Source organism: Paracoccus onchidii (assembly GCF_028294535.1).
Classification (GTDB): Bacteria; Pseudomonadota; Alphaproteobacteria; order Rhodobacterales; family Rhodobacteraceae; genus Paracoccus; species Paracoccus onchidii.
On sequence record NZ_JAQBIE010000004.1, the window covers coordinates 54,584 to 232,215 of the forward strand.

The 177,632-nt window shown below is 61.6% G+C and carries 175 protein-coding genes, 2 tRNA genes and 1 pseudogene (1 of these 178 cut by a window edge); 93 read left to right on the forward strand and 85 right to left on the reverse strand.

Translation table 11 applies throughout. The features are described 5' to 3' along the window. The 3 genes from PAF17_RS04235 to PAF17_RS04245 form a co-directional block, all read right to left on the reverse strand. Positions 1 to 545 carry the 5' portion of a lytic transglycosylase domain-containing protein gene (locus PAF17_RS04235; protein ID WP_271887839.1) on the reverse strand. 379 nt of this gene lie to the left of the window's left edge, so 545 of the gene's 924 nt are visible here — the first part of the coding sequence; its start codon is at positions 543 to 545; its stop codon lies off the left edge, out of view. Between the two features lie 61 nt (positions 546 to 606). Then, a complete protein-coding gene (locus PAF17_RS04240) occupies positions 607 to 1,284 on the reverse strand; it encodes a hypothetical protein (RefSeq protein WP_271887840.1) in 678 nt (225 codons plus the stop codon). Between the two features lie 144 nt (positions 1,285 to 1,428). Beyond that, positions 1,429 to 2,223 carry a L,D-transpeptidase gene (locus tag PAF17_RS04245; protein WP_271888008.1) on the reverse strand — a complete coding sequence of 265 codons (795 nt, stop codon included), beginning with the start codon at positions 2,221 to 2,223 and terminating at the stop codon, positions 1,429 to 1,431. Positions 2,224 to 2,582: 359 nt separating this feature from the next. Here PAF17_RS04245 and PAF17_RS04250 point away from each other — a divergent pair, with 359 nt between their 5' ends. Beyond that, complete coding sequence (locus tag PAF17_RS04250) at positions 2,583 to 4,217, forward strand: MFS transporter (protein ID WP_271887841.1); 1,635 nt, start codon at positions 2,583 to 2,585, stop codon at positions 4,215 to 4,217. Between the two features lie 8 nt (positions 4,218 to 4,225). Here the strand turns inward: PAF17_RS04250 and PAF17_RS04255 are convergent, their stop codons facing one another. From PAF17_RS04255 to PAF17_RS04270, 4 genes are read right to left on the reverse strand one after another with little or no spacing between them, the layout of a single operon-like run. Continuing rightward, positions 4,226 to 5,800 carry an ABC transporter ATP-binding protein gene (locus PAF17_RS04255; protein WP_271887842.1) on the reverse strand — a complete coding sequence of 525 codons (1,575 nt, stop codon included), beginning with the start codon at positions 5,798 to 5,800 and terminating at the stop codon, positions 4,226 to 4,228. Next, entirely contained in the window at positions 5,797 to 6,609 is an 813-nt protein-coding gene (locus tag PAF17_RS04260; protein WP_271887843.1) for an ABC transporter permease, read from the reverse strand. The genes PAF17_RS04255 and PAF17_RS04260 overlap by 4 nt, the downstream gene beginning before the upstream one ends. Then, complete coding sequence (locus PAF17_RS04265; protein WP_271887844.1) at positions 6,606 to 7,544, reverse strand: ABC transporter permease; 939 nt, start codon at positions 7,542 to 7,544, stop codon at positions 6,606 to 6,608. Before PAF17_RS04265 ends, PAF17_RS04260 begins: the two co-directional genes overlap by 4 nt. A gap of 52 nt (positions 7,545 to 7,596) precedes the next feature. Next, positions 7,597 to 9,255: an NAD+ synthase gene (locus PAF17_RS04270; RefSeq protein WP_271887845.1), complete on the reverse strand. Its 1,659-nt coding sequence runs from the start codon at positions 9,253 to 9,255 to the stop codon at positions 7,597 to 7,599. 121 nt (positions 9,256 to 9,376) lie between these two features. Here PAF17_RS04270 and PAF17_RS04275 point away from each other — a divergent pair, with 121 nt between their 5' ends. Next, entirely contained in the window at positions 9,377 to 10,846 is a 1,470-nt protein-coding gene (locus PAF17_RS04275; protein ID WP_271887846.1) for an MORN repeat-containing protein, read from the forward strand. A gap of 43 nt (positions 10,847 to 10,889) precedes the next feature. Then, positions 10,890 to 11,792 (forward strand): DMT family transporter, encoded by a 903-nt coding sequence (locus PAF17_RS04280; protein ID WP_271887847.1) that lies wholly within the window; start codon positions 10,890 to 10,892, stop codon positions 11,790 to 11,792. Here the strand turns inward: PAF17_RS04280 and PAF17_RS04285 are convergent. Both PAF17_RS04285 and PAF17_RS04290 read right to left on the reverse strand, forming a co-directional pair. After that, complete coding sequence (locus tag PAF17_RS04285) at positions 11,789 to 12,883, reverse strand: YcjF family protein (RefSeq protein WP_271887848.1); 1,095 nt, start codon at positions 12,881 to 12,883, stop codon at positions 11,789 to 11,791. The two genes, PAF17_RS04280 and PAF17_RS04285, sit on opposite strands and share 4 nt — an antisense overlap. Beyond that, positions 12,880 to 14,250, reverse strand: coding sequence for a YcjX family GTP-binding protein (locus PAF17_RS04290; protein ID WP_271887849.1), 1,371 nt, complete (start codon positions 14,248 to 14,250; stop codon positions 12,880 to 12,882). Before PAF17_RS04290 ends, PAF17_RS04285 begins: the two co-directional genes overlap by 4 nt. A 112-nt stretch (positions 14,251 to 14,362) precedes the next feature. Between PAF17_RS04290 and hrpB the strand changes: the two genes are divergently transcribed. Further along, on the forward strand, positions 14,363 to 16,804 hold the full coding sequence (gene hrpB / locus PAF17_RS04295) for an ATP-dependent helicase HrpB (RefSeq protein WP_271887850.1): 2,442 nt from the start codon (positions 14,363 to 14,365) through the stop codon (positions 16,802 to 16,804). Positions 16,805 to 16,810: 6 nt separating this feature from the next. On the opposite strand, the gene PAF17_RS04300 is transcribed toward hrpB, so the two are convergent. The 4 genes from PAF17_RS04300 to PAF17_RS04315 form a co-directional block, all read right to left on the reverse strand. Beyond that, complete coding sequence (locus PAF17_RS04300) at positions 16,811 to 17,143, reverse strand: DUF2794 domain-containing protein (protein ID WP_271888009.1); 333 nt, start codon at positions 17,141 to 17,143, stop codon at positions 16,811 to 16,813. 87 nt (positions 17,144 to 17,230) lie between these two features. Continuing rightward, positions 17,231 to 17,518: an I78 family peptidase inhibitor gene (locus PAF17_RS04305; protein ID WP_271887851.1), complete on the reverse strand. Its 288-nt coding sequence runs from the start codon at positions 17,516 to 17,518 to the stop codon at positions 17,231 to 17,233. Positions 17,519 to 17,522: 4 nt separating this feature from the next. Then, positions 17,523 to 17,888, reverse strand: a complete 366-nt coding sequence (locus PAF17_RS04310; RefSeq protein WP_271887852.1) for a hypothetical protein — start codon at positions 17,886 to 17,888, stop codon at positions 17,523 to 17,525. 146 nt (positions 17,889 to 18,034) lie between these two features. Beyond that, a complete protein-coding gene (locus PAF17_RS04315; protein ID WP_271887853.1) occupies positions 18,035 to 18,688 on the reverse strand; it encodes a TetR/AcrR family transcriptional regulator in 654 nt (217 codons plus the stop codon). Positions 18,689 to 18,907: 219 nt separating this feature from the next. Here PAF17_RS04315 and PAF17_RS04320 point away from each other — a divergent pair, with 219 nt between their 5' ends. Next, positions 18,908 to 20,335, forward strand: a complete 1,428-nt coding sequence (locus PAF17_RS04320) for a Glu/Leu/Phe/Val family dehydrogenase (protein ID WP_271887854.1) — start codon at positions 18,908 to 18,910, stop codon at positions 20,333 to 20,335. A 112-nt stretch (positions 20,336 to 20,447) separates the two neighbouring features. Here the strand turns inward: PAF17_RS04320 and PAF17_RS04325 are convergent, their stop codons facing one another. Next, the gene (locus PAF17_RS04325) at positions 20,448 to 21,398 is read right to left on the reverse strand and encodes an L-threonylcarbamoyladenylate synthase (RefSeq protein ID WP_271887855.1); all 951 of its coding nucleotides are present in this window, start codon (positions 21,396 to 21,398) and stop codon (positions 20,448 to 20,450) included. Between the two features lie 112 nt (positions 21,399 to 21,510). On the opposite strand from PAF17_RS04325, the gene PAF17_RS04330 reads away from it, so the two are divergent. Genes PAF17_RS04330 through PAF17_RS04345 form a run of 4 tightly spaced genes read left to right on the forward strand, consistent with a single transcriptional unit; the run spans position 21,511 to position 25,081 of the window. Beyond that, on the forward strand, positions 21,511 to 23,208 hold the full coding sequence (locus tag PAF17_RS04330; RefSeq protein ID WP_271887856.1) for an acyl-CoA dehydrogenase: 1,698 nt from the start codon (positions 21,511 to 21,513) through the stop codon (positions 23,206 to 23,208). After that, complete coding sequence (locus PAF17_RS04335; protein WP_271887857.1) at positions 23,205 to 24,227, forward strand: MBL fold metallo-hydrolase; 1,023 nt, start codon at positions 23,205 to 23,207, stop codon at positions 24,225 to 24,227. Before PAF17_RS04330 ends, PAF17_RS04335 begins: the two co-directional genes overlap by 4 nt. 52 nt (positions 24,228 to 24,279) lie before the next feature. Beyond that, positions 24,280 to 24,432: an aa3-type cytochrome c oxidase subunit IV gene (locus PAF17_RS04340; RefSeq protein ID WP_271887858.1), complete on the forward strand. Its 153-nt coding sequence runs from the start codon at positions 24,280 to 24,282 to the stop codon at positions 24,430 to 24,432. Between the two features lie 16 nt (positions 24,433 to 24,448). Beyond that, the gene (locus PAF17_RS04345) at positions 24,449 to 25,081 is read left to right on the forward strand and encodes a hypothetical protein (protein WP_271887859.1); all 633 of its coding nucleotides are present in this window, start codon (positions 24,449 to 24,451) and stop codon (positions 25,079 to 25,081) included. A 19-nt stretch (positions 25,082 to 25,100) separates the two neighbouring features. Here PAF17_RS04345 and PAF17_RS04350 read toward each other — a convergent pair whose 3' ends face one another. Beyond that, positions 25,101 to 25,436: an AzlD domain-containing protein gene (locus PAF17_RS04350; RefSeq protein WP_271887860.1), complete on the reverse strand. Its 336-nt coding sequence runs from the start codon at positions 25,434 to 25,436 to the stop codon at positions 25,101 to 25,103. After that, the gene (locus PAF17_RS04355) at positions 25,433 to 26,221 is read right to left on the reverse strand and encodes an AzlC family ABC transporter permease (RefSeq protein WP_408636368.1); all 789 of its coding nucleotides are present in this window, start codon (positions 26,219 to 26,221) and stop codon (positions 25,433 to 25,435) included. The genes PAF17_RS04350 and PAF17_RS04355 overlap by 4 nt, the downstream gene beginning before the upstream one ends. Positions 26,222 to 26,260: 39 nt before the next feature. Here PAF17_RS04355 and PAF17_RS04360 point away from each other — a divergent pair, with 39 nt between their 5' ends. Next, positions 26,261 to 26,785, forward strand: coding sequence for a GNAT family N-acetyltransferase (locus PAF17_RS04360; RefSeq protein ID WP_271887861.1), 525 nt, complete (start codon positions 26,261 to 26,263; stop codon positions 26,783 to 26,785). Here PAF17_RS04360 and PAF17_RS04365 read toward each other — a convergent pair. Together PAF17_RS04365 and greA are read right to left on the reverse strand one after the other, a co-directional pair. Beyond that, entirely contained in the window at positions 26,782 to 27,735 is a 954-nt protein-coding gene (locus PAF17_RS04365; protein WP_271887862.1) for a hypothetical protein, read from the reverse strand. The genes PAF17_RS04360 and PAF17_RS04365 overlap by 4 nt on opposite strands. Before the next feature lie 5 nt (positions 27,736 to 27,740). Further along, a complete protein-coding gene (greA, locus tag PAF17_RS04370) occupies positions 27,741 to 28,211 on the reverse strand; it encodes a transcription elongation factor GreA (protein WP_271887863.1) in 471 nt (156 codons plus the stop codon). A gap of 245 nt (positions 28,212 to 28,456) precedes the next feature. Between greA and PAF17_RS04375 the strand changes: the two genes are divergently transcribed. The 13 genes from PAF17_RS04375 to recO all read left to right on the forward strand — a co-directional run bounded on the left by PAF17_RS04375 (position 28,457) and on the right by recO (position 40,425). After that, positions 28,457 to 30,112 (forward strand): electron transfer flavoprotein-ubiquinone oxidoreductase, encoded by a 1,656-nt coding sequence (locus PAF17_RS04375; protein WP_271887864.1) that lies wholly within the window; start codon positions 28,457 to 28,459, stop codon positions 30,110 to 30,112. A 93-nt stretch (positions 30,113 to 30,205) separates the two neighbouring features. Beyond that, positions 30,206 to 32,011, forward strand: coding sequence for a tetratricopeptide repeat protein (locus PAF17_RS04380; protein ID WP_271887865.1), 1,806 nt, complete (start codon positions 30,206 to 30,208; stop codon positions 32,009 to 32,011). A 9-nt stretch (positions 32,012 to 32,020) separates the two neighbouring features. Further along, the gene (locus PAF17_RS04385; RefSeq protein ID WP_271887866.1) at positions 32,021 to 32,863 is read left to right on the forward strand and encodes a 4-(cytidine 5'-diphospho)-2-C-methyl-D-erythritol kinase; all 843 of its coding nucleotides are present in this window, start codon (positions 32,021 to 32,023) and stop codon (positions 32,861 to 32,863) included. 27 nt (positions 32,864 to 32,890) lie between these two features. Beyond that, positions 32,891 to 33,625 (forward strand): pyridoxine 5'-phosphate synthase, encoded by a 735-nt coding sequence (locus tag PAF17_RS04390; protein ID WP_271887867.1) that lies wholly within the window; start codon positions 32,891 to 32,893, stop codon positions 33,623 to 33,625. Positions 33,626 to 33,659: 34 nt separating this feature from the next. Beyond that, on the forward strand, positions 33,660 to 34,073 hold the full coding sequence (acpS, locus tag PAF17_RS04395) for a holo-ACP synthase (protein ID WP_271887868.1): 414 nt from the start codon (positions 33,660 to 33,662) through the stop codon (positions 34,071 to 34,073). A gap of 72 nt (positions 34,074 to 34,145) precedes the next feature. Then, the gene (lepB, locus tag PAF17_RS04400; protein WP_271887869.1) at positions 34,146 to 34,952 is read left to right on the forward strand and encodes a signal peptidase I; all 807 of its coding nucleotides are present in this window, start codon (positions 34,146 to 34,148) and stop codon (positions 34,950 to 34,952) included. A 26-nt stretch (positions 34,953 to 34,978) separates the two neighbouring features. Beyond that, entirely contained in the window at positions 34,979 to 35,638 is a 660-nt protein-coding gene (gene rnc / locus PAF17_RS04405) for a ribonuclease III (RefSeq protein ID WP_408636370.1), read from the forward strand. After that, positions 35,635 to 36,555, forward strand: a complete 921-nt coding sequence (gene era / locus PAF17_RS04410) for a GTPase Era (RefSeq protein WP_271887871.1) — start codon at positions 35,635 to 35,637, stop codon at positions 36,553 to 36,555. Before rnc ends, era begins: the two co-directional genes overlap by 4 nt. An 8-nt stretch (positions 36,556 to 36,563) precedes the next feature. Further along, the gene (locus tag PAF17_RS04415) at positions 36,564 to 36,899 is read left to right on the forward strand and encodes a DUF1491 family protein (protein ID WP_271887872.1); all 336 of its coding nucleotides are present in this window, start codon (positions 36,564 to 36,566) and stop codon (positions 36,897 to 36,899) included. A gap of 45 nt (positions 36,900 to 36,944) precedes the next feature. Continuing rightward, positions 36,945 to 37,883 (forward strand): EamA family transporter RarD, encoded by a 939-nt coding sequence (gene rarD, locus PAF17_RS04420; RefSeq protein ID WP_271887873.1) that lies wholly within the window; start codon positions 36,945 to 36,947, stop codon positions 37,881 to 37,883. A gap of 149 nt (positions 37,884 to 38,032) precedes the next feature. Further along, the gene (locus PAF17_RS04425) at positions 38,033 to 39,151 is read left to right on the forward strand and encodes a Hint domain-containing protein (protein WP_271887874.1); all 1,119 of its coding nucleotides are present in this window, start codon (positions 38,033 to 38,035) and stop codon (positions 39,149 to 39,151) included. 101 nt (positions 39,152 to 39,252) lie between these two features. Next, a complete protein-coding gene (locus tag PAF17_RS04430) occupies positions 39,253 to 39,696 on the forward strand; it encodes a VOC family protein (RefSeq protein ID WP_271887875.1) in 444 nt (147 codons plus the stop codon). Between the two features lie 9 nt (positions 39,697 to 39,705). Further along, complete coding sequence (gene recO / locus PAF17_RS04435; protein WP_271887876.1) at positions 39,706 to 40,425, forward strand: DNA repair protein RecO; 720 nt, start codon at positions 39,706 to 39,708, stop codon at positions 40,423 to 40,425. Positions 40,426 to 40,428: 3 nt separating this feature from the next. On the opposite strand, the gene PAF17_RS04440 is transcribed toward recO, so the two are convergent. The 3 genes from PAF17_RS04440 to PAF17_RS04450 form a co-directional block, all read right to left on the reverse strand. Then, positions 40,429 to 40,887, reverse strand: a complete 459-nt coding sequence (locus tag PAF17_RS04440; protein ID WP_271887877.1) for an META domain-containing protein — start codon at positions 40,885 to 40,887, stop codon at positions 40,429 to 40,431. An 80-nt stretch (positions 40,888 to 40,967) separates the two neighbouring features. Then, entirely contained in the window at positions 40,968 to 42,557 is a 1,590-nt protein-coding gene (locus PAF17_RS04445) for an acyl-CoA dehydrogenase family protein (protein WP_271888011.1), read from the reverse strand. Then, positions 42,529 to 42,789, reverse strand: coding sequence for a hypothetical protein (locus PAF17_RS04450; RefSeq protein ID WP_271887878.1), 261 nt, complete (start codon positions 42,787 to 42,789; stop codon positions 42,529 to 42,531). The genes PAF17_RS04445 and PAF17_RS04450 overlap by 29 nt, the downstream gene beginning before the upstream one ends. Positions 42,790 to 42,831: 42 nt before the next feature. On the opposite strand from PAF17_RS04450, the gene dapE reads away from it, so the two are divergent. The 3 genes from dapE to rnr are packed head-to-tail and all read left to right on the forward strand — an operon-like array spanning position 42,832 to position 46,674. After that, positions 42,832 to 43,968: a succinyl-diaminopimelate desuccinylase gene (dapE, locus tag PAF17_RS04455; protein WP_271887879.1), complete on the forward strand. Its 1,137-nt coding sequence runs from the start codon at positions 42,832 to 42,834 to the stop codon at positions 43,966 to 43,968. Further along, positions 43,965 to 44,381, forward strand: coding sequence for a GNAT family N-acetyltransferase (locus PAF17_RS04460; protein WP_271887880.1), 417 nt, complete (start codon positions 43,965 to 43,967; stop codon positions 44,379 to 44,381). The genes dapE and PAF17_RS04460 overlap by 4 nt, the downstream gene beginning before the upstream one ends. Positions 44,382 to 44,427: 46 nt before the next feature. Next, positions 44,428 to 46,674, forward strand: a complete 2,247-nt coding sequence (gene rnr / locus PAF17_RS04465; protein WP_271887881.1) for a ribonuclease R — start codon at positions 44,428 to 44,430, stop codon at positions 46,672 to 46,674. Between the two features lie 42 nt (positions 46,675 to 46,716). On the opposite strand, the gene PAF17_RS04470 is transcribed toward rnr, so the two are convergent. From PAF17_RS04470 to PAF17_RS04480, 3 genes are all read right to left on the reverse strand, one after another. Then, a complete protein-coding gene (locus PAF17_RS04470; RefSeq protein ID WP_271887882.1) occupies positions 46,717 to 48,030 on the reverse strand; it encodes a short-chain fatty acid transporter in 1,314 nt (437 codons plus the stop codon). Between the two features lie 178 nt (positions 48,031 to 48,208). After that, positions 48,209 to 49,453, reverse strand: coding sequence for an HlyD family type I secretion periplasmic adaptor subunit (locus PAF17_RS04475; protein WP_408636371.1), 1,245 nt, complete (start codon positions 49,451 to 49,453; stop codon positions 48,209 to 48,211). A 251-nt stretch (positions 49,454 to 49,704) separates the two neighbouring features. Then, positions 49,705 to 51,456, reverse strand: a complete 1,752-nt coding sequence (locus PAF17_RS04480; RefSeq protein ID WP_271887883.1) for a type I secretion system permease/ATPase — start codon at positions 51,454 to 51,456, stop codon at positions 49,705 to 49,707. A 208-nt stretch (positions 51,457 to 51,664) separates the two neighbouring features. On the opposite strand from PAF17_RS04480, the gene PAF17_RS04485 reads away from it, so the two are divergent. Together PAF17_RS04485 and PAF17_RS04490 are read left to right on the forward strand one after the other, a co-directional pair. Beyond that, on the forward strand, positions 51,665 to 52,417 hold the full coding sequence (locus PAF17_RS04485) for an MlaA family lipoprotein (RefSeq protein ID WP_271887884.1): 753 nt from the start codon (positions 51,665 to 51,667) through the stop codon (positions 52,415 to 52,417). After that, a complete protein-coding gene (locus PAF17_RS04490; protein ID WP_271887885.1) occupies positions 52,407 to 53,003 on the forward strand; it encodes an MlaC/ttg2D family ABC transporter substrate-binding protein in 597 nt (198 codons plus the stop codon). The genes PAF17_RS04485 and PAF17_RS04490 overlap by 11 nt, the downstream gene beginning before the upstream one ends. A 37-nt stretch (positions 53,004 to 53,040) precedes the next feature. On the opposite strand, the gene PAF17_RS04495 is transcribed toward PAF17_RS04490, so the two are convergent. Then, positions 53,041 to 55,347 (reverse strand): transglycosylase domain-containing protein, encoded by a 2,307-nt coding sequence (locus PAF17_RS04495; RefSeq protein ID WP_271887886.1) that lies wholly within the window; start codon positions 55,345 to 55,347, stop codon positions 53,041 to 53,043. A gap of 372 nt (positions 55,348 to 55,719) precedes the next feature. On the opposite strand from PAF17_RS04495, the gene amt reads away from it, so the two are divergent. After that, positions 55,720 to 57,060, forward strand: coding sequence for an ammonium transporter (gene amt, locus PAF17_RS04500; RefSeq protein WP_271887887.1), 1,341 nt, complete (start codon positions 55,720 to 55,722; stop codon positions 57,058 to 57,060). Positions 57,061 to 57,230: 170 nt separating this feature from the next. Here the strand turns inward: amt and PAF17_RS04505 are convergent, their stop codons facing one another. Beyond that, positions 57,231 to 58,232 carry a polyprenyl synthetase family protein gene (locus PAF17_RS04505; protein ID WP_271887888.1) on the reverse strand — a complete coding sequence of 334 codons (1,002 nt, stop codon included), beginning with the start codon at positions 58,230 to 58,232 and terminating at the stop codon, positions 57,231 to 57,233. Positions 58,233 to 58,307: 75 nt separating this feature from the next. Here PAF17_RS04505 and PAF17_RS04510 point away from each other — a divergent pair, with 75 nt between their 5' ends. The 3 genes from PAF17_RS04510 to PAF17_RS04520 are packed head-to-tail and all read left to right on the forward strand — an operon-like array spanning position 58,308 to position 59,492. Continuing rightward, positions 58,308 to 58,517, forward strand: a complete 210-nt coding sequence (locus tag PAF17_RS04510) for a putative signal transducing protein (RefSeq protein ID WP_271887889.1) — start codon at positions 58,308 to 58,310, stop codon at positions 58,515 to 58,517. Then, positions 58,510 to 59,268, forward strand: coding sequence for a tRNA1(Val) (adenine(37)-N6)-methyltransferase (locus PAF17_RS04515; RefSeq protein ID WP_271887890.1), 759 nt, complete (start codon positions 58,510 to 58,512; stop codon positions 59,266 to 59,268). Before PAF17_RS04510 ends, PAF17_RS04515 begins: the two co-directional genes overlap by 8 nt. Positions 59,269 to 59,327: 59 nt before the next feature. After that, positions 59,328 to 59,492, forward strand: a complete 165-nt coding sequence (locus PAF17_RS04520) for a YdcH family protein (protein ID WP_271887891.1) — start codon at positions 59,328 to 59,330, stop codon at positions 59,490 to 59,492. 79 nt (positions 59,493 to 59,571) lie between these two features. Here PAF17_RS04520 and phbB read toward each other — a convergent pair whose 3' ends face one another. The 3 genes from phbB to PAF17_RS04535 form a co-directional block, all read right to left on the reverse strand. Beyond that, complete coding sequence (phbB, locus tag PAF17_RS04525; RefSeq protein ID WP_271887892.1) at positions 59,572 to 60,297, reverse strand: acetoacetyl-CoA reductase; 726 nt, start codon at positions 60,295 to 60,297, stop codon at positions 59,572 to 59,574. 92 nt (positions 60,298 to 60,389) lie between these two features. Then, positions 60,390 to 61,562, reverse strand: a complete 1,173-nt coding sequence (locus tag PAF17_RS04530) for an acetyl-CoA C-acetyltransferase (RefSeq protein WP_271887893.1) — start codon at positions 61,560 to 61,562, stop codon at positions 60,390 to 60,392. Between the two features lie 205 nt (positions 61,563 to 61,767). Continuing rightward, positions 61,768 to 62,595 (reverse strand): EAL domain-containing protein, encoded by an 828-nt coding sequence (locus PAF17_RS04535; RefSeq protein WP_271887894.1) that lies wholly within the window; start codon positions 62,593 to 62,595, stop codon positions 61,768 to 61,770. 88 nt (positions 62,596 to 62,683) lie between these two features. Between PAF17_RS04535 and PAF17_RS04540 the strand changes: the two genes are divergently transcribed. After that, the gene (locus tag PAF17_RS04540; protein WP_271887895.1) at positions 62,684 to 63,259 is read left to right on the forward strand and encodes a DNA-3-methyladenine glycosylase I; all 576 of its coding nucleotides are present in this window, start codon (positions 62,684 to 62,686) and stop codon (positions 63,257 to 63,259) included. A gap of 67 nt (positions 63,260 to 63,326) precedes the next feature. Here the strand turns inward: PAF17_RS04540 and PAF17_RS04545 are convergent. Continuing rightward, a pseudogene (locus PAF17_RS04545) lies at positions 63,327 to 63,884 on the reverse strand (TlpA disulfide reductase family protein); the annotation flags it as partial. Between PAF17_RS04545 and argH the strand changes: the two are divergent. Genes argH through PAF17_RS04565 form a run of 4 tightly spaced genes read left to right on the forward strand, consistent with a single transcriptional unit; the run spans position 63,805 to position 69,163 of the window. Beyond that, positions 63,805 to 65,211 carry an argininosuccinate lyase gene (argH, locus tag PAF17_RS04550; RefSeq protein WP_271887897.1) on the forward strand — a complete coding sequence of 469 codons (1,407 nt, stop codon included), beginning with the start codon at positions 63,805 to 63,807 and terminating at the stop codon, positions 65,209 to 65,211. The pseudogene PAF17_RS04545 and the gene argH overlap by 80 nt on opposite strands. Further along, positions 65,208 to 65,354, forward strand: a complete 147-nt coding sequence (locus tag PAF17_RS04555) for a hypothetical protein (protein ID WP_271887898.1) — start codon at positions 65,208 to 65,210, stop codon at positions 65,352 to 65,354. The genes argH and PAF17_RS04555 overlap by 4 nt, the downstream gene beginning before the upstream one ends. Then, positions 65,355 to 66,620, forward strand: a complete 1,266-nt coding sequence (lysA, locus tag PAF17_RS04560) for a diaminopimelate decarboxylase (protein ID WP_271887899.1) — start codon at positions 65,355 to 65,357, stop codon at positions 66,618 to 66,620. A 47-nt stretch (positions 66,621 to 66,667) separates the two neighbouring features. Next, a complete protein-coding gene (locus PAF17_RS04565; RefSeq protein ID WP_271887900.1) occupies positions 66,668 to 69,163 on the forward strand; it encodes a DUF4175 domain-containing protein in 2,496 nt (831 codons plus the stop codon). A gap of 6 nt (positions 69,164 to 69,169) precedes the next feature. Here PAF17_RS04565 and PAF17_RS04570 read toward each other — a convergent pair whose 3' ends face one another. After that, entirely contained in the window at positions 69,170 to 70,021 is an 852-nt protein-coding gene (locus PAF17_RS04570) for a zinc-ribbon domain-containing protein (RefSeq protein WP_271887901.1), read from the reverse strand. A gap of 93 nt (positions 70,022 to 70,114) precedes the next feature. On the opposite strand from PAF17_RS04570, the gene PAF17_RS04575 reads away from it, so the two are divergent. Genes PAF17_RS04575 through PAF17_RS04585 form a run of 3 tightly spaced genes read left to right on the forward strand, consistent with a single transcriptional unit; the run spans position 70,115 to position 72,494 of the window. Beyond that, positions 70,115 to 70,789, forward strand: a complete 675-nt coding sequence (locus PAF17_RS04575; RefSeq protein ID WP_271887902.1) for a cell division ATP-binding protein FtsE — start codon at positions 70,115 to 70,117, stop codon at positions 70,787 to 70,789. Next, the gene (locus tag PAF17_RS04580; protein ID WP_271887903.1) at positions 70,786 to 71,715 is read left to right on the forward strand and encodes a cell division protein FtsX; all 930 of its coding nucleotides are present in this window, start codon (positions 70,786 to 70,788) and stop codon (positions 71,713 to 71,715) included. Before PAF17_RS04575 ends, PAF17_RS04580 begins: the two co-directional genes overlap by 4 nt. After that, positions 71,712 to 72,494, forward strand: a complete 783-nt coding sequence (locus PAF17_RS04585; RefSeq protein ID WP_271887904.1) for a lysophospholipid acyltransferase family protein — start codon at positions 71,712 to 71,714, stop codon at positions 72,492 to 72,494. Before PAF17_RS04580 ends, PAF17_RS04585 begins: the two co-directional genes overlap by 4 nt. Before the next feature lie 74 nt (positions 72,495 to 72,568). Here the strand turns inward: PAF17_RS04585 and PAF17_RS04590 are convergent, their stop codons facing one another. Together PAF17_RS04590 and PAF17_RS04595 are read right to left on the reverse strand one after the other, a co-directional pair. Then, entirely contained in the window at positions 72,569 to 73,528 is a 960-nt protein-coding gene (locus PAF17_RS04590) for an acetyl-CoA carboxylase carboxyltransferase subunit alpha (protein WP_271887905.1), read from the reverse strand. 93 nt (positions 73,529 to 73,621) lie between these two features. Beyond that, positions 73,622 to 74,806, reverse strand: a complete 1,185-nt coding sequence (locus tag PAF17_RS04595; protein ID WP_271887906.1) for a MalY/PatB family protein — start codon at positions 74,804 to 74,806, stop codon at positions 73,622 to 73,624. A gap of 80 nt (positions 74,807 to 74,886) precedes the next feature. Between PAF17_RS04595 and def (PAF17_RS04600) the strand changes: the two genes are divergently transcribed. The 3 genes from def (PAF17_RS04600) to fmt all read left to right on the forward strand — a co-directional run bounded on the left by def (PAF17_RS04600) (position 74,887) and on the right by fmt (position 76,914). Next, the gene (gene def, locus PAF17_RS04600; protein ID WP_271887907.1) at positions 74,887 to 75,408 is read left to right on the forward strand and encodes a peptide deformylase; all 522 of its coding nucleotides are present in this window, start codon (positions 74,887 to 74,889) and stop codon (positions 75,406 to 75,408) included. A gap of 72 nt (positions 75,409 to 75,480) precedes the next feature. Further along, positions 75,481 to 75,984, forward strand: coding sequence for a peptide deformylase (gene def, locus PAF17_RS04605; RefSeq protein WP_271887908.1), 504 nt, complete (start codon positions 75,481 to 75,483; stop codon positions 75,982 to 75,984). A gap of 36 nt (positions 75,985 to 76,020) precedes the next feature. Next, positions 76,021 to 76,914, forward strand: coding sequence for a methionyl-tRNA formyltransferase (gene fmt, locus PAF17_RS04610; protein ID WP_271887909.1), 894 nt, complete (start codon positions 76,021 to 76,023; stop codon positions 76,912 to 76,914). Between the two features lie 101 nt (positions 76,915 to 77,015). On the opposite strand, the gene secA is transcribed toward fmt, so the two are convergent. Further along, positions 77,016 to 79,733 carry a preprotein translocase subunit SecA gene (gene secA / locus PAF17_RS04615; RefSeq protein WP_271887910.1) on the reverse strand — a complete coding sequence of 906 codons (2,718 nt, stop codon included), beginning with the start codon at positions 79,731 to 79,733 and terminating at the stop codon, positions 77,016 to 77,018. Between the two features lie 204 nt (positions 79,734 to 79,937). On the opposite strand from secA, the gene PAF17_RS04620 reads away from it, so the two are divergent. Genes PAF17_RS04620 through PAF17_RS04630 form a run of 3 tightly spaced genes read left to right on the forward strand, consistent with a single transcriptional unit; the run spans position 79,938 to position 82,431 of the window. Next, entirely contained in the window at positions 79,938 to 80,783 is an 846-nt protein-coding gene (locus tag PAF17_RS04620) for a peptidylprolyl isomerase (protein WP_271887911.1), read from the forward strand. Continuing rightward, entirely contained in the window at positions 80,783 to 82,036 is a 1,254-nt protein-coding gene (argJ, locus tag PAF17_RS04625; protein WP_271887912.1) for a bifunctional glutamate N-acetyltransferase/amino-acid acetyltransferase ArgJ, read from the forward strand. Before PAF17_RS04620 ends, argJ begins: the two co-directional genes overlap by 1 nt. Then, positions 82,033 to 82,431 carry a (deoxy)nucleoside triphosphate pyrophosphohydrolase gene (locus PAF17_RS04630; protein ID WP_271887913.1) on the forward strand — a complete coding sequence of 133 codons (399 nt, stop codon included), beginning with the start codon at positions 82,033 to 82,035 and terminating at the stop codon, positions 82,429 to 82,431. Before argJ ends, PAF17_RS04630 begins: the two co-directional genes overlap by 4 nt. A gap of 354 nt (positions 82,432 to 82,785) precedes the next feature. Here the strand turns inward: PAF17_RS04630 and infB are convergent, their stop codons facing one another. Genes infB through rimP form a run of 4 tightly spaced genes read right to left on the reverse strand, consistent with a single transcriptional unit; the run spans position 82,786 to position 88,309 of the window. Then, on the reverse strand, positions 82,786 to 85,380 hold the full coding sequence (gene infB / locus PAF17_RS04635) for a translation initiation factor IF-2 (RefSeq protein WP_271887914.1): 2,595 nt from the start codon (positions 85,378 to 85,380) through the stop codon (positions 82,786 to 82,788). An 8-nt stretch (positions 85,381 to 85,388) separates the two neighbouring features. After that, a complete protein-coding gene (locus tag PAF17_RS04640; RefSeq protein WP_271887915.1) occupies positions 85,389 to 86,009 on the reverse strand; it encodes an RNA-binding protein in 621 nt (206 codons plus the stop codon). Positions 86,010 to 86,029: 20 nt separating this feature from the next. Further along, a complete protein-coding gene (gene nusA, locus PAF17_RS04645; RefSeq protein ID WP_271887916.1) occupies positions 86,030 to 87,688 on the reverse strand; it encodes a transcription termination factor NusA in 1,659 nt (552 codons plus the stop codon). A 3-nt stretch (positions 87,689 to 87,691) separates the two neighbouring features. Further along, positions 87,692 to 88,309 carry a ribosome maturation factor RimP gene (gene rimP / locus PAF17_RS04650; protein ID WP_271887917.1) on the reverse strand — a complete coding sequence of 206 codons (618 nt, stop codon included), beginning with the start codon at positions 88,307 to 88,309 and terminating at the stop codon, positions 87,692 to 87,694. Positions 88,310 to 88,512: 203 nt separating this feature from the next. Here rimP and PAF17_RS04655 point away from each other — a divergent pair, with 203 nt between their 5' ends. Further along, positions 88,513 to 89,520 carry a hypothetical protein gene (locus PAF17_RS04655; protein ID WP_271887918.1) on the forward strand — a complete coding sequence of 336 codons (1,008 nt, stop codon included), beginning with the start codon at positions 88,513 to 88,515 and terminating at the stop codon, positions 89,518 to 89,520. On the opposite strand, the gene pip is transcribed toward PAF17_RS04655, so the two are convergent. Continuing rightward, positions 89,517 to 90,503, reverse strand: a complete 987-nt coding sequence (gene pip, locus PAF17_RS04660) for a prolyl aminopeptidase (protein ID WP_271887919.1) — start codon at positions 90,501 to 90,503, stop codon at positions 89,517 to 89,519. The two genes, PAF17_RS04655 and pip, sit on opposite strands and share 4 nt — an antisense overlap. A gap of 48 nt (positions 90,504 to 90,551) precedes the next feature. On the opposite strand from pip, the gene ubiG reads away from it, so the two are divergent. Then, positions 90,552 to 91,286: a bifunctional 2-polyprenyl-6-hydroxyphenol methylase/3-demethylubiquinol 3-O-methyltransferase UbiG gene (gene ubiG, locus PAF17_RS04665; RefSeq protein ID WP_271887920.1), complete on the forward strand. Its 735-nt coding sequence runs from the start codon at positions 90,552 to 90,554 to the stop codon at positions 91,284 to 91,286. On the opposite strand, the gene PAF17_RS04670 is transcribed toward ubiG, so the two are convergent. Genes PAF17_RS04670 through PAF17_RS04685 form a run of 4 tightly spaced genes read right to left on the reverse strand, consistent with a single transcriptional unit; the run spans position 91,283 to position 93,694 of the window. After that, positions 91,283 to 91,756 carry a MarR family winged helix-turn-helix transcriptional regulator gene (locus PAF17_RS04670; protein ID WP_271887921.1) on the reverse strand — a complete coding sequence of 158 codons (474 nt, stop codon included), beginning with the start codon at positions 91,754 to 91,756 and terminating at the stop codon, positions 91,283 to 91,285. The genes ubiG and PAF17_RS04670 overlap by 4 nt on opposite strands. Beyond that, positions 91,753 to 92,619: a carbon-nitrogen hydrolase family protein gene (locus tag PAF17_RS04675; RefSeq protein ID WP_271887922.1), complete on the reverse strand. Its 867-nt coding sequence runs from the start codon at positions 92,617 to 92,619 to the stop codon at positions 91,753 to 91,755. The genes PAF17_RS04670 and PAF17_RS04675 overlap by 4 nt, the downstream gene beginning before the upstream one ends. Next, on the reverse strand, positions 92,616 to 92,891 hold the full coding sequence (grxC, locus tag PAF17_RS04680; protein ID WP_271887923.1) for a glutaredoxin 3: 276 nt from the start codon (positions 92,889 to 92,891) through the stop codon (positions 92,616 to 92,618). The genes PAF17_RS04675 and grxC overlap by 4 nt, the downstream gene beginning before the upstream one ends. A gap of 32 nt (positions 92,892 to 92,923) precedes the next feature. Continuing rightward, positions 92,924 to 93,694 carry a ComF family protein gene (locus tag PAF17_RS04685; RefSeq protein ID WP_271887924.1) on the reverse strand — a complete coding sequence of 257 codons (771 nt, stop codon included), beginning with the start codon at positions 93,692 to 93,694 and terminating at the stop codon, positions 92,924 to 92,926. On the opposite strand from PAF17_RS04685, the gene PAF17_RS04690 reads away from it, so the two are divergent. Beyond that, a complete protein-coding gene (locus PAF17_RS04690) occupies positions 93,693 to 94,532 on the forward strand; it encodes a methyltransferase domain-containing protein (RefSeq protein WP_271887925.1) in 840 nt (279 codons plus the stop codon). The genes PAF17_RS04685 and PAF17_RS04690 overlap by 2 nt on opposite strands. Continuing rightward, on the forward strand, positions 94,529 to 95,557 hold the full coding sequence (hemH, locus tag PAF17_RS04695) for a ferrochelatase (RefSeq protein WP_271887926.1): 1,029 nt from the start codon (positions 94,529 to 94,531) through the stop codon (positions 95,555 to 95,557). The genes PAF17_RS04690 and hemH overlap by 4 nt, the downstream gene beginning before the upstream one ends. A gap of 180 nt (positions 95,558 to 95,737) precedes the next feature. On the opposite strand, the gene PAF17_RS04700 is transcribed toward hemH, so the two are convergent. Further along, positions 95,738 to 96,388, reverse strand: coding sequence for a L,D-transpeptidase (locus PAF17_RS04700; RefSeq protein WP_271887927.1), 651 nt, complete (start codon positions 96,386 to 96,388; stop codon positions 95,738 to 95,740). A 224-nt stretch (positions 96,389 to 96,612) separates the two neighbouring features. Here PAF17_RS04700 and dalA point away from each other — a divergent pair, with 224 nt between their 5' ends. Then, on the forward strand, positions 96,613 to 97,125 hold the full coding sequence (dalA, locus tag PAF17_RS04705; protein ID WP_271887928.1) for a divisome-associated lipoprotein DalA: 513 nt from the start codon (positions 96,613 to 96,615) through the stop codon (positions 97,123 to 97,125). A 73-nt stretch (positions 97,126 to 97,198) separates the two neighbouring features. Here the strand turns inward: dalA and PAF17_RS04710 are convergent, their stop codons facing one another. The 6 genes from PAF17_RS04710 to hslO form a co-directional block, all read right to left on the reverse strand. Further along, entirely contained in the window at positions 97,199 to 97,714 is a 516-nt protein-coding gene (locus PAF17_RS04710) for a L,D-transpeptidase family protein (RefSeq protein ID WP_271887929.1), read from the reverse strand. Between the two features lie 66 nt (positions 97,715 to 97,780). After that, positions 97,781 to 99,004: a class I SAM-dependent RNA methyltransferase gene (locus PAF17_RS04715; protein ID WP_271887930.1), complete on the reverse strand. Its 1,224-nt coding sequence runs from the start codon at positions 99,002 to 99,004 to the stop codon at positions 97,781 to 97,783. Next, positions 99,001 to 100,818 (reverse strand): ABC transporter ATP-binding protein, encoded by a 1,818-nt coding sequence (locus PAF17_RS04720; protein WP_408636372.1) that lies wholly within the window; start codon positions 100,816 to 100,818, stop codon positions 99,001 to 99,003. Before PAF17_RS04720 ends, PAF17_RS04715 begins: the two co-directional genes overlap by 4 nt. A gap of 23 nt (positions 100,819 to 100,841) precedes the next feature. Beyond that, positions 100,842 to 102,017, reverse strand: coding sequence for a CCA tRNA nucleotidyltransferase (locus PAF17_RS04725; RefSeq protein ID WP_271887932.1), 1,176 nt, complete (start codon positions 102,015 to 102,017; stop codon positions 100,842 to 100,844). After that, the gene (locus PAF17_RS04730) at positions 102,014 to 102,604 is read right to left on the reverse strand and encodes a CoA pyrophosphatase (RefSeq protein ID WP_271887933.1); all 591 of its coding nucleotides are present in this window, start codon (positions 102,602 to 102,604) and stop codon (positions 102,014 to 102,016) included. The genes PAF17_RS04725 and PAF17_RS04730 overlap by 4 nt, the downstream gene beginning before the upstream one ends. After that, positions 102,601 to 103,635, reverse strand: a complete 1,035-nt coding sequence (hslO, locus tag PAF17_RS04735) for an Hsp33 family molecular chaperone HslO (RefSeq protein ID WP_271887934.1) — start codon at positions 103,633 to 103,635, stop codon at positions 102,601 to 102,603. Before hslO ends, PAF17_RS04730 begins: the two co-directional genes overlap by 4 nt. 146 nt (positions 103,636 to 103,781) lie before the next feature. Here hslO and PAF17_RS04740 point away from each other — a divergent pair, with 146 nt between their 5' ends. After that, on the forward strand, positions 103,782 to 104,222 hold the full coding sequence (locus PAF17_RS04740; protein WP_271887935.1) for an NUDIX hydrolase: 441 nt from the start codon (positions 103,782 to 103,784) through the stop codon (positions 104,220 to 104,222). A gap of 13 nt (positions 104,223 to 104,235) precedes the next feature. Here PAF17_RS04740 and PAF17_RS04745 read toward each other — a convergent pair whose 3' ends face one another. Further along, positions 104,236 to 105,510, reverse strand: coding sequence for a PP2C family protein-serine/threonine phosphatase (locus tag PAF17_RS04745; RefSeq protein ID WP_271887936.1), 1,275 nt, complete (start codon positions 105,508 to 105,510; stop codon positions 104,236 to 104,238). Between the two features lie 104 nt (positions 105,511 to 105,614). Further along, complete coding sequence (gene ilvA / locus PAF17_RS04750) at positions 105,615 to 106,862, reverse strand: threonine ammonia-lyase IlvA (RefSeq protein ID WP_271887937.1); 1,248 nt, start codon at positions 106,860 to 106,862, stop codon at positions 105,615 to 105,617. A 124-nt stretch (positions 106,863 to 106,986) separates the two neighbouring features. Between ilvA and PAF17_RS04755 the strand changes: the two genes are divergently transcribed. The 6 genes from PAF17_RS04755 to PAF17_RS04780 all read left to right on the forward strand — a co-directional run bounded on the left by PAF17_RS04755 (position 106,987) and on the right by PAF17_RS04780 (position 114,929). Beyond that, the gene (locus tag PAF17_RS04755) at positions 106,987 to 108,213 is read left to right on the forward strand and encodes an argininosuccinate synthase (protein WP_271887938.1); all 1,227 of its coding nucleotides are present in this window, start codon (positions 106,987 to 106,989) and stop codon (positions 108,211 to 108,213) included. Continuing rightward, the gene (gene mog / locus PAF17_RS04760) at positions 108,213 to 108,752 is read left to right on the forward strand and encodes a molybdopterin adenylyltransferase (protein ID WP_271887939.1); all 540 of its coding nucleotides are present in this window, start codon (positions 108,213 to 108,215) and stop codon (positions 108,750 to 108,752) included. Before PAF17_RS04755 ends, mog begins: the two co-directional genes overlap by 1 nt. A 166-nt stretch (positions 108,753 to 108,918) precedes the next feature. Next, on the forward strand, positions 108,919 to 112,371 hold the full coding sequence (gene smc / locus PAF17_RS04765) for a chromosome segregation protein SMC (protein WP_271887940.1): 3,453 nt from the start codon (positions 108,919 to 108,921) through the stop codon (positions 112,369 to 112,371). Between the two features lie 83 nt (positions 112,372 to 112,454). Next, on the forward strand, positions 112,455 to 112,910 hold the full coding sequence (locus tag PAF17_RS04770) for a RidA family protein (protein WP_271887941.1): 456 nt from the start codon (positions 112,455 to 112,457) through the stop codon (positions 112,908 to 112,910). Then, positions 112,910 to 113,665 carry a glycerophosphodiester phosphodiesterase family protein gene (locus PAF17_RS04775; RefSeq protein ID WP_271887942.1) on the forward strand — a complete coding sequence of 252 codons (756 nt, stop codon included), beginning with the start codon at positions 112,910 to 112,912 and terminating at the stop codon, positions 113,663 to 113,665. Before PAF17_RS04770 ends, PAF17_RS04775 begins: the two co-directional genes overlap by 1 nt. A 127-nt stretch (positions 113,666 to 113,792) precedes the next feature. Next, on the forward strand, positions 113,793 to 114,929 hold the full coding sequence (locus tag PAF17_RS04780) for a GNAT family N-acetyltransferase (RefSeq protein WP_271887943.1): 1,137 nt from the start codon (positions 113,793 to 113,795) through the stop codon (positions 114,927 to 114,929). A gap of 44 nt (positions 114,930 to 114,973) precedes the next feature. Here PAF17_RS04780 and PAF17_RS04785 read toward each other — a convergent pair whose 3' ends face one another. Continuing rightward, entirely contained in the window at positions 114,974 to 115,459 is a 486-nt protein-coding gene (locus PAF17_RS04785) for a peroxiredoxin (protein WP_271887944.1), read from the reverse strand. Positions 115,460 to 115,544: 85 nt separating this feature from the next. Here PAF17_RS04785 and PAF17_RS04790 point away from each other — a divergent pair, with 85 nt between their 5' ends. Together PAF17_RS04790 and rsmD are read left to right on the forward strand one after the other, a co-directional pair. Then, a complete protein-coding gene (locus PAF17_RS04790; protein WP_271887945.1) occupies positions 115,545 to 116,744 on the forward strand; it encodes an NAD(P)/FAD-dependent oxidoreductase in 1,200 nt (399 codons plus the stop codon). A 31-nt stretch (positions 116,745 to 116,775) separates the two neighbouring features. Beyond that, a complete protein-coding gene (gene rsmD / locus PAF17_RS04795; protein WP_271887946.1) occupies positions 116,776 to 117,348 on the forward strand; it encodes a 16S rRNA (guanine(966)-N(2))-methyltransferase RsmD in 573 nt (190 codons plus the stop codon). Between the two features lie 6 nt (positions 117,349 to 117,354). Here the strand turns inward: rsmD and PAF17_RS04800 are convergent, their stop codons facing one another. Beyond that, on the reverse strand, positions 117,355 to 118,533 hold the full coding sequence (locus PAF17_RS04800; RefSeq protein WP_271887947.1) for a pyridoxal-phosphate-dependent aminotransferase family protein: 1,179 nt from the start codon (positions 118,531 to 118,533) through the stop codon (positions 117,355 to 117,357). A 229-nt stretch (positions 118,534 to 118,762) separates the two neighbouring features. Here PAF17_RS04800 and PAF17_RS04805 point away from each other — a divergent pair, with 229 nt between their 5' ends. The 3 genes from PAF17_RS04805 to dinB are packed head-to-tail and all read left to right on the forward strand — an operon-like array spanning position 118,763 to position 122,252. Further along, positions 118,763 to 120,430 (forward strand): ABC transporter ATP-binding protein, encoded by a 1,668-nt coding sequence (locus PAF17_RS04805; protein WP_271888013.1) that lies wholly within the window; start codon positions 118,763 to 118,765, stop codon positions 120,428 to 120,430. Next, positions 120,427 to 121,146, forward strand: coding sequence for a CAF17-like 4Fe-4S cluster assembly/insertion protein YgfZ (gene ygfZ, locus PAF17_RS04810; protein WP_271887948.1), 720 nt, complete (start codon positions 120,427 to 120,429; stop codon positions 121,144 to 121,146). Before PAF17_RS04805 ends, ygfZ begins: the two co-directional genes overlap by 4 nt. Beyond that, complete coding sequence (gene dinB / locus PAF17_RS04815; RefSeq protein WP_271887949.1) at positions 121,143 to 122,252, forward strand: DNA polymerase IV; 1,110 nt, start codon at positions 121,143 to 121,145, stop codon at positions 122,250 to 122,252. Before ygfZ ends, dinB begins: the two co-directional genes overlap by 4 nt. A 63-nt stretch (positions 122,253 to 122,315) precedes the next feature. On the opposite strand, the gene efp is transcribed toward dinB, so the two are convergent. Then, positions 122,316 to 122,879, reverse strand: a complete 564-nt coding sequence (gene efp, locus PAF17_RS04820) for an elongation factor P (protein WP_271887950.1) — start codon at positions 122,877 to 122,879, stop codon at positions 122,316 to 122,318. Between the two features lie 360 nt (positions 122,880 to 123,239). Between efp and PAF17_RS04825 the strand changes: the two genes are divergently transcribed. The 4 genes from PAF17_RS04825 (at position 123,240) to der (ending at position 127,263) form a co-directional block, all read left to right on the forward strand. After that, positions 123,240 to 123,566: a DUF6280 family protein gene (locus tag PAF17_RS04825; RefSeq protein ID WP_042251710.1), complete on the forward strand. Its 327-nt coding sequence runs from the start codon at positions 123,240 to 123,242 to the stop codon at positions 123,564 to 123,566. A gap of 177 nt (positions 123,567 to 123,743) precedes the next feature. Beyond that, on the forward strand, positions 123,744 to 124,412 hold the full coding sequence (locus PAF17_RS04830; protein ID WP_271887951.1) for a tetratricopeptide repeat protein: 669 nt from the start codon (positions 123,744 to 123,746) through the stop codon (positions 124,410 to 124,412). Between the two features lie 53 nt (positions 124,413 to 124,465). Continuing rightward, entirely contained in the window at positions 124,466 to 125,782 is a 1,317-nt protein-coding gene (locus tag PAF17_RS04835) for an outer membrane protein assembly factor BamB family protein (RefSeq protein WP_271887952.1), read from the forward strand. After that, complete coding sequence (der, locus tag PAF17_RS04840; protein ID WP_271887953.1) at positions 125,779 to 127,263, forward strand: ribosome biogenesis GTPase Der; 1,485 nt, start codon at positions 125,779 to 125,781, stop codon at positions 127,261 to 127,263. The genes PAF17_RS04835 and der overlap by 4 nt, the downstream gene beginning before the upstream one ends. 16 nt (positions 127,264 to 127,279) lie before the next feature. On the opposite strand, the gene PAF17_RS04845 is transcribed toward der, so the two are convergent. The 3 genes from PAF17_RS04845 to PAF17_RS04855 all read right to left on the reverse strand — a co-directional run bounded on the left by PAF17_RS04845 (position 127,280) and on the right by PAF17_RS04855 (position 129,996). Then, positions 127,280 to 128,047 (reverse strand): hypothetical protein, encoded by a 768-nt coding sequence (locus PAF17_RS04845; protein WP_271887954.1) that lies wholly within the window; start codon positions 128,045 to 128,047, stop codon positions 127,280 to 127,282. 101 nt (positions 128,048 to 128,148) lie between these two features. Next, positions 128,149 to 129,441 (reverse strand): serine--tRNA ligase, encoded by a 1,293-nt coding sequence (gene serS, locus PAF17_RS04850; RefSeq protein ID WP_271887955.1) that lies wholly within the window; start codon positions 129,439 to 129,441, stop codon positions 128,149 to 128,151. A gap of 120 nt (positions 129,442 to 129,561) precedes the next feature. Continuing rightward, a complete protein-coding gene (locus tag PAF17_RS04855; protein WP_271887956.1) occupies positions 129,562 to 129,996 on the reverse strand; it encodes a twin-arginine translocation signal domain-containing protein in 435 nt (144 codons plus the stop codon). 197 nt (positions 129,997 to 130,193) lie between these two features. Between PAF17_RS04855 and soxX the strand changes: the two genes are divergently transcribed. The 11 genes from soxX to mnmH all read left to right on the forward strand — a co-directional run bounded on the left by soxX (position 130,194) and on the right by mnmH (position 139,353). Then, positions 130,194 to 130,679 carry a sulfur oxidation c-type cytochrome SoxX gene (gene soxX, locus PAF17_RS04860; RefSeq protein WP_271887957.1) on the forward strand — a complete coding sequence of 162 codons (486 nt, stop codon included), beginning with the start codon at positions 130,194 to 130,196 and terminating at the stop codon, positions 130,677 to 130,679. Between the two features lie 8 nt (positions 130,680 to 130,687). Then, positions 130,688 to 131,128 (forward strand): thiosulfate oxidation carrier protein SoxY, encoded by a 441-nt coding sequence (soxY, locus tag PAF17_RS04865; RefSeq protein WP_271888014.1) that lies wholly within the window; start codon positions 130,688 to 130,690, stop codon positions 131,126 to 131,128. Positions 131,129 to 131,150: 22 nt separating this feature from the next. Next, positions 131,151 to 131,480 (forward strand): thiosulfate oxidation carrier complex protein SoxZ, encoded by a 330-nt coding sequence (gene soxZ / locus PAF17_RS04870; RefSeq protein ID WP_271887958.1) that lies wholly within the window; start codon positions 131,151 to 131,153, stop codon positions 131,478 to 131,480. 55 nt (positions 131,481 to 131,535) lie between these two features. Further along, positions 131,536 to 132,396, forward strand: coding sequence for a sulfur oxidation c-type cytochrome SoxA (soxA, locus tag PAF17_RS04875; RefSeq protein ID WP_408636369.1), 861 nt, complete (start codon positions 131,536 to 131,538; stop codon positions 132,394 to 132,396). A gap of 36 nt (positions 132,397 to 132,432) precedes the next feature. Next, on the forward strand, positions 132,433 to 134,121 hold the full coding sequence (soxB, locus tag PAF17_RS04880) for a thiosulfohydrolase SoxB (protein ID WP_271887959.1): 1,689 nt from the start codon (positions 132,433 to 132,435) through the stop codon (positions 134,119 to 134,121). 75 nt (positions 134,122 to 134,196) lie between these two features. After that, the gene (gene meaB, locus PAF17_RS04885; RefSeq protein ID WP_271887960.1) at positions 134,197 to 135,171 is read left to right on the forward strand and encodes a methylmalonyl Co-A mutase-associated GTPase MeaB; all 975 of its coding nucleotides are present in this window, start codon (positions 134,197 to 134,199) and stop codon (positions 135,169 to 135,171) included. Positions 135,172 to 135,240: 69 nt separating this feature from the next. After that, complete coding sequence (locus PAF17_RS04890) at positions 135,241 to 136,290, forward strand: bifunctional transcriptional activator/DNA repair enzyme AdaA (RefSeq protein WP_271887961.1); 1,050 nt, start codon at positions 135,241 to 135,243, stop codon at positions 136,288 to 136,290. Positions 136,291 to 136,446: 156 nt separating this feature from the next. After that, complete coding sequence (gene rpmB / locus PAF17_RS04895; protein WP_271887962.1) at positions 136,447 to 136,746, forward strand: 50S ribosomal protein L28; 300 nt, start codon at positions 136,447 to 136,449, stop codon at positions 136,744 to 136,746. Between the two features lie 280 nt (positions 136,747 to 137,026). Then, positions 137,027 to 137,485 carry a copper chaperone PCu(A)C gene (locus PAF17_RS04900; protein ID WP_271887963.1) on the forward strand — a complete coding sequence of 153 codons (459 nt, stop codon included), beginning with the start codon at positions 137,027 to 137,029 and terminating at the stop codon, positions 137,483 to 137,485. Between the two features lie 242 nt (positions 137,486 to 137,727). Next, the gene (locus PAF17_RS04905; RefSeq protein WP_271887964.1) at positions 137,728 to 138,291 is read left to right on the forward strand and encodes a L,D-transpeptidase; all 564 of its coding nucleotides are present in this window, start codon (positions 137,728 to 137,730) and stop codon (positions 138,289 to 138,291) included. Between the two features lie 3 nt (positions 138,292 to 138,294). Then, positions 138,295 to 139,353, forward strand: a complete 1,059-nt coding sequence (mnmH, locus tag PAF17_RS04910) for a tRNA 2-selenouridine(34) synthase MnmH (RefSeq protein ID WP_271887965.1) — start codon at positions 138,295 to 138,297, stop codon at positions 139,351 to 139,353. On the opposite strand, the gene PAF17_RS04915 is transcribed toward mnmH, so the two are convergent. The 9 genes from PAF17_RS04915 to PAF17_RS04955 form a co-directional block, all read right to left on the reverse strand. Further along, positions 139,350 to 140,159: a purine-nucleoside phosphorylase gene (locus tag PAF17_RS04915; protein WP_271887966.1), complete on the reverse strand. Its 810-nt coding sequence runs from the start codon at positions 140,157 to 140,159 to the stop codon at positions 139,350 to 139,352. The two genes, mnmH and PAF17_RS04915, sit on opposite strands and share 4 nt — an antisense overlap. Beyond that, entirely contained in the window at positions 140,143 to 141,108 is a 966-nt protein-coding gene (locus PAF17_RS04920) for an ABC transporter permease (RefSeq protein ID WP_271887967.1), read from the reverse strand. The genes PAF17_RS04915 and PAF17_RS04920 overlap by 17 nt, the downstream gene beginning before the upstream one ends. Continuing rightward, positions 141,108 to 142,208 (reverse strand): ABC transporter permease, encoded by a 1,101-nt coding sequence (locus tag PAF17_RS04925; RefSeq protein ID WP_271887968.1) that lies wholly within the window; start codon positions 142,206 to 142,208, stop codon positions 141,108 to 141,110. The genes PAF17_RS04920 and PAF17_RS04925 overlap by 1 nt, the downstream gene beginning before the upstream one ends. Continuing rightward, a complete protein-coding gene (locus PAF17_RS04930; protein ID WP_271887969.1) occupies positions 142,208 to 143,857 on the reverse strand; it encodes an ABC transporter ATP-binding protein in 1,650 nt (549 codons plus the stop codon). The genes PAF17_RS04925 and PAF17_RS04930 overlap by 1 nt, the downstream gene beginning before the upstream one ends. Next, the gene (locus PAF17_RS04935) at positions 143,857 to 144,846 is read right to left on the reverse strand and encodes a BMP family lipoprotein (RefSeq protein ID WP_271888016.1); all 990 of its coding nucleotides are present in this window, start codon (positions 144,844 to 144,846) and stop codon (positions 143,857 to 143,859) included. Before PAF17_RS04935 ends, PAF17_RS04930 begins: the two co-directional genes overlap by 1 nt. A gap of 102 nt (positions 144,847 to 144,948) precedes the next feature. After that, entirely contained in the window at positions 144,949 to 145,350 is a 402-nt protein-coding gene (locus PAF17_RS04940; RefSeq protein WP_271887970.1) for a GNAT family N-acetyltransferase, read from the reverse strand. Beyond that, positions 145,347 to 145,946 (reverse strand): tRNA (adenosine(37)-N6)-threonylcarbamoyltransferase complex dimerization subunit type 1 TsaB, encoded by a 600-nt coding sequence (tsaB, locus tag PAF17_RS04945; protein ID WP_271887971.1) that lies wholly within the window; start codon positions 145,944 to 145,946, stop codon positions 145,347 to 145,349. The genes PAF17_RS04940 and tsaB overlap by 4 nt, the downstream gene beginning before the upstream one ends. Beyond that, a complete protein-coding gene (locus tag PAF17_RS04950) occupies positions 145,939 to 146,499 on the reverse strand; it encodes a NifU family protein (RefSeq protein ID WP_271887972.1) in 561 nt (186 codons plus the stop codon). The genes tsaB and PAF17_RS04950 overlap by 8 nt, the downstream gene beginning before the upstream one ends. 60 nt (positions 146,500 to 146,559) lie before the next feature. Beyond that, positions 146,560 to 147,015 (reverse strand): universal stress protein, encoded by a 456-nt coding sequence (locus PAF17_RS04955; protein WP_271887973.1) that lies wholly within the window; start codon positions 147,013 to 147,015, stop codon positions 146,560 to 146,562. 153 nt (positions 147,016 to 147,168) lie between these two features. Between PAF17_RS04955 and PAF17_RS04960 the strand changes: the two genes are divergently transcribed. Further along, positions 147,169 to 147,942 (forward strand): sugar transferase, encoded by a 774-nt coding sequence (locus tag PAF17_RS04960; protein ID WP_271887974.1) that lies wholly within the window; start codon positions 147,169 to 147,171, stop codon positions 147,940 to 147,942. A 6-nt stretch (positions 147,943 to 147,948) separates the two neighbouring features. Here PAF17_RS04960 and truA read toward each other — a convergent pair whose 3' ends face one another. The 9 genes from truA to tsaD form a co-directional block, all read right to left on the reverse strand. Then, positions 147,949 to 148,725 carry a tRNA pseudouridine(38-40) synthase TruA gene (gene truA, locus PAF17_RS04965; RefSeq protein ID WP_271887975.1) on the reverse strand — a complete coding sequence of 259 codons (777 nt, stop codon included), beginning with the start codon at positions 148,723 to 148,725 and terminating at the stop codon, positions 147,949 to 147,951. Between the two features lie 6 nt (positions 148,726 to 148,731). Beyond that, positions 148,732 to 149,709, reverse strand: a complete 978-nt coding sequence (locus PAF17_RS04970) for a 5-bromo-4-chloroindolyl phosphate hydrolysis family protein (RefSeq protein ID WP_271887976.1) — start codon at positions 149,707 to 149,709, stop codon at positions 148,732 to 148,734. A 175-nt stretch (positions 149,710 to 149,884) separates the two neighbouring features. Then, positions 149,885 to 150,892 (reverse strand): tetraacyldisaccharide 4'-kinase, encoded by a 1,008-nt coding sequence (lpxK, locus tag PAF17_RS04975; protein WP_271887977.1) that lies wholly within the window; start codon positions 150,890 to 150,892, stop codon positions 149,885 to 149,887. Further along, positions 150,889 to 152,064, reverse strand: a complete 1,176-nt coding sequence (locus tag PAF17_RS04980; RefSeq protein ID WP_271887978.1) for a 3-deoxy-D-manno-octulosonic acid transferase — start codon at positions 152,062 to 152,064, stop codon at positions 150,889 to 150,891. The genes lpxK and PAF17_RS04980 overlap by 4 nt, the downstream gene beginning before the upstream one ends. Further along, positions 152,064 to 152,309 (reverse strand): DUF4170 domain-containing protein, encoded by a 246-nt coding sequence (locus PAF17_RS04985; protein ID WP_271887979.1) that lies wholly within the window; start codon positions 152,307 to 152,309, stop codon positions 152,064 to 152,066. The genes PAF17_RS04980 and PAF17_RS04985 overlap by 1 nt, the downstream gene beginning before the upstream one ends. A gap of 85 nt (positions 152,310 to 152,394) precedes the next feature. Continuing rightward, positions 152,395 to 152,808, reverse strand: a complete 414-nt coding sequence (locus tag PAF17_RS04990; protein ID WP_271887980.1) for an EVE domain-containing protein — start codon at positions 152,806 to 152,808, stop codon at positions 152,395 to 152,397. Next, positions 152,808 to 153,083, reverse strand: coding sequence for a YciI family protein (locus PAF17_RS04995; RefSeq protein WP_271887981.1), 276 nt, complete (start codon positions 153,081 to 153,083; stop codon positions 152,808 to 152,810). The genes PAF17_RS04990 and PAF17_RS04995 overlap by 1 nt, the downstream gene beginning before the upstream one ends. After that, positions 153,080 to 154,021, reverse strand: coding sequence for an NAD(P)H-dependent glycerol-3-phosphate dehydrogenase (locus PAF17_RS05000; RefSeq protein ID WP_271887982.1), 942 nt, complete (start codon positions 154,019 to 154,021; stop codon positions 153,080 to 153,082). The genes PAF17_RS04995 and PAF17_RS05000 overlap by 4 nt, the downstream gene beginning before the upstream one ends. After that, the gene (tsaD, locus tag PAF17_RS05005) at positions 154,018 to 155,085 is read right to left on the reverse strand and encodes a tRNA (adenosine(37)-N6)-threonylcarbamoyltransferase complex transferase subunit TsaD (RefSeq protein WP_271887983.1); all 1,068 of its coding nucleotides are present in this window, start codon (positions 155,083 to 155,085) and stop codon (positions 154,018 to 154,020) included. The genes PAF17_RS05000 and tsaD overlap by 4 nt, the downstream gene beginning before the upstream one ends. Positions 155,086 to 155,150: 65 nt before the next feature. Here tsaD and PAF17_RS05010 point away from each other — a divergent pair, with 65 nt between their 5' ends. The 4 genes from PAF17_RS05010 (at position 155,151) to PAF17_RS05025 (ending at position 159,175) form a co-directional block, all read left to right on the forward strand. Next, the gene (locus PAF17_RS05010; protein WP_271887984.1) at positions 155,151 to 155,816 is read left to right on the forward strand and encodes a uroporphyrinogen-III synthase; all 666 of its coding nucleotides are present in this window, start codon (positions 155,151 to 155,153) and stop codon (positions 155,814 to 155,816) included. Between the two features lie 95 nt (positions 155,817 to 155,911). Next, positions 155,912 to 157,273, forward strand: a complete 1,362-nt coding sequence (locus PAF17_RS05015) for a COG4223 family protein (RefSeq protein WP_271887985.1) — start codon at positions 155,912 to 155,914, stop codon at positions 157,271 to 157,273. Between the two features lie 10 nt (positions 157,274 to 157,283). Then, positions 157,284 to 159,011 (forward strand): heme biosynthesis protein HemY, encoded by a 1,728-nt coding sequence (locus PAF17_RS05020; protein ID WP_271887986.1) that lies wholly within the window; start codon positions 157,284 to 157,286, stop codon positions 159,009 to 159,011. 88 nt (positions 159,012 to 159,099) lie between these two features. Further along, positions 159,100 to 159,175, forward strand: a tRNA-Thr gene (locus PAF17_RS05025). Positions 159,176 to 159,253: 78 nt separating this feature from the next. Here PAF17_RS05025 and PAF17_RS05030 read toward each other — a convergent pair. The 5 genes from PAF17_RS05030 to PAF17_RS05050 form a co-directional block, all read right to left on the reverse strand. Beyond that, positions 159,254 to 159,338, reverse strand: a tRNA-Leu gene (locus PAF17_RS05030). A 96-nt stretch (positions 159,339 to 159,434) separates the two neighbouring features. Further along, the gene (rocF, locus tag PAF17_RS05035) at positions 159,435 to 160,358 is read right to left on the reverse strand and encodes an arginase (RefSeq protein WP_271887987.1); all 924 of its coding nucleotides are present in this window, start codon (positions 160,356 to 160,358) and stop codon (positions 159,435 to 159,437) included. A 63-nt stretch (positions 160,359 to 160,421) separates the two neighbouring features. Beyond that, positions 160,422 to 162,140: a methionine--tRNA ligase gene (gene metG / locus PAF17_RS05040; RefSeq protein ID WP_271887988.1), complete on the reverse strand. Its 1,719-nt coding sequence runs from the start codon at positions 162,138 to 162,140 to the stop codon at positions 160,422 to 160,424. 98 nt (positions 162,141 to 162,238) lie between these two features. Then, on the reverse strand, positions 162,239 to 162,682 hold the full coding sequence (locus tag PAF17_RS05045) for an NUDIX hydrolase (RefSeq protein WP_271887989.1): 444 nt from the start codon (positions 162,680 to 162,682) through the stop codon (positions 162,239 to 162,241). Between the two features lie 4 nt (positions 162,683 to 162,686). Continuing rightward, positions 162,687 to 163,286, reverse strand: coding sequence for a GcrA family cell cycle regulator (locus tag PAF17_RS05050; protein WP_271887990.1), 600 nt, complete (start codon positions 163,284 to 163,286; stop codon positions 162,687 to 162,689). Between the two features lie 118 nt (positions 163,287 to 163,404). On the opposite strand from PAF17_RS05050, the gene PAF17_RS05055 reads away from it, so the two are divergent. From PAF17_RS05055 to PAF17_RS05070, 4 genes are all read left to right on the forward strand, one after another. After that, positions 163,405 to 164,223, forward strand: a complete 819-nt coding sequence (locus PAF17_RS05055) for an ABC transporter permease (RefSeq protein WP_271887991.1) — start codon at positions 163,405 to 163,407, stop codon at positions 164,221 to 164,223. Between the two features lie 142 nt (positions 164,224 to 164,365). Continuing rightward, positions 164,366 to 165,538, forward strand: coding sequence for an aspartate aminotransferase family protein (locus PAF17_RS05060; protein ID WP_271887992.1), 1,173 nt, complete (start codon positions 164,366 to 164,368; stop codon positions 165,536 to 165,538). Positions 165,539 to 165,722: 184 nt separating this feature from the next. Continuing rightward, positions 165,723 to 166,649: an ornithine carbamoyltransferase gene (gene argF, locus PAF17_RS05065; RefSeq protein WP_271887993.1), complete on the forward strand. Its 927-nt coding sequence runs from the start codon at positions 165,723 to 165,725 to the stop codon at positions 166,647 to 166,649. A gap of 186 nt (positions 166,650 to 166,835) precedes the next feature. Next, on the forward strand, positions 166,836 to 168,827 hold the full coding sequence (locus PAF17_RS05070; RefSeq protein ID WP_271887994.1) for a PhoX family protein: 1,992 nt from the start codon (positions 166,836 to 166,838) through the stop codon (positions 168,825 to 168,827). A 102-nt stretch (positions 168,828 to 168,929) separates the two neighbouring features. On the opposite strand, the gene PAF17_RS05075 is transcribed toward PAF17_RS05070, so the two are convergent. After that, positions 168,930 to 170,525 carry a phosphoenolpyruvate carboxykinase gene (locus PAF17_RS05075; RefSeq protein ID WP_271887995.1) on the reverse strand — a complete coding sequence of 532 codons (1,596 nt, stop codon included), beginning with the start codon at positions 170,523 to 170,525 and terminating at the stop codon, positions 168,930 to 168,932. A gap of 207 nt (positions 170,526 to 170,732) precedes the next feature. Between PAF17_RS05075 and PAF17_RS05080 the strand changes: the two genes are divergently transcribed. The 6 genes from PAF17_RS05080 (at position 170,733) to PAF17_RS05105 (ending at position 173,996) form a co-directional block, all read left to right on the forward strand. Continuing rightward, on the forward strand, positions 170,733 to 171,146 hold the full coding sequence (locus tag PAF17_RS05080; protein ID WP_271887996.1) for an HPr kinase/phosphorylase: 414 nt from the start codon (positions 170,733 to 170,735) through the stop codon (positions 171,144 to 171,146). Between the two features lie 33 nt (positions 171,147 to 171,179). Beyond that, positions 171,180 to 172,193, forward strand: coding sequence for an RNase adapter RapZ (rapZ, locus tag PAF17_RS05085; protein WP_271887997.1), 1,014 nt, complete (start codon positions 171,180 to 171,182; stop codon positions 172,191 to 172,193). Then, a complete protein-coding gene (locus PAF17_RS05090) occupies positions 172,190 to 172,612 on the forward strand; it encodes a PTS sugar transporter subunit IIA (protein WP_271887998.1) in 423 nt (140 codons plus the stop codon). The genes rapZ and PAF17_RS05090 overlap by 4 nt, the downstream gene beginning before the upstream one ends. Next, the gene (locus PAF17_RS05095; protein ID WP_271887999.1) at positions 172,609 to 172,887 is read left to right on the forward strand and encodes an HPr family phosphocarrier protein; all 279 of its coding nucleotides are present in this window, start codon (positions 172,609 to 172,611) and stop codon (positions 172,885 to 172,887) included. Before PAF17_RS05090 ends, PAF17_RS05095 begins: the two co-directional genes overlap by 4 nt. Positions 172,888 to 172,894: 7 nt before the next feature. Continuing rightward, a complete protein-coding gene (locus tag PAF17_RS05100; protein WP_271888000.1) occupies positions 172,895 to 173,509 on the forward strand; it encodes a TetR/AcrR family transcriptional regulator in 615 nt (204 codons plus the stop codon). An 85-nt stretch (positions 173,510 to 173,594) separates the two neighbouring features. After that, positions 173,595 to 173,996, forward strand: coding sequence for a DUF2852 domain-containing protein (locus PAF17_RS05105; protein WP_271888001.1), 402 nt, complete (start codon positions 173,595 to 173,597; stop codon positions 173,994 to 173,996). A gap of 41 nt (positions 173,997 to 174,037) precedes the next feature. Here the strand turns inward: PAF17_RS05105 and betC are convergent, their stop codons facing one another. From betC to PAF17_RS05120, 3 genes are all read right to left on the reverse strand, one after another. Continuing rightward, positions 174,038 to 175,531, reverse strand: coding sequence for a choline-sulfatase (gene betC, locus PAF17_RS05110; RefSeq protein WP_271888002.1), 1,494 nt, complete (start codon positions 175,529 to 175,531; stop codon positions 174,038 to 174,040). Continuing rightward, positions 175,528 to 176,469, reverse strand: a complete 942-nt coding sequence (choX, locus tag PAF17_RS05115) for a choline ABC transporter substrate-binding protein (RefSeq protein WP_271888003.1) — start codon at positions 176,467 to 176,469, stop codon at positions 175,528 to 175,530. The genes betC and choX overlap by 4 nt, the downstream gene beginning before the upstream one ends. An 87-nt stretch (positions 176,470 to 176,556) precedes the next feature. Continuing rightward, positions 176,557 to 177,432 carry a 3-hydroxybutyryl-CoA dehydrogenase gene (locus PAF17_RS05120; protein WP_271888004.1) on the reverse strand — a complete coding sequence of 292 codons (876 nt, stop codon included), beginning with the start codon at positions 177,430 to 177,432 and terminating at the stop codon, positions 176,557 to 176,559. Positions 177,433 to 177,632: the final 200 nt, after the last annotated feature.

The following is a 177,632-nucleotide window of genomic DNA, read 5'->3' on the forward strand; positions in this document are numbered from 1 at the left end:
CGCCAGGCGTTGTGACCGGTGATCGATTCGACATAGTCCAGTGTTTCGTAAGGCAGGGTCGACTGGTTGGCGATGAAACGCGCCGCGCGCGCCTCGCCACCGTTATAGGCGATGGCGGCAAGGCCGATATTCCCGAAATTGTCGGACAGATAGCGCAGATACCAGGCGGCGGTGAAGATCGCCTGTGCCGGGTTGAAAGGGTCGTGCAGATTATAAAGATCGGCCGTGCCGGGCATGAACTGGGCGATTCCCTGCGCTCCGGCGGGGCTGATCGCGCCCGGTTCGAACCGACTTTCCTTCCACAGCAGGCGCGCCAGGAAATTCGGGTCAAGCCCCCGCTGGCCGGCATTGCGTTCAATCAGCTTGCAAACGTCGTCGACATAATGCGTCAGCCGCACACAGTCGCGCCCGTCATCGGTGCAGCGCAACTCCTGGTTCTGCCGAGCAGGTGCAAACCCGTGAACGGCATCGACCGCAGGGCGGGCCAATGCCGATTGCGACACAAGTCCCAGTGTCAGGAAAATTGTTGCAAGAAGGCGTCGCACCGAAATTCCTTTCGCGCCTGATCGCCGGATGCGCAATCCGAAACGCGCGGCGATCCGGGCATTATTTCCTGGATTTGGATTTCTTTCTTGCCGCCGCCCTGGCGATCTTGGCCATGGCCTTTTCGACCTCTCGCGTGGCCTTCTTTGCCGCTTTGCGGGCAGCCTTCTCGGCCTTCTTGTTCAGCTTTTTCGCTGCTTTCCGGGCCTGCTTTCGGGCCTTTTTCAAGGCTTTCTCGGCATCTTTCTGCGTGGTCGCGGCTGTAGTCGTGCCCGTGGTATCTTCGGTGCGGGTTTCGTTGACCGGCTGCGGTTGCGCGGGCCCTTCATGAACCGGTCTTTCCTTTTTGGGCTTGGATGCAAGGGGCTGACCGGGACGGCGCGAGGTCGGGCGCTTTTCCGCCGTCTTGCGATCGGCGGGCGCGCGTCGGGCACCGGCCGGGTTGCGCCGGGCAGGGACATTGCGGGCCGATGGGGCGGTGCTGGCAGCGGCGCTGGTCTGCCCGCGCTTTCGCAGGGCAGCCCGTGCACGCTTTAGCGCGTTGCGCAGCAGCCCGGCGGCAGACAGACCGTCGGGCTGGGTCTGCGTTGCGGCCGTGGGAATGGCGGCTTCCAGATCCGCGATCAGACGCTGCAATGCCGGAGTGTCCAGCTTGCCGATGGCCGGGCTGCGGCTGTTGCTGGACAGTTCGTATTCGCGTGGTCCCAGCAATTCCTGTTCACGTTGGGCGTGGTTGGGCATGTCGTTTCTCGTTTGCGGTGTCCGGCACCTGTTTGGTCGGCAGATTGCGCAAATTTGCCGTGATTTGCAATTGGAAAGCCCCCGGCCATGACGCCGGGGGCTGGAAGCAATCTACTGGTTCCGCCGTCAGGCGGGGTCGACATATCAGCGTGCGGGAACGGCGCTTTCGACCGGCGATTGTGCCGCCGCCAATGTCGCCGACTGCCCGGTCGCAACGGGCATTTCCGCAACCGGCACGACATAGCCTTCGGGCGTTTCGGTCATCTGGCCTTCCAGGCGGATGCTTTCGGCCTGAGTGCGGACCTTGACGCGAGAGCCGATCTCGGTTTCGTCGAACAGGTCGATGATATCCTGATTGAACAGGCGGATACAGCCGGCCGAGGTGGCCTTGCCGATCGAGGACGGGTCCATCGTGCCGTGGATCCGGTAATAGGTGTCACGGCCGTTGCGATACAGATACAGCGCGCGCGAACCCAGCGGGTTGTTCAGACCACCCGGAAGCCCGCCCGCGAATTGTGCATAAAGCTCTGGCTCGGTGCGGATCATGTTCTGCGTCGGGGTCCAGCCTGGCCATTGTTTCTTGACCGAAATCACGGCGCTGCCGTTAAAGCCCCTGCCGGCGCGACCGACGGCGATACCAAAGCGCATGGCTTCGCCGTTTTCCAGCACGTCATACAGGACGCGGGCATAGGGGTCGACGACGATGGTGCCGGGGCTTTCGGGGCCGTTATAGGCGACGCGCTGGCGGCGGTTGCGTTCGGTCAGATAGGCGGAGCGCACTTCGGGGATGGCCACGGGTTCACCCTGGGGGCCGATATCGGTCCGGGCCTGATAGACCGCAGGGACGGCGTCCGAACCGCTCGGGGTTGAGCTCTGGGTGGTTGGGGCACAGGCGGCCAATCCAAGGGCCAGAGCCGCATAGAGGGGAGCGAGGCGCATCATCTGTCTTCCTTTATGGCGTTTGAACACACTGGCAGAAGCATGTCCGGGGCAGCGTTTATTTATCAGATACCACACGCGACGGCAGAATCGCGCATGATTCGAGCAGACTTTCATCAGCCCGCCACATTGCCCCGCGGTCAACCCCGGGGGCGGATCTGGGCCATGTTTGCATACATGCTGTGACTTGTGGGTTCCAGTCGGGGGGCAATATTGCCCTGATTGATGCCTGAACGGCGGCAAACCGGGCAGGTTGGCGATGCGGGTGTGCTGCGCGGTCAGGGCCAAACCGCAGGCGATTGCCGATTGCGGCGGGCCATTCTAGGGTGGCCCCATTCAGCGCAGGCGACAGCAATACGATGACCAACCAGCCCCCCAATTCGGCATTCGCGCCGTTCCGGCACCGTGATTTCCGCGTGCTGTGGAGCGTGACACTGATTTCGAATTTCGGCGGGTTGGTGCAGGCCGTCGGTGCGGCGTGGATGATGACACAGCTGACCGACAGCGCGACCCTGATCGCTTTGGTGCAGGCCTCGAATACGCTGCCGATCATGTTGCTTGCGATCATGTCGGGGGCGTTGGCGGATATATTCGATCGCAAGACATTGTTGCTGACGGCGCAATTGATGATGACGGTGACATCTGCCGGTCTGGCGGTTGCGGCCTGGCAGGGGTGGCTGACGCCCTGGTCGCTATTGGTATTCACCTTTCTCATCGGATCGGGGCAGGCGCTGTATAATCCGCCCTGGCAGGCCAGCATGGGGGATTTGGTGCCACGGGCGGATCTGCCTGCGGCGGTCACGTTGAATTCGGTCGGGTTCAACCTCATGCGCAGCATCGGACCCGCGGCCGGCGGTCTGATTGTCGCCGGGTTCGGTGCCGCCGTGGCGTTCATGATCAATGCAATCAGCTATGTGCCGTTGCTGGGTGCCCTGTTGCGCTGGAAGCCCGAAATAGCGCCCCGCACCGCACCGCCCGAAGAATTCCTGCCCGCAATGGCGGCCGGGCTGCGCTATGTCGCACTGTCGCCCAATCTCATGCGCGTGATCCTGCGTGCCGCTCTGTTCGGCTTTGCGGCGGTGGCGGCGCTGGCGCTGTTGCCGCTGGTGGCGAAGGGCCATCCCGAAGGCGGGTCCATGCTGTTCGGGATGTTGCTGGGTTGTTTTGGTTTGGGCGCGATCTGCGGTGCCGTTCTGAACCCGCGCGTGCGGGCGCGTTACAACAATGAAATGATCGTCCGCATCGCGTTCGCGGGCTTTGCGCTGGCGTTGATCACCCTGGGGCAGACCGAACAGGTCTGGCTGCATGGCGTGGCATTGCTGCCGGCGGGGGCGTCATGGGTGATGGCCTTGTCCCTGTTCAATGTGACGGTGCAATTGTCGACGCCCAGATGGGTCGTGGCGCGTGCGCTGGCGCTGTATCAGACGGCAACTTTCGGCGGAATGGCCGCCGGGTCCTGGGCTTGGGGCAGCGTGGCCGGCGCCCATGGTCTGCCTCTGGCGCTGACATTGGCGGGCTGCGTCCTGGCCTTTGGCGCGCTGATCGGGTTGTGGCTGCGAGCCCCCGAATTCGGGGCGGTCGATCTGGATCCGGTGAACCGTTTTCGGGAACCGGCCCTGCAACTGGATCTGCGTGGGCGGTCGGGACCGATCATGGTGATGGTCGACTACCGGATATCACAGCAAGACGTACCGGAATTCCTGCGTCTGATGAAGCTGCGTCGCAATATCCGTCGCCGGGACGGGGCGCGCAACTGGGCCTTGTTGCGCGATCTGGAACATCCCGAAACCTGGTCGGAAAGCTATCATATCGCGACCTGGGATGAATATGTCCGCCACAATCTGCGCCGGACGAAATCGGATGCAGAGGTGACGTTCGCGCTGCGTGAATTGCATCGGGGCGATGCTGATCCCGTGGTTCACCGTATGATCGAACGCCACAGTATCAGTCAAAGCGATGATGTGCCGCTGGTGGGCAAGATCGAGGTCCCGTAACGGTTGGTTCAGCCTGCCTGACATGCGACCGGCAGTTTCGGCACAGCTTCCACCAGTTGCCGCGTATAGGCCGAGGCCGGGGCCTCGATCACCTGATCGGCAGGACCGTCTTCGACGATCTTGCCCTGTCGCATGACCAGAATCCGGTCCGTGATCGCGCGCACGACAGACAGGTCATGGCTGATGAACAGATAGGCCAGCCCGTGTTCGGTTCGCAATCGCGCCAGCAGATCCAGAATCCGGGCGCGCACCCTGACATCCAGCGCGCTGACCGCTTCGTCCAGAATGATCAGTTGCGGGCGCGTCACAAGGGCGCGGGCGATTGCGATGCGTTGGCGTTGGCCGCCCGAAAACTGGTGAATATGCTTGCGGGCATCCGAAGGGGACAGGTCCACCTGTTCCAGCGCCATTGCCACCCTGTCGCGCCAATCCCCGGGGCGGCCCGTAAGGTGGAATGGCTCGGCGATCAGTCGTTCGACACGCCAACGGGGATCAAAGCTGCCGAACGGATCCTGAAACACCACCTGCATATTCGTGCGGTGGTTGTTCCTGCCCGTCGTGGCTGCATTAACAACGTTTCCGTTCAGCAGGATCCGACCGCCCTGCAACCGATCCAAGCCCAGAATGGCGCGTGTCAGCGTAGATTTTCCGCAACCCGATTCCCCGACCAGCCCCAGGCTTTCCCCGCGATACATCTTCAGGCTGACGTTATCGACGGCGCGGAGCGGCTGTTGCCGGCCACGACCGCGATATTCACGGGTGACGTTGTGCAGTTGCAGCAAGGTCGCGCGCGTTCCGGGCGTTTTGGCGACGGGCCGAGGCGGGCTGTGTCGGGATGCGTCAAGCAGCTGGCGCGTATAGGGGTGGTCCTGACGCTGAAAGATGTCGCGCGTTGGTCCTTGTTCTACGATCCGCCCCGATTTCATGACGGCGACCTCATCAGCGACCCCGGAAACAACCGCAAGGTCGTGAGTGATCAGCAGCAGGGCCATGCCGTCCTGGCGGACAAGCCCTGCCAGAAGGTTCAGGATCTGGGCCTGCGTGGTGACATCCAGGGCGGTTGTCGGTTCATCGGCGATCAGCAGGTCGGGGCGGGTCGCGATCGCCATTGCAATGGCGACCCTTTGCCGCTGCCCGCCCGATAACTCGTGCGGGTAGAGGCTCAGTGGAAAGCGCGGGGCGGGCAACCCTACCCGGTCCAGCTTGTCACGCGCCAGACGCAGGGCAGCGGCGCGCGACAGCTTCTGATGCAGGCGCAGGGGTTCGGCGATCTGGTCGCCGATCGTCATCAACGGATTCAGCGCGGTCATCGGTTCCTGAAAGATCATGCCGATCCTGCGCCCGCGAATTTCGCACATCCGGGCTTCGGACAGGCGCAAGATGTCCTGACCATCCAGCATGACCTGACCCGTTGCCCTGATCCCGTGGGGCAGCAGGCCCAGCATGGCAAGCGCGGTCATGGACTTGCCGCTGCCCGATTCCCCGACCAGCGCCGTGATCCTGCCCGCCTGTAACGAAAGGTTCAGGCCGGATAACAGCGGCTCGGTGCCGATATGTGCCGACAACTGTTGCAGGCGGATCATGGCTGGCCCCGCAATCGTGGATCCAGCCGGTCCCTCAGCCCGTCGCCCAGCAGGTTCAGCCCCAACACCGTCAGAACGATGCACAGGCCGGGAATGATCGCCACATGGGGGGCCATGGCGACCATGGTTTGCGATTCGGCCAGCATGCGCCCCCAGCTGGGCGTCGGAGGCTGGGCACCCAGCCCGACATAGGACAGGCCGGCCTCGGCCAGAATGCCCATCGAGAACTGGATGGTTCCCTGCACGATCAGCAGGTTGGCGATATTGGGCAGGATATGCTGCATACTGATCAGGGCCGCACCCTTGCCCGAAACACGGGCCGCGCGGATATAATCCAGCGTCCAGACCGGCAGCGCCGCGCCCCGCGTGACCCGTGCAAATACCGGAATGTTGAATATGCCGATCGCGATGATCGCGTTGACGGCCGACGGGCCGAGGACTGCGGTGATCAGGATCGCGATGACAAGCGAAGGAAAGGCGAAGATCAGGTCGTTCAAGCGCATCACGGCGTCATCGATCCAGCCGCCCTGACGCGCCGCTGCCAGCAATCCCAATGGCACCCCAAGCCCCATGCCGATTCCGACAGCAACCAGTGCCACGGCAAGCGAGACCCGCGCCCCCAGCATGATCATCGACAGGATGTCGCGCCCGAAATGATCGGTGCCCAGCCAGAACTCCGGCGATGGCGGTTGCAGCCGTGCGGCGATGGACAGTTGTGTTATATCGGCGGGTGTCCAGATGAATGACAGCACCGCCGCGCCGGCAACTGCCGATGTCAGCGCCGCACCGATGACCAGCCCGCCCCTCATTTGCGCAACCGTGGATCAATGGCGGCATAGGCCAGATCTACCAGGAAGGTGACGGTCATTACGGCAATGACCAGCACCAGAACCGAGGATTGGACCACGATCAGATCGCGCTGGTTGATCGCCTGAAAGATCAGCCGGCCCAGCCCCGGCAGGAAGAACACATTTTCGATGATGATCGCGCCGGCCAGTAGAAAGGAAAATTGCAATCCCATGATGGTCAGCACCGATACCATGGCGTTGCGCAGCGCGTGCCGCCGCAATGTCTGGCCCGCGCTCAGTCCCTTGGCGCGGGCGGTGCGGATGTAATCCTGCTGCTGAGCCTCGATCAGTGCGGATCGCAGGATTCTGGCCAGAATTGCCGATTGCGGCAGCGCCAGCGCCAGCGCGGGCAACAACAGCGATCGAATCGCGCCGAAGGGATCGGACCAACCGGGAAACCCGCCGGCGGGGAACCAGCGCAGCCTGACCGCGAACAGCAGGACCAGCAGCATTGCGAACCAGAAATTCGGCACCGCGACACCCAGTTGCGTTGCTCCCATCACCGCAAGATCGCCGCTCCGGCCGCGTCGCGATGCAGCGAACAGCCCGGCGGGAAAGGCGATTGCACTGGCCAGAACCAGCGCCATGATCGCCAATGGAAACGAGACCTGAAGCCGGTCGATGATCATCTGCGATATGGGCGTCTTATAGGTGAAGCTGTCGCCGAAATCGCCTTGCAGCAGCGATGTCAGCCAATGCGCGTAGCGCAGCGGCAATGGCCTGTTCAGGCCCAACTCTTGGCGCAACGCGGCCAGGGTTTCGGGCTGTGCACCGGTGCCCAGCATGAAGGCTGCCGGATCGCCCGGAACCAGCTCGACGATCAGGAAGATAATCCATGACGCCGCAAGCAGGCTCAGCGCAAGCGTCAGGACCCGGCGGGCGAAATAGCGCAGCATGTCCGGACGCCGTTGCGCCTTGGGGGTGAGAAAGGGATGGCGGGGGCGCGCATCACAACTTGTCGCGCCAGCGATTGACCAAGGGATAGCGCCGGTCCAGCCAGAAGGCCCTGGTCGAGATGCGCGGACCGGGCGCCGCCTGATAGCGTTTCCATTCGCTGATATAGAGCAGCTTTTCGACCTTGCGCACCGTATCGGCGTCAAAGCCCTGCGCGACCAAATCCTTTAGCGCCAGATCCTTTTCGACCAGACCTTCCAGGATCGCGTCCAGCACCTCGTAGGGGGGCAGCGAATCCTCGTCCTTCTGATCGGGGCGCAACTCGGCCGAGGGGGGCTTGCTGATGATCTGCGGCGGGATCACCTCGCCCTTGGGGCCCATCATCCAGTCGCGGTGATTGGCGTTGCGCCAGCGGCTGGTTTCGAACACCCGCGTCTTGTAGAGATCCTTGATCGGGTTATAGCCGCCCGCCATGTCGCCATAGATCGTCGCATAGCCGACCGCGACCTCGGATTTGTTGCCGGTGGTCAGCAGCATTTCGTTGAACTTGTTCGACAGCGCCATCAGCATGACACCGCGCAGGCGGGACTGGATGTTTTCCTCGGTGACGTCGGGTTCCGTGCCCTCCATCAGATGGGCCAGCGCATCCGATACCGCGTCGCGTGCGCCGTCGATCTTGACCGTGTCCAGCCGCGTGCCCAGCCGGGTGGCGCAATCGGCGGCGTCATCCAGACTGCCCTGTGACGTATATTCCGACGGCAGCATGACGCAGCGCACGTTTTCCGGTCCGATGGCATCGGCGGCGATGGTGGCGACCAGCGCGGAATCGATCCCCCCCGACAGGCCCAGAACGACCTTCCTGAAACCCGACTTGCGCAGATATTCCCGCAGGCCCAGCATCATCGCGTGATAATCCTGTTCCCAGACATCGGGCTGCGGCGCCATCAGACCGGGCTGCGCCTGCCAGCCTTCGGCGGTGCGGATGAAATCGACCTCGGTCAGGACCTCTTGGAAGGGGGGCAGTTGCACGACCTTCTTGCCGCCGGGGTTCAGCACGAAGCTGGCCCCGTCATAGAGCTGATCGTCCTGCCCGCCGACCATGTTCACATAAACCAGCGGCAGGCCGGTTTCGATCACGCGACCGACCATATGGCCCATGCGCAGGTCCAGCTTTTCGCGGTGATAGGGGCTGCCATTGGGCACGACCAGGATTTCCGCGCCTGTTTCCTCCAGCGTTTCGGCGACATCGGGATACCAGCTGTCTTCACAGATCGGGCTGCCGATCCGGGCATCGCCCACCACATAGGGGCCGCTGATCGGGCCGCTGTCGAACAGGCGCAATTCGTCGAACAGCTGCTTGTGGGGCAGGTGATGTTTCAGCACCCGCGCGACCAGCTGGCCATCCCGGAATACGAAATAGGCGTTATAAAGCTTGTCACCCTCGCGCCAAGGCGCACCGATGCCGATGGCGGGGCCGTCACTCAACGATTGTCCAAGTGCCATCACCGCTTCGACCGCCTGTTCGGTAAAGGCCGGTTTCAGGACAAGATCCTGTGTCTGATAGCCGGTGATGAACATTTCCGGCAGCGCCAGCATGTCTGATCCGGCCTCGCGCGCATGTTCCCATGCTGCGCGGGCCTTTGCGGCGTTCCCGCTCAGGTCGCCCACAGTCGCGTTCAGCTGGCCGATTGTCAGGCGCAAGCGGTCGGTCATGGCGTTGCCTCCAGTTTTTTCGAGACTGTGATAGGGGAACGCGCGCGAAAGGAAAAGTCGGGCTTTGCGCGTCGCGGCCCCGTGCGTTAGACCATAGGGCAAAAGAAGAGGTTGATGGGCGATGGCAACGGCAAGACAGGCGATATTGCGGGCAGGCGTGATGGCGCTGGCGCTGATTTCGGCAGTAACGGCCGGTCATGCGCAGGTCATCACCAAGGAATATGACGATGGCGGTGTCTATGAAGGCACGTTTCGCAATGGACGCCAGCACGGTCAGGGTTCCTACACGCTGCCCAATGGCTACAAATACGAGGGCGACTGGGTCGAAGGTGAAATCTTTGGACAAGGCACGGCGACCTTTCCCAATGGCTCGGTCTATGTCGGCCAGTTCGCCAAGGGCAAGCCCGACGGCAAGGGCAAGATCACATATGCCGATGGCGGCACCTATGAAGGCGACTGGATCGCCGGTGAAATCACTGGCAAGGGCGAGGCCCATTACGCAAATGGTTCGGTCTATGTCGGGGATTTCGTCAATGGTCTGCATCAGGGCAAAGGTGTTCTGACGCAGACGAACGGATATAAGTATGACGGTGAATGGAACGCTGGCGTCAAGGAAGGCCAGGGGCGCATCACCTACCCTGACGGCGCAACCTATGAAGGCGGCATGCTGGCCGGTCAACGCGCCGGCAAGGGCAAGCTGACGATGGCGGATGGTTTGGTTTATGACGGGGTCTGGTCGGCTGGCCAGATGTCGGGAACCGGCGTTCTCGTGCAGCCTTCGGGGGATACCTACGAAGGCCAGATGCAGAACGGCAAACGCGAAGGGCTGGGTGTGGCCACCTATGCCAATGGCGATGTGTTCGACGGCCAGTTCATGGCGGATCGCAGGCATGGGCAAGGCACGTTCACGGGAACCGATGGCTATGTCTATGTCGGCCAGTGGGTCGAGGGTCGAATGGAAGGGCAGGGCCAGATCACCTATCCCGATGGATCGGTTTATGATGGTGACATGAGGAACGACCGGCCGGACGGCACCGGCAAGATCACCTATCCAGATGGCTCGACCTATGAAGGTCAGTGGGCCGCTGGCGTGATTGCGGGCGAAGGGAAGGCCAGCTACGCCAACGGTATGGTCTATGAAGGCAGCTTCAAGAATGCCCGAAATGACGGTCAGGGGCGCATGTCCTATCCCGACGGCTATGTCTATTCCGGTGCGTGGCAGGACGGGCAGCGTCATGGCGAGGGTCAGGCGACCTATCCTGACGGAACGGTTTACACAGGCAGCTTCGTCAATGGCCTGCGCGAAGGGCAGGGCAAGCTGACGACACCAGAAGGGTTTGTCTACGAAGGTGGCTGGAAAGCAGGCGAAATCGACGGAGACGGGGTGGCTACCTATGCCAATGGCGATCGCTATGAAGGGCATTTCGAGGCCGGAAAACGTCAGGGTCAGGGCATGATGCGCTATACGACGGGGCAGATTGCGGCCGGAAAATGGGAAGACAACCGCCTGGTCGAATCTGGTGAGGTTTCTGGGGATGCCGCCCCCTCGGAAACGCCATCCATGCCAGATGAGGCGCCGTCCAGTGAATAAGGTGCTGCCGCATTAGCCCGCCTTACTGTCCGGAGGCAGCCCCATGACCGCTATCATGTCGCCGATCGAGGCGCGAAATCGCGCCGGATCTGTCTGGATGGTGCTGGCGATGCTGGCATTCGCGTTGGAAGATACGCTGATCAAGGCAAGCGCATCGAGCCTGCCCTTGGGCCAGATACTGATCTTGTTTGGCTTGGGGGGTACGGTTCTGTTTGGTGCCCTTGCGGCGGCCAATCGCGAAAACCTGTTCTCGCGCCGGGTGATGAACCGGACGATGCGGGTCCGGTTCGGGTTCGAGGTGACAGGGCGTCTGTTCTATGGGATCGCGATTGCCTTGACCCCGCTATCCGCGGCCACGGTCATCTTGCAGGCAACGCCGCTGGTGGTGGTTGCGGGGGCGACCCTGGTGTTTTCCGAACGGGTCGGGTGGCGGCGTTGGTCCGCGATCGTGGTCGGGCTGATCGGGGTGTTGGTGATCTTGCAGCCCGGCGGCGACAGCTTTTCACCGCTCTCGTTGTTTGCGGTGGTGGGGATGTTGGGTTTTGCCGGCCGTGATCTGGCCAGCCGCGCGGCCCCGGCGGGCATGGGAACGGCGACACTGGGGTTCTATGGTTTCCTGGCTGTCATCGTGGCTGGCGTGATTTTCGCAATCTGGCAGGGCAAGGCCTTTGTCTGGCCGGCGGCCATGACGGCCTTGTATCTGGCCGGTGCGATGCTTGCCGGTGTGGGGGCGTATTTCGCCCTGATGAAGGCCATGCGCACCGGCGAAGTGTCTGCGGTGACACCGTTTCGCTATACGCGACTGCTGTTCGGTATTGGCTTTGGGATCCTGTTCTTCAACGAAAGTCTGACCGTTCCCATGATCGCGGGATCATTGCTGATCCTGATTTCGGGGTTGTTCACCCTGTCGCGCAGCAAGAAGCCGCCGTCATCGGGCGCCACCTAGCCTTTTGTCGGCGAGGACTCGGTTGTTTCACTGCTGTCACCGAACAGGCCACGCAAGCCGCGGCTGACCAGATTGCCGACCTTTGGGCGGGGCTGGGCCATGAATGGCAACGGGCGGCAAACCTCCATTGCGGCGATGCCGACCCGTGCGGTCAGGGCGCCGTTGACGATACCTTCGCCAAATCTGCGAGACAGTTTCGCCATTATACCACCCCCGGCAACCGTATGGATCAGATCATCGCCTGCCGCGACCGCCCCCGTCGCCACCAGATGAGTCATGACCGTGCGGGCCAATCGCCATCCGCCGACCGCCCCGGCGCGCCCGCCATAGATTTCTGCCATCCGTCGGATCATGCGCAGATTCGCGGCCAATGCAGCGGCCACATCTGCCAGCGCCAGCGGAATCAGGGCGGTCGCCGCGGCAACACTGCGGGCTGCGGCTTCGATCTCGCGGCGGGCCTGTTGGTCCAGCTGGGCCAGCAATTCGGTCTCGGCCAGGGTCATAAGGCTGCGGGCATCAAAAACATCGGCTTGTTGATCGGCCAATCGCTGGCGCTGCCATTTCAGCTCGGGGCGGTCACGATAAAGGCTTTGCAGCTGGTCGCAGACCTTGCGCGCCTGTTCGATGCTTTCCTCGGCCAGCGCCGCACCCGCCTGCCGCTGGATCGCGTCGATCCGCGCAAAGCGTGCCCAGGCGCGATATTCCCGCCACGCCATCGCCAATGCGGCGCAGGTAAACAGGCCAAACAGCGCGATGCCGATCCAGCCCAGAACAGGATAGCTGTTCAACAACCCGTCAATGAATTCCAGCGCCGCGATCGACAACAGAAAGGTAAACAGGGCGACGCCGGAATTGATGAAGAACCGCGTCAGCCGTGACGGCGGCCGCCCGACAAGACGCGTGACCATTTCCATGGTGTGCGGTCGGGGCATCATGGGGTCGGCACGATCGACGGGCGGTGCGTCGGCGGGGCTCGGACCCGGATCGTCGCGCTGATCGATTTGCGGCCCATCCTTCGGTGCCGGGCCGGGGCCGTCGTCGATTTCGATCAGGACCGGTCCACGTCTGTTGGGTCTGGAAGGTTCGCTCACAACCGGTCTCCGATCAGAAATTCGGCGGCACGATCCAGCCGAATATGGGGTGGGCCGTCCCCGGGACGCGCCGTCATCGGGGCGGGGGCAAAATTCATGACCGCGTAATCGCCGTCCAGCCATTCGGTCGCACCGGATCGGGCCGGATGCAGCAATGCCGCGGGATCGGCGGGCAGTTCCCCGGGATACAGCGCCGCCTGTCGGCCATCGAGCAGCCTGCCGCGCACGGCGGGCAAGTCTTCGCCATTTTGGTGAATGATGTCCTCGGTCGTGGCGCGCAAGGCGGCCAGCGACATTGCCTCGGTGCGGGCCCCCGAGAAATCCGCGCGGTCGCGTGCTTCACGCAGCATCGCGGACAGGATCGCGGTCAGGCGGTTGTGCTGCATGTGATGCAAATGGTCCGCCTTGGTCGCCGCAAACAGGATCCGTTCGACACGCCGGGTGCCCAGCAATTGTGCCAGCCATCCCGCGCGGCCGGGTTGAAATGCGGACAGGATTTCGGCCATGGCCCGACGAATATCCTCGATCGCTGCCGGTCCCTGATGAATTGCGCCCAGCACATCCACAAGCACGATCTGCCGGTCGATCCGGGCAAAATGTTCTCGGAAGAACGGTTTGACGACGCGACTTTTATACGCTTCGTAGCGGCGGCGAAATTCCTTGTGGATCTGGGTGCCTGCCAGGGTCTCTGGCAGCGGGGCAAAGGTCAGAGCCGGCGATCCTTCAAGTTCGCCCGGGATCAGGAAGCGGCCGGGGGTGCAGTCGGACCAACCGGCTTCGCGCGCCGCCGCCAGATGTGCGCTATAGCTGCGTGCCAGCCTTTGGGCGGTGGGTTCATCCAGGCGTTTCTGTGCGGGTATGCCGGCCAGAACCTGGTGATATTCATCGGCACCGGGCCGGCCTTGCATGCGCGCCAGAACGTCCTTCGACCATTCGCTGAAATCTTTTTCCATAAGCCGCAGGTCCAGCAGCCATTCGCCCGGATAATCGACAATGTCGAGATGCACGGTCTGTGGGCCGCGAATCCCGGACAAAAGCCCGCGACGCTCGGTGCGGATCGACAGGCGAAGCTGGCTGACATGTCGGGTGCCGTCCGGCCAGCAGGGGTCTGGTCCGGTCAATGCGGACAGATGTTGTTCGTAATCAAATCGCGGCACGGTGTCGTCTGGCTGGGGCTGCAACCATGCGGCCTTGAGGCTGCCATCTGCTGCCGCGCGCAACGCATGCATACGGCCGCGATCCATGAGATTGGCCACCAACGACGTGATGAACACGGTTTTTCCGGCCCGCGAAAGCCCGGTCACACCCAGTCGAATCACGGGGTCGCCCAGGCCCAAGCCTTGCATCAGATCGTTGCCGATTCCCATTCTGCCCGCCGCCTTGTCGTGGTTCTTTCCCGTCAAGATAATCAGAGCTGTCCCGGTTTCATAGGGCCGGTGCGGGGTTCCGCTTGTCGGGGGCATGCGACATAAGACGGGAATGCAAAGCAAATTGCCGATCGATGACGTTCTTGACCACCTGTGCGATGCGTTGAAGGCGCATGGGCGTGCGGTTCTTGTTGCCCCCCCGGGGGCGGGCAAGACGACGCGCGTGCCGCTTGCGCTGCTTGAACAGATTTCGGGGCGCATCGTGATGCTGGAGCCAAGGCGCCTCGCGGCGCGTGCGGCGGCAGAGCGGTTGGCGGCGCAATTGGGCGAACAGGTCGGGCAGCGCGTGGGCTATCGCATGAGGGGCGAAGCAGTCGCAGGCAGCCGGATCGAAGTGGTCACTGAAGGCATTCTGACCCGTATGGTTCAGTCAGATCCCGAACTGGCGGGAATCGGCTGCGTTATCTTTGATGAATTCCACGAACGCAGCATGAATGCCGATCTCGGGTTGGCGTTGGTGTGGGAATCGCGCGGGGCCTTGCGCGATGATCTGGCCGTGGTGGTCATGTCGGCCACGCTGGATGCCGAACCCGTTGCCGAACTGCTGGACGGTGCGCCGGTCATTCGGTCACAAGGGCGGGCGTTTCCGGTTGAAACGCGCTGGCTTGCACGACCTTTGGCGGCATCGTCGCGGCTGATCGACGAAGCGGCCCGCCTGATTGACACCGCAGTCCGCGAAACGGTCGAGACCGGCGGCACGGTGCTGGCCTTTTTGCCCGGCGAAGGTGAAATCCGCCGCGTCGGTGCGTTGCTGGCTGGCGGCGATTGCGAGGTGCTGCCATTGTTCGGGGCATTGGACAGCAAGGATCAGCGCAAGGCCTTGTCCGAACCGGGAAGCAGGCGCCGGATCGTTCTGGCAACTTCGATCGCGGAAACCTCGCTGACGATTCCCCAAGTGCGGGTGGTCGTGGATTGCGGACGCGCAAGGCGTGCCCGGTTCGATCCGGGCAGCGGCATGTCGCGTCTGGTCACCGAAAGGGTCAGCCGGGCCGAGGCCGATCAGCGGCGCGGACGTGCGGGCCGTGTCGCGCCGGGCATATGCTATCGCCTCTGGGCCAGGGCCGAAGAGGGTGCGTTCCCCGCATTCGCGCCTGCAGAAATCACGGTTGCCGATCTGGCGCCGCTGGCGTTGGAGCTGGCTGCATGGGGGGCGCAACCATCCGAGCTGGCCTTTCTGACCGCGCCGCCCGATGCTGCCTTGTCCGAGGCCAAGGGGTTGCTGGAACAGCTTGGCGCACTGGACAAGGCGGGCAGGATCACCTTGCATGGTAAGCGGTTGGCCGGGCTGCCCCTGCATCCGCGCCTTGGGCATATGCTGTCCGTGGCAGGGCCGCAGGCCGCCGATCTGGCCGCGTTGCTGGGGGACCGCGATTTCCTGCGTGGCGCGCCAAGTGATATCGGGCTGCGGCTGTCTGCGCTGCGTGATCCGCGCGGCTTTGCCCGACAGCGGCCCTATGACATTCACCAACCCACATTGCAGCGCATCCGCGACGAGGCCCGACGCCTGCACCGTCTGGCTGATAACCTGGGTGGTGCAGCTGACCGGGTGGTTGTTGCGCGAAGCTCGGGCGAAATGATCGCCTTGGCCTATCCCGATCGTGTCGGTCTGCGGCGCAAGGGCGATCAGCCGCGTTTCGTCCTGTCCGGGGGAAAGGGCGCGATGCTGCCCGCCGAGGACCTGTTGGCAAATCAGCGTCTGATCGTTGCGCCGGACCTGACCGGCGATCAGCGCGAGGCGCGTGTTCGTCGGGCCGCCCCGATTGACGAGGCGGGTTTGCGCGACCTGTTTCCCGAACAGATCACCACGGTTCGGTTCTGCGAATGGTCGCGTCGTGATGGCAAGGTTATTGCGCGCAAGCAGGAACGTTTTGGCGTGTTGCCACTGTCTGATCAGGTCTGGAAAGACGCTCCGCAGGATCTGGTCGCGGCGGCGGCCTTTGAAGGGCTGCGCCAGGACGGTCTGCCCTGGACTGCCGCCGCGGCGCGGTTGCGCGCGCGCATTGCCCTGGTTGATGGTGACGACAGCGTGTCCGACGAAACGCTGCTTGCCGATGGCACGTGGCTTGTGCCGTGGCTGGGTCAGGCAAGGTCGTTGACGGATTTGCGCGGCCTGAACCTTGTCGAGCCGCTGCTGCAACGTCTGGGCTGGGACGGGCAGCAAAGGCTTGCGGCTGCGGTTCCCGCGCATTTCGAAACGCCGCTGGGGCGCAAAGTGCCCATCGATTATGGCCACGAGACGCCTTCGATCCAGCTGCGCCTGCAGGAATTGTTCGGCGTGACCCGCCATCCGGTCGTTGCGGGGCGTCCGCTGCGGATCACGCTGCTGTCACCGGGGGGCAAGCCCGTGCAGGTGACAGCCGACTTGCCGGGGTTCTGGGCCAGTTCCTATGGCGAGGTGCGCAAGGAAATGCGGGGCCGCTATCCGCGCCACCCCTGGCCCGAAGACCCGACCGGCGCCGACCCGACAACCCGTGCGAAACCGCGCGGCACCTAGTGGTTTTCAACCGATGGGGCGGATCAGTTTCTTGTCCAGAACCCGCAGCACGACGGGCAGGTCGTGGCCGCGTTTCAGGATACGGCCATCCATGCCGATCACGGCATAGGCACCCTGCGCATTGCGCAGGCGCGGCCGTTTTTCGATCCGGTACAGGGGGTGTTCGGTCGCGCGTCTGAACACGCTGAAAATCGCCGCATCGCGCAGGAAGGACATCGCATAGTCGCGCCATTCACCGGCCGCCACGAAGCGCCCGTATAATGACAGGATCACCGCCAGTTCCTGTCGGTTGAAAACCACGCGGTCGGAATCGGCCTGAAACGGCGGTGCGGCATTCATCATGACTGAATGGTGACACCGGCCTTGACGCAAATCAATCCGAAAAGCAGTGGGGGCGCGCCCGCGCAGGGCAGCGCCCCCGAAAGGTCAATAGCAACTGATCTTTTCGATCCGGCCCGTCTGGCCATATTCGATATTCAGCCGGTCTGGCCGAAAATCGGATGTCACGGCGTCATTCGGGCCGATCTGCCGGGTGCCAATGGGAAAGGTCATCTTGTCCAGCACGTCGCGGGGGTGGCCGATCAACCCCTGATAGCCATCGGCGCCGCATTGATCGGCAGGTTCATCCGCCACGACCCGCTGCGTGGCAGGATCTTCACAGGCCCCAAGCAGGGCAAGCGCAAACGCGCCGGGCAGGGTCACGAACAGACGCATCCGGTCAACCGCAATCGATATTGTAGATATTGCCCGATGCATCCAGTCGGAAGACCACCCGCAGCGGGTCATATTCCTGAGGCTCGATGCCGCGATATTCGACCACGCGGTAATCCTGCGTGATGTTCAGCGTCTGGATCACCGAACCGGGCTGGCCCAGATAGGGCACGTATTCCTTGGCTTTGCACAGATCCGGCTGGCGTTCTTCCAGCCCGGCAATTCCTTCGGTCGGAACCGGGGGAACCGGCGTTGTTGCGACCGGTGCGGGGGCCGGTGCAGGTGCCGGTGCGGGCGCGCAGGCAGCAAGGCTGGCCAGCACGGCGGCAATGGGCAAAAGCGAAGTCATGTTCATGTCGTCTGCGTCCCTCATGTCGTCCCGGTTCCGGGTGGTTTGTCGTTGCCCACCCTTATAGGGTGCGCATGGCGGGTTGAGAACCCAAGCCCGAATTCACGTTTGCATCATTGCCCGGATCCGTGCCGCTGTGCCCGCCATGCCCGGAGATTTGCCGCTGTGCTTCAGCCTGACGCGTGGCGCAGTTCCGGTCCGGTGTTCGCGGTCAGGTTGCTGGCCAGGAACAGCTGTGCCGCCGCGCGCGCGATACCATCCACATGATGGTCGAGCGCGTCCGGGGGCATGGCGGCGGCGATCGGCTGATCGTGGAGCGAAGCCCCGGCCAGCTTGACCAGTTGACGTGCCGCGACCGCGGTATCCGCAATGGTCAGCTCGGCCCGCTCGACCCAGCGGTCCAGATGCGTGCGGATCGCGTCATGAAGGATCGTGTCGATGATGGCGTGATAACGCCGGGCAATATCGGGAAACCGGGTGGATTCGGCGATAATGAGGCGCTGCAACGAGATCGCCGGCCGGGACAATTGCCAGGCGGCGATCTGCCGCGTCAATTCCGGCACGCCTTCATGGGCCTTGCAGTCGGCGGCGATCCGGATCGGGGTCTGGATGGCAGTTTCCTCGAGCGTCTGCAGAATGACCTCTTGGAACATGGCGGCCTTTTCGGGAAAATAGCTGTAAAGCGTGGCCTTTGAGACCCGCGCCGCGCGTGCAATATCATCGACGCTTGCGCCCGAATAACCGTCACGATGAAAAATCTCGCTTGCGCCTTTGTGAACCTGTGCAAGCTTGCGACCCTTGCGGAGCCTTTGACCAGTCAACATTGATACCTCGTAATACGTACAAAAATGCGTTTCCGCCGAAATGAAACTGGCGGTGGGATGGGATCGTGTAAAAAACCATAATGAGCCGTTCATCTCGCAAAGCAAAGTATGAAAGTCAGGTCAAGGCGGGGAATGCACCGTGGCACATTCAGGCGTCTTGACCTAGCCTCTGCCCTGAAAGCAGCGAATCGCTTTCGCATTTACCGGAGGAACCACCCGATGTGTGCCGCTACAACCTCGTTTCGCGATTCTGTCGATCGCATGTTCACCCATGCTGCCGGCCTGATGGAATTGCCCCCCGGGCTGGAGGAAAAGATCCGGGTTTGCAATTCGACCTATACCGTGCGCTTCGGGGTGCGCCTGCGCGGCGAGATCCAGACCTTCACCGGGTATCGTTCGGTTCATTCGGAACACATGGAGCCGGTCAAGGGCGGGATTCGTTATTCACTGGATGTGAACCAGAACGAGGTCGAGGCCCTGGCCGCTTTGATGAGCTATAAATGCGCGTTGGTCGAGGTTCCGTTCGGGGGGTCGAAAGGCGGGTTGAAGATCGATCCTCGGGCCTGGAACGAGGATGAACTGGAAAAGGTCACCCGCCGCTTTACCTATGAGCTGTCGCGCCGCAACCTGATCTCACCCAGCCAGAACGTTCCGGCACCCGATATGGGAACCGGCGAACGCGAAATGGCCTGGATGGCTGACGCCTATAAGCGGCTGCATCCCGATGACATCAATGCCAAGGCCTGTGTGACCGGCAAGCCGCGCACCGCGGGTGGAATCGAAGGTCGCGTCGAGGCAACGGGACGTGGTGTCCAATATGCGCTGCGCGAGTTTTTCCGCCACGATGACGTGATGAAGCGTGCCGGTCTGGAGGGAACCCTGGCTGGCAAGCGGGTGATCGTGCAGGGTCTGGGGAATGTGGGTTATCATGCCGCGCAATTCCTGTCGGCCGAGGACAAGTCGCTGATCACCACGGTGATCGAACGCGATGGTGCCGTGACGAATCCGCAAGGGCTGAATATCGACGCCTTGCGCGGCCATATTCAAGCGACCGGTGGTGTGCGTGGCTTTGCTGGCGGGGACTATCGCGAAGAAGGGCTGCTGGCACTGGAGGACGAATGTGACATCCTGATTCCTGCGGCCGTCGAAAGCGTGATCCATGCCGACAACGCCGAGCGCATCAAGTGCAAGCTGATCATCGAGGCCGCGAACGGCCCCGTGACGGCGGATGCCGACGCCATCCTCAAGCGCAAGGGCGTGGTGATCATTCCCGATATGTATGCCAACGCCGGGGGTGTGACCGTTTCCTATTTCGAGTGGGTCAAGAACCTGTCGCAGATCAGCCTTGGACGTCTGGAGCGTCGTCACGAGGAAGCGCGTGCGCGGATGCTGGTCGAAGAGCTTGAACGCCTGTCGGCGGATACCGGGCTGAACTGGACCTTGTCGCGAGGCTTCAAGGAGGCGTTTCTGACCGGCGCCGATGAGTTGGAATTGGTGCGATCGGGTCTGGATGACACCATGCGCGAGGCATTTGGCAAGATGAAAGAGGTCTGGCTGGCGAATCGTCGGGTCGATGATTTGCGCACCGCAGCCTATGTCGTGGCGATCCGGCGCATTTCCAACGTCTATGGGTCGCTGGGATTGTGACCTGTTCCGTTCAGGCGATCGGGGTGCCCGGTCGCCTGAACGACGATCTCATGCCTTGATGGTTGGCGTTGCGAATGGGTATTTTCGCGAAGAAGAGGTCTGACATGCGATGTCAGGGGCGCGGTGCCGCGGCCCGGCGGAGCCGGTCATTGATTGCCGCCCCGAGTCCGGATTCGGGAATGGGGGCGACCGCGATCGGGCGCCCGAAATGATCGGCCTGACGCAGGATGTCGAACAGCTTTGCCGCGGCTTCGGTCAGGTCACCGGTTGGCGAGAGCGATAGCGGGCCTGGGGCTGCGAAGTCGATATAGGTTTCGCCTTGGTTTGCCGCATGGGCATTGAGGCGGAGGGTCGCCCGTGGCGCGTAGTGGCTGAGCAACTGGCCGGGGGCGTTGGGCTTGTCGGAAAGCGCGTTGGCAATGGCAAGTTCCTGTCCCAGTGAGGCTTCGATGGATTCGCGGGGGATGCCGCCATGTCGCAACAGGGTTGCCCTGCCATCGATCCAGCCGATGATGGTGGATTCAACGCCTACCGGACATATGCCCGCGTCAAGCACTGCAGCGATCCGCCCGTCTAGGCCGCCGTCCCTGTCCAGAACATGCTTGGCGCTGGTTGGGCTGATCCGGCCGGAAGCGTTTGCCGAAGGTGCGGCAAGCGGGCCGTCGAAACGGGACAGCAAATCATGTGCGACCGGGTTTGCCGGGATGCGCAGGCCGATCGTGTTCAGGCCGGCCGTGACCAGTGGCGAGACGCTGGCCGATTCCAGCAAGGGCAGGACGAGTGTGAGTGCACCGGGCCAGAAATCTTGGGCGAGCTTTTCTGCCTGAGGGGGCAGATATGCGATTTTGCGGGCCGCATCGATGCTGGGCAGATGGGCGATCAGCGGGTTGAAGGACGGTCGGTCCTTGGCGGCGTAGATGCGCGCGACCGCCTGTCCGTTGCATGCGTCCGCGGCAAGCCCGTAGACGGTTTCGGTGGGGATGGCCACTGTTTCGCCTGCGCGCAACAATTCGACTGCGCGTTCAAGGCCGGCATTGTCTGCGGTCAATCGTTCGGTTTGCATTCGTGACGCTGTGTTCTGGTTGAGGCTTGTTCGCATCCCCATAAGATGCGACCTGAACAGTGTGATAGTCGCGCCAGCCTGTATTGCCAAGGCGCGGAGGGAGGGAAACCCGATGACCTATGCGGCACCGGTCGAGCAGATCGAATTCATTCTGAAGCGAGTGATCTCCTATCACGACGTTCAGCAGACAGGGAAATTTTCCGAAGCCACGCAAGAGACGACACGCGCGGTTTTGTCAGAAGCGGGCAAATTGGCCGAGCAGGTTCTGGCGCCGCTCAACCGCAATGGCGACCTGACCCCGGCGCGGTTGGAAAACGGTAAACTGCGGTCTTCGCCCGGGTTTGCCGAGGGTTTTGCCGCCATCGCCGAAGGAGGGTGGGTCGGGCTGGCGGCTGATCCTGAACATGGCGGCATGGGTTTGCCGCAGACCCTGAACATGGCCGTCGCCGAGATGATGGCGAGTGCTTGTCTTTCATTGCAGTTGAACCCGTTGCTGACGCAGGGGCAGATAGAAGCCCTGGAGCATCACGCTTCGGATGAATTGAAATCGCTGTATCTGCCCAAGCTGAACAGCGGCGAATGGTCCGGGACGATGAACCTGACCGAGCCGGGGGCCGGCAGCGATGTCGGCGCGCTGACAGCGCGGGCCGAACGCAACGAGGATGGCAGCTATCGCATTACCGGTCAGAAGATCTTTATCACCTGGGGCGACAGCGACGTGACCTCGAACGTTTGTCACGCGGTGCTGGCGCGTCTGCCTGACGGTGCCAAGGGCACGCGAGGAATCAGCCTGTTCATGGTTCCGAAGTTCCTGCCGGACGAGCAGGGCGATCCGGGCGTGGCAAACAGTTTGAAAGTGTTGAGCCTGGAAGAAAAGATGGGCATCCATGGCAGTCCGACCTGTGTCATGAGCTATGAGGGCGCGACCGGCTGGCTGATCGGGGAGGAACACAAGGGCATGGCCGCGATGTTCACGATGATGAACTGCGCGCGGCTGGGCGTTGGTGTCCAGGGGGTGGGGCTGGCTGAACGGGCCTTGCAGCAGGCGGTTGCCTATGCGTCCGAACGCAAGCAGATGGGCGAGATCATCGCGCATCCCGATGTGCGCCGGATGCTGGCGACAGCACGCGCCGAGGTCTTTGCCGCCCGCGCCATCTGTCTTGCATGTGCGACCGCGATCGACATGCAGCGCGCCAGCGGTGATGCCGATCATGCTGCCCGCGCGGCATTTCTGACCCCGATTGCCAAAGCTTATGGTACGGATGTCGGTTGCCGCGTTGCTGATACCGGCGTGCAGGTGCATGGCGGTATGGGTTATATCGAGGAAACCGGCGCTGCCCAATATTTGCGCGATGTCCGCATTACGCCAATCTATGAGGGAACCAACGGCATACAGGCCATGGATCTGGTGGGACGCAAGCTGGCGGATGGCGGAGAGGCGGCAATGCGTTTGCTGGACGAGATCCTGGATGACGCCAAGGCTGCGAATACAGATCACCACGATCTTGCCGAAACGGTATGGCAGGCCGCCGAGACCCTGCGTGAAAATACTTTGACGATGATCGAACGTGATCTGCCCGAGCGGTTTGCAGGGGCGGTGCCGTTCCTGCATGCCTTTGCGCGGGTGCTTGGCGCACATTACCATCTGCGTGCCGCAATGGCCGGCGGTCCTGCGCATGTGGCGCTGGCACGGATCTACATGTCGCGGGTCTTGCCACGATACGCCGCCGATCTGGCCGAGGCCGGGGCGGGGCTGGACGATCTGAATGCAATTGCCGATACGGTATTGGCAGGAGAGTTTCCCGCGTGATTGACTATCCTTTCGACAGGGTTCCCGCCGAAGGCGAGGCTGTCGAGATAGCCGAAGGTGTTCTGTGGATGCGCCTGCCTTTGCCGATGGCGCTGGACCATGTGAATGCCTATGCGCTGCGTGAGGATGACGGCTGGACCATCGTCGACACCGGATTTGACACCGGGCGCGCGCGCGCGATCTGGGGGCGTTTGCGGGCTGGTCCCTTGTCAGGGTTGCCGGTGCGGCGGGTCATCGGGACGCATCATCATCCCGATCACATCGGCCTGGCAGGCTGGTTCATGCAAAGCGACGACGCCGACCTGATGATGAGTCGCACGGCCTGGCTGATGGCCCGGATGTTGCAGTTGGATGTTCAGGATCTGCCGCCGGCGCGATCGGTCGAATTCTGGCGCCGGGCCGGGATGCCGCCCGAAATGCTGCAACAGCGTATGGAGCAGCGACCGTATAATTCCGCGGATGTCGTGCATCCGCTGCCGCTTGGGTTTCTGCGCGTCCATGAAGGTCAGGTGGTGCGTTTCGGGGGGCGGAACTGGCGGGTGGCGCTGGGCGACGGACATGCGCCGCGCCATGCTACCTTCTGGTCTTTGGATGACAGGCTGGTGATCGGCGGCGACCAGTTGCTGCCTTCGATCTCGCCAAATCTGGGGGTTTATCCGACCGAACCTGACGCGGATCCGGTCGGGGAATGGCTTGAAAGCTGTCATCGCCTTTCCGAACTGGCGAAACCCGACCAGTTGGTGCTGCCCGGCCACAAGCTGCCCTTTACGGGGTTGCCGACGCGGTTGCGGCAGCTGGCCGACAATCATCACGGTGCGCTGGAACGGATGGCCGAGGCCCTGAGTGCAAAGCCGCGGACCGCGGTCGGATGCTTCGACATTCTGTTCAAACGGCGCATCGCGGCGATGGAATTCGGCCTGGCGCTTGTCGAAGCCGTCGCCCATATCAATCACCTGCGCAAAAAGGGAATCGTCCGCGCTGTTGGCGAAACCGACGGCGCCGTGCTGTGGGGGGCGTGACAGCCGCTGTTGTTTCGGCTATCGCAAGACAAACATTATCCGGAGGGCAGTCATGGCCACGCATCACGAGATCACTGACCATAAGCAAGGTGAAATGGACATCACCGAGCAGCGCAAGACCTTTGCCGGCTTTATTCGCATGGCGATCTGGGTTTGCGTGGTCTCGATCGCAGTGCTGATCTTCATGGCATTGTCCAACAGCTGATTCGCCGGGCAGTTCAATGAAACGACGCGCTTTTCTGGCAGCATCGCTGCCCGCTTTGCTGGCCGCCTGCGGGGCGGACAATATCTGGGCCAGCGATGAGGTCGTCCGACAGGCGCGCTTTGTTTCGGACCAGCCGCCCTCGATCACCCTGTTCACGGTCATCGGTATCCCGCGCGGACAGGGTGGCCATTCGGCATTGATGATCAATGGCAGCCAGCGGGTGATCTTTGATCCTGCCGGCAGCTGGAACCACCCCCATATTCCCGAACGGCATGATGTTCTGTATGGGATCACGGATAATTACCGGCGGTTCTATATCGATTATCACGCCCGCAGCACCTATTGGGTGGCCGAAGATACCGTGCCTGTCAGCCGCGAGGTTGCCGATCTGGCCATTGCGCGGGCCGAGGCCAGCGGTGCGGCGAACAAAAGTTTCTGTGCGGTCGAAAGCTCGGGCGTGCTGCGCGGTCTGCCAGGGTTCGAGGGCGCACCTTCGGGCTTTTCGCCGACCAAGCTGCGCCGTTGGTTCCTGACCCTGCCCGGCGTGACGTCGCAACGCCATCTCGATGGCGATCCCGCGAACAACCACGATGTTCTGCTGAAGCAGAAAGACGGTGTGGTCACCAATCGACCCGCCGCGCCAGTCTGATCCCGTCTCGCCTCGCGGGTCAGGCCAGAAGATACAGCAATCCAAACAGCGTGACCGCACCTGCGGCGATGGCCAGGATAACATTTCTGGTCAACAGGCCGACCGCCACGGTTGCGGCAGCCGCCGCCAGTCGCGCAGGTTCGGGCTGTCCGCCGGTTGCCGCCGGCCACAGAACCAGGGGCGCCACCAATGCAGGCAGGACGGCCACGGGCGTATAGCGCAGCATTCGCAGGAACCAACCGGGCAACTCGCGATCGCCCAACGCGCCCAGAAACGACCAGCGGATCAGGAAGGTGCCGATGCCCAGCACGATGATGATGACCCAGATCTTCAGGTCTGACATTTCGCCGCTCATGTTGTGCTCCGCTTGCGCTCGACCCAGTATTCGACCAGTGCGCCGGCGGCCATTCCCAGTGGCGCGGCAATCAACAATCCCAGCCCCGATGGCATCCATGCAAGCGCCAGCGCCATGGCCACGGCGATGAAACATGCCGCCATATGGGCCAAGGTGCGCAGCATCGGCGCAATCATGGCCAGAAAGGTGATGGGCATGGCGAAATCAAGTGCGACCTCTTCGGGGATGGCTTGCCCGACGGTCGCCCCCATCCAGGTGGCAATCAGCCACGGAACGCAAAGCATCGTTGCCGTGCCCGCGAAATATGCAAGGCGCTGGGACAGCGAAAGCCGGGGATGGCGTTCGTAGTGCTGGATCGACAATGCATAGCTTTGATCGATAAGGGCATAGGCAAGCCAGGCCTTTTGCGTCGCCGTTGCCCCGCGCAACCAGGGCACCAGCGAAGCGGAATACATCGCCATGCGCAGATTGACGGCAAGCCCGGACAGGATCACGATGATCGCAGGGGCGTTGTCGGTAATCAGCTGGATCGCGGTAAACTGTGACGCGCCGGCAAGAACCAGCACGGAAAAACCCATGACCTTCGCAAGATCCATTCCCGCTTCGGTGGCGACGACGCCAAACAGGAGTGAAAACGGTATGATCACCAACAAGAACGGCATGGCCTGCAACATTCCGTGGCGAAATGCAGCGCCGGGCGTGCGCGCCAGGGCGCGGGCACTTGCCGGATCATCGGCGGGCGTGCTGCTTTGCGGATCGGGTCTGGGGGCGGGCGAAGGTGCCATGGGACTTTCTTTTGTGCAATCTGCTGCATGCTTGCTTGCATGACAGGCAAACAGTGGCAAGACCGGCAGGTCCGTATTCTGCACCCGGCGCCCGAGTTTGCGCTGCCTGCGGCGGCAGCGATGTGGTGGCAGGCCTTTGGATTCTGGGCCGGGCCGGCGCTGCCGGCCATTCGTGCCGGACACGCCATGGTTGCCTTGCAGGGTGATCGAACATTGGTGGGTGTCGCGGGGCTTCGCGATGGTTCTGGCGGCTTCTTGAAGCGCATTCCTGCCGCCGCAAGGCTGGCCTATCGCGCGGCGCCGCCAACCGCGGATCTGGTCATTGACGGAATCGTGGTGGCCAGCCGGCGAAAGGGCACAGGGCGGGCGCTTTGCATGCGGGCGATCGAACTGGCGCGGACGCGCGGTCTGTGCGGGGTTCGGGCCGAGGTGCGCCGGAACAACCGCGTTGCGCGGAAATTCTATGCGGATCTCGGCTTTTCCGAGATCGGGCGCGGGCGCTATGGCTGGCCGTGGACGGGGCAGGTTCTGATCCTGCGCCACGACCTCAGCGAGCCGATCTAGCCAAAGATCCCGGCAACGCGACCAAGCAGCATGAACGCCCTGGCCGAGCGGGTCTGCGACAGCGCTGCGATCTGGTCATCGTCCAGTTGCGGCGTCAGACGCGACAGAAGCACATCGAAATGGCGCAGAAAGTGATGCGTGGCATCCCGGAATATCTCATCCTGACGCAGCATCGAAGCGACGACATCCTGGGCCTGTTCATCATGAATTCCGCCAAGCGCCGAAACCGAATTGCCCCGTGCACCTTCCGAAAAGCGTCTCCAGATCGCGGCCGGAGCAGGGTCGGGCGGCAAGTCATCCATATAGATGCTGTGCCCTGCCAACAGCGTGACAACATCTTGCGAGGCGCGCAGGACGCGGGAATTGTCATGGTCCTTCAACGCCGTGCGCAAGGCGGCAATGGCATCGACATCGTCCGGGCCATCCGGGAAATTCAATGCCCGTATCAGCGTTTCGGGTGGCACGCTGATGCTTTCGGGGGCATCAAAGCGCATCGCTGACTGCCTTGCATCGGCGGGTTTTGCACGCATCGGTGCGGGTGCGGGTGCGGGTGCGGGTGCGGGTGCGGGTGCGGGTGCGGGTGCGGGTGCGGGTGCGGTGCTTTCCGTGTCGCGCCCGGCTGGCACAGGTCTTGGAATGGCGGGGGGCGGTGCGCCGCGCGTGGCTGCGAATTCACGCAGCTGCGTCAGGCCGCGCCGCAGTTCTTCGGCCTCGGCCCGCAGGATCGCGATGGATCTTGCAAAGACGATTGCGGTCCAGATCAGGATCAACGGCAAGATAACGCCAACCGCCGCGACCAGCCGTCCGACACCGCTGGTCTGGCCCGGCTCTCCTGGGTTGAGAAACCAGAACAGCAGGACCAGGAACAGCCACGCACCGCTGAGGCCCAGTCCGATCGCCGAGATGGAATCCCGTTGCGCCAGCGATTTGATCCGTGCGGCCAGTGACATCGGCTTCACACGTACCGAATGGCCAGAATTTCATAGCTGCGCACCCCGCCCGGGGTCGTCACATCTATGCTGTCGCCTTCATCCTTGCCGATCAGCGCACGCGCCAGTGGCGAACGCATGTTCAGCAGCCCGCGTTCGATATTGGCCTCTGCCTCGCCCACGATCTGATAGGTTCGCTCTTCTTCGGTGTCCTCGTCAATCAGATCGACCGTCGCGCCGAACTTGATCGAACCAGAAAGCTTGGCGGGATCAAATACCTCGGCGCGCGACAGCAGGCCTTCCAGTTCCTTGATGCGCCCTTCGATGAAGCCCTGTTTTTCGCGTGCGGCGTGGTATTCGGCGTTTTCAGACAGGTCGCCATGTTCGCGGGCTTCGGCGATCTGTCGAATGATGGCGGGGCGTTCCTTTGTCTTCAGCTCGGTCAATTCGCGTTCCAGCGCCTCAAAACCGTTGCGGGTCATCGGTATCTTGTCCATCGCTGCCCTTGTCCTTTCGGGTTGCGTTGCCGTGCCGACGCTAATCGAACGCCCCCGCCATTTTCCATGGCAGGGGCGCTAAATTCCGTCGGCTTCATCGTGAACCCAAATTCGCGACCTTTGCAAGCCTACTATCCGGGCAGTCGGCAATTTTAGGCCGCAAAGATCACAGCGTCATGATTGCCCTGTGGAAAAACCCGCGTTACTGCTGGGCCAGCAAGAGAATAAGGGGAGATTTTCCAGCCATGACCGACGAGACGCAGATCGAACGCGAGTCGATGGAATACGATGTTGTGATCGTCGGTGGTGGTCCCTCGGGTCTGTCAGCGGCTATCCGGTTGAAGCAGATCGATCCCGAGATTCAGGTCGTGGTTCTGGAAAAAGGCTCGGAAATCGGCGCGCATATCCTGTCGGGCGCGGTTCTGGACCCCGCAGGGTTGAACCGCCTGATCCCCGAATGGAAGGAAAAGGGCGCGCCCCTGAACACCGAAGTCGTGGACGACAATTTCTTCGTTTTGGGTGAGGCGGGGCAGGTCCGCGTGCCGAACTGGCCGATGCCCCCCCTGATGAACAACCACGGCAATTATGTCGTCAGCATGGGCAATGTCTGCCGCTGGCTGGCCGAACAGGCCGAGGAACTGGGCGTCGAGATTTTCCCCGGCATGGCCGCCAGCCAGATCGTCTGGGACGGCAATCGCGTCAAGGGCGTCGTCGCGGGCGAAATGGGGCTGAACGCCGATGGCACCCCCGGCGCGATGTATGAACCGGGGATGGAGCTGCACGGCAAATATGTCTTCATCGCTGAAGGCGTGCGCGGCAGCCTTGCCAAGGAAATCATCGAAAAGCTGAACCTGTCCGACGGTCACGAGCCGCAGAAATTCGGCCTTGGCATGAAGGAAATCTGGGAGGTTCAGCCCGAAAAATTCCAGAAGGGCCGCGTCGTTCACACGATGGGCTGGCCGCTTGGCAAGAACGCGGGCGGCGGCAGCTTTATCTATCACTTCGAGGATAATCAGGTTCTGGTCGGCTTTGTCGTTCACCTGAACTATGCCAATCCGCATCTGTATCCCTATGCGGAATTCCAGCGATTCAAGCATCATCCGATGGTTGCCGAACTGCTGGAAGGCGGCAAGCGCGTCGCCTATGGCGCCCGCGCGATCAGCGAGGGTGGCCTGCAATCGATCCCGGAACTGTCCTTCGATGGCGGCGTCTTGCTGGGCTGTTCGGCCGGCATGGTCAACGTTCCGCGGATCAAGGGCAACCATAATGCCATGATTTCCGGCATCGAGGCTGCCGAGGCCGCGGCGGCAGCGCTGAAGGAGGGGCGCGAAGGCGATCGCCTGACCGCCTATGACGAGGCCGTGCGCAAGGGCGACATCGCCAAGGACCTGAAGAAGGTGCGCAACGTCAAGCCGATCTGGTCCAAGCTGGGCCTGTGGCCGTCGCTGATGCTGGGCGGTATCGACATGTGGGTCTCGAACCTGACCGGCTGGAACCCGCTGGGGACGTGGAAGCATGGCAAGACCGACGCGCAGGCGACAGGCAAGGCCAAGGATTTCCAGCCCATCGACTATCCCAAGCCCGATGGCAAACTGTCCTTCGACCGCCTGACCAACGTGGCGTTTTCCTTTACCAACCACGAAGAAAGCCAGCCCGCGCATCTGGAGCTGAAGGACCCTTCGATCCCGATCAAGGTGAACCTGCCCGAATATGCCGAACCGGCGCAGCGTTACTGCCCGGCGGGGGTCTATGAGGTGATCGAAGAGGGCGGCGAAGCGCGCTTTCAGATCAATTTCCAAAACTGCGTCCATTGCAAGACCTGCGACATCAAGGACCCGTCGCAGAACATCAACTGGACCACGCCGCAGGGCGGTGACGGGCCGAACTACCCGAATATGTGATGCAATTGCTGCGGCTGGCCCGTTGCGAGGGACCAGCCGCAGGGTTAGGCTCGGACAAGCGAAATTCTGTAATCCGGGATGGAAACCTTGAATTTGACCCGCCCGAATCTGGCGTTGACCGTTGCCCTGTTCCTTTCTGTCGGGCTGCCCGCAGGCGTGTTCGCGCAGGACCGGCCCTCTCCTCGTCCCGGCGAAGAGGTGCAGGATTCCGCGCCGACCTTCGGTCTTGCCGGCCCCTATCTGGCTGCGCGCATGGCCGCAGTCGAAAGCGATTTTCGGGCCGCGGCGCGGTATTTCGCGCAGGCCGTCGCACATGATCCCGGCGATGCCTATCTGGAAGACAGCGCGTTGGTCGCCTTTTGTTCGGCGGGCGGGATCGAACGGGCGGTGAAATTCGCCGCCGAAATGGAAGAGCGTGGCGATGGAACCGAATTGTCGCGCCTGGTTCACAGCGCCGATCTGGTCCATCAGGGAAAATGGGATGACCTGCTGGAGCGCACCGATCCCGAAAACGCGTCCCCAAGACAGGCAAGGGATCGCGATCTGATGGTCAGCATGATCCGCGCATGGGCCTTGATGGGGGCCGGGCGCGCGTCCGAGGCGCTGGCCCTGCTGGAAGAAATGTCGGGAAACCCCGAGGTTGCGCCGATGGTCAATTATCACCTCGCGCTGGCACGGGCGCTGGTGGGTGATTACGAAAGCGCGGCGACGCTCTTGTCGGATCGCGCGACCGGTTCGCATGTGCTGGGCTATATGGCGCGGGCCGAGGTTCTGGCGCAACTGGAGCGCCGGGACGAGGCGATCGGGCTGCTGAATGAATTGCAGGGTTTGGATGCCGAGCCGCAACTGATGGAATTGCGCGACCGTCTGCAGGCTGGTGAGCAGGTCGGCTTCGATGTCGTGCGCACGCCCGCCGACGGAATCGCGCAGGTGTTCCTGACCTTTGCGACCGCGCTGGCGTCCAGTTCCAACCCCGAGCCGTTGTCGCTGATCCATGCCCGTCTGGCCTCGTGGCTGTCGCCCGATATGGCCGAGGCCCGCCTGATGGTCGCTCAGCTTCTGCAAGAGCATCAGCAATTCGAGCTGGCTGAACAGGAATACGAGACATTGCGCCGCAAGGGTCAGATGCGTCCTGTCGCCGAGCTGACCCGAATCGAGGCGCTGGCCCAGGCTGAACATCATGCCGAGGCCGAAAAGGCCGCGCTGTCGCTGACCGCAGCCTATCCCGAACTGCCGCAGGCCTGGATCGCGCTGGGGGATTTGCTGCGCCAACAGCAAAAATTCGCACAGGCTGTGCCCGCTTATGACAAGGCGCTGACCATGCTGCAGGACGCGCCTGCTCAGGCGCGCTGGTTCCCGCTTTATGCACGGGGGATCGCACTCGAACGCTCGGGGCAGTTTGCGCGGGCCGAAAAGGACCTTTTGGCCGCAATCGAAATTCGCCCCGATCAGGCCAGCCTGCTGAATTATCTGGGGTATAGCTGGATCGACCGGGGCGAGAATCTTGACCGGGCGCTGGACATGATCCGGCAGGCCGTGCGCCTGTCGCCGGATGACGGGTATATTCTGGATTCGCTGGCCTGGGCCTATTACCGGCTTGGGCGGTATTCCGAGGCGGTGGTTCCCATGGAACAGGCGATCGGAACCATGGCGGCCGATCCGTTGGTGAATGATCATCTGGGCGATATCTACTGGAAGGTCGGGCGCAAGCGCGAAGCGGAAATCCAATGGAAACGTGCCCTGTCGCTGGACCCCGACAGCAATGACGATGTGGATGCCGACCGCATCCGGGCCAAGCTTGAACGCGGGCTGGACGCGGTTCTTGCCGATGAAGGTGACACGGATTCCCTGTCGCCCGCGCAGGCAAATGCGCCCACCACGCAGCAGGCCCTGGACTGATCCGTCACCATGTGCGCACCCATCGTCGAATCGGCCCCGGCCAAGATCAACCTTGCGCTGCATGTGACCGGGCGCCGGGAGGATGGCTATCACCTGCTGGATTCGCTGGTCGCCTTTGCCGGAATTGGTGACCGCGTGACCTTGGTGCCCGGCCCGATGTCCCTGAAGATAGACGGGCCTTTCGGGGCCGGGTTGGGCAATGATTGCACCAATCTGTGCTGGAAGGCCGCGGAACTGGCCGGTGTCGGTGCGAGCGCCGGGGTTTCTATTGCCTTGCAAAAGAACCTGCCTGTGGCATCCGGCATCGGTGGTGGTTCGGCCGATGCGGCGGCGGTCCTGCGCGGTCTGGCGCGGATGGGCTATGATGTTCCGGAAGGGGTCGAATGTCTGGGGGCGGATATCCCCGTCTGCCTGTTGTCACGGCCGGCCCGCATGCAGGGGATCGGTGATGTGCTGACACCTTTGCACCATTTCCCCGCGATTTCTGCGGTGCTGGTCAATCCGGGGATCAGCCTGTCCACGCCAGAGGTGTTCAGGGCGCTGACCTCGCGAGACAATGCCCCGCTGGGGCCCGTGCCTCATTTCGCGGGAATCGCTGATTTGATCGCCTGGTTGCGGCAGACGCGCAACGATCTCGAACCGGTGGCCCGCAGCTTGCAGCCACACATTGCCCGGGTGATCGAGGCGCTGGAAAACTCGGGTGCGGGCTTTGCGCGCATGTCGGGATCGGGGGCGACATGCTTTGGGCTGTATGCCAACGAAACGCAGGCGCGAAACGCGGCAGAGATTCTGGCGCGGAATGGATGGTGGGCGGTGGCGACGGAACTGGTGCCTGCCGCCTCTGGCCGCTAGGATGCGCAAAACAAGCGGAGATTTTCCATGCTGCGCCTCGGCGTCAATATCGATCACGTTGCCACCATCCGCAACGCCCGCGGAACGCCCTGGCCCGATCCGCTGCGCGCGGCGCGGATCGCGCAAGAAGCCGGCGCCGATGGTATTACGGCGCATCTGCGCGAGGATCGGCGTCACATCAGCGATGCCGATATCGACGCCTTGATGGCCAATCTTCAATTGCCGCTGAACCTGGAAATGGCGGCAACAGCCGAGATGCAGGCAATCGCTCTGCGCCATCGCCCCCACGCGGTGTGTCTTGTGCCCGAAAAACGCGAGGAACGCACGACCGAAGGTGGCCTGGATGTCGCTGGGAACGAGGCATACCTGGCCGAATTCATCGCGCCGTTGCGGGATGCGGGCTGCCGTGTCTCGTTGTTCATCGGCCATGAACCGGCCCAGATCGAGGCCGCCGCACGCATTGGTGCGGCAGTGGTCGAACTGCATACCGGCGCTTACTGCGATTTCGACACCGAGGGCCAACACGCCGCGCGTGATACTGAATTGAAGGGGCTTGCCCACGGTGCGGATCTGGCCGCGGAACTGGGCCTCGAGGTGCATGCAGGGCACGGGCTTACATTCGAGACGGTCGGCCCGATTGCCGCGCTCAAACCGATTGCCGAGCTGAATATCGGGCATTTCCTGATCGCCGAGTCGGTCTTTCTGGGGTTGGGCGGCGCAGTTCAACACATGCGGCATTGCATGGAGAAAGCCCGGAAATGATCGCCGGATCCGATCCCGAAAGGTCGCAGGCCGGATGATTCTGGGAATTGGAACAGATCTGGCCAATATCGAAAGGATCCAGAGGACACTGGACCGTTTCGGCGACCGTTTCCGTCAACGTGTCTTTACCGAGACCGAGTTGCTGAAGGCCGCACGTCGCAAGGACGAGGCAGGCACGCTGGCCAAACGATGGGCCGCCAAGGAAGCCTGTTCAAAGGCTCTGGGAACAGGGCTGGCCATGGGCATCAGTTGGCGTGACATGGCGGTCAGCAATCTGCGCAGCGGGCAGCCCGTTATGGAGCTGACCGGCTGGGCGGCGGATCGTCTGGCGCAGATGACCCCGGCGGGGTACGAGGCCGTCGTTCACGTGACGCTGACCGACGATCACCCATGGGCACAGGCGTTTGTGATCATCGAAGCGCGCCCGCAGCGCCCAGCCTTGGCTTGACTTTGCCCCCCGTGGGGGACCATGAACGCGAGAAATGCGGCCCCAGCGCCACGTATCGGAAGGACAGACAGAATGGCCGACAGCACGCTACGCAAGAATGGTGGCGAAAAAAAGGAAGGCATCTGGGAAACGATCAAGACCATTTTCTGGGCCTTGCTGATCGCGGGTATCTTCCGGACCCTGTTCTTTCAGCCCTTCTGGATCCCATCGGGCAGCATGAAGGACACCCTGCTGATCGGTGATTTCCTGTTCGTCAACAAGATGGCCTATGGCTATTCGGCGGTGTCATGCCCGTTCTCGGCCTGCCCGATTTCGGATCGGATCATGGGCAGCGACCCCGAACGTGGCGATGTGGTCGTTTTCCGCCATCCGACGCGCGGCGTCGATTTCATCAAGCGCGTGATCGGATTGCCCGGCGATACGATTCAGATGCGCGGCGGCAAGGTCTGGCTGAACGGCGAACCGGTCAAGACCGAACCCGCCGGAGACTTTGTCGAGATCAAGGAGCAACAAGGTCCTCAGGGTCTGGTGCCACGCTGCGCGAATGATCCGGTTCCGGAAGGCGGCGAATGCATCAAGCCCCGCATGACCGAAACCCTGCCCAACGGGGTCAGCTATGACGTGCTGAACATCGTTGACGGATGGGTTGCTGATGACACCCAGACCTACACCGTGCCGGAAGGTCAGTATTTCTTCATGGGTGACAATCGCGACAACTCCGAAGATTCGCGTTTCCCCCAGCAGGTTGGTGGCCTGGGCTTTGTGTCCGCCAAATACCTGATCGGGCGTGCTGACCGGATCATGTTCTCGTCTGCGGGACGTTCGCTTCTTTATTTCTGGACCTGGCGTCCGGACCGTTTCTTCAAGGCGGTCGAGTGACACCATCTGCCGAAATTCTCGCTTTCATGGGGCGTCTGGGCCATGATTTTGCGCGCCCTGAATTTCTTGTCAGGGCGCTGACGCATGGGTCGATCGCCTCGGCGACCCGGCCCGATAATCAACGGCTTGAATTTCTGGGTGACCGGGTGCTTGGCCTGGTCATGGCCGAAGCGCTGTTTCATGCCGATACGCAGGCCAGCGAGGGGCAGCTTGCGCCGCGCTATAACGCGCTGGTCAAGGGCGAGACATGCGCCGCACTGGCCCGACAGATCGGTTTGGGCGAGGTGCTGAAGCTGGGCCGCTCCGAAATGTTGTCGGGTGGGCGTCGCAAAGAGGCGCTGCTGGCTGATGGGATGGAGGCTGTGATCGCCGCAGTTTATCTGGATGCCGGTTTCGAAACCGCACGCCGCGTGGTTCTTAACCTGTGGCGCGACCGTCTTGACACGATCGAGGATGATCCCCGCGACCCCAAGACCGCCTTGCAGGAATGGGCGCAGGCCAATGGCATGAAGCCGCCTGCCTATGAACAGACCGGGCGCGGTGGCCCTGACCATGCGCCCGTCTTTCACATAACCGTCCGTCTGGACAATGGTGAAACCGCGGCCGCTCAGGGCTCGGGCACCAAACGCAGCATCGAACAGGCTGCTGCTCGGACCTTGCTGGAACGGCTGGAGGGCCGCGAATGACCCAGAGTAGTTCTACCCGCGCGGGCTTTGTCGCGCTTATTGGCGAACCCAATGCCGGAAAATCGACCCTGTTGAACCAGATGGTCGGTGCGAAGGTCAGCATCGTGACGCATAAGGTGCAAACCACGCGCGCGCGCATAAGGGGAATCGCGATCGAAGATCAAAGTCAGTTGGTCTTTGTCGATACGCCGGGAATCTTTCGTCCCCGGCGTCGGCTCGACCGGTCCATGGTTGCCGCTGCATGGGGCGGGGCGGCGGATGCCGATCTGATCCTGTTGCTGATCGAGGCACATCGGGGCTTGACCGACGGGGTTGCCGCGATTCTGGAATCCCTGCAGGCGTTGGAACGCAACCCGCCGGTGGCGTTGGTCATCAACAAGATCGATCGTGTCAAATCCGAGGCGCTTCTGGCCTTGTCCCAGAAGATGAACGAGGCCTATCCCTTTACGCAGACCTTCATGGTCTCGGCGGAAAAGGGCTATGGCTGTGCCGATCTGCGCAAATGGCTGGCCCAAAGCCTGCCCGAAGGGCCGTGGCTTTACCCCGAGGATCAGATTGCCGATCTGCCCATGCGCATGATTGCCGCCGAAGTGACACGCGAAAAGCTGACTCTGCGGCTGCACGAGGAAATTCCCTATCAGCTGACCGTCGAAACCGAATCCTGGGAAGAGCGCAAGGATGGCTCGGCGCGGGTAGAGCAGGTCGTCTATGTCGCGCGCAATGGTCACAAGGGGATCGTGCTGGGCAAGGGCGGTGAGACGATCAAGGCCGTGGGACAGGCCGCGCGTGCCGACCTTGAGGAATTCATGGGACGCCGCGTGCATTTGTTCCTGCAGGTCCGGGTTCGCGAAAACTGGCAGAACGAAGCCGAAAGATACGGCGAGATCGGGCTGGATTTCCGTGATGGCGACGCCTGAGCGCGACCATGCCCGAACCAAGATTGGCGGCGGGAATCTGGGTATCGGCCTATCTGGCGCGGCTGGGTATGGCGAATATTCCCGCCTATGTCATCACGCGGGGTGATCAGACCGCAGGCGCCATTTTGGTCAAATGCGCATTGCTGGATGGCTCGGCGCGGCTGTATTCGCGCGAATGGGATTTCGAAACCGATCAGCGGCCCTGGCAGATGGTGCTGGACGCGCCCGAACGCGAGGTCGACGACGCGATCCAGCGACAGCGCAGCTTTGACCCCGATATCTGGGTGATCGAGATCGAAAGCCGCGAGGGGCAGACCTTGCTCGACGCCGAGGGGCTTGGATGATCTTGCCATCTGGCGCGGCCCGGGATTGCAGCATATGCATTCATCATGAGCAAACCCGACACCCTGCCCACTGATTCGCCGCGCGGCCTGATTTTCGCGCTGATCGCCTATGTGATGTGGGGTTTGCTGCCGATCTACATGAAGGCATTGGCGCATGTGCCGACAGTCGAGGTGATCGCGCATCGTGTTCTGTGGTCCTTGCCCGTCGCCGCCGGCGTGCTTTTGTGGCAGCGGCGCAGCGATGACGTGATGGCGGCGTTGCGAAATCCGCGGCTTTTGGCCATGGCGACGCTGACGGCGGTTCTGATCTCGATCAACTGGGTCACCTATGTCTGGGCTGTCGGGCATGATCATGCGCTGGACGCCGCGTTGGGATATTACATCAACCCGTTGTTCAGTGTGACTCTGGGCGCCCTGTTGCTGGGCGAGCGGCTTTCGCGCCTGCAAATCCTGGCCATATCGCTGGCTTTTGTGGCCGTGGTCGTGCTGACCGTTCAGGCGGGGCGTTTGCCTTTGGTCGCGGTTGTCCTGACCTTCAGCTGGGGGTTTTATGCCTATTGCAAGAAAAGCCTGCCCCTTGGACCCAACCAGGGGTTCACGCTGGAAGTCCTGCTGCTGACGCCGATTGCCGGTGGGTATCTGATCTGGCTGGCCGTGACCGGGCAGGGTGGCTTTGGCGATGGCAGCATGCGGGATGTGTTGATGTTGCTGGGCTGCGGACCGATCACGGCGATTCCGTTGCTGTGCTATGCCAATGGGGCCAAGCTTTTGCGCCTTTCGACGATCGGCTTCCTGCAATATCTGACGCCGACCATGATCCTGCTATGCGCCGTGTTGATATTTCATGAACCTTTTGGGACAGCGCGCATGATCGCCTTTCCTCTGATCTGGGCGGCGCTGGTGATCTATTCGATCTCGTTGTTGCGCACCGCCAGCGCCAATCGCCGCGCCAGGCGGGCCCCGACCAGCCATCGGATCCAATAGGTCACGCAATTCCGGGCTGTACATTTGGATAGCTAGGCCGTTTGCCACCTCATTGCTAAAACACTGACCGGATTGATTGTTTCGATTCCGTTTTTGAGTGCCGCGCATTTTCGCGGAGTGGTTCAGTGTATTTTCAGTGAGGAGTTGTCATGCCGACGACTTGGAATGGTATTTATTTGGGGCATGTTGCGCAAAGCATGGACCCGCAAGAGGGTAACAACGTCGCCGAGAATGCCGGTAGCTCGCAATTCGTCGGTCAGACCTTTGGCAGTGCGACAGAGCCGCTTTATGAACAGATCGTGTCAGTCGAAGCGGCGGATTTCTTTGACACGAACTCGACCAACGGCACATCTGTTCTGAACCAGAACAACAGCAACGGCACGGACGAATTCACGACTGACATCGACGCCGATGGGGTCGATGAAACCTATCAGTTCGACGCCGGTGCCGCCTATTGGGCCACGATTACCTACTTTGATGGCACAACCGAAACAGTGGCCATCCCGGTGTTTCAGGCCACGACGGGCGATCTGTTTGTCGGGCCGTCACTGGCGCCGGCAACAAATACGATCCTTGCGTCAAAGGCGATTACGTCGATCCGGTTGGATTCGTTGATCGAGAACGAATATTCCGGGGTCACCACCAGCCGGCCCGTCGTCGATTTTGCCTGTTTCGCTGCCGGCACGATGATCGCGACCCCGGCGGGCGATGTCAGGATCGAAGATCTTAGCCAGGGCGATCTGGTTCTGACTGCCGATCAAGATGCCCAGCAGATCCAATGGATTGGCGGCGCGTCCGTGGATCTTGTTGCCGCGCCAAACATGCGCCCGGTGCGGATTTCTGCCGGTGCCTTGGGGCAGGGCCTGCCGTCTCACGATCTGATCGTGTCGCCTCAGCACCGCGTTCTTGTTCGCTCGAAAATCGCGCAACGTATGTTCGGCACCGATGAAGTTCTGGTTGCCGCCAAGCAATTGCTGGAGCTGGACGGAATCGCGCTGGTGCAAGATATCGACAGCGTGACCTATTATCATTTCCTGTTTGATCGCCATCAGATGGTCTGGTCGAACGGTGCCTTGACCGAATCCCTGTTCACGGGACCCGAGGCGTTGAAATCGGTCGGCCCTGCGGCCCGCGACGAAATCCTCGCCTTGTTCCCCGAGCTGGAGAATACGCCGGAAACCGTGCCTGCGCGCCCCATCATTCCGGGCCGGAAGGCGCGCCAGATGGCCGCGCGTCATGTCCGCAACGGGCAGTCAGTGCTTTCCTGAAACCGGCAACCGTATCGCTTTGCCAAGGGGCGCCAGGCACGCGCCCCTTGTTCCGTTTCGCCTTGCGTGGCAGGTTTGGGCCGTAAAGGCAGGGGGGTGTCATGTCGGCATGCAGGCAACGGGTTACGTTGATTACGCTTGGCGTCGACGATCTGGATCGGGCGAGGGAATTTTACCGAAAATGGGGCTGGCAGCCGCATCCCCAATCGCAGGATTCTGTGGTTTTCTATCAGATGAATGGCGCCGTACTTGGCCTGTTCGGGCGTGCCGAACTGGCCAAGGATCAGGGTCGCCCTGATGCCGTGTTGGGAACGGGGGCAATGACGCTGGCGCAGAATTGCCCCGACAACGCCCAGACCGATGCCGTATTTCAGGCCGCGATTGATGCAGGGGCAAAATGTTTGAAAAGGCCCGAATCCGTGTTCTGGGGCGGCTATTCAGGCTATTTTGCCGATCCTGACGGGCATGTCTGGGAAATTGCCACCAATCCTTTCTGGCCTTTGGATGACGATGGCGGCTTGACCTTGCCCGAAGCGTCGGATTGATCCCCTTTCATGGAGTGGCGGGCCGAAGGCACAGTTCTTGCGCGGCGACCGCATGGTGAACATGCGATCATTATAGATGTGCTGACCATGGAACAGGGGCGCAGGTCCGGGCTTGTTCCCGGGGGGGCGTCTCGCAAACGGGCGGCGATGCTGCAACCGGGAACACGGCTCGATCTGCATTGGCGCGCGCGCAATGACGATCAGTTGGGGCACTTCTCGGCCGAACCTGTCCGCGCGCGCGCGCAGTTGTTGATCGATCCGTTGGGGTTGGCGGGACTGAACGCGGTTTGTGCGTTGCTGATTTTTGCCCTGCCTGAACGCGATCCGCATCCCGATCTTGTCCGGTTCAGCGAATCCCTGCTGGACCGAATGAACGCCGGGGGCGACTGGGCAGAAATCTATCTGGCGTGGGAAATGCGCCTGCTGGACGAGATGGGATTCGGCCTGGACCTGACCTCATGTGCGGTGACCGGCGCGACCGAGGGGTTGGCCTATGTCAGTCCGCGATCGGGCTGCGCTGTCAGCCGCTTGGGGGCGGGTGAATGGGCGAATCGTCTGCTGCCCTTGCCGGGGTTGCTGGGCGGTGCGGGGGACAACCGCGGAAATGGCCTGGCCGAAGGATTGGCGATTTCGGGGCATTTCCTGGAAAAGCGGCTGGCCGCCGAATTGGTTGGGCGGCCTTTGCCGGCCGCCCGCGATCGGTTGATCCGGCGCTTGTTGACGCCCTAGCGTTCAGGGTGCGCCGCGTGCGGATTCGACGGCGCTGACCTGCACTTCGTCGGCGCGATGGCCATGTTCAAAAATCAGCCAGGTCTGGGGCGATTTCACCTTGAGAACGCCACCATAGAACTCCATTTCATTTGCGGTTTGCAGCACCGAGAAGAACCGGTTCTCCAATGGCGCATCCTTGCAGTGCATCTTGGTCGACACGATCGGCGACAGTTCAAGCGCAGGAAGATTCGCATTGTTTTGCGTGCTGTAGCTGTTGCAGGGGCCGCGGCCGGAAATCTGGGATCCATCGACCACCAGCGTTACATTCCGCAGCGGCACGGTGCCACCATCCATGCCGACCAGAACATATTCGCCCTGCGGAATGCCGCCAGAGCCGATCTGGGCCGGACCACAAGAGGCAAGCGCAAGGGTCGCGGCGGTGGCGGCGGCGCCGAGGCCAAGACGGGTCAGGCGGGGCATGAGGCAATCTCCTTTGAACAGATAATTCACGATGCAGTGAACCTGCTTTTTGCGCGATAGTCTATCCCCGCAAGCAAAGATCAGCCCAGCAAACGTCGCGCGATCACCTGTGCCTGAATTTCCGCCGCCCCTTCAAAGATGTTCAGGATACGCGCATCGCACAGCACGCGGCTGATCTGATATTCCAGCGCAAAGCCGTTGCCGCCGTGGATCTGCAAGGCGTTGTCAGCACAGGCCCATGCAATACGCGCACCCAGCAGCTTGGCCATCCCGGCCTCTAGATCGCAGCGATGGCCGTGATCCTTTTCCCAGGCGCTGAAATAGGTCAGCTGCCGCGCGATGGTGATTTCCACTGCCATCATCGCCAGCTTGTCGGCCACGCGCGGGAACTCGATCAGCGATTTGCCGAATTGCTTGCGGTCCAGCGCATATTGCAGGCCCAGTTCCAGCGCGTTCTGCGCGACGCCGATGGCGCGGGCGGCGGTCTGGATGCGGGCCGATTCAAAGGTCTGCATCAGCTGCTTGAAGCCCTGACCGGTGACGCCGCCCAGAAGGTTCTCGCCCTTGACCTCGAACCCGTCGAAGCCAAGCTCGTATTCCTTCATGCCGCGATAGCCCAGCACCTCGATCTCGCCGCCGGTCATGCCGGGGGTGGGGAAGGGATTTTCGTCGCTGCCCGGTGTCTTTTCCGCGATGAACATCGACAGGCCGCGGTAATCCGTTGTTTCGGGATCGGTGCGGGCCAACAGCGTCATGATATGCGTGCGGGCGGCATGGGTGATCCAGGTCTTGTTGCCGGTCACCTTCCAGTCATCGCCATCCTTCACCGCGCGGGTGCGCAGGCTGCCCAGATCGCTGCCGGTATTGGGTTCGGTAAAGACCGCGGTGGGCAGGATTTCCCCGCTGGCCAGTTTCGGCAGCCAATGTTCCTTCTGCGCATCGGTGCCACCGCCGATGATCAGCTCGGCCGCGATTTCGCTGCGGGTGCCAAGGCTGCCGACACCGATATAGCCGCGCGACAATTCCTCGCTGACGACGACCATCGCGGCCTTGGACATGCCCAACCCGCCCAGTTCTTCGGGGATGGTCAGGCCAAAGACGCCCAGTTCGGCCAGCTCCTCGATGATCTCCATCGGGATCAGTTCGTCCTTCAGATGCCAGTCATGGGCATGGGGCACGACTTTGTCATCGGCCCAACGGCGGAACTGGTCGCGGATCATTTCCAGATCTTCGTCCAATCCGGTCTGGCCGAATGTTGCGCTGCCGCGCGATTGCGCCATCAGCGCAGCCAGCCGGGCGCGCGCGTCGGGCGTGTTCGCCGCCATCAGGGATTTCGCGGTATCTGATGGCGACCATTCCACACCAAGATCAGAGAGCCGGGCAAATTCGTTCTGGCTCATCATGATACCGTTCGCGATCTGCGTCAGGTATTCACCAAAACCGATCTGCGCGATCAGATCCTCGGTTTCGCCGCTGACTTTCCGGGACCATTGCGCCAGTTGTTTCAACGCCTCGACATAGGTTGCCAGCCAGGACAGCGCATGGGCGGCATGCTGGTGTTTTTCCAGCAATGCGGCGTCGGGCTTTCCCTGAGGGGCGACCCGTTCGCGCAGATTTTCTGCGGCGCGGCGCTGCAATTCCTCAATTTCCGACAGAACGGCCTGACCCATATGCACCATGTCTTTCATCGATTCGTCCCTTTGCGGCGTTGCAGCATAGGTAGACATTTTGCATCTGCAGCGCAACTATAATGCGGAATTGCGTCAAATAATGATGGATAATGTCGCAACCATACTTCTGCTGATCCGGGAACCGGACATTGGCGGCGGCTTTTGCCCCGACCTTGCAGGCGGGGCGGCTGTAGTGCAGTTTCCGCAAATAAATGCGGGTGTTTTCGGCCATTTTGGCTGTCCCGCACCCCCTTGATGACGTTTTGGAACCGCAATGACCGATGCTGCTGAATTGACCGCCCGCCTGATACGCTGTCCATCCGTGACCCCCGAAGAGGGCGGGGCGCTTGATCTGCTGGGCGGGCTGTTGGGGCGGGCGGGGTTTCAGGTGCATCGTGTCGACCGCAATGGCACGCCGAACCTGTTTGCGCGCTGGGGGGACAAGGGCGCACGCAGCTTTGGCTTCAACGGGCACACCGATGTCGTTCCCCCGGGCGATCCGGCTGCGTGGACACACCCCCCGTTCAGCGGGCATGTCGAATCCGGGGTGATCTGGGGGCGCGGTGCGACGGATATGAAATCCGGCGTTGCGGCCTTTGCCGCGGCGGCGATTGATTTCGTGACGAACACACCGCCGGACGGTGCGATCATCCTGGCGATCACCGGGGATGAGGAAGGCCCCGCACAAGACGGCACGCGCGCCTTGCTTGACTGGATGGCGGAACGTGACGAACGGATGGATGTCTGCATCGTTGGCGAGCCGTCCAACCCCGACTTCATGGGCGAAATGATGAAGATCGGGCGCCGGGGTTCGGTAACGTTCCGTATCAAGGCTGCCGGGTTGCAAGGGCATGCAGCCTATCCGCATCGGGCGCGCAATCCGCTGCATGCGCTGACCCGGTTTCTGGAAGGGCTGATTGCGGCGCCGCTGGATGAAGGCACCGAACATTTCGACCCCTCTGGTTTGCAGATCACCAGCATTGATTGCGGAAATCCCGCGTCGAATGTCATTCCCGCGACGGCGACGGCCATTGTCAATATCCGGTTCAATGATCTTCATGACGGTGCGTCGTTGACGGGTGAACTTGAACGTCGTGCCGGTGCAATCACTGCCGAGACGGGTGTCGCAATCGAAATCGTGCCACATGTGTCGGGCGATGCATTCCTGACCAAACCCGGTGATTTCGTGGATCTGGTTCGCGATGTGGTTGAACAGGAAACCGGGCATCAGCCCGAACTTTCGACATCCGGCGGAACCTCGGACGCGCGTTTCGTCAAGGATCACTGCCCCGTCGTCGAATTCGGGCTGGTCGGGCATTACATGCATCAGGTCGATGAACGCGTGCCCGTTGCGCAGGTTCAGCAATTGCAGGCCATCTATCACAAGATTCTGGAAAGATTTTTCGCATGAAGATCGAGCAGACCACCGACCTGTCCATCTGCCGCGCCTTGCGCCATCAGGTCTTTGTCGTTGAACAGAACGTTCCGGAAGCCGAGGAATGGGACGGGCTGGATGGTCAGGCCATCCATCTGGTCGCATGGCAGGGAAACAAGGCTGTCGGCACCGCGCGCATTCTTGAAAAGGGTGACACAGGCAAGATCGGGCGGGTTTGCGTGACGCAGGAAGCGCGCGGAACGGGGCTGGGGGCTGCGCTGATTCGTGCGGCGCTGGATGTTCTGCGGGGACGTCCGGGGATGCGGCGTGCCTTGCTGGGCGCACAGACACATGCCATTGGTTTCTACGAAAAGCTGGGATTCGTTGCGCATGGTCCCATCTATGACGACGCGGGGATCCCGCATCGAGACATGACGCGCGACCTTTGACCCCCTGTGGCGATGCAGCGCCACAATTCTAATCAGGTTTGAACCAATGGCCCAGATTCCCAGTAAGCAGCAGATCATGGAATGGGTCGCGGACCATCCGGATGCAAATTCCAAGCGCGACATCGCCAAGGCATTCGGGATCAAGGGGGCGCAACGGATCGAGCTGAAGCGGCTGTTGAAAGAGCTGGAATCCGAGGGTCTGCTGGAACGCCGGCGTCGACATTACCTCGACGCGGAAAGCCTGCCTCCGGTCAGTGTCGTCGAATTGCTTGCGCCGGATGGATCGGGCGATCTTTTCGTCAAGCCCCTTGAATGGCGCGGCGAAGGTCCGCTGCCCCGCATCCTGTATATGCCGCGCAACACCGACCCGGCTTTGGGGCGGGGGGAACGGTTTCTGGCACGGCTGGCTCCGGTTCAGGGCGAAGATCATCACTATCAGGCGCGCCTGATCCGCCGCATTACCGCATCAGCGCATAAGATAACCGGTATCTTTCGCGCAGAAAGCGAAGGTGGACGTATTCTTCCGATCGACAAGGGGCAGGATCGCGAATGGAAGGTGCGGGCCGATGCGACCTCGGGTGCGCAGAACGGCGAATTGGTGCAGGCCGAACAGATCGGTCCCAAGGGTCGTCTCGGGATGCCGATTGCGCGGGTTACCGAACGGCTTGGTGATCCGTCGGCTCCGCGCGCGGTCAGCCTGATCGCCATCCACCAGCATGGGATACCCGATGAGTTTCCCGCGAAGGTGATCGAAGAGGCCGAATCCCGCAAGCCAGCCGCCATGAAAGGCCGCGAGGATCTGCGTGACCTGCCATTGGTCACGATCGACCCGTCGGATGCCCGAGATCATGATGATGCGGTTGCCGCGACAATCGAAGACGATGGCGGTGCCTCGATCTGGGTGGCCATCGCTGATGTGGCCTTCTACGTGCGCCCCGACAGCGCACTTGACCGCGAGGCCTGGACCAGAGGCAATTCGAGCTATTTTCCCGATCGGGTCGTTCCGATGCTGCCCGAGGCCCTGTCGGCGGATCTGTGTTCGTTGCACGAGCGGGTGGATCGTCCGGTCATTGCCGTGCGGATGCGTCTGGATGCGGATGGTCAAAAGGTCAGCCACAGTTTTCATCGCGCGATGATGAACAGCCAGGCCAGCCTGTCATATGAACAGGCGCAGGCGGGTGCGGACGGTGCGCCCGATGCCCAGACCGCGCCCCTGATGGACAGCGTGATTCGCCCGCTTTGGCATGCCTATGGTCTGTTGAAGGCGGCGCGGGACCGGCGGCAGCCACTGGATCTGGACCTGCCGGAACGGCGGATCGAACTGACCAATGACGGCCGGGTCAAATCGGTCAATTTCCGCGAACGTTTCGATGCCCATCGATTGATCGAGGAATTCATGGTTTTGGCGAATGTCGCCGCCGCCGAGGAGCTGGCCCGGCGTCAGCGTCCGTTATTGTTTCGCGTGCACGAAGAACCAAGCCTCGACAAGATCGATGCATTGCGCGAAGTCGCGCAGGCTTCGGGGTTCAATCTGGCGAAAGGGCAGGTGCTGCATACCAGCCATCTGAACCGATTGCTGGCGCAATCCGAAGGGACGGATTTCGACGAACTGATCAACATTTCGACGCTGCGCTCGATGACGCAGGCCTATTACCACCCCGAGAATTTCGGGCATTTCGGCCTGGCATTGAAATCCTATGCGCATTTTACCTCGCCGATCCGACGCTATTCCGATCTGATTGTGCATCGGGCGCTGATTTCGGCACATGGCTGGGGCAAGGATGGGCTTTCGCCGGGCGATATCGACCGGATGTCGGAAACGGCGACCCATATCAGCGAAACCGAGCGGCGCAGCATGGCCGCCGAACGCGACACGACCGATCGCTATCTTGCTGCCTATCTGGCGGACAGGGTTGGCACCGAGATGACCGGCAGAATCAGTGGAATCCAGCGCTTTGGTGCCTTTGTGAAGCTGGATGAAACCGGTGCAGACGGTTTGCTGCCGATCCGCGAAATCGGACGGGAATATTTCCACTTCGATGCGGATGCGCAGATGCTTGTGGGGGCGGATACGGGGCTGGAAATCGGGATCGGGCAACGCGTCACGGTGCGATTGGCCGAGGCGATACCGGTGACGGGCGGACTGACGCTGGAATTGCTGGAGCTTGAAGGCAATAAAATGCCCAAGGGCGGGCGAAAAGGCAGGGGGGGTGCCACACCGCGTCGCCACTCAACCAAGGCGAGGCTTGCTGAAATCAAGCGCGCAACCAAGCGGCGGCGGAAACGTAAGTAAGGGGGGCGGTCGCAGGAACCGCCCACTGATTTTCGCGCGCCTTTACAGCAGGTAAAGAAGCCCGCCGATCAGGATGCCGGTGATCAACAGCAAAACGACACAGAACCCCATGATGTCGCGCGGCTTGAGGCCCGCGATTCCAAGCATCGGCAAGGCCCAGAACGGTTGCAGCAGGTTCGTCCAGGCATCGCCCCAGGCGACACCCATTACCACGCGCGGAACATCGGCACCCAGCGCCTCTGCCGCCGGCAGCATGACCGGCGCCTGAACCGCCCATTGTCCGCCACCCGAAGGGACGAAGATATTGACGATTCCGGCGCTGATAAAGCTCCAGAACGGCAATGTGTCTGCGGTCGAGATCGACACGAACCATTCCGACATGCTGGCGGCCAGCCCGCTGCCGGTCATGATCGCCATGATTCCCGCATAGAACGGGAACTGGATCACGATTCCTGCGCCACCGCGCACACCCTGATCCAATGCAGACAGCAGGCTGCGGGCCGTTCCGTGACACAAGATCCCGAGGAACAGGAACAGGAAGTTCACGACATTCAGATTGATTCCGCCGCCGGCCGCGAAATAGGTGGCCAGCCAGACCAGGCCGGGCACGCCGATCAACCACATCAGGACAGGGTTGTTCTCAAGGCGCTCGGCCGGCGTGGCATGTTCGGGCAGGGCTGCGGGCGCGGTTTCCTCGCCGAGCAGTGCCGGGTTCACCAGAACCTGTTCGGATTCGGTCGGCAACATCATGCGATTGGCAACCGGGATCACGATCAGCACGAGCGCGACGATAATCAAGTTCCAGTACGAGAAGATGGTTTCAGAGGTGGGAATGATCCCGATCTGATCTGCTGTGAAATGACCCTCGGTCGCGATGGTCAGGGGAATCGACCCCGACAGACCGCCATGCCAGATGACAAATCCCGAATAGGCCGCCGCAACCAGCAACCGATAGTCGACACGCACCTTGCGCGCCAGTTCCTTGGCAAAGATCGCGCCGACGACCAGCCCAAAGCCCCAGTTCAGCCAGCTTGCCGCAAGCGAGACGACACTGACCAATATGATGGCCGATCCGCGGGTGGTCGCGAAACCTGCCACCCATTGCAGGATGCGCCGCACCGGTGGCGAACTGGCAAGGATGAAGCCGGTCACCAGAACCAGCAGCATCTGCATCGAGAATTGCAGCAGTGTCCAGAAACCGTCACCCCACATGCCGATCAATGCGGCGGGCGTGACATCCTGGGTCAGGCTTGCCGCGACGGCGGCAACAAGCGTCAGGATGACAACAAATATGAATGCATCCGGCAGCCACCGTTCCATCAGGCGCGTGGCAGGCCGGGACAAGGCTCTGAGCATGGCGATCCCTCCCTCATGTTTCATTCCGGGGCGGTGTTATCGGCCCCCGATATTCCACTGCTGCCGTAGAGTTAGGGGCAAGGCAAGCCGATCTTGCATCTTGCGCAAGATCGGCTTGCCTTGCGGTCGTGTCGTGTCGTGTCGTGTCGTGTCGTGTCGTGTCGGATCGCGGTCGTGTCTAGGTTTCGCGGAAGGCGCGGTTGAAATAGTCGGCCAGAGGTTTCAGCAAATAGGCCAAGGGGCTGCGTTCGCCCGTTTGGATATAGACCTCGACCGGCATGCCCGGGATCAAAACTAGATCGCCCAGTTTGTCCCGCTCTTCCGGGGGAATCGTGACTTCGGCGCGGTAGTAGGGGGTGCCGGTGGCTTCGTCCGTCAGCGCATCGGCGGAAACGCGGGCAAGCGCACCATCGATTTCCGGCGTTGTCCGCGATGAAAATGACGAAAAGCGCAGCACCACCGGTTGGCCGATATTCACCTCATCGACATTGATCGTCGCAAGCCGCGCTCCGATCACCAGCGGCCGGTCCTGCGGAACAAGATACAGCAAGGGATCCGCCGCGCGAATGACCGATCGGGGTGTGGTCACCTGCAGGTCATAGACGATGCCGGATACCGGCGCGCGGATGTCCAGGCGGTTCGTCTGTTCGATCAGGCTGCGGCGGCGTTCGGCCAGCTCAAGTTCGCGATAACCAAGGTCTCGCAGCTCTGTTTCAGCCTGTTCGCGGCGTTCAGAGCCAAGGCGCAGCCTTTGAATATCCAGCTCGGTCTGCCGGGTTTCTGCCGAGGCGCGGCTGGCCTGCAATTCGCCCAGCTGGCCATCCAGCCTGACCGCCTCGCGCTGCAGGGCCAGCACCCGTGACGCCTGCGCAAGCCCGCGATCCAGCAGAATTTCCTGATCTTCCAGTTCTTCGCCGATCAATTCACGCTGGCGATCCAGTGCGACAATCTGTGCGTCGATTCCATCGACCTGAGATTTGACCTGTTCGGATTGTTTTTGCAGCTGTTCCAATGATTGGCGCAGGGTGTCACGACGTGTCTGAAACAGGCTTTGCTGTCCGTCGACCAACGCCTGAAGGTCGGCGTTATCCAGCGCCTTGTCCTGCAATTCCTCGGGAAAACTGATCGATTCGGAATCTGCGCGTTCCGCCTCGAGGCGGCCGCGCCGTGCCAGAATTTCGAAATACTGGCCTTCGACAATTGCCAGTTCGGTTGACAGCAACGTGCCATCAAGGCGGATCAGCAGATCGCCGGCCGCGACGGTTGCCCCCTCGGTCACGGCGATACTGTCGACGACACCACCATCCGGGTGCTGAACCACTTGACGGCGCTGTTCCACTTCGACCTGGCCGGGGGCCACGACAGCGCCCGAGATGCGGCTTTGCGAGGCCCATAAACCAAAGCCCCCGAACAGGATCAGCATCGCGGCAAAGCCCAGCATCACCGGGCCGCGAACGGGCCATCGGCTGTCATCCGGCGGGGTGACCGGTTCAGGCGGCGGAGGCGGGGAAGGCGGGGCGACGCGTGTCGCGGCCCGCGGCGGGCGACGATGCAAGACGGATTGCGCCTTCTTGTCCTGCGTGCCCGGTTCCTTGGGCGTTTCGCCCGAGGCCGCGCCTGCGGCGTTTGGGTCTTGGGACGAATGGGGTTTGTCGTCCCTGGTCGGATCCTCGGTCATGTTACGCCTCCGCTGCGGCCTGCTTCTTGCGCCTTTTTGATCTGCGCGGAATTCTGAACCATTTCCTGCAGGACCTGATCGCGCGGGCCGAATGCGCGACGGACCCCCTGTTCCATGACCAGAAGCAATTCGCATTCATTGATGGCCGCGGGGCGGTGCGCCATGATGATGACCGCGCCGCCCTGTGCCTTGACGCGGCGGATCGCGGCATTCAGCGCCTCGGAACCTTGATTGTCCAGATTCGAGTTGGGCTCATCCAGAACCAGCAAAAGAGGGTCGGGATACAGGGCACGGGCAAGGCCAATGCGCTGGATCTGGCCGCCGGACAGGCGTCCCGCGGTCTGGCTGATCCGGGTGTCGTATCCTTGCGGCAGATCCAGGATCATCTGATGGGCGGCGGCGGCCTTGGCGGCGCGGACCACGCGTTGCGGATCGGGGTTGGGGGACAGGCGCGCGATATTGTCGGCGATGGTGCCGTCAAAAAGCGTCACCTGTTGTGGCAGGTAGCCGATCAGGGATCCAAGCACATCCGGATCGAATTGATCCAGCGTCGCGCCACCCAGCCGGATCGAGCCTGCCCCGACAGGCCAGGCACCGATCAAGGCGCGCGCGAGGGTGGATTTCCCGGCCCCTGACGGTCCGATCACACCCAGCGCCTGACCCGGCGCGACCGAAAAACTGACGCCGCGCAATGTGGCGATACCCTGTCCTGGCGGGGCAACCGACAATTGCCGGACATCCAGCCGGGCTTCGGGGCGGGGCAAGGGCGTCTTGGGGATCGTGGGCGGTTGCTTGCTTAGCAGGCGGGACAGCCGGTCCCATCCATCCTGCGCCGCCTGTGCAACGGCCCAGCCGCCAACCAGTTGCTCGACCGGGGCCAATGCGCGCCCCATCATGATCGAACTGGCAATCATGGCGCCGGGCGTCACCTCTTGGCGCAAAACCAGCAATGCGCCTGTCGCCAGCATCGCGCTTTGAAGAAACAGGCGGAAGCTGCGCGAAAAGACGGTGAAGCCGGCTGCGGTGTCGGCCCCGCGCACGGCGTTGTCCTGCGCTTCGCTGCGGGCGGAGCGCCAGCGCGCAAAGGTTGCACTGCGCATGCCCAGGGCGCCGATGACTTCGCCTTCGTCCCGATACAGATCGGCCATGCGTTGGGCCTGTGTGGCCGCGACGGTCGATTGTTGCAGGGGGCGCCGCGTCATCATGCGATTGGCGATGGTCGAGACCACAAGGATCACGCCCCCGATTGTGGCAACCACACCCAGCAAGGGGTGGAACATGAAAACGGCAGCCAGAAACAGGGGCGCCCAGGGCAGATCGAACATGGCCAGCAAAACGGGCGAGCCGATAAAGCGCTGCACCGCATCCAGATCGCGCATCCCGCTTGCCGCGGCGGCGGATTCATCCCCGCTAATCGCGCCTTCGCGCAGGGCGGCGGTGAAGACCCGTCCTTCCATCCGGTCCTGAAATCTTGCGGCAATACGTTGGGTGACGCGATTGCGCGCCAGATCGACCAGCCCCATCATCAGGAACAGGAACGCGACCAGAACGAAAAGCGCGGTCAGGGTTTCGACAGAACGTGAACCCAGCACCCGGTCATAGACCTGCAACATGAACAGCGGTCCGGTCAGCATCAGCAGATTGACCACCGCCGAAAACAGACCCACGGCAATGAACAGCTTTAGCCCCGCCGCGCGGGCCCGGCGCAGTTCCTTGTCACCGTCATTCGCAGAGGGCGCCTTGTTCATCTTACTGCCGCTTTCATTCGTTATCCGAGTTCGTGCCTGACATTGCCCATGGGCTTGCCGCAACATTAATGGACCATTATTCCCATGTTCGGTGGCGACTGTCAGCACTTGGAACGCACATCGTCGAGTTACGCCGAAAAGGTTAGGAATTTCTTTGCGCCATTTCTCTCGGTCCACGATAGTTCTGCTTTTGTCATGCAGCTTATGGGTGTCCGGTTGCGCCACGCAGCCGGAAATGCAGGACGGTATTCTGGTCAATGACCCATATGAGCCGGAAAACCGGCGCATGCATGAATTCAACAAATCTCTGGATGCCAAGCTGAGCGGCGTCACCCCGGACGCGGCGTCCCATGATCAGCCAACGCGCGATACGGCCCGGATGCAGCCCATGGATCTGGTGATCAACATGGGGTCCAATCTGTCATTGCCGGGCAAGGTGGTGAACAACCTTCTGCAAGGACGCCCCGGTCCCGCAGCCGGGAACTTGTCGCGCTTTGTCGTGAACTCGACAGTCGGAATTGCCGGCATGTTCGATCCTGCCGGGCGCGGGATGGGCCTGAATGAGACCGATACCGATTTTGGTGAAACGCTGGCGGTCTGGGGCGTCCCCGAAGGTGCCTATCTGGAACTGCCGGTTCTGGGGCCGTCGACCCAGCGCGACAGTGCAGGCAAGGTGATCGATCTGGTGCTGGACCCGCTGGTCTATGTGCTGACCCCATCCCAGATCGCGGTTGAATACGGGCTGAGGATCGGCGCGAAGGCCGGCGATCGGGCGCGTTTCAGCGATTCGGTAGACAGCGTATTGCGCGACAGTGCGGATAGCTATGCGCAGGCGCGGCTGATATACCTGATGCATCGCCGCCATGATGTCGGAGAAAAGGGAGCCGATTTTGACCCGTATGACGACCCCTATGCCGAAGCCGGAGCGGATGCCGGTTTCATCGACCCCTATGGAAATTGATCGCCGTCGATTGTTGGCGCTTGGAGGGGCGGCCGCGTTTGCGCTGACGGCTGGTCCGGTCAGTGCAATGACGGCATCCTCTGCGCAGGGCCTGATCCAGAGCGCGGTGGACGATGTGTTCAAGGTGATCAATTCCGGTCAGTCGCCGGCGCGTATGTATCAGCAATTCGAGGCGGTTTTCGCACGTTATGCCGATGTGAACATCATTGCGCGCAGTGTGCTCGGCCCCCCCGCCCGCCAGATCGGAGACGCGGAATTCGCGGCCTATAGATCTGCGTTTCAGGGCTATATCGGACGAAAATACGGCAAGCGTTTTCGCGAATTCATCGGATCGCAGATCGAAGTCGAGGGCGCCCATCCCTTGAAAAGCTACTATGCGGTCGATGCGGTCGCCTATCTGAACGGCCGTGCGCCGATGGATATTGAATGGCATGTCTCGGACAAGTCCGGGCAGGTGCGCTTTTTCAATCTGATCATCGAGGGTGTGAACATGCTGGCCAGCGAGCGCGCGGAAATGGCCGCGATGCTGTCACGCCGCAAGGGCGATGTCGCAGCCCTGACCGAAGATCTGAAAAGGGCCGGCTAGGCCGGCCCATCTTTCGCAACGCCTTTCAAGGGCGGCTTCAGTTGCCGCCCAGAATCCCGTTGAGGGCGCGGCTCAGCGCATCATCCGAACTGGCAGAGTTGCTGTTCCCCGGCGTCTGGGGGGCACCCCCCTGTATTTCGGTCGGAGCAGTGATCACGCGTCCGCCCTGTTGTTGGCCGCGTTGCTGGTTCTGCACGCCGTTCATGACGCCCGCCAGCGCTGCTGCAAGCGGATCGTCAGCCGAGCCAGAGGTCACGACCTGGGGGGTGCCGTCGCCACTGGACATGATGATGCCGCTGCCATCGGGGGATACCGTGGAAAGTGGAAGAATCGGCAGCCCTTCGTGAATCTCGGTCATGACGGCCTGCCAGATTTCGGCCGGAAGGCCGCCGCCGGTCACCCCGGTCAATGGCGTGTTATCATCATAACCCATCCAGACGCCGACCACATATTGCTCGGTAAAGCCGACAAACCACGCATCGCGATAGCTGCTGGTGGTGCCGGTCTTGCCCGCCGCGGGGCGATCGCCCAGTTTCGCACGCCCGCCGGTGCCGCTGCTGATGACCTGTTGCATCATATATATCAGCTGCCCTGCGGCGCGCTGGCTGATGACCCGTTCGCCAAGGCCGCCCAGCTGCCCCATCAGCGGCTGGTCATCGCCGCGGATGTTCAGCTCGATCAGGCCATATGGCGCAACCGAGGTCCCGCCATTGCGGATACCCGCATAGGCGCCGGTCAGTTCCAGCAGCGTTGCCTCGGATGCGCCGAGGCCAAGCGAAGGGCTGGTCGTCAGATTGCTGACGATGCCGAAATCATGCGCGACGTTGCGCACGGCATCGCGCCCCACCGCTTCTTGCAGGCGAATCGTTGCGGTGTTCAGCGAACGTTTCAGCGCATCCGTCAGGGTGACCGGCCCATAAAAACGGCGTGTATAGTTTTGCGGCGACCATGACTGGCTGCCCGGTATCCGAATCGTCAGAGGTCCGTCCTGAACGATGTCATTGGGCTGATAGCCGGCTTCCAGCGCGGCGGCATAGACGAATGGCTTGAAGCTGGAACCGGTCTGCCGTTTGGCCTGAACCGCGCGGTTGAAGGCACCGTTCACCGTTGTGTCGCGGCCCCCGATCATGGCGCGCACAGCGCCGTCGGCGGACATCACGACAACCGCCGCCTGAGCCTCGCTGCCTTCTTTGACCTTTTCGTCAAAGATATTCTTCATGGCGCGTTCGGCCGCGCGTTGGATGCGTTGGTCGAAAGTGGTCTTGATCGTCACATCCTCGGTGGTTTCGCTGGTCAGGAAACCGGGCCCGGATTCCATGACCCAATCCGCGAAATAACCGCCCGCCCGCGCCGAAGCCGCCTGTGAAAGAACCGCCGGGCTGGCCTTGGCGGATTCGAATTCCTGATCGGATAGGTAATCCTGTTCATGCATCAGGCCCAGAATGACATTTGCGCGGTCCTGACTGCGTTGCAGGTTGGCGGTGGGGGCGAAATAGCTGGGTGCTTTCAGAAGGCCGGCCAGCATTGCCGCCTCTGCGGGGCGGACATCCGTGGCAGGCTTGTTGAAATACCGCTGGCTGGCGGCCTCGAAGCCGCGTGCGCCCGCGCCCAGATAGGAGCGGTTCATATAGATGTTGAGGATGTCGTCCTTGGAGTATTTCGCTTCGAGAGCAAAGGCAAAGGGCACTTCCTTGACCTTGCGCCAGATGCTGCCGACCCGGCAATCGGCCTCGAATTCGGCTTCGTTCTTCCAGCGAATCGGGTCGAAGGTGTCGCCAAGGCACAGAAGCTTGGCGACCTGCTGGGTAATGGTAGAGCCGCCATTGCCTTCCAGCGGGCCTCGTCCTTCGGCCAGGTTGATCTTGATGGCGCCGGCAATGCCGCGCGGGCTGACACCGAAATGGCGATAGAACCGGCGATCTTCGGTTGCGATCACGGCTTCGCGCAGCACCGGGGCGATCTTGTCGCTGGTTACGGTGCCAAAGGTTTCGCCGCGCCAGGCAAAGACACGCCCGTCGCGATCCAGCATGGTGACGGACCCGCGCGCGCGCGCGTCAAACAGATCTTCCGGCTCGGGGAGGCCGCTGTAATAATATGCGCTTGCGGCACCAAGGATCAGGGCAAACACCATGCCCAGCCGCCAGACCGAGCCCCAGATCACGCGCCAGACCAATGATACGGTTCCGACAATCGCGCGCACAACGACATTGCCGCGACGCTGCTTGCGTGTTTTATGACGCTTGACGCCCGATCCCTTGGCGGTTTCGGCCGGTTTGCTCTGCTTGCGCTTTTCGGCAACGGGGCTGCGGCCCGTGCGCTTCGGGGTGCCGGTGGGTCGTTTCATTCCTAGGGTGCCTGCGTCTCTGCCGGGCCGGTTTCATCGGCCAAATTGACGCTTACCTTACAGCAAGAATCAGCCTGAGGGAATTGGCCTGACCAATCCGTGATCCAACATAGGCGGTGTTACGTATATGCGGGTGGTTGTCGTGGCACTGCCCATGTCGCGGGCGGGTTGCCTTGAAATGAATCGCAAAGCGATACGATTCTGCCCGAGATGGCCGCAAATCGACCCATTTCAGTCCAAAAAACAGGCAAATCCGGTTTCCGCGCCGCAGCATGGCGGCGTCAGCTTGTGCAAATGCGGGTGAACTGTGGATCAAGGCCATAGTTGCGGCCCGGCTCGCGGTCGCCTTTAGCAGAAGACAGGCGAGGACTGATGAAACAGATTTTCCCCGGATTGATCGCGGCAATGGCGCTAGGTGCGCTGCCGGTCGCCGCGCAGGAGGCCGCCGCAACGCCCGAAGCCGCCGTCGCGGTCGAGGCCGTCAGCGCAGACGTGGTCTATATCTTTAATACGCTGCTGTTCCTGATCGGCGGCTTCCTGGTCATGTGGATGGCCGCAGGCTTTGCGATGCTGGAAGCAGGGCTGGTGCGTTCCAAGAACGTGACGACGCAATTGTTCAAGAACATTTCCCTCTTTGCGATCGCGGGCATTATGTATTGGCTGATCGGGTATAACCTCATGTATCCCGGCGAATGGACGATGCCAGGCGTTCTGGGCGAGCTGTTCAGCCCGAAAGGTCTTGACCCCGTTGGCGCGGGCGTGGTCGATGACGGTTACTCGGCCGGTTCGGATTTCTTCTTTCAGCTGATGTTCTGTGCGACCACGGCATCGATCGTGTCGGGCACGCTGGCCGAACGTATCAAGTTGTGGCCATTCATGATCTTCACTGTCGTGCTGACCGGGATCATCTATCCGATCGAGGCCAGCTGGCAATGGGGCGGCGGCTTCCTGAGCGAAATGGGTTTCTCGGACTTTGCCGGTTCTACCCTGGTGCACGCGGCCGGCGGCTTTGCGGCACTGGCGGGGGCTATCGTGCTGGGTGCGCGTTATGGCAAGTTCCGCTCTGACGGTCGGATGCAACCGATGCCGGGCTCGAATCTTGCGCTGGCGACGCTTGGCACGTTCATCCTGTGGCTGGGCTGGTTCGGGTTCAACGGAGCATCGCAGCTTGCGATCGGATCGGTCAATGATGCCGCGGATGTCAGCCGGATCTTCGTCAACACCAATATGGCTGCTTCGGCCGGTGCGGTTGCCGCAGTGATCACCACGCAGCTGATGTTTGGCAAAATCGACCTGACGATGGTCCTGAACGGTGCACTGGCAGGCCTGGTGTCGATCACGGCCGAGCCGCTGACACCTTCGATCTTTGCAGCCGTGCTGATCGGCGGCGTGGGTGGTGCCATTGCGGTGGTTGTCGTGCCGATGCTGGACAAGCTGAAGATCGACGATGTTGTCGGCGCCATTCCGGTTCACCTGGTTGCAGGTATCTGGGGCACGCTGATCGTACCGGCGACGAACCCCGACACCAGCTATGTCACCCAGGCGATCGGGGTAATTGCAATCGGTGCGTTTGTCTTCATCGTCAGCTTCGCAATCTGGACCATCCTGAAGATGACCATGGGTATCCGTGTGGATCGCGAGGCCGAGATCACCGGGTTGGACATCTCGGAGATGGGCATGGAAGCATATCCGGACTTCGTTCAGGCGAAATAACCGGATCACGGGTCTCTTCCCGGAGAGGGCGGGCCGCATCAGCGGCCCGCTTTTTGTTGTAGGGACCGGTCAGCACATGATTTCCATACTGCCAAAAAAACGCCCCGCGATTGCGGGGCGGGCGATGAAATTTTCAGGTGATCTGGGTCGCTGACCGGTCCGGTGAAAGCTCAGGCGACGCGGCTGACGACGAAATCGGCCAGATCGTTCAACATCTCGCGGATGGGGTGGGCGGGCAGGACCTGCAAGGCTGATTTCGCAGTGCCGGCCCATTTCAGGGCGTCGTTGCGCGCGTCTTGCATTGCGCCATGACGCGCCAACAGCGACAGGGCTTGTTCCAGATCGCCGTCTCGTTGGTCGCCCTTTTCGATCGTGCGTGTCCAGAAGGCGCGTTCTTCCGCATTTGCGCGTGCGATGGCCTTGATGACCGGCAAGGTCAGTTTACGTTCCCGGAAATCGTCACCGACATTCTTGCCGATGGTTTGGGTCGCGCCGCCATAATCCAGCAGGTCATCGACGATCTGGAACGCGATTCCCAGGGCATCGCCATAGTCAAACAGGGCCTTGACCTGATCGGCCGGCGCTGCGGCGACAACGCCCCCAACTTCGGTCGCAGCCGAAAACAGCGCCGCTGTCTTGCCGCGCACGACCTGCAGGTAGACATCTTCATCGGTGCGCAGATCCTGCGCGGCGCTGAGTTGCAGCACCTCGCCTTCGGCAATGGTCGCGCTGGCGTTTGCCAGGATTTCAAGCGCACGCATGTTGTCGGGTTCGACCATCAGCTGGAAGCTGCGGGCAAACAGATAGTCACCAACAAGGACCGAGGATTTGTTGTCCCACAACAGGTTGGCTGTCGGACGTCCGCGCCTTTGGCTGCTTTCGTCGACGACATCATCATGCAGCAGCGTTGCCGTGTGGATGAATTCGACCGATGCAGCGAAATGTATGTGATACGGGCCGTCATAACCCAGCAGCTTGGCCGCGGCCAGGGTCAGCATCGGGCGCAGGCGCTTGCCGCCCGCCTCGATCAGATGCGCTGTCACCTCGGGGATGCGCGGGGCATGCCTGCTGGACATGCGTTGGCGGATCAGCGCGTTCACCGCGTCCATTTCTGGTGCCAGTGCCGCCGAAAGCTGATCAAGCGGCTTCTGGACGTTTTCGTTCACACCCATGTCCACACCCTGTGTTTGGGACAACCCATTGCCACGGCATCGACAATTTCGCAACCGCCCCTTACGTTTTTGACGATGAAAGAAGTATTGCGCAGCACCGATCCCGTCCGGTTATCCCGCGTGCTCGACCTGTTGGAGGCCGAGGGCATAGCCGCGTTTGAAATGGACCAGCATATGAGCGTTCTGGAAGGATCCATCGGCATTCTGCCACGCAGGGTGATGGTTGCCGATCGTGACGCATTCATGGCGCGCGCAATCCTGCGGGATGCGGGCCTGGATGACTGAGCTTCGCGAAGACGGTTTTCTGGGTGGGCGTTTGCGCATTGCTCAGCCCGTGCGGGGCTATCGGTCGGGTGCCGATGCCGTAATGCTTGCGGCGGCCTGCCCGGCGGTTGCGGGGCAATCGGTGCTTGAGCTGGGTTGTGGTGCCGGCGTGGCCAGCCTGTGCCTTGGATGGCGGGTTCCGGGCTTGCGTCTGGTCGGCTTGGAGCAGCAAGCGGATTTTGCCGCACTGGCCCGCAACAATGCCCGCACGAACGAGATCGGGCTAGAGGTGATCACCGGCGATCTCGAGCGCCCGCCATCGGGGTTGAGATCGCAGAGCTTTGATCAGGTCATCGCGAATCCGCCTTACTTCCTGTCTGGCACGCCCGCGCCGCAGCAAGGGCGTGCCGTGGCGCGTCAGGAACGCACGTCACTATCGGCCTGGATCGATGCAGGCCTGCGAAGATTGCGCCCGGGCGGCGGCTTCACGCTTATTCAGCGCGCAGATCGCCTTGATGATGTTCTGGCTGGTTTCCGGGGGCGTGCAGGCGCGATTTCGGTGCTGCCGGTGGCGTCCCGCATGGGGCGCGATGCCGGACGTGTTCTGGTGATGGCCCAAAAAGGTGCGCGAACCCCGCTGCGATTGCTGGCGCCCCTTATCATGCACGCAGCGCCCATGCATGATGGCGATCGCGAGGATTTGACGACCGCCGCCCGCGACATTCTGCGCGAGGGCAAGCCGATCACGTGGGTGTTTACGAAAGTCTCGTGACAGAATCGAAAACCTGTGGTGCAATGCCCTTGTTCGACACAACCACAGAGGAGGGCGCGATGTCGGTTGCTTCCCATGTTGAGGAGCTTCGCAAAAAGCACCGGACGCTATCGGATGCCGTTGAAAAGGCACAGAAAACACCCAGTTCCAGTGACCTTGAAATATCCCAGATGAAACGCGAGAAGCTTCGCCTCAAGGAAGAAATTTCCCGATTGTCCAATTGACATCCGGCGAAACGTGTCAGGATCATGAAAAAGGCCCGCGCTGATCGCGCGGGCCTTTGCATTGTCAGGGCAGGGGGCACTAGGAAAAGAACTGACCGCCATTCGCGCTGATGGTCGAACCTGTGATGAAGCCCGCATCCTCCGCTGACAGGAAAACAACCGTGCGGGCGATTTCTTCGGGCTCACCCAGGCGTCCGACCGGAATCTGGGGAATAATGCGCTCATTCAGCACTTTCTCGTCGATGGCGCGCACCATTTCAGTGCCGATATAGCCCGGTGCAATCGCGTTGACGGTGATGCCTGCACGTGCGCCTTCTTGCGCCAGCGCGCGGGTGAAGCCGATGTCACCCGCCTTGGCGGCGGAATAGTTCGCCTGTCCCGCCTGACCTTTCTGCCCGTTGACCGAGCTGATATTGATCACGCGACCAAACTTGCGCTCACGCATGCCGGGCCAGACCGAATGGGTCATGTTGAACAGACCTGTCAGGTTCGTGTCGATGACTTCTTTCCACTGCTGTGGTGACATCTTGTGGAACATGGCGTCCCGCGTGATTCCGGCATTGTTGACCAACACCGCGACCGGCCCCAGATCTTCCTCGACCTGTTTGATGCCGGCTGCGCAGGCATCATAGTCTGCGACTGACCATTTATAGGTCTTGATGCCGGTCTCATCGGTGAATGCCTTGGCTGCGTCATCATTGCCGGCATAATTGGCTGCGACGGTATAACCCGCTGCTTGCAGCGCCTTCGAGATTGCAGCGCCGATTCCGCGCGAACCTCCGGTTACCAGAGCGACTTTTGCCATGGGACCACCTTCCTTTTCATCACAACTTGCCGAAACATTGCTAGAGAAACTGCATCCGTCGCGCAACATAATTGCGCGACGGATCTTGTGGTTTAGCGTTCAAGGCACATGGCGACGCCCATGCCGCCACCGATGCAAAGCGTCGCAAGGCCCTTTTTCGCGTCACGCCGCTGCATTTCAAACAGCAGCGTGTTCAGGATACGGCACCCCGAGGCACCGATTGGGTGGCCAATCGCGATCGCACCGCCATTGACGTTCACGATTGCCGGATCCCAGCCCATGTCCTTGTTCACGGCACAGGCCTGCGCGGCAAAGGCTTCGTTCGCTTCGACCAGATCAAGGTCGCCAACGCTCCAGCCGGCCTTTTCCAATGCCTTGCGGCTGGCAGGGATGGGGCCGGTGCCCATGATCGACGGATCAAGACCTGCGGTCGCATGCGACGCGATGCGCGCCAGCGGAGTCAATCCGCGCCGCGCAGCCTCTTCTTCGGTCATGACCATGACGGCAGCGGCGCCATCATTCAGGCCCGATGCATTGGCTGCCGTAACCGACCCGTCCTTGGCAAAGGCAGGGCGCAGTTTCTGCATGGCGTCCAAGGTTGCGCCGTGGCGGATATATTCATCCTTGTCGACAATCGTGTCGCCCTTGCGACCCTTGACCGTGTAGGCCACGATTTCATCGTCGAAGCGGCCTTCCTTCTGTGCGGCTTCGGCCTTGTTTTGCGAGGCGACGGCGAATTCATCCTGCTGATCGCGGCTGATCGACCACTGCTCGGCAACGTTTTCCGCAGTCTGGCCCATGTGATAATTGTTGAACGCGTCCCACAAACCGTCGCGGATCATGGTGTCGATCATTTTCATGTCACCCATTTTCTGCCCCGCCCGCAGATAGGCGGCATGGGTGGCCAGCGACATGCTTTCCTGTCCGCCGGCCAGCACGATCTGCGCATCGCCCAATGCGACCTGCTGTGCGGCCAGCGCCACGGCGCGCAGACCCGATCCGCAAACCTGGTTCAGCAGCCATGCGGCCGATTCCTTGGGCAGGCCAGCGTTGATATGTGCCTGGCGGGCCGGGTTCTGGCCCTGTGCTGCGGTCAGCACCTGCCCCAGAATGGTTTCGCTGATCTCGGCCGGATCGACCCCGGCGCGCGCGACAACCTCTTTCAGCACGGCGGCTCCCAGGTCATGGGCGGGCACGTTTGCAAAGGATCCGAGGAAACTTCCGACCGGTGTACGGGCAGCGGAAACGATTACGGCATTTGTCATGGAGGGGCTCCTTCCCATCGGCGCCGGTTGTCCGGCGAATCGCGGTTAGGATGCGGGTTCGTGCCGTGAGGTCAAGCCAAGCCGCACGCCTTTGTTGGTGAATTCAGGGGATGACACCCATTTGACCCGCGAAGGCAAACCGTGACCTATGATGTCATGTCCAGCGGTCATTGACAGCCCGGATCTGCATCTTGGGGCTGGGTCATCAACGCTGCGCCGCTGATGGTGGGGTCTTCCACGGCGGCGCGATCGTGGGGGCCCCGAAATAGTACCCCTGAAGGCAGTCGATGCCATTATCGATCAGAAAGCTTGCGTCATCCGCAGTTTCCACGGATTCCGCAACCGTGAACATGTCGAAGTGATGGGCGATCGACATCAGGGCGCGTGTCAGGACCTGATTGTCGGGATGTTCGGCGATTTCACGAATGAACTGGCCGTCAATCTTGATCATGTCGAAGCAGAAATCGCGCAGGTATCGAAACGACGTATAGCCCGCGCCGAAATCGTCCAGTGCCAAGGCAATGCCATAACCCTGAATTTCACGCATGAAGCTGCGGACCTGGTCTGGCAACCCCATCGCCGAGCTTTCGGTGATTTCCAGAATCAATCGTTCGCCAATGCAGGGATCTTCGCTTAGTCCCTGACGCAAGGTCTTGCTCCAGTCCGGGTAGCCTATGGATCGGGCAGACATGTTGATGGACAGACGCAGGGACCGATCTTCCGCCAGAGCGCGCAGCCCAAGTGAAAGCGAGAGGCAATCGATTTGGCGGCCGAGTTCCGTCGTTTCAGCTGCCGGCATGAAATCCTTGAGCGGAACGATCCGCCCCGAATCATCAATGATTCGAATCAGGCCTTCATAAAAGGCGGCCTGATGGGTGCGCTGCGCCTGAACGATGGGCTGGAACGCAAGAACCCCGTTTCCCCTTTCGACCGCCGCACGAACCGCGGGCATTGTTATGCGGCTTTGCTGGTCCATTGCGAAATCCAGCGGAGAACCTTTTGGTGGGATGCCGTCGTTCACGTCGGGCCTCATCTTCGATACAAGTCTTTGTGCACTGTGACGAAGATTGCCTAATTTCCGATGAACGTGCAGGAAAAACTGGACACAAGGTTAATGCGACATGACACGATGCAGCTGGTGCGGTACCGATCCGCTATATGTAGAGTATCACGATACCGAATGGGGCGTGCCGGAATATGATGCGCGCGCGCTTTGGGAAAAGCTGGTTCTCGACGGGTTCCAGGCGGGGCTGAGCTGGATCACGATCCTGCGCAAGCGCGATGCCTTTCGCGAGGAATTTGACGGCTTTGATCCCGAAAGGGTCGCGGCCTGGGATGACGCCCGAATCGAGGTCGCATTGCAAAACCCCGGCATCATTCGCCATCGCGGCAAGATTGCTGCCACCGTAAGGGGCGCACGTCACTTCCTCGAGGTGGAACAGGACGAAGGCTTTGCGCCGTGGCTGTGGTCGTTTGTCGGCGGGACGCCGCGACAGAACCGGTTTGGCAGCATGGCCGAGGTTCCGACCGATACGCCTGAATCTGTCGCGATGTCCAAGGCATTGAAAAAACGGGATTTCAGTTTCTGCGGGCCGGTCATCACCTATGCGTTCATGCAGGCGACCGGGATGGTCAACGACCACCTGACCGGCTGTCCGCGACATGCCGAGGTCAGTCGGCTGTCAACTGGCGGATAACCTCTTTTGCCGGTTCGCTGGCCCAGTCCGCATCACCCAGAAGGCGGGCGACCTCTTGCCCGTCGCGATCGATCAGGATCGTGACGGGCAGACCTGCAACACCCATCTGGCGCGCAAGTTTTTGCTTGGGGTCCAGCAGCACGGGCAAATTCGAGACGCCGGTTTCCTCGAAGAACTTGTCGATCTTTTCGGGGGCATTGCGCCCGGTTGCGATCGGGACGACCTGAAAATCCTCGCCGCCCAATTCGGCCTGCAATTCTTCCAGCGATGGCATCTCTTCGCGGCAGGGCGCGCACCATGTTGCCCAGAAATTCAACAGGACCACCTTGCCCTTGTAGTCGGCCAGGCGATGTTCGCCCCCGTCGGGGTCGGTGAAGGTTGTGTCCGGCACTGCCGGGGCATCATCTGCGGGCACAAGCTTGGCCAGACCTGCCGATTGGGCGGCCTGCCAATCGACCTCAGCCGCAAAGGCGGTGTTTGCACCGATAACCAGCGCCGTATAAAGCAGGGCAGAACGCAGCATTTGACCTCCGAAGGACCTTAGAATGACTGACCGGCCCCAAACCAAGGATGCCGCCAACTCGATGTGGGGCGGACGTTTTGCCGCCGGACCCGATGCGATCATGGAGGCGATCAATGCCTCGATCGGGTTTGACCAGCGACTCTACGCCCAGGATATCCGGGGGAGCCGGGCCCATGCCGCCATGCTGGCCGCACAAGGCATCATCAGCGATAGCGATGCCGACGCCATCGCGAAAGGCCTTCTCACGGTCTTGTCAGAGATCGAGGCCGGAGATTTCCCGTTCAAGACCGCGCTGGAAGACATTCACATGAATGTCGAGGCGCGGCTGAAGGAGATCATCGGCGAACCGGCCGGCCGCCTGCATACGGGCCGGTCGCGCAACGATCAGGTCGCGACCGATTTCCGGCTGTGGGTGCGCGATCAGTGCGACGCCGCGATTGCGGGCCTGCAGGCGCTGATCGGTGCCGCGCTGGGTCAGGCCGAAAGCGGCGCCGATTGGGTCATGCCGGGCTTTACCCATCTGCAGACCGCGCAGCCCGTCACCTGGGGCCATCACATGATGGCCTATGTCGAGATGTTCGGCCGCGATCTGTCGCGCTTTCAGGATGCACGCCGGCGGATGAACGAATCGCCCCTTGGCGCGGCGGCGCTGGCCGGGACCGGCTATCCGATCGACCGTCACGCCACGGCCAGGGCGCTGGATTTCGACCGCCCGATGGCCAACAGCCTGGATGCCGTCAGCGACCGAGACTTTGCGCTGGAGTTCCTGTCGGCGGCCAGCATCTGCGCGGTGCATCTGTCGCGCCTGGCGGAAGAACTGGTGATCTGGTCCTCGGCCCAGTTCCGTTTCGTCTCGATGTCGGACAAGTGGTCGACCGGGTCCTCGATCATGCCGCAGAAGCGCAACCCCGACGCGGCCGAGCTGATCCGTGCCAAGATCGGCCGGATTCTGGGCGCGACGGTGGCGCTGTTCACGGTGATGAAGGGTCTGCCCTTGGCCTATTCCAAGGATATGCAGGAAGACAAGGAACAGGTCTTTGACGCCGCCGACAACCTGATGCTGGCGCTGGCGGCGATGGGCGGGATGCTGTCGGATCTGACCGCGAACCGCGAAAACCTTCAGGCGGCGGCCTCGGCCGGGTTCTCGACCGCGACCGATCTGGCCGACTGGCTGGTCCGCGAGGCCGGTCTGCCCTTCCGCGACGCCCATCACGTCACCGGCACGCTGGTCGCCATGGCCGAGGACAGGGGCTGCGATCTGCCCGATCTGACGCTGGCCGACATGCAGTCGGTCAATGCCGCGATCACGGATGATGTGTTCAACGTGCTGGGTGTGCATAACTCGGTCGCGTCGCGGCAAAGCTATGGCGGCACCGCGCCCGATCAGGTGCGCGCGCAGATCGCCCGCTGGAAAGAGGTGCTGGCATGAAACGTCTTGCAGTGATTGCAATTCTGACCCTGACCGCGTGCGGGGTCGACGGGCCGCCCGAACGCCCTGCGCCCAAGGCTGAACAAAGCACCGGCGTGACGATTTCAGGTGATGCGCGCTTTGGCGTCATGACGGAACTGTAGATGGATCACTTTCTGTATCGCGACGGCATATTGCATGCCGAGAACGTGCCCCTGACGCGGATTGCCGCCCAAGTCGGAACGCCGGTCTATGTCTATTCCGCGGCGACATTGACGCGCCATTTCAATCTGTTCCGGCAGGCGCTGGACTGGACCGACCATCTGGTATGCTTTGCGGTCAAGGCGAATTCCAACCTCGCCGTGCTGAAGCTGATGGGGGATCTGGGCGCGGGCATGGATGTCGTGTCCGGCGGTGAATATCTGCGTGCCAAGGCCGCAGGCGTGCCCGGGGACCGGATCGTATTTTCGGGCGTCGGCAAGACTGTGCAGGAAATGCGGCTGGCCATCGAGGGCGGCATCCGACAGTTCAACATCGAATCAGAGCCCGAGATGCGGGCCTTGTCGACGGTCGCTTCCGCGATGGGAGCCGAGGTTCCCGTGGCGATTCGCGTGAATCCCGATGTCGATGCCAAGACCCACGAAAAGATCGCAACCGGCAAGTCGGACAACAAGTTCGGCATCCCGATTTCCAAGGCGCGTCAGGTCTATGCCGAGGCGGCGGCGCTGCCCGGGCTGAAGGTCGTGGGGGTCGACGTGCATATCGGCAGCCAGCTGACCGATCTGGACCCTTACCGCGCGGCTTATGCCAAGGTCGCGGATCTGACCCGCGCCCTCAGGGCAGATGGGCATGACATTACCCGGCTGGATCTGGGCGGCGGGCTGGGCATCCCCTATCGCCGCGACAATAACGCCCCGCCTCTGCCCATCGAATATGGACAGGTCGTGCGGGATACGGTCGGTGATCTGGGTTGCGAAATCGAGATCGAGCCGGGGCGAAATATCGTTGGAAATGCCGGGATCCTGCTGTCTCAGGTAATCTATCTGAAACAGGGCGAAGGTCGCGATTTCCTGATTGTCGATGCGGCGATGAATGACCTGCTGCGTCCGGCAATGTATGGGGCGCATCATGATATCGTGTCTGTTTGCGAACCCGATCTGGGCGCGGCCATGCACAAGGTCGATGTTGTCGGGCCGATTTGCGAATCGGGTGACACCTTCCAGAAGGCGGTGGAATTGCCGCCCTTGCGGGCCGATGACCTGATCGCCTTTCGTTCCGCAGGGGCCTATGGGGCAGTGATGTCCTCGGAATACAACTCGCGGCCGCTGGTGCCTGAGGTGTTGGTCAGCGGGGATCAATTCGCCGTCATCCGTGCAAGACCGTCATTTGAGGAAATGCTTGCGCGCGATACCATCCCTGAATGGCTTTGAGGCGGCGCGGAAAAGACGACAGGAAAAAGCGGCGCAGCGCGCGGCCGTTGGGAAAGCCCCATGAATTTGTGGATATTCCCGGCGCGGCACATGCGGTGCGCCTGACACGTTGGGCAATGGTCTGGGAACGGGTTGCCATTGCCTTCTGGCCGCTGGCGGCCTTGCTGGCGGTCTGCTTCGCGGTTTTTTCGCTTGGCCTTGTGACCGCGTTGCCCGCCGCTGTTTTGCCTTGGGCGGCGGGTGGTCTTTTGTTGTCAGTGGTGGTTGCGGCGGTCTGGGGGGGCTTTCGATATCGGCCGACCGACATGGCCGAGGCCACCCGGCGTGTCGATCAGGGCCTGACCGGACGTCCCTTGGCGGCGCTGACGGACCGTGCGGCAATCGGGGGCGAAGGGCCGTTGTGGCAGGCGCATCTGGCGCAGATGCGAGAACGGGCGGCCCTGGCGCGGGCTGTCTCGCCGAATGCCGAATTGGCGCGGCGCGATCCCTTTGGCCTGCGTCTGGTCGCGGCGCTGGCATTGGCAATGGCTTTGATCTTTGGCGGCGTTTCGCATGTCGGGCAGGGTTTGCAGGCCGTTGCGGCGACAATGGCGCGTCCGCAAGCAAATGGCACCGACATTGCCAATGGTCCCAGCTGGGAAGGCTGGGCCCAGCCGCCGGCCTATACCCGCCGGCCGACGATCTATCTGAATGCGCTGGCGGAAAGCGAAACATTGGAGTTGCCCAAGGGCAGTTCGGTTTCCTTTCGTCTGTATGACGAGGGTCGGACCATGACACAGACTATCGGGCCGCTGACCGCAGAAGACGCACAGGCTCCTGAGATCCGCGCCGAGGAGTCAGGATTTATCGACCTGCCCGGACGCCGTTTCGAGGTCGAAGTGCTGCCGGATCTGGCACCTGTCGTTGTCAGCACCGCTGATCCGACCCGCCGTGCGGATGGGCGATTGGTGCAGCCATTCGAAATGCTGGACGATCACGGCGTGGATTCAGGGCAGGCCCGGATTTCACTGGATCTGGCATCGGTGGATCGGCGGTTCGGTTTGCGGATCGCCCCGGAACCACGCGATGATGTATTGCTGGAACTGCCAATGCCACGAGGTGGTGACAGGCGCGAATTTTCGGGCCAGCTGGTCGAGGATCTGTCGCGCCATCCTTGGGCGAATCTGCCGGTGAATATCTCGCTTCGGGCCGAGGATGGCATTGGCCAGACCGGGCAGTCCGAGGCTGTTCGCACGGATCTGCCCGGGCGTCGCTTTTTCGAACCTCGCGCGGCGGCCCTGATCGAAATGCGTCGCGATCTGCTGTGGTCGCGACAGAATGCCGGGCGCAGCGCCGAGATTTTGCGGGCGATCACCTGGCGCCCCGAGGGGTTTATCGATCAGCAGCTGTATTCACAGCTGCGCGGCGCAGTGGGCATGATGGAGGATGACAGCTTTTCGCGGGATGAGCGTGACGCTCTGGCCGAAGCCTTGTGGCAGGCTGCTGTGCTGCTGGAGGACGGGGGGCTGGCCGACGCCCTGGCGGCCATGAAGCAGGCTCAGGAAAAACTGTCCGAAGCCATTCGCAACGGTGCCAATCCCGACGAGGTTCAGCGATTGATGGATGAGCTGCGTGCGGCCACCGATGCCTATACGCAGATGCTGGCAGAGCAGGGCCAAGAGGATCCGGCAGAGCGATTTACCCGCAATCAGCAGCAACAGCAGATTAGCGGCGATCAGATTCAGCAGATGATGGACGAAATCCAGCGTCTTATGAACGAAGGGCGCATGGCCGAGGCCCAGCAGTTGCTGGAACAGTTCAACCGGATGATGGAGAATTTGCAGGTCACGCAGGGTGGTGGCGATGGCCAGCAGAATGGCGAGGGCAATCAGTCGATGAACCAGCTTGCCGATACGCTGCGCGACCAGCAACAGCTGTCGGATGAGGCTTTCCGCGACATGCAACGCCAGTTCGGTCAGGGGCAGTTCCAGGAACCATCGGAAAACGCCGATGATCTGGCACGGCAACAACGCGAGCTGCGCGAAGAACTGGGCCAGCAGCGTGGTTTGCTGCCGGGGCAGGGATCGCAACAGGGCGATTCTGCGGGGCAAAGCCTGGACGAAGCCGGGCGCGCTATGGAAGATGCCGAACAAGCCCTGCGTGAAGGCAATACAAGCGAAGCCTTGCAACGTCAGGCCGATGCCATTCAGGCCATGCGCGACGGCATGCGGTCGCTGGCCGATATGCTGGGCGCGCGCGAGGAAGGGCCCGAGGCGCAGGGTCAGGAACGCGCAGGGCAGGATCAGCAACAAGGTCAGCCGGGCGAGGGTGCGCAATCTGCCCAGCAGGGCAGCACACGCACGGGTCGCGCCTTGTTGGATCCCTTGGGCCGGCAGACGGGCGGCAACGGCACGCAGATCACCACTGGCGATCCCTTGGCCGAGGGCGAAGATCCGGCACGGCGCGCGCGCGACCTGTTAGAGGAAATCAGGCGGCGCAGTGGCGAACGCGATCGCCCCAGCGACGAACGTGCTTATCTGGAAAGGCTGCTGGACAGATTCTGACCCGGATCAGTTCGCAAGGCCGCCAAGTGTCGCGCGCAGCCATTGGCGGCCATGATCGACCCATTCGCGATAATCGTTCAGCGCCGCGCCAAAAGATCCTGCATCTGCCAGTCCGGGTGCCAGAAGATATAGCGCAAGGCCAGCAAAAGCGAACATCGCTGCCAGACCGAAACCAACGGAATAGCCGCTGTTCGACGCGACGGGCGCTTGCTGATCGAACACGGTGGGTTGGCTTGGTTGTACTGCTTCGACAGGTGCCGCGGCAGGTTGCGGGGTCGTGACCATTGCCCGTGCCGCTCCGGCGACGGGCAGGGTGGGGTTGATCTCGACGGAATGCGGCGCGACCGGCACCGTTGTTGGACGGGCGGATTCCGGCAGGTCAAAGCCCGCATCGCCGGCGCGTCCCAGCCGTTTGGGCGGGTGTTGAGGCGTCACGATGGTCGTGGCTGGCCAATCATTCTCGACCGGTCGGATCGGTGTCGGCGTCACGCCTGTTGGCGCGGGCTTCGGGCTGCCGAACAGTTCGTCTTCGGCCATACGGGCGCGGCGTTCATGTTCCACTTCGTCGCGCAGGATGCTTAGCACCGATTCCGGCAGCCTGCGTTTTGCGGGAAGCAAGGCCGGGGTGCCATCGGCGGGCTTTGTCGCCGGTTCCGCCGTCGGGCGGGGCGCTTGTTCGGCCAGAGGCGGGGCAGGTTGGGGCGGTTTCGCGCGATCGGTCTGTTGATAGGCACCGGGCACGAACCAGATGTGCCCGCATGCGGTGCACTCGACTTCGCGACCTCCGTCGGGAATGGCATCTGGCGGAATGCGGTATTCCGCCGCACAACCCGGACAGATCAAACTTATTTCAACCATGCCGACCCTCGCATTCATCTTTCGCCTGTTCTATCAAGCGCGCACACGGCTTCCAAGCGGCCGATGCAAAACCCGAAAAGAAGGGGGTGTGGCTTGATCGAAATGCAGGATGTCGGCTTTGGCTATCACGGCGGAGCCGAGCTTTTGTCGAATGTGACGCTCAGCCTGCAGCCGGGGATGTTTCATTTCCTGACCGGGCCCTCCGGTTCGGGCAAAACCACGCTGTTGCGTCTGCTTTACGCGGATCTACTGCCCAGCTCGGGGCGCATTCAGGCGTTTGGCCATGACCTGGCGGATATGGGGCGCGATGATATCGCAACCCTTCGTCGCAGGGTTGGGGTCGTGCATCAGGACACACAGTTCCTGGACCATCTGCCGGTTGCCGAAAACGTTGCATTGCCGTTGAATATTGCCGGCCAGCATGTCGACATGGATGCTTTGCGGGATCTGTTGGGTTGGGTCCAACTGTCACAGCAGGCTCGCGCCTTGCCCCCCGAGCTGTCGGGCGGCGAACGCCAGCGCGCCGCGCTTGCGCGGGCGGTGATTCTGTCGCCAGACTTGATCCTGGCGGATGAGCCGACCGGAAATCTGGATTGGGACATGTCCATGCGGCTGATGCAATTGCTGATCGAGTTGAACAAATCCGGCAAGGCGGTGATGGTCGCGACGCATGACCTGAACCTGATCCGGGCGACCAAGGCGCAGGTTGCGGCGCGGGTTCTGAGAATTGCGGGCAAATCCCTTCAATCGGCGGGGGCAGATCTGTGAAGCGGGCTGATTTTCGGGGACTCAACCTGCGGGCGTTGTGGCGGGGGTTGTTGCGGGGCGATGGCGGCGCCGGTGATCGGATTGTCCCGCCGACGGGTTTCACCGCCCAGCTGACCTTGTTTTCCGCCGGGGCGATGGCCTTTCTGGCGGTGTTCGCCCTTGCGCTTGCCCTTGCGACGGGACGATTGGCCGACCGGTGGTCCAATCAGTTGGCTCAGTCCGTAACGGTCCGTGTCAGTGCGCCCCTGGCGCAGCAAGAGGCGCAGACCCAGACCGTGTTGCAGATCCTGCGCACCACACCGGGCGCCGGTCAGCCCCGGCTGTTGCCCGATGACGAGGTGGCCGAGTTGCTGGCACCCTGGTTCGGACCGGAGATGCCCGTGGATGCGCTGCCGGTTCCGGCACTGATTGATCTGCCGATTGCGGATTCCGATTTCGATTCCGACGGTTTGCGCTTGCGCCTTGAGGCCGAGGCACCGGGCGCGGTGCTGGACGATCACACGCAATGGCGACGCCCGCTGGTGTCTGCGGCAACGCGACTGAAGCTTCTTGGGGTGGTCTCGTTGCTGTTGATCGCCGCGACCTCCGGGGCAATGATCGTGCTGGCCGCAAAGGCCGCCCTTGCCGCCAATGGTCAGGTTATTCGCGTCATGCGGCTGATCGGTGCGCGTGATCTGACCATCGCGACGGCCTTTGTCCGTCGCTTTACGCATCGCGCCGCCATCGGTGCGGGTGGCGGCACATTGCTGGGAATGGCGGCGGTTGCGTTGCTGCCCGACATGCAGGCGGCGGGGGGCTTTCTGACTGGCCTTGGGTTTCAGGGCTGGGATTGGCTGTTGCCCCTGCTGATTCCCGTGGTTGCCGCCGCAGTCGGGTTTTTCGCGACGCGTTGGGCCGCGCTGAGAATGCTGAGGTCGGTCAGATGAGCAATCGTTCCAACCGGCAAACGCCGGGGTCGCTGGGGCCGTGGCAGTATTTCCAGAACATTCTGTATTACCTGAATTGCGCGATCGCCACGCTGGTCATCGGCATTGTCGGCCTGCCACTGGTCGCTTTGCGTGGCCGCAGGGCTGCCAATTCCGTGGCGACCTTCTGGATCGGGTATATGCTTTGGGCGGCGCGGGTGCATCTGGGCGTCACCTGCGAGGTGCGCGGAACACCCCCGACACAGGATTGTATCATTGCGGCCAAACATCAGTGTTTTCTTGATATTCTGGTCATCGCCCACGCGGTGCCGCGGCGTGCCTTTATCATGAAGAAAGAGGTCATGCGCGTTCCCGTCATGGGATGGTATGCCTATAAGGTCGGCTGTATCCCGATAGACCGTGCGCGTGGGCGCGATGCCCTGCGCGCGATTTCCGATCAGGTGCAGCAGCGCCGCGAAACGCCGGAAGGTCTGGGGCAATTGATCATCTATCCGGAAGGAACGCGGTCACGCCCGGGCGAGAAGTTGCCCTATAAACATGGCGTGGGCACGCTGCGGGCCGCGACGGCGCTGCCTGTGGTTCCGGTCGCGGTGAATGCCGGGTTGTTCTGGCCGCGCAAGGGCTGGGGCGTCAGGCCCGGGCGCGCGATTGTCGAGTTCCTGCCGCCGGTCGACAGCACAATGCCGACGCGTCAGTTCATGGCCCATCTGCAGGACGAGATCGAAACGAATTCGGATCGTTTGATGGCCGAGGCGGGCTTTCCCGCCCAGACGAACTAAGGGGCCGTCCGGTATCGGATCGACCCCTTAGTTCCAAGGCCGCGATTGCGCGGCCCGGAAAGTGGCTGGCGCAATCACGCCAGTGATTTCGAACCCATTGCCAGGAACTTCTTGCGCCGATCCTTGATCAGATCGGTGGGCGACATGCCTTTCAGTTCCTTCAGCATCTTGGAAATTTCTTCGCCGACAGCCTTGACCACCTGTTGCGGGTCACGCTGTGCGCCACCAAGCGGTTCTGGAATGATACGGTCGATCACATCCAGCTTTTTCAGATCTTGCGCGGTCAGGCGCAGGGCTTCTGCAGCTTCGCGCATACGTTCGGAATCACGCCACAGGATCGAGGCACAGCCCTCGGGCGAAATCACCGAATAGATCGAATGTTCCAGCATCGCGATGCGATTGGCGGTCGCAAAGGCGACGGCCCCGCCAGAGCCACCTTCGCCGATGATCACGGTCACCAGCGGCACGCCGATTTCAAGGCATTTCTGCGTGCATCGGGCGATCGCCTCGGACTGTCCGCGTTCTTCGGCACCCTTGCCGGGATAGGCCCCTTGCGTATCGACAAGCATGATGACCGGCAGGCCAAAGCGATGGGCCATATCCATCAGGCGAATGGCCTTGCGATAGCCTTCGGGGCGGGCCATGCCGAAATTGTGCAGAAGCCGCGATTTGGTGTCATGCCCCTTTTCATGGCCGATCACAACGCAGGGCATGTCGTTCAGACGTGCAAGGCCACCCATGACGGCATGATCGTCGCCAAAGGCCCGATCGCCGGCCAGGGGCGTATATTCGCTGAACAGTTCCTTGATATATTCGCGGCAATGCGGGCGGTCGGGATGGCGCGCCACCTGCGTTTTGCGCCACGGATTAAGATTCTTGTACAGCTCTTGCAGCAGATCGCCGGCCTTTTTGTCCAGGGCTGCCGCTTCTTTTTCGACATCGACTGCATCTTCGGATTTGCGGGCCATGGCACGCAGTTCCTCGGCTTTGCCTTCAATATCGGCGAGCGGTTTTTCGAAATCCAAATAGACCATGCGCGGGATGCTCCGGGGGCTGTTCGCGTTGCGCCCCTATATGATGATGTGTGCGCCGGATTGCAACGAGACGTGACATCCCGGCGCGTTCTCTTATTGCAGATCGGAAAACGCCGATTTCAGCCTTGCGACCGCCTCGATCACGTTGCTGCGTTGTGTTGCGATGTTGAATCGCAGGAAGCTGTCACCCCCTTCGCCAAAACTTGGGCCGTGATTGGCGGCGATCCGCGCGCCTTGTTCGACGCGGGCGGTAAATTCGGCGCGTGACATGCCCGTGCCCGAAAAATCGACCCAAGACAGATATGTGGCCTGAAGCGGAATGGATCGCAGCCCCGGAATCGCGGCGATCCCGTCATCAAACAGGCGTCGGTTTTCATCCAGATAGGACATAAGCGCGTCCACCCAGACCGCGCCTTCGGGCGAATAGGCGGCAGTGACCATGTCCAATCCGAACAAACCGGGTGAAATCGCCGCTGCCATCAAGGATGCCTTATAGCGCTGGCGCAGGTCTTCATCGGCGATAATGGCGTTCCCGATATGGGTGCCCGCGATATTGAAGGTCTTGGTCGTGGCGGTCAGCGTCACAAGGCGGTCGCTGATTTCGGGAACCAGCTCGGCGATCATGCGGTGCTTGTGTCCGGGGTAAACCAGATCGCAGTGAATATCGTCGGACACCAGGATCAGGTCGTGCCGCGTGCAGAAATCGGCGACCTCGCGCAGCTCCTCGGGTGTCCAGACACGTCCGCCCGGATTATGCGGTGAACAAAGGATCATGATCCGTTCGTTTCCGGTCAGCATCATTTCCCAACGCGACCAGTCCATCACATAGCGATCGGCCTGCAAGGCCAATGGCAATTCAACCAGTTCGCGCCCCGCAGCCCGGATCACCCGGCCAAAGGCATGGTAGACGGGGCTCATCACGATCACGCCATCGCCGCGCTGGCTATAGGCGTCCAGCGCCATCGCCACGGCATTGACCAGACCCGCGGTGGTCATGATCCATCCGGTATCGATCTCCCAGCCGTGGCGGTTTTTCATCCACCAGCGAATCGAATCAAGATAGGGGGCATGCGCGCCGGGATAGCCATAGATCCCATGTGCCGCGGTTGCCTCGACCGCGCGCTGAACCACCTCCGGGGGGCGAAAATCCATATCGGCGATCCACATCGCAAGGCCGCCATCTGCCGCAGAAACGCCAAAAGCGGCCTCCATATCGTCCCATTTCGCGCAACGCGTGCCGACACGGTCGATCTTTTCATCGAAATCGGGATTGGTCATGGCCCCTCGCATGTTTTCAGCTTTGGGTCTTGCATACGCGGGTTGTTGCGTAAGGTGAAGGCATCGCCTAAATCGCTGTCATGAGCCTGCGTCCCATTCTGATCCATCCCGATCCCCGCCTTAAAAAGGTGGCCGAGCCCGTCGCCCGCGTCACGCCCGAAATCGAGGCGCTGGCCGATGACATGCTGGCCACAATGTATGATGCGCCCGGCATCGGTCTGGCCGCGCCCCAGATCGGAGTTCTCAAGCGGATCTTCGTGATGGATGCGACCCGCGACCCCGAGGCCGAACGCCAGCCCTTGGTGCTGATCAACCCGGAGATCAGCTGGTCTTCGGAAGACCTGAACACCTATGACGAAGGTTGTCTGTCGATTCCTGACCAATATGGCGACGTGACCCGCCCCGCGCAGGTCCGGATGCAGTGGCTGGGTCTGGACGGCAAGACACATGAGCGGGATTTCGACGAACTCTGGGCGACCTGCGCCCAGCACGAGCTGGACCACCTGAACGGCATTCTGTTCATTGATCACATGTCCGCCATCAAGCGTCAGATGATCACCCGCAAGATGGTCAAGCTGAAGCGCGAGCGGGCGCGCGGTTGAAAGGATGCGGCTGCGGATGGCCCGATCTTCACGCAGCCAGATCCGGTGACATGATTTAAGGACCCAGACCCGATGACCGTTCGCGCCTGCCTGCCCTATGGCGATCCCAGATTGCACCGACCGGCCGCACCGGTCGAATCCGTCACCCAGACGGTTCGCATGATCTGGGACGACATGATCGACACGATGGAGGCCATGCCCGGTGTCGGTCTTGCTGCGCCCCAGATCGGCATCATGATGCGGCTGGCGGTCGTGGATGCCTCGGACAAGCGGGGTCAGGCTGTCAGGATGGCCAATCCCGAAATCCTTCATTCCAGCATCAAGCTGCGCAGCCATGAAGAGGCCAGCCCGAATCTGCCCGGCGTCTCGGCGCTGATCGAACGGCCGCGGGCTGTCACGGTCCGTTTCCTGAATTTCGACGGGGAAATCGAAGAACGCGATTTCGTCGGCCTTTGGGCGACCAGCGTTCAACATCAATGTGACCATCTGGACGGGCGGTTGTTCGTCGATCACCTGTCGCCGTTACGGCGCAAGATGCTTGTCCAGAAATCGACCAAACTGGCCCGCAAGGCCTAGATCCCGGCCACCGTGGCCAGACAAGACGGGGGTGATATGCGAGTGATCTTCATGGGAACGCCCGAATTTTCGGTGCCGGCGCTTCAGGCGATTGCAGCCGAACACACGGTCGTCGCGGTCTACAGCCAGCCACCTCGCGCCGCGGGCCGGGGCCAGAAAGCGCGACCTTCGGCCGTCCACCGGCAGGCCGAAGAACTGGGCCTGACCGTGCGCACGCCACTGAAACTGCGCGACGAGGCCGCGATCCGTGAATTTCGCGAGCTCGATGCCGATGTCGCGGTGGTCGTGGCCTATGGGCTGATCCTGCCGCAGGACATTCTCGACGCGCCGCGCTATGGCTGTCTGAACATCCATGCCTCGCTTTTGCCGCGCTGGCGTGGTGCCGCACCCATTCATCGCGCCATACTGGCAGGTGACGCGGAAACCGGCGTTGCCATCATGCAGATGGCGGCGGGGCTCGATACAGGGCCGGTCATCACCCAGAGCCGAACAGAAATCGGCGCCGAGGAAACCACCGTCGATCTGCATGATCGTTTGTCACAGATGGGCGCACAGCTTATCCTCTCCACCTTGGAATCCCTGCCGGCAACAGGGACGCCCCAATCGGAAGGGGGGGTGCTCTATGCCGAGAAGATCGAGAAATCGGAAGCTCGCATCGACTGGGCCCGCTCTGCGACCGAGGTCGATCGCCAGATTCGCGCCCTGTCGCCCTTTCCGGGGGCCTGGTGTGACATTGCCGGTGAAAGGGTAAAGCTCCTGCGCAGTCGCCTTAGGGACGGCGTGGGTGAGCCCGGACAGGTTCTTGACGGATTCCGGGTTGCCTGTGGCACGGGGGCCGTGGAAATCACGCAGGCTCAGCGAGCCGGTAAAAAGCCGATGAATGCGCAGGATCTGCTGCGCGGGTGGATTCTTCCTTCGCGGCTGTCCTGACGCGCGGCATATGCCGCGTTGTGCCTGAACGAGGCGGGGTTTACCCCCGCCCATCAGGCGCAACTCTGGTCGCGGGACGCAAGTGGCGTCCCGCTATCCATTCAGATCGCGCCGTGACAATGTTTGAACTTCTTGCCTGATCCACAGGGGCAGGGATCGTTGCGCGAGGGGTTCCCCCAGGTCGAGGGATCATTCTCGTCGAACCCTTCGATCAGCGGGGTCGGGGCATCGGCATCGTCGCTCGATTGCTTGTCCGCGCCATGTTCCATCGTCAGATGTTCTTGCGCCGCCTTTTGTTGCTCTGCCATCTGGCGCAGCATTTCTTCGCGCTCGGCCTCGGTCAATGGGCGGATCTGGGCAAGGCGCTGGGTGACATCGCCGCGCAGACTGTCCAGAAGCGTCTCGAACAGTTGGAACGCCTCGGTCTTGTATTCCGACAGCGGATCACGCTGTGCATATCCCCTGAAACCCACGACCGAGCGCAGATGTTCCAGCGTCACCAGATGTTCGCGCCATTTCTGGTCGATCATCTGCAACAGAACCTGCTTTTCGATATTGCGCATGTTCTCGGCGCCGAAGGCCTCGGCCTTCTCGGCCATATAGGTGTCGGTCGCTTCCTCGATCCGCTCGCGCATGGCGTCCTGATCGACACCTTCTTCGTCGGCCCAGTCCTGCAACGGCAGGTTCATGTTCAGCTTTTCGCGCGCCTGAGTTTTCAGGCCATCGATATCCCATTGATCGGCATAGGATTTCGGGGGCATGAAATCATCGACCAGATCGTCGACGACCTGGTGGCGCATATCGGCGGCGATTTCACCGACCTCTTCGCTGTCCATGATCTCGCGGCGCTGGCTGAAGATCGCCTTGCGCTGATCGTTCATCACATCGTCGAATTTCAGCAACTGCTTGCGGATGTCGAAGTTGCGGCCCTCGACCTTCGCCTGCGCGCGCTCCAGCGATTTGTTCACCCATGGGTGCACGATCGCCTCGCCTTCCTTCATCCCCAGCGAGGACAGGACCTTGTCCAGACGTTCGGACCCGAAGATCCGCATCAGGTCGTCATCCAGCGACAGGAAGAACAGCGAGCGGCCCGGATCGCCCTGACGGCCCGAGCGGCCGCGCAGCTGGTTGTCGATCCGGCGGCTTTCATGGCGTTCGGTGCCCAGAACGAACAGGCCGCCCGCGTCCAGCACCTTTTGCTTGTCGGTGGCGTGTTCGGCCTCGATTCGGGTGCGCAATTCGTCGGGATTGGCGTCGGGATCGGCGTTCAGCGCCTCCATGACCTTGATTTCGACATTGCCGCCCAACTGAATGTCGGTGCCGCGCCCGGCCATGTTGGTGGCGATGGTGACGGCGCCGGGCTTGCCGGCATCGGCAACGATCTGTGCCTCGGCCTCGTGCTGGCGGGCATTCAGGACGTTATGGGGGATGCCGTCCTTTTGCAGAAGGGCTGACAGCATTTCCGATTTCTCGATGCTGGTCGTGCCCACGAGGGTCGGTTGACCCTTGGCATGGGCTTCCTTGATTGCTTCGATCACGGCAGCGTATTTTTCCTGCGCGGTGCGATAGACGCGATCATGTTCGTCCAGTCGCTGGATCGGACGGTTCGTGGGAACCTCGACCACGCCCAGCTTGTAGATTTCGGCGAATTCCTCGGCCTCGGTGCTGGCGGTGCCGGTCATGCCCGACAGCTTGTCGTAAAGCCGGAAATAATTCTGAAAGGTCACGCTGGCCAGGGTCACGTTTTCAGGCTGGATGGCGACGCCTTCCTTGGCCTCGATTGCCTGATGCAGACCGTCCGACAGGCGGCGGCCCTTCATCATGCGGCCGGTGAATTCGTCGATCAGCGCCACTTCGCCATCGCGGATCATGTAGTGCTGATCCTTCAGGAACAGCTTGTGCGCGCGCAGGGCCTGGTTGGCATGGTGGACGATGGTGGTCGATTCCGGATCATATAGCGTCTGGCCTTCGGGCAGGATGCCGTCTGCCGACAGCTTCTGTTCCAGAAACTCGTTGCCTTCCTCGGTAAAGGTGGCGTTGCGCGCCTTTTCGTCCAGCTTGTAATGTTCTTCGGTCAGCAGCGGGATGTATTTGTCCAGCGTGACATACAGTTCCGAACGGTCCTGCGACGGCCCCGAGATGATCAGCGGGGTCCGCGCCTCGTCGATCAGGATGCTGTCCACCTCGTCGACGATGGCGAAATGATGGCCGCGCTGGACCATTTCCTCGACGCTGCCCTTCATGTTGTCGCGCAGATAGTCGAAACCCAGTTCATTGTTCGTCGAATAGGTCACATCGGCCTGATAGGCGTCGCGCTTTTCGGCCTCGGGCTGGAAAGGATAGACCGCGCCGCTGGTCATGCCCAGCTGGGTAAAGACCTTGCCCATCCATTCGGCATCGCGCTTGGCCAGATAGTCGTTCACCGTGACGACATGCACGCCCTTGCCGGTCAGCGCGTTCAGATAGGCAGGGAAGGTCGCGACCAGCGTCTTGCCCTCACCGGTCTTCATCTCGGCGATATTGCCCTGATGCAGGAAGATGCCGCCCATCAGCTGCGTGTCGAAGGCCCGCAGCCCAAGCGCGCGGCGTGCGCCCTCGCGGCAGTTGGCGAAGGCTTCCGGCAGCAGCGCATCCAGTTTCTCGCCATCGGCGATACGTTTCTGGAAATCGCGGGTCTTCTGGACCAGCCCTTCATCGGAAAGCGCCTTGAATTCGTCTTCCAACGCGTTGATCTGGGCAACCAGACCGCGTGTCGATTTCACTTTGCGGTCGTTCGGGGTGCCGAAGACCTTTTTCGCCAGATTTCCAATGCCGAGCATATTACCTTCGCAATCACGTTGTTGGGAAAGCTTGTCAAAGCTGGGCCACTTGCCCGGACCAGCCGCATTGCCGTATCAGGGGCCTGAACGAAAGCGGCGGCGGCGCCTTCCACGGTTGATTGGGATGTATGCCTCGCCTGCTTGACTGTCAACGCTGGCGGGGTTTCCTATCGGGGCTCTGTCGTGATTTGCAAAGGATTTTCCATGCTGAAACCGTCGATTCTGGCCGCATTCACTTTGGCGGCACCGGTTCTGATGCCTGCGATCGCCGCAGCACAGGACAAGGGCGCCGACACGGTGGTTGCGACCGTGAACGGTCAAACGATCACGCTGGGGCAGATGATCGTGATGAAGCAATCGGTGCAAGACCCGCAAATGGCCGGTCTGCCCGATCAGGCGCTGTGGGACATGATGCTGGATCAGCTGATCCGTCAAACCGCCGTGGCAGGCACCGGAAAGGAAAATGCAGGCGTGCGCGCGCAGCTGGAGTTGCAGCGCCGCAACACTTTGGCGACCGCCGCCGTCACACAGGTGGCCGAGGTCGAGCCGACCGATGCCGAAATTCAGGCGACCTACGCGAAACTGTTCGGCGAAACCGAGCCTGCGACCGAATATTCTGCCGCGCATATCCTGGTCGAGACCGAAGACGAGGCCAAGGAGATCAAGGCCGAACTGGACGGTGGGGCCGATTTCGGAACACTGGCCGAAGAGCGTTCGACCGGCCCCAGTGGTCCGAACAAGGGTGATCTGGGCTGGTTTGCGCCCGAACAGATGGTCGCGCCCTTTGCGGATGCGGTGAAGGCGCTGGAAAAGGGGCAGGTCTCTGATCCCGTGCAGACCGATTTCGGCTGGCATGTCATCAAGTTGAACGACACCCGCCAGACCGAGGCCCCGGCCCTCGAAGAGGTGCGCGAGCAGGTCGTTCAGATGGTGCGCCGTGAGAAAGTCGAAGCCGAAATCGAAAACATCGTCGAGGCTGCCGAGATCGAAAAGGTCGAGGGGGTCGAACCTGCACTGATGAATGACGTCGACCTGCTGGAGGGGGAATAATGGGCAAGGCGGGGCTTCCGGTTTCGCCTCTGGCGCCCGCACGTTTCCCCGATCTGCCGGTGGTCGCCGGGGTCGAATTCGCCAGCGGTGCGGCAGGCGTCAAATATCAGGGTCGCACGGATGTGACCCTGATCAGGATCGCGCCGGGGTCCAGCATCGCGGGCGCCTTTACCCGGTCCTCGACCCGCGCGGCCTGCGTTCTGGACAATCAGGCCAAGCTGGCACAGGGGGGCGATGCGCCGGACGGCGCCGCGATCATCGTCAATTCCGGCAATGCGAATGCCTTTACCGGCGCGCGCGGGCAGGAATCGGTCGATGCGGTCACGGCGGCGGTCGCCAGCGCCACCGGCGTTCCGGCGTCGCGGGTGTTTTCGTCCTCGACCGGGGTGATCGGCGAGCCGCTGCCCCATGACCGGATCGTGGCCATCACCGATGATCTGGCAGGCGGACTGTCACAGGATGGCGTGGCCGAGGCCGCCCGCGCGATCATGACCACCGACACCTTCCCCAAGGGCGCTTCGGCGGCCGTGGCGGGTGATGGCGGGCAGATCCACATCACCGGCATCGCCAAGGGATCGGGCATGGTCGCGCCCGATATGGCGACGATGCTGGTCTATATCTTTACCGATGCCAGAATTTCGGCACCGCTGCTGCAACAGGCGCTGTCGGGCCATATGGACAGCACCTTCAACGCGATCACGGTGGACAGCGACACCTCGACCTCGGATGCGCTGATCCTTGCGGCGACCGGGCGCAGCGATGCGGCCGAGATCACCTCGCTGGACAGTGGCGCGGGCGCGGCCTTCACGGCGGCGCTGCAACAGGTGATGCGCGAACTGGCGCATCTGGTCGTGCGCGACGGCGAGGGGGCGACGAAATTCGTCGAGGTTCAGGTCACCGGCGCCGAGACCGAGGCCGATGCCCATAAGGTCGCCATGGCCATCGCCAATTCGCCGCTGGTCAAGACCGCCATCGCCGGCGAGGACGCCAATTGGGGGCGCATCGTCATGGCGGTCGGCAAATCCGGCGCAAAGGCCGACCGCGACCTGCTGACCATCCGTTTCGGCGATATGGTTCTGGCAGAAAAGGGCTGGCGCGCCCCGGGTTACGACGAGGCCGCGGCCAGTGCCTATATGAAGAATCAGAACCTGCTGATCGCGGTGGATCTGGGGCTGGGGCAGGGCGCGCGCACCGCGTGGACCTGTGATCTGACCCATGGCTATATCGACATCAACGCGGATTACCGGTCGTGAAGACGGTTCTGGTCGCCGCCGTTGCGCTGATCGATCCTGACGGGCGCGTGCTTCTTGCACAGCGCCCGGAAGGGAAACCCATGGCTGGGCTGTGGGAATTTCCGGGCGGCAAGGTCGAGCCCGGCGAAACCCCCGAAGTCGCGCTGATCCGCGAGCTGGACGAGGAGCTGGGCATCCAGACCTGGGACAGCTGCCTTGCGCCCCTGACCTTCGCCAGCCACCGCTATGACGATTTCCATTTGCTGATGCCCGTATTCGCCTGCCGCAAATGGCAGGGAATCGTTCAGCCGCGTGAAGGGCAGTCGCTGGCATGGGTGCATGCGCGTGATTTGCGCAATTACCCCATGCCTGCGGCGGATATTCCGCTGATTCCGGCGCTACAGATGTGGCTTTGATGTCCTGTTGGTCACAAATCTGACGCAAACACGCGCAAGAACGCGATAAATATACGAATTTTTAGGCAGTTTATGGGACCATTTTCCTCGGAGAGAGGGAAATGGAAATGATTCGCACGATTATGATCGGTAACTACATTTCGGTGCAGGGTTTGTTTGAAAAGCTGGGCCGCAACGGAAATATCGTCATTCGGGTCGGTATGAGGTCATTCGAGGGCCGCCCGGTCCCGGATACACAACTCGGACTGTCCTGATCGCAGCTTCGGCTCAGATAGCTTGCTCTGAAACGTTCAGGTCACAGAAAAAGGGCGGCCACTGGCCGCCCTTTCGCGTTTCGGTGATTGCAGATGCGGATCACAGGGTCCGTTCGACCTCTTCGCGTTCAAAGATCTCGATAACGTCTCCGGGACGGATGTCGTCATAGTTTTCAAAGGCCATGCCGCATTCCTGACCGGACTGCACTTCCTTGACCTCGTCCTTGAAGCGCTTGAGCGTCTTCAGCGTGCCTTCGTGGATCACCACGTTGTCGCGCAGCAGGCGGACACCCGCGCTGCGGCGTGCAATGCCTTCGGTGACCAGGCAGCCTGCAACCTTGCCGACGCCCGTGACCTTGAAGACTTCGCGGATCTCGGCATAGCCGATGAAGTTTTCGCGCACTTCGGCCGACAGCAGGCCAGACGCAGCCGCCTTGATGTCATCCACCAGATCATAGATGACCGAGTAATAGCGGATCTCGACACCCTTCTGGTTGGCCGAGTTGCGGGCCGGGGCGTTGGCACGGACGTTGAAGCCCATGACCGGCGCCTGGCTGGCTTCGGCCAGGCCGATATCGGATTCGGTGATCGCACCGACACCGTAATGCAGAACGCGAACGCGAACCTCGTCATTGCCGACCTTTTCCAGCGCCTGCACGATTGCCTCGGCAGAACCCTGCACGTCGGCTTTGAGGACGACGGGCAATTCAGCGACCGTTTCATCGGCCTTGGCCTTGGCCATCAGCTGTTCCAGCGTGGTCGCGGCTCCGGCGGCAGCACGCTTGTCCTTGGCCTGCTGCATCCGGTAATCGGCGATCTCACGGGCCTGCGCCTCGGTTTCGACCACGTTCAACACGTCGCCGGCCTCTGGTGTGCCGTTCAGACCCAGAACCTCGACAGGAACCGAGGGACCGGCTTCGTCGACGCGTGCGCCCTGATCATTGATCAGTGCACGAACTTTACCCCATTGCTCGCCCACGACGAAGATGTCGCCACGATGCAATGTGCCGTGCTGCACCAGAACTGTCGCGACCGGGCCGCGCCCGACGTCGAGCTGCGCCTCGATCACGGCACCCTGTGCGGCGCGATCCGGGTTGGCCTTCAGTTCAAGGATCTCGGCCTGAAGCGCGATGGCTTCCAGCAGCTCGTCCAGACCTTTGCCGGTCTTGGCCGAAACTTCGACATCCTGAACATCGCCCGACAGCTTCTCGACGATGACTTCCTGGTGCAGCAGCGCGGTGCGCACCTTGTCGGCATCGGCTTCGGGCTTGTCGACCTTGTTGATCGCCACGATCATCGGCACCTTGGCTGCCTTGGCGTGGTTGATGGCCTCGATCGTCTGCGGCATCACCGCGTCATCGGCGGCGACAACCAGAACGACGATATCGGTCACATTCGCACCACGCGCCCGCATCGATGTGAACGCCGCGTGGCCCGGTGTGTCGAGGAATGACAGCACTGCACCCGATTCGGTGGTCACCTGATAGGCGCCGATATGCTGGGTGATGCCGCCAGCCTCGCCAGACACGACATTGGCCTTGCGGATGGCGTCCAGCAACGAGGTCTTGCCGTGGTCGACATGGCCCATGATCGTGATGATCGGCGGGCGCGACTTGAGGTCCTCGACCTTGTCCTCGACCTGATCGATGACCTGTTCGACATCGGCGTCGCTGACGCGCACGGCCTTGTGGCCGAACTCTTCGATGACCACTTCGGCAGTGTCCGCGTCAATCGATTGGTTCATGGACACCATCATGCCCATTTTCATCAGCGATTTGACGACATCCGCGGCGCGCTCGGCCATGCGATTGGCCAGTTCCGACACCACGATCGCCTCGGGAAGCTGCACTTCACGAACCTGCTTTTCGGTGCGCTGGCTGCCGCCCATGGCCTTTTGACGCGCGCGCTCTTGCTTGCGCTTCATGGCGGCCATGCTGCGCTGACGGCCACCTTCGCCATTCAGTGCCTGGTTGAGCGAAAGCTTGCCCGAACGGCGGTTGTCGTCGCGACCACCCTTGCCGCGGCTGTCGCGGTCATTGCCGCGATCGGGCCGGTCACGGTCCGACTTGCGCGCTCCGCCGGCCGAAACGCCCTTGGTTTCGGCGCGGGCGGCGGCTGCCTCGATTGCGGCTTGATCTGGCGCGGCATTGCGCGCACCGGCAGCAGGCTTGGCCCGATCATCCTTTTTCGGGGCGTCCTTTCTGGCGGCCTCTTTTTTCGGGGCCTCTTTCTTGCGCGTGGCTTCTTCGGCTTCGCGGGCGCGGCGCGCCTCTTCTTCGGCCTTGGCTTTCAACGCCTCTTCGCGTTCGCGTTCTTCACGCTCTTTGGCCTCGGCCTCGGCGCGGCGGCGCGCGCGTTCTTCCTCGCGGGCCTTTTCTTGGGCTTCGCGGGCGGCGGCCTCTTCGACCTCGCGCGCCTTGGCGGCGGCAAGGGCCTTCAGGCGGCGCTCCATTTCGGCTTCCGAGATGCCGGCAGGCCGTTTGGATGGGTCGCTGGCATGTTTCGAGACCAGAGGCGATTTTGCTTTATCGACAGCCCCGCCAGCGCCGCTGCCCGATTTCGGGACAACCACGCGCTTGCGTTTGGTCTCCACGACCACACTTTTGGTGCGTCCGTGACTGAAACTCTGTTTGACCTGACCCGAGCGGCCACTGCCACCGAGGCCCAGGGTCTTCTTTCCGTCTTTATCGCTCATCTGCGTCTTCATTCCTTCCCGGTGGCCGTATTACCACCGTCATGCCCGCGCAGACCCGTCAGTCTGCCGGCTTCCAAGATCACCTTGTCCGTCAGGCCACCCGCCGCAAGCGCGCCGTGTATGACATGATCACGCCCGAAGGACAAACCCAATTCTGATGCGGTCAGGCAGCCGAACCAGCGTCCGCCCGTTGGCGTCCACAGCTTGCCCTTGCCGCGTTCCGACCCGTCACTGGCCTGCAGCAGCACCTTGGCGCGTCCTTCTGCCAGCCAACCCTTTACCTTTTCGAACCCGGCCACGGCACGACCGGATTTGCGTGTCAGCGAGATCAGTTCGATCACGCGTCTTGCGACCCCGGCCTCGACCAGATCGGCCAGATCGGCCGGAGCCTTGACCTGTGTTCGGGCCGCGCGCGAAAACAAGCCTTTCGCACTGGCCTTTTCGATGGCCGCACGATCGGCGGCCACCCATATTCCACGACCTGGCAATTTGTTGGCCAGATCTGGCACGATCTCGGCATCCGGGCCAAGAACGAACCGGATCAGTCCGGCCTTGGGCTGGACTTCTCCGGTGGCGATGCAGCGCCGTTCGGGCTCATCGCGGGTCTGGTTGCGACCTCCTCGGCTCACGCCGATCAGCTCCGGGGCGGTCAGGCCCCGGCCTCCGTGTTGCCTTCGTCACCTGCAACGGCTTCTTCAGCTTCGGCTGCCCCGCCTTCGCCGGCGTCTTCTTCTCCGGTGGTTTCCAGCTCGGTCGGGTCAACCCAGCCAAGTAGGACGCGGGCCGTCATCACCATCGTCTGCGCCTCTTCGAGGCTGATATCGAAAGGCTCGAGCAGGCCGTCATCCTTGACGCGCTGTCCGTTGGCAGTCGTCCAGCCGCCGGCCAGTTCCCAATCCGCGCAGGTCGCGAAATCTTCCAGCGTCTTGATGTCGTCCTTGGCCAATGCCTCTACCATTTGGGGGGTGAGGCCTTCGAATTCAATAAGGCTGTCCTCGGCGCCAAGGGCACGCGCATTTTCGAGCGCGGCCTTGTTGCGGGCCTCCAGAACGTCGCGGGCGCGGGCCTGCAACTCCGAAGCGGTGCCTTCGTCCACGCCTTCGATCGACAAAAGCTCGTCCTGTTCGACATAGGCGACTTCTTCGAGATCGGTGAAGCCTTCGGCCACCAGCAGCTGGGCGAAGAACTCGTCCAGGTCCAGCGCATCCATGAACAGCGCCGTGCGGGCATTGAATTCGGCCTGACGACGCTTGGATTCCTCTTCCTCGGTCAGGATGTCGATATCCAGACCGGTCAGCTGGCTGGCCAGGCGCACGTTCTGGCCGCGACGGCCGATCGCAAGGCTGAGCTGTTCATCGGGAACCACGACCTCGATCTTGCCGGCTTCCTCGTCAAAGACGACCTTTGCGACCTCTGCGGGTTGCAGCGCGTTCACAAGGAAGGTGGCGTGATCTTCGTTCCACGGAATGATGTCGATCTTTTCGCCCTGCAATTCGCCCACAACGGCCTGCACGCGGCTGCCGCGCATACCGACACAGGCACCGACGGGATCGATGCTGTTGTCAAAGGAAATCACGGCAATCTTGGCACGGCTGCCCGGATCGCGCGCCACGGCCTTGATCTCGATGATACCGTCATAGATTTCGGGCACTTCCATCTTGAACAGTTCGGCCATGAACTGCGGATCGGTGCGCGACAGGAAGATCTGCGGGCCACGCGTCTCGCGGCGCACATCCTTGACATAGGCGCGGATACGGTCGTTCGGGCGATAGCTTTCGCGACCGATCTTTTCGTTGCGGCGCAGAATCGCCTCGCCACGGCCAACATCGACGATGATGTTGCCATATTCCTCGCGCTTGACGATGCCGTTGATGATGGTGCCGGCGCGATCCTTGAATTCTTCGTACTGGCGATCGCGCTCTGCCTCGCGGACGCGCTGCAGGATGACCTGCTTGGCCGATTGCGCGGCAATGCGGCCCAGTTCGACCGGGGGCACTTCGTCGATGATTTCGTCGCCGACCTTGGGATCATCCAGATAGGGGCGCGCCTGTTCGGCCGTCAGTTCGGCCTGGTAATTCTCGACCGCGTCATCTTCGACCACGGTGCGGATGCGGGTAAAGGTCGCGTTGCCGGTCCGGCGGTCGATCTTGACGCGGATGTCCATTTCGGCCCCGTAGCGCGACTTGGCGGCGCGGGCGAGGCTGTCTTCCATGGCTTCGATGACCAGCTCGGGCTCGATCATCTTTTCGCGCGCAACGGCTTCGGCCGTTTGCAGCAGTTCCAGCTGGTTGGCAGAGGTGATTGCCATCACTTACTCCTTGGCATTGGCGCCGTCCGCGCCTTCATTGTCTTCGGTTTCGATTGCGTCGAACGCGCTTTCGTCCAGGTTGTCGATTTCGATGCCAGCCTCTTTCTTCTGGCGCAGCATCTCGCGAATCAGTTCATCGGTCAGGACCAGCTTGGCATCGGACAGCCAGTCGAAATTCAGGCCGATGGTCTGCGTTTCGCCGCCTTCCTCGATGTTCAGCAGGATTTCGTCGCCTTCGATGCCGGCCAGAACGCCTTTCCAGCGTTTGCGACCGTCGATCTGTTGGTTCGTTTCCAGCTTGACCTCATAGCCTTCGAAGGCATCGAAATCCTTGATGCGGGTCAGCGGTCGGTCGATGCCGGGACTGCTGACCTCCAGGTGATAGGCATCCTCGATCGGATCCTCGACATCCAGTGTCGCGCTGACGGCGACCGAGATATCTCCGCAGTCATCGACATTGATGCCGCCGTCGGGACGGTCGGCCATGATCTGCAGGGTGGCGGTCTTGCCGCCTTGAAGGCGCACACGCACCAATTCAAACCCCAGATCCTCGATCACCGGGGTGATAATCTCGGCCAGGCGCCGGTCGATGGCGGTCTTGGCGATCAGGTCGTTTGACATGGCAACCCTTCGGATATGAAAAAGGGCCCTCAGCGGGCCCATGCGTCATGCGTCGGTGGGCAGGGGGTGGAAGCCTGCACCGCTGTTGATCTGCATATAGACGCGCCGAACGATAAATGCAAGCATGCCGCGTATCGGCCTGCCCCCGGCACCTGTAGGGGCGCGGGCCGCAAAGTGAGTATCTGACGATAACCAGGTAGTTGATGACCAGTATTGACGTTGCCATCCCGCCCGGCGCTGCGCTTGGCTGGGCGCCGATTTTCGACCTGGCCCAAGTGGCCGCCAAGCTGTTTGACGGTGAAATCGTCCATTATCCCGACGTGTATCCCGGCAAGCTGCAAAAGCTGTGGGGGTTGCGCCCCCGCGCGCGGGGAACGCGTGATCGGGGGTTGATGGCGCTGCTTTACGGCCCGGCCGATATTTCCAAACTGCGCGAAAGCCTGTCATTTCGGCAGGATTACCGCTTTGTGATCGCGTGGATCATCGATTCCTTCTGGGAGGACAGGAATGTCCGCAAGATGGATTTCGGCGGCGTCGATCTGCTGTGCATCATCCGTCGGGACGAGGAAGATTACTATCGCCGTCTTGTCGGGAATCGGGTGCTGTCGCTGAATTGGGGCAGCAACGTTCTGGAACGCGGTTCGGCCCAGGCCGAGCGACCCATCGACCTGCAGCGTCTTGGGCGCCAGCCAACCGAATGGAATGACGACGAACGCAGCGCACAGGTCGCCCGGGAACTCGGGCTGGTCTTTGCCGGGCGGCCGCCGGAACCGCGCGATCCGGCGGCAAACATGAAGGAAATCGCACGCGCTTTCGGGTCGGCCAAATATCTGGTCGCGCATTCGAACCTGACCTCGATCGAGCCAAATACGCATAAGGTCAAGGAATACATCACGGCGCGCTGGACCGACGCATTGGCGTCGGGGTGTTCGATTGCGGGCGTGCAGCCGCGCAATGACAGCAGCTATCGCGATCTGTTCTGGCCGGGCGCGACGCTTGATTTCGACCGTGTTGATCTGCGCCACAACATGGCCGCTGTTGCCGAGGCGGTCTCGGCATGGACGCCAGAGCAAGCGCGGAACAATTACCGGATGTCGCTGCAACGACTGGACTGGCGCCACAGCCTGAAAAAGATTGCCGACAGGATGCAGCTGAGCTTTCCGGCATTGGATGCCGAACTGGCAGAGATTCGGAGAAAGGCTGTGTCCTAGCCCCCTGACTGCCGGTCGTCATCGCGGATCATATCCATCACCCGCACCAGCTCGGACGAGATGCGCGGTTCTGACAGGGCATGGCCAGATGCGGGAACGAAGTTCAGTTCGCATCTGTCCCAGCCATCCGCCAGTTCATGCGCCGAGATCGGGGGGCAGACCATATCATAGCGTCCCTGCACGATCACTGCGGGCAGGTGTTCGATCTTGTGGCGATCGCGCAGAAGCTGGTTTTCGGCCAGAAAACACCCGTTTGAGAAATAGTGGTTCTCAAGCCGAGCGAAGGCGCGGGCATATTCGGTGGGGGCGTGGCTGGCGGGGGTGGATTGCAGGCCGGCCAGCGCGTTTTCCCACATCAACCAGGGCAGGGCATAACGTGCCTGGCGGCCGGCATCGTCACAAAACAGCCGGCGATGATAGGCGGCGATCAGATCATCACGCTCGGCCGGGGGGATCGGATCAAGGAACTGCGCCCAGAGATCGGGAAAAAACCGGCCAGCGCCGCCGCCATAGAACCAGTCCAGTTCCGATTGCCGGGCCAGAAACACACCGCGAAGGACCAGGCCCGCGATGTGATCGGGATGGGCCTGTGCATAGGCCAGCGAAAGCGTGGCGCCCCAGCTGCCACCGAACAGCAGCCATGTTTCGATTCGCAACTGCTGGCGTATCAGGCAGATATCCGCGATCAGGTGTTGCGTGGTATTGGCTTCGACAGAGGCCGCCGGACGCGACCGGCCGCAGCCGCGTTGGTCAAACAGGATGACACGATAATGCGACGGATCGAAGAAGCGGCGCATATACGGGCTGCAGCCGCCGCCCGGTCCTCCGTGCAGGACAAGCACGGGGCGTCCATCGGGGTTGCCATATTGTTCGACATAAAGACGGTGCCCGTCACCCACGTCGAGAAGGCGACTGTCATAGGGGTCGCCTGCCGGGTGCAGTTGCTGTCTGGAAGTCGAGATTTGCCCTGCCATTCTGTCCATGAGCCAAGTATAGAACGAAGCCGAACCGGCCGCCAGAAGGACCGACGCATGACAAGCATAGACCCGGCAGAAATCGCGAAATTCGAGGCCATGGCTGCCGAATGGTGGGACCCTGCGGGCAAGTTCAAGCCCCTGCATCTGATGAACCCGGTGCGCCTGGATTACATCACCACACAAATCTGCGCCGAGTTCGGGCGCGACCAGACTGACCTGCGGGCGCTGGAAGGGTTGCGCATTCTCGATATCGGTTGCGGGGGTGGCCTTGTATCCGAGCCGATGGCGCGCCTGGGGGCCGAAGTGATCGGGGCGGATGCCGCCGAGGGCAATATTTCTGTCGCTCGCGTGCATGCGCATCAGCAGGGCTTGCAGATCGACTATCGTGCGACCACGGCGGAATCACTGCGCGACGAGGGCGAAAGCTTTGACGTGGTTCTGGCCCTCGAAATCGTCGAACATGTGGCTGACCCCGCCACTTTCATCGAGACCTGCCGTAATCTTGTGCGCCCCGGCGGGTTGGTGATTCTGTCCACGATCAACAGAACCGTGAAAAGCTTTGGCGCCGCGATTGTCGGTGCGGAATGGATCATGCGCTGGTTGCCCAAAGGGACGCATGACTGGCAACGCTTCATCACGCCCGATGAATTGGCGCATCAGGCATCCCAGGCCGGGCTGCATGTCGCCGATGCGCGGGGCATGGTCTTCAATCCGATTACCTTCGGGTGGAAGATGTCCGAACGCGATCTGTCGGTGAACTACATCCTGACCGGGCGGCGCGAGGGCTAGCCCGCGTCGCCTTCCAGTCTGACGCGCAATTCACGCAAGACCGGTAGCGCGCTGCGCACACGGTCTGCGCCGATGTCGCGCACGACCTCGGCGATCAGGGGCATGAAGGCTGCGATCGCCGCATCCCGCGCGGCCCGGCCCGCTGGGCTGATCGAGACGAATTTGCGCCGCGCATCGTCCCAGTCGGGGCGGATGTGAATGTGCCCGGCCCATTCCAGCCGCGACAAAGTATTGGTCATCGCCCCGCGTGTGACATGAAATGCCTGCGCCAATTGTGCCGGTGTACGTTCCTCGTTCACATGTGCCAGCAGGTTCAGAACCGAGAAATGCGAGATCTGCATGCCGCGGGGCAGGGCCTTGCTGATCAGGTTGCGCGACAATTGATCGGCGATCAGCACTTCGGCAAACAGGCTTGCTGCAAGCCTGCCGGTCGAGGGCTGTTTGTCGTCGCGGGTCGCGGAGTTTGTCATATGCCGGTCGGGCCGTGAAAGGCGCGGTCATGTGTTAGGGAAGGAATGCGCGACCGTGCCCTGTCGACAGCCTTCAGGTCAAGCTCAACCATCGAAATGCCGGGCGAAATTCCACCATCTGTCAAGATCTTGCCCCACGGATCCACCACCAGAGAATGGCCGTGGCTTTTGCGTGGTTGACGATTCGGGCTGTTGGGGGCTGCGTGGGTGCCGCATTGAGCCGGTGCCAAAATGTAACAGCCGTTCTCGATTGCGCGGGCGCGCAACAGCGGTTCCCAATGGGCCTGACCCGTGGTCGGGCTGAACGCCGAGGGAACGGTCAGCAACTGCGCCCCGGCCTGCGCAAGTTGTCTATACAGTTGCGGAAAGCGCAGGTCATAGCAGATCGTCATGCCGATGGGCACTTCCGCCATTTGGGCGATCACCGCGTGGTCGCCGGGACGATAGGCCGAACTTTCGCGATACTGCTCGGTTTCCGAAATCGTGACATCGAACATATGCAGCTTGTCATAGCTGGCGGCGATGTCTCCGTTCGGGGCGATCAGAAAGCTGCGATTGACGAAACGGCCATCTTCACCCTCACCTTTCAGTGCAAGCGAGCCGATCAACAGCCAGATACCTGTTGCTGCCGCCTCGGACCGCAGGGCCGCAAGGGTGGGATCCTTGTCTTGTGCCTGCAGCACCCTGGACTGCCATTTGCGATCAGGTGACAGGATATTGGTGGCCTCGGGGGTCAGGACAAGGCGCGCGCCATCATTGGCCGCCTGTCGGATCAACGGAACCGTCTGGCCCAGATTGTCCAGTGGATCGTCACCGACATTCAGTTGCAGCAGGCCGACAGCCAGCGCCCTGTCCCGTGTCATGCCGCTTGTTCCCGAAGCAACGGGTCAAGTTTGCCAGCACGTTCAAGGGCGTAAAGCTCGTCACAGCCGCCGACATGCGTATCGCCGATAAAGATCTGCGGGACCGTCCGGCGACCATTTGCGCGTTGGGTCATGGCAGCCCTCAGGTCCGGGTGCGCGCCGACATCGGTTTCTTCAAAGGACACACCTTTTTCGCTGAGTAACGCCTTGGCGCGGATGCAAAAGGGGCAGGTGCGCGTCGTATAGATCTGAACCGGGTTCGCTTGGGTCATGTCGTTTTTCCGTTCTGACTGTTTGCCCCTATCTAGTCATCCTTGGCCGCTCGTGCCAGAACCGCGACGGAAATCGGTCCCGACCCTGCCTCCTGCAATGCCTCGGCACAGGCGGACAAGGTGGCCCCGGAGGTCATGACATCATCGATCAGCAAGACGGCCCGGCCACGTGACAGGTCGCCAAGGCGGGGGTTGACGATCATGGCGTCCTGCTGGTTGGCGAATCTTTCCGTGACACTGCGCCGATCTTGCGGGTTGGTGTTTCGCTTGCGGATCAGCAGGTTCGGCGCATGTTCCAAACCGGCCGACACCGCGAGATGGCGTGACAGCAATCCGGCCTGATTGTATCGTCGTTTCAACAGGCGCCGCATGTGCAAGGGCACCGGTGCGACGATCATGTCTTGGCGTATCAGCGGGCGTGCCGCCTGGGTCAGCCAACCTGCCAGATGCGGCGCAAGGTCGGGTCTGTCACCATGCTTCAGGGCAAGAACCAGCTTGCGCCCGGTGCCGGAATAGACGAATGCCGCGCGTCCTTGCCGCCAGGGCGGATCCGTCCGCAGGCAATCGTCACATAGCAGGGCTTCGTCGGGAGTTTCGATCCCGTCATCGGGCAAGGGGACACCACAGCGTGAACAGGCGCAGCCGATGATGAACTGCATGTCACGCCAGCATTCGGGGCATAGATCGCCGCCATTTCCGGTCCCTGCCGCGACGGGTTCGCCGCAACCGATGCATTGTGGCGGATAAAGCAGGCTCAGAGCGCCTTTCAACGCGGCGCGAAGCCCCCTATGTTCCACGCCCATGAGCAGTTCCCCCGATATCAATCGTCCCGTATTGACCGACCGCCCCGCGCTGAACAGGCAGCGAAACCGTGCGCTGCACGGACAGTGGGTGGATTTCCTGCATCAGCTGGCGGCGGATGAGGTCGAGGATAGGCTTGCCGAGATTAACAGAAGGTTTACGAGAACGGCCATCGTGACCGGTTTCCCCGATTTCTGGGCGCAACGTTTCCCCGAGGCGCAGATCGTTGCCGATGATGAGGTCCTGTCGTTGGGCGCGCAATCATTCGATCTGGTCATCCATGCGATGTCGTTGCATTGGGCGGATGATCCCGTCGGACAGATCGTGCAATGCCGCCGTGCCCTGTGCGAGGATGGGCTGTTCCTTGGAACATGTTTCGGAGGGCAAAGCCTTCATGAGCTGCGTGCCGCGTTGGCGCAGGCGGAAGCTGCCGTGACAGGTGGGCTGTCGCCACGTGTCTTGCCGATGGGTGAAATTCGCGATCTGGGTGGGCTGCTGCACCGTGCCGGGCTTGCATTGCCCGTGGCCGACCTCGTGCAGCAACGCGCCAGCTATCAAAGCCTGATTCATCTGGCGCATGATCTGCGGGCGATGGGCGAGGCCAATGCGATGCAGAACCGTATTCGCCATACCTCCCGCCGCGAGATTTTCTTGCGCGCAGCGGCCTATATGGCCGAGCATTACCCGGACCGCGACGATCCGTCCCGTATCGCTGCGACCTTTGATCTGGTCTTTCTGACCGGCTGGGCACCATCCGAGACGCAACCGAAACCACTTCGGCCGGGTTCTGCTCATGCAAGTCTTGCCGACGCGCTGAACGAAATCAGGAACAAATCATGAAGCCAGCCTTCGCGCCCGCCGATCACCCGGCTGTATCGCCATCCAGGACCGGAATCTTGATAGCCAATCTGGGCACACCCGACGGTTATGATTACTGGTCGATGCGGCGCTATCTGAATGAATTCCTGTCGGATCGCCGGGTGATCGATCTGCCGCGCTGGAAATGGCAGCCGCTGTTGCAGGGCATCATCCTGACCAAGCGCCCCTTCAGTTCCGGCGCGAATTACAAGCTGATCTGGAACGAGGAAAAAGGCGAAAGCCCGCTGATGACCATCACCCGTGACCAGACGGATGCCCTGCGCGCGCGGGCCCATGCCGAATGGGGCGATCAGGTCATGGTCGAATTCTGCATGCGCTATGGCAACCCCTCGACGACCGAGGTGCTGGACCGGATGGTCAAGGCCGGATGCCGCCGGATCGTGTTCCTGCCGCTTTATCCGCAATATGCGGGGGCGACCTCGGCCACGGCGAATGACCAGCTGTTCCGCGCGCTGATGGAACAGACCTGGCAGCCATCCGTCCGGACCTGCGATCCCTATTTCGACCGGCCTGATTACATCGCGGCACTGGCGGAATCGGTGAAAAGCACCCTGGGCGACCGGGTGCCCGGCAAACTGGTCGCGTCCTATCACGGCATGCCCAAGCGCTATCTGATGCAGGGCGATCCCTATCACTGCCAGTGTCAGAAAACCTCGCGCCTGCTGCAAGAGGCGCTTGGCTGGGAAGACGGGATCATCGACACGACCTTTCAGTCGGTTTTCGGCCGCGAGGAATGGTTGCGACCCTATACGGTTGAACATGTTGCCGAGCTGGCGCGGCGCGGCCACAAGGACATTGCCGTGATTTCACCCGCATTCGCGGCAGATTGCATCGAGACGCTGGAAGAGATCAACGGAGAGATCCGCGAAAGCTATGAAGAGGCCGGCGGGCAGGAATTTACCTATGTTCCCTGTCTGAATGATTCGCCCGCGCATATCGATGTCATGATGAATGTCATCCGCGAGAATATCGGCGGTTGGGTGTGATGCGGGTTTGACGCCGGGTCAGAGGGATTGATCGCCTGCGGGCGGATCTTTGCGATCTCCTCAGCGTGCCGAGACGTGGCAATAGCCGGAAATGCGGTGCAAGGCGTCGTGCAGACCTGCTGAAAACGCAAACAGCCGCCCGGTCAGGGCGGCTGATGTCATCGGCTGTCTGGCGAAGTCTCAGATCAGCAGAACCTGAGTGCCGACGGTGCTGAGTTCGAACAGCTCTTTGATATGCTCGTTATACAGGCCGATGCAGCCGTTCGAGGATTTGCGCCCGATCTTGCGTGTGTCATGGGTGCCGTGAATGCGGTAATATTGCCAGCTCAGCCACAGGGCATGCGTGCCAAGCGGATTGTCCGGGCCGGGGCCGACGAAATCGGGCCACTCGGGATTGCGCTTTTTCATGTCGGGCGTGGGTGCCCAGCTGGGCCCTTCGACCTTCTTGATGATTTCCGTCCGTCCCGTGCGCGTCAGATCCTCGCTGACCGGGATCGATGACGGGTAAAGGCGATAGACGGTTTCGTCCTCGGACCAGTAATGCACGGCGCGCGACGTCAGGTCGCACAGGATCGCGCCATTGGACAGATTGTCGAAATAGGGGCGCCAGTCCTGTGCCCGGAAACTGGAAATATTGTGTCGCTGGTTTGCATGGGTGTCATATTGCACGGCCCCGGCATCCGGGGTTGCCCCAGCCGTCGCGCCCACGATTGGTTGCCCGGTATAGGGGTCGATTTGCTGTGCGTATGACGGCATCACCACCGAGGTGGCGCCTAGCGCCGCAGCCGAACCCAGGAAGGCCCGGCGATTGAAGGCAGGCGTTTTGCTCATAGACCTTTGTTCCTCATTCGCGTGGCCGTTCTTGCTGGACGGCCTTGGCTGCTCCGCCAATTGCGGGCAGGCTGGATTATACCTGCCGCCATGGCTTGCATCAATTCAAACTCGCGTGGTGGAAATGCCCTGAACAGGCAATTGCCGATCACGGATTCGTGCGTTTGAACGAGGCCCGCGGATTCGATAATGCTGCGACAATCGCAGACGAGGGATGTCCGATAATGATGAATTTCAAGGCGCTGGCCGTGCTGTCGCTTGTTGCGCTGGCCGCTTGTCAGCCCCGCACTGCACCGCAAGTGGGGCCGGATGGGCAGCCGTTGCCGGTTGCATATACGATCGACCAGAAAGAAGCCGAGGCAATTCCGGCTCGTGTGTTGCAACAAATCAACGGTCTGCGCGCAAATATCGGGCAGGCGCCGATGGCGCTGAACCCGCAGCTGAGCGCCGCGGCACTGGCGCATTCGCGCGATATGGCCGCGCAGAACCGGGCCTGGCACTGGGGCTCGGATGGATCGTCGCCGCTGGATCGCGCGCGTCGTCAGGGATATTTCGGCACCGTGATCGGCGAGAATATCTCGGAGACCTATGAAAACGACATACAGACGCTGAACGCCTGGATGTCGACGCGTGACACGCGTGACGTGATCATGGATCCGGCGGCAACCAATCTGGGCTTTGCCTGGTATCAGGAACCGTCCGGCAAGATCTGGTGGACATTGCTGAGCGGAAGCTGAGGCACGGCCCTGCGGCAAATGGAAAGCCCCGGCATGACCGGGGCTTTTGACGATCTGCCATCAATGCGTGGCGTCAGGGATTGATGACAACCGGGACGCCGCCGCGCATCATGGCGTAGATGTCTTCGATTTCCTCATCCTTCACGGCGATGCAGCCGGCAGTCCAGTCGCGCTTTTTGGGGGCTTTGGCATTCCCTTCGGGGCCGCGGCCATGGATGAAGATGTCACCACCGGGCGACAGGTTGAACTGTTCGGCATATGCGGTGTCGCGCTCATTGGGATACGAGACGCCGACCGACAGGTGAAACTGGCTGCGCGGGTTGAAGCGATCGACAAAATAGACCCCTTCGGGCGTCTTGCCGTCACCTTCGAATTGCTTGTGACCGATGGGTTCATTCCCCAGCCCGATGTCATAGGATTTCAACACCGTCTGATTGTGCAGCAAATACATGCGCCGCTGCCCCTTGTTCACGACAACCTGCGTGACGGGCGGGCCGTTATAGGTCTTGAAACGTGACTTGGAAGAGCCGCATGCCGCAAGCGCGGCCAACAGCGATAGGGTTACAGTCCGGCGGGTCGCTCGATACATCACTGCCTCTGGGAAGTTTTTTCCGGCTTTTTATGGGTGTTGATTACCACGAAACGCGTGGGCAGGCTAGGTTTTGACGAACTCGGTCACGGTTTCCACATGGGGCGACCAGCGGAACTGATCCACAACCCATAGACGCCCGATCCGATAGCCGCCTTGCGTCAGAATCCGTGCATCCCTTGCGAAAGTCACCGGATCGCAGGCCACAAAGGCGACACGCCCGACCTGCGAGGCGGCGATTTGCCGCGACTGTGCCTCGGCGCCGCTGCGAGGCGGGTCGATCACGATTGCGTCAAATCGATCCAGCTCGTCAGCCAGAAGCGGGTTGCGTGCAAGGTCGCGAATCTCGGTCGTGACACGGCGAAGACCGGGGGCATTGCGCCATGCGTTGTCCAGCGCAGCCAGAGGCGGGGCAAGCCCTTCCACGGCATGAACCCCGGCATGCGCGGCAAGGGGCAGGGTGAATGTGCCGCATCCCGAAAACAGGTCGACCACATCTTCCGCTTCGCCGACAATCGCGCCGACCGCCCTTTGCAGGGCGTCTTCGCCATCCGGGGTGGCCTGCAGGAACGCGGCGGGCGGATAGGCAAGCTGTGCCCCTGCCATATCCAGATATGGCGTGCGCCGGGTGATGGGTTGTCCGTCCCAGTCAAGGCGCGCCAGATCGCCGGCTTCCGCCAGCGCGGCCAGCGTCTGGAACAGGCTGCTGTCCATGGCCTTTCCGCCCGTGACCGCGACATCAAGCCCGGACGGGCCGGCAATGACGGTCAGCGACAATTCCGCCGAACGCGAGGCTCCGGCCGAGACGATCCGACGCAGCAATGGCAATGTCTGCAGGATGCGCGGCTCGATCACCTGGCATTCCTGGACATCCACGATCATATCCGAGGCCTTGGCGTGGAAACCGACCTGTGCGGATTTCTTGGTGCGCCGTCCGGACAGAACAGCGCGCCGCCGGGACATGGGGGGCGAAACATGGGTTCCGGTTACGGATGCCTGCACCCCCTGTGCGCCCAGTGCCGTGGTGACGACCCGCTGTTTCCAGGCATGCACAAATTGGTCCGAACCATGCATCAGGGAACACCCGCCACAGCTGCGATAATGCGGGCAGGTCGCCCGGACCCGATCGGGTGACGGCGTCACGATCCTGGGGGATGCAATCCTGCCATCAACGGCCATACCCTCGACCTGTTCGCCCGGCAGGGTCAGGGATGCCAGTGCCTTGCCGTCCGGGCCGGTTGCGATTCCGTCGCCGCGCCGACCCAGGCGTTCGATCTGCCACAGGCTCATTCCGCCGCCTCTTCCGTGCCCAGAAAGCCGCCCGATTGCCGGTTCCAATATCGCGCATACAAGCCGCCGCGTGTCAGCAGTTCATCATGGGTGCCCTGTTCGACGATGCGCCCATCATCGATCACGATGATGCGGTCCAGTTCTGCGATGGTCGACAACCGGTGCGCGATGGCCAACACCGTCTTGCCCTCCATCGCGCGGGTCAATGCCCCCTGCACCTGTGCTTCGACCTCGCTGTCAAGCGCGCTGGTCGCCTCATCCAGCACAAGGATCGGGGCATCCTTCAGGAACGCCCGCGCCAGGGCGATACGCTGTCGCTGCCCGCCTGACAGTTTGACGCCCCGTTCGCCCAGATGGGCGTCATAGCCGGTGCGACCGGCATGGTCCTGAAGGCCTGGAATGAATTCCTGCGCCTCGGCGGCGGTGGCCGCGGCAATGACATCTTCCTGGCTGGCATCGGGCCGGCCATACAGGATATTGTCGCGGGCCGAACGGTTGAACATCGCGGTTTCCTGCGTGACCATCGCGATCTGGCGGCGCAGGCTTTGCTGTGTCACCTCGCGCAGGTCGTGGCCATCGATGCGAATCGCGCCTTTCTCGACGTCGTACAATCGCAGCAGAAGTCCAACCAAGGTCGATTTCCCGGCGCCTGACGCACCGACGATACCGACCTTTTCGCCGGCTTCGATTGTCAGGCTGAGGTCGCGAATGCCGCCATTGTCATGGCCATAGGCAAAGCCGATATGGTCGAACTCGATCCGCCCCGAGATCCGATCCAGCGTGATCGCGGTGTCGGCATCGGTCAGACTGTGGGGCGGGGACAATGTGCGCATCCCGTCCTCGACCTCGCCGACATTTCCCCAGATACCCATAAGCGCCATGCTGACCCAGCCGGTCATTTGTGACAGCCGCATCGCGATAGCGCCCGATGCGGCAATATCGCCGGGTGTCGCAAGCCCCTGACGCCACAACAGGATCGCGCCGCCGACCAGAATGACCGGCAAGATTCCCGCGACAACCATCAGAGACATGCGAAACCATGTCGACACGACGCCAAAATCCAGCGCCCGTTCACGAAACCCCGCCATGGCCCCCAGCGCGGCGCGATCTTCGTGTTGATCATGGGCAAACAGCTTGACGGTCTTGATATTGGTGATCGTATCGACAACCTGCCCGGTCACCATGGCGCGGGCCGAAGCACGTTTGCCTGCCCGGGACCGGATGCGGGGCAGGAAGAAGCGTATCAACGCGAAATAACAGATCAGCCAGATCACCAGCGCAACTGCACCCCAGCCGTCAACTGTCAGCAGGAAGGCCACCGAACCGATAACCGAGGCAAGGGCAAAGGCCACGACATTGACGACCTCGGACGCGACATCCGTGACCGCGCGCGCCGTCTGCATCTGTTTCTGGGCCAGGCGGCCCGCAAAATCGTTGTCGAAGAATGTCACTGAATGGCCCATGGTCCAGCGATGCAGCCTGGACAGCACCAGCGGCAGGATATTGGGGCCGATAATGACGTTGGAACTGGCCGTGGACAGCCCAAAGATTGCCGGACGAAGGATCAGGAAGAAACCGGCGAAGGCCGCGATCAGCAACCCGTTCTGCGCCCAGAAGCCCGCATCGCTTTCAAGGGTGACGGCATCGACCACCTTGCCCAGAAGCAGGGCCGAGATCACATCCGCCATTCCCCCCAAGGCTGAGGCGATCGCCGCAAAGCCAAGCCCGCCCCATGCGCCCGAAAGGCACCAGCGGAAAAAGGCCAGCAAACCCGACGGCGGTGGACCTTCGGCCGGGCGGAACGCATCGACCATCTTCCCGAAAATGCGATGAAGCTTCACGTCTCGTTCCTTCCTGCCTGCCGGGCGACGTCTAGCAATGACCGGACAGGCAGCACAAACCCCGAATCGATCCATGCATCCTGCGCTGCCCGCAGGCCCGCACCCAGCGCCGGACCTTGCAGATCATTGGCCAGATCCGCCGCCGCGATCGGCAAGCGGGCTGCCGCGGCCGCTTCCAGGTCGGATTGCCAGACTGGTGACAGCTGCAATCCGTGCAAGGCGCTGCGCAGCACGGCAATATCCGTTCCGGCACTTGCCCCCAGGCAAAAGCCGGCGCGATCCAGCGACCAGCGTTCATTCAGGGCCAGCACCAGGTTCTTGAGGGTCTTGGTCTCGTTTCGTGACAGCCGAAGATCCGGCTCGGCATTGCTTGTCGCGACCAGTGCAGCCAAACGCCGTTGCCAGGATGGCGCGATACCGGTCCGGCGTTCCGCGTCGCGCAGGCGCTGCAGCCATGATGTGTCTGCGTCGGGCATGATCTTGTGCAGGACACCGGTGTCTTGCATCAGTTCAATCGCAGGAAAGGGATTGGGTGCCGATAGCAGTTTGCGCATTTCGGTTCCGACGCGCTCTCGTGCGATCCGGTCCAGCCCATCGCGCAATTGCGAACAGGCGGCGACCGCATCGGGGTCGCAATCGCGGCCATACCAGGCCAAAAAGCGAAAGAAACGCAGGATCCGCAGATAATCCTCGTGAATCCTCTGGCGTGGCTGGCCAACGAACCGCAAGTGACCTGCCCGCAAATCCCGTAGCCCGCCCACGGTATCGATCACCGTGCCCGACTGGTCGGCATATAGCGCGTTCATCGTGAAATCGCGCCTGCGTGCGTCTTCGGCAAGATCGTCGGAAAACGCAACGACGGCATGCCTGCCATCGGTTTCGACATCGCGGCGGAAGGTTGTGACCTCAAAACCTCGATGCTTGGCGACGACGGTGACGGTGCCGTGATCGATGCCCGTCGGCACGACCTTGAGGCCGGCCGCCCGCGCCAATTCGGTCACGCGGTCGGGTCGGGCGTCGGTGGCGATATCCATGTCATCGACGGCCTGCCCCAACAAGGCGTTGCGAACCGCGCCGCCAACAAGATACGCGCGATGACCGCCGGCTTCGATTGCAGAGAACACGCTGCACAACGCGGCATCCCGCACCAGATGGTCGGGCAATCGGGTCACGACCGGAACCTTTGTGCCAGGCCCCTCAAGATCCGCGCCGTCGCCCCCCACAGATAATATGGCCCGAAAGGCGCCACATAATAACTGCGCCAGCTTCCCCGCCATCTGCGCCGCTCGATCACATAGCGGGCGGGGTTGGCAATATGTGCGAAGGGAAGGGTGAATACCTCGTCCACCTCTTGGGGCTCGGGGGTGGCGATAAACCCGCCGCGAACGATCCCCAGAACAGGCGTCACGGCAAAACCCGTCACCGTCTGATGCGGCGGCAAGGTGCCGATCAGGTCCACCTGGGCCGCATCCAGGCCGATTTCTTCGCGGGCTTCACGAAGGGCGGCGGCGATTTCATCGCTGTCCTCGGGGTCAAGTTTGCCGCCGGGCAGGGCGATCTGACCGGGGTGGTGGCGCAAGCCGGATGCGCGCTTGGTCAGGATCAGACGTCCGTCATCTTCGTGGAACGCGGCCAGAACGCCGGCAGGGCGCAGCGAAATATCCGGTGCCGGCGTGCCATCCAGTTCGAAATCAGAGCTTGGCCCTGCCGTTGCCGACAGGGCCTTGCCCAACAGGTCCTGTGACCAGGCGACGCTCACTCGGCCGCCTTGTCGGAGCCGTCACCGGCGTCGGGCAACGGCTCGCCATTGTCATCTATCGTGGCTTCGAAGCCGAGGCTGTTCGGATCGAATTCGTAATGCGCGCCGCAGAACTGGCAATCGGCGGTCACGATCCCTTCGTCGGTGGTCATGTGGCCAATATCCTTCGCCGAATAGATCGACAGCGTATTGCGCACCCGATCCGAGTTGCACGAGCAACCGAATTCCACCCGCTGCGCTTCGAAAACACGGGGGCTTTCTTCGTGGAACAGGCGTAGCAACAGATCCGTTGGCCCGACAGTAGGCCCAATCAGTTCCAGCGTTTCAACCGTGTCCAGCAGCAGGTTGGCGCGGTTCCAGTCCTCGGATTCGCCACCTTGCAAAATATCGGCGGCTTCCATCAGGCCATCATCGCCGCTGCCCCCGTCCGATGTGGATGCCGGCCGGGCCGGCAGGGTCTGCAACATCATCCCGCCGGCGCGCCAATGCTCATCCTCGCCGGAAATCTGGGATCGCCCGCTGGCCAGTTCGAAACGCGTCGGCAATTGTTCGGACTGGGCGAAATAGGTCTGCGCACAGGCAGACAGCGACCCGCCGGCCAAAGGCGTGATTCCCTGGTAGGGCTGCGTTCCCGCGCCCTGGTCAATCAGGATAGCAAAATACCCTTCGCCGATCTGTTCAAATGGCGCGCGATCATCCAGACGGTCCTGATCAAAGCTGGCCCAGGCGCGGATTCGTGCCGGGCTGTCTTCGTTTTCGGGGGCATAGTAATCCGCCGCGATCGTGCGCACCGCCCCGTTGCCACGGACCTGAAGGCTCAGCTTCCAGCGAAGTTTGATCGTCGGGCCGATCAGTGCCGTCAGCAATGCCAGTTCCGCCACCAACGCGGCGACAGGTGCGGGATAATTGTGGCGTGACAGAATGTGATCCAGCACACCGTCCAGGCGCGCCACGCGGCCACGAATGGACGAACGGTCCAGTTGAAAAGGTAGAACCGTATCGTCCCAGGCGATCTGGTTGATTTTGCTCATGGCGAATCCTTGAATTCTTGGGCATCCGGCACGAAGACCGGCGATGTTGCGCCCAATATAGGGCATTCCCGGCCGATCCCAAGGGGGCGGGGCTTGCGCAACGGGTAGCTATGGGAAGAGAGACGGGCAGCCATGCAGGAGAAGAAATGATCCCTCGATTCGGAGAGCGGCCCCAACCGGGCCTGCGCTATCGCCATCGGCCCGGTGTTTATGCGGTTCTGGTGCGTGATAATCGCATCCTGTTGACCCATCAGGCATTTCCGATCCCCGAATTTCAGCTGCCCGGTGGTGGCGTGGAGTCGGGTGAAAGCCTGGTCGCGGCGCTGCATCGCGAAGTGTTCGAGGAAACCGGCTGGCGCATTGGCAACCTGCGTGGGTTGGGGCGTTTCCGTCGGTTTTGCGATTTGCCTGAACATGACATGCTGGCCGAAAAGATGTGCCATATCTGGATCGCCCGGCCGATCTTGCGTCTCGCGCCGCCGCCTGAACAAGGGCATACGGCTTGTTGGTTCCGACCCGCCGAGGCGCTGGAACTGATTGCTGATCCCGGCGCGCGCCATTGGCTTGGGCGCTATCTGCGGGGCTGATCGTTCCGGACCGTTACGTCCTGAACGGTAGGGTTGTTCCGGCTGAATATTCGATCAGCACCGCAGACATGTCATCAGGGCGGTCGCCGCGGCAATATTCCGATACTGACCAGGCCATTGATTCCAGAAACGCATGTCCGCCGAGAAAGGCATTGGTGCGCAAGATCGCCTCTAGCCCGTCTTCGCCAAGCAGCCTGCCGCCGGGGGGGCAGGCTTCGGTGATGCCATCGGATGCGATCAACAGCCGTGTGCCGGGTTCCAGCCGGAACTCGATTTCGTCGAAGATCGGGTTTTCAAGCACGCCGACCGGCATGCCACCCTTGCCGATGCGCTGCACGTGACCGTCAGGCATTTGCAGCATCGGATGGGGATGTCCGGCCTGTACCATCCTGACCTCGCCGGTGACGTGGTTCAATTCAGCGTAGATCATGGTGAAATAGGTGTCGGTGCTCATTTCCTCCAACATCATGTTGTTGAAGAAATGCGCCAGCGCAGCGGGGGGCACGGCGTCGCTGCCCGACTGGGCCGCACGCAGGGCGACATTCTGGTCCGACGCACCGGAAAGATGCACCGAAAGCTGTGCGGTCAACAGCGCGGCGGTGACGCCGTGGCCGGACACATCCAGCGCGTAGAAGCCGACCCGGTCTTCGCCGATCGGGAAAAAGCCGACCAGATCGCCGCCGATATGGCCCGCCGGCCGCAGCAGCAATGATATCTGCATTGCGCCGAATTGTCCGGAACGTTCGCGGACCAGCCCTTGTTGCAGTTTGCGTGCTTCTTGCAGGTCGCGGTCCATCGCGCTCTGCGTTTCCTTGAGCTTGTCCAGCGCGGATTGCAATTGGGCGTTGCTGGCGCGCAGCTCTCCCTCGGTGCGCAGGATTCGTTCCCCCGCACTGATGCGTGCCAGCAATTCGCGGTCCGATATGGGGCGATCAAGAAAGTCATCGGCCCCCGCATCCAGGCTGTCGCGGATATCCTGTTCATCCTGATCCGAAGTCAATAACACGAAGTACCCATAGACCTTGCGCGCGCTGGCGCGGAACGCACGGCAGAATTCCGGACCGTGCTGGTCGGGAAGATCCCAGGCCGAAAAGATGATTTCCGGGTCGTGGCTGCGAGAGAGATCCAGCGCCTGAGCAGCCGAATCGGCCTCGGCCACCACATATCCCGCCGCGCGCAGATGTTGCGCGATCTGGGTTCGGTCGGGTCCTGGGTTGTCAACCAGCAGCGCCCGGCGCGAAGGAAGCGGGCGCAATGCCCTTGGCGGGCGGTTCGGGGCAGGGGTCACGGCTTTCATGGCAGCGGTTGTAGGGCTGTTGCCGTAAACATGCCGTAAATCGTTGCGCCTTCCGCCCCGAAAATTCTGTGCAATTTTCAGTAATTCGCGCGTGTTCAGACCAGAAGCTCGGCCAGAACCTCGTCATTGGTGATGTCGCGGAATGCAAAGCCGCCAGCTTCCAGCCGTTGTTTCAGACTGTCCAGATGTTCGGGCGCCGATGTTTCGATGCCGATCAGGACCGAGCCGAAATTGCGTGCCGATTTCTTGAGGTATTCAAAGCGCGCGATGTCGTCATCCGGGCCAAGAAGCTGCAGGAAATCACGCAAGGCGCCGGGGCGCTGTGGCATTCGCAGGACGAAATACTTTTTCACGCCGCTGTATCGCAAGGCGCGTTCCTTGACCTCGGGCAGACGCTCGAAGTCGAAATTGCCGCCCGAGCAGACGCAGACGATGGTCTTGCCCGTCAGATCCCCCAGATCCCCCAGCACGTCCAGCGCCAGCGCCCCGGCGGGTTCAAGGACGACCCCTTCGGTGTTCAGCATTTCCAGCATCGTGCGGCAGATGCGATCTTCAGGTGCAAGATAGACATCCGCGCTGCTGAACGCCTTTAGCGTTTCAAAAGGCAGGGCACCGATTCGCGCTACCGCAGCCCCGTCGACAAAGCTGTCGATGGCAGGCAGGGCCACCGGTGCGCCATGCTCCAAAGCTGCCTGAAGGCTTGCCCCGCCCAGGGGTTCGGCAAAGGCGAACCGGGTTTCCGGGGCGGTTTCCTGCATCAGTTTCGTCACGCCCGAGGACAGTCCGCCGCCGCCAACCGGCAGCACCACGAGATCGGGTGCGCGGCCCAGTTGCTCCAGCATTTCCTGTGCGACCGTGGCCTGACCCTCGATGATGTCGGGTGCGTCAAAGGGTGACAGGAATTGCGCGCCATGTTCTGCGGCAAAGTTTTGCGCCGCTGCCAGCGTCTGGTCGAAATAATCGCCGGTCAGGACGATCTCGACGGCATCGCCACCGAAGATCTGGGTCTTGTTGATTTTCTGCTTCGGCGTCGTCACCGGCATGAAAATCGTGCCTTTGGCCCCGAAATGACGACAGGCATAGGCCACGCCTTGCGCGTGATTTCCCGCGCTGGCGCAGACGAAATGCGCATTCGTGCCTTCGTCGATGTCGACCAGTTTGCGCATGGCATTGAACGCCCCACGCAGCTTGTAGCTGCGCACCGGGGTCAGATCTTCACGCTTCAGCCAAATGTCAGCGCCATATTTCGCGGACAGGTGATCGTTGCGTTGCAACGGGGTAGGCTCGAACAGGTCGCGAAGCGCGGCCTCGGCCAGACGGACGGAGGCGACAAAATTTTCCATGCCTTGCCCATGGCGTGAAAGCGCGGCTTTGACAAGGGGCGGCGCGGGATATTGCGCCTCATGCCCTTGTGACAACGCAAGATAAGCCGTATTCCCCCAGAAAATTCGATGAAGGGTTAACCGCATGACCGACGCGCCGAAAAAAGTCGTCCTAGCCTATTCGGGCGGATTGGACACCTCGATCATCCTGAAATGGCTGCAGACCGAATATGGCTGCGAGGTCATCACCTTCACTGCCGATCTGGGGCAGGGCGAGGAACTGGAGCCGGCCCGCAAGAAGGCCGAGATGCTGGGCATCGCGCCCGAGAACATCCATATCGAGGATCTGCGCGAGGAATTCGTGCGCGATTTCGTCTTCCCGATGTTCCGCGCCAATGCGCTTTACGAGGGGCTGTATCTGCTGGGCACCTCGATCGCGCGGCCGCTGATCTCTCAGCGTCTGGTCGAGCTGGCGCACCAGCACGGCGCGGATGCGGTGGCGCATGGCGCGACCGGCAAGGGCAATGACCAGGTCCGGTTCGAGCTGTCAGCCTATGCGCTGGACCCGTCGATCAAGGTCATCGCGCCCTGGCGTGAATGGGATCTGACCAGCCGCACCAAGCTGATCGAGTTCGCCGAGCAGAACCAGATCCCGATCGCCAAGGACAAGCGCGGCGAAGCGCCCTTCAGCGTCGATGCGAACCTGCTGCACACCAGCAGCGAGGGCAAGGCGCTGGAAGATCCGGCCGTCGAGGCCGGCGATTACGTGTTCCAGCGGACCGTCGCCCCCGAGGATGCGCCCGATACCCCCGAATATATCGAGGTGACCTTCGAGAAGGGCGATGCTGTCGCCATCGACGGTCAGGCCATGTCGCCCGCGACCATCCTGACCGCGCTGAACGAATATGGCCGCAAGCACGGCATCGGGCGTCTGGATTTCGTCGAGAACCGCTTTGTCGGCATGAAGTCGCGCGGCATCTATGAAACGCCGGGCGGCACGATCCTGCTGGAAGCCCATCGCGGCATCGAACAGATAACGCTGGACAGCGGCGCGGGCCACCTGAAGGACAGCCTGATGCCCCGCTATGCCGAGCTGATCTATAACGGTTTCTGGTTCAGCCCCGAGCGCGAGATGCTGCAGGCCGCAATCGACAAATCGCAGGAACATGTCGGCGGCACCGTCCGTCTGAAACTGTACAAGGGCAGCGCGACCTGCGTGGGCCGCTGGTCGGATCATTCGCTGTATTCCGAGGCGCATGTGACCTTCGAGGATGACGCCGGTGCCTATGATCAGAAGGACGCGGCGGGCTTCATCAAGCTGAACGCCCTGCGCCTGAAACTGGTCGCCAACCGGAACGCGCGGTTCAAGTGATGGAACAGCGTCTGACCGCCCGAATTGCCATTGTAACCGTCAGCGACCGTGCCGCCGCCGGTATCTATGAGGACAAGGGCGGTCCGGGCGCAGAGCAATGGCTGCGCGACACGATCACATCCGGGATCGAGGTCGCGCGTCACATCATTCCCGATGGTCGCGAAGAGGTTGCAGCCAAGCTTCGCGAATTGTGTGATGAAGGCACGGATCTGATACTTGTGACGGGGGGCACCGGTCCCGCACCGCGCGATCTGACACCCGAGGCGGTCGCGGATGTCGCCGACAAGGAGCTGCCCGGTTTCGGTGAAGAAATGCGGCGGGCATCGCTGGCCGAGGTGCCGACCGCGATTCTGTCGCGTCAGACGGCAGTCATTCGCGACAAGTCACTGATTATCACCATTCCGGGCAAGCCAGCGGCAATCGCAACCTGCATGAATGCGGTTTTCGCCGCCGTGCCCTATTGTCTTGATCTGATTGGGGCGGCCCGGATCGAAACCGATCCTTCCAGGATCAAGGCATTTCGCCCGAAAGCGAAATAGGTGTCCCGGCCTGCCGGCCCATGCCCAACATTACTCGGGTTCGTATGGTCGTCACAGGCATCTAGTGGTGATGTCTGAACCGGGGGGCAGATGTTGTGGTTTTTATTGACTCTGCGTGGCATGGGGCCGACAATCGCCAGCTAAGAATAACTGAACGGGCAGCATCTTGCGTTTCGACCGGCTTCGACTGAACGGCTTCAAAAGCTTTGTGGATCCTACCGATCTGGTGATCCGCGAAGGGCTGACCGGTGTTGTCGGGCCCAATGGCTGTGGCAAGTCGAACCTGCTGGAGGCCCTGCGCTGGGTCATGGGCGAGAATCGCCCCACTGCCATGCGCGGCGAGGGCATGGAGGACGTGATCTTTGCCGGCACCTCGCGGCGATCTGCACGCGGTCATGCCGAAGTGACCCTGACCATCGACAATCACGATCGGCTGGCCCCGGCGGGTTTCAACGACGAGGACAATTTTGAAATTGCACGTCGCATTACCCGCGATGCGGGATCGGCCTACAAGATCGGCGGCAAGGATGTGCGCGCGCGCGATGTGCAGATGCTGTTTGCCGATGCGTCCACCGGCGCCCACAGCCCCGCGCTGGTCCGCCAGGGCCAGATCAGCGAACTGATCAACGCCAAGCCCAAAAGCCGCCGTCGCATTCTGGAAGAGGCTGCGGGGATTTCGGGGCTGTATCAGCGCCGGCACGAGGCCGAGTTGAAGCTGAACGGTGCGGAAAACAACCTGACGCGGGTTGATGATACGCTGGATCAGCTGTCGACACAGGCGGCCAGCCTGGCGCGTCAGGCCCGTGCGGCAGCGAAATACCGCGAAATCGGTGCCGCGTTGCGCCTGGCCGAAGGGTTGTTGCTGTATCGCCGCTGGTCCGAGGCCGAAGCTGCGCGGCTTGCAGCCGTGCAGGCCTTGGCCGAGGCGGTGCGCATTGCTAACGAAGCCGAGGCGACGTCTCGTCAGGCGACCGAGCAGCGCGAGGCCGCGGATGAGGCGCTGCCGCCGCTGCGCGAGGAAGATCAGGTTGCCGCTGCGATTTTGTCGCGACTGCTGGTGGAAAAAGAGGCGCTGGATGATGCGGAAACCCGTGCCGTGGAACAGGTGCGCGCCCTTGTCGCCCGGATATCGCAACTGGATCGCGACATCGAACGCGAAGATGCGCTGAATCGTGATGCCGGAGAGGTGGTCGAGCGGCTGGCCTGGGAAAAGACCGAGCTGGAAAAAGCCGGCGCGGGGCATGAAGAAAAGCTGCAGGGCAAGGCGCAACAGGCGCAAGAGGCAGCAGACGCCCTGACCCAGGTTGAGGCCCGGCTGGCCGAGCTGACGGATGAGGCTGCACGCCTTGCGGCGCGTCACCAATCGGCGGAAAGATTGGCGTCTGACCTGCGCACGATGCTGGCGCGGGCCGAACGCGCGGCAGGCGAGGCCGAAGAAAACGCCGCCCGCGCCGCCACTGCGGGATCTGCTGCAGATGAAGCATTGGCCACCGCCGAAGAAGCGCAAGAGGCCGCTGCTGACCGGGCCGAAGCCGCCGAAGAGGCCCTGGCCGCGGCTGAACTCGTGCGTGGGGATGCCGAATCCGCCGAGGCCGCTGCACGTTTGTCACGTTCCGAGGCCGAAGGCGAAGCCAGCGCGCTGGCGGCCGAAATGGCCGCGCTGAGACGTCTGGTTGAACGCGGGCAATCCGATGGCGCCGCGATTCTGGATCAGGTGCAGGTCGAGAAAGGCTATGAAATTGCCTTTGGTGCGGCGCTTGGCGATGATCTGCGAGCTGGGGTGGCCACGGACGGCCAGTCCGGTTGGCGTGAATTGCCGGGCTGGGATGCGCCGCAAGCCCTGCCTGATGGGGTTTTGGCGCTGGCGCGGCATGTCACGGCCCCACCTGCATTGAACAGGCGGTTGTCGCAATGCGGTCTGATTGCCGATGGTGCCGCGGCATTGGCGCTGCAATCGCGCCTGCGGCCGGGGCAACGGCTGGTGACACCTGAGGGGGATTTGTTTCGCTGGGACGGGATGTGTGTTTCGTCGGGGGAAACGTCGTCGAGCGCGGCGCTGCATCTGCAGAATGTCAACCAGCTTGCCGAAATCTCTGAACAGGCCGAAGAAGCACAGGCGCGTGCTGCGGACGCGGTGCAGCGCCATGAGGATGCACGGGCCCGGCTGGCCGAGGCTGCAGCAACCGAGAAATCATCACGCGATGCCCGCCGCGAGGCCGAGCGGCTGCTTTCGGATGCGGCACGCGCCGCGACACGGGCGGAATCGGATCTGGCCCTGGCGAATAGCCGCCACGAGGCAGCGCAGGCCGAACTGGCGCGCCACCGGGCTGACGCCTCGGACGCCTCCGCCCGGCTTGCTCAGGCTGAGCGCGCCTTGGCCGACCTGCCATCGCGTGATGCGGCGGCGGATGCGGTCGAGCATGCCCGCACCGGTGTCGAGGCCGCGCGTATCGCCACGATGACCCGGCGCGCCGCGCTGGATGAGCTGCGTCGCGACGGGAATGCCCGGCTGAAGCGGTTGCAGGAAATCGCCAAGGAAGAATCTGGATGGAAGCTGCGTTTGCAGCAGGCCGGGACGCGGGGTGCCGAACTGGTCGCCCGTCGCGATGACGGCGCTGCCGAGCTGGAGGAGGCCGAGGCCCAACCCGCCTTGCTGGCCGAGCGCCGCGAAGAACTGGCCGAGCGTGAGGCCGAGGCCACGACACGGTTGGAGCGGGCCCGGACCGCCCTGACCGCGGCGGATGAGGTCGCGCGCAGCTGTGCCCATGCCGAACGCGATGCGGAACGGGCCGCCTCTGAAGCCCGTGAAACACGTGCCGCCCGCGAAGCGCGGGCAGAAGCCGCACGTGACAGCGAAGTTGCTGCACGCGAGCGTATCCAGGAAGAAACCGAAACCACGCCGCAAGACTTGTTGCAGTCCTTGGGTGAGGTGGACACCGAAACCCCGTCCGGCACACTGGAGGACCGTATCGCGCGGTTGCGGTCCCAGCGCGATGCGCTGGGGGCGGTCAACCTTCGCGCCGATGAGGACAAACGGGAAATCGAGGACGAGCGCGACAATCTGTTGCACGAGAAAACCGATCTGGAAGAGGCAATCCGCAAGCTGCGCGCCGGGATCGGCAGTCTGAACCGCGAAGGTCGCGAGCGTCTGCTGGCGGCGTTCGATACGGTGAATGCCAATTTCGCGACGTTGTTCACCAGCCTGTTCGGGGGCGGCGAGGCACGTTTGGTTCTGGTTGAATCGGATGACCCGCTGGAAGCAGGGCTGGAAATCATGTGCCAGCCACCGGGCAAGAAACTGTCGACCCTATCGCTCTTGTCGGGCGGCGAGCAAACTCTGACCGCGCTGGCGCTGATCTTTGCGGTCTTTCTGGCCAATCCTGCGCCGATCTGTGTGCTGGACGAGGTTGACGCGCCGCTGGATGACGCCAATGTCAGCCGCTTTTGCGATCTGCTGGATGAAATGACCGGTCGCACCGATACCCGATTTCTGATTATCACCCACCATGCGGTGACCATGGCGCGCATGGATCGCCTGTTTGGCGTGACCATGGTCGAACAGGGTGTCAGCCAGCTGGTCAGTGTCGATCTGAAACGCGCCGAGGCTCTGGTCGCCTGAGGGTCGCCGCGCTAGGGTGCCACTCGAATCGCGATCCGCCGGTGGTCGACAGGACCGGCCGGCCCCAGCCTGACGAGGACATCATGAGCATCGAAGCCCGACTGACCGAAAAAGGAATCTCCCTGCCGGACGCGCCGGCCCCTGCGGCCAACTATGTGCCATATGTGCAAAGCGGCAATCTGGTCTATGTATCGGGTCAGATCAGCGCAGACGAAAACGGTCTGATTACCGGAAAGCTGGGCGAAAATGTCGATGTCGAGGCCGGCGCTGCCGCCGCCCGGCGTTGCGGGCTTGCCCTGATTGCGCAATTGCGTGCGGCCACTGGCTCATTGGACAAGGTCAAACGTGTCGTCAAGCTGACCGGCTTCGTGAACTCGACCCCTGACTTTACCGACCAGCCAAAGGTCATCAACGGCTGTTCGGACCTGATGGTCGAAGTGTTCGGTGACGCGGGCGCACATGCCCGTGCCGCAGTTTCGGCCCCCGCGCTTCCGCTGGGTGTCGCGGTCGAAATCGAAGCGATCTTCGAGGTCGAGTGATGCCGGCGCTGCCACAGGCATTTCTGAACGTTCCGATCACCCATCGCGGACTTCATGACGACAAGGTTCCGGAAAACAGTCTGGCGGCGGCAAAGGCCGCCATCGACGCGGGATACGGGATCGAAATGGATATCCAGCCTGCGGCCGATGGTACGGCGATGGTGTTTCATGATTATGATCTGACGCGTTTGGCAGGGGACAGGCGCTTTGTCGCCGACATTTCGGCCGATGAACTGGCCGGAATTTCCCTGAAAGGCAGCAACGAGACCGTGCCGACCCTTCGCCAGATGCTGGATCTGGTCGCCGGGCGGGTTCCCCTGCTGATCGAAATCAAGGATCAGGACGGACGGCTTGGCGGCAATATCGGCGATCTGCACAAGCAGGTGGCCGGACAGCTGGCTGACTATGCCGGGCCTGTCGCCGTGATGTCTTTCAATCCTCATGTCGTCGGGGCGTTTCACCGGATTTCACCGGATATTCCGGTGGGGCTGACAACCTGCGGTTATGCGCCCGAACATTGGGCGATGCTGGATCAGGACGCGCGCGAACATCTGGCTGATATTTCGGATTTTGATGATGTGGGGGCCAGTTTCATCTCGCATGATCACAACGATCTGGGCAATCCGCGCGTCGATGCGTTGAAGGCGCAGGCGGTTCCCGTTCTGTGCTGGACGATCCGATCGCCCGCGCAAGAGGCTGCCGCGCGCAAGGTTGCCGACAATATCACCTTCGAGGGCTATCAGGCCGCGATCTAGTCTTTGGCGCCGCGTGTTCGGGCAGTGTCGGGGCGTTGCCCGAACAGATCGCGGATCTTCGTGAATTCTTTGGGAATGTGATCCTGTTGATCTGGCAATTCATCGTTGCGCGACTAGTTTAGGGGCCATGAGCACGCCGCTGACCCTGACCACCCATTCCTCCATCGCCGATATTGCACCCGACATCTGGGACGGGCTGGGCGATGGCAATCCGTTTACCACGCACCGGTTCCTTCATGCGCTGGAGATGTCGGGCTCTGTCGGGGCCGGCACCGGCTGGCAACCGCTGCACCTGACGATCGAACGCAACGGCCTGATCCTGGGGGCGGCGCCGCTCTATGCGAAATCGCATAGTCAGGGCGAATATATCTTCGATCATGCATGGGCACAGGCCTATATGCGCGCCGGGGGCGATTACTATCCCAAGCTGCAATCCGCCGTTCCCTTTACCCCGGCGACAGGTGCGCGGTTGCTGTCGCCGGACCCCGAAATCAGGCGCGCCTTGCTGACCGGCATGACGCAGCTTGCGCAGCGTGGGGGGGCATCTGGCGTGCATGTAACCTTTTGCACCGAGGAAGAATCCGGGCTGGGCGAGGAGGTCGGGTTTCTGAGCCGCGTGACCCAGCAATTCCATTGGCTCAATCAGGGTTATGGCAGCTATGATGATTTCTTGACCGCGCTGTCATCGCGCAAGCGCAAGGCGCTTCGCAAGGAACGTCGGCGCGCGCAAGAATTCGGTGGCAGCATTCGCCGCTTGCAAGGGGATGCGCTGCGACGCGAGCATTGGGATGCGTTCTGGGGTTTTTATCAGGACACCGGAAGCCGCAAATGGGGACAACCCTATCTGACGCGCGACTTCTTTGAACGGGTGCACCAGACAATGCGCGATGATGTGCTGTTGGTTCTGGCGGAACGCGATGGCGTGCCGATTGCGGGTGCGCTGAACTTTGTCGGGGGTGGTGCAATCTATGGACGTTATTGGGGTTGCACCGAGGATCACGCCTTTCTGCATTTCGAGCTGTGCTATCATCAGGCCATCGATTACGCGATCGAATACGGGCTTGATCGCGTCGAGGCAGGGGCGCAAGGCGAACACAAACTGGCGCGGGGCTATCTGCCGGCACCTGTGCATTCGTTGCATTGGGTTGGCGATCCCGGATTTCTGCGCGCTTTGGCGCAGTATCTGCAGGAAGAACGTCACGCCATCGATGACGAGATCGAGGTTCTGACCGATTGGGGGCCGTTCCGCAAGAACAACGGCTGATCCGGCACATCCCGTGTGCCGGATCGTTTTCATTTATGGGCCGTTCAGACCTTTTCCAGCAGGGCTTCACCGGCGCTGACGCTGCAGGTGCCGGGTGAATCCTCGACATCGATGACTTCGACCTTGCCGTCATTCAGCAGTGCGGCGAACCGTTGGCAGCGATTGAAGAGGCCTGCGGGCGGGGCATCGAAATTCAACCCCAGCGCCTTGGTGACGCTACCATCCGCATCGGCCAGCACCTCGATCCCTGCATCGGGGGCACCGGTGGCCTTGGCCCAGGCGTCGCAGACGAATGGGTCGTTGACGGTCAGACAGACAATCCGGCCTACGCCCTTGTCGCGGAATTGCTGCGCTGTGCGGATGAAGCTGGGCATATGCGCATTGGTGCAGGTGCCTGTATAGGCGCCGGGCAGACCGAAAACGACCGTGCGGCCCTTGGCCAGCTCTGCCGTATCAACGGTTTCGGGGCCGTTCTCGCCGACGCGCAGCAAGCTGCCGGTGGGAAATGTTTCGCCAACCTGAATGGTCATCCTGATCTCCATGAATTGCAACGGATTCGCGCCGACTATAGGGTGCGGTTGGTAAACTGGCCAGAACACAGGCGGGCAAGAATCGATGCGTATCGTGATCATTGGTGCGGGGCAGGCGGCAGCTTCGATGGCGGCGCGTTTGCGCGTGCGCGGACATGACGGGCCGCTGACGGTGATCGGATCCGAACCTGTTGCGCCCTATCAGCGCCCTCCCTTGTCCAAGGCCTATCTGTTGGGGGATATGGGGTTGGACCGCCTGTTGCTGCGCAATGAGGAATGGTGGGCAGAACAGGAAATCGAACTGCGTCTGAACGAAAGCGTCAACGCCATCGACAAGGCGGCGAAACTGGTGACCACCGATCATGGCAGCCTGCCCTATGATGCCTTGGCGCTGACGACCGGGGCCAGCCCAAAGCGCCTGCCTGACGCGATGGGCGGGGCCTTGTCGGGTGTTCATGTGATCCGCAGCCTGTCCGATGTCGATGCATTGGCGCCACAGATGCAGGCCGGGCGGCGCATGGTGGTGATCGGGGGCGGTTATATCGGGCTAGAGGCCGCCGCCGTGGGCCGCAAGCTGGGTCTGCATGTCACCGTGGTCGAGGCCGCGCCGCGCATTCTGGGCAGGGTCGCGGCCCCCCAGACCGCGGACATGATGCGCGAGTTGCATGCAAGCCACGGGGTGCAGATTCTGGAAGCCTCGGGGATTGAACGGATCGTGGGCCCGGATCGCGTCGAGGCGGTTGCGCTGCAGGGCGGACGCAATCTGCCGGCCGATCTTGTCATTACGGGAATCGGCGTGCTTCCCAATGTCTCTTTGGCGAAAGAGGCCGGGCTGCACATCGACAACGGCATTGCCACCGATGATCAGGGGCGCAGTTCGGACGCGGCGATATGGGCTGCCGGGGATTGCGCAAGCTTTCCGTGGCAGGGCGAACGTATCCGGCTGGAAAGCGTGGGCGGGGCCATCGATATGGGCGAGCTGGTGGCCGACAACATGCTGGGGGCCGGGCGCATCTACGAGCCGAAGCCCTGGTTCTGGTCGGATCAGTTCGATGCCAAGTTACAAATCGCCGGGTTGGGAACGGGATATGACCATATCGTCAGCCGCAAGGGCGATGGAACGCATGGCGGCTCGGTCTGGTATTTCCGCATGGGCCGGTTGATCGCGGTAGATGCGCTGAACGATGCACGCGCCTATATGATCGGCAAACGTCTGATCGAGGCTGGAAAATCGCCCCAGCCAGATGAAATCGCCAACGCCGCGAATCTGAAGGTTCTGCTATGACCGATATTCAGTCCGGGCGGGTGGCGACCAGATGAGGATCGTTGGCGGAAATCTTCGTGGCCTGAAGCTGGCCGAACTGGGGGACGGCGATGCGCGGGCCCATTTGCGACCGACCACCGACCGGGTCCGAGAAGCGATTTTCAACCTGCTGATCAATGGCAGTTTCGGCAATCCGCTGCCTGATGCGCGGGTGCTGGATCTGTTCGCCGGAACGGGGGCGCTGGGGCTAGAGGCGCTGTCGCGCGGTGCGGCCAGGGTCAGTTTTGTCGATGATGGTCCGGCGGCGCGATCATTGATCCGCGCCAATGTCGAACGCGCCCGCGCGATGGGTGTAAGCGATATCTGGCGACGGGATGCCACACGTTTGGGGGATAATCGTGGCCCCGGCTATGATCTGGTGTTCCTGGACCCCCCCTATGGCAAAGGCCTGGGGGAACGTGCGATTGCATCTGCCATCGGCGGGGGGTGGCTTGCCCCCGATGCCGTCATCGTCTGGGAAGAATCGCGCCCGCCGCAATTGCCTGCCGGGTTAAGCCAGCTGGACCAACGGCGCTATGGCGACAGCATTGTCACCATCGCCCGCATGTCGGTGCCCGCCGCCTGAGGGCCATCAGGCTGGTTCGGCGATCACCGAGGCGGCCGCATGCAGCGCCCCCGAGCCGTGGGGAATTTCCAGCGCGATCAGGCCCGCCTGCATGGATGCCAGCGCCCCAAGGATCATGCCGGCATTGGTGTGCCCCATATGCGCGATACGCAAGGCATTGGCCGGGTCCTGTGCCCCCAGCCCAATCCCCAATGTGACCCCGCATTGTTCGGTGACCCAGCTGCGCAGCGCATCGGCATGGGGCATGCGAACCGCAGTGACCGACGCCGCGCGCGACGCCGGATCATCGATGGTCAGGCGGATGTCGGGATTGCCCGCGCCCCATGCCTCGACAGCGGCCCAGACGGCACGCGCCAGGGCGGCATGACGTGCCCAGACCGCGGGCAGACCTTCTTCGTCCAGCAGCATTGTCAACGCTTCGTTCAGGGCAAACAGATGCTGCACGGGCGCGGTGCCACCCCAGAACTGCCACAGGCTCTCGCGCCCGGCACTGGCCCGGATATGCCAATCCCAGAATGGCGATTTCCGCAGGCCGGACGGGTGGGTCGCGGCACGGTCGGAAAACCAGACGAAACTTGTGCCCGGTGGACACATCAGACCTTTCTGGCTGGCCGAGATCAAAACATCGACGCCCCAGTCATCCATCATCATCGGCGCACAGCCCAACGAGGCGATGGCATCCACGACAAGCAACGCCGGATGGTCGCCCATTGCCTGACGTATGGCATAGATATCCGCCATACTTCCTGTTGCTGTATCGGTGTGGCACAACAAGACCGCACGGATCTGTTGTTCGTTGTCATCGGCCAGCCTGCGGGTCAGCCGGTCGGGATCGACAGGATCATTGCCGAAATCCAGCTTTTCAACATAGGCGCCATGGCTTGCCACCTGTTCGGCCCATGCGCGGCCAAAAAAACCGCTGGTCAGCACGAGGATCTGATCACCCGGAGACACCAGATTGGCTGCCACGGCTTCCCATGCGGTATGGCCATTGCCGATATAGGGTGCCAGATGGGCCGTCGTGCCCGCCAGTCGCTTCAACTGGTCCATGACCCGCATGTTTAGATCGGCAAGTTCTTCGCCATAGATGTCAGGTGCCGCCCGATGGGCCGCGCGCAGCACGCGGTCGGGCACGGGTGACGGGCCGGGAATGGCGATAAGGGCGTGTCCGGCAGCAAGGCTCATGCGGTCAATCCTTCAGAATCCAGTCTAGCGGTATGCCCGCCAGCGCATGGCGTCAACGGTCCGGCGTGTCCGTGCCCGCCTTGCCCCCCCTTGCTTCGTCGCGCTATGGCTGGACCAAGCAAGATGTTGCCGCCCCAAGGAGCCCGGCCTGACCGTGACCAAATCCGTTCCCTCGACCTCGCTGTTTCGCAGGCTGTGGTCCGATTATCTGTATCCCCATCGCGCCAAGATGTTGTTTGCCTTTGTGCTCATGACGCTTGAGGGATCGACGCTTGCGCTGATCTCGTGGATGCTGAAACCCTTGTTTGACCTGGTGTTCGTGGGCAAGCAGGCCGGCGCGCTTTGGTGGGTTGGCGGGGCCATTTTCGGCATTTTCCTGTTGCGGGCGATAACGCTGGTGGCAAGCCGGGCATTGCTGACGCGCATATCGCTGACCATCTCGACGCGTATGCAGACGGATCTGTTGTCCCATATCATGACGCTCGATGGCCGGTTCTTCCGGGATAACCCGCCCGGCGCATTGATCGAACGTGTTCAGGGCGACACGATGGCGGTTCAGGGGGTCTGGGCGACATTGCTGACCAGCGCGACGCGCGATGTGATCGCGCTGATCATGCTGTTCGCGGTGACCCTGACGGTTGATCCGCTATGGACGGTGGCGGCGGTGATCGGTGCGCCGTTGCTGATCGCGCCTGCTGCCTTGGTGCAGCGGTATGTGCGCCGCAAGATGCGGCAGAATCGCGTGAATGCCAGCGAACGCGCAACGCGGCTGGACGAGGTGCTGCATGGTATCGCCTCGATTCGCCTGAACCGGGCGGAAGACAGCCAGACCGAACGCTTTTCCAGAATCGTGACGCGTATTCGCGATGCGCAGGTCAAGGTGGCGGCGATCAGTTCCCTTGTGCCGGCGCTGACGGATGTGGTCACGGGGATCGGTTTTGTCGCCGTGCTTGCCCTTGGTGGAAACGAGGTGATGCAGGGGGAACGCAGCGTCGGCGATTTCATGTCGTTCTTTACCGCGCTTGCCCTGGCGTTTCAGCCGCTGCGCCGCCTGGGCGGGCTGGCCGGGACATGGCAAACCGCCGCCGCCAGCCTTGAACGGATCTATGACGTGTTCGATACCAGCTCGACCATTCGATCGGGTGCGCGACGCCAGCCGCCCGAAACGATGTCGCTGGAACTGCGCGATGTCCATCTGTCATATGAAGGCCAGCCGGTTCTGAACGGTCTTGAATTTACCGTTGAGGCAGGACGGACCACGGCATTGGTCGGGCCGTCAGGCGCGGGGAAATCGACGGTGTTCAATCTGCTGACGCGGATGGTCGATCCCGATAGCGGTCAGGTCTTGCTGGGGGGTGTTCCGGTGGCGGATTATGACCTGGCCGTGCTGCGCGACCAGTTTTCGACTGTTGCGCAGGAATCGGCATTGTTTGACGAGACACTGCGCGACAACATCCTGATGGGGCGCCCCGATGCGGATGACCCGGCGTTGGAGCGGGCCTTGCAGACGGCTCATGTCAGCGATTTTGTCGAGGCAATGGCACAAGGGCTGGACAGCCGCGCGGGCCCGCGTGGTTCGTCGTTGTCTGGTGGGCAGCGCCAGCGTGTTGCCATCGCGCGTGCCGTGCTGCGCGATGCGCCGATCCTGCTTTTGGACGAAGCCACCAGCGCGCTGGACACTGCCAGCGAACGCCTGGTCCAGCAGGCGCTGGACGAACTGGCCCGCGACCGCACGACCTTGGTCATTGCACATCGCCTGTCCACCATTCGCAATGCCGACAAGATCGTGGTGATTCAGTCGGGGAGGGTTGTCGAACAGGGCGACCATGATCAACTGATGGAAAAAGGCGGTGCCTATGCGCGCCTGGTCGCTTTGCAATTCGGAGAAACTCCATGAGCCGCAAGATCATTCGCCTGTCGGGCGACGATCATATTTCCTTTCTGCAAGGGCTGGTCACGAATGATGTCAGCCGAACACCATGCTGGACCGCGCTGCTGACACCCCAGGGCAAGTATCTGGCCGATTTCCTGGTTGTCGCACAGGATCAGGCATTGTTACTGGATGTTCATGCCGATCTGGCCGATGATCTGATGCGGCGTTTGTCGATGTACAAGCTGCGATCCGCGGTTCAGCTGGAAATGACAGATATGACGGTGGCGCGCGGCACCGGCCCGGCACCGGAAGGCGCTGTTACCGATCCGCGCCATGATGCGCTAGGGTGGCGCCTTTATGGCGGGCAGGGGGATGATGGCAGCGATTGGGATGCGATCCGGGTGGCGCATTGCATCCCGGAATCCCTGATCGAGCTGATTCCGAATGAAACCTTCATTCTGGAAGCGGGGTTCGAACGCCTGCATGGCGTCGATTTCCGCAAGGGATGTTTCGTGGGCCAAGAGGTGACCGCGCGCATGAAACACAAGACCGAGCTGCGCAAGGGGCTCAGGACGTTGACGGTAGAGGGCAGCGCCGAGATCGGCACCCCGATCACCTTGAATGATCGCACGGTCGGTACGCTGTTTACGCAGGCTGGTGGGCAGGGGATCGCCCATCTGCGGTTTGACCGCATGGGTGATGGAATGATGGCCGAGAACGCCAGGTTGCGGCAGGAATGAGTGACGGGGCCGATATGGCCCCGGATGCGCCGCCGTTGCGCAAGATCATCCATATCGACATGGATGCGTTCTTTGCGTCGGTCGAACAGCGCGACAATCCAGAGCTGCGGGGTAAACCCGTGGCTGTCGGCGGATCGTCCCTGCGCGGGGTTGTTGCGGCCGCCAGCTATGAGGCGCGGCGATACGGCGTCCGTTCCGCCATGCCGTCGGTGCGGGCGGCGCGGCTGTGCCCGGACCTGTTCTTTGTCCGGCACCGGTTTGATGTCTATCGCGCGGTCAGTGCCCAGATCCGGGATATCTTTGCCGAATACACTCCGCTGATCGAACCGCTGTCGCTGGACGAAGCCTATCTGGATGTGACTGACCACCTGTGGGACGGGCAGACCGCAACCGGTGTCGCCCGCGAAATCCGTCAGCGCATTCGTGACATGACGCAGCTGACTGCCAGCGCGGGGGTCAGCTATAACAAGTTTCTGGCCAAGCTGGCCTCCGATCAGAACAAGCCTGACGGGTTGTGCGTCATACCACCAGATCGAGGCCCTGATTTCGTGTTGTCCCTGCCGGTCGGCAAGTTTCACGGCATCGGGCCACAGACCGCGCGCAAGATGAACGGTATGGGCATTCGCAACGGTGCCGATCTGCGCGCCCAGGGGCTGGAATTCCTGACCCGCCGCTTTGGCAAGGCAGGACGCTATTACTGGAATATCTCGCGCGGGATCGACCACCGGGCGGTCAAACCCGATCGCATCCGAAAATCGGTTGGTGCCGAGAATACATACCCCACCGATCTGACAAGGATCGAACAGGTCGACGAGGCGCTGTTGCTCTTGGCCGATAAGGTCTGGGACCATGTCGCGAAAAACGAACTGCTTGGGCGCACGGTCACGGTCAAAGTCAAATTTGCCGATTTTCAGCAGGTCACACGTGCGCGAACCCTGTCACGGCCTGTCGGTTCCATGGACGAAATGTTGACGCTGGCGCGCGATTTGGCGCGGCTGGTGTTGCCCGACCCGCGCGGTGCCCGCCTTCTGGGGATCACATTGTCGGGATTTGATCACGATGATGATGGCGGTGCCGAACAGTTGGATTTGTTCGATGGCATTTGAACGAAGAAGCGCCCCACGGCCGGGCCAGGGGCGCTTTTTTGTCGAGGCAATGACGCCCTGTGATCAGGCGCGTTCGCTGTATTCGAACAATTCGGTGTTCACGACGATATCTTCGCCCTCGCCGACGAACGGCGGGATCATGATGCGCACGCCATTGTCCAGGATGCCGGGCTTGTAGCTGTTTGCTGCTGTTTGCCCTTTGACGACCGGCTCGGTTTCGACGACTTTGCAGGTCACTTTCTGGGGCAGTGACACGGACAGGGCCTCATCGCCGTAATATTCCACGGTCGCCGTCATGCCATCCTGCAGGAAGGGGCGGCGTTCGCCCAGCAATTCGGCGTCCAGTTCGGTCTGCTCGAATGTTTCGCTGTCCATGAAGACCAGCCGGCCGTCGGTTTCATACAGGAATTGCTGGTCCTTCTGGTCAAGGCGCACGCGCTCGACCTTGTCTTCGCTGCGAAAGCGTTCATTCAGCTTGCGCCCGTCGCGCAGGTTCTTCAGCTCGACCTGTGCGAAGGCGCCGCCCTTGCCGGGCTTGACGTGATTGACCTTTACGGCGGCCCACAGGCCTCCGTCATGCTCCAGCACGTTGCCGGGGCGAATTTCATTGCCATTGATCTTGGGCATTGGGCGAACTCTTGCGATGAAGTGGGAATTCCTGCCGTCCAGACGTTGAACGGCGCTGCCGTTGCCCTATATCGGGGGCAGCGGTCAGAGGCAACCGAAACGCATTTGCCGCGTTGTCAAGGTGCGAAAGGGCGACAACATATCGCTTTTTTGACAGGATCAGGGGAATTTCACCTGATTTTTACATGCGATGCGGGATATGCATGGCAGCCATGCAGGTGAAGGAATACCGAATCGGGGTCGAACTGGTCTAAGGCAGGCGGCACCGTCGAAGAAACGGAATGAAATGATGCGGGATGGCAATGAACATTCCCGCCGGGCCTGTGCCGACTCCAGTGCCAAGATAGATGGACGAATAAAATGCGCGATTTTGTTGATGGTTCTGCTTTCAATTTTGAACAAGGCCAGCGGGCCCGCAAGCTTTTTGCTGCGGTTGTGCTTGCGGCTTTGGACGATGCTATCGCAGATGATAAAAAATACGGCAATGGTCCTGAACAAATAGCACGTTGGGCACGCTCGCGCGACGGGCGCGAAGTGCTGAGCTGTGCGGGTATCGATCCGAACGAACGTGTCGTGAAGGGTCTGATGGAATTTGTATCCAAGGGTGTTCGGACCTCGGTCGCGCTGTCGCGCGAAGAAAGCGAACGTCGCATGGCCGCCGAAGCGGAAGAGGCCGAAGCCGCCTGAACAACGGATCGATCGCGTTTACTTGAAGCCGCCTTCGGTGAAGGGCGGCTTCTTTGTATTCCCGGGGATGCGTTTCGGGGCAGGCATGCGGGTCGTGCATGCTTTTTGCCTCGGCATTGGCAAACGATGCCTGCGCGGTATAAGACAGCCAGCAGATCAACTTAGTGGACGGCGGCAATGGCCAACCAGAATGACAGCTTTATCGATGAAGTGACCGAGGATCTTCGGCGCGACCGCCTGTATGGCATGTTCCGGCGTTATGGCTGGATTGCGATCGTGGTCATATTGCTGTTGGTCGGCGGCGTCACCTTCCGCGAAATTTCCGAATCGCGCGCCAGCGCCGAGGCCGAGGCCTGGGGCGACGCGGTTCTGATGGCCGAAGGATCGGGCGATCCGGCAGCGATTTTGCAGGTGGATTCGCAGGGACATGAAGGTCGTGACGCGTTGGCGGGGTTGCTTGCCGCCGCCGGCTGGGTCGAAAGCGGCAGCCAGGATGCCGCCGCCGAGGCGCTGCAGACGGTTGCGGGTGATGCCCAATCCGAATCCGTCCTGAACGAGCTGGCTGAACTGAAGCTTGTGATGCTGAACGGCAAGGACATGGATCCGTCGCAGCGCGATGCGGTGCTGACGCGCCTGTCCCGCACGGGCGCGCCGTTCGAGTTGTTGGCACTGGAACAGAAGGCCGTTGCCCTGATCGAGGCGGGCCGTGACGAAGACGCCATCACCCTGATCCGCCAGATTCAGCGGAAAGAAGGGCTGAGCGAGGCCTTGCGCATGCGTTTGTCGGAAATGATGATCGCGTTGGGTGTCGAGCCCGAAGCGGCCCAGGGCCTTCAGGCGGGCTGATGCGAAACCCCGAGATCGAGCGCGCTGATCAACACAACAAGAGGACGACCGGCATGTTGCGAATGACCCTAGCCTTTGCCGCCGCGCTTGGCCTGACGGCCTGCGGCGACCGCGAGGTTATCCTGCCCGGTGAACGTCTGGATCCGACGGCTGTCACCTCGCCCGATGGTCCTGCGGTGGAAGGTCCGGCGGCGGTGTCGTCGACGGCCCTGTCGCTGGCGGCGCCACGGGTCAATGGCGAATGGAGCCATCGCGGAGGCAATGCAGCGCATCAACCGGGACATGTCGCCCTGGGTGCTGGAACAACGCGGGTCTGGTCCAATCCGATCGGGCAGGGCAACGACCGGCGCTTTCGGATTTCGGCGGATCCCATCGTAGCGGCCGGACGGGTCTTTACCCTGGACAGCCATGCCCGTGTGACAGCATCGGCACAATCGGGGGGCACATCATGGTCCACCGATATTACGCCGGTCCTTGAAAACCCCAAAAGCGCTTCGGGCGGCGGCCTGGCCTATGAGGGCGGGCGGATCTTTGCCTCGACCGGTTTCGGCGAGCTTGTGGCGCTGGATGCGACCAGCGGCGCGATCCTGTGGCGCCAGCGGGTGGACGCCCCTGTCGCCGGTGGTCCTGCCGTGGCCAATGGCGTGGTCTATGTGTCCGCGCGCAACAATATCGGCTGGGCGGTCCGTGCAAGCGACGGCAAGGTGCTGTGGCAAACATCGGGCACGCCTTCGACCGCCGGGGTCATGGGGGTGTCCGTACCCGCCGTTCAGGGCGATACGGTTGTGTTCCCCTTTGCTTCGGGACAGTTGCAGGGCGTGGACGCCGGCAGCGGGCTTGCAAAATGGTCGGCGCAGGTCGCGGGCAAGCGAACCGGCCGCGCCGTGGCTGTCATTCGCGACATGACGGGTGATCCGGTGATTTCCTCGGGCGTGGTTTACGGCGGCACCTCGGCGGGGCGGATCAACGCGGTCGAGCTGTCAAGCGGCACCGAGCTCTGGTCGGCGCATGACGGGGCCAACAGCCCGGTGGTCGTGGCGGGGGGGTCGGTTTTCGCCGTCAATGATCAGGCCCAGCTCATTCGCCTTGATGCGGCCACAGGTGGCGTCATCTGGCGGATCGACCTGCCCTATTACGCCGATGCCAAGACCAAGAAGCAGGATCGCATCTACGCCCATTTCGGTCCGGTTCTGGCCGGTGGGCGTTTGTTCGTCGCTTCATCTGACGGCGTGTTGCGTGTCTTCGATCCCGCGTCGGGGCGGCTGGTCGGGCAGGGCGCCATTCCGGGCGGGGCGGCGTCTGCGCCGGTCGTCGCCGGTCAAACCCTTTACGTCGTCTCCCGTGACGGCCAGTTGCACGCATTCAGATGACATTCACACTTGCCATTGTTGGCCGCCCCAATGTGGGAAAATCGACCCTGTTCAACCGTCTTGTCGGCAAAAAGCTGGCATTGGTGGACAACCAGCCCGGCGTGACGCGCGATCTGCGCGAGGGTGACGCGCGTCTGGGCGACCTGCGCTTTGTCGTGATCGACAGCGCCGGTCTGGAAATGGCCGAAGATGACAGCCTTCAGGGGCGCATGCGCCGCCTGACCGAGCGTGCTGTGGACGAAGCCGATATCTGCCTGTTCGTCATCGACGCCCGCACCGGGGTAACCGCCGCGGACGAATATTTCGCTGACATCCTGCGCCGTCGTGCGCGTCATGTCATCGTTGCGGCCAACAAATCCGAAGGTCGCGCCGGCGAGGCCGGGGCGATGGAGGCCTATAGCCTGGGGCTTGGCGATCCCCTGCGGATTTCAGCCGAGCATGGCGAAGGTTTCGACGACCTTTACGCGGCGCTCGCGCCATTGGCGGATCAGGTCGAGGATGAACGTCCCGCGCCGATCGCACCACAGGTCGATGTCGATCTGTCCGAAGCGGATGCCGAAAGCGGCGAGGGGGCCGAGGCCTGGCGCCCATCGGCGGATCGCCCGCTTCAGCTTGCCGTTATCGGCCGCCCCAATGCCGGCAAGTCGACCCTGATCAACAAGATCATCGGTGAGGACCGGTTGCTGACCGGGCCCGAGGCCGGGATCACACGCGATTCCATCAGCGTCACGACAGAGTTCATGTCGACCCCGATGCGGATCTTTGACACTGCGGGTATGCGCAAGAGGGCCAAGGTCACCGACAAGGTCGAAAAGCTGTCCGTTGCCGACGGCTTGCGCGCCGTGCGCTTTGCCGAGGTGGTGGTCGTCCTGCTGGATGTGGCCATTCCGTTCGAACAGCAGGACCTGCGCATCGCCGATTTTGCGGAAACCGAAGGTCGTGCCGTCGTTGTGGCCGCGAATAAATGGGATCTGGAAGACGACAAGCCCCACAAGCTGAATGAGCTGCGGCACAGCTTTGAAAAACTGCTGCCACAGCTGAAGGGCGCGCCACTGGTAACGGTGTCGGCCAGGACCGGCAAGGGGCTTGATCGTTTGCACAACGCCATCCTGAAGGCGCATGAGGTTTGGAACCGGCGGGTATCGACGGCGCGGCTCAATCGCTGGCTGAGCGATATGACCGAAAGCCACCCGCCGCCCGCCCCCGGGGGGCGCAGGATCCGCCTGCGCTATATGACGCAGGTCAAGACACGGCCGCCGGCCTTCATCGTCAAGGCGACCCATACCGACAAGCTGCCCGACAGCTATCAGCGCTATCTGGTCAATGGGTTGCGCCAGGATTTCGATATGCCGGGCACGCCGATCCGGTTGTTCTTTCGTGATCAGGGCGTTTCGAACCCCTATCGGGCCAAGGCAAACAAGATCAACCAGTCGGGCGCCTTGTCCAAGCACAAGAACCGGCAGCGCCCAAAGGGAAGCTGACCGCGCCGGCAGCTGGTTAGCTTGCTGCGCGGATCAGAACGGCCGTCATGGCCGTGATGCCCAGAATGGCGGCGATTGCGGTGATCGGGTCAAAGCCCATCGTGGTCGCCGCAATCGCGCAAAACCCCCAGACGACGGCAACCGACAATGCCAGCCGCCGCCCCATGTGGATCTGCGCACTCATCCCGGCGCCCGTTGCGATCAGGATGCCCAGTATATTCGCGCGCGATGCCGACATGTCCAGCGTGATCGCAACGGCATGGCACAGGATCGCACCGCATGTGACCAGCGCCCAACCTGCCGCGAAATCAAGCGCAGGTCGCGCCTGATCGCGCCCCGATTGCGTGGCGGCAAATGCCAGGGCAGCAGCAGCGGCCGCGATCGTGGCCGCCAGCCAGGGGGACGGCTGGATCAGCCAGGGCCAGATCGCGCCAAGGATCAGGGCGCTGGAAAAGGGCAGGGCGACAGGCGGGGCGGGGCGGTCCGCGATCCGCTGGGATTCCGACGGATCCTGCCATTGACCGATCAGGTCCAGCAACAACATCAACCACAGCGCCGCCAGCAGGCTCCATAGAACCAGGTTGACCGGGTGCAGGTATAGCTGCGCCAGGGAAATCGGCGCGGTGATTCGTTCTGAATCAGGCAGGGGAAACAGGCCAAAGCGCGGCGCAAGACCGGCAAGCCCCACCGGGGAAAAGCCAGTGGGGCGGGACAAAAATGCCAGATTGCTGCCGATGAATATCACCACCGAGGTGGCGTGAACCAGAAATGCGTCGCGTCTCATGCGGGGTGAACGCGTGCTGCAATCAATCGGTTGCCTGATGCAGACGGAAATCCGGCCCCGCCGACGAATAAAGCCGCATTGCCCCCGAAAGAGGCAGCGGGTCAGGCCAGCTTGCCGGCGGCAGTCAGTTGCGTAGCACCGCCAAGATAGGGATGCAGCGCGGCAGGCAGTTGCACCGATCCATCCTGTTTCTGGCCGTTTTCCAGAACCGCGATCAGCGCGCGGCCGACCGCCAGCCCCGATCCGTTCAGGCTGTGGATGAATGCGGGTTTCCCGCCGGCTTCGGGGCGATAACGGGCATTCATGCGTCGCCCCTGGAAATCACCACAATAGCTGACGCTGCTGATTTCACGGAACTTGCCTTGTCCGGGCAGCCACACTTCGATGTCATGGGTGATGCGCGCGCCAAAGCCCATATCTCCGGTGCAAAGCACCACGGTGCGATAGGGCAGCTCCAGCGCCTCGAGGACGGCTTCGGCGCAGCGGGTCATGCGGTCATGTTCCGCGACGCCGCTGTCGGCATCGGTGATCGATACCATCTCGACCTTTTCGAACTGGTGCTGACGCAGGATGCCGGTGGTGTCGCGCCCGGCGCTGCCTGCTTCTGAACGGAAGCACTGGCTATGGGCGACCATGCGGCGCGGCAGGGTCGATTGTTCGACCAGATCCCCGTGAACGGTGTTGGTCAGCGGCACTTCGGAGGTGGGGATCAGCCAGTATCCTTCGCGGGTCTGATAGCTGTCTTCGCCGAATTTGGGCAACTGCCCCGTGCCCAGCATCATATCTTCGAGAACCAGGACGGGGGCCCAGGTCTCTTCCAGGTCATGCTGCGTGATATGCAGGTCCAGCATGAACTGCGCCAGCGCACGGTGGATGCGCGCGACGCCCCCTTTCAGCATCATGAAACGGCTGCCCGACAGCTTGGCCGCGGTTTCGAAATCCATGCCAGGCTTGACGCCTGCGACTTCGAAATGTTCGACAGGTGCAAAGTCGAACTCGGGCGGGGTGCCCCAGCGGCGCAGTTCGACATTGTCATCCTCGTCCTTGCCCTCGGGGACGTTGTCCATCGGCAGGTTGGGAATGCCCAGCAACATCTGGCGCAAGCGGTCATCCAGCAACGCGGCTTCGGCCTGCATCCGTGCGACATCGGCCTTTTTTTCGGCGACCAGGCCGCGCAGCCGCTCGAATTCGGCATCGTCGCCACGGGCCTTGGCGGCGCCGACCTCTTTGCTGGCGCGGTTCTGTTCGGCCTGCGCGGTTTCTGCCTCGGCGATCTTGTTGCGCCGCTCTGCATCCAGTTCAAGCAACTGCGAAGACATCGCGTCGCCGCCGCGTTTCATCAATGCGGCATCGAATGCCTGCGGATTTTCACGGATGGCGCGAATGTCATGCATCTCTGTCACCGGTCTGAGTTCAGGTTGACCGACTGACTAGCGCAAGCTTGTCAGTGACAAAAGGGCAGGTTGGCGGTGGCGCGAAAAATTCTTGGGTGCCGGTGGATGTGCCGACAACGGCTAAGCCGCCGGCTTGATCCCGGCGCGGGTCATCATCTGGGCGATGACCGGATAGAAAAACTGATCTCCGGGATAGCCCTCGATCCGCGCAAGTTCTGCGCCGCGCCGCAGCAGGATGAAGGTGGGGGTGATGGTCGGGCGTCGCTCCAATGCGATTCCGTTCGGCCATGCCCCGTCGATATCCAGACGCAACAGCGGTGCGGCGCGCCCTTCGGCGGATGCCGGGTAGCCGGGGCCGATTTCCCGATTCCAGGCGGCACAATAGATACAGCCCTTTGCTTCGACCATCATCAGCCGGACCGGCGCTGCATCCCAGTCGATTGTCACCGGATTCGCATAGAGCGGGGCTGCGCCCAAGGCGGTCAGTCCCGCGCCGGCAAGCGTCATGGCCGTGACCCCGGCGAGAAAGGATCGTCTGTTCTGGGTATCGGGCATCGGCGTGACCTTGGGCATGGTTTCGCGGGACTAGCTATGCCTGCATCGGCTGTCGGGCAAGTTTTCACAGGGATATCACCTTTCACTTGCCTGCGGAGTTGGGTAAAAACCACGTTATCGGATCGCTTTCGCACGGCAGCCGTGGCGGGGTTGCCACGCCCCGAATGCCGATGACGCAGGAATGAATGGAGACAGAGATGCCACGCCAAGCTGTTGTTTCGGCCGTCGCTGTATTCGCCGCGCTCGCCCTGACATGGGGTGCCGCTGCCGAGATCGCATCGCAGGATGTCATCTTTGCCGATGACGGATCCATAGCACAATCGCTGTCCGGGCAGGCAGGTGACGCCGAACAGGGCGCGCGTATCTATGCCGACAAAAGCAGTGGGAATTGCGTTGCCTGTCATGCGATTGCTGACCGGACCGATGCCGAATTTCAGGGCACGATCGGCCCTGCGCTGGACGGCGCCGGCGACCGGTGGGCGGTGGCCCAGCTGCGCGGCATCGTTGCGGATGCCAAGCAGACCTTTCCCGAATCGATGATGCCCAGTCTTTACAAGACCTCGGGCTATGTGCGCCCCGGCGACGGGTTTACCGGCAAATCCGGTACCGAGCCGCTGCCGACATTGCTGTCGGCCCAGCAGATTGAAGATGTCGTCGCCTATCTGGCGACACTGAAAGAGTGAGAATGCAGATGAATCTCGACAGACGCGAAGTTCTGGCCACCGCCGCGGCCGGTGCGGCCTTGATCGCCCTGCCGCTTGCGGCTGCGGCTCAGGATGGCGAAACGGTCAAGACCGTGGATGAGCTGATTGCCGAATTTACCGGCGGTGCCGATGCGGTCGAGGGGGACGGCGTTACCATTGGCGCGCCCGAGATCGCCGAGAACGGCAACACCGTGCCGATCAGTGTGGATGCGCCCGGTGCCTCCGAAATTCTGGTGCTGGCGCCGGGGAATCCCACCCCGCCTGTCGCACGGTTCCAGTTCGGGGCCTTGGCGGGCAGTCAAGCGGCCTCGACGCGGATCCGACTGGCCCAGACGCAGGACATCGTCGCCGTTGCCAAGCTGGCCGACGGTAGCTTTGTGCGCAGCTCGGCGAATGTGAAGGTCACGATTGGCGGCTGCGGCGGCTGAACGGACGAAAAGGAACAAGACAATGGCAGATAACGTCAAACCCCGCGTCCGCGTGCCCAAGACCGCCGCAAAGGACGAGGTGATTACAATCAAGACCCTGATTTCGCATCTGATGGAATCGGGGCAGCGCAAGGACAAGGACGGGCAGGTCATTCCCCGTTCGATCATCAACCGCTTTACCGCGACCTTCAACGGCGAAACGGTCATTGATGTCCAGATGGAGCCGGCGATCAGCACCAACCCCTATTTCGAATTCGAGGCCCGGATTCCCGATGCCGGAGAGTTCGTGTTTACTTGGTATGACGACGACGGTTCGGTGTACGAAGACAAGCAGACAATCGAACTGGCCTAAGCGCCGCGCCGCGATTTTCTGCACCATCTCAGGCATCGCAAGGGAGATAGAGACGATGTTGACCCAGATCCGCCTGTCCGGCCTTGCGATGGCCTGTCTGATGTCGCTGCCCGCGATGGCGCAGACGGCACCTGACGCGACCGATCCCATCATCATCAACGATGGTGAATTGCAGCTTGAGACAGTTGCATCCACGCCCGAGCATCTGGAGGGCGTTTTGCCCGAGCTGTATTCTGGCTGGCTGTTTCGCGATTCCGAAACGCAGGCGATGCAAACCGACGATTTCGAGAATCCCGGCATGATCTTTGTCGATCAGGGCATTGATGACTGGAACATGGTCGATGGCAATGCCGGAAAAAGTTGCGCGTCATGCCATGAAGGCATCGAAAGCATGAAGGGTGTTCGCGCCTCGATGCCCAGGGTGAATGGCGACGGGCAGCTATGGTCGATGGAAGACTATATCAATGATTGTCGTGTCGAACGAATGCAGGCCGAGGCGCTGGACTGGAATGGCGACCGGATGAAAAACATGACGGCGGCCATTTCGGTGCAGTCGCGTGGCATGCCGATGGATGTGGCTATCGATGGCCCGGCCCGGCCCTTTTGGGAGCAGGGCAAGGACATGTATTACACGCGATATGGCCAGCTGGAACTGGCCTGTGCCAATTGCCACGAAGATCATTATGGCGACTGGATTCGCGCAGACCACTTGAGTCAGGGCCACACCAACGGCTTTCCGGTCTATCGTCTGAAACAGGCCGCGCTTGTCTCGCAGCACAATCGTTTCCGGGGCTGTATCCGTGATACGCGGGCCGAAACATTCCCCATGGGCAGCGATGAGTTCCGTGCGCTGGAACTGTATGTCGCGTCGCGAGGCAACGGTCTTCCGGTGGAAGGGGTCAGTGTTCGTCACTGATCGCAGCGACGTTATCCTGGATGCAAGGGGGCGCGGATGATTTCCCGGCGTGAAATGCTTCAACTCGGTCTGGTCAGTTCTGCGGCATTGGCGGGGTTGCAGCTTGGCAATCCGACCCGCGCCTTTGCGCGGCAATCGCTGACTCAGGATCAATTGCTGCAATTCGAGGATTTCGGCAATCTGACCCTGATTCATCTGACCGATACCCACGCCCATCTGAAACCTGTCTGGTTCCGGGAACCCGATACCAATATCGGCGTCGGCGAAGCGCGGGGGCGTGCGCCTCATGTCGTGGGTGAAGCATTTCAGAAAATGTTTTCAATCCGCCCCGGCAGCCCCGATGCCTATGCATTGACCTATCCCGATTTCGCCGATCTGGCGTCGACCTATGGCCGGATGGGCGGCTTTGATCGTATCGCGACCGTTGTAAAGTCGATCCGCGCCGCGCGCCCGGATGCGATCCTGCTGGATGGGGGCGATACCTGGCATGGCAGCTATACCAGCCTGAAAACGCAGGGCGAGGATATGGTTCGCGTCATGAACCTGTTGGGTTCACAGGCCATGACCGCCCATTGGGAATTTACCTTCGGCACGCAGCGCATCCAAGAGCTGATCGAAATGATGGATCAGCCCTTGCTGGGGGCGAATATCTTTGATGCTGAATGGGACGAGCCTGCATTCGAGCCGTCGAAGATCATCGAGGCCAACGGCTTGCGGGTTGGTGTCGTCGGACAGGCATTCCCCTATACCCCTATCGCAAATCCCGGCTGGATGTTCCCGGAATACAGTTTTGGTATCCGCGAAGAACGCATGCAGCAGGTGGTGGATGATTTGCGCGGGCGGGGCGTCGATCTGGTCGTGTGCCTGTCCCATAACGGGTTTGATGTCGATCACAAGATGGCGGGGCGGGTGCGCGGAATTGACGTGATCCTGTCGGGGCATACCCATGACGCCATCCCCGAGCCGGTGATCGTCGGGGACACGATCATCATTGCCAGTGGCAGCCACGGCAAATTCGTCAGCCGTATCGACCTGGATGTTCGCGACGGACGGATGTTGGGTTTTCGCCACAAGCTGATTCCGATCTTTTCAGATGTGATCGAACCGGATGCCGAAATGGCAGGGCTGATCGATGAGATTCGCGCGCCCCACCAGGCGCATCTGTCCGAAGTGATCGCCAGATCCGAAGGATTGCTGTATCGGCGCGGCAATTTCAATGGCAGCTGGGATGATCTGCTCTGCGACGCGATGCTGTCTGAACGTGACGCCGAAATCGCATTGTCGCCCGGTGTGCGCTGGGGGGCGTCGGTATTGCCGGGCGAGATCACGCGCGAAGATATCCATTCGGTCACCTCGATGACCTATGGTCAGTGTTATCGCAGCGAAATGACGGGCGAGATGTTGAAGACCGTGATGGAGGACGTGGCGGACAACATCTTCAATTCCGATCCCTATTACCAGCAAGGCGGGGATATGGTTCGCGTTGGCGGGCTGGGCTATGCGATTGATCCCTATGCGGCGATGGGCAGCCGGATCACGGATATGAGGCTGTTGCGCGAGGACAGCCCGATTGATCCGGCGCGCACTTACGTGGTGTCCGGCTGGGCTTCGGTCAATCAGGGCACCGAGGGGCCGCAGATCTGGGATGTGGTCGAGGACTATCTGCGCAAGCAGGGCACGGTATCGCCCCGCGCAAGGGATGCCATCTCGGTGGCGGGCAAATAGCGCAGGCTTCACATCCGGGCTGGCGGCGACTATCCACAAGGGCTGAATGTATGTTCCGCCAGATGACGGGGTCGCATGGATGAGTTGCTGAAACCTTTGACCGAAGGCAACAGGCGCGCGTTGTCGCGTGCCATTACCTTGGTCGAATCGACCCGCGATGATCACCGGCAACGGGCAGTGGCGTTGCTGGCCGATCTGCCACAAAGGCAGGCATTGCGGATCGGGCTGTCCGGCACGCCGGGGGTCGGCAAGTCAACCTTTATCGAATCCTTCGGGACCATGCTGATTGAACAGGGGATGCGTGTCGCGGTGCTGGCGGTCGATCCATCTTCGGTGCGATCAGGCGGCTCGATACTGGGTGACAAGACGCGGATGGAAACGCTGTCGCGCAATCCGAAGGCGTTTATACGGCCCACCCCTTCCAGCGCCGAACTGGGGGGCGTGGCGCGACGCACGCGGGAAACGATCCGGCTGTGCGAGGCGGCGGGCTATGATGTCGTGCTGATCGAGACCGTCGGCGTCGGCCAGTCCGAGACCCTGGTTGCGGATATGTCCGACCTGTTCGTGCTGTTGCTTGCCCCGGCAGGCGGCGATGAGTTGCAGGGGGTCAAGCGTGGCATCATGGAAATGGCCGATCTGATCCTGGTGAACAAGGCCGATGGCGATTTGTTGGGCACGGCGCGCCGCACGGTCGCGGATTATGCCGGTGCGTTGAGATTGCTGCGCAAGCGCCCGCAGGATCCGCAGGGGTTTCCCAAGGCGATCGCGGTTTCCGCCGCTACACAGGACGGGTTGGACAAGGCGTGGCAGGACATGCGCGAGCTTTGTGACTGGCGGCGGGAACAGGGTTTTTTTGATTCGACGCGGGCGGATCAGGCCCGGCAATGGTTCATGGCCGAGTTGCGCGCCGGCCTTCTTTCGCAGCTGGATCATCCGCAGATCAAGGCGCAGTTGCAGAAATTGGGCGATGATGTTGCGAAAGGTGCGCTGGCGCCGGGCGCCGCGGCGACCGGCATGCTGAAACGTCTGGGTCGCGTATCGGCGGAATGAAACGCCTGTTTTTTGCGCCCTGTCATGGCGCGAATCAGGTAAAAACATCGGGTGAACAAGGAAAAAGCAATGCTGGACCTGCCCGAACCCGACATCCTGTATGCCGCACTGATAAGGCGTGACCCTGCCTATGAAGGGCGCGCCATTGTGGGGGTGAAAACCACCGGTATCTATTGCCGCCTGACCTGCCCTTCCCGCAAACCCCGGCCCGAGAATTGTCTCTGGTTTGCTGATCCGGCTTCGGCGCGGGCTGCGGGATTTCGCGCCTGTCGCCGCTGTCATCCGGATGGAAGCCACGCCGAGGGGTTCGTCAAGCTTCTGGTGCGGACATTGCAGGATGAGCCTGCAAGACGTTGGCGCGAAGCTGATCTGGTTGAGATGGGTCTCGATCCTTCGACCGTGCGCCGTGCGTTTCAACGCCACTATGGGCAGAGCTTTTTGCAGATGGCGCGCGCGGCAAGGGTAAAGGGGGCAATGGACAGTCTGATGAAGGGGGAAAGAATGATAGAAGCCCAGTTGGAAGCCGGATTCGAATCTGCATCGGGTTTCCGTGCGGCATTTTCCCGCCTGTTTGGCCATGCCCCCCATGAATTGCGGGGGCAAGGGGGATTGCGTGCGGATTGGATCGAGACCCCGCTTGGGGGCATGATCGCGATCACCGACGATCAGGCATTGCATTTGTTGGAGTTTACCGATCGCAAGGCACTGCCTGACGGGTTGCGGAAACTGTCTTCGATGGTTGGCGGTCGGATCGGTCTGGGGCGCAACGGTGTCACCGATCAGGTCGAACGCGAGCTGGCGGCCTATTTCAAGGGCAATGGGCCGACGTTTTCGGTGCCTGTGGCCCTGCATGGCACCGCGTTCCAGCGCCAGGTCTGGCAAGAACTGCAACGGATCCCCGCCGGCACAACCCTCAGCTATGGCGATCTGGCGCGTAAGATCGGCAATCCGAATGCGGTGCGTGCGGTCGCCCGGACCAATGCAACGAATCGGGTTGCGCTGGTGGTGCCATGTCACCGTGTGATAGGCGCGGATGGCAGCATGACCGGCTATGCGGGCGGTTTGTGGCGCAAGCGCCGGCTGATCGAGGCCGAGCGCGCCTATGCAGACGGAACGTGAAGCGGGATTTCGCGGGTCGGGGGGTTGACGCAACCAAGTGTAAACTGTATTTACCCGCGAACGGAATTCCGGGCGCTGCCTTGCGGCGCCCTTTCATATTGGGTTGGACCCTCCTGCCGGGGACGCCCGCTAAAGCTGAGACAAAGGATTGAGATCATGTCGCGCGTCTGCGAATTGACCGGCAAAGGCCCGATGACAGGCAACAATGTCAGCCACGCCAACAACAAAACCCGTCGCCGGTTCCTGCCGAACCTGAACGATGTCACGCTGACCTCCGAGAAAATGGGCCGCGGCTATTCGCTGCGCATTTCCGCAGCTGCCCTGCGTTCGGTGGATCACCGTGGTGGACTGGACGAGTTTCTGGCAAAAGCCAAGGATGCCGACCTATCGGCCCGCGCATTGAAAATCAAGCGCGAGATCGCCAAGCAGGACGGTCCGGCTGAACTGCAGGCCTGATTGGCTTCGTCAGCGATGTGCTTGCCCCGCTTTGGCGGGGCTTTCGCATATGTGGGTCAGGGCGTGATGGCTGCGACGGTTTGACCGATGGTCATGCAGGGCTTGATGCCGCATCATGTCCATGATGAATTGCATGATGTGCCATATGCCGGTGCCGACGCTTGCTGTCATGGCCTGTGATGCGATCGGCGGCATGTCGGCAATCGCATGTCGAGGGGGCCGGCATTCAACCGGAGCCGCGCCCTGAATGCCGAACCTTGTCCAAGAGCAGATTTTCCACATGAGACCGATATTCTTCGCTACCCTGCTGGCCGCTGCGCCCATGACCGCCTTTGCCGACGAAGGCCTGCAAATCCACGACGGTTATGCCCGCAGTGCCAATCCCGTCACCGGTGCCGCCTTCATGACCATCGACAACTTGGGCGATGCCGATTGTCCGTTGCAGAATGTGTCATCAGATATTGCGGAGCGGACCGAGCTGCACACCCATCGCGAAGAAGATGGCGTGATGAAGATGATGCATGTGGAAGGGGGCTTTGTCGTGCCTGCCGGTGGTAGTCTGGACCTGAAACGGGGCGGCGATCACGTGATGTTCCTGGGACTGGAAAACTCTTTGCATGATGGTGACAAGGTCGCTCTGCAGCTCGATTTCGGAAGTTGCGGCATCCAGACCACCGAGCTGGTCGTCGACAACGAGCGCAAGCCGACCGATGGCCACGGTATGCACGGGGACATGTAACGGCAGGCTGCCTGCCAAATCCCAAACTCATCCGGGGCGTGAGGTCAGGCCCCGGAAACAGGTTTCATGACGCATCTGGCATCGGTCCTGTCAGGCAGAGTCACGGCTTTCACGGGCCTTCAAACGCAGCGTCACGGCGGAAAATCGTGCATTTTAGCGTCTTGAGTTGCAACTTTGGGCATGTCTCTTGTATTTTGTCAGGGAAACTCATGCGTTGCAAAACATACAGGACGAAATCTATTATGAACCGCCGTCAGTTGATCTCATTGGCGTTGCCATTGATCGCCGCGCCGTCACTTGCACTCGCGCAGGCCACCCCGGCGCCGGCCAAAACGCGCGACCCCTATGCCCCGACCGAAGTGTCGATTCGCAATGATTTCGAGGTCGGCAGCATCGTCGTCGTCAGCAAGGATTTCTTCCTTTACCACGTGGTCGCGCCGGGCAAGGCGATCCGTTATGGCGTCGCGGTCGGCACTGCCGAACTGGTGTGGAAAGGCAAGGCCACTATCGGGCGCAAGGTCGAATGGCCCAGCTGGCGTCCGACACAGTCGATGATCGAACGCAATCCCGCCGCCTATGCGAAATACAGCGACGGAATGCCTGGCGGTCCCCGCAATCCGCTGGGGGCGCGTGCGCTGTATCTGTATGATTCCAAGGGCAATGACACGGCGATCCGTATCCACGGCACGACGGATCCCAATTCGATTGGCCGCGCCGTGTCCAACGGGTGTCTGCGTATGCGGAACGAAGCCGTCATGAGCCTGTTCGATCAGGTTCCGATCGGCACCCCGGTTTACGTCTACTAAGTCTTGCCGATAGATCTGACCCGCGTGCTGGACCCGGCTTTGGCCGGGTTCGATGACATTATCGATGTGCGCTCGCCTTCGGAATTCGCCGAGGATCACCTGCCCGGTGCGATCAATCTGCCGGTTCTGGATGATGATGAACGCGCGCGGGTTGGCACGATCTACAAGCAGGTCTCGCCCTTTGCCGCGCGCAAGGTCGGCGCGGCGCTGGTCGCGGCGAATGCGGCCCGCCATATTTCCGGGCCGCTGGCGGATCGACCGGGATCCTGGCGCGGTTTGATCTATTGCTGGCGCGGTGGGCAACGTTCTGGCAGTTTTGCAACGATCCTCGCGCAGATCGGATGGCGCGTTGACGTCATTCGCGGTGGTTACAAGGCTTGGCGCAGGCTGGTCGTGGAACGCGTCCAGCATGATGCCATCGGGGCGCCTGTCGTGGTTCTGGACGGAAATACCGGCAGCGCAAAGACGGCGATTCTGCAACGCATGGCCGGGCAAGGCGCGCAGGTTATAGATCTTGAGGCGCTGGCCCGGCATCGCGGCAGCTTGTTTGGTGCTTTTGCGGATGGGCAGCCCGGCCAAAAGGCGTTCGAAGGGCGGCTGGCTTCTGTGCTGGACAGGCTGGACCCCAAGCACCCGGTTATCGTCGAAGCGGAAGGCAGTCGGATCGGAAAGCTGAATCTGCCCAAGGCAATCTGGCGTGCAATCTGCGATGCGCCACGTATCCGCCTGCATGTGCCCATCGATATTCGCGCGCGCTATTGCGCCCGGGACTATGCCGATTTGTTGTCAGACCCCGGATTGTTGCACGACAGGATCATCGCGCTGTCGTCATTGCACCCGAAAGAGCGGATCGAACAGTGGCTGGCGCTTGTCCAGGCCGGTCAGGCTGAAGCCCTGGCTGAAGGCTTGATGCGGCATCATTATGATCCGCGATATGATCGGCATCGCGCGCGCTTTGCCACGCAGCGCGATGCCGATCTGGATGTTGCCGATCTGGCGGATCTGGACGGCATCGCTGCATGGGTCAATGCCAAGGCAAAGCAACTGGTTTCTTGGCCCTAGCCGCCGCGGTAATCACGCAGGAAACGGCGTAGCACCGTTTCCAGTTTCGATGCCCCCAAGGGTGCTATGGCTTTGGTGTGGTCATGGCTGATCGATTCATTGCTCAGCCCGGCCCCCATATTGGTGATGACTGAAATGGCAGCGCATTTCAGGCCGAGAAACCGGCCTAGGATGATTTCCGGCACCGTTGACATGCCAACCGCATCCGCGCCCAGAACGCGGGCGGCGCGAATTTCGGCTGGCGTTTCAAAGCTTGGACCAGAGAACCAGCAATAGATTCCCTCGGGCAGTTCGATGTTTTCGGCATGTGCAGCTGCGGCAAGCGCCGATCTGATCTCGGGGTCATGCGCGGTGGTCATCGGAACGAATCGTGCGTCGGTCTTTTCGCCGATCAACGGATTGGTTCCCGCAAAGGCGATATGATCTTCCAGCAGCATCAGGCCGCCCGGTGGAATGTCGGTGCGTAAAGACCCTGCCGCATTGGTCAGTATCAGCCGATCACAGCCCAACGCTGCCAGGGTTTCCAATGGCAGCCGCATGGCGTCGGCCTGTCCCGATTCATAGTAATGCGCCCGTCCGCCAAAGACCGCGACACGCCGCCCCTCAAGATTGCCAATGACCAACTGCGGAACATGGCCCGACACCCCGGCATGGGGAAAGCCATCCAGTTGATCATATGGAATGGCAGTCCCATCGATCTGTGCGGAAAGATGGCCAAGACCTGACCCGAGTATCAGGCCGAATTCCGGGGGCTGGTCACCGGCGCGTTCCCGGATGAAATCGGCAAGATCAACGCTCTTTGACATAGGGTTCTCCGCCCGCCCGTGGCGGGATAGCACGACCGACAAAGCCGGCAAGGATGATGACGGTTAGAATATAGGGCAGGGCGTTCATGAACATGGAAGGAATGGTCACCACACCAAGGTCCAGATTGGGATAACGATTGGCGATCGCCTCGAGCAGACCGAACAGGAACGTTGCGAACAGCGCGCTCCAGGGGCGCCATTTCGCGAAAATAAGGGCTGCCAATGCGATGAAACCGCGACCTGCGGTCATTTCCTTGACGAAACCTGCAGACAGACCCGTGGCCAGATAGGCACCGGCCAGCCCGCACAGCACACCGCATATCGCGACCGCGGCGAAACGCAACCGCGTTACCGATACGCCTGCCGTATCGACCGAAGCGGGGTTCTCGCCCACCGCGCGCAGGCGCAGTCCGAAACGGGTGCGCGACAGTATCCACCATGTCAGGGGCACGCAGGCAAAAGCCACATAGACCAGCGCAGTATGCCCCGACAACAATTCGGCATAGATGGGCCCGATAAACGGAACCTCGCGAATCGTATCGGCGAAGGGCAGCGTGATTTCGCCAAAGCGGCCGCCTTCGGTCAGGGATGGGGTGCGCCCGCCCAATCCGAAGATTTTTTGTCCCAACAACACGGTCATGCCCGAGGCCAGAAAGTTGATGGCCACACCAGAGATCAGCTGGTTCCCCATGAAGGTGATCGAGGCCAGCCCGTGAATCAACGACAGCGCGGTTGACCCGGCAATACCTGCCAGCAGGCCCAGCCATGGGTTGCCGGTGGCATAGGCGACGGCTGCCGCCGTGAACGCCGCCATCAGCATCTTGCCTTCCAGGCCGATATCAAACACGCCCGAACGCTCGGAATAGAGACCGGCTAGGCATGCCAGCAGCAGCGGTGTCATCAGGCGCACCGCACTGTCGAGGATCTGGATGATCGTGTCGAAATCCATCAGGCGTCCTTCCGCTTGTTGCTCAGCGCCAGAAACAGCCGTTCCAGAGGCATTCGCACCATGTTGTCCAATGCGCCTGTAAACAGGATGACCAATGCCTGAATGACAATGATCAGTTCACGGGGGATACTGGTCCACAAGGCCAGCTCGCCGCCGCCCTGATAGAGAAATCCGAACAACAATGCGGCCAGAACGACGCCAAAAGGATGGTTGCGTCCCATCAGGGCCACCGCGATTCCAATGAAACCCGCACCTTCGACCGCATTCAGCAACAGCCGTTCGGATTCGCCCATGACATTGTTGATCGCCATCAGGCCGGCAAGCGCGCCTGAAACAAGCATTGCGATCACCGTGATTCGCACTGGTGAAATGCCCGCATACATCGCGGCGGGTTCGGATCGACCGAATGCGCGGATCTCATAGCCAAGCCGCGTCCGCCAGATCAGGGCCCAGACCAGAACACAGGCGATCAAGGCAACGAAAAAGGTGACATTGACGGGCGTGTTCTTGCCCCATTCCACCCCTAGAACCAGCGCAAGATCGGACAAGGTCGGCAGATGCGTGGCCTCGGGGAAACGTGCAGATGCAGGGTCCATGCTGCCGACAGGACGCAGGATATTGACCAGAACATAGTTCAACAGCGCCGCGGCAATGAAATTGAACATGATCGTGGTAATCACGATATGGCTGCCGCGCTTGGCCTGCAGCCAAGCCGGTATCAACGCCCATGCAGCCCCGAACATCGCCGCGCCGATCATGGCGAAAGGCAGGGCCAGTACCCAATGCGGCAAGGGCAGATACAGCAGGACAAGGGCAACGCCAAGCCCGCCCATCATCGCCTGCCCCTCGCCGCCGATATTGAACAGGCTGGCGTGATAGGCCACGGCCACCGCCAGTCCGGTAAAGATGAAATTGGTGGTGTAATACAGTGTGAAACCCCAGCCATAGCTGGACCCCAACGCGCCATCCACCATGGTTTTCAGCGCCATCCAGGGGCTTTCGCCAATCGCCAGGATGACGATTGCGGAAATGGCCATTGCCAACACCAACGAGATCACGGGCGTCAGGATCACGTCCGCCCATTTTGGCATCTTATCCATCAGGCCTCTCCCCCGGGCAGGCGGTCTACATGTTGGGTTTCAGGCGGAATTCCTTCCTCGGCGCTGTGATTCTGTGTGTCGGTGATGCCTGCCATCAACAATCCCAGCTCTCCGGTCGTTGTTTCACCGGGCAGGCGCTCTCCCATGATGCGGCCGTCGAACATGACGGCGATCCGATCCGAGAGCGACAGAATTTCCTCCAGCTCGACACTGACCAGCAGCACAGCCTTACCGGCGTCACGCAGTTCAACGATGCGTTTGTGGATGAACTCGATCGCGCCGATATCGACCCCGCGGGTCGGTTGACCGATCAGCAGAAGGTCCGGATTACGTTCGATTTCACGCGCCACGACGATCTTTTGCTGGTTTCCGCCCGAAAAGTTGCGCGCGGCAAGGTTGGAATTTCGCGGGCGCACGTCGAAACGTTCCATCTTGGCGTCGGCATCTGTGCGGATCGCGCCATTGTCCATCAGCATACCGCGATTGAATTCCGGAGCATGGTGATAGCCGAAGGCGACATTTTCCCAGGCTGCAAAATCCATGATCAGGCCTTCAACCTGCCGATCCTCGGGGACATGGCCGATGCCGCGCTTGCGTCGCGTCGCGGCATCAGAGCGTGTGCCGGTCAGGTCCAGCTCTTCGCCATTCATGCGAATAGTGCCGCCGACCGTGCTGCCTTTTTCGGGATAACCGCCCAGCAATTCCAGCAATTGCGTCTGGCCGTTTCCGCTGACCCCCGCGATGCCCAAGATCTCGCCGGCGCGAATTTCGAAACTGATGCCGCGCAGCCGTTCGACACCCTCATCATCAACCAGCCTGAGGTCCTGCACCTGCAGGATCGGCTTGCCGGGTTGTGCAACCGCCTTGTCCACGCTCAGCAATACCTTGCGACCGACCATCAGCTCGGCCAGCTCTTCGGGGCTGGTCTCGGCTGTCTTGACCGAAGCGACCATTTCCCCGCGCCGCATCACACTGACATTATCGGTGATGTCCATGATTTCGCGCAGTTTGTGCGTGATCAGGATGATGGTTTTGCCTTCGGCTTTCAGCCCTTCCAGAATTCGGAAAAGGTGGTCTGCTTCGGCGGGGGTCAGCACCCCGGTCGGTTCGTCGAGAATCAAGATATCGGCATGACGATACAGCGCCTTGAGGATCTCGACCCGCTGCTGGTGTCCGACCGACAATTCCTCGATCAGTTCGTCGGGCTCGACATTCAGTTGATATTCCTTCGCCAGATCGCGCAGGACACCGCGTGCCTTGGCCAGCGAAGGTCGCAACAGGGCGCCGTCCTCGGCACCCAGAATGATATTCTCCAGAACAGTGAAATTCTGCACAAGTTTGAAATGTTGAAACACCATGCCGATCCCGGCACGGATGGCCGTCTGGCTGTCGGATATGGTCAGTTTCTGACCATTCACCAGAATTTCACCACGATCGGGTTTGTAGAACCCATAGAGAATCGACATCAACGTCGATTTGCCGGCGCCATTTTCGCCGATGATCCCGTGGATGCTGCCCCGAGGCACCTGTAGATCGATATTCTTGTTCGCCTGCACCGATCCGAACGATTTCGAGATGCCCCGCAGTTCGATGGCATAAGGGGCGGTCTCGTGTGACCGCCCCCCAACATTTTCCGACCCGCCCGTCATTACTGAACCGGGCAGCTGCTGTCGGCCATGTAGTCATGAACCTCGATTTCACCGGATTGGATCTTGGCGGCCGCGTCATCCAGTGCGGCCTGCACATCCGGCGTAATCAGTGCCTGATTGTTGTCGTCAATCGCGACCCCGACACCCCCGGCGGCCAGATCCATCACCTTGACCCCCGGTTCCAGATCGGTTCCCGCCAAAAAGGCATCATAGACCGCATTATCGACGCGCTTGACCATTGAAGTCAGAACTTGTCCGGGGTGCAGGTGGTTCTGGTTGCTGTCGACCCCGACCGACAGGATGCCTTCATCCGCTGCCGCCTGCAGCACACCGATGCCGGTCCCGCCCGCTGCGGCATAGATCACATCCGCGCCCTGTGATTTCTGGGCCTTGGCAAGTTCGCTGCCCTTCACCGGATCGTTCCACGCCGCAGGGGTGGTGCCGGTATAGTTGATCAGCACCTTTCCTTCCGGCTTGATGGATTTGAAGCCCTGCGCATAGCCGCATTCAAACTTGTGGATCAGCGGAATATCCATGCCGCCGATAAATCCGACGACATCCGTTTCGGACTTTACGCCCGCCATGACCCCGGCCAGATAGCTGCCCTGTTCTTCGGTGAAGACCACCGATTGCACATTGGGTTGATCCACGACCATATCGATGATCGCGAATTTGGTATCAGGATAGTCGGGTGCGATCTTGGTCAGGACGTCGCTGAAGGCAAAGCCGGTCATGACGATGGGGTTCGCGCCGGTTTCGGCCAGACGGCGCAGCGCCTGTTCGCGCTGTGCTTCGGACTGCATCTCCAGTTCTTTGTAGCTGCCGCCGGTTTCTTCGGTCCAGCGCTTGGCACCGTTATAGGCCGCTTCGTTGAATGATTTGTCGAACTTGCCGCCGAGATCATAGATCAGCGCCGGGTCAGCCATCGCCACGCCCGACGCAAGTGTCGCCAATGCCGAGCTTGCAAAAAGAGTTTTCACCAAGGTCATAAGCAGAGCCTCATCCTGTTGTTGCCGGCGATTCATGTCGTCGGCCTAATGGGCCGATTAGGGCGCATCGCCCGATATGGGTCAACTGCCTTCTTCGCAAAATCAAAGCTCAAGCCGTAAGGTCAACGCGTCCCGGCCGGCCCCGTAATAGTCACGCCGGCGACCCGATTCGGTCCAGCCCATACGCTGATACAGGCTGCGGGCCGCTATGTTGTCGGCGGCGACCTCCAGAAATGCGGTCTCGGCACCTTGATTGCGGGCCCGGGCCGCGAATTCGGTGGACAAGATGGCGCCGGTGCCCAGGCGACGATGTCGGGGGTCGACCGCCAAGGTCAGCAACTCTGCTTCCCCCGCGATGGCCCGCCCCAACAGGAAACCGTTCGGGCGCGTCACAAGAAAGGCGCCGCGCGTTTCCAGAATGCCGGCGAATTCGTTGGCGGACCACGGGCGGGGCGCGGATTGAAAGCAAAGATGATGCAGCGCCGCCAGCTCTTGCGGGGTCACGGCAGGATCACTGGCGGCGGATCGGATGGCGGCGCTGCATCGGCTGGTCGCAGATATATGGGGGCAGGGCGCGGCACGGGCTGGTGGCGTCGCGCCATCGCCAATCGCGCAATGCCCTCGGCCAGCGGAACCGCCGGCGCAGCCGGCGCGGGGCCGGGCGGCAGCGCGCCGTTCGCAGCTTGCTGCGGACGGCTCTCGCCATCCATATGCGATCCGGTAAAGTCCTGCCAGATTACCTGGTCTCGCCGTGACGGGATGACGATACGGCAGGGCCGTTCAACCCCGAAGGCCGCGGCTTCGGTCGCGCCAATCCCGATGGCCGGAATCCCAAGCGACAGACTCAGCCCCCGTGCCGCAGCCACGGCCACGCGAATGCCGGTAAAATTCCCCGGGCCGATCCCGACTCCGATGGCGGTCAGATCTGCCCAACCCAGCCCGGCCTCTGTCAGCATGGATTGCAAGATCGGGAAAAGCCGTTCGGCCTGGCCTCTGGTCATGTCTTGATGGGTCTGCGCCAGAACCGTGTCGCCGCACAACAAAGCGGCCGCGCAATGCGCGGCCGATGTGTCAAACCCCAAGACGATCGGGTCAGGCAACGGGGCGAACCTCGACCACCTCGGGGATATAGTGGCGCAACAGGTTCTCGATGCCCATTTTCAGGGTCAGCGTAGAGGATGGGCATCCCGCGCAGGCACCCTGCATATGCAGATATACGACCCCGCGATCAAAGCCGTGAAAGGTGATGTCACCCCCATCCTGTGCCACGGCGGGGCGGACGCGAGTATCCAGCAATTCCTTGATCTGACCCACGATCTCGGCATCGGGGCCGGAATGCTCGGCATGCCCCGCCGAACCGGTGGCGTTACCTTCGATTACAGGTGCGCCCGATTGGAAATGCTCCATGATCGCCCCCAGAATCGATGGCTTGAGGTGATCCCAGGGTTGGTTGTCGGCTTTGGTCACGGTGACGAAATCGCGGCCAAGAAACACGGCGGTCACGCCTTCGATGGCAAAGACACGGCGCGCAAGCGGCGATTTATCGCCCGCTTCGGCATTTGGGAAATCCGCTGTGCCCGCGCCCAGCACGGTTTCGCCGGGCAGGAACTTCAGCGTTGCGGGGTTCGGGGTGGTTTCGGTCTGAATGAACATCGGCAGCGCTCCTTTGGCTTTGATATGGCGACCGTGGGGGCGCGGGTCAAGCTCGGGCCGTCAGGTAATCGCTTCCAGTCGTTCCTTGGGGATGTCACCGGGGACAATCGTGATCGGACAGGCCAGTGTCGCGGCGTCGCGCATCAACCGGCTCAGAACCGGGTTCTGGCCGGACTTGTCACTGTTCAGCCCCAGAACCACCACGCCGATTTCCGGATCCTCTGCGATTTGCGCAATCACCTCTTCGGCGGGGTCGCCTTCGCGAATGACCAGTTCGGGTTCGACCTTGGGACGAGAGCGCATCCATTTCGCGAAAACCTCGAAATGAGCCTCGATTCGTTCATGCGCTTCGGCGCGCATGACATCGGCAACGCCAAAGCCGTGTTGAATATCTGCTGCGGGAATCACCGACATGATGACCACGCCGCCTCCGCCATTCGCCGCACGCATCGCTGCAAATCGCATCGCGTTCAGGCATTCGTGGCTGTCATCCAGCAGCACCAGAAATTTACGCATCAGAGAGCCGTTCGGTGGTTTTTCGCCGCCACAGTGGCCGAACTGCCATGCTTGCGCAAGTCATTGCACCAAAAGCTTGCGCCACAGTTTCAAAGCGCCGGGCGATGTGCTACCGCAAAAAACAACGCATCAACAACGTGATCGGGCCATATCGTGACGATCCACCACGACTGGGACAAGACGCAGGCGCAACGCCTGGCCGCACTGACGGCCCCCAAGATGGCCTGGTTTATCCGAGAGGCCAGCGCAGACGGCATCAATCCCATGCCGGCGTCCAAGCGCATTTTCGATGTTGCACTGGTTCTGATCCTGCTTGTTCCGCTGTCATTGGTGATGGTGACCGTTGCGTTGATCCTGCTGGTGGTTCAGGGCAGGCCGATCTTTTATTCCGCCCAACGGATGAGCTCGCCTTCGCGCAGCTTCACACAGCTGAAGTTCCGGACCATGCTGCGCCAGGACGGTGATTTTGGGGCCACGGGTGCGCATAAACATTGGCGCATCACGCCGATCGGGCATTTCCTTCGGCGTACCCGGATTGATGAATTGCCACAGCTTTTCAATATCCTGCGTGGCGACATGAGCTTTGTCGGTCCCCGCCCCCCATTGCGCGAATATGTCGAAAGATTCCCGGCGGTCTATAGTCAGGTATTGAAAAGCCGTCCGGGCGTGACCGGTTTGGCGACTCTGATCTATCACCGCCACGAAGACAAAATTCTCGCCGGTTGCACCAGCGCCGAGGCGACCGAGGCTGCCTATTATCGCCGTTGCCTGCCGGCCAAGCTGAAAATCGATCTGATCTATCAGCGCCATCGCAACATGCGCATGGATGTCTGGATTCTCTGGAGCACCGTCAAGATCGTCGTGTCCCGACGGGATGAACGTCCACGTCGTCGCAAACCGGTCGCGCCGCGCAAGCAGGTCGGCTGATTCGTTTCAGGCGAACGGGTCTTGCGGATAGCCGACACCGGACAGATACAGCCCCTGGGGCGGGCAGACCGGACCACAGGCCGAACGTTCGCAGGCCTGCAATGCGTCCCTGACCCGATCCGGATGCCACGACCCCGCGCCAACCCGTTCCAGGGTTCCCACGATTGACCGCACCTGGTTGTGCAGGAATGATCGCGCGCGCAGGTAAAAGCGATATTCATGACCATGCGGCACGGGCACGCTGTCGATGGTGATTTCATCCATGGTCTTGACCGGACTTTGCGCCTGGCAGATCGAGGATCGGAAGGTCGTGAAATCATGCTGGCCCAGCAAATGTGCGGCCCCTGCACGCATGGAATCGACATCCAGCGGATTCAGAACCTGCCAGACCTGACCGCGCAGATGGGTCAGCGGCGCGCGCCGCGCCACCAGCCGGAACAGGTAGCGGCGTTCCATGGCCGAGAACCGGGCATGAAACTGATCGTCAACTCGGGCGACGGCAAGAATCGCGACGGGTGCCGGTTTCAGGTGGAAGTTCAATGCCTCGCCCAATCGGAAGGGATCCCAGTCACGCTGCATGTCGGCATGGGCCACCTGACCTGTCGCATGGACGCCCGCATCGGTGCGCCCCGCAGCGGCAATCCGCCCGCCTGATGCGAATCCGGGATCCAGCCGCGCAAGTGCCTCTTCCACGGATTGTTGTACCGAGGGTTGGTCCGCTTGCGCCTGCCAGCCGGCGAAAGGCGCGCCGTCATATTCGATCTTTAATGCATATCTTGGCATGAGGCGTCAGCGGATCTCGTCTTTTCCGGCCTTGTCGGCAGGGGTCAACAGGTCGTCGAGGGTTCTGGCCTGTTCACTGGTCAATCGGCGGCTGTCAACGGCATCTTTGGCGGGACGGACGCCTTCGCGTTGCAAACGTTCGCGCAGGACCGAGATTTCAATGGCAAGATCATCGCGATCACCATCCAGCAGCTTGTCCGAACGTGCTTTGAAATCATTTTCCAGATCGTTCAGAAATTCCTCGTATGCCAGCCGCGACTTTTCGTCGCGAGATCTGGCATAGAGGCTTGCGAATTTCTCGGTCGCATCGCGTGCGCCCTGTAGATACACGCCCATATAGCGCCGCGCAGCTGACAGGTCGCCGGGGTCTTCGCGCACCTGATCGAACAGATCCTGAACCGTTGCGGCAAAGCCCATCACCCGTGCCTCCAGCCGGCGATCCCCTGTGCGTCGGATGGCATTCTGCATCTGTGACAGATGGGCTTCGCCTTCCTCGATCATCCGCGCGGCACGATCAGCCTGAAAGTCATCGGCATGTTCCATGCCCTTCGCCCGCATCGGGTCGGCACCAAAGGCCAGAAAATGCAGCGCAAACCCGACAATCCCGATCAGGGCGGCCCCACCGATCGCCCCCGGTTCGGCAGCACCCAGGCCAAGACCCAGCCCGGCCAGAATGCCCCCGAACAGCTTGCGCGGGATCGCCGGCGCGCGCGAAGTTGCGCGCAAGTCATAGGCGGCCTCGGCAGCCAGCCCTTCGCGGGTCAACCACATGCCCGCCGCAATCAGGCCGAACGCGCACAGATTGGCGACCATTCCGATCGGGGGCTGAAAGAACGCAGCGAACAGGAACGGAAGTGCCGCGATCGTGACCCATTTCGGGCGCGATGACAGCCTGTGCAGCGTTGGGCCCGCCGCCTTGCGTCGCTGCGGATCGTTGTCGCTGCCGGGGTCAGGCGAATAGCGCCCGCCGAAACGCTGTGCCATTGCGCGCCCCCTATGCAGCGCCGGCCAGCGACGCATACAGCGTCAACAGGACGAGCAGATAGAAACTGAGCCGTTGCATGGCTTTGCGCGACATCGCGATCCTTTCCGGTGATCGGTTCAGGGGTTAGTCCCTGTATATCGGGTCTGCGGGACGAAATGCAAAGAGCGATCCCGATCAGTCCGGGGTATCAAAGCCTTTGCCGGGAAACAGCGTGTTCAGCCTTTGCACAAGGGGGAATGTATCGCTGATCGCCATGCGCACGGGCAGGGCCAGCACCTTGGGGCGAAACTCGGGCGGCAGGCGCACGGCATCCTTTTCGGTTGTCACCAGTTGCGCGCCGGTCATGCGTGCCTCGGTTTCCAGCCGTGTCAACAGCGCGGTCGAAAAGTCCTGGTGATCGTCCAGCGCCTCGCCCCGGATCAGCTGAACCCCAAGATCGCGCAGGGTCGCGAAGAATTTTTCAGGATGCCCGATTCCGGCAAAGGCCAAAACCCGATGGCCCTTCCAGTCGATACCGGTTTGCAGCGGCAACAATATGCCGCGCAGATGTGTTGCGGTGATGTCGCGGGGGGGGGCAAAACGATCCTGGGCGCTGTCCGGGCCGATGGACAACAACAGATCGGCCCGGGCCATGCCGGTCTGCACCGGCTCGCGCAGCGGTCCCGCAGGCAGGCAAAGCCCGTTTCCAAACCCTTTGGCCGCATCGACGACAACGATTGAAAGATCATGGGCCAGTGCCGGATCCTGAAAACCGTCATCCAGCAAGATCGCATCGGCACCTGCCTGTGCAGCCGCCTTTGCGCCGGCCAATCGGTCCTTGGCGACCCAGACTGGCCCGAAAGCTGCCATCAGCAGGGGCTCGTCGCCGGTTTCGCCGGCGCGATGTTTGCGTTCATCGACCCGCATCGGACCAGTGGCCTGCCCGCCATACCCGCGCGAGACGACGTGAACGTCAAGATCATGGGATTGCAGCAATTGCTGCATGTAGATGACGGTCGGGGTCTTGCCGGTTCCCCCCGCGTTCAGGTTGCCGACGCAGATGACCGGAACGCCGACCCGCTGACGCTGCCGGTTCGCAAGGTGCCGCGCGGTGGCGCGTGCATAGGCCGCCCCCAGCGGGCGCAGGAATTGCGCGGCGAATGTGGGCGGCGTGCGATACCAGAATGTCGGGGCGCGCCTCATGCATGTTCCTCTGCAAGAACCGACAGGATCGGAGCCGCGATCCGTCGCGCCACATCGGCGCCACCGGTGCTGACCGTCCAGGCATTGCCCGCAAGCGATGCGATGATGTCGGGCTGGGTCAGTTCGGCCATGGTGGCGGCCAACGCGGTTGCATCTGCGACGGCGCGCGCTGCGTTGCCGCCGTCCAGCTGTTGCCACTGCGTGAGGTGCTGGGTCAGTAACGGGCCATGCACGATGGCCGAACCCAGTGCTGCCGGCTCGAATGGGTGGCAGGTCGCGGTATCGGTACCCGTCAGCGTCCCGCCCAGATAGGTGACCGGCGCCAGACGATACCAGAGACCCATTTCCGTAGCCCCATCCGTGATCATGACGTGAACCTCCTCGGTCGGCTCTTCGTCTTGCGTGCGGCGAGCAACGATCAGGCCGTCGGTTTCCAGCTTGTCGGCCAGTGGATCGATCCGGTCGGGGTCGCGAAGGGCCAGAAACAGCAGGGCGCGATGCGATTGGCGCATTGCGGCGAAATGGGCCGCCAGCACGGCGTCTTCTTCGGCTTCGGGGATGTCCGCGGCCAGCCATGCATGACGACCGTTCAGCAATTGCGCAAAGGCGCTGCGCTCGGCCTCGGTGCAACTGGGTGGGTCCTTGATTTCGGCCAGAGGGCCGGTCAGCTCGATCCTGGAGGGGTCGGCGCCCATACGCATCAGCGCGGTCTGGCTGGCCGTGTCGGTGACCTGAATCGTGTCGAAACAGCGCAACAACGCGCGGCGCGCCGAACCGCGCAACCCCCAGCCCCGCGATTTCCCCAGAAGGCGAACCTCGGACATGAAGGCGGGTATCCCGTTCTGGCGCGCAGCCATGACGATAGCCGAGGGCGTATCGTAACCCAGCAACAGCAGGGCGGCCGGCTTGGCGCTGGCAATCAGCGCGCGTGCAGCCCGGATGTCATCCGCCAGACCGAGATAATCACCTGAAAGGCGCATGATTCGCAGATCCGGGCGCGCCGAGGTCAGCTGGCGCAGCACGGGTTTGACCGAATTTTCTGCATCTCTGGCGACATGCAACATAAGTAACGGGCCGGCACCCTCGGGGATGGCAGGCCGGGTCGGTATGCTGTGAGAATTGCGGCGCGTCTGCAGCCACAGGCCCAGCCTGCCAAGCCCGGCCAGGGCCATCAGTTGCCCAGTTCTTCGGTCGGGCTGACCTCGGTTTCCTCATCACGCAGGCGGTGCAGATGCGCGATGAAATAGCGGGTATGGGCACTGTCGACGGTGCGCTGCGCCTCGGCCTTCCAGGCGGCATAGGCTGATTCGTAGTTCGGAAACACGCCCACGATGTGAATGTCGTCGGTGTCGCGGAACCGGGTGCTTTGCGGATCGACCAATTCGCCGCCAAAGACAAGGTGAAGACGCTGGCTCATATGACCTCCTGGCTGTCGGATGAGCGGACCCTAGCGCGGCGCGGGATCAATATGAACCCGCTTTGTCGAAATGCCGGCCCGACGCTCAGAGACCCGCAAGCTCAAGAATGACATCCCATTCTTCGTCCGTGACGGGCTGAACGGACAGGCGGCTGTTATTGACCAGAACCATGTCTTTCAACCGCGGCTCGGCCTTGGCTTCGTCCAGCGAAATTGCGCGGGGCAAGGGTTTGACGGCCTTGATGTCGACACATTCCCATTTCGGGTCGCTGGCGGTGCTGTCGGGATGGGCAAGGGCGATGATTTCGACGATGCCGACGGCCTCTTTTCCGATATTGGAATGATAGAACAGCCCTTGTTCGCCGATTTTCATGGCGCGCATGTTGTTGCGTGCCTGATAATTGCGGACTCCGTCCCATTCCTCGCCTGCATCGCCCTTGGCGATCAGGTCATCCCAGCCAAAGACATTGGGTTCGGATTTGAAAAGCCAGCGGGCCATTAGCCGATCACCTTGTTCCATTCGCGGATGTCGACCGATTCGAACAATCCGGCATGGCGATAGGGGTCATTGTCGGCCCAGCTTTGCGCCGAGGCCAGACCGTCGGTATCCAGCACCACAAGAGATCCGCACATCTCGCCGTTCTCGATCAGCGGTCCGGCCATGGCGACAATGCCGCTGTCTTTCAGATAGGCCAGATGGTCGGCACGGGTGTCCAGACGGATTTGCAGGGCGCCGGGCTTGTCCCGGCAGGTCACGGCAAAAAGGGGCATCATTCCTCCTTGAGGGGGCGGGTCATCAGATGTTCTATAGCCTTTTCCACGGAAACCGCGCCTTCGGCAAGGCGGGCGACCATGGCGGCGATCGGCATGTCCGTGCCGATCCGTTCGGCCAGGGCGGCCACAGCGCGGGAAGTTGCCACACCTTCGACGGTGGTCGTGCGATCGAAGGGTCGACCCGCGCCCAATGCTGCGCCAAAGCGGAAATTGCGCGATTGCGCCGAGGTGCAGGTCAAGGTCAGGTCACCAAGGCCCGACAACCCGGTCAGGGTTTCGGGCCGGGCGCCAAGGCGGGTCGCCAGACGGCTCATTTCGGCAAAGCCGCGGGTGATGATTGCGGCGCGGGCGCTGTCGCCCAGGCCCGCGCCGATGACGGTTCCGGCGGCGATGGCAATCACGTTCTTCAGCGCACCGCCCAGTTCGGCACCTGCAACATCCGTTGTGCGATACAGCCGCAGGACCGGTGTGGACAGGTCATGTTGCAGCCGGTTTCCCCCTGCGGCGTCTTCGCATGCCAGGGTCAGCGCGGTTGGCAGCCCCTTGGCGATATCCGCGGCAAAGGACGGTCCGGTCAGGACCGCGATTTGGGTCGTGGGGCAGGCCTGACGGATCAGCGCCGAAGGCCCGGTCAACGTCGACAGGTCGATCCCTTTGGCGGTGCTGACCAATGCCTTGCCGTTCAGAAAGCTGCTGTTCTGGTCCAGAAAACCGCGCAGGCTTTGGGCGGGTAATGCCAGGATCAGGGTCGGGGAATCGCAGGCCCGCGACAGATCGTCGGTGACCGTGATGTTCCGCGCAAGCGAGATGCCGGGCAGGCGCGGGTTTTCCCCGCGCCACGTCGCATTGCGGCCCCACAGGCAGACAGGCCCGTTCGCCGATATGGCGACTGCCAGTGCCGTGCCGAATGCCCCGGCGCCCAGAACCGATGCCGTCATGCTTTTGCCCCTTTCTTGCCACTGCCAAGCATGGGCTGCGCATGGCTGTCCAACGGCCAGCGCGGGCGGGCAACAAGGTCCATTCCGTCGCGATGGCCCAGTCGGAACCGCTCGATTCCAGCCCATGCGATCATGGCACCATTATCGGTGCAAAGGCGCAGGGGCGGCGCCAGAAATTCGGCCTCTGCGCTATGTGCCACTTGTTCCAGTGCCGCGCGGATGGTCTTGTTCGCGGCAACGCCGCCGGCGACCGCCAGAATCGGCACCGGGGACTGGCTCAGGGCGCGGCGCGATTTTTCGGCCAGAACCTCGGCCACGGCAAGCTGGAAGGCGGCGCAAAGATCCCGGCGGTCCTGCTGGCGCAATCCGCCTTGTTCTTCGATCAGCTTGTCCCGCAGGCGCAGGGCTGCCGTTTTCAGCCCCGAGAATGACATGTCGCATCCCGCACGGTCCAACAGGGGGCGCGGAAGATGAAAACGTTCACCGTCGCCCAAAGCGGCCTCGGCCTCGACCGAAGGGCCGCCGGGCTGGGGCAGTGCCAATAACTTGGCCAGCTTGTCAAAGGCTTCGCCGGGGGCGTCATCTATGGTGCCCCCAAGGCGTGTGAAGGTTTGCGCGTCATCGACACGCAGGAACTGGCAGTGACCGCCCGACACCAGCAGCATGACATAGGGAAAGTCGATTCCGTCTGTCAGGCGCGGGGTCAATGCGTGCCCGGCCAGATGGTTCACGCCGATCAGCGGCAATCCGGTGCCCGCCGCAATTCCCTTGGCGCACATCACACCGGCCATGACGCCGCCGATCAGGCCCGGTCCGGCGGTGACGGCAATCGCATCCAGATCGCCCAGACCGATATCGGCAAGGTCAAGTGCCTCTTCCACCATCAGATCCAGCTTTTCGGCATGGGCACGCGCGGCGATTTCGGGCACGATGCCACCGAAATCGGCATGCAAATCGGTTTGGCTGCTGACGACTGATGACAGGATCCTGCGATCGCCGGTCACGATTGCCGCCGCCGTGTCGTCACAGCTGCTTTCAATGCCAAGAAAAATCAGATCATCCATGCTATTGCCGCAGTGGAAAGGGGCGCTTACCCCTGTGCAGGTAGCACTGCCCGGAAAGGATGCCAATGCCAAGCCGCGCCCAGCCGACGCTTCTGCTGACCCGCCCCGTCGATGATTCGCGGCGTTTCTCGGCCCTGTTGCCCGGCTTGCCGACGGTTATCTCGCCGATCATTCGCATTGTCGATGTCCCCCATGACGGGGCCATGCTGGCGGATGCCCCGGCTTTGGTCTTTACGTCCGGGCATGCCATTGCCAGCGCCGGTCCGGGGCGGGGCAGGCCGGCCTATTGCGTGGGGCCGCGCACCGCCGAACTGGCCCGGGGGGCAGGTTTCAAGGTCATTCAGGGGCCGGGCGACGCCGAGCGGTTGCTGCCCTTGCTGGAATCGGCGACCATGCCGCTGATACATCCCCGGGGGCGGCATGTCGCGCGACAGCTGCCGGTTCGGGATGTCGTGGTCTATGATCAGCGGCCATTGGCGTTGAACGAACAGGCGATGGGTTTGCTGCAATCCGATGCGCCGGTGATCCTGCCGTTGTTTTCACCGCGATCGGCTGCGTTGCTGGCGCAACAGCTGGGCGATTCGCGCGCTTTGCTATGGGTTGCGGCAATCAGCCGGGCGGCGAGCGATGCCTTTGCCGTGACAGCCCGAAAGCGTGTCATTGCGCCCACGCCAGATGCGCCGGGTCTTGTCAGGGCGATTCGCGCGATATTGGCAGAACAGCAATCATGAACACGGCGGGTTGAGCAGACCGCCGCGCCTCATTAGGCTGAGCGCAACACCTTTGGCGGTGATGCCACCGTGCCAGGCGATGACGGGGACGAAACGTGAAAAAGCCAGAAGACACCAAATCCGCAAGCAACAACAAGGCGTCCGAGCCCCCACAGCCCGGCACCACAGAAAAGAAACCGGCAGAATCGGCCATGAAATCCGCAGCCAAGCCGGGAACGCTGAACTTCAAGGATGTCGGCAGCGGCGATGGTTCTGGCGCGATGGCCGGCGGTGGCAAGATCAAGAGCGCCGAATCAACACTGGTCGGTCAGGGAGAGGGCGGCCGCCCGGCCGCCATGCCAAAACCGAAGGATGCGTCACGCCCGGATACCGACAGCGCAAGCGCGCCCTCGACCGACCGCCCGGGGGGCGACATGCACGCCGCGACAAGCCCTGCGCCCGGACAAGATGTCATCATCAGGAAAACCGGTTTCTGGCCGGTCGTTCTGGGGGGGGTGGTGGCTGCGGGTATCGGCTCTGCGGCGACCATCTGGGCCTTGCCGCATCTGCCGGCCGGTTGGCTGCCCGCCACATCTGCACCTGCACCCGCGCCTGCTGCAAGCGAGAGCATTGACGTCGACGCCATTGCCGCAGATGCCGTTGCCAGGGCCGAGCAGGCGGCACGTCAGCAGATCGACGCCTTGCGCGACGAGCTTGCTGCTGCCCCGCAACCCGAAGAAACGCCCCCTGCCGAACCTGCGCCGGATTCGCGTATCGATGAGATCCTGACCCGGCTTGAACAGCAGGGCCAACGGATCGAAGACCTTGCCGCACAGCCGGGGATCGATCCGGACGTCGCCGCGAGGGTGCAATCACTTGCCGACAAGGCGACTGCGCTTGAAGGGCAAATCGCGTCGGCGGCCGAAAGCGCGCAATCCACGATTGCCGCAGCACAGGCCGAGGCGCAGAAATTGCAGGAAGCTGCGGCCGAAAGCACGCGCCGCGCCGAAGCCGTCGCGGCGATTGCGTCCCTCAAGACGGCGCTGGATCGCGGCGTGACTGCCGAGCAGGCGCGGAGCACGCTGGAATCGGCGGGGCTTGATGCGCCCGAGGCCCTGACGCGCGAAGTGCCCAGTCTGGGTTCGTTGCAGGATGGCTTCGGCGATGCCGCGCGGGCGGCCTTGCGCGCTTCGCTGCGCAGTGACAGCGCCGGCGGCGGCAACCCGATCACCAATTTCCTGCGCGCCCAGACCGGCGCAAGATCCGTGGCCCCCCGAGAAGGCGATGACCCGGATGCTATTCTTTCACGTGCCGGCGCGATGGTCGAAGCTGGTGATATCCCGGCCGCGCTGACCCAGTTGGCCGATCTGCCCGAAGCCGCGCTTGCCGCGCCGGCGATGGCCGATTGGCTGACCGGTGCAACGGCTTATCAGGACGCTTATTCGGCCTTGTCCGATCTGTCGGCCACTTCGAACTGAGGGCGCGGTTATGTTTCTGTCTTTGTTGAAAATTCTCTTCTTCTTTGCCGTGGTTCTGGCCCTTGCATTGGGCGCGATGGAGCTGTCCGAGGTCGGAGAAACGCTGCGCATCGAATATGGCGGCACCGAGATTGCGCTGACACCCGTGAAGGCGATTATTGCCTTGCTTTTGCTGATGGTGGCGGCGTGGGCCGTGTTCAAGCTGGTTGGCCTGCTGCTGGCTTTTTTGCGGTTTCTTGCCGGGGATGAGACGGCCATCAATCGTTATTTCGCCCGTTCGCGCGAGCGCAAGGGGTATGACGCACTGGGCGAAGGGATGCTGGCTGTCGCCTCGGGCGAGGGGAAGTTGGCGCAGGACAAGGCGGCCAAGGCCGGCAAATACCTTGATCGGCCCCATATCACCAATGTGCTGTCGGCACAGGCCGCCGAGATTGCAGGCGATCGCGGCAAGGCCGAGGTCGCTTATCGGAACCTGCTCGAAGATGAACGCACGCGTTTCGTCGGTGTTCGCGGGTTGATGCGGCAAAAGCTTGAAGCCGGCGATACCGGCACCGCGCTGCTGTTGGCCCAGAAGGCCTATGCCCTGAAACCGCGACACAAGGAAATCCAGAACACCTTGCTCGATCTCGAGATGCGCGAGGGCGACTGGAAAGGCGCAAGGAAACTGATGAAGGAACAGCGCCGTCAGGGAGAGCTGCCCAAGGATGTGCATTTGCGTCGTGACGCCGTGCTGGCCCTGCAAGAGGCCAGCGAAGTTCTGGCCGAAGGCAATTCGATCAGTGCCCGCGAGGCAGCCATTTCGGCCAACAAGGCGTCGCCCGATCTGATCCCGGCCTCGGTTCTGGCCGCGCGGAGCTATATCGCGAAAAAGGATACGCGCAATGCATCCCGCGTATTGGAAAAAACGTGGTCGGTCCGCCCGCATCCCGATGTTGCGGCCGCCTATGCCGAAATCGTTCCAGATGAAACTCCGGCGGCGCGCCTGAACCGGTTTGATCGGTTGATTCGCAAGAACCCCGACTCCGAGGAATCGCGTCTGCTCAAGGCGGAACTGTTGCTGGCGGCCGAAGATTTTCCTGCTGCGCGGCGCGCGTTGGGCGATCTGGCGCAGAAACACCCCACGGTGCGCACATTGTCGATCATGGCGGCCGTCGAGCGCGGCGAAGGTGCGGATGAGGCCGTGGTGCGTGGCTGGCTTGCCAGGGCGCTGACGGCATCGCGTGGGCCTCAGTGGGTATGTGATACCTGTCACAATGTTATGGCCGAATGGGCGCCCGTTTGTGACAGCTGCGCAGGATTTGACACGCTGACCTGGCGAGAACCCGAAGCATCGGGCAAGGTGTCGCCCGCATCACATGGTGCTGAAATGCTGCCTTTGCTTGTCGGTCCTGCTGCCACAGCTGCCGCTGTGCAGCCCGAACCGGCAACCAAGCCCGCGAATGAAGCCGCAGCGACTTCTGCGCCCGAAGCGGCCGAACAGGAACCGTCCAAAGACCCCGCAACTGTCGAGATTGCCGATGTCGCCCCCGGAATGGTTCCCGACGAAAAGGACTATGTCGAGGTCGCAACGACGGACAAGGCTGCGCCGGCAAAAGAAATGGCTACGCCGACAGGATCGCCGCCGGTCACGGAGAAAAACGACCTCCAGCCCGAGATTGAGCCAACTCCCGTGCGTCCCGATGTAGAGCCGGCAGTGGACATAGACTGGGCGGATAACGGCAAGGCCAGAAAGCGTTGATCGACCAGAAAGGGCTGGGGGCAAAAAAGCTGCAATAGCCCCTTCCCCTTGCCGTTTGAACCTGCTATCCGGCCCCGCACAACCTGATGCCGGTGTAGCTCAGCTGGTAGAGCACGTCATTCGTAATGATGGGGTCGGGGGTTCGAGTCCCTTCACCGGCACCACGGTTGAAACAGGAAAGGCCGGTCCTTGTGACCGGCCTTTCCTGTTTCACGATCATGGAAATTTCGATTGGAATTCAATGGTGCGGGCGGCGGGAGTCGAACCCGCACGGGCAAAGCCCTAGCGATTTTAAGTCGCTTGTGTCTACCGTTCCACCACGCCCGCATCCGGTTCCGCAATGACCGACCGGCCTGCTGTGGCTAGCCAAGCCGTGGGGAATAATCAAGCGGAACCTAGGGTATTCAATCCCTTGTCGTCGGGTTAGCCGTAACTGCGCGTGGGCCGGTCGAAAACCTTGCGGCCCATCAGGGACCCGACAAGATCAACCATCAGCTTGGCTGTGCGGCCGCGTTCATCGAGAAACGGATTCAGCTCGACAAGGTCCAGCGATGTGACCAGCCCGGATTCATGCAACAGCTCCATGACCAGATGGGCCTCGCGGAAGGTGGTTCCGCCCGGCACCGTGGTCCCCACGGCCGGAGCAATGGACGGGTCCAGAAAATCCACATCAAGCGACACATGCAGCAAGCCATTTGCGGCCTTGACCCGGTCAAGAAAATCGCGAAGCGGTGCCACGATGCCCTGTTCGTCCAGCACCCGCATGTCGTTCACGGTAATGTCGGTCAGCTGCATGGCGGCATGTTCGGCGGGATCGACGCTGCGAATGCCGAACATGCAGATGTTTTCGCCCGGGATCGGGGCGGGAAATTCTGGAAAGGGATCAAACCCGGCATTTCCATGCGCATAGGCCATCGGGGTGCCGTGAAGGTTGCCCGATGTGGTCGAGGTAACCGTATGAAAATCGCTATGGGCATCCAGCCAGATCACGAATTGGGGCCGGCCCTGGCTAGCTGCAAAAGCGGCGATGCCCGCCACCGAACCGAGCGCAAGCGAGTGATCCCCCCCCATGATGATCGGCATTCCGTCGGGCATGGCGGCCTGGGTCGCGGCGCGAATCGCATTGGTCCAGGCAATCGTTTCGGGCAGGTGGTGGACAGCGGCATTCGCGCAGCTTTCCTGACCGGGTGGCGCGGGAATGACATCGCCGCGATCCTCGGTCGTGTGCCCCAGCGCAGCAAGAGTGGTCGCCAGGCCGGCGGTGCGATAGGCCGCCGGTCCCATCAGGCAACCGGGCCGGCGCTGCCCCTCGTCTACAGGGGCGCCGATAAGGATGCAGTGTGTCATCTGTGTCTCCTGTCCGGTTCGCCCTGAGCTAAGCGGTTGCATACCGGAAAGTCCACCACGGGTTTATGCGCGCGCGCCCTTGAACCGCTCGTGCCATTCGGCGCGCTGATCGTCGGTGATCTTGGCAAAAAGGACATCGGGCACCGTAAAGGCGTGACCGGCATTCAGGGTGCCAAGCGCGGCGGCAATATCGTCGGGCCAGCTGCGATCATCGCTTTGCATTGCCGCCAGCATGCTGTCTGCGGCAAACGGGATAAAGGGGGCGGACAGGACCGCGTAAAGCCGGATCAGATTCAGGCCCAGACGCACCTGCATGGCGGCGGTGTCCGGGTCTGTCTTGAAGGTCGACCATGGGGCGGCACTTTGCAGATATTCGTTCCCCAGAACCCAGATGCCGCGCAGTTCGGCCGCGGACTTGCGCACTTCCATCCGCGACATCGCATCTTCATAGGCGCGCAGGCGCGTGGTCAGGGCCTCGATCAGAGCCGCTTCGTCGGTGCCATAGGCACCGCCTTCGGGAACCGCCTCGCCGAATTTCGAGCGGCAGAACTTGGTAATGCGGCTGACAAAATTGCCCAACACATCCGCGAGGTCCTTGTTCACGGATTGCTGGAAATTCTCCCAGGTGAATTCACTGTCACCCGATTCCGGGGCATGGGACAGCAACCACCAGCGCCAGTAATCCGCCGGCAACAGTTCAAGCGCGTGGTCCATGAACACACCACGGCCCTGGCTGGTCGAGAACTGGCCGCCATCATATGTGAGATAGTTGAAGGACTTGATGTAATCGACCATCTTCCATGGCTCGGCCGATCCCAACAGGGTCGCGGGAAAGGACAGCGTGTGGAAGGGCACGTTATCCTTGCCCATGAACTGGGTATAGGTGACATCCTGCGCACCTTCGTCATTGCGCCACCAACGACGCCAGTCCGCATCCGACAGACCGTTTGAATCGGCCCATTCCGCAGTTCCGGCGATATATTCGATAGGTGCATCGAACCAGACATAGAAGACCTTGCCCTCCATGCCCGGCCAGTCGTTTTCGCCGCGTTTGACGGGGATGCCCCATTTCAGATCACGGGTGATGCCGCGATCCTGCAGGCCATCGCCGTCATTCAGCCATTTTTTCGCGATCGAGGTCGTCAGGATCGGCCAGTCGGCCTTGCTGTCGATCCAGTCGGAGATCTGCTGTTTCAGTTCGGATTGACGCAAAAAGAGATGCTTGGTCTCGCGCACCTCAAGATTGGTGCTGCCGGAAATGGCGCTTCGGGGATCGATCAGGTCAGTCGGGTCAAGCTGCTTGGTGCAATTCTCGCATTGGTCCCCGCGGGCCTTGTCATAGCCGCAATTCGGGCAGGTGCCTTCGATATAGCGATCCGGCAGGAAACGTCCGTCATCGATCGAATAGACCTGCTTTTCAGACACTTCGCGGATGAATTCGTTCTTGGCCAACTGCCCGGCGAAATGTTGGGTCAGGACATGATTTCGATCGCTTGATGATCGACCATAGTGATCGAATGAAAGGCCGAAGCCTTTGGCCAGCGCGGCCTGTTCCTGATGCATCCGGGCGCAATACTCGGCGACTGGCTCACCGGTTTTGGCGGCTGCCAGCTCGGCTGGTGTGCCGTGTTCGTCGGTGGCGCAGATGAACATGACCTCGTTGTCACGTGCCCGCAGGTAACGGGCATACAGATCGGCAGGCAACTGCGATCCGACGAGATTCCCCAAATGCTTGATCCCATTGATATAGGGCAGTGCAGAGGTGATGAGGTGGCGAGCCATTGCGATGCGTCCTTTCCGGTCGGCGCCTGTCTAGCCGCGATGCCGGGTGAAGAAAAGTGGGCCTGCGCCGCGAATGCTGGCTTGACCGGAAACAGCGATCAGCAGAATGCCGTGTTTGCATCCAAGCGGCGGGTTTGTGCCAGCTTCAGGATCGTCTGGACATGTGCCGACAATGGCAGCGCGCCTGCCAGCACATCCGCAATCGGGCACCAGGCGGCGTCCAGCGCATCATCGGCGGCAGCAGGTTCGCCGGACACATATTCGCACAGCACGGCTGCAAGCAAGAAGTGAAACTGCAGCTTTCCATCGGGTCCGTGCAGTATCAGATCGATATTGTCCAGATATTGCAGGGGATTGGCCTGCACTCCGGTTTCTTCCTGCAATTCGCGTCGGGCGGCATCCAGCGCGGTTTCGCCGGGGTCGACATGGCCGCCCGGAAACCCCCACAGACCCGCATCGGGCGGATTGCGACGACGCGCCAGCAGCACATCATCACCGCGCAGGGTCACGGCCAGCGCGGCCAGCCGTGGGAACCCGGCCAAGGGATCAGCGCCGGCGGTCGCGGCGCGAACTCATCGGCTGGAACGCAACGCCGACATGGGCTTCGCAATAGGGCTTGCCCGGCTGGCTGGGCAGGCCGCAGAACCAGAACTTGTCGGTCGCGGGGTCGCCGATTGGCCATTTGCAGGTGCGCTCGGTCAGTTCCATCAGGGTCAGTTTGCGCGATTTCTTTTCGACTTCGCGCACCGAGGCCAGAGCTTCGGGGCTGATTTCATTTGCCGAAGGCTGCGGGGGCAGCGGCTGGCCCGCCGGCACGATCGGTCTGCGGGGCACCGGGGTGAAGGCAGGCTGCGTTGCCGGTTGGGCTGCTGCTGGTTCGGGCTTGGCGGCGACGGGTTCCGCCGCGGGTGCCGGCGCGGGCTTTGGCGAAGGCGCCGGCTTTTTCTCGGCCTTCTTTTCCGGGGTGGGCTCGGGCGTCGGTGCGGCCTCGGCCTCTTCGGTGCGGTTGGACAGGCCCAGACGGTGCACCTTGCCGATGACGGCGTTTCGGGTCACGCCGCCCAATTCCTTGGCGATGGCGCTGGCCGACTGGCCTTCGCTCCACATGCGTTTCAGGGTCTCGACACGTTCATCCGTCCAGGACATGGCTGCCTTTCCGGGCGGGTCTGACCTGCCGCCCCATCTTGAAACCTACGGTTTACCCCGTCAGAAACGGGATGCCGAGATTTAGCGTTTGAGACGCGGGAATTCAAGGACTGCCAACATGGAACGCATCAGAATGAACGATCAACCCGCGATGGGGGTGCGCCGCTTTGGCCACGTCAACTGGCTGGGGCTGTACACTTTGGCGCGCCGCGAAGTCATGCGCTTCATGGCGGTGTGGCAGCAAACCATCTTTGCACCGCTGATGACGGCGGCCCTGTTCGTGCTGGTCTTTGCGCTGGCTTTGGGACAAGGGAGGGGCGAAATCATGGGCCTTCCCTATTTGCAATTCCTGGGACCGGGCATCCTGATGATGACGGTTATCCAGAACGCGTTTGCCAATACCTCCAGTTCGATCACCTCGGCAAAGGTGCAGGGCAATATCGTCGATACATTGATGCCGCCCCTGTCGGCCGGAGAATTGCTTGCAGGCTATCTGACCGGCTCGGTGGTGCGTGCGGGGTTGGTTGCGACGGTGATCGGAACGGGAATGGTCGTCGTGACAGGGGCTGGTATCGCGCATCCGCTATGGGCGATTACCTTTGTGCTGTTGGCGGCATTGCTATTGGGCGGCTTGGGTATTCTGGCTGGTATTCTGGCACAGAAATTCGACCAGATGGCGGCAATCACGAACTTCCTGATCACGCCATTGTCCTTTCTGTCCGGCACTTTCTATTCGGTCGATGCCTTGCCCGAACCCTTTCGCACGCTGTCGCACTGGAATCCGATCTTTTATCTGATTGATGGAGCACGCTATGGCGTCACGGGCGTCAGCGACGCGCCGCCGCTGCGGGGCTTCCTGGTATGTGCGGTGGCCGTGGCCTGTGTGCTGGGGCTTGGCTGGCGCTGGTTCAAATCGGGATATCGGATGAAAGCGTGATTGCGCGGGACTGAAAATCGCGCTATTGGCGGCTTCATGATCGTTTGGACCGCCATAATCGCCCGTCCCCGACGTTGACGTTTCGTCACCGTCCGATCCTTTCTGTCCATCACAATTTGTCATGCCATTCGGGGAATCCGCCATGATTTCGCATGTCCTGCCGACCTATAATCGCGCATCTCTTGCCTTTGAACGGGGGGAGGGGGCCTGGGCCATCGCCACCGACGGGACCCGATACCTGGATCTCGGGGCGGGAATCGCGGTCAATGTGCTGGGCCATGCCCATCCTGATCTTGTCGCGGCACTGACCCGGCAAGCCGGCAAAATCTGGCATGTTTCGAATCTGTACCAGATTCCAGAACAGGAAAAGCTGGCGGATATGCTGGTCGACAAGACCTTTGCGGATACGGTTTTCTTCACGAACTCTGGCACCGAAGCCGCAGAGCTGGCAATCAAGATGGTGCGCAAGTTCTGGGATGCGGCCGCCCAACCCGACCGGATCGAAATTCTGACCTTCGAAGGTGCTTTCCACGGCCGCTCGACCGGTGCGATTGCTGCTGCAGGGTCTGAAAAGTTGGTCGCGGGGTTCGGTCCGTTGATGCCCGGTTTCCGGCAGTTGCCCTGGGGCGACATGGAGGCGCTGAAGGCCGCAATCAGCGACAAGACCGCCGCCGTCCTGATCGAGCCGGTGCAGGGCGAAGGTGGAATTCGCCCGATTGCGGATGAAGATCTGCGCGAAATTCGTGCCCTGTGCGACAAGACCGGTGCCCTGCTGGTGCTGGATGAGGTTCAAAGCGGCATGGGCCGGACCGGTCGCTTGTTTGCCCATGAATATGCCGGGATCGTCCCTGATATCATGATGGTGGCCAAGGGTATCGGCGGCGGCTTTCCGTTGGGCGCGGTGCTGGCCTCGGAAAAGGCCGCCGGGCCGATGTCGGCGGGCACGCATGGCTCGACCTATGGGGGCAACCCGTTGGCATGTGCGGTTGGTGCAACGGTCATGGATATCGTTGCCGATGATGCCTTTCTGGCCGAGGTCGGCCGCAAGGCCGCGTTGATGCGGCAAAAGCTCGAGGGGCTGGTCGCCAGCCATCCCGACGTCTTCGAATCCGTTCGGGGGCAGGGGTTGATGCTGGGCCTGAAATGCAAGGTTTCGCCGGTCAAGCTGGTCGAGGCAGGGTATGCGCAGCATATCCTGACCGTTCCGGCGGCGGACAACACGCTGAGATTGTTGCCGCCCCTGAACATCGACGATGATGAAATCGCCGAAGCGGTTGCGCGTCTTGATCGCGCGGCGGACGGCCTTGATGCCTGAGCTGAAACCGGGGCAGGGCGGCGGGACGGCAAATGCCTGTTGGCTTGCGCGCTTGCGATGAGAAAACACCATCGCCTGAACCTGTATCGCCGGCCATGCCTGCGGTGCAGCCGGCAGCCGCATTTCGCTTGACCCCGGCGAGGCAAGCAGGCTTGCTGCTCGAAACCGCTGAAAGACAAGAATGATGAAGCATTTTCTGGATATCCATACCACGTCAAAGGACGATCTGAGGTCAATTATCGATCAGGCGCATGCGATGAAATCCGCGCGCAAGGATCGCCCCAAGGGAGCCGCCGACGACAGCCAGCCCCTGGCCGGTCGCATGGTGGCTTTGATTTTCGAGAAACCTTCGACACGAACGCGTGTCAGCTTTGATGTAGGCGTGCGTCAGATGGGTGGCCAGACCATGGTGCTGTCCGGCAGCGAGATGCAGCTGGGGCACGGCGAAACCATTGCGGATACCGCACGGGTCCTGTCGCGCTATGTCGATCTGATCATGATTCGGACATTCGAGGAAGCCACGTTGCAAGAGATGGCGGAATATGCCGATGTTCCGGTGATCAACGGTCTGACGAACCGCACCCATCCCTGCCAGATCATGGCCGATGTCATGACATTCGAGGAACATCGCGGGCCGATTGCGGGCAAGAAAACCGTCTGGGTCGGCGATGGCAACAATGTTTGCGCCAGTGTCGCCCATGCGGCGGGACAGTTCGGGTTTGATTTCACGTTCACCGGCCCCCCGCAGCTTGACCCCGAGGCCGAGGCTTTGGACTTTGCGCGGGCGCAGGGTGTTCAGGTGGCGATCGAACGCGACCCGGTCAAGGCCGTGCAGGGCGCGGATCTGGTCTTTGCGGATACCTGGGTCAGCATGCATGACCCGCAATCGGCCAAGGAGCGGCGTCACAACCAGTTGCGCGGCTATCAGGTCAACGAAGAGTTGATGTCGCATGCAAAGCCCGATTCGCTGTTCATGCACTGCCTGCCCGCGCATCGCGAAGACGAAGTGACAAGTGCGGTCATGGATGGTCCGCATTCGGTCATCTGGGATGAGGCCGAAAACCGTTTGCATGCCCAGAAGGCGGTGATGCGGCACTGTCTGGGACTCTGAGCTGACAGGAAGAAACCTGCTAAGACGCCCGCCCGAACAGGTGGGCGTTTGTCGTTTGAGGCGTTGTTGAGGTGCTGTCCCAAAAGCTTCGCTGTTCTGTCGCAAAGCTGTCACGGGATGGGCCTATCTCCGGCCCGGACAAGCCCGCCAATGGCGGGTTTCTTTACGATCAGCCAGGAGACCGCCATGAGCGATCAGGATTCTTCCCGCCACGTTTTCAGGACCAGCCAGCTTGAAGAGGCCGACGGCCCGGGCCTGAACCCGACAGGCAACCGCACGATGGGCGAAATCATCGCCGCCCGTTTTTCACGCCGCGGCTTCCTGCGCGGCTCGATGGCATCGGTCGCCATTTCGGCGACGGTCAGTCCAATGGCATTGTTGGCCGCCGATGATGCCCATGCGCAGGGTGTGGTCGAGGGCAGCAAGTTCGATTTCACCGAGGTGAAGGCCGGCGTTGATGCCGATCATCACGTGGCCCAAGGCTATGATGCAGATGTGTTGCTGCGCTGGGGTGACAAGATCTTTGCGGATGCGCCGGAATTCGATCCCGCCAACCAGTCCGAAGCCGCGCAGGAACGGCAATTCGGCTATAACAACGACTTCGTTGGGTTCATTGCGCTGGACGATGCCGACGATCACGGTCTGCTGGTGGTCAATCACGAATATACCAATGAACACCTGATGTTCCCGGGGATCATCAAGGTCACCGACGGCGATATCAGCATTGCCGAGGCCACCGAAGACCGCGTCAATATCGAGATGGCGGCCCATGGCGGCAGCGTTGTCGAGATCCGCAAGGTCGATGGCAAATGGCAGCCGGTTCTGGAAGGCAAGCAGAACCGCCGCATTACCGCCAAGACCGAAATGGAAATCGCGGGTCCGGCGGCAGGTCACGCCCGGATGCAAACAAATGCGGATCCCAGCGGCACCAAGGTTCTGGGCACGATCAACAACTGCGCCGGCGGCGTGACCCCTTGGGGCACCTACATCATGGCGGAAGAGAATTTTCACGGCTATTTCATCGGCGAGCTGCCCGCCGATCACCGCGAGGCGGCCAATTACGAACGTGTGGGCGTTCCGGGCGGCAGTTATGATTGGGGCAAGTTCCACGATCGTTTCGACCTGAGTAAAGAGCCGAATGAGCCGAACCGCTTTGGCTGGATCGTCGAGGTTGATGTCAACGATCCCAATTCGACCCCGAAGAAACGCACGGCGCTTGGCCGCTTCAAGCATGAAGGCGCGGAAAGCGCCGTCGCCAAGGACGGGCGCGTCGTGTTCTATCTGGGCGATGATGAACGGTTCGATTACGTCTACAAGTTCGTGACCACCGGCACCTACAATCCCGATGATCGCGCCGCCAATATGGACCTGTTGGATGACGGTATCCTTTATGTTGCGCGCTTTGATGAAGATGGCAGTGTGACCTGGTTGCCCCTGGTTCAGGGCGAAGGCCCACTGACGGCTGAAAATGGTTTCGAGAGCCAGGCGGATGTCCTGATCGAGACCCGCCGTGCGGCCGATCTTCTGGAAGCCACGCCAATGGATCGTCCCGAAGACATCCAGCCCAATGCCGATACCGGGCGGGCCTATGTCATGTTGACCAACAACACCAAACGCGAAGAGGCAAATGCCGCCAATCCGCGTGTCGACAATGCCTTTGGCCATATCATCGAGATCGTCGAGGACAACGAAGACATCGCCGCGACCAAGGGCACCTGGGAAATTCTGGTGCAATGCGGAGATCCGTCGATTGCCGAGGTCGGGGCGACATTCTCGACCGAGACGACCGAGGATGGCTGGTTCGGAATGCCCGACAATTGCGCGATCGATTCCGATGGACGCCTGTGGGTTTCGACCGATGGCAATTCGCCCTCTAAAACCGGCCGGACCGATGGGCTGTGGGCGATGGATACCGAGGGTGCGGCGCGCGGAACTTCGCGCCTGTTCTATCGGGTGCCGATCGGTGCCGAACTGTGCGGGCCGTGCCCGACTGCGGATATGAGCACCTTCTTTGTGGCGGTCCAGCACCCGGCAGACGGTGGTGAGGATTGGGAAGAATTCGGACGCCCGTCCTATTACGAAGACCTGTCGACGCGCTGGCCTGATTTCGATGACGCCATGCCGGTGCGTCCGTCTGTTGTCGCGATCACCAAGCAGGGTGGCGGCAAAATCGGCTGATGCGCTGAGCGACCATATTGCCGGGTGGCCGCTGGCCACCCGGCAATATGAAAAAAGGCCGCGCATTCGCGCGGCCTTTGATATTCTTGAACGCGTGCCAGCTTAGCCAATGGCTGCGGCCCGCACTTCGTCGTCGATCCCTTCCAGATACTGGGCAAAGTTGTCGCTGAACATCTGGACAAGTTTGCTTGCCTGGGCGTCATAGGCCGCCGGGTCATTCCAGGTGCGTCGCGGATCGAGCAAATCATCTGTGACGCCGGGCACGCTGACCGGCACTTCGAAGCCGAAATTGGGGTCCTTGCGGAAGCGGGCGTCATTCAGGCTGCCGTCCAGCGCGGCGGCAAGCAGGGCGCGCGTTGCCTTGATCGGCATCCGGCTGCCGGTGCCAAACGCGCCACCGGTCCAGCCGGTGTTGACCAGCCAGCAAGAGGCGCCGTGCTGGGCGATCTTGTCCGCCAGAAGCTTGCCATAAACCTCGGGGCGACGCGGCATGAACGGGGCGCCGAAGCAGGTCGAGAAGGTCGGGATGGGTTCCGAAATGCCGACCTCGGTGCCAGGGGTCTTCGAGGTGAAACCCGAGAGGAAGTGATACATGGCCTGTGCAGGTGTCAGCCGTGCGATTGGCGGCAGAACGCCATAGGCATCGCATGTCAGCATGATGACATTCCTGGGGTGGCCGCCGATGCTGGTCGGGGAGGCATTCGAGATCGCGTCCAAGGGGTAGGCGCAGCGCATGTTGTCGGTGATCGAATTGTCTTCGAAATCCAGCTCAAGCGTGTCTTCGTCATGCACCATGTTTTCGATGACGGTGCCAAAGCGAGACGTCGTTGAAAAAATCTCGGGCTCGGCTTTGGGTGACAGGTTGATCGTCTTGGCGTAGCAACCGCCTTCGAAGTTGAAGATGCCCTTATCGGACCAGCCATGTTCATCATCACCGATGAGAACGCGGTCGGGGGCGGCGGAAAGCGTGGTTTTCCCGGTGCCCGACAGGCCGAAGAACACCGCCGAATCATCGGGATTTCCGGGCGCGTGATTGGCGCTGCAATGCATCGGCATGATGCCCTTGGCCGGCAGAATGTAGTTCAGCAGTGCAAAGACCGATTTCTTGTTCTCGCCCGCATATGCGGTGTTGCCGATCAGGATAAGTTTCTTGTCGAAATTCAATGCGATGACGGTTTCGCTGCGGCAGCCGTGGCGGGATGGGTCCGCCTTGAAGCTGGGGCAGTTGATGACCGTGAATTCAGGCACGAAGCCGGCCAGTTCGTCGCCTTTCGGGCGACGCAGCATGTGGCGGATGAACAGGCCGTGCCAGGCCAGTTCTGTCACCACGCGCACATCCAGTCTTTCGTCCGGATCCGCGCCGCCGAACAGGTCCTGGACAAAATAGTCTCGGCCCTTCATGTGCGCCAGCATGTCGGCATGCAGCCGGTCGAAGGCGTCAGGCGCCATCGGGGCATTGTTTTCCCACCAGATCGATTCTTCGACAGAGGGGGTGCGCACCACGAATTTGTCCTTGGGCGATCGGCCGGTATGCGCGCCGGTCGAGACCAGGAAGGTACCGCCCAGCCCCAGTTTGCCTTCCCCGCGCGACACCGCTTCGGTCATGAGGGCAGGTTCCAGCAGGTTGTAATAAACCCGGCCGAGGCCTTCGAAACCTTGATCTTCCAGCCGGCAATTTGGGTTTACACGCGTGCTCATGTCTTAACGCTCCTGACTTCCTGTGAACCTGCGACAGTTCCATGACGCAGTATGAGCGGGCTATAGCACCGAGCGAGAGTCAAAAAAGTGAGGGAGCGCAAACGGTAGCGCAAACACAACATGTTAACGCCAACAAGAACGTTCTATAGAACCGGAGTGCGGAAAATTAACCATTCGCGATGAGAATCAGGACAGGAGGTGATTCGCATGGACCAGTTGCATGGTACGACCATATCGTTGAATGGGCGCGGATTGCTGATTGTCGGCCCGTCAGGGGCGGGCAAGTCTACGCTTGCCTTGCAACTTATGGCGGTGGGGGCGCAATTGGTCGCCGATGATCGCACCGATATCCGCCGTGCCGGAAATGCCATCATCGCGACCTGTCCTGATGCCTTGCAAGGCCGGATCGAGGCGCGTGGTGTCGGAATCCTGGCAGCGGAACATATCAGTTCAGTTCAACTTCAGGTCGTTGTCGATCTTGGTCAGCAGGGTGATGAGCGCCTTCCGCCTGAACGCAGTCTTGAACTGCTCGGGGTGGCGCTGCCCCTTGTCATTGGCCCGTATCGGTCGCATCTTTATGCTGCTTTGCGGCAATTCCTGCTGGCCGGGCGTGTCCTGTGACTGGATTATCGGAAGGAGTATCGGAGGGCGTTCATGGCGGATTCTAGCTTGACCGCAGAAAATGTTGCTGACCCGCGCGAACAGGCGCAGCGGCTGGTTCTGGTAACGGGGCCGTCCGGGGCCGGGCGGTCCACAGCGATCAATGTGCTGGAAGATCTTGGCTTCGAGGCGATCGATAACCTGCCCTTGTCGCTGATTCCGCGTCTGCTGGACGGGCCGGTGCGTCCGGATCCGCTGGCCTTGGGGCTGGATGTGCGCAATCGCGATTTTTCGGCCTCCAATGTGATCGAGCTGATCGACCGCCTGACACGACATCCCGATTATGCGCCCGAAGTCCTGTTTCTGGATTGCGACCCCGATGTGCTGGTTCGCCGATACAATGAAACGCGGCGCCGTCATCCGCTGGCGCGGGACAGCTCGCCCATGTCCGGGGTGTCCGCTGAAAGCGATCTATTATCCCCGATCCGCGCACGTGCCGATGTGTTGCTGGATACGTCGGAACTGACCCCGCATGATCTGAAGGCCGAGCTGAATCGCTGGTTCGATATCCGACCCGATGCCCGGCTGACCGTATCGTTGCATTCCTTCAGCTATAAGCGCGGGGTGCCGCGCGGCGTGGATCTGATGTTTGACTGTCGATGCCTGGCCAATCCACATTGGAACACGGCGCTGCGCCAGCTGACCGGCCGGAACGCAGAAGTGCAGTCATATGTTGCCAGCGACCCCCGATTCGCAGAGTTCTTTGACCGGATCCGCGATTTGCTGCTTTTTCTGCTGCCCGCGCATCTGGATGAAGGGAAATCACATCTTTCGGTTGGCTTCGGGTGTACCGGGGGGCAACACCGTTCCGTCACTTTGGCGGAAAAGATGGCGGTCGCGCTTGCAGATGCCGGCTGGCCGGTGTCAATAAGACATAGGGAACTAGAGCGCCGGATGCCGGCGCCCGTATCGGTCGGCGATATCATGTCGGAAGGGGCTGCAACCCATGCCGGCGGCCAGACAGGTGCAGGGCGTCGCGAAGCGCCTGCTTTGGGTGAGACGCGTTGATTGGTATTGTCATCGTAGCGCATGGCGGTCTTGCGCGGGAATATCTTTCCGCCGTCGAACATGTTGTGGGTCCTCAGCATGGCATTGCGGCGGTCGCGATCGAGGATGACCATGATCGCAGGGCGAAAACGCTTGAAATTCAGGATGCCGCGAACGCAGTGGATGATGGTGATGGTGTTATCGTGGTGACCGACCTGTTTGGCGGATCGCCTTCGAACCTGTCATTGCCGGCCTGTGCGATGCGGGATCGCAGCATTCTTTACGGTGCCAACCTGCCGATGCTGGTGAAACTGGCCAAATCGCGACATCTATCGGTTCCCGATGCTGTCGGCTTTGCCAAGGAAGCCGGCAGGAAATATATCAATTCATATAATGTGCCCGCCGAGGCCGTATTCAATGCGGGAACGCCTGTTTCATGACGCAATCCGTGACGCGCGAGCTTTCGATCATCAATGAAAAGGGTCTGCATGCCCGCGCCAGTGCCAAGTTCGTCGATATTGTCGAAGGGTTTTCCGCCTCGGCGCAGGTCGAAAAGGACGGGATGAGCGTTTCTGGCGATTCGATCATGGGCCTGCTGATGTTGACTGCGCCGCGCGGCACCTCGATCAGGGTGACCACCGAAGGGCCGGACGCCATCGCGCTTGCGGACGCGCTCGAGGCGCTTGTTGCGGATTACTTCGGCGAAGGCATGTAGGACCGGCGTGGCAGAGCGCAAATCCTATCATCACGGCAATCTCAAACAGGCCCTGGTTGATGCGACCGCCGCATTGATCGAGGACGTCGGCCCACAAGCGTTCACCATGTCCGAGGCTGCGCGCCGGGCAGGCGTCTCGGCGGCAGCACCTTATCGTCATTTCAAGGGACGGGATGACCTGATCGAAGAGGTTGCGCGCCAAGGCTTTCTGGAATTCTCCGAGCGCTTGGAATTGGCTTTTGACGATGGCGCGCCGACTGCCCTGACAGCATTTTTGCGGATGGGGCAGGCCTATCTTGATTTTGCCAATGATCGCCCCGGTTTCTATATGGCGATGTTTGAATCCGGCATTTCGATTGCCGGAAATTCGGAACTGTCTGCGGCGTCGGATCGGGCGCAGGGTGTGCTGGTGCGTGCCGCCGATGCCCTGGCCAGCAGAATCGCGCCTGAACGTCGCCCGCCATCGCGGATGGTCGCCAATCATATCTGGGCGCTTAGCCACGGCGTGGTCGAGCTGTTTTCACGCGGAAAGCCCGGCGGTCGCAGCTCGATCGAACCATCGCAGATGCTGGAAAGCGGTGTGATCATCTATCTTCGTGGACTTGGCTTGATCACGGACTGATTTTTTCGGTCGAAGATCTTGAACCGATCAGATTGGCCCCCATCTATGTAAATGTGATTAACATTAACATAGGGAGATCACCAGGATGCACAGCGCATCGCAGACCATTCCAGCCCAGACGTTGACGTCGCGCGCCTCTGGCCCGTTTGGACGTGCCCGTGATTGGTTGGATGAAAGGGGACGCCCGGCCTGGATCGTGGCCATGATTCTTGGCTTTGTGGCGTTCTGGCCAATCGGGCTGGCCATTCTTGGATATATGATCTGGAGCAAACGCATGTTCGGATGCAGTAAACGCAGTCATCACCCGCGCTATTCCGCGGCGCCGACCGGCAACACGGCCTTTGATGCCTATCGCGAAGAAACGCTGAAACGTCTGGAAGATGAGCATGGCGAGTTCATCGAATTCCTGCAAAAGTTGCGGGAAGCCAAGGACAAGGCCGAATTCGATCAGTTCATGGAACAGCGCGACGCCAAGCCGGGCAACTGATCCCAAAGGATGGATGGGGCCGGATCAGCCGGCCCCTTCGCCTATTGTCCGCGCGGAAAACGCTGGTTTTCCTCCAGTACGTTCAGGTCCATGTGGTTGCGCATGTACCGTTGGCTGGAATCGAGGAATGGTTGGTGGTCCCACGGGCTGTATTTCCCGTTGCGCAGGGCCTCGTATACCACCCAACGGCGGGCCTGAGATGCGCGGACTTCTGCGTCGAATTTTTCCAGATCCCAGCGATTGGCCGCCATATCGCGCATTTCTTGCAATTGCGCGGCATATTCAGGATCCGCCGCCAGGTTGTTCCGCTCGGCGGGGTCGGTATCCAGATCGAACAATTGCTCGGGATCGGCTTGGCAGGCGATGTATTTGAACCGCCCGGCGCGTAGCGCGATCAGGGGGGCAATGCTGCCTTCGGCGGCGTATTCCATCGGAACGGGGCCGCGCCCCTCGCCGGCATCGGCCAAGGATTCGCCGTCGGTCCATGGCATCACCAAAGACATGTCCAGCCCCGCCAGGTCGCAGATTGTCGGAACGATGTCGATTGTGCTGACTGGCTGGTCGACGCGACCCGTTGGCAAATCGGGTGCGGCAATCATCAGCGGGACGCGGGCCGAGCCCTCATAGAAGCTCATTTTGAACCACAGCCCATGTTCGCCCAGCATGTCGCCATGATCCGAAAGAAAGACGACAATGGCTTCTTGTCCGGTTCGTTCGAGAACATCCAGAATCTCGCCGATCTTGTCGTCGACATAGCTGATATTCGCGAAATACCCTTGGCGCGCGCGGCGAATCTGATCATCCGAGATGTCAAAGTTTTGCCAATCATTCGCGTCCATCAGGCGTTGCGAATGCGGGTCCTGCCGATCATAGGGCACTCGTTCGGGCGGTTCGAGCTCGGCCGCGCCCTCATACAGATCCCAGTATTTGCGCCGTGCGACATAGGGGTCATGTGGGTGGGTAAAGCTGACGGTCAGGCACCAGGGGCGATCATCCTGACCGCGTGCCAGATCATACAGCTTGCGGCAGGCGTTATAGGCCACTTCGTCGTCGAATTCCAACTGGTTGGTTATCTCGGCTACCCCGGCGCCCGTCACGGAACCCATGTTGTGATACCACCAATCTATCCGTTCGCCCGGCTTGCGATAATCGGGCGTCCAGCCGAAATCGGCGGGATAGACATCGGTGGTCAGCCTTTCTTCATAGCCATGTAATTGATCGGCGCCGACAAAGTGCATCTTGCCGCTAAGGCAGGTCTGGTATCCGGCGCGGCGCAGGTGATGCGCATAGGTCGGAATATCCGAGGCGAACTCTGCCGCGTTGTCATAGACACCGGTGCGCGAAGGAAGCTGGCCCGACACAAAGCTGGCACGCGCCGGGCCGCATAGCGGGCTGCCCGTATAGGCGTTCGAGAAACGCGCAGAGCGTTCCGCCAGTTTGCGAAGGTTGGGCGTGTGCAGAAAATCCGCCGGGCCATCTGGAAACAGCACGCCAGAAAGCTGATCGACCATGAGGATCAGGATATTCGGTTTCATTCTGCCACCGCTGCCATGACGGCGTCCAGTCCGGGTTCCCCGGACAGGGTCGTCACGCCTTCAAGCCATGGGCCAAGACGCTCGGGATTTTCGGCAATCCATTCGACTGCCGCCTCGGTGGGGGCAAGGCCGTCATTCAGGATCTTGCCCATCAGGATGTTCTCCATTGGGACATCGAAGACCAGCTGCCGCAGGAATTTTGCGGCGTTCGGGCAGGTTTCAACCCATTCGCTGCGGGCCAGAGTGTGAATGGTCGCGCCGCCAAAATCAGGACCGAAATAGGCGTCACCGCCGGACAGATAGGTGATGTCGATCGCCTCGTTCATCGGATGAGGTGCCCAGGCCAGAAAGACCGAGGGCGTGCCGGCCGTTTCGTTGCGCCCCACCTGGGCCAGCATGGCCTGCTCGCCGCTTTCGACCAGGGTCCAGTCGCCCAGTCCGAATTCATCCGCATCGATCATTGCCTGAATGGACTGATTGGCCGGGGCGCCGGGCTCGATACCGTAAATCTTGCCGTCAAACGCGTCCTTATGCGCGTCGAGATCGGCGAAATCCATGACCCCCGCATCAGCGCCGGGCTTGTTGACAGCCAGGGTGAACTTGGCGCCGGACAGGTTTTGCACCAGTTCCTCGATGCCGCCATTGGCGTCCAAATCCTCGCGGAACTTCTGCTGAGCGGGCAGCCAGTTACCCAAGAACATATCGGTCTGGCCGTTTTTCAGCGCCTCATAGCCGACAGGGACCGACAGGGTTGCGATATCCGGGGTGTAACCCAGCGCTTCGAACAGAACTGCGGCAATGCCGTTTGTCGCGGCGATGTCGGTCCAACCCGGGCCTGAATAGCGCACGGTCGCGCAACTGGCTGCATCATTGGCGAATGCCGGGGCCGCCACCCCGGCCAGCAAGGCGGCAAGGATCGTCATGCGAACATGTCTCATCAGGTTTCCTCCGATTGGATGTCGATCGATTATTGATTGTCTGACCAGTCAATAACCGATTTTCAACCCACGACCGTCAGAATGCGACTATCTTGTCGGTACAGGCGTCTCGCCGCGATAATCATAGAAGCCCCGGCCGCTCTTGCGCCCCAGCCAACCGGCCTCGACATATTTGGTCAGCAGCGGGCAGGGGCGATACTTGGTATCGGCCAGTCCGTCATGCAGCACGTTCATGATCGCAAGACAGGTATCCAATCCGATGAAATCGGCCAGTTCCAGCGGGCCCATCGGATGATTTGCCCCCAGTTTCATCGACTCGTCGATCGAGCGGACATTGCCGACGCCTTCATAGAGCGTATAGACCGCCTCGTTGATCATCGGCATCAGGATGCGGTTGACGATGAAGGCCGGGAAATCCTCGGCGCTGGCGGCGGTCTTGCCGAGCTTGCCGACCACCTCGTGCAGGGCCTTGTAGGTGGCCTCGTCCGTGGCGATGCCGCGGATCAGTTCGACCAGCTGCATCACCGGCACCGGGTTCATGAAATGGAAGCCCATGAATTTTTCCGGTCGATCCGTGCGGCTGGCAAGGCGCGTGATCGAAATGGACGAAGTGTTCGAGGTCAGGATTGTGTGCGGCTGCAAGTGGGGCTGAAGATCTTCGAAGATCGCCTGCTTGACCGATTCCCGTTCGGTTGCGGCCTCGATCACCAGATCGGTCTGGCCAAGATCGGGCAGGTTCAGTGTTGTCTTGATCCGCGCGAGGGCAGATTGCTTGTCCTCGGAAGAAATGCGTCCCTTGCTGACCTGCCGCTCGATGTTGCGATCGATCAGCGAAATGGCTTTGTCCAATGCCTCGCGACTGACATCGCTGAGCAAAACGTCGAATCCGGCAAGCGCGAAGACATGGGCGATGCCGTTGCCCATCTGACCTGCGCCGATTACGCCAACCGATTGTATCGCCATCTTTGCACCTTACGTCTTGATCGCGGCGACGATAGGGCCCGGCGTGCCTTGCCGCAATGCAAAACCGCCCCCGAAGGGGCGGTTGTTTTGGGGAGGGGGTTTTTGCCCCGTCGTCCTTGGCGGTTCCCCTTTGGGTATTTGTTTCGAAGAAGAAGCGGTTACAGCTTTTCCGTGAGGTCGGGGACGGTTGTGAAGAGGTC

Excerpts from the sequence above, each read along its gene's own strand:
- PAF17_RS04740 (WP_271887935.1), top strand. The coding sequence starts at position 103,782 with ATGATCCCTCGATTCGGAGAGCGGCCCCAACCGGGCCTGCGCTATCGC.
- PAF17_RS04345 (WP_271887859.1), top strand. The coding sequence starts at position 24,449 with ATGAAACGACGCGCTTTTCTGGCAGCATCGCTGCCCGCTTTGCTGGCC.
- PAF17_RS04805 (WP_271888013.1), top strand. The coding sequence starts at position 118,763 with ATGTTGTTTGCCTTTGTGCTCATGACGCTTGAGGGATCGACGCTTGCG.
- hslO (WP_271887934.1), bottom strand. The coding sequence starts at position 103,635 with ATGAGCAAAATCAACCAGATCGCCTGGGACGATACGGTTCTACCTTTT.
- PAF17_RS04585 (WP_271887904.1), top strand. The coding sequence starts at position 71,712 with ATGAGCAATCGTTCCAACCGGCAAACGCCGGGGTCGCTGGGGCCGTGG.
- PAF17_RS04710 (WP_271887929.1), bottom strand. The coding sequence starts at position 97,714 with ATGTATCGAGCGACCCGCCGGACTGTAACCCTATCGCTGTTGGCCGCG.
- PAF17_RS04415 (WP_271887872.1), top strand. The coding sequence starts at position 36,564 with ATGCCCGAACCAAGATTGGCGGCGGGAATCTGGGTATCGGCCTATCTG.
- PAF17_RS04785 (WP_271887944.1), bottom strand. The coding sequence starts at position 115,459 with ATGACCATTCAGGTTGGCGAAACATTTCCCACCGGCAGCTTGCTGCGC.
- PAF17_RS04790 (WP_271887945.1), top strand. The coding sequence starts at position 115,545 with ATGCGTATCGTGATCATTGGTGCGGGGCAGGCGGCAGCTTCGATGGCG.
- PAF17_RS04340 (WP_271887858.1), top strand. The coding sequence starts at position 24,280 with ATGGCCACGCATCACGAGATCACTGACCATAAGCAAGGTGAAATGGAC.
- efp (WP_271887950.1), bottom strand. The coding sequence starts at position 122,879 with ATGCCCAAGATCAATGGCAATGAAATTCGCCCCGGCAACGTGCTGGAG.
- PAF17_RS04365 (WP_271887862.1), bottom strand. The coding sequence starts at position 27,735 with ATGTCACTGGCCGCACGGATCAAATCGCTGGCGCAACGGGATTCCATC.
- recO (WP_271887876.1), top strand. The coding sequence starts at position 39,706 with ATGGAGTGGCGGGCCGAAGGCACAGTTCTTGCGCGGCGACCGCATGGT.
- PAF17_RS04535 (WP_271887894.1), bottom strand. The coding sequence starts at position 62,595 with ATGAGGCCCGACGTGAACGACGGCATCCCACCAAAAGGTTCTCCGCTG.
- pip (WP_271887919.1), bottom strand. The coding sequence starts at position 90,503 with ATGGACAGAATGGCAGGGCAAATCTCGACTTCCAGACAGCAACTGCAC.
- PAF17_RS04555 (WP_271887898.1), top strand. The coding sequence starts at position 65,208 with ATGAAACGTCTTGCAGTGATTGCAATTCTGACCCTGACCGCGTGCGGG.
- serS (WP_271887955.1), bottom strand. The coding sequence starts at position 129,441 with ATGCATGACATTCGCGCCATCCGTGAAAATCCGCAGGCATTCGATGCC.
- PAF17_RS04520 (WP_271887891.1), top strand. The coding sequence starts at position 59,328 with ATGTCGGTTGCTTCCCATGTTGAGGAGCTTCGCAAAAAGCACCGGACG.
- PAF17_RS04320 (WP_271887854.1), top strand. The coding sequence starts at position 18,908 with ATGTGTGCCGCTACAACCTCGTTTCGCGATTCTGTCGATCGCATGTTC.
- PAF17_RS04425 (WP_271887874.1), top strand. The coding sequence starts at position 38,033 with ATGCCGACGACTTGGAATGGTATTTATTTGGGGCATGTTGCGCAAAGC.
- rarD (WP_271887873.1), top strand. The coding sequence starts at position 36,945 with ATGAGCAAACCCGACACCCTGCCCACTGATTCGCCGCGCGGCCTGATT.
- PAF17_RS04255 (WP_271887842.1), bottom strand. The coding sequence starts at position 5,800 with ATGATCCGCCTGCAACAGTTGTCGGCACATATCGGCACCGAGCCGCTG.
- PAF17_RS04245 (WP_271888008.1), bottom strand. The coding sequence starts at position 2,223 with ATGCGCCTCGCTCCCCTCTATGCGGCTCTGGCCCTTGGATTGGCCGCC.
- soxA (WP_408636369.1), top strand. The coding sequence starts at position 131,536 with ATGTTGACCCAGATCCGCCTGTCCGGCCTTGCGATGGCCTGTCTGATG.
- PAF17_RS04755 (WP_271887938.1), top strand. The coding sequence starts at position 106,987 with ATGACCGACGCGCCGAAAAAAGTCGTCCTAGCCTATTCGGGCGGATTG.
- PAF17_RS04970 (WP_271887976.1), bottom strand. The coding sequence starts at position 149,709 with ATGGCACAGCGTTTCGGCGGGCGCTATTCGCCTGACCCCGGCAGCGAC.
- PAF17_RS04440 (WP_271887877.1), bottom strand. The coding sequence starts at position 40,887 with ATGCCCCGCCTGACCCGTCTTGGCCTCGGCGCCGCCGCCACCGCCGCG.
- PAF17_RS04275 (WP_271887846.1), top strand. The coding sequence starts at position 9,377 with ATGGCAACGGCAAGACAGGCGATATTGCGGGCAGGCGTGATGGCGCTG.
- PAF17_RS04300 (WP_271888009.1), bottom strand. The coding sequence starts at position 17,143 with ATGAATGCCGCACCGCCGTTTCAGGCCGATTCCGACCGCGTGGTTTTC.
- PAF17_RS04250 (WP_271887841.1), top strand. The coding sequence starts at position 2,583 with ATGACCAACCAGCCCCCCAATTCGGCATTCGCGCCGTTCCGGCACCGT.
- ilvA (WP_271887937.1), bottom strand. The coding sequence starts at position 106,862 with ATGGAAAATTTTGTCGCCTCCGTCCGTCTGGCCGAGGCCGCGCTTCGC.
- hemH (WP_271887926.1), top strand. The coding sequence starts at position 94,529 with ATGAAGCCAGCCTTCGCGCCCGCCGATCACCCGGCTGTATCGCCATCC.
- PAF17_RS04690 (WP_271887925.1), top strand. The coding sequence starts at position 93,693 with ATGAGCAGTTCCCCCGATATCAATCGTCCCGTATTGACCGACCGCCCC.
- rnr (WP_271887881.1), top strand. The coding sequence starts at position 44,428 with ATGGCCCAGATTCCCAGTAAGCAGCAGATCATGGAATGGGTCGCGGAC.
- PAF17_RS04355 (WP_408636368.1), bottom strand. The coding sequence starts at position 26,221 with ATGGCACCTTCGCCCGCCCCCAGACCCGATCCGCAAAGCAGCACGCCC.
- def (WP_271887907.1), top strand. The coding sequence starts at position 74,887 with ATGAGCCTGCGTCCCATTCTGATCCATCCCGATCCCCGCCTTAAAAAG.
- PAF17_RS04305 (WP_271887851.1), bottom strand. The coding sequence starts at position 17,518 with ATGCGTCTGTTCGTGACCCTGCCCGGCGCGTTTGCGCTTGCCCTGCTT.
- rimP (WP_271887917.1), bottom strand. The coding sequence starts at position 88,309 with ATGTCAAACGACCTGATCGCCAAGACCGCCATCGACCGGCGCCTGGCC.
- PAF17_RS04990 (WP_271887980.1), bottom strand. The coding sequence starts at position 152,808 with ATGGCCCGCTGGCTTTTCAAATCCGAACCCAATGTCTTTGGCTGGGAT.
- PAF17_RS04855 (WP_271887956.1), bottom strand. The coding sequence starts at position 129,996 with ATGCCCGATACCCAGAACAGACGATCCTTTCTCGCCGGGGTCACGGCC.
- PAF17_RS04280 (WP_271887847.1), top strand. The coding sequence starts at position 10,890 with ATGACCGCTATCATGTCGCCGATCGAGGCGCGAAATCGCGCCGGATCT.
- fmt (WP_271887909.1), top strand. The coding sequence starts at position 76,021 with ATGCGAGTGATCTTCATGGGAACGCCCGAATTTTCGGTGCCGGCGCTT.
- PAF17_RS04450 (WP_271887878.1), bottom strand. The coding sequence starts at position 42,789 with ATGGCCGAAAACACCCGCATTTATTTGCGGAAACTGCACTACAGCCGC.
- PAF17_RS04330 (WP_271887856.1), top strand. The coding sequence starts at position 21,511 with ATGACCTATGCGGCACCGGTCGAGCAGATCGAATTCATTCTGAAGCGA.
- secA (WP_271887910.1), bottom strand. The coding sequence starts at position 79,733 with ATGCTCGGCATTGGAAATCTGGCGAAAAAGGTCTTCGGCACCCCGAAC.
- PAF17_RS05080 (WP_271887996.1), top strand. The coding sequence starts at position 170,733 with ATGGACCAGTTGCATGGTACGACCATATCGTTGAATGGGCGCGGATTG.
- PAF17_RS04260 (WP_271887843.1), bottom strand. The coding sequence starts at position 6,609 with ATGAGGGGCGGGCTGGTCATCGGTGCGGCGCTGACATCGGCAGTTGCC.
- PAF17_RS05120 (WP_271888004.1), bottom strand. The coding sequence starts at position 177,432 with ATGGCGATACAATCGGTTGGCGTAATCGGCGCAGGTCAGATGGGCAAC.
- PAF17_RS04540 (WP_271887895.1), top strand. The coding sequence starts at position 62,684 with ATGACACGATGCAGCTGGTGCGGTACCGATCCGCTATATGTAGAGTAT.
- PAF17_RS04495 (WP_271887886.1), bottom strand. The coding sequence starts at position 55,347 with ATGAAACGACCCACCGGCACCCCGAAGCGCACGGGCCGCAGCCCCGTT.
- PAF17_RS04955 (WP_271887973.1), bottom strand. The coding sequence starts at position 147,015 with ATGCGTAAATTTCTGGTGCTGCTGGATGACAGCCACGAATGCCTGAAC.
- soxX (WP_271887957.1), top strand. The coding sequence starts at position 130,194 with ATGCCACGCCAAGCTGTTGTTTCGGCCGTCGCTGTATTCGCCGCGCTC.
- der (WP_271887953.1), top strand. The coding sequence starts at position 125,779 with ATGACATTCACACTTGCCATTGTTGGCCGCCCCAATGTGGGAAAATCG.
- dalA (WP_271887928.1), top strand. The coding sequence starts at position 96,613 with ATGATGAATTTCAAGGCGCTGGCCGTGCTGTCGCTTGTTGCGCTGGCC.
- nusA (WP_271887916.1), bottom strand. The coding sequence starts at position 87,688 with ATGGCAATCACCTCTGCCAACCAGCTGGAACTGCTGCAAACGGCCGAA.
- PAF17_RS05050 (WP_271887990.1), bottom strand. The coding sequence starts at position 163,286 with ATGTCCTGGACGGATGAACGTGTCGAGACCCTGAAACGCATGTGGAGC.
- PAF17_RS04825 (WP_042251710.1), top strand. The coding sequence starts at position 123,240 with ATGCGCGATTTTGTTGATGGTTCTGCTTTCAATTTTGAACAAGGCCAG.
- PAF17_RS05105 (WP_271888001.1), top strand. The coding sequence starts at position 173,595 with ATGCACAGCGCATCGCAGACCATTCCAGCCCAGACGTTGACGTCGCGC.
- betC (WP_271888002.1), bottom strand. The coding sequence starts at position 175,531 with ATGAAACCGAATATCCTGATCCTCATGGTCGATCAGCTTTCTGGCGTG.
- lpxK (WP_271887977.1), bottom strand. The coding sequence starts at position 150,892 with ATGAGGCGCGCCCCGACATTCTGGTATCGCACGCCGCCCACATTCGCC.
- PAF17_RS04290 (WP_271887849.1), bottom strand. The coding sequence starts at position 14,250 with ATGGGAATCGGCAACGATCTGATGCAAGGCTTGGGCCTGGGCGACCCC.
- PAF17_RS04995 (WP_271887981.1), bottom strand. The coding sequence starts at position 153,083 with ATGATGCCCCTTTTTGCCGTGACCTGCCGGGACAAGCCCGGCGCCCTG.
- PAF17_RS04390 (WP_271887867.1), top strand. The coding sequence starts at position 32,891 with ATGCTGCGCCTCGGCGTCAATATCGATCACGTTGCCACCATCCGCAAC.
- dapE (WP_271887879.1), top strand. The coding sequence starts at position 42,832 with ATGACCGATGCTGCTGAATTGACCGCCCGCCTGATACGCTGTCCATCC.
- PAF17_RS04845 (WP_271887954.1), bottom strand. The coding sequence starts at position 128,047 with ATGAGACGCGACGCATTTCTGGTTCACGCCACCTCGGTGGTGATATTC.
- PAF17_RS04720 (WP_408636372.1), bottom strand. The coding sequence starts at position 100,818 with ATGGTCGATGCGTTCCGCCCGGCCGAAGGTCCACCGCCGTCGGGTTTG.
- lysA (WP_271887899.1), top strand. The coding sequence starts at position 65,355 with ATGGATCACTTTCTGTATCGCGACGGCATATTGCATGCCGAGAACGTG.
- lepB (WP_271887869.1), top strand. The coding sequence starts at position 34,146 with ATGGCCGACAGCACGCTACGCAAGAATGGTGGCGAAAAAAAGGAAGGC.
- rocF (WP_271887987.1), bottom strand. The coding sequence starts at position 160,358 with ATGACACACTGCATCCTTATCGGCGCCCCTGTAGACGAGGGGCAGCGC.
- mog (WP_271887939.1), top strand. The coding sequence starts at position 108,213 with ATGGAACAGCGTCTGACCGCCCGAATTGCCATTGTAACCGTCAGCGAC.
- PAF17_RS04240 (WP_271887840.1), bottom strand. The coding sequence starts at position 1,284 with ATGCCCAACCACGCCCAACGTGAACAGGAATTGCTGGGACCACGCGAA.
- PAF17_RS04775 (WP_271887942.1), top strand. The coding sequence starts at position 112,910 with ATGCCGGCGCTGCCACAGGCATTTCTGAACGTTCCGATCACCCATCGC.
- PAF17_RS05020 (WP_271887986.1), top strand. The coding sequence starts at position 157,284 with ATGTTTCTGTCTTTGTTGAAAATTCTCTTCTTCTTTGCCGTGGTTCTG.
- argF (WP_271887993.1), top strand. The coding sequence starts at position 165,723 with ATGAAGCATTTTCTGGATATCCATACCACGTCAAAGGACGATCTGAGG.
- ubiG (WP_271887920.1), top strand. The coding sequence starts at position 90,552 with ATGACAAGCATAGACCCGGCAGAAATCGCGAAATTCGAGGCCATGGCT.
- PAF17_RS04385 (WP_271887866.1), top strand. The coding sequence starts at position 32,021 with ATGTGCGCACCCATCGTCGAATCGGCCCCGGCCAAGATCAACCTTGCG.
- PAF17_RS04350 (WP_271887860.1), bottom strand. The coding sequence starts at position 25,436 with ATGAGCGGCGAAATGTCAGACCTGAAGATCTGGGTCATCATCATCGTG.
- PAF17_RS04770 (WP_271887941.1), top strand. The coding sequence starts at position 112,455 with ATGAGCATCGAAGCCCGACTGACCGAAAAAGGAATCTCCCTGCCGGAC.
- amt (WP_271887887.1), top strand. The coding sequence starts at position 55,720 with ATGAAACAGATTTTCCCCGGATTGATCGCGGCAATGGCGCTAGGTGCG.
- PAF17_RS04315 (WP_271887853.1), bottom strand. The coding sequence starts at position 18,688 with ATGTTGACTGGTCAAAGGCTCCGCAAGGGTCGCAAGCTTGCACAGGTT.
- infB (WP_271887914.1), bottom strand. The coding sequence starts at position 85,380 with ATGAGCGATAAAGACGGAAAGAAGACCCTGGGCCTCGGTGGCAGTGGC.
- PAF17_RS05055 (WP_271887991.1), top strand. The coding sequence starts at position 163,405 with ATGGAACGCATCAGAATGAACGATCAACCCGCGATGGGGGTGCGCCGC.
- greA (WP_271887863.1), bottom strand. The coding sequence starts at position 28,211 with ATGGACAAGATACCGATGACCCGCAACGGTTTTGAGGCGCTGGAACGC.
- PAF17_RS04835 (WP_271887952.1), top strand. The coding sequence starts at position 124,466 with ATGTTGCGAATGACCCTAGCCTTTGCCGCCGCGCTTGGCCTGACGGCC.
- PAF17_RS04475 (WP_408636371.1), bottom strand. The coding sequence starts at position 49,453 with ATGCTGATCCTGTTCGGGGGCTTTGGTTTATGGGCCTCGCAAAGCCGC.
- PAF17_RS04480 (WP_271887883.1), bottom strand. The coding sequence starts at position 51,456 with ATGAACAAGGCGCCCTCTGCGAATGACGGTGACAAGGAACTGCGCCGG.
- PAF17_RS04670 (WP_271887921.1), bottom strand. The coding sequence starts at position 91,756 with ATGACAAACTCCGCGACCCGCGACGACAAACAGCCCTCGACCGGCAGG.
- PAF17_RS04505 (WP_271887888.1), bottom strand. The coding sequence starts at position 58,232 with ATGGGTGTGAACGAAAACGTCCAGAAGCCGCTTGATCAGCTTTCGGCG.
- PAF17_RS04265 (WP_271887844.1), bottom strand. The coding sequence starts at position 7,544 with ATGCTGCGCTATTTCGCCCGCCGGGTCCTGACGCTTGCGCTGAGCCTG.
- ygfZ (WP_271887948.1), top strand. The coding sequence starts at position 120,427 with ATGAGCCGCAAGATCATTCGCCTGTCGGGCGACGATCATATTTCCTTT.
- PAF17_RS04470 (WP_271887882.1), bottom strand. The coding sequence starts at position 48,030 with ATGCTCAGAGCCTTGTCCCGGCCTGCCACGCGCCTGATGGAACGGTGG.
- argJ (WP_271887912.1), top strand. The coding sequence starts at position 80,783 with ATGGGCAAGGCGGGGCTTCCGGTTTCGCCTCTGGCGCCCGCACGTTTC.
- PAF17_RS04595 (WP_271887906.1), bottom strand. The coding sequence starts at position 74,806 with ATGACCAATCCCGATTTCGATGAAAAGATCGACCGTGTCGGCACGCGT.
- rsmD (WP_271887946.1), top strand. The coding sequence starts at position 116,776 with ATGAGGATCGTTGGCGGAAATCTTCGTGGCCTGAAGCTGGCCGAACTG.
- PAF17_RS05095 (WP_271887999.1), top strand. The coding sequence starts at position 172,609 with ATGACGCAATCCGTGACGCGCGAGCTTTCGATCATCAATGAAAAGGGT.
- PAF17_RS04375 (WP_271887864.1), top strand. The coding sequence starts at position 28,457 with ATGACCGACGAGACGCAGATCGAACGCGAGTCGATGGAATACGATGTT.
- PAF17_RS05075 (WP_271887995.1), bottom strand. The coding sequence starts at position 170,525 with ATGAGCACGCGTGTAAACCCAAATTGCCGGCTGGAAGATCAAGGTTTC.
- PAF17_RS04930 (WP_271887969.1), bottom strand. The coding sequence starts at position 143,857 with ATGACGGGCGGGTCGGAAAATGTTGGGGGGCGGTCACACGAGACCGCC.
- dinB (WP_271887949.1), top strand. The coding sequence starts at position 121,143 with ATGAGTGACGGGGCCGATATGGCCCCGGATGCGCCGCCGTTGCGCAAG.
- PAF17_RS04715 (WP_271887930.1), bottom strand. The coding sequence starts at position 99,004 with ATGAGCCTGTGGCAGATCGAACGCCTGGGTCGGCGCGGCGACGGAATC.
- metG (WP_271887988.1), bottom strand. The coding sequence starts at position 162,140 with ATGGCTCGCCACCTCATCACCTCTGCACTGCCCTATATCAATGGGATC.
- PAF17_RS04510 (WP_271887889.1), top strand. The coding sequence starts at position 58,308 with ATGAAAGAAGTATTGCGCAGCACCGATCCCGTCCGGTTATCCCGCGTG.
- era (WP_271887871.1), top strand. The coding sequence starts at position 35,635 with ATGACCCAGAGTAGTTCTACCCGCGCGGGCTTTGTCGCGCTTATTGGC.
- PAF17_RS04700 (WP_271887927.1), bottom strand. The coding sequence starts at position 96,388 with ATGAGCAAAACGCCTGCCTTCAATCGCCGGGCCTTCCTGGGTTCGGCT.
- PAF17_RS04980 (WP_271887978.1), bottom strand. The coding sequence starts at position 152,064 with ATGGCCCTGGCCGGGCTTGGCAGGCTGGGCCTGTGGCTGCAGACGCGC.
- PAF17_RS05070 (WP_271887994.1), top strand. The coding sequence starts at position 166,836 with ATGAGCGATCAGGATTCTTCCCGCCACGTTTTCAGGACCAGCCAGCTT.
- PAF17_RS04685 (WP_271887924.1), bottom strand. The coding sequence starts at position 93,694 with ATGGGCGTGGAACATAGGGGGCTTCGCGCCGCGTTGAAAGGCGCTCTG.
- PAF17_RS04515 (WP_271887890.1), top strand. The coding sequence starts at position 58,510 with ATGACTGAGCTTCGCGAAGACGGTTTTCTGGGTGGGCGTTTGCGCATT.
- PAF17_RS04915 (WP_271887966.1), bottom strand. The coding sequence starts at position 140,159 with ATGTCAAAGAGCGTTGATCTTGCCGATTTCATCCGGGAACGCGCCGGT.
- meaB (WP_271887960.1), top strand. The coding sequence starts at position 134,197 with ATGGATGAGTTGCTGAAACCTTTGACCGAAGGCAACAGGCGCGCGTTG.
- PAF17_RS05010 (WP_271887984.1), top strand. The coding sequence starts at position 155,151 with ATGCCAAGCCGCGCCCAGCCGACGCTTCTGCTGACCCGCCCCGTCGAT.
- PAF17_RS04920 (WP_271887967.1), bottom strand. The coding sequence starts at position 141,108 with ATGGATTTCGACACGATCATCCAGATCCTCGACAGTGCGGTGCGCCTG.
- PAF17_RS04950 (WP_271887972.1), bottom strand. The coding sequence starts at position 146,499 with ATGTTCATTCAGACCGAAACCACCCCGAACCCCGCAACGCTGAAGTTC.
- PAF17_RS04890 (WP_271887961.1), top strand. The coding sequence starts at position 135,241 with ATGCTGGACCTGCCCGAACCCGACATCCTGTATGCCGCACTGATAAGG.
- PAF17_RS04935 (WP_271888016.1), bottom strand. The coding sequence starts at position 144,846 with ATGACCTTGGTGAAAACTCTTTTTGCAAGCTCGGCATTGGCGACACTT.
- PAF17_RS04360 (WP_271887861.1), top strand. The coding sequence starts at position 26,261 with ATGACAGGCAAACAGTGGCAAGACCGGCAGGTCCGTATTCTGCACCCG.
- PAF17_RS04530 (WP_271887893.1), bottom strand. The coding sequence starts at position 61,562 with ATGACAAATGCCGTAATCGTTTCCGCTGCCCGTACACCGGTCGGAAGT.
- PAF17_RS04925 (WP_271887968.1), bottom strand. The coding sequence starts at position 142,208 with ATGGATAAGATGCCAAAATGGGCGGACGTGATCCTGACGCCCGTGATC.
- PAF17_RS04310 (WP_271887852.1), bottom strand. The coding sequence starts at position 17,888 with ATGAGGGACGCAGACGACATGAACATGACTTCGCTTTTGCCCATTGCC.
- soxY (WP_271888014.1), top strand. The coding sequence starts at position 130,688 with ATGAATCTCGACAGACGCGAAGTTCTGGCCACCGCCGCGGCCGGTGCG.
- grxC (WP_271887923.1), bottom strand. The coding sequence starts at position 92,891 with ATGACCCAAGCGAACCCGGTTCAGATCTATACGACGCGCACCTGCCCC.
- PAF17_RS04780 (WP_271887943.1), top strand. The coding sequence starts at position 113,793 with ATGAGCACGCCGCTGACCCTGACCACCCATTCCTCCATCGCCGATATT.
- PAF17_RS04620 (WP_271887911.1), top strand. The coding sequence starts at position 79,938 with ATGCTGAAACCGTCGATTCTGGCCGCATTCACTTTGGCGGCACCGGTT.
- PAF17_RS04830 (WP_271887951.1), top strand. The coding sequence starts at position 123,744 with ATGGCCAACCAGAATGACAGCTTTATCGATGAAGTGACCGAGGATCTT.
- rpmB (WP_271887962.1), top strand. The coding sequence starts at position 136,447 with ATGTCGCGCGTCTGCGAATTGACCGGCAAAGGCCCGATGACAGGCAAC.
- PAF17_RS04900 (WP_271887963.1), top strand. The coding sequence starts at position 137,027 with ATGAGACCGATATTCTTCGCTACCCTGCTGGCCGCTGCGCCCATGACC.
- soxB (WP_271887959.1), top strand. The coding sequence starts at position 132,433 with ATGATTTCCCGGCGTGAAATGCTTCAACTCGGTCTGGTCAGTTCTGCG.
- PAF17_RS04445 (WP_271888011.1), bottom strand. The coding sequence starts at position 42,557 with ATGGGTCAGGCCGTTCTGTCGGAAATTGAGGAATTGCAGCGCCGCGCC.
- def (WP_271887908.1), top strand. The coding sequence starts at position 75,481 with ATGACCGTTCGCGCCTGCCTGCCCTATGGCGATCCCAGATTGCACCGA.
- tsaD (WP_271887983.1), bottom strand. The coding sequence starts at position 155,085 with ATGGATGATCTGATTTTTCTTGGCATTGAAAGCAGCTGTGACGACACG.
- PAF17_RS04325 (WP_271887855.1), bottom strand. The coding sequence starts at position 21,398 with ATGCAAACCGAACGATTGACCGCAGACAATGCCGGCCTTGAACGCGCA.
- acpS (WP_271887868.1), top strand. The coding sequence starts at position 33,660 with ATGATTCTGGGAATTGGAACAGATCTGGCCAATATCGAAAGGATCCAG.
- rnc (WP_408636370.1), top strand. The coding sequence starts at position 34,979 with ATGGGGCGTCTGGGCCATGATTTTGCGCGCCCTGAATTTCTTGTCAGG.
- PAF17_RS04675 (WP_271887922.1), bottom strand. The coding sequence starts at position 92,619 with ATGACACGGGACAGGGCGCTGGCTGTCGGCCTGCTGCAACTGAATGTC.
- truA (WP_271887975.1), bottom strand. The coding sequence starts at position 148,725 with ATGCCAAGATATGCATTAAAGATCGAATATGACGGCGCGCCTTTCGCC.
- argH (WP_271887897.1), top strand. The coding sequence starts at position 63,805 with ATGACTGACCGGCCCCAAACCAAGGATGCCGCCAACTCGATGTGGGGC.
- PAF17_RS04590 (WP_271887905.1), bottom strand. The coding sequence starts at position 73,528 with ATGGTCTATTTGGATTTCGAAAAACCGCTCGCCGATATTGAAGGCAAA.
- phbB (WP_271887892.1), bottom strand. The coding sequence starts at position 60,297 with ATGGCAAAAGTCGCTCTGGTAACCGGAGGTTCGCGCGGAATCGGCGCT.
- PAF17_RS04270 (WP_271887845.1), bottom strand. The coding sequence starts at position 9,255 with ATGACCGACCGCTTGCGCCTGACAATCGGCCAGCTGAACGCGACTGTG.
- soxZ (WP_271887958.1), top strand. The coding sequence starts at position 131,151 with ATGGCAGATAACGTCAAACCCCGCGTCCGCGTGCCCAAGACCGCCGCA.
- PAF17_RS04460 (WP_271887880.1), top strand. The coding sequence starts at position 43,965 with ATGAAGATCGAGCAGACCACCGACCTGTCCATCTGCCGCGCCTTGCGC.
- PAF17_RS04985 (WP_271887979.1), bottom strand. The coding sequence starts at position 152,309 with ATGAGCCAGCGTCTTCACCTTGTCTTTGGCGGCGAATTGGTCGATCCG.
- hrpB (WP_271887850.1), top strand. The coding sequence starts at position 14,363 with ATGCAAAGCAAATTGCCGATCGATGACGTTCTTGACCACCTGTGCGAT.
- rapZ (WP_271887997.1), top strand. The coding sequence starts at position 171,180 with ATGGCGGATTCTAGCTTGACCGCAGAAAATGTTGCTGACCCGCGCGAA.
- PAF17_RS04655 (WP_271887918.1), top strand. The coding sequence starts at position 88,513 with ATGACCAGTATTGACGTTGCCATCCCGCCCGGCGCTGCGCTTGGCTGG.
- PAF17_RS04570 (WP_271887901.1), bottom strand. The coding sequence starts at position 70,021 with ATGGTTGAAATAAGTTTGATCTGTCCGGGTTGTGCGGCGGAATACCGC.
- PAF17_RS04800 (WP_271887947.1), bottom strand. The coding sequence starts at position 118,533 with ATGAGCCTTGCTGCCGGACACGCCCTTATCGCCATTCCCGGCCCGTCA.
- PAF17_RS05060 (WP_271887992.1), top strand. The coding sequence starts at position 164,366 with ATGATTTCGCATGTCCTGCCGACCTATAATCGCGCATCTCTTGCCTTT.
- PAF17_RS04430 (WP_271887875.1), top strand. The coding sequence starts at position 39,253 with ATGTCGGCATGCAGGCAACGGGTTACGTTGATTACGCTTGGCGTCGAC.
- PAF17_RS04490 (WP_271887885.1), top strand. The coding sequence starts at position 52,407 with ATGGAAATTGATCGCCGTCGATTGTTGGCGCTTGGAGGGGCGGCCGCG.
- PAF17_RS04905 (WP_271887964.1), top strand. The coding sequence starts at position 137,728 with ATGAACCGCCGTCAGTTGATCTCATTGGCGTTGCCATTGATCGCCGCG.
- choX (WP_271888003.1), bottom strand. The coding sequence starts at position 176,469 with ATGAGACATGTTCGCATGACGATCCTTGCCGCCTTGCTGGCCGGGGTG.
- PAF17_RS05000 (WP_271887982.1), bottom strand. The coding sequence starts at position 154,021 with ATGACGGCATCGGTTCTGGGCGCCGGGGCATTCGGCACGGCACTGGCA.